The 211,509-nt window shown below is 47.1% G+C and carries 214 protein-coding genes, 3 pseudogenes and 2 riboswitches; of the genes and pseudogenes, 54 read left to right on the plus strand and 163 right to left on the minus strand.

Annotated features, from left to right (window positions below; all coding sequences use genetic code 11):
* The 12 genes from HP568_RS10260 to HP568_RS10315 all read right to left on the minus strand — a co-directional run.
* Positions 1 to 581, minus strand: a 581-nt coding sequence (locus tag HP568_RS10260; RefSeq protein ID WP_173629014.1) for a serine hydrolase domain-containing protein, incomplete at its 3' end; no start/stop codon positions are given.
* 5 nt (positions 582 to 586) lie between these two features.
* Positions 587 to 1,477 carry a serine hydrolase gene (locus HP568_RS10265; protein WP_173629015.1) on the minus strand — a complete coding sequence of 297 codons (891 nt, stop codon included), beginning with the start codon at positions 1,475 to 1,477 and terminating at the stop codon, positions 587 to 589.
* A gap of 70 nt (positions 1,478 to 1,547) precedes the next feature.
* Entirely contained in the window at positions 1,548 to 3,191 is a 1,644-nt protein-coding gene (locus HP568_RS10270) for a peptide ABC transporter substrate-binding protein (RefSeq protein WP_173629016.1), read from the minus strand.
* Positions 3,192 to 3,414: 223 nt separating this feature from the next.
* Positions 3,415 to 3,696, minus strand: a complete 282-nt coding sequence (locus HP568_RS10275; protein WP_048034395.1) for a DUF2325 domain-containing protein — start codon at positions 3,694 to 3,696, stop codon at positions 3,415 to 3,417.
* Between the two features lie 36 nt (positions 3,697 to 3,732).
* Positions 3,733 to 3,927, minus strand: coding sequence for a YezD family protein (locus tag HP568_RS10280; RefSeq protein WP_048034396.1), 195 nt, complete (start codon positions 3,925 to 3,927; stop codon positions 3,733 to 3,735).
* A 336-nt stretch (positions 3,928 to 4,263) separates the two neighbouring features.
* A complete protein-coding gene (locus HP568_RS10285; RefSeq protein ID WP_304650853.1) occupies positions 4,264 to 5,229 on the minus strand; it encodes an ABC transporter ATP-binding protein in 966 nt (321 codons plus the stop codon).
* Positions 5,219 to 6,205 carry an ABC transporter ATP-binding protein gene (locus HP568_RS10290; RefSeq protein ID WP_173629017.1) on the minus strand — a complete coding sequence of 329 codons (987 nt, stop codon included), beginning with the start codon at positions 6,203 to 6,205 and terminating at the stop codon, positions 5,219 to 5,221. The genes HP568_RS10285 and HP568_RS10290 overlap by 11 nt, the downstream gene beginning before the upstream one ends.
* A gap of 310 nt (positions 6,206 to 6,515) precedes the next feature.
* Positions 6,516 to 7,442, minus strand: coding sequence for an oligopeptide ABC transporter permease (gene opp4C, locus HP568_RS10295; RefSeq protein ID WP_048034399.1), 927 nt, complete (start codon positions 7,440 to 7,442; stop codon positions 6,516 to 6,518).
* A gap of 11 nt (positions 7,443 to 7,453) precedes the next feature.
* The gene (locus HP568_RS10300) at positions 7,454 to 8,410 is read right to left on the minus strand and encodes an ABC transporter permease (protein WP_173629018.1); all 957 of its coding nucleotides are present in this window, start codon (positions 8,408 to 8,410) and stop codon (positions 7,454 to 7,456) included.
* 87 nt (positions 8,411 to 8,497) lie between these two features.
* Positions 8,498 to 10,246, minus strand: a complete 1,749-nt coding sequence (locus HP568_RS10305; RefSeq protein WP_173629019.1) for an ABC transporter substrate-binding protein — start codon at positions 10,244 to 10,246, stop codon at positions 8,498 to 8,500.
* Positions 10,247 to 10,411: 165 nt separating this feature from the next.
* Positions 10,412 to 11,356 carry a phosphotransferase family protein gene (locus tag HP568_RS10310; RefSeq protein WP_173629020.1) on the minus strand — a complete coding sequence of 315 codons (945 nt, stop codon included), beginning with the start codon at positions 11,354 to 11,356 and terminating at the stop codon, positions 10,412 to 10,414.
* Entirely contained in the window at positions 11,349 to 12,026 is a 678-nt protein-coding gene (locus HP568_RS10315) for a TetR/AcrR family transcriptional regulator (protein ID WP_173629021.1), read from the minus strand. The genes HP568_RS10310 and HP568_RS10315 overlap by 8 nt, the downstream gene beginning before the upstream one ends.
* Positions 12,027 to 12,143: 117 nt before the next feature.
* Here HP568_RS10315 and HP568_RS10320 point away from each other — a divergent pair, with 117 nt between their 5' ends.
* On the plus strand, positions 12,144 to 12,515 hold the full coding sequence (locus HP568_RS10320) for a hypothetical protein (RefSeq protein WP_173629022.1): 372 nt from the start codon (positions 12,144 to 12,146) through the stop codon (positions 12,513 to 12,515).
* A gap of 279 nt (positions 12,516 to 12,794) precedes the next feature.
* Here HP568_RS10320 and HP568_RS29525 read toward each other — a convergent pair whose 3' ends face one another.
* The 3 genes from HP568_RS29525 to HP568_RS10330 form a co-directional block, all read right to left on the minus strand.
* Positions 12,795 to 12,962 carry a hypothetical protein gene (locus HP568_RS29525; RefSeq protein WP_201265901.1) on the minus strand — a complete coding sequence of 56 codons (168 nt, stop codon included), beginning with the start codon at positions 12,960 to 12,962 and terminating at the stop codon, positions 12,795 to 12,797.
* Positions 12,959 to 13,345, minus strand: a complete 387-nt coding sequence (locus HP568_RS10325; RefSeq protein WP_039961596.1) for a VOC family protein — start codon at positions 13,343 to 13,345, stop codon at positions 12,959 to 12,961. Before HP568_RS10325 ends, HP568_RS29525 begins: the two co-directional genes overlap by 4 nt.
* Positions 13,346 to 13,406: 61 nt before the next feature.
* Positions 13,407 to 14,789 carry an aminotransferase-like domain-containing protein gene (locus HP568_RS10330; RefSeq protein ID WP_048034405.1) on the minus strand — a complete coding sequence of 461 codons (1,383 nt, stop codon included), beginning with the start codon at positions 14,787 to 14,789 and terminating at the stop codon, positions 13,407 to 13,409.
* 122 nt (positions 14,790 to 14,911) lie between these two features.
* Between HP568_RS10330 and HP568_RS10335 the strand changes: the two genes are divergently transcribed.
* A complete protein-coding gene (locus tag HP568_RS10335) occupies positions 14,912 to 15,328 on the plus strand; it encodes a GNAT family N-acetyltransferase (protein ID WP_173629023.1) in 417 nt (138 codons plus the stop codon).
* Here the strand turns inward: HP568_RS10335 and HP568_RS10340 are convergent.
* The gene (locus HP568_RS10340; RefSeq protein ID WP_173629024.1) at positions 15,315 to 16,385 is read right to left on the minus strand and encodes a CapA family protein; all 1,071 of its coding nucleotides are present in this window, start codon (positions 16,383 to 16,385) and stop codon (positions 15,315 to 15,317) included. The genes HP568_RS10335 and HP568_RS10340 overlap by 14 nt on opposite strands.
* A 238-nt stretch (positions 16,386 to 16,623) precedes the next feature.
* Here HP568_RS10340 and HP568_RS10345 point away from each other — a divergent pair, with 238 nt between their 5' ends.
* A complete protein-coding gene (locus HP568_RS10345) occupies positions 16,624 to 19,218 on the plus strand; it encodes a winged helix-turn-helix domain-containing protein (RefSeq protein WP_173629025.1) in 2,595 nt (864 codons plus the stop codon).
* Here the strand turns inward: HP568_RS10345 and HP568_RS10350 are convergent.
* The 4 genes from HP568_RS10350 to HP568_RS10365 form a co-directional block, all read right to left on the minus strand.
* On the minus strand, positions 19,215 to 20,081 hold the full coding sequence (locus HP568_RS10350) for an SDR family oxidoreductase (protein ID WP_173629026.1): 867 nt from the start codon (positions 20,079 to 20,081) through the stop codon (positions 19,215 to 19,217). The genes HP568_RS10345 and HP568_RS10350 overlap by 4 nt on opposite strands.
* 23 nt (positions 20,082 to 20,104) lie before the next feature.
* The gene (locus tag HP568_RS10355; protein WP_048034409.1) at positions 20,105 to 20,575 is read right to left on the minus strand and encodes a hypothetical protein; all 471 of its coding nucleotides are present in this window, start codon (positions 20,573 to 20,575) and stop codon (positions 20,105 to 20,107) included.
* Between the two features lie 95 nt (positions 20,576 to 20,670).
* Positions 20,671 to 21,201 carry a MarR family winged helix-turn-helix transcriptional regulator gene (locus HP568_RS10360; RefSeq protein WP_173629027.1) on the minus strand — a complete coding sequence of 177 codons (531 nt, stop codon included), beginning with the start codon at positions 21,199 to 21,201 and terminating at the stop codon, positions 20,671 to 20,673.
* 45 nt (positions 21,202 to 21,246) lie between these two features.
* Entirely contained in the window at positions 21,247 to 22,017 is a 771-nt protein-coding gene (locus HP568_RS10365; protein WP_173629028.1) for a 3-hydroxyacyl-CoA dehydrogenase, read from the minus strand.
* Here HP568_RS10365 and HP568_RS10370 point away from each other — a divergent pair.
* Positions 21,992 to 22,528 carry a hypothetical protein gene (locus HP568_RS10370; protein ID WP_162630264.1) on the plus strand — a complete coding sequence of 179 codons (537 nt, stop codon included), beginning with the start codon at positions 21,992 to 21,994 and terminating at the stop codon, positions 22,526 to 22,528. The two genes, HP568_RS10365 and HP568_RS10370, sit on opposite strands and share 26 nt — an antisense overlap.
* Before the next feature lie 63 nt (positions 22,529 to 22,591).
* The gene (locus tag HP568_RS10375) at positions 22,592 to 23,065 is read left to right on the plus strand and encodes a GNAT family N-acetyltransferase (protein ID WP_048034413.1); all 474 of its coding nucleotides are present in this window, start codon (positions 22,592 to 22,594) and stop codon (positions 23,063 to 23,065) included.
* Positions 23,066 to 23,123: 58 nt separating this feature from the next.
* On the opposite strand, the gene HP568_RS10380 is transcribed toward HP568_RS10375, so the two are convergent.
* The 11 genes from HP568_RS10380 to adhP form a co-directional block, all read right to left on the minus strand.
* Positions 23,124 to 24,146 carry a tripartite tricarboxylate transporter substrate binding protein gene (locus tag HP568_RS10380; protein WP_173629029.1) on the minus strand — a complete coding sequence of 341 codons (1,023 nt, stop codon included), beginning with the start codon at positions 24,144 to 24,146 and terminating at the stop codon, positions 23,124 to 23,126.
* A complete protein-coding gene (locus tag HP568_RS10385; RefSeq protein WP_082195989.1) occupies positions 24,136 to 25,662 on the minus strand; it encodes a tripartite tricarboxylate transporter permease in 1,527 nt (508 codons plus the stop codon). Before HP568_RS10385 ends, HP568_RS10380 begins: the two co-directional genes overlap by 11 nt.
* An 18-nt stretch (positions 25,663 to 25,680) precedes the next feature.
* Positions 25,681 to 26,154, minus strand: a complete 474-nt coding sequence (locus HP568_RS10390) for a tripartite tricarboxylate transporter TctB family protein (protein WP_173629030.1) — start codon at positions 26,152 to 26,154, stop codon at positions 25,681 to 25,683.
* A gap of 117 nt (positions 26,155 to 26,271) precedes the next feature.
* Positions 26,272 to 26,595 carry an HD domain-containing protein gene (locus HP568_RS10395; protein ID WP_048034416.1) on the minus strand — a complete coding sequence of 108 codons (324 nt, stop codon included), beginning with the start codon at positions 26,593 to 26,595 and terminating at the stop codon, positions 26,272 to 26,274.
* 135 nt (positions 26,596 to 26,730) lie between these two features.
* Positions 26,731 to 26,853, minus strand: coding sequence for a hypothetical protein (locus HP568_RS30015; protein ID WP_016742160.1), 123 nt, complete (start codon positions 26,851 to 26,853; stop codon positions 26,731 to 26,733).
* A 3-nt stretch (positions 26,854 to 26,856) separates the two neighbouring features.
* On the minus strand, positions 26,857 to 28,140 hold the full coding sequence (locus tag HP568_RS10400) for a helix-turn-helix domain-containing protein (protein ID WP_048034417.1): 1,284 nt from the start codon (positions 28,138 to 28,140) through the stop codon (positions 26,857 to 26,859).
* Between the two features lie 547 nt (positions 28,141 to 28,687).
* Positions 28,688 to 29,071 carry a hypothetical protein gene (locus tag HP568_RS10405; protein WP_048034418.1) on the minus strand — a complete coding sequence of 128 codons (384 nt, stop codon included), beginning with the start codon at positions 29,069 to 29,071 and terminating at the stop codon, positions 28,688 to 28,690.
* A 15-nt stretch (positions 29,072 to 29,086) separates the two neighbouring features.
* On the minus strand, positions 29,087 to 34,612 hold the full coding sequence (locus tag HP568_RS10410) for a polymorphic toxin-type HINT domain-containing protein (RefSeq protein ID WP_173629031.1): 5,526 nt from the start codon (positions 34,610 to 34,612) through the stop codon (positions 29,087 to 29,089).
* 197 nt (positions 34,613 to 34,809) lie between these two features.
* Positions 34,810 to 35,316 carry a hypothetical protein gene (locus tag HP568_RS10415; protein ID WP_048034419.1) on the minus strand — a complete coding sequence of 169 codons (507 nt, stop codon included), beginning with the start codon at positions 35,314 to 35,316 and terminating at the stop codon, positions 34,810 to 34,812.
* A 13-nt stretch (positions 35,317 to 35,329) separates the two neighbouring features.
* Positions 35,330 to 35,737 (minus strand): hypothetical protein, encoded by a 408-nt coding sequence (locus tag HP568_RS10420; protein WP_048034420.1) that lies wholly within the window; start codon positions 35,735 to 35,737, stop codon positions 35,330 to 35,332.
* A 282-nt stretch (positions 35,738 to 36,019) separates the two neighbouring features.
* Positions 36,020 to 37,033, minus strand: a complete 1,014-nt coding sequence (gene adhP / locus HP568_RS10425; protein WP_048034421.1) for an alcohol dehydrogenase AdhP — start codon at positions 37,031 to 37,033, stop codon at positions 36,020 to 36,022.
* Between the two features lie 92 nt (positions 37,034 to 37,125).
* Here adhP and HP568_RS10430 point away from each other — a divergent pair, with 92 nt between their 5' ends.
* The 6 genes from HP568_RS10430 to HP568_RS10455 are packed head-to-tail and all read left to right on the plus strand — an operon-like array spanning position 37,126 to position 43,028.
* On the plus strand, positions 37,126 to 37,272 hold the full coding sequence (locus HP568_RS10430) for a hypothetical protein (protein ID WP_173629032.1): 147 nt from the start codon (positions 37,126 to 37,128) through the stop codon (positions 37,270 to 37,272).
* Positions 37,273 to 37,292: 20 nt separating this feature from the next.
* Positions 37,293 to 38,441, plus strand: a complete 1,149-nt coding sequence (locus HP568_RS10435; protein WP_048034422.1) for an iron-containing alcohol dehydrogenase — start codon at positions 37,293 to 37,295, stop codon at positions 38,439 to 38,441.
* Positions 38,442 to 38,451: 10 nt separating this feature from the next.
* Complete coding sequence (locus HP568_RS10440; RefSeq protein WP_048034423.1) at positions 38,452 to 39,765, plus strand: sensor histidine kinase; 1,314 nt, start codon at positions 38,452 to 38,454, stop codon at positions 39,763 to 39,765.
* The gene (locus HP568_RS10445; protein WP_173629033.1) at positions 39,734 to 41,170 is read left to right on the plus strand and encodes a sigma-54-dependent transcriptional regulator; all 1,437 of its coding nucleotides are present in this window, start codon (positions 39,734 to 39,736) and stop codon (positions 41,168 to 41,170) included. Before HP568_RS10440 ends, HP568_RS10445 begins: the two co-directional genes overlap by 32 nt.
* Before the next feature lie 35 nt (positions 41,171 to 41,205).
* The gene (locus tag HP568_RS10450) at positions 41,206 to 42,441 is read left to right on the plus strand and encodes a benzoate/H(+) symporter BenE family transporter (protein WP_048034425.1); all 1,236 of its coding nucleotides are present in this window, start codon (positions 41,206 to 41,208) and stop codon (positions 42,439 to 42,441) included.
* A gap of 26 nt (positions 42,442 to 42,467) precedes the next feature.
* Positions 42,468 to 43,028, plus strand: coding sequence for a hypothetical protein (locus tag HP568_RS10455; protein ID WP_048034426.1), 561 nt, complete (start codon positions 42,468 to 42,470; stop codon positions 43,026 to 43,028).
* Positions 43,029 to 43,079: 51 nt separating this feature from the next.
* Here the strand turns inward: HP568_RS10455 and HP568_RS10460 are convergent, their stop codons facing one another.
* Positions 43,080 to 43,955 carry an SDR family oxidoreductase gene (locus tag HP568_RS10460; RefSeq protein ID WP_173629034.1) on the minus strand — a complete coding sequence of 292 codons (876 nt, stop codon included), beginning with the start codon at positions 43,953 to 43,955 and terminating at the stop codon, positions 43,080 to 43,082.
* A gap of 119 nt (positions 43,956 to 44,074) precedes the next feature.
* On the opposite strand from HP568_RS10460, the gene HP568_RS10465 reads away from it, so the two are divergent.
* Positions 44,075 to 45,031, plus strand: coding sequence for a helix-turn-helix transcriptional regulator (locus HP568_RS10465; protein WP_173629035.1), 957 nt, complete (start codon positions 44,075 to 44,077; stop codon positions 45,029 to 45,031).
* Here the strand turns inward: HP568_RS10465 and HP568_RS10470 are convergent.
* The 3 genes from HP568_RS10470 to HP568_RS10480 form a co-directional block, all read right to left on the minus strand.
* The gene (locus HP568_RS10470) at positions 45,000 to 46,193 is read right to left on the minus strand and encodes an MFS transporter (protein ID WP_173629036.1); all 1,194 of its coding nucleotides are present in this window, start codon (positions 46,191 to 46,193) and stop codon (positions 45,000 to 45,002) included. The genes HP568_RS10465 and HP568_RS10470 overlap by 32 nt on opposite strands.
* Before the next feature lie 206 nt (positions 46,194 to 46,399).
* Entirely contained in the window at positions 46,400 to 47,179 is a 780-nt protein-coding gene (locus tag HP568_RS10475) for a helix-turn-helix domain-containing protein (RefSeq protein WP_173629037.1), read from the minus strand.
* 106 nt (positions 47,180 to 47,285) lie between these two features.
* Positions 47,286 to 48,146: a LysR family transcriptional regulator gene (locus HP568_RS10480; RefSeq protein WP_048034431.1), complete on the minus strand. Its 861-nt coding sequence runs from the start codon at positions 48,144 to 48,146 to the stop codon at positions 47,286 to 47,288.
* 137 nt (positions 48,147 to 48,283) lie between these two features.
* On the opposite strand from HP568_RS10480, the gene HP568_RS10485 reads away from it, so the two are divergent.
* Positions 48,284 to 49,255, plus strand: coding sequence for a DMT family transporter (locus tag HP568_RS10485; protein WP_173629038.1), 972 nt, complete (start codon positions 48,284 to 48,286; stop codon positions 49,253 to 49,255).
* A gap of 95 nt (positions 49,256 to 49,350) precedes the next feature.
* Here the strand turns inward: HP568_RS10485 and HP568_RS10490 are convergent, their stop codons facing one another.
* The 3 genes from HP568_RS10490 to lplA form a co-directional block, all read right to left on the minus strand.
* Positions 49,351 to 50,277: a GNAT family N-acetyltransferase gene (locus HP568_RS10490; protein ID WP_254551126.1), complete on the minus strand. Its 927-nt coding sequence runs from the start codon at positions 50,275 to 50,277 to the stop codon at positions 49,351 to 49,353.
* On the minus strand, positions 50,274 to 52,940 hold the full coding sequence (locus HP568_RS10495) for a toxin Cry1Ac domain D-VI-related protein (protein ID WP_217366523.1): 2,667 nt from the start codon (positions 52,938 to 52,940) through the stop codon (positions 50,274 to 50,276). Before HP568_RS10495 ends, HP568_RS10490 begins: the two co-directional genes overlap by 4 nt.
* 109 nt (positions 52,941 to 53,049) lie before the next feature.
* A complete protein-coding gene (lplA, locus tag HP568_RS10500) occupies positions 53,050 to 54,039 on the minus strand; it encodes a lipoate--protein ligase (protein ID WP_173629039.1) in 990 nt (329 codons plus the stop codon).
* Positions 54,040 to 54,278: 239 nt separating this feature from the next.
* Between lplA and HP568_RS10505 the strand changes: the two genes are divergently transcribed.
* Positions 54,279 to 56,036 (plus strand): methyl-accepting chemotaxis protein, encoded by a 1,758-nt coding sequence (locus tag HP568_RS10505; RefSeq protein ID WP_048034436.1) that lies wholly within the window; start codon positions 54,279 to 54,281, stop codon positions 56,034 to 56,036.
* 89 nt (positions 56,037 to 56,125) lie between these two features.
* Here HP568_RS10505 and HP568_RS10510 read toward each other — a convergent pair whose 3' ends face one another.
* Positions 56,126 to 57,889, minus strand: a complete 1,764-nt coding sequence (locus HP568_RS10510) for a sensor histidine kinase (RefSeq protein ID WP_173629040.1) — start codon at positions 57,887 to 57,889, stop codon at positions 56,126 to 56,128.
* Positions 57,879 to 58,604 (minus strand): response regulator transcription factor, encoded by a 726-nt coding sequence (locus tag HP568_RS10515; protein ID WP_048034438.1) that lies wholly within the window; start codon positions 58,602 to 58,604, stop codon positions 57,879 to 57,881. Before HP568_RS10515 ends, HP568_RS10510 begins: the two co-directional genes overlap by 11 nt.
* A 199-nt stretch (positions 58,605 to 58,803) precedes the next feature.
* Here HP568_RS10515 and HP568_RS10520 point away from each other — a divergent pair, with 199 nt between their 5' ends.
* On the plus strand, positions 58,804 to 59,793 hold the full coding sequence (locus tag HP568_RS10520; RefSeq protein ID WP_173629041.1) for a M23 family metallopeptidase: 990 nt from the start codon (positions 58,804 to 58,806) through the stop codon (positions 59,791 to 59,793).
* Between the two features lie 72 nt (positions 59,794 to 59,865).
* Here the strand turns inward: HP568_RS10520 and HP568_RS10525 are convergent.
* Positions 59,866 to 60,201, minus strand: a pseudogene (locus HP568_RS10525) (DJ-1/PfpI family protein); the annotation flags it as partial.
* Positions 60,202 to 60,321: 120 nt separating this feature from the next.
* On the opposite strand from HP568_RS10525, the gene HP568_RS10530 reads away from it, so the two are divergent.
* Positions 60,322 to 61,029, plus strand: coding sequence for an ArsR/SmtB family transcription factor (locus HP568_RS10530; protein ID WP_173629042.1), 708 nt, complete (start codon positions 60,322 to 60,324; stop codon positions 61,027 to 61,029).
* On the opposite strand, the gene HP568_RS10535 is transcribed toward HP568_RS10530, so the two are convergent.
* From HP568_RS10535 to HP568_RS10580, 10 genes are all read right to left on the minus strand, one after another.
* A complete protein-coding gene (locus HP568_RS10535) occupies positions 61,030 to 61,917 on the minus strand; it encodes a DMT family transporter (protein ID WP_173629043.1) in 888 nt (295 codons plus the stop codon). It abuts the gene before it with no gap.
* Between the two features lie 95 nt (positions 61,918 to 62,012).
* A complete protein-coding gene (locus tag HP568_RS10540) occupies positions 62,013 to 63,170 on the minus strand; it encodes a GNAT family N-acetyltransferase (protein ID WP_173629044.1) in 1,158 nt (385 codons plus the stop codon).
* On the minus strand, positions 63,151 to 64,485 hold the full coding sequence (locus HP568_RS10545; RefSeq protein WP_173629045.1) for a F390 synthetase-related protein: 1,335 nt from the start codon (positions 64,483 to 64,485) through the stop codon (positions 63,151 to 63,153). Before HP568_RS10545 ends, HP568_RS10540 begins: the two co-directional genes overlap by 20 nt.
* Positions 64,473 to 65,324, minus strand: a complete 852-nt coding sequence (locus tag HP568_RS10550) for an MBL fold metallo-hydrolase (protein WP_048034444.1) — start codon at positions 65,322 to 65,324, stop codon at positions 64,473 to 64,475. The genes HP568_RS10545 and HP568_RS10550 overlap by 13 nt, the downstream gene beginning before the upstream one ends.
* Positions 65,314 to 66,315, minus strand: a complete 1,002-nt coding sequence (locus tag HP568_RS10555; protein ID WP_173629046.1) for an NAD-dependent epimerase/dehydratase family protein — start codon at positions 66,313 to 66,315, stop codon at positions 65,314 to 65,316. Before HP568_RS10555 ends, HP568_RS10550 begins: the two co-directional genes overlap by 11 nt.
* A gap of 15 nt (positions 66,316 to 66,330) precedes the next feature.
* Positions 66,331 to 67,506 (minus strand): ATP-grasp domain-containing protein, encoded by a 1,176-nt coding sequence (locus HP568_RS10560; RefSeq protein ID WP_048034446.1) that lies wholly within the window; start codon positions 67,504 to 67,506, stop codon positions 66,331 to 66,333.
* On the minus strand, positions 67,496 to 68,491 hold the full coding sequence (locus HP568_RS10565) for a beta-ketoacyl-ACP synthase III (protein ID WP_048034447.1): 996 nt from the start codon (positions 68,489 to 68,491) through the stop codon (positions 67,496 to 67,498). Before HP568_RS10565 ends, HP568_RS10560 begins: the two co-directional genes overlap by 11 nt.
* Positions 68,492 to 68,665: 174 nt before the next feature.
* A complete protein-coding gene (locus HP568_RS10570) occupies positions 68,666 to 69,361 on the minus strand; it encodes a response regulator transcription factor (protein WP_173629047.1) in 696 nt (231 codons plus the stop codon).
* Positions 69,358 to 70,815 (minus strand): sensor histidine kinase, encoded by a 1,458-nt coding sequence (locus HP568_RS10575; protein WP_173629048.1) that lies wholly within the window; start codon positions 70,813 to 70,815, stop codon positions 69,358 to 69,360. Before HP568_RS10575 ends, HP568_RS10570 begins: the two co-directional genes overlap by 4 nt.
* A gap of 27 nt (positions 70,816 to 70,842) precedes the next feature.
* Positions 70,843 to 71,748 carry a hypothetical protein gene (locus HP568_RS10580; RefSeq protein WP_173629049.1) on the minus strand — a complete coding sequence of 302 codons (906 nt, stop codon included), beginning with the start codon at positions 71,746 to 71,748 and terminating at the stop codon, positions 70,843 to 70,845.
* Between the two features lie 174 nt (positions 71,749 to 71,922).
* On the opposite strand from HP568_RS10580, the gene HP568_RS10585 reads away from it, so the two are divergent.
* Entirely contained in the window at positions 71,923 to 72,801 is an 879-nt protein-coding gene (locus HP568_RS10585) for a proline iminopeptidase-family hydrolase (protein WP_048034451.1), read from the plus strand.
* Between the two features lie 84 nt (positions 72,802 to 72,885).
* Here the strand turns inward: HP568_RS10585 and HP568_RS10590 are convergent, their stop codons facing one another.
* From HP568_RS10590 to HP568_RS10635, 10 genes are all read right to left on the minus strand, one after another.
* Positions 72,886 to 73,182 carry a hypothetical protein gene (locus HP568_RS10590; protein ID WP_173629050.1) on the minus strand — a complete coding sequence of 99 codons (297 nt, stop codon included), beginning with the start codon at positions 73,180 to 73,182 and terminating at the stop codon, positions 72,886 to 72,888.
* 99 nt (positions 73,183 to 73,281) lie between these two features.
* Positions 73,282 to 74,268, minus strand: a complete 987-nt coding sequence (locus HP568_RS10595) for a FecCD family ABC transporter permease (protein WP_048034453.1) — start codon at positions 74,266 to 74,268, stop codon at positions 73,282 to 73,284.
* Complete coding sequence (locus tag HP568_RS10600) at positions 74,265 to 75,254, minus strand: FecCD family ABC transporter permease (protein WP_048034454.1); 990 nt, start codon at positions 75,252 to 75,254, stop codon at positions 74,265 to 74,267. The genes HP568_RS10595 and HP568_RS10600 overlap by 4 nt, the downstream gene beginning before the upstream one ends.
* Positions 75,255 to 75,325: 71 nt before the next feature.
* Positions 75,326 to 76,303 carry an ABC transporter substrate-binding protein gene (locus tag HP568_RS10605; protein ID WP_048034455.1) on the minus strand — a complete coding sequence of 326 codons (978 nt, stop codon included), beginning with the start codon at positions 76,301 to 76,303 and terminating at the stop codon, positions 75,326 to 75,328.
* Between the two features lie 109 nt (positions 76,304 to 76,412).
* Positions 76,413 to 77,264, minus strand: coding sequence for an AraC family transcriptional regulator (locus HP568_RS10610; protein ID WP_048034456.1), 852 nt, complete (start codon positions 77,262 to 77,264; stop codon positions 76,413 to 76,415).
* A 140-nt stretch (positions 77,265 to 77,404) separates the two neighbouring features.
* Complete coding sequence (locus HP568_RS10615; protein ID WP_173629051.1) at positions 77,405 to 79,414, minus strand: peptidoglycan D,D-transpeptidase FtsI family protein; 2,010 nt, start codon at positions 79,412 to 79,414, stop codon at positions 77,405 to 77,407.
* A gap of 11 nt (positions 79,415 to 79,425) precedes the next feature.
* Positions 79,426 to 81,477 carry a penicillin-binding transpeptidase domain-containing protein gene (locus HP568_RS10620; RefSeq protein WP_173629052.1) on the minus strand — a complete coding sequence of 684 codons (2,052 nt, stop codon included), beginning with the start codon at positions 81,475 to 81,477 and terminating at the stop codon, positions 79,426 to 79,428.
* 168 nt (positions 81,478 to 81,645) lie between these two features.
* On the minus strand, positions 81,646 to 82,338 hold the full coding sequence (locus HP568_RS10625; protein WP_048034459.1) for an FHA domain-containing protein: 693 nt from the start codon (positions 82,336 to 82,338) through the stop codon (positions 81,646 to 81,648).
* Between the two features lie 196 nt (positions 82,339 to 82,534).
* On the minus strand, positions 82,535 to 82,864 hold the full coding sequence (locus HP568_RS10630) for a cupin domain-containing protein (protein ID WP_173629053.1): 330 nt from the start codon (positions 82,862 to 82,864) through the stop codon (positions 82,535 to 82,537).
* A 241-nt stretch (positions 82,865 to 83,105) separates the two neighbouring features.
* A complete protein-coding gene (locus HP568_RS10635; protein WP_048034461.1) occupies positions 83,106 to 83,381 on the minus strand; it encodes a DUF2277 domain-containing protein in 276 nt (91 codons plus the stop codon).
* 199 nt (positions 83,382 to 83,580) lie between these two features.
* Here HP568_RS10635 and HP568_RS10640 point away from each other — a divergent pair, with 199 nt between their 5' ends.
* Both HP568_RS10640 and HP568_RS10645 read left to right on the plus strand, forming a co-directional pair.
* On the plus strand, positions 83,581 to 84,033 hold the full coding sequence (locus tag HP568_RS10640; protein ID WP_015892926.1) for a VOC family protein: 453 nt from the start codon (positions 83,581 to 83,583) through the stop codon (positions 84,031 to 84,033).
* A 146-nt stretch (positions 84,034 to 84,179) separates the two neighbouring features.
* Complete coding sequence (locus tag HP568_RS10645; protein WP_173629054.1) at positions 84,180 to 84,656, plus strand: hypothetical protein; 477 nt, start codon at positions 84,180 to 84,182, stop codon at positions 84,654 to 84,656.
* 141 nt (positions 84,657 to 84,797) lie between these two features.
* Here the strand turns inward: HP568_RS10645 and HP568_RS10650 are convergent, their stop codons facing one another.
* From HP568_RS10650 to HP568_RS10665, 4 genes are all read right to left on the minus strand, one after another.
* Positions 84,798 to 85,730 (minus strand): aldo/keto reductase, encoded by a 933-nt coding sequence (locus HP568_RS10650; protein ID WP_173629055.1) that lies wholly within the window; start codon positions 85,728 to 85,730, stop codon positions 84,798 to 84,800.
* Positions 85,731 to 85,917: 187 nt separating this feature from the next.
* Complete coding sequence (locus HP568_RS10655; protein ID WP_173629056.1) at positions 85,918 to 86,694, minus strand: GNAT family N-acetyltransferase; 777 nt, start codon at positions 86,692 to 86,694, stop codon at positions 85,918 to 85,920.
* A 29-nt stretch (positions 86,695 to 86,723) separates the two neighbouring features.
* A complete protein-coding gene (locus tag HP568_RS10660) occupies positions 86,724 to 87,617 on the minus strand; it encodes an AEC family transporter (protein WP_048034465.1) in 894 nt (297 codons plus the stop codon).
* A gap of 12 nt (positions 87,618 to 87,629) precedes the next feature.
* The gene (locus HP568_RS10665) at positions 87,630 to 88,595 is read right to left on the minus strand and encodes a PfkB family carbohydrate kinase (protein ID WP_173629057.1); all 966 of its coding nucleotides are present in this window, start codon (positions 88,593 to 88,595) and stop codon (positions 87,630 to 87,632) included.
* Positions 88,596 to 88,719: 124 nt separating this feature from the next.
* Between HP568_RS10665 and HP568_RS10670 the strand changes: the two genes are divergently transcribed.
* Entirely contained in the window at positions 88,720 to 89,052 is a 333-nt protein-coding gene (locus HP568_RS10670) for a hypothetical protein (RefSeq protein ID WP_173629058.1), read from the plus strand.
* A 51-nt stretch (positions 89,053 to 89,103) separates the two neighbouring features.
* On the opposite strand, the gene HP568_RS10675 is transcribed toward HP568_RS10670, so the two are convergent.
* The 4 genes from HP568_RS10675 to HP568_RS10690 form a co-directional block, all read right to left on the minus strand.
* On the minus strand, positions 89,104 to 90,087 hold the full coding sequence (locus HP568_RS10675; RefSeq protein ID WP_375154933.1) for a glutaminase: 984 nt from the start codon (positions 90,085 to 90,087) through the stop codon (positions 89,104 to 89,106).
* Positions 90,088 to 90,106: 19 nt separating this feature from the next.
* Positions 90,107 to 91,528, minus strand: coding sequence for a M20 family metallopeptidase (locus tag HP568_RS10680; RefSeq protein ID WP_048034469.1), 1,422 nt, complete (start codon positions 91,526 to 91,528; stop codon positions 90,107 to 90,109).
* A 25-nt stretch (positions 91,529 to 91,553) separates the two neighbouring features.
* A complete protein-coding gene (locus tag HP568_RS10685) occupies positions 91,554 to 92,783 on the minus strand; it encodes an MFS transporter (RefSeq protein ID WP_048034470.1) in 1,230 nt (409 codons plus the stop codon).
* Between the two features lie 236 nt (positions 92,784 to 93,019).
* The gene (locus HP568_RS10690) at positions 93,020 to 94,318 is read right to left on the minus strand and encodes a hypothetical protein (RefSeq protein ID WP_173629116.1); all 1,299 of its coding nucleotides are present in this window, start codon (positions 94,316 to 94,318) and stop codon (positions 93,020 to 93,022) included.
* A 159-nt stretch (positions 94,319 to 94,477) separates the two neighbouring features.
* On the opposite strand from HP568_RS10690, the gene HP568_RS10695 reads away from it, so the two are divergent.
* Complete coding sequence (locus HP568_RS10695) at positions 94,478 to 95,002, plus strand: DinB family protein (RefSeq protein ID WP_048034472.1); 525 nt, start codon at positions 94,478 to 94,480, stop codon at positions 95,000 to 95,002.
* A gap of 62 nt (positions 95,003 to 95,064) precedes the next feature.
* Here the strand turns inward: HP568_RS10695 and cuyA are convergent, their stop codons facing one another.
* Positions 95,065 to 96,063: a D-cysteate sulfo-lyase gene (gene cuyA, locus HP568_RS10700; protein WP_173629117.1), complete on the minus strand. Its 999-nt coding sequence runs from the start codon at positions 96,061 to 96,063 to the stop codon at positions 95,065 to 95,067.
* Positions 96,064 to 96,220: 157 nt separating this feature from the next.
* Here cuyA and HP568_RS10705 point away from each other — a divergent pair, with 157 nt between their 5' ends.
* Together HP568_RS10705 and HP568_RS10710 are read left to right on the plus strand one after the other, a co-directional pair.
* Positions 96,221 to 96,415 carry a YgaP family membrane protein gene (locus tag HP568_RS10705; RefSeq protein WP_048034474.1) on the plus strand — a complete coding sequence of 65 codons (195 nt, stop codon included), beginning with the start codon at positions 96,221 to 96,223 and terminating at the stop codon, positions 96,413 to 96,415.
* Between the two features lie 174 nt (positions 96,416 to 96,589).
* Positions 96,590 to 97,258 carry a hypothetical protein gene (locus HP568_RS10710; RefSeq protein ID WP_048034475.1) on the plus strand — a complete coding sequence of 223 codons (669 nt, stop codon included), beginning with the start codon at positions 96,590 to 96,592 and terminating at the stop codon, positions 97,256 to 97,258.
* A gap of 108 nt (positions 97,259 to 97,366) precedes the next feature.
* Here HP568_RS10710 and HP568_RS10715 read toward each other — a convergent pair whose 3' ends face one another.
* Complete coding sequence (locus tag HP568_RS10715; protein ID WP_173629060.1) at positions 97,367 to 98,071, minus strand: Crp/Fnr family transcriptional regulator; 705 nt, start codon at positions 98,069 to 98,071, stop codon at positions 97,367 to 97,369.
* 110 nt (positions 98,072 to 98,181) lie between these two features.
* On the opposite strand from HP568_RS10715, the gene HP568_RS10720 reads away from it, so the two are divergent.
* Entirely contained in the window at positions 98,182 to 98,523 is a 342-nt protein-coding gene (locus HP568_RS10720) for a DoxX family protein (protein WP_048034476.1), read from the plus strand.
* Here HP568_RS10720 and HP568_RS10725 read toward each other — a convergent pair.
* The 10 genes from HP568_RS10725 to HP568_RS10770 form a co-directional block, all read right to left on the minus strand.
* Entirely contained in the window at positions 98,520 to 99,137 is a 618-nt protein-coding gene (locus tag HP568_RS10725; RefSeq protein WP_173629061.1) for a DUF3267 domain-containing protein, read from the minus strand. The two genes, HP568_RS10720 and HP568_RS10725, sit on opposite strands and share 4 nt — an antisense overlap.
* Positions 99,138 to 99,506: 369 nt before the next feature.
* Positions 99,507 to 103,514 carry a KAP family P-loop NTPase fold protein gene (locus HP568_RS10730; protein WP_173629062.1) on the minus strand — a complete coding sequence of 1,336 codons (4,008 nt, stop codon included), beginning with the start codon at positions 103,512 to 103,514 and terminating at the stop codon, positions 99,507 to 99,509.
* A gap of 300 nt (positions 103,515 to 103,814) precedes the next feature.
* Positions 103,815 to 104,750 (minus strand): cation diffusion facilitator family transporter, encoded by a 936-nt coding sequence (locus HP568_RS10735; RefSeq protein WP_048034478.1) that lies wholly within the window; start codon positions 104,748 to 104,750, stop codon positions 103,815 to 103,817.
* Positions 104,751 to 104,924: 174 nt separating this feature from the next.
* The gene (gene murQ, locus HP568_RS10740; protein ID WP_173629063.1) at positions 104,925 to 105,839 is read right to left on the minus strand and encodes an N-acetylmuramic acid 6-phosphate etherase; all 915 of its coding nucleotides are present in this window, start codon (positions 105,837 to 105,839) and stop codon (positions 104,925 to 104,927) included.
* A gap of 38 nt (positions 105,840 to 105,877) precedes the next feature.
* Positions 105,878 to 107,491: a glycoside hydrolase family 3 protein gene (locus tag HP568_RS10745; protein ID WP_173629064.1), complete on the minus strand. Its 1,614-nt coding sequence runs from the start codon at positions 107,489 to 107,491 to the stop codon at positions 105,878 to 105,880.
* A gap of 30 nt (positions 107,492 to 107,521) precedes the next feature.
* Positions 107,522 to 108,484 carry a GNAT family N-acetyltransferase gene (locus HP568_RS10750; RefSeq protein WP_173629065.1) on the minus strand — a complete coding sequence of 321 codons (963 nt, stop codon included), beginning with the start codon at positions 108,482 to 108,484 and terminating at the stop codon, positions 107,522 to 107,524.
* Positions 108,485 to 108,507: 23 nt separating this feature from the next.
* Positions 108,508 to 109,335 carry a carbohydrate ABC transporter permease gene (locus HP568_RS10755; protein WP_048034482.1) on the minus strand — a complete coding sequence of 276 codons (828 nt, stop codon included), beginning with the start codon at positions 109,333 to 109,335 and terminating at the stop codon, positions 108,508 to 108,510.
* A gap of 17 nt (positions 109,336 to 109,352) precedes the next feature.
* Positions 109,353 to 110,300 (minus strand): carbohydrate ABC transporter permease, encoded by a 948-nt coding sequence (locus HP568_RS10760; RefSeq protein ID WP_173629066.1) that lies wholly within the window; start codon positions 110,298 to 110,300, stop codon positions 109,353 to 109,355.
* 29 nt (positions 110,301 to 110,329) lie between these two features.
* Entirely contained in the window at positions 110,330 to 111,661 is a 1,332-nt protein-coding gene (locus HP568_RS10765; protein WP_048034484.1) for an ABC transporter substrate-binding protein, read from the minus strand.
* Positions 111,662 to 111,833: 172 nt separating this feature from the next.
* The gene (locus HP568_RS10770) at positions 111,834 to 112,679 is read right to left on the minus strand and encodes a MurR/RpiR family transcriptional regulator (RefSeq protein ID WP_048035948.1); all 846 of its coding nucleotides are present in this window, start codon (positions 112,677 to 112,679) and stop codon (positions 111,834 to 111,836) included.
* Between the two features lie 274 nt (positions 112,680 to 112,953).
* Between HP568_RS10770 and HP568_RS10775 the strand changes: the two genes are divergently transcribed.
* Together HP568_RS10775 and HP568_RS10780 are read left to right on the plus strand one after the other, a co-directional pair.
* Positions 112,954 to 113,586: a hypothetical protein gene (locus HP568_RS10775; protein ID WP_048034485.1), complete on the plus strand. Its 633-nt coding sequence runs from the start codon at positions 112,954 to 112,956 to the stop codon at positions 113,584 to 113,586.
* Positions 113,587 to 113,738: 152 nt separating this feature from the next.
* Complete coding sequence (locus HP568_RS10780) at positions 113,739 to 114,338, plus strand: undecaprenyl-diphosphatase (RefSeq protein ID WP_173629067.1); 600 nt, start codon at positions 113,739 to 113,741, stop codon at positions 114,336 to 114,338.
* 7 nt (positions 114,339 to 114,345) lie between these two features.
* On the opposite strand, the gene HP568_RS10785 is transcribed toward HP568_RS10780, so the two are convergent.
* From HP568_RS10785 to HP568_RS10830, 10 genes are all read right to left on the minus strand, one after another.
* The gene (locus HP568_RS10785; protein ID WP_173629068.1) at positions 114,346 to 115,245 is read right to left on the minus strand and encodes an SDR family oxidoreductase; all 900 of its coding nucleotides are present in this window, start codon (positions 115,243 to 115,245) and stop codon (positions 114,346 to 114,348) included.
* Between the two features lie 190 nt (positions 115,246 to 115,435).
* The gene (locus tag HP568_RS30025; protein WP_173629069.1) at positions 115,436 to 115,837 is read right to left on the minus strand and encodes a DUF4183 domain-containing protein; all 402 of its coding nucleotides are present in this window, start codon (positions 115,835 to 115,837) and stop codon (positions 115,436 to 115,438) included.
* A gap of 107 nt (positions 115,838 to 115,944) precedes the next feature.
* Entirely contained in the window at positions 115,945 to 116,229 is a 285-nt protein-coding gene (locus HP568_RS10795) for a DUF4183 domain-containing protein (RefSeq protein WP_048034488.1), read from the minus strand.
* Positions 116,230 to 116,393: 164 nt separating this feature from the next.
* Positions 116,394 to 116,906, minus strand: coding sequence for a hemerythrin domain-containing protein (locus HP568_RS10800; RefSeq protein WP_375154934.1), 513 nt, complete (start codon positions 116,904 to 116,906; stop codon positions 116,394 to 116,396).
* Positions 116,907 to 116,963: 57 nt separating this feature from the next.
* Positions 116,964 to 117,281, minus strand: coding sequence for a hypothetical protein (locus tag HP568_RS10805; protein ID WP_048034490.1), 318 nt, complete (start codon positions 117,279 to 117,281; stop codon positions 116,964 to 116,966).
* A 28-nt stretch (positions 117,282 to 117,309) separates the two neighbouring features.
* Positions 117,310 to 117,513: a hypothetical protein gene (locus tag HP568_RS10810; RefSeq protein ID WP_048034491.1), complete on the minus strand. Its 204-nt coding sequence runs from the start codon at positions 117,511 to 117,513 to the stop codon at positions 117,310 to 117,312.
* Entirely contained in the window at positions 117,497 to 118,030 is a 534-nt protein-coding gene (locus HP568_RS10815) for a Rieske (2Fe-2S) protein (RefSeq protein WP_173629071.1), read from the minus strand. The genes HP568_RS10810 and HP568_RS10815 overlap by 17 nt, the downstream gene beginning before the upstream one ends.
* Positions 118,031 to 118,046: 16 nt before the next feature.
* Positions 118,047 to 118,616 carry a 4Fe-4S dicluster domain-containing protein gene (locus tag HP568_RS10820; RefSeq protein WP_048034493.1) on the minus strand — a complete coding sequence of 190 codons (570 nt, stop codon included), beginning with the start codon at positions 118,614 to 118,616 and terminating at the stop codon, positions 118,047 to 118,049.
* Positions 118,609 to 120,783 carry a molybdopterin oxidoreductase family protein gene (locus tag HP568_RS10825; RefSeq protein WP_173629072.1) on the minus strand — a complete coding sequence of 725 codons (2,175 nt, stop codon included), beginning with the start codon at positions 120,781 to 120,783 and terminating at the stop codon, positions 118,609 to 118,611. The genes HP568_RS10820 and HP568_RS10825 overlap by 8 nt, the downstream gene beginning before the upstream one ends.
* A complete protein-coding gene (locus tag HP568_RS10830; RefSeq protein ID WP_173629073.1) occupies positions 120,770 to 121,810 on the minus strand; it encodes a hypothetical protein in 1,041 nt (346 codons plus the stop codon). The genes HP568_RS10825 and HP568_RS10830 overlap by 14 nt, the downstream gene beginning before the upstream one ends.
* A gap of 187 nt (positions 121,811 to 121,997) precedes the next feature.
* On the opposite strand from HP568_RS10830, the gene HP568_RS10835 reads away from it, so the two are divergent.
* Positions 121,998 to 122,705, plus strand: coding sequence for a Crp/Fnr family transcriptional regulator (locus HP568_RS10835; protein WP_056491537.1), 708 nt, complete (start codon positions 121,998 to 122,000; stop codon positions 122,703 to 122,705).
* An 83-nt stretch (positions 122,706 to 122,788) separates the two neighbouring features.
* Here HP568_RS10835 and HP568_RS10840 read toward each other — a convergent pair whose 3' ends face one another.
* A complete protein-coding gene (locus tag HP568_RS10840; RefSeq protein WP_048034497.1) occupies positions 122,789 to 124,288 on the minus strand; it encodes a nitrate/nitrite transporter in 1,500 nt (499 codons plus the stop codon).
* 145 nt (positions 124,289 to 124,433) lie between these two features.
* On the opposite strand from HP568_RS10840, the gene hcp reads away from it, so the two are divergent.
* Positions 124,434 to 125,729, plus strand: a complete 1,296-nt coding sequence (gene hcp, locus HP568_RS10845) for a hydroxylamine reductase (protein WP_048034498.1) — start codon at positions 124,434 to 124,436, stop codon at positions 125,727 to 125,729.
* Positions 125,730 to 125,792: 63 nt separating this feature from the next.
* On the opposite strand, the gene HP568_RS10850 is transcribed toward hcp, so the two are convergent.
* From HP568_RS10850 to HP568_RS10860, 3 genes are all read right to left on the minus strand, one after another.
* Positions 125,793 to 127,172 carry a YcdB/YcdC domain-containing protein gene (locus HP568_RS10850; RefSeq protein WP_173629074.1) on the minus strand — a complete coding sequence of 460 codons (1,380 nt, stop codon included), beginning with the start codon at positions 127,170 to 127,172 and terminating at the stop codon, positions 125,793 to 125,795.
* A gap of 169 nt (positions 127,173 to 127,341) precedes the next feature.
* Positions 127,342 to 128,403: a hypothetical protein gene (locus HP568_RS10855; protein WP_173629075.1), complete on the minus strand. Its 1,062-nt coding sequence runs from the start codon at positions 128,401 to 128,403 to the stop codon at positions 127,342 to 127,344.
* Positions 128,393 to 128,968, minus strand: a complete 576-nt coding sequence (locus tag HP568_RS10860) for a sigma-70 family RNA polymerase sigma factor (protein ID WP_048034500.1) — start codon at positions 128,966 to 128,968, stop codon at positions 128,393 to 128,395. The genes HP568_RS10855 and HP568_RS10860 overlap by 11 nt, the downstream gene beginning before the upstream one ends.
* Positions 128,969 to 129,200: 232 nt before the next feature.
* Here HP568_RS10860 and HP568_RS10865 point away from each other — a divergent pair, with 232 nt between their 5' ends.
* Complete coding sequence (locus HP568_RS10865) at positions 129,201 to 130,022, plus strand: DUF2785 domain-containing protein (protein WP_048034501.1); 822 nt, start codon at positions 129,201 to 129,203, stop codon at positions 130,020 to 130,022.
* Between the two features lie 78 nt (positions 130,023 to 130,100).
* Here HP568_RS10865 and HP568_RS10870 read toward each other — a convergent pair whose 3' ends face one another.
* Entirely contained in the window at positions 130,101 to 130,694 is a 594-nt protein-coding gene (locus HP568_RS10870) for a YdeI/OmpD-associated family protein (RefSeq protein WP_173629076.1), read from the minus strand.
* A 339-nt stretch (positions 130,695 to 131,033) separates the two neighbouring features.
* On the opposite strand from HP568_RS10870, the gene HP568_RS10875 reads away from it, so the two are divergent.
* Entirely contained in the window at positions 131,034 to 132,851 is a 1,818-nt protein-coding gene (locus HP568_RS10875; RefSeq protein ID WP_048034503.1) for an APC family permease, read from the plus strand.
* Between the two features lie 65 nt (positions 132,852 to 132,916).
* Here the strand turns inward: HP568_RS10875 and HP568_RS10880 are convergent, their stop codons facing one another.
* Entirely contained in the window at positions 132,917 to 134,653 is a 1,737-nt protein-coding gene (locus HP568_RS10880; RefSeq protein ID WP_256434919.1) for an FG-GAP-like repeat-containing protein, read from the minus strand.
* Positions 134,654 to 135,096: 443 nt separating this feature from the next.
* Between HP568_RS10880 and arsR the strand changes: the two genes are divergently transcribed.
* The 5 genes from arsR to HP568_RS29735 all read left to right on the plus strand — a co-directional run bounded on the left by arsR (position 135,097) and on the right by HP568_RS29735 (position 138,312).
* Positions 135,097 to 135,411, plus strand: a complete 315-nt coding sequence (gene arsR / locus HP568_RS10885; protein ID WP_173629077.1) for an arsenical resistance operon transcriptional regulator ArsR — start codon at positions 135,097 to 135,099, stop codon at positions 135,409 to 135,411.
* 66 nt (positions 135,412 to 135,477) lie between these two features.
* On the plus strand, positions 135,478 to 135,915 hold the full coding sequence (locus tag HP568_RS10890; protein ID WP_173629078.1) for an ArsI/CadI family heavy metal resistance metalloenzyme: 438 nt from the start codon (positions 135,478 to 135,480) through the stop codon (positions 135,913 to 135,915).
* 18 nt (positions 135,916 to 135,933) lie between these two features.
* On the plus strand, positions 135,934 to 136,971 hold the full coding sequence (arsB, locus tag HP568_RS10895) for an ACR3 family arsenite efflux transporter (RefSeq protein ID WP_173629079.1): 1,038 nt from the start codon (positions 135,934 to 135,936) through the stop codon (positions 136,969 to 136,971).
* 25 nt (positions 136,972 to 136,996) lie between these two features.
* Positions 136,997 to 137,401 carry an arsenate reductase (thioredoxin) gene (arsC, locus tag HP568_RS10900; protein WP_173629080.1) on the plus strand — a complete coding sequence of 135 codons (405 nt, stop codon included), beginning with the start codon at positions 136,997 to 136,999 and terminating at the stop codon, positions 137,399 to 137,401.
* A 146-nt stretch (positions 137,402 to 137,547) separates the two neighbouring features.
* Positions 137,548 to 138,312 (plus strand): hypothetical protein, encoded by a 765-nt coding sequence (locus HP568_RS29735; protein WP_254551134.1) that lies wholly within the window; start codon positions 137,548 to 137,550, stop codon positions 138,310 to 138,312.
* A 55-nt stretch (positions 138,313 to 138,367) separates the two neighbouring features.
* Here HP568_RS29735 and HP568_RS10910 read toward each other — a convergent pair whose 3' ends face one another.
* A complete protein-coding gene (locus HP568_RS10910) occupies positions 138,368 to 139,183 on the minus strand; it encodes an ATP-dependent DNA ligase (RefSeq protein ID WP_173629118.1) in 816 nt (271 codons plus the stop codon).
* A 271-nt stretch (positions 139,184 to 139,454) separates the two neighbouring features.
* On the opposite strand from HP568_RS10910, the gene HP568_RS10915 reads away from it, so the two are divergent.
* On the plus strand, positions 139,455 to 139,652 hold the full coding sequence (locus HP568_RS10915) for a hypothetical protein (RefSeq protein ID WP_173629081.1): 198 nt from the start codon (positions 139,455 to 139,457) through the stop codon (positions 139,650 to 139,652).
* Between the two features lie 12 nt (positions 139,653 to 139,664).
* A complete protein-coding gene (locus HP568_RS10920) occupies positions 139,665 to 140,267 on the plus strand; it encodes a hypothetical protein (RefSeq protein WP_173629082.1) in 603 nt (200 codons plus the stop codon).
* A gap of 303 nt (positions 140,268 to 140,570) precedes the next feature.
* On the opposite strand, the gene HP568_RS10925 is transcribed toward HP568_RS10920, so the two are convergent.
* From HP568_RS10925 to HP568_RS10975, 11 genes are all read right to left on the minus strand, one after another.
* Complete coding sequence (locus tag HP568_RS10925; protein WP_173629083.1) at positions 140,571 to 140,933, minus strand: YhjD family protein; 363 nt, start codon at positions 140,931 to 140,933, stop codon at positions 140,571 to 140,573.
* 5 nt (positions 140,934 to 140,938) lie between these two features.
* Positions 140,939 to 141,208, minus strand: coding sequence for a hypothetical protein (locus HP568_RS10930; protein WP_173629084.1), 270 nt, complete (start codon positions 141,206 to 141,208; stop codon positions 140,939 to 140,941).
* Between the two features lie 279 nt (positions 141,209 to 141,487).
* Entirely contained in the window at positions 141,488 to 142,762 is a 1,275-nt protein-coding gene (locus tag HP568_RS10935; protein ID WP_173629085.1) for a hypothetical protein, read from the minus strand.
* A 312-nt stretch (positions 142,763 to 143,074) separates the two neighbouring features.
* Entirely contained in the window at positions 143,075 to 143,248 is a 174-nt protein-coding gene (locus HP568_RS10940) for a hypothetical protein (protein WP_173629086.1), read from the minus strand.
* 31 nt (positions 143,249 to 143,279) lie between these two features.
* A complete protein-coding gene (locus HP568_RS10945; RefSeq protein ID WP_173629087.1) occupies positions 143,280 to 144,179 on the minus strand; it encodes a hypothetical protein in 900 nt (299 codons plus the stop codon).
* Positions 144,180 to 144,396: 217 nt separating this feature from the next.
* Positions 144,397 to 144,543: a hypothetical protein gene (locus HP568_RS10950; protein ID WP_162630254.1), complete on the minus strand. Its 147-nt coding sequence runs from the start codon at positions 144,541 to 144,543 to the stop codon at positions 144,397 to 144,399.
* Between the two features lie 5 nt (positions 144,544 to 144,548).
* Positions 144,549 to 144,755, minus strand: a complete 207-nt coding sequence (locus HP568_RS10955; protein WP_254551138.1) for a copper amine oxidase N-terminal domain-containing protein — start codon at positions 144,753 to 144,755, stop codon at positions 144,549 to 144,551.
* A gap of 132 nt (positions 144,756 to 144,887) precedes the next feature.
* The gene (locus tag HP568_RS10960; protein WP_048034505.1) at positions 144,888 to 145,484 is read right to left on the minus strand and encodes a sulfite oxidase-like oxidoreductase; all 597 of its coding nucleotides are present in this window, start codon (positions 145,482 to 145,484) and stop codon (positions 144,888 to 144,890) included.
* A 36-nt stretch (positions 145,485 to 145,520) separates the two neighbouring features.
* Positions 145,521 to 145,952, minus strand: a complete 432-nt coding sequence (locus HP568_RS10965) for a CoA-binding protein (protein WP_048034506.1) — start codon at positions 145,950 to 145,952, stop codon at positions 145,521 to 145,523.
* 47 nt (positions 145,953 to 145,999) lie between these two features.
* On the minus strand, positions 146,000 to 147,496 hold the full coding sequence (locus tag HP568_RS10970) for a leucyl aminopeptidase (protein WP_173629088.1): 1,497 nt from the start codon (positions 147,494 to 147,496) through the stop codon (positions 146,000 to 146,002).
* A 49-nt stretch (positions 147,497 to 147,545) separates the two neighbouring features.
* Complete coding sequence (locus HP568_RS10975; RefSeq protein ID WP_017251328.1) at positions 147,546 to 147,920, minus strand: DUF309 domain-containing protein; 375 nt, start codon at positions 147,918 to 147,920, stop codon at positions 147,546 to 147,548.
* 153 nt (positions 147,921 to 148,073) lie between these two features.
* Between HP568_RS10975 and HP568_RS10980 the strand changes: the two genes are divergently transcribed.
* Positions 148,074 to 148,550 carry a divergent PAP2 family protein gene (locus HP568_RS10980; RefSeq protein ID WP_047074924.1) on the plus strand — a complete coding sequence of 159 codons (477 nt, stop codon included), beginning with the start codon at positions 148,074 to 148,076 and terminating at the stop codon, positions 148,548 to 148,550.
* A gap of 12 nt (positions 148,551 to 148,562) precedes the next feature.
* Positions 148,563 to 149,333, plus strand: coding sequence for a cobalamin-binding protein (locus HP568_RS10985; protein WP_173629089.1), 771 nt, complete (start codon positions 148,563 to 148,565; stop codon positions 149,331 to 149,333).
* An 89-nt stretch (positions 149,334 to 149,422) separates the two neighbouring features.
* Here the strand turns inward: HP568_RS10985 and HP568_RS10990 are convergent, their stop codons facing one another.
* The 6 genes from HP568_RS10990 to HP568_RS11015 all read right to left on the minus strand — a co-directional run bounded on the left by HP568_RS10990 (position 149,423) and on the right by HP568_RS11015 (position 152,999).
* Positions 149,423 to 150,058: a 3D domain-containing protein gene (locus tag HP568_RS10990; protein WP_048034509.1), complete on the minus strand. Its 636-nt coding sequence runs from the start codon at positions 150,056 to 150,058 to the stop codon at positions 149,423 to 149,425.
* 160 nt (positions 150,059 to 150,218) lie between these two features.
* A complete protein-coding gene (locus HP568_RS10995) occupies positions 150,219 to 150,479 on the minus strand; it encodes a YuiB family protein (protein WP_048034510.1) in 261 nt (86 codons plus the stop codon).
* Positions 150,480 to 150,685: 206 nt separating this feature from the next.
* Positions 150,686 to 150,829: a YuiA family protein gene (locus tag HP568_RS11000; protein WP_173616474.1), complete on the minus strand. Its 144-nt coding sequence runs from the start codon at positions 150,827 to 150,829 to the stop codon at positions 150,686 to 150,688.
* A 181-nt stretch (positions 150,830 to 151,010) separates the two neighbouring features.
* The gene (locus HP568_RS11005; protein ID WP_173629090.1) at positions 151,011 to 151,487 is read right to left on the minus strand and encodes an NUDIX domain-containing protein; all 477 of its coding nucleotides are present in this window, start codon (positions 151,485 to 151,487) and stop codon (positions 151,011 to 151,013) included.
* Positions 151,488 to 151,552: 65 nt separating this feature from the next.
* The gene (locus tag HP568_RS11010; RefSeq protein WP_007716742.1) at positions 151,553 to 151,804 is read right to left on the minus strand and encodes a hypothetical protein; all 252 of its coding nucleotides are present in this window, start codon (positions 151,802 to 151,804) and stop codon (positions 151,553 to 151,555) included.
* Between the two features lie 4 nt (positions 151,805 to 151,808).
* On the minus strand, positions 151,809 to 152,999 hold the full coding sequence (locus HP568_RS11015) for an NAD(P)/FAD-dependent oxidoreductase (RefSeq protein ID WP_048034512.1): 1,191 nt from the start codon (positions 152,997 to 152,999) through the stop codon (positions 151,809 to 151,811).
* 349 nt (positions 153,000 to 153,348) lie between these two features.
* Here HP568_RS11015 and HP568_RS11020 point away from each other — a divergent pair, with 349 nt between their 5' ends.
* On the plus strand, positions 153,349 to 154,359 hold the full coding sequence (locus HP568_RS11020) for an NAD(P)/FAD-dependent oxidoreductase (RefSeq protein ID WP_048034513.1): 1,011 nt from the start codon (positions 153,349 to 153,351) through the stop codon (positions 154,357 to 154,359).
* Between the two features lie 167 nt (positions 154,360 to 154,526).
* Here the strand turns inward: HP568_RS11020 and HP568_RS30270 are convergent, their stop codons facing one another.
* From HP568_RS30270 to HP568_RS11045, 5 genes are all read right to left on the minus strand, one after another.
* The gene (locus HP568_RS30270; RefSeq protein WP_173629091.1) at positions 154,527 to 154,772 is read right to left on the minus strand and encodes a hypothetical protein; all 246 of its coding nucleotides are present in this window, start codon (positions 154,770 to 154,772) and stop codon (positions 154,527 to 154,529) included.
* Positions 154,773 to 154,793: 21 nt separating this feature from the next.
* Positions 154,794 to 155,414 (minus strand): hypothetical protein, encoded by a 621-nt coding sequence (locus tag HP568_RS11030; protein ID WP_048034515.1) that lies wholly within the window; start codon positions 155,412 to 155,414, stop codon positions 154,794 to 154,796.
* A gap of 42 nt (positions 155,415 to 155,456) precedes the next feature.
* On the minus strand, positions 155,457 to 155,816 hold the full coding sequence (locus tag HP568_RS11035; protein WP_007716752.1) for a hypothetical protein: 360 nt from the start codon (positions 155,814 to 155,816) through the stop codon (positions 155,457 to 155,459).
* A gap of 395 nt (positions 155,817 to 156,211) precedes the next feature.
* Complete coding sequence (locus HP568_RS11040; RefSeq protein WP_056491731.1) at positions 156,212 to 156,592, minus strand: cupredoxin domain-containing protein; 381 nt, start codon at positions 156,590 to 156,592, stop codon at positions 156,212 to 156,214.
* Positions 156,593 to 156,712: 120 nt separating this feature from the next.
* Complete coding sequence (locus tag HP568_RS11045; RefSeq protein WP_254551140.1) at positions 156,713 to 157,504, minus strand: metallophosphoesterase; 792 nt, start codon at positions 157,502 to 157,504, stop codon at positions 156,713 to 156,715.
* 58 nt (positions 157,505 to 157,562) lie between these two features.
* Here HP568_RS11045 and HP568_RS11050 point away from each other — a divergent pair, with 58 nt between their 5' ends.
* The gene (locus tag HP568_RS11050; RefSeq protein ID WP_217366527.1) at positions 157,563 to 158,141 is read left to right on the plus strand and encodes a hypothetical protein; all 579 of its coding nucleotides are present in this window, start codon (positions 157,563 to 157,565) and stop codon (positions 158,139 to 158,141) included.
* Positions 158,142 to 158,168: 27 nt separating this feature from the next.
* Here HP568_RS11050 and HP568_RS11055 read toward each other — a convergent pair whose 3' ends face one another.
* From HP568_RS11055 to HP568_RS11080, 6 genes are all read right to left on the minus strand, one after another.
* Positions 158,169 to 159,650 carry a DUF4153 domain-containing protein gene (locus HP568_RS11055; protein ID WP_173629119.1) on the minus strand — a complete coding sequence of 494 codons (1,482 nt, stop codon included), beginning with the start codon at positions 159,648 to 159,650 and terminating at the stop codon, positions 158,169 to 158,171.
* A 119-nt stretch (positions 159,651 to 159,769) separates the two neighbouring features.
* Positions 159,770 to 160,687 (minus strand): hypothetical protein, encoded by a 918-nt coding sequence (locus HP568_RS11060; protein ID WP_048034519.1) that lies wholly within the window; start codon positions 160,685 to 160,687, stop codon positions 159,770 to 159,772.
* Positions 160,662 to 161,246 carry an RNA polymerase sigma factor gene (locus HP568_RS11065; protein ID WP_048034520.1) on the minus strand — a complete coding sequence of 195 codons (585 nt, stop codon included), beginning with the start codon at positions 161,244 to 161,246 and terminating at the stop codon, positions 160,662 to 160,664. Before HP568_RS11065 ends, HP568_RS11060 begins: the two co-directional genes overlap by 26 nt.
* A gap of 130 nt (positions 161,247 to 161,376) precedes the next feature.
* Entirely contained in the window at positions 161,377 to 162,603 is a 1,227-nt protein-coding gene (locus HP568_RS11070; RefSeq protein ID WP_173629094.1) for a DUF5050 domain-containing protein, read from the minus strand.
* A 160-nt stretch (positions 162,604 to 162,763) separates the two neighbouring features.
* Positions 162,764 to 163,123: an iron-sulfur cluster insertion protein ErpA gene (gene erpA / locus HP568_RS11075; RefSeq protein WP_007716763.1), complete on the minus strand. Its 360-nt coding sequence runs from the start codon at positions 163,121 to 163,123 to the stop codon at positions 162,764 to 162,766.
* A gap of 151 nt (positions 163,124 to 163,274) precedes the next feature.
* Entirely contained in the window at positions 163,275 to 163,496 is a 222-nt protein-coding gene (locus tag HP568_RS11080; RefSeq protein ID WP_048034523.1) for an aspartyl-phosphate phosphatase Spo0E family protein, read from the minus strand.
* Between the two features lie 336 nt (positions 163,497 to 163,832).
* Between HP568_RS11080 and mqnE the strand changes: the two genes are divergently transcribed.
* The gene (gene mqnE / locus HP568_RS11085) at positions 163,833 to 164,936 is read left to right on the plus strand and encodes an aminofutalosine synthase MqnE (RefSeq protein ID WP_048034525.1); all 1,104 of its coding nucleotides are present in this window, start codon (positions 163,833 to 163,835) and stop codon (positions 164,934 to 164,936) included.
* A gap of 103 nt (positions 164,937 to 165,039) precedes the next feature.
* On the opposite strand, the gene HP568_RS11090 is transcribed toward mqnE, so the two are convergent.
* Positions 165,040 to 165,303, minus strand: a complete 264-nt coding sequence (locus HP568_RS11090; protein ID WP_047072975.1) for a DUF1450 domain-containing protein — start codon at positions 165,301 to 165,303, stop codon at positions 165,040 to 165,042.
* A 173-nt stretch (positions 165,304 to 165,476) separates the two neighbouring features.
* On the opposite strand from HP568_RS11090, the gene HP568_RS11095 reads away from it, so the two are divergent.
* On the plus strand, positions 165,477 to 166,544 hold the full coding sequence (locus tag HP568_RS11095) for an NAD(P)/FAD-dependent oxidoreductase (RefSeq protein ID WP_048034526.1): 1,068 nt from the start codon (positions 165,477 to 165,479) through the stop codon (positions 166,542 to 166,544).
* A 111-nt stretch (positions 166,545 to 166,655) separates the two neighbouring features.
* Positions 166,656 to 167,516, plus strand: a complete 861-nt coding sequence (locus HP568_RS11100) for an MBL fold metallo-hydrolase (RefSeq protein ID WP_173629095.1) — start codon at positions 166,656 to 166,658, stop codon at positions 167,514 to 167,516.
* Between the two features lie 66 nt (positions 167,517 to 167,582).
* Here the strand turns inward: HP568_RS11100 and HP568_RS11105 are convergent, their stop codons facing one another.
* From HP568_RS11105 to cysK, 6 genes are all read right to left on the minus strand, one after another.
* On the minus strand, positions 167,583 to 168,341 hold the full coding sequence (locus HP568_RS11105; protein WP_173629096.1) for a carbon-nitrogen hydrolase family protein: 759 nt from the start codon (positions 168,339 to 168,341) through the stop codon (positions 167,583 to 167,585).
* Between the two features lie 146 nt (positions 168,342 to 168,487).
* A complete protein-coding gene (locus HP568_RS11110; protein ID WP_048034529.1) occupies positions 168,488 to 168,829 on the minus strand; it encodes a hypothetical protein in 342 nt (113 codons plus the stop codon).
* A 144-nt stretch (positions 168,830 to 168,973) separates the two neighbouring features.
* Positions 168,974 to 169,867, minus strand: coding sequence for a hypothetical protein (locus tag HP568_RS11115; RefSeq protein WP_173629097.1), 894 nt, complete (start codon positions 169,865 to 169,867; stop codon positions 168,974 to 168,976).
* A 227-nt stretch (positions 169,868 to 170,094) separates the two neighbouring features.
* The gene (locus tag HP568_RS11120; protein ID WP_047072988.1) at positions 170,095 to 170,430 is read right to left on the minus strand and encodes a YuzD family protein; all 336 of its coding nucleotides are present in this window, start codon (positions 170,428 to 170,430) and stop codon (positions 170,095 to 170,097) included.
* A 29-nt stretch (positions 170,431 to 170,459) separates the two neighbouring features.
* Entirely contained in the window at positions 170,460 to 171,593 is a 1,134-nt protein-coding gene (locus HP568_RS11125; RefSeq protein ID WP_015893022.1) for a bifunctional cystathionine gamma-lyase/homocysteine desulfhydrase, read from the minus strand.
* A gap of 1 nt (position 171,594) precedes the next feature.
* The gene (cysK, locus tag HP568_RS11130; RefSeq protein WP_007715789.1) at positions 171,595 to 172,518 is read right to left on the minus strand and encodes a cysteine synthase A; all 924 of its coding nucleotides are present in this window, start codon (positions 172,516 to 172,518) and stop codon (positions 171,595 to 171,597) included.
* A 195-nt stretch (positions 172,519 to 172,713) separates the two neighbouring features.
* Between cysK and HP568_RS11135 the strand changes: the two genes are divergently transcribed.
* Positions 172,714 to 172,941, plus strand: coding sequence for a NifU family protein (locus HP568_RS11135; RefSeq protein ID WP_007715787.1), 228 nt, complete (start codon positions 172,714 to 172,716; stop codon positions 172,939 to 172,941).
* Between the two features lie 51 nt (positions 172,942 to 172,992).
* On the opposite strand, the gene HP568_RS11140 is transcribed toward HP568_RS11135, so the two are convergent.
* Genes HP568_RS11140 through HP568_RS11150 form a run of 3 tightly spaced genes read right to left on the minus strand, consistent with a single transcriptional unit; the run spans position 172,993 to position 175,911 of the window.
* On the minus strand, positions 172,993 to 173,913 hold the full coding sequence (locus tag HP568_RS11140; protein ID WP_173629098.1) for an alpha/beta hydrolase: 921 nt from the start codon (positions 173,911 to 173,913) through the stop codon (positions 172,993 to 172,995).
* Positions 173,910 to 174,869: a 2-hydroxyacid dehydrogenase gene (locus tag HP568_RS11145; protein WP_173629099.1), complete on the minus strand. Its 960-nt coding sequence runs from the start codon at positions 174,867 to 174,869 to the stop codon at positions 173,910 to 173,912. The genes HP568_RS11140 and HP568_RS11145 overlap by 4 nt, the downstream gene beginning before the upstream one ends.
* Positions 174,826 to 175,911 (minus strand): protein kinase family protein, encoded by a 1,086-nt coding sequence (locus HP568_RS11150; RefSeq protein WP_173629100.1) that lies wholly within the window; start codon positions 175,909 to 175,911, stop codon positions 174,826 to 174,828. Before HP568_RS11150 ends, HP568_RS11145 begins: the two co-directional genes overlap by 44 nt.
* Positions 175,912 to 176,075: 164 nt before the next feature.
* Between HP568_RS11150 and HP568_RS11155 the strand changes: the two genes are divergently transcribed.
* On the plus strand, positions 176,076 to 176,591 hold the full coding sequence (locus HP568_RS11155) for a phosphatidylglycerophosphatase A family protein (RefSeq protein ID WP_048034534.1): 516 nt from the start codon (positions 176,076 to 176,078) through the stop codon (positions 176,589 to 176,591).
* On the opposite strand, the gene HP568_RS11160 is transcribed toward HP568_RS11155, so the two are convergent.
* From HP568_RS11160 to HP568_RS11175, 4 genes are all read right to left on the minus strand, one after another.
* Positions 176,586 to 177,365 (minus strand): TIGR01457 family HAD-type hydrolase, encoded by a 780-nt coding sequence (locus tag HP568_RS11160; protein ID WP_173629120.1) that lies wholly within the window; start codon positions 177,363 to 177,365, stop codon positions 176,586 to 176,588. The genes HP568_RS11155 and HP568_RS11160 overlap by 6 nt on opposite strands.
* Before the next feature lie 187 nt (positions 177,366 to 177,552).
* Positions 177,553 to 178,794, minus strand: a complete 1,242-nt coding sequence (locus HP568_RS11165) for a DUF4073 domain-containing protein (protein WP_173629101.1) — start codon at positions 178,792 to 178,794, stop codon at positions 177,553 to 177,555.
* Between the two features lie 312 nt (positions 178,795 to 179,106).
* Positions 179,107 to 179,736 carry a helix-turn-helix transcriptional regulator gene (locus HP568_RS11170; protein WP_007715773.1) on the minus strand — a complete coding sequence of 210 codons (630 nt, stop codon included), beginning with the start codon at positions 179,734 to 179,736 and terminating at the stop codon, positions 179,107 to 179,109.
* A 111-nt stretch (positions 179,737 to 179,847) separates the two neighbouring features.
* Positions 179,848 to 180,282, minus strand: coding sequence for a DUF86 domain-containing protein (locus HP568_RS11175; RefSeq protein ID WP_048034536.1), 435 nt, complete (start codon positions 180,280 to 180,282; stop codon positions 179,848 to 179,850).
* Positions 180,283 to 180,560: 278 nt separating this feature from the next.
* Here HP568_RS11175 and glpX point away from each other — a divergent pair, with 278 nt between their 5' ends.
* The 3 genes from glpX (at position 180,561) to HP568_RS11190 (ending at position 182,405) form a co-directional block, all read left to right on the plus strand.
* Positions 180,561 to 181,535 carry a class II fructose-bisphosphatase gene (gene glpX, locus HP568_RS11180; RefSeq protein ID WP_048034537.1) on the plus strand — a complete coding sequence of 325 codons (975 nt, stop codon included), beginning with the start codon at positions 180,561 to 180,563 and terminating at the stop codon, positions 181,533 to 181,535.
* Positions 181,536 to 181,547: 12 nt separating this feature from the next.
* Entirely contained in the window at positions 181,548 to 181,817 is a 270-nt protein-coding gene (locus HP568_RS11185; protein ID WP_048034538.1) for a DUF3055 domain-containing protein, read from the plus strand.
* Positions 181,818 to 181,970: 153 nt separating this feature from the next.
* Positions 181,971 to 182,405, plus strand: coding sequence for a hypothetical protein (locus tag HP568_RS11190; RefSeq protein ID WP_082517259.1), 435 nt, complete (start codon positions 181,971 to 181,973; stop codon positions 182,403 to 182,405).
* A 67-nt stretch (positions 182,406 to 182,472) separates the two neighbouring features.
* On the opposite strand, the gene HP568_RS11195 is transcribed toward HP568_RS11190, so the two are convergent.
* Positions 182,473 to 183,138, minus strand: a complete 666-nt coding sequence (locus tag HP568_RS11195) for a YutD family protein (protein ID WP_048034540.1) — start codon at positions 183,136 to 183,138, stop codon at positions 182,473 to 182,475.
* Between the two features lie 79 nt (positions 183,139 to 183,217).
* On the opposite strand from HP568_RS11195, the gene HP568_RS11200 reads away from it, so the two are divergent.
* On the plus strand, positions 183,218 to 184,195 hold the full coding sequence (locus tag HP568_RS11200) for a YhcN/YlaJ family sporulation lipoprotein (protein WP_053079625.1): 978 nt from the start codon (positions 183,218 to 183,220) through the stop codon (positions 184,193 to 184,195).
* Between the two features lie 69 nt (positions 184,196 to 184,264).
* Here the strand turns inward: HP568_RS11200 and lipA are convergent, their stop codons facing one another.
* The 4 genes from lipA to HP568_RS11220 all read right to left on the minus strand — a co-directional run bounded on the left by lipA (position 184,265) and on the right by HP568_RS11220 (position 189,275).
* Complete coding sequence (lipA, locus tag HP568_RS11205; protein WP_017251375.1) at positions 184,265 to 185,167, minus strand: lipoyl synthase; 903 nt, start codon at positions 185,165 to 185,167, stop codon at positions 184,265 to 184,267.
* Between the two features lie 101 nt (positions 185,168 to 185,268).
* Entirely contained in the window at positions 185,269 to 187,464 is a 2,196-nt protein-coding gene (locus tag HP568_RS11210) for an ATP-binding protein (RefSeq protein ID WP_173629102.1), read from the minus strand.
* Entirely contained in the window at positions 187,461 to 188,588 is a 1,128-nt protein-coding gene (locus tag HP568_RS11215) for a metallophosphoesterase family protein (protein WP_173629121.1), read from the minus strand. The genes HP568_RS11210 and HP568_RS11215 overlap by 4 nt, the downstream gene beginning before the upstream one ends.
* Positions 188,589 to 188,723: 135 nt before the next feature.
* A complete protein-coding gene (locus HP568_RS11220) occupies positions 188,724 to 189,275 on the minus strand; it encodes a DJ-1/PfpI family protein (RefSeq protein ID WP_015893041.1) in 552 nt (183 codons plus the stop codon).
* Between the two features lie 207 nt (positions 189,276 to 189,482).
* On the opposite strand from HP568_RS11220, the gene HP568_RS11225 reads away from it, so the two are divergent.
* From HP568_RS11225 to HP568_RS11235, 3 genes are all read left to right on the plus strand, one after another.
* The gene (locus HP568_RS11225) at positions 189,483 to 190,490 is read left to right on the plus strand and encodes a M23 family metallopeptidase (RefSeq protein WP_048034544.1); all 1,008 of its coding nucleotides are present in this window, start codon (positions 189,483 to 189,485) and stop codon (positions 190,488 to 190,490) included.
* A 105-nt stretch (positions 190,491 to 190,595) separates the two neighbouring features.
* Positions 190,596 to 191,222, plus strand: coding sequence for a TetR/AcrR family transcriptional regulator (locus tag HP568_RS11230; protein ID WP_173629103.1), 627 nt, complete (start codon positions 190,596 to 190,598; stop codon positions 191,220 to 191,222).
* A gap of 6 nt (positions 191,223 to 191,228) precedes the next feature.
* Complete coding sequence (locus HP568_RS11235) at positions 191,229 to 192,758, plus strand: aldehyde dehydrogenase family protein (protein WP_173629104.1); 1,530 nt, start codon at positions 191,229 to 191,231, stop codon at positions 192,756 to 192,758.
* A gap of 23 nt (positions 192,759 to 192,781) precedes the next feature.
* On the opposite strand, the gene HP568_RS11240 is transcribed toward HP568_RS11235, so the two are convergent.
* The 15 genes from HP568_RS11240 to HP568_RS11310 form a co-directional block, all read right to left on the minus strand.
* On the minus strand, positions 192,782 to 193,900 hold the full coding sequence (locus tag HP568_RS11240; protein WP_173629105.1) for a Ger(x)C family spore germination protein: 1,119 nt from the start codon (positions 193,898 to 193,900) through the stop codon (positions 192,782 to 192,784).
* Entirely contained in the window at positions 193,897 to 194,985 is a 1,089-nt protein-coding gene (locus HP568_RS11245) for a GerAB/ArcD/ProY family transporter (RefSeq protein ID WP_048034548.1), read from the minus strand. Before HP568_RS11245 ends, HP568_RS11240 begins: the two co-directional genes overlap by 4 nt.
* 4 nt (positions 194,986 to 194,989) lie before the next feature.
* Complete coding sequence (locus tag HP568_RS11250) at positions 194,990 to 196,492, minus strand: spore germination protein (RefSeq protein WP_048034549.1); 1,503 nt, start codon at positions 196,490 to 196,492, stop codon at positions 194,990 to 194,992.
* A 126-nt stretch (positions 196,493 to 196,618) separates the two neighbouring features.
* Positions 196,619 to 197,083 carry a 6,7-dimethyl-8-ribityllumazine synthase gene (gene ribH / locus HP568_RS11255; protein ID WP_015893048.1) on the minus strand — a complete coding sequence of 155 codons (465 nt, stop codon included), beginning with the start codon at positions 197,081 to 197,083 and terminating at the stop codon, positions 196,619 to 196,621.
* A 16-nt stretch (positions 197,084 to 197,099) separates the two neighbouring features.
* Positions 197,100 to 198,299, minus strand: coding sequence for a bifunctional 3,4-dihydroxy-2-butanone-4-phosphate synthase/GTP cyclohydrolase II (locus HP568_RS11260; protein WP_173629106.1), 1,200 nt, complete (start codon positions 198,297 to 198,299; stop codon positions 197,100 to 197,102).
* 16 nt (positions 198,300 to 198,315) lie between these two features.
* Entirely contained in the window at positions 198,316 to 198,972 is a 657-nt protein-coding gene (locus HP568_RS11265; protein ID WP_048034551.1) for a riboflavin synthase, read from the minus strand.
* Positions 198,973 to 198,991: 19 nt separating this feature from the next.
* Positions 198,992 to 200,098, minus strand: coding sequence for a bifunctional diaminohydroxyphosphoribosylaminopyrimidine deaminase/5-amino-6-(5-phosphoribosylamino)uracil reductase RibD (gene ribD, locus HP568_RS11270; RefSeq protein WP_173629107.1), 1,107 nt, complete (start codon positions 200,096 to 200,098; stop codon positions 198,992 to 198,994).
* Positions 200,099 to 200,233: 135 nt separating this feature from the next.
* A riboswitch (FMN riboswitch) is annotated at positions 200,234 to 200,378 on the minus strand.
* Between the two features lie 112 nt (positions 200,379 to 200,490).
* Positions 200,491 to 200,638, minus strand: a riboswitch (FMN riboswitch).
* Between the two features lie 67 nt (positions 200,639 to 200,705).
* Positions 200,706 to 201,374, minus strand: a complete 669-nt coding sequence (locus tag HP568_RS11275) for an HAD family hydrolase (protein WP_173629108.1) — start codon at positions 201,372 to 201,374, stop codon at positions 200,706 to 200,708.
* On the minus strand, positions 201,371 to 201,913 hold the full coding sequence (locus HP568_RS11280) for a YdbC family protein (RefSeq protein ID WP_173629109.1): 543 nt from the start codon (positions 201,911 to 201,913) through the stop codon (positions 201,371 to 201,373). Before HP568_RS11280 ends, HP568_RS11275 begins: the two co-directional genes overlap by 4 nt.
* An 85-nt stretch (positions 201,914 to 201,998) precedes the next feature.
* Positions 201,999 to 202,781, minus strand: a complete 783-nt coding sequence (locus HP568_RS11285; RefSeq protein WP_173629110.1) for a hypothetical protein — start codon at positions 202,779 to 202,781, stop codon at positions 201,999 to 202,001.
* A gap of 28 nt (positions 202,782 to 202,809) precedes the next feature.
* Positions 202,810 to 203,508 (minus strand): hypothetical protein, encoded by a 699-nt coding sequence (locus HP568_RS11290; protein WP_173629111.1) that lies wholly within the window; start codon positions 203,506 to 203,508, stop codon positions 202,810 to 202,812.
* 242 nt (positions 203,509 to 203,750) lie between these two features.
* On the minus strand, positions 203,751 to 204,683 hold the full coding sequence (locus HP568_RS11295; protein ID WP_048034557.1) for a c-type cytochrome: 933 nt from the start codon (positions 204,681 to 204,683) through the stop codon (positions 203,751 to 203,753).
* Between the two features lie 159 nt (positions 204,684 to 204,842).
* Positions 204,843 to 206,222 carry a sigma-54-dependent transcriptional regulator gene (locus tag HP568_RS11300; RefSeq protein WP_173629112.1) on the minus strand — a complete coding sequence of 460 codons (1,380 nt, stop codon included), beginning with the start codon at positions 206,220 to 206,222 and terminating at the stop codon, positions 204,843 to 204,845.
* A gap of 7 nt (positions 206,223 to 206,229) precedes the next feature.
* Complete coding sequence (locus HP568_RS11305; RefSeq protein WP_173629113.1) at positions 206,230 to 208,416, minus strand: ATP-binding protein; 2,187 nt, start codon at positions 208,414 to 208,416, stop codon at positions 206,230 to 206,232.
* On the minus strand, positions 208,413 to 209,408 hold the full coding sequence (locus HP568_RS11310) for an ABC transporter substrate-binding protein (protein WP_048034560.1): 996 nt from the start codon (positions 209,406 to 209,408) through the stop codon (positions 208,413 to 208,415). The genes HP568_RS11305 and HP568_RS11310 overlap by 4 nt, the downstream gene beginning before the upstream one ends.
* A 211-nt stretch (positions 209,409 to 209,619) precedes the next feature.
* On the opposite strand from HP568_RS11310, the pseudogene HP568_RS11315 reads away from it, so the two are divergent.
* Positions 209,620 to 209,765, plus strand: a pseudogene (locus HP568_RS11315) (aldo/keto reductase); the annotation flags it as partial.
* On the opposite strand, the pseudogene HP568_RS30275 reads toward HP568_RS11315, so the two are convergent.
* From HP568_RS30275 to HP568_RS11330, 3 genes and pseudogenes are all read right to left on the minus strand, one after another.
* A pseudogene (locus HP568_RS30275) lies at positions 209,740 to 209,841 on the minus strand (hypothetical protein); the annotation flags it as partial. The pseudogenes HP568_RS11315 and HP568_RS30275 overlap by 26 nt on opposite strands.
* An 89-nt stretch (positions 209,842 to 209,930) precedes the next feature.
* On the minus strand, positions 209,931 to 210,656 hold the full coding sequence (gene yunB / locus HP568_RS11325) for a sporulation protein YunB (protein WP_053079626.1): 726 nt from the start codon (positions 210,654 to 210,656) through the stop codon (positions 209,931 to 209,933).
* A gap of 66 nt (positions 210,657 to 210,722) precedes the next feature.
* The coding region (locus HP568_RS11330; protein ID WP_173629114.1) for an MFS transporter at positions 210,723 to 211,509 on the minus strand (787 nt) is incomplete at its 5' end.

Raw genomic sequence — 211,509 nt, forward strand, 5'->3', positions numbered from 1 at the left:
CTGACCCGTTCAATGATCGCTCCCAAAAGCCCGTACGCATCGTTATTGTAGCTAAAGGCACCCCCTGGCTCTGAGAGCGGCTCCCCTTCGAATCCAGCAATGGCTTCCATGACTTCTTCGTACGTATGCAGGTAAGGCACTGTCTTCAGTTCTTCCTCCGCCTTGGTTCCAATGACAGCAGGATCATTTTCCATACTCCGCCTCATTGCGCCGTCTAAGTAAGGCATAGGCGCTATTCCAGGCGTATGTGTCATGAAGTGATGAATCTTCATGCGCGCTGTCAGCTCGTGATCGCCCGCCCGAAACTCTGGCAAATATTTTACGACCGGGTCGTGGACAGACAGCTTGCCTGCCTCTTGCAACTGCATAATCGCAACGCAGGTAAACGATTTGGTGATGGATGCGATGCCAAAAACGGTGTCGAGGGAAAGTGGCAGTTGCTGTTCTCTGTCACGAAAACCGAACGTTCCCTCGTACAAAAGCTCACCGTCACGTGCAATAGCAATAGCGGCGCCCGGAGCCTTTGCCTCGTCCAGCAGTTGCTGTGCATACCTTTGGAACTGTTCCTTCCATGCCGTCATTTTCATCAACTCCCCAACGTTTGCTCATAAATCGCTTTTGCAACACGGGCGATGGTAAGCTCTGCGGCTTCTTTGTCAGTCACACCACGTGATAGTGCCGTGATCGCAATCATCCCTTTTCCTTCGGGCAAATAAATGATGCCAGCATCATTGACAACAGCATTGACGGTCCCTGTCTTATGCGCGACCTTTGTACCTTCTGGCAACAAGTACGGCAGACGGCTGTTGTAATGCTGACGACGCATGATGTCCAGCATCAGCTCGCAGGAGTCTTCCGTGAGAATTTCTTTTCGCGCAATCATGATAAGCAGGCGGTTTAGCTCGGCTGGTGTCGCTACGTTATTATCACGGGTAGGCATCGATACATCGTGGATCAATTCGTAATTGCCTGACTCTTCCCGTCGCATGAACTCATCGAACCCTGCCTGCGAAGGGGTAGGCTCATTCATACCTACACAGTGGTTGAGGAGCTCCCAGCAATTATGCCGTAAATGAATCTGCGAAAGCCCCAGCTCATTCATGTGCTCATTCACCTTGTCGATGCCACCGATCAGCTCGATGATTTGGTCCGTCGCATAGTTATCGCTCACAATCGTCATCAGTGTCGCCAAGTCTTTGACCGTTAAGGCCGCTCCGGCATCCAGCTCTTGCAAAATGCCTGATCCCGGCACGCGATCCTCCCATCTCAGTGTCACGCGCTGGTCGAGGCGGATTCGTCCTGCTTCCACCTCGCGCATCAAGGTGACCATGATCGGAATTTTGAAGGCACTCGCCAGTTGAAACAACTCTTCATCCAGATGCCCTGCTGTCTCTCCTGTTTCCAGATGCACAGCTGCGATTCCAAAAATACCGGGTGCTTCCCTCAGCACGTTTTCTACTGCTTGCTGCCATGTCATGAATATTCCTCCCCATCGCTCGCGAAACGGCCCACACACGGATTTTTGTGTCGGCCATTTCTTTTCAGCGCTATTGTTCTTTGTATCCCCACTTGAAGTCGATGTAGCCCAACGGATCGACTGTGATGCCTTTTACCTTTTCATTTTGTACCCATGAATTGACGCTGGAGTACACACCTGTGACAGGCATTTCTTCCATCAGGATGCTCTCCGCTTCGACCAGATACTGATTACGTTTGGCCTCATCTGGCTCGGCGTACGCCTTCTTTACCAGCTCTACGTACTTCTCGCTAAACCAGAAGGTAGAGTTGTTGGAGCTGTACTTCTCCATCATGAGCTCCAGGAAGTTGACGGAGTCGTTGTAATCTCCCGTCCAGCCTGTTCGGGAAATCATGTACTTCCCTTGCTCCTGATCGTCAAACATGACCTTCAATTCTTTGTTGATCAGCTTGACATCCACACCGAGAGATTGCTTCCATTGAGCCTGCAACGCTTCGGCAATCTTCTTGTTCAGGTCGGAGGTATTGTAAAGATAGGTGATTTCGGGCAGCTTGGTAATGCCCGCTTCCTTCATTCCTTCTGCCAATAACTGTTTCGCCGTCTCCACATCGTTATCCTTGAAATATCCTTCTGGCTTCAGGGAGGCGGAAAGTGGGACGAAGCCCATCAAGGGCGTCTGTCCGGCCTGACCGATGTTTTCTGCGATGTCGCTGCGGTTGATCGCGTAGGCAAACGCTTTGCGGATTTTGCTATTCGTAAATGGTGGCTTCTCCGTCTGGAACAAGAGATAGTAGTTGGTGGCACGTTGCATGGTTTGCAGCTTGCCTTCGTCGCGCAACGTTCCAATGGCATCCGCAGGCAGTCCGCTAATCGGACCGCCAGCCCAATCCAGCTCGCCGCTATTGAACAGCTCCAGCTCTGTATTGGTATCTTCAATCATGGAAAACTCGATTTCGTTAAACTTCACGACCTCTTTGTCCCAATAGTGCTCGTTTTTGGCCAGCTCAATCTTGTTTTTATGCTCCCAATTCACCAGCTTGAACGGTCCATTGGTCACGATGGACTCGGGCTTTTTCGCCCAATCGGGATTGGACTCCACCACCTTTTGGTTGACCGGATAGTAGAAGGTCGCAAGTGTCAGGAAGTAAGGGGTGGGGTTTTCCAAGGTGACTTGCAGCGTCTTGTCATTGACGACCTTGATGCCGACATCCTCCGCTTTCGCCTTCCCTTCGAAAAAGGCACGGGCATTTTTGATCGGATAGTACTTGTAGGCGGAGCCGCTGGCTGTCTTCGGATTGAGCACGCGCATCCAGCCGAAGGCGAAGTCTTGAGCCGTAACCGGGTCGCCATTGCTCCATTTGCTGTCGCGCAATGTAAAGGTGTACACCTTTTTGTCCTCCGATATTTGAATGTCGGATGCAACGGAATTGACTGGCTTGCCATCCTTGTCCAATCGAACAAGCCCGTCGTACAGCGAACGGATAAAGGCACCGGAAATCACATCGTTGGACATGCCTGAATCAAGTGTTTCAGGCTCCGCGGCATTCATGTGCAACGTCTGCTCTGTCGCAGGCTGCACAGTTGCCTGCTGTGCTGGCGCTGGTTGCTGCTGGTTGTCTGGTGCGGTTTGAGTCGGCGTATTGCCGCTGCTACAGCCTGCAAATAGTCCCGTAAGCAAAACGAAGAGACTTGTCATGACAACTGGTCTTTTCATGCTGTACCCCCCTGTTTGAGTCGGATAACCGATTATTGAATAAATATTCTGCAAATTTTATGCCATTCGTGTTTTCGGTTGTTCTTTTGTTGATTTTATTCCCTGCTGAATACTTTTATCCGAGTCGGTCCAACAAGTTTCTACCAGTAGTCTCTGTCACGCAAAAAAGAAGTATTCATCCTTGAATACTTCTATTCATTCGCGCATATGGGGGCAGTCCTCTCTAGCTTATCGCTGGTTCGTACATGGCTACGGCATCACATGACCGTCGGCAAAAAACGATCGGGACGTGCTTTTGCTTCGCCAGCTTCTTTATATTTTTACTCAAGCTGTGACTCACAAAGTTAATAAAGACAAGAACAAGCTCCGTATCAGAAGGAATCGTCGCCTTCACATCGGATTTTTTGCGACCTGATACGTGATAGACATTCTCGAATCCTTTGTTCTGCAACAAGCTCTCGATTTCTGCTACCCGATCTCCTCCTACCACAAGAACGCCTGCCATAGTCCTTCCTCCTCTCTTTTTTCCACGCCTTTTCTTTTATTTTCCGGTGCGCACTTGCGAAATCTTTGCCTCAGGCTTTTCCGCCGGGATTCTGTATTTTTCCGTTCGCTCAATTTGAACGACCTGTGAATCGTGAACCACAATATGTATGGAGCCGTATTCCAGACCATCCAGTGCGCGCGCGATTTTCTCTAATAAGAAATCGTCTAGGCGAATCTCATTTTTTGCCATGGGAAGCACCCTCCTATTTCGTCAAAATCAATATACATTATTCCTACCTATTTACTTTGTTTTGTGATCTGATAATACCTCTTGATCCCCATAACCGTCAATGTCAAACAGTTTGGGCAGCAAGAGGCTCTTCTCACCTCATTTTCCTTCGATTGACGGAAAGCTCCCTGCGCAACTAGACAGCTTTGGTTGTCTTTGTCCTCGCGGGAGCTTTCGGTCGACCGATCAGCTAAATATTTAAAAACCGATGCATTTACTATGATATGAAAATATTACCATATGCTTCTGCTATCGGTCAATGCCCCGTGCCGTTCTTCGTTCCCCCATTGATTCCGTTTACACCAAGTGACAGGCGACAAATCTGTCGGCGCTGACCTCGCGAAAAGCAGGCACTTCCTGTCGGCAAATGTCTTTCACATACGGGCAGCGCGTGTGGAATTTGCACCCTGCTGGAGGATTTGCCGGACTTGGCATGTCTCCTTGCAGGACGATGCGTTCGCGCTTTTTCTTCGGGATCGGAAGCGGCACAGAGGAGAGCAATGCTTTGGTGTACGGGTGGAGCGGCTCCAAAAACAATTCATCCCGAGGTGCCAGCTCGAGCAATGACCCCAAATACATGACGCCGATCCTCGAGCACAGATGCTCGACGACGCTCAAATCATGCGAAATAAATAAGTACGTCAGCTTCTTTTGCTCCTGAAGATCTGCAAACAAATTGATGATTTGGGCTTGGATCGACACATCCAGAGCAGATACTGGCTCATCCGCGACGATAAAATCAGGGTTCAACATAATGGCCCGTGCGATACCGATCCGTTGGCGCTGACCTCCCGAGAACTCATGCGGATACCGATCGACATGATACGGCGCCAATCCGCATAAAGCCATGACCTCTAAAACTCTTTCTCTGACCTCTGCTTGTGGGAGCAACCCGTGATCAAGCAGCGCTTCCCCCAGTGCCTCACCGATTCGGACTCGTGGATTCAGCGAGCTGTACGGGTCTTGAAAAATATATTGCATCCGCGGGCGCAAAGCTCGAAGCTCTTGACGATTCAAGGCGTGCACATCGATACCCTGGAAACGGACTTCTCCCTCTGTCTTTTCCAAAAGGCGCAGAATGGTGCGACCTGTCGTGCTTTTCCCGCTGCCGGACTCGCCGACCAGCCCGAACGTCTCCCCTTTTTGGATGGAAAAGCTGACGTCATCCACCGCTTTTACATGGCCGATCGTCCTGCCTAAAAGCCCCCCGGTAATCGGGTAATATTTTTTCAATCGGCGCACTTCCAGCAAATTATTGTCCACGGGCGATCTCCTCCTCATACAGCCAGCACGCGACCTTTCTGCCGTCTCCCCCATCGCGCAAAGGTGGCTGCTTCACCCGGCAAATGTCCAAGCACTGATCACAGCGGTCAAGAAAATAGCAGGAATCGCCGAGTGTCGTCGGATTCGGTACTTGACCAGGGATGGAATACAGCTTGGCTCTGCGTTGGTTCAACACAGGCTTGGAGCGAAGCAAGCCTTGTGTGTACGGGTGCTTCGGCTCCTCGAACAGCTCGACGACAGGAGACACCTCTACCACTTTTCCTGCGTACATCACGACGACATGATCGGCCATTTCTGCAACGACACCCAGATCATGTGTGATAAAAAGAATCGCAGTTTGGGCTTCCTCCTTGATTTTGCGCAGCAGATCGAGAATTTGCGCCTGAATGGTCACATCCAAAGCTGTCGTCGGCTCATCAGCGATCAGCAGGCGGGGATTGCAGGATATTGCGATGGCAATCATAATGCGTTGCAGCATGCCTCCACTCAATTCATGAGGGTACGATTTGGCGATTTCTTTTGCCCGCGGGATTCCGACTAGCTCGATCAGCTCAACAGCTCGCGCTTGGGCTGCTTTTTTGCTTATGCCCTGGTGCTCCATGATCGGCTCCATGATCTGCTCACCGATGGTCAATACAGGATTGAGTGACGACATCGGCTCCTGAAAAATCATTGCCAGCTCATTGCCGCGGAGCTTGCGCATTTCTTCTTTGCTGACTTTTCGCAGATCACGGCCTGCAAACCATATCTCACCCGAAACGATACTGCCTACCGCCTCTGGGATTAATCCCATCAATGACATGGCTGCCGCGCTTTTGCCGCAGCCTGACTCGCCTACGATGCATACGGTCTCTCCTTCATAGACGCGCAAATCGAGGGCATCGACTGCTTTGACCACGCCTTGTTCGGACTTGAAGTAGGTACTTACATTTTTGATGTCGACTAGAGCATTCATGCTTGGCTCACCTGCCTTTTCTTGTATTTGAAGGAGCTGTAGTGGAGAGGAGAAGGGATTTCCAGTCTACGCTTCGGCCTACGCCCCGCAAGCGGGATTCACTGTCCGCTTCGAAAAAAATGGCGGGAGCGCTTCAAACCTTGAAGTTTCGGGGAAGTAGTCCATAAGTGAAGCTGAAATTCCCCGCCATTTTTTTCGAAGCTAGGGCGGGCTCCAGAGGCGCTTGGACTGGAAATCCCTTCTCCCTTCGCTGCTTCAGTATTCTCTTGAAAGTAAGTTCATGAAGGTAAAAGCAATTCAAAACACCCCTTCAACGCTTCTGCTTCGGGTCCAAAGCATCCCGCAGTCCATCTCCCAACAAATTAATCGAAATCACGGTAGCAAAAATAGCAATCCCAGGAGGAACCCACAGCCACGGTCTTTTCTGAAAATCGATCAAGGTGTTCGCTGCATCCATCATGTTGCCCCACGTCGGCGTTGGCGGGACGACTCCGAGGCCGAAGTACGATAAGACGGATTCACTTAGAATCGCACCACCGACGTTCAAGGTGGCAACGACTATCAAGAGCGGTGTCAGATTGGGCAGTAAATGGAAGAATAGCTTGCGTCTGTCGCGCAGACCGAGTACTTCTGCTGCTTGCATGAATTCACTTTCACGAAGGGTGAGCATCTGGCTGCGGACCATTCGCGCCAAGCCGGGCCAGCCGATCAGACTCAGCATGACCATGACGATGTAAATGCGGTAGTCGGTCGGGATTTTCCACTCGGAGAGGACTGCGCCCATAATAAACAAGAGCGGCAGACCAGGAATGGTCATGAGCACATCTGCTACGCGCATGATCACTTGATCGACCCACCCGCGGTAAAAGCCAGCCAGTGCACCGAGAAGGGCACCAATAGATACAGAGAGCACCATAGAGGCGATGCCGACTGTCAATGAGATTCGGCCCGCTTGCATCAACCGCGTCAAAATGTCTCTGCCCAAGCTGTCCGTCCCGAGCCAATGGGAGAAGCTTGGCGGCTTGTTGATCATGGCCGTATTAATCTTGCCGGATGCGTACGGAGAAAAAAACGGACCGATGAAACATACCACTGCCATGACGAGTAAAAACACAAGTCCAACCATGGCCAGACGTTTCTTTTTCAGTCGCAAAAACGCCTCGTGCCACAAGGAAGAACGCAACGCTACCTGCTCCGGTCTCGTCACCTCCGCTACTTCCCTTACCGTTGATGCCATCGTTTTCCCTCCTATTTCAACCGAACCCGCGGGTCAGCCACTCTGTACAGCAAATCAGCAGATAAGTTTCCGATGACGGTGAGAATCGCCAGGAACATCGTAAAGCCCATCAAGAGCGGGTAGTCCCGTACAGAAAACGCCTGCATGTACAACTGCCCGACACCGGGCCAGTTAAAGATTTTTTCCGTGATGATCGCCCCACCGAACAATGCCGGCAGTTCAAAGCCTAGTAGTGTAATGGCGGGCAGGAGTGCGTTACGCAGCGCGTGCTTGTGCAGGACGACTTTTTCCTTCAGTCCTTTTGCCCGGGCCGTACGCACGAAGTCTTGTTGAATGACCTCCAGCATGTTCGTGCGGAAATAGCGAGTCAGTGTCCCCACACTCAGCAAAGTCAGCACTGTCACAGGCAAAAACATGTGCTGAACCACGTCCCACGCATAGGCGAGCCCTGTTTCCTTGCTTCCGATCGTCATCATGCCCCCTGCGGGAAACAGCTTGGCATCAACGGCAAACAACTTGATAAACAGTAGTCCAACGAAAAAGACAGGCAGCGACATCGCAGCAAAAACACCGATCGTCACAAGCGCATCGAACCAGGAATGTTGCCTTGCAGCAGACAGAACTCCGATTGAAATCGCGATCAGCCACGTAAAAAAGGTGGAGGTAATCGCCAGCAAAAACGAATTCCAGATGTAATCGTTCAATAGAGACATCACCGGCTGTTGGTATTGCAGGGAATAACCAAAATCGCCTTGGAGGGCGTTTTTCATCCAGATGAAATACCGTTCGACGACAGGCTTATCCAGCCCGTACATCGCTTTTAGCTCCAGCTTTCGTTCGGCTGTCAGCTTGGGACTCGTATCGACGAAATCACCGGGCGTTAGGGCATACAGGATAAAAATCAAAATGGATGCGCCGAAGATCGTCAACGCCATGTAAAATATCCTTTTTAGGAAGTAGGACGTCATCGTTGGCCTCCTTTCATGCTTGGGGAAAAAAAGAAAGCCCAGCCCCAGGGCCGGGCACAACATTCGTGAGTCAGTTACTCAAACTCGTTACTCGATTTTGATGCCAGGCAGGCTGGTCGAAATGCCCGTGAACGGATTCGGCTCCAAGCCCTTGATCTTGCCGTTGTGCGCAGACAAAATTTTGCGGTAGCCGAGGAAGATGTACGGTGGGTCATCGCTCAGCTCTTTGTACAGGTCTTTGTAGATCGCTTTGCGCTTCTCGATGTCCAGTGTAGATAGACCTGCTTCCAGCAATTCGTCTACTTTGGCATTGGAGTAGCCATTCGTTCCGGTAAATCCGCTCTTGCCCTTTTTCGTCGAGAAGGCGTCTACACCGTCATCTGGATCGATCAGCATCGTGGTCGAGAACGAAGCGAGGTCATGATCGCCTTTTTCCGTCCGTGCCAAAACGGCGTTGTAGTCCATCATTTCTGCTTCAAACTGGATGCCCAGCTCTTTGTAGTTTTCTTTGGCAATCGGAATCAGAACCTCTCCCAGTTTTCCTTTTGTCGTGTAGTAATGCACGATCAGCTTCTGTCCGTCTTTTTCACGGATGCCGTCCGCGCCCGGCTTCCAGCCCGCTTCATCCAGGAGTTGCTTCGCCTTTTCCGGATTGTAGGCGTACGGATTGACATCCTCCGTATAGGCCCACGAAACTGGACTGATCGGTACATTGGCGACTTGTGCGTATCCTTGGTAGGTCAAGTCCAGAATCTTTTGGCGATCCAGTCCGTAGATGAAGGCTTGGCGGACGCGCTTGTCTTTGAAAAATGGCTTGGAATGATTGAACTTGATGTACGAATAGGCACTGGATGTGTACAGATTGATATTGACATATCCCAGCTCTTGCAACTGCTCAATGTTATCCGAGTTGACGGTAAAGGAGTTGTAATCCATTTCCCCTGTCTGGATAAACTGCAATGCGTCGCCCTCTGTCGTCTTGTAAATAAAGTGCTCGACTTGCGGCTTGCCCGCGTAATAGTGCTCGTTTGCGAGATAGCGGACTTCTTGACCAGGAATGTACGCCTCGAATTTGTAAGGTCCAGCTCCCAGAGGCTTGCCGTGCAAGGTGCGGAGATACTCCAGATTACCTGGTTTGTACTCCTTGCCGTAGTATGCTTTGGAGAGTACCTGCCCGCCTAACAGGACGAGAGATTTGGCGTTCACTTTCTCCGTCGTGATCTGGATTGTCTGTGGATCAATCACCTTGATTCCTTCGATCGTGTTCGCTTTGCCTTCCTTGTATTCACGACCACCTTTGATACTTGCTACAAAAATGTCCGTCTCGCCATCGTACGTTTTGTCGTGCAGAATCGTCAGTGTAAAGGCTACATCCTCTGCCGTCAGCGGTGACCCATCACTGAATTTCAGATTCGGTCTCAGGTGGAACGTATACGTGAGCTGGTCAGGAGATACGTCCCATTTTGCCGCGAGCTTGGGTACTGGCTTCCCTGTCGCATCGACATCCACCAGTGATTCGAAGATCGCGGAGGAGACGTTGCCATCATAGCCGTTGTGGTAAAAAAACGGGTTAAACACGCCGCCTGGCTCCGTCAGCCCCGCAATGAATGTATCGGTCCTTTTGGCGGCTGCTTCCGGCAGCTTGGATAAATCCGTAGCCAAATTGATGCCGTCTTTTATGTCTTGCACCTTGCTGGCAGCAGGTGCTGATGCTTCGTTCGACGGAGTCGCCGTTTGTGTCGAGGTAGCCGGCGCACTGCCTTCGGAGCTGCAACCTGTGACCAGTAGCGTCCCTAGCAGCAAAGTTGAAATGATTTGCGAAAGCCTTTTTTTCATGGTGATCCTCCTTCATATCCACTCACTCAGTGAAACCAGCTCCTCCGGTGGTCCGGTCGGATCAAAAGATAATAACTTATAATTCTTACCTGTTTACTATGAATTAGATTATAGGTATCTATACCGAATCGGTCAACAGTTTTTTCCAAACAAAAAAAGCCCCGATTATTCGAGGCTTTCATAAGTGGCATGTCTTTTATACGGGATGCCTAGTTTTTCACATGCCTGCATCACGAATAGAGAATGTCGCTCACGCATGGTTTCCTCTACCCTTTTTTCCAATCCCCAATCAGATAGGCTCGAAGCTGGTCGTAGTGCCGCACACAAATCCCAATACGGAAGCTGGGTATAATCGAGTGCCTTGCTGGCAGATTGATAGTGAAGGGTAAAAACATGCATGGCCTCCACTCCAAATGCCCACAAAATCTCCAGTCTGGCATTGCCGAGATCAGATAAGGGGTCGCCGATCGAAGCGTCCTCCCAGTCGATAACAGCAGCCAGTTTTTCTTCCTTCCACATCGTATTTCCCGGCCAGAAATCACCATGCAAAAGGGATACTGCATTCGCTTGGGGCAGCGGCCAAACGGACTCCAGCACTTCACGAATGAATCCCTCATCCAATGATTTGTCCAGGATCGCAGGTCTTTTGTGGAGCTTTTCCGTTATCGCTTCTTCTTGTTTCGGCAAATAAGTTTGCGCCAGCCCAGAAGCGTCTACCGAATGGATGCGAGTCAGCACCGTAGCTACTTGCTGTAAAAAGCTGGACAAGTCGGCTGGAGCAGTGACTGTCCGTCCTTCTATGAATTCGATGACAAGGCACGGCGTGGGAAACAGATCGCTGGATGCTTCGAGATGATAGGGCGTTGGAGTAGGCAAGCCAGCGGACTTCAGTATTTGCAAAAGTTTGAATTCATCCGATGCGATCTGCGGATTTCGCTTGAGGTCAGCCTGACCGTGCTCGCGGACGACTACTTTTTTCTTCATGCCTTCAGGGGTCTCCATTTCTAGTGCGGTGACCTGTGCAGAAATCCCGCCTTTTAGCTCCCATGCACGAAGGAGCTTGGCTGACGGGTTCATGTTTTGTACCAGGCGCGTCCATTTCTCATCCATTATTTTTTCCCCTTTGTGCTCCACTGTCTGATTGTTTGTACAGCCCTACCTTCATCATGTCCATGTACGATTCTAATTCCGCAAAAAAGGATTGGACATGTGCAAAGCCTTTATCGCTGACGTCGTAGTTTTCGCGGACATACTTTTGCGTCAATGCCTCTACAGCCGACAGCAAAAAATGCAGCGCCTTCTGTGGATCGAACTGCGCTTTGATCAATGACGTATCGACTTGATCCAGAAACAAGGGAAGATATCGCGCATTGAACTGTGCCTCTCTGTCTTCGATCTCAGCCCGACATTCCTCGGGATAATCGAAAAAGGTCGCAACTGCCATTTGATAAATAGCCGGTTCCTCGGCAAAAAGGGCCATTTTTGCTTGATGGACATGGAGAAATCGTGCAAAAAAATCTTGCGGCGCCGTTTCCATTCGCGCCTGTATACAAGCAAAAAAACGTTCGATACAAGCATCCACAATCGCGAGAAACAGACCCTTTTTATTCCCGAAAAAGTGGAACAGCATCCCCTTTGATACGCCTGCGTTCTGGACGATTTGATTGGTGGAGCCTCGTTCGTAGCCTTTCGCGGAAAATTCAACAAGGGCCGCATCCAACAGCTTTCGCTTGTTCGGCTCCAGCGTTTCGTCTTGCCAGATTCCTTTTATGTCCGTCACCTTCTATCCGTTCTTCTTTTTCCTATCATAATGCATATTGACCAGGTGGTCAAAGTGGAGTTATACTTTCCTCGAAGACTTCATCAGCCCTATTCCACTACAAGGAAGTGATGCTTGATGGCAAGGACATTACCCGTATTCGCCCGTATCATCCTTGGATTGATTTTGCTTGGAGCAGGTGTGAATGGTTACATTGTCTTGTTTGGATTCGAGCCTATCTTTCCAACCAGTCCTGCTGCCATGGAGCTTTTGAAAGGGTATTTGCTGGTTCTGGTCAAAACCGTCGAAATCATCTGTGGATTGCTGTTCCTGACCAACCGCTTCGTCCCACTGGCTCTAACCGCCACCGCTCCGCTTGCTGTCAACATCTTGACGTTCCACCTGTTTGTCGATCCCGACATGCTTGCTATAGGACTGATTGTCACGGTTTTGGAAGTGTATTTACTGTGGAGCTATCGTCGTAGTTTTCGTCAGTTGATGACGATGTAGACATACTGCAAGATGGAGATTTTCCTGCTGTTGTGGTCGGGAGAAGCCCTGCCACATGTTTTCCAGTCGCCTGTATCCTCTCTTCGTTCGGGCGGTCTCCTTCCAAACATGTGACAGTGCTTCCGGACAGCTGTGGATTCTTTCGTGGGTTTAAAACGTTTTGCAAGTTAACGCAGGAAGAAGCGAATTTCCAGTCCAAGCGCCTCTGGAGCCCGCCCTAGCGTAGGAAAAAATGGCGGGGAATTTCAGCTTCACTTATGAATGGCCTCCTCGAAACTTCTACGTTTGAAGCGCTCCCGCCATTTTTTCCGCAGCGGACAGTGCTACCCCTTGCAGGGCGTAGGCCGAAGCGTAGACTGGAAATTCGCTTCTTCCCCCACTACAGCAACGATAAAAAGGCAAAAAGTTAGCCGGTACCAAGAGGTGTACCGGCTTTTCAACTATCATCTTTTCGGCAAATTAATCTGCCACGATAATCCGTAACGATCTTGAACCCATCCGAACTTTTCACTGAACGGATATTGTCCAAGCGGCATGAGTACTTGTCCATCCGAGGAAAGCTGTCCAAAAACCCGGTCGACCTCTTCCTCTGTATCGCAGTCCACAAACAACGAAATCGCCGGAGTAAAGGCATGATAGTCACCGTTTGTATTATCGATACACATGAAGGTCTGGTCTTTTAATGTAAAGGTAGCGTGCAGGACTTGTCCATTCTCGTGATGCATGACCTGCTTGATTTCAGAGCGATCAAAAATAGAAGTGTAAAACTTCATCGCTTCTTCCGCTTGTCCGTGGAACATGAAAAACGTAGTGATAGCTTGCACTGACAATCACTCCTTTTCGTGATGATATACGTCTCCATTCTGCCCATTCCTCAAATATGCATAACCACTAGATCCAATCAATGATCCGCCACTGCCCCTCTTTTCTTTGCTTCTGCAAAAGTCCAGTAGCCGTCTCTGCTAACAGGGCGATCCCTCTCTCTATCTTATCAGCATCTGTTTGGATAATACTAATCCGCAACCCGTTTTCACGCGGGAAGGTAGGTAAATAGCTCTGGTTCGTAGACATAAGCCGCACGTTTTGCTGGTGTAGCGCGGCGATAATATCATGGGCGTCCAGCTCATCGGGAAGCAGCACTCTCGAAAAAATCCCGCCTGTTCCGATTTGCGCGTGAAGCTGTGGTGGAAGATAACGCCGACAGCACTCGGCCAGCGTCTCCATGCGCAAGCGATAACGTTCCCGCACGAGGGCAGCATGATGGTCGTACATCCCGCAATTCAAATAGAGCTCCAAAGCCGCCTGAGACAAGACAGCCGTACTGGAATCGCACGATGCTTTAAATAACCGGAACGTTTCCATCACGGAAGGGGGCAAGACGACTGTCGCCAATCGAAGTCCGGGCAGCATGATCTTAGAAAAGCTTTTGACGTACAGGACTCGACCTGATTGATCGTAGCTGTAGATCGGGTCTGCCTTCAGACTCGTTTCCATGTCCGCCAGAAAGTCATCCTCGACGATGTATACATCGTAGCGCTGAGCCAGCTTGGCGATTTGTTTCTTTTGCTCCGTTGTATAGCTTGTCCCCAACGGATTGTGAAACCGGGGAACCGTGTAGAAAAACTTGATTTGGTTGTTGCGGAAATGCCGCTCCAGCTCATCCATATCGATGCCTGCCGCAGTCCGCTGGATGCCCAGAACGGTAACTCCCAACAGCTCGAGTGAACGCAGCATGCCGTGAAAGGTGGGCTGCTCGACCAGTACTACACTCTTTCCATTTGGAAACGGCATGGAGGCGAGTAGATGCAGCGCTTGCTGAGCTCCCGAAACGACGCAAATTTGCGAAGGGGATGCAAACACTTGTGATTGGGCGAGATGGCTCTCCAATGCCCGGCGCAAGGAGAAAAAGCCCTGGGGGTCCGAATAGGAGAACAACTGGTCCTCATACAATTCAATCGCGCGGTTTAGACAATGCTGGAAATCTTTGAATGGCATGACTTCTGAGTCGGGGCTGGCTGCGGTAAAATCGATTCGCTCCTCTGGAAAACTCGCACTTTGAAGAGGGCGAAGGACCGCGTAATAACCGCTTTTGGGTATGGAATAAATCAAATGCTCCTTCTCCAGCTCTTGATACGCCCGTATCGCGGTATTCAAACTGCACGACCAGCGCTCGGATGCGTTACGAATCGACGGCAGCTTCTCCCCTGGCTTGATTGTATGGTTGTGAAGCTGTTCTTTGATGCTGTCTTTCACCACTTCGTATTTATTCTTCATCCCGTTCACTCCCCCGTCATCTGTGTGGGTACAGATTCACTTTTCTCTCCTTTATGCGCCCTAGTCCCTTGAGTATAGTGAATCGTAAGCAATGGAGTAAATACAAATACGGAGGGATACAGATGGAAGCAAGACACGCGACACTGCCTTACAAAATCAGTGATGAGAAAGCATTACTCGATATCGAGCGCATCAGCAATTGGCTGTCGACAACGTACTGGGCGTCTGAACGCTCCAAGGAAATGATCATCAAAAGTATCGAAAATTCACTCTGCTTCGGCTTGTATAGTGAGGATGGACAGGCTGGGTTCGTCCGGGTCGTGAGTGATTACGCGACAATTTCCTGGGTGTGTGATGTCTTCGTCGATCCGGGGCATCGAGGCAAGGGATTGAGCAAATGGCTCATGGAAGTGATGGTGGAGCATCCAGACATCCGTGATACGAGCATGATACTCGGTACTCGGGATGCTCACGGCTTATACGAACAGTATGGTTTCACACGAAGAGAAATGATGCGGCGACTCGTTATTGAGGCTTAGACTCGCTTACGTCCCCTTTTTCGGATATGCTCGCTCCATAGGAAATGCGGTTGAGCTTTTCGAAGATCCTCTTTTTGTTTTTCTCGTCCATCGGAGCAGGCTGACCGTTCGTGAGCTTCACCGGGATCACACGGCTCTTGCTCCCGTCTTTTGTAAACGTCAGGTGGACCATCATGGCTTCGCGACCTTTGGGATTGCGCGAGGTAGTAAACACAAAATTCCCTACGCTGTAGTAGATCGGCGCCTTTTTATAAAACTCGACACCCATGATCGAATGGCTGTGCGACCCGACAATGGCATCCACCCCGCTGTCGATCAGCTTTTTCGCCATCTCACGCGCATATTCTTCTGGGTAGTCCTTATATTCCAAATTCCAGTGCATGACTGCAATCGTAATGTCTGACTCCGCCACTGCCTTTTTTACATAGGACAGCATCGGCTCATAAGAGTAGGCATGGGCTAGACCTGGCTTATTTTTTCGTGCATACCAACGCTCATTCGGAAGGACACGGCTGATCCCGATGACTGCCACACGTTTCCCCTTGATCGTTTGGATGTAGGGTGCGAATGCTTCTCCTTCGTTTTTCCCCGCCCCCACGTAACCAATTTTCGCCTTTTTCAGGTGCTCCATCGTGTCATAGAGCGCGTCCATCCCGTAATCCAGCGAATGATTATTCGCCAGGTTGACCACGTCAAAGCCCGCATTCACGAGCCCCTGCAACGTCTCTGGCTTCGCACGATAGGTATATTCCTTTTTCTCCGGACGTCCCCGCGTACTGACTGGTGTCTCCAGATTACCAATCGTCAAATCTGCCTGCTTGAGAAAATCTGCTGTTTTTTGAAACGGATAATCTACGCCGTACCGCCCGATCTGATTCCCGACGCTCTTATCCAAAATCATATCCCCGACAAACGCTACCTGGATGGAATCCTGTTCCTGTTCCTGCACCTCCCCTTCGCTGCTCGCCTGGACGGCGACAGATTCCGTTCCCATCGCAACACAGAGCATCGCAGCAGCCACCACAATTACGGCGTGCTTCCATCGTTCAATCTTCATACCGCTATCGCCCATCCCTCTTTTTTGCTTTCATTCTAGAAGGCGTGGGATGTGAAGCCTGTTGAAGCATGTCTGGCTTCCATGGAAATTTCTCGCCGAAAAGTGACGGGCATGCAAAAGATGGCGGTTTAGGGCCTGCTTCTTGGGACAAATGATTCTTTCTTTTTTCAAATGTCGATTCTTGCCGATAACTAGTATAATGGACACATAAGATTCTAATACATAGGACGGTACAAACATGCTCCATCATTCCATTATGCTGAAAACCAAAACAGCAATGCCCGCCGTTCGGTCGAATAGCGTTCATAGGAGCCGACTGCTGCAAAAAATGGACGCTGGCCTACAATGTCGACTGACGACGTTATACGCCCCAGCAGGGTATGGAAAAACGACCTTGCTCAGTCAATGGGCTCATCAGTACGGCGGTACCACCGTATGGCTCTCACTCGATGAGATGGATAATGACCTGATTCGCTTTTGGAGATACATCGTATTTACGCTGTCTGAATCTGACTTCACAGAACTCTCCGAACGAATGGAACCAGCCATGAAGGCAACCAGTCATACCTCGATCTTTACCTTCATCGATTCCCTGCTCAATGAACTCGCTTCTACGACGCAGCCCCTTGCTATCATTCTCGATGACTACCACGTGATCTCGGATGAGACGATTCACAACAGTCTCGCTTATTTTCTGGAATATGTTCCGAGTCACGTCCATCTGTACATCGCCAGTCGCAATACGTTACCTTTTTCTACAGTCAAATGGAACGTACGTCATGAAGTATGTCATATTGAGTCGGGACAATTTCTTTTCAGTCATCAAGAGACGGACAGCTTTTACCGGCAGGTTCACGATTTACCTCTGACCCAAATGCAAATCGAGCAACTGGTGAAAAGTACAGAGGGATGGATCGCCGGCTTGCAGCTCGCTGCCATTTCACTCGTGAATATGGAGAACTACGATCAATTTTTTGCTGGATTTACTGGCTCTCATCGCAATATTTCGGAGTATTTGTTTCATGAAGTGATCATGCGACTTCCGGAAGAAGAGCGCAGCTTCTTGCTCAAAACCTCTGTGCTGGCGAGAATGGACGCTCACGTGTGCCACGCTCTGACCAGCCTGCCCCAGTGCCAACAAATGCTGACCCGCTTGCACCGCCAAAACATTTTCTTAATCCCACTGGATGATTACGGGACGTGGTATCGGTACCATCATTTGTTTGCCGATTTTTTGCGCAGTCAACTGGAGCAGACAGCTCCCGGAGAAGCACGTGAGCTGCACCGGCTAGCCAGTGAGAGCTATGCGGAACGCGGATTGATGGACGAAGCGATCGATCATGCGATTGCCGCTGCCGATTACCCGTTGGCTGTAAGATTACTGGAGCAACATACTCAGGTGCTGCTCCAACGCGGCGAGTTTTCCAGCTTTCTCAGAACGCTGGACAGCATCCCTGATCACGCGAACTATTTTTCACCACTTTTTCGCCTGATTTATACGTTCCTCTTGATTACGTGCGTTCAAATAGATAGGGCGGAGGTGGCCCTCACTGAATTGGAGCAAAATATTCCGTTCATAGAAGACCCCACAGAGCATCGGCAGTTTTTGAGCGGTCTGTTTTTTGTCCGAGCGAATTTGGTGTTCGCCACGATGGATTTTGATCGCTGGATCGCCAGTTCATCACAGCTTAGCGGAGGGTTGCCTGAGAGTCCGTTGTTTTACCATTTTAATTACAACACGACAGAACCATTTATTCGGCGTACGAGATTCGGGTTAAAAGGCATACTTTCCGAGCAGACAGAGGTTGTAGGCAATCAGTTCTCTGCCATACTCGAAGCAAATGGCTGGAAGGATTCCTTGATCAACATGTACGTCGTTCAGGCATTAGCGGAGGGTTTCTATGAGGAAAACAGGCTGGAAGAAAGCCTTGATTATCTACAGCGCGTTCGTTTTGTTGCCCTGCACAAGCAAATACCTGGCCTCCTCGTCCCCTATGTACTGACATCCGCCAAACTCAAGCTGGTAGAGGGGAATTTTGTCGCGGCCCGCAAAATCGTTTCAGAGACAGTAGAAATGCTCGCGAGCTGGGGTGCTTCTTATTGGTTTAGCCCATTACAAGCATTTCTCGCACACATCGCGATCCAGGAAGGGGACATCGCTTTAGCGAAAACGGAGTTGTCCAAGCTTCCCCCTTCCATATTGAATCAGCCTAGCATTCAGAGAGAATTAGAGGTTTTGACCTATGTCCGGTTGCTGCTCGCCCAGCAGCAGGAACAGGAAGCCTTGCGTATTTTAACGATCCTAAAGCCATCCAGTATTCGCGAGGAGCTATTGATCAGTCAGGTAGACATCGCCATTCTGCAAGCGCTCGCCCACCAGCAGTGCGGTAACAAAAAGGAAGCGCTGGCTTTCCTCCACGAAGCACTCTTGATTGGCGGAAACAACTGCTACGTCCGTAGCTTTCTGGACGAAGGTACGGCGATGTCTCACCTCTTGCACGATTACCAGCTACGCTTGAAAAAACGATCCCAACCACCTGGTCCGTCCGTCTCGACTGCGTATGTCAATCAACTGCTATCCCTTTTCCCTAAGAAAATGGAGAAAAGAAAAGCTCCCTTGATCGAGCCGCTAACCGGAAAAGAAATGATCATCCTTTCCATGCTGGCCCAAGGAGCATCCAACAAGATGATTGCCGATGAGCTAGGAAATACGCTCGGGACGGTCAAGGTGTACCTACATCGGATATATGGCAAGCTCGGTGTCACCAATCGCACACAAGCTCTTCTGAAAGCGCAAGAAATTTCGCTGCTAGAAAATAACGCTGTTGATTAACGGAACTTTTCAATATGTTCATGCAGAAAAGCGTCCAGCTTGCGAGGTTCTCTGCCGAGGACACGCCATACGTCATCTGTCGGCTTTTCCGGGATCGCTACTGACATAGCTTGAATTTCAACGACGTGACTGGCGAGCCACTCCGGCATGTTTCCGTACTCCATCAGATCTCGGCGGAGTACTTCACTATCCTTGTTGATGTACGTGATTGGGCGGTCGAGCAGTTGGGACAGCTTGCTTGCAATTTGCGGATAACTAATGACCTCAGAACCAGTCAGTGTGTATACACGGCCTGCCTTTTCGGGATGGGTCAAAACCTTTGCGGCAACATCGGCGATATCCCGGCAATCGATAAAGTTGCAGGCTGTTTCGCCCAGCGTACCGAAGAAAACATGTTGCGACTGGATCGTCGGTGCGAAGCGGAGCAGATTTTGCATAAAGGCGTACGGTCGCAGTACGGTACTTTTCATACCCGATTCTGATAAAGCGCTCTCGATTTCCTGGTGCCATCCCGCTACCGCGACTGGCGCCTTTTCATTGTAGGCTGGACTGGAGATTTTCACGATGTGTTGGATTCCAGTCTTAGCTGCAATGTGGATCATCGATGTTTCCAGCTCGACCTGATTGGGACTGTTTGAAAGGGAAAGGAAAAGCTGATTCGCACCTGCAAACGCCCGACGCAACGATTCAGGGTCAGCAGCATCCACTGCTGCAACTTCCACCGTAGATGGGGCCCGCTCTCCCATTAGCATCTGAAGCTTTTCCGGCGTTCTGCTCAATGCCCGGGTTGGGACACCAAGCTCTATCAAGCGGTTCAAAAGTGCACTCCCTATGGTTCCTGTTGCCCCCATGACTACGATCATTTTCTATCTCCTCCATAACCCATTCATTTTTTGATGGCACTACGCCACCGCCATGTGATTAACGTACTGGCGATTATCGCTGACAGCGGAAAGTCGATCCAGACACGACTTAGCCAAGCCACCGATTCACCGGGAGCAAAGACGATGAGTAACTCCGTTGTTAGCCAAGCTGCCAATAGACCAATCACTGCCATGGTCATCCCCATAACCGTTACCAACGCCATATGAGGTGTGCAGATGACCCAGCGTTTATGTATACCGTGACTCTGTAACCATCGCCCAAGGAGTACGGCAATCAATGCGGATGTTCCGCCAATCGTGGTCAATGCCCCGATTTGCAGCCCTTTGTCAGCGGTAATCCATCCTCCTATGCTCGCCATGATCGCAGGAGACAAATAAGCCATGATTACTTCTCGCCATAAAACAAACGATTTTCGCTCGGAACGTACCCTCTTGATCGGGTAAACCCCTCCCGAATTTGCAGGGTCATGCATGGTTTTCACCTCCTTTCCCTTTTTTAAAAAATAATTAGGAACCTAACTATATAAGGATGAAAATGGGCTAGCTGTCTAGCCCACATTACTGCCTACTATTCATCTGTCAGTGCCGATATGCCTTGTGTCACTCGTCCCAGCAGGTCGAGAAACACACTCCGCTCCTCTTTATTGAGCAATCCGACCATCGCTTCCAATCTCGCAAAGTGCTCAGGCGCCAATTCACGCAGCTTGCTTGCCCCGAGCTCCGTTAAAATGACCGATTTTTGCCTGCCATCTTTTGTACTCGCTCGTCGGGAAACAAAGCCATCGCGCTCCAGGATGTCGATCAGACCAGTAACAGTAGCACGTGTTACCCCCAGATGCTCTGCCAATTGTGATGGTAGTACTTCCCCGCCGTTATCTTCAAGGTCTGCCAATAGCCGATATCGTCCCGTTGATAAGCCGAATCTGGCGAAATGTATTTCGGCCGCATGCCCAAGCTTGGCTCCTGCCTCCATCAGCCTGGCGGCGACGAGTACGGCTTGCGCATCAACATCGAGTCCATACCGATCAATCTGGCGCTGCGATTGAACAAGCGATGGGATCGCGTCTTCTTGTTTTCTTCCGTTTGAGTGGTTTGTCATGGGCATAGTATGGCACCTAACTACTTTTCTGTCAACACGTCTTTTCTATTTCGGTGCCATCCTGATTGCCCCATCCAGCCGGATCGTTTCTCCATTCAACATCGGATTGGTGATAATGCTGTTCACGAGCAACGCGTATTCTTGCGGATTACCCATGCGAGGAGGAAAAGGAACAGTCGCTCCCAACGCAGCTTTTTCAGAGCGCGGGAGCTGATCGAACATCGGCGTGTCAAATAGCCCTGGAGCAATCGCCATCACGCGTATGCCATAAGAAGCCAGGTCTCTTGCTAGTGGCAGGGTCATGCTTACGATTCCGCCTTTGGAGGCGCTGTAGGCAACCTGCCCCACCTGCCCTTCAAAAGCCGCCACCGATGCGGTATTGATGATGACACCCCGCTCCCCCTGTTGGTTCGGCTCGTTTCCTGCCATTTGCTCCACCGCCAACCGAATGACATTAAAAGTACCGATCAAATTGACTGAAATGACTTTGCTGAAGGATTCCAGTGGATGTGGACCGCTTCGAGACAGCGTTTTTTGAGCCAAACCGATCCCCGCACAGTTGACCACGGCGTGAATCGTACCAAATGTGCCAGCAGCCTGATCGATTGCCTCCCGTACACTCACCTCACTCATGACATCCGTATGCACGAACAAAGCATTTTCGCGCCCCAGCTCATTCGCCAGCGCTTGCCCCTTCTCTACCGTCAAATCAAGAATGGCTACTCTTCCCCCGTGTTGAACTACATTCCTCACAGCGGCTTCTCCCAAACCGGAAGCACCACCCGTTACAATGGCAACCACTTCCCGCATATCCAAGCCATTCTCTCCCTTCCTCTACAATTACATCCGCATTCAGAAAAAAGCTTTGCAAGTTGGATACCAACCGAGTCCCACCTTGTTGCACGCGGTTTTTACAAGTGACAAGCAGTCTCGACCTTCTCAAAACCAGACAGATATGAGACATCTGTGTCCGGGCAAAGGACAGTTGTGCTTATTCATCTCCAACATTTTAGGGCTTGCTATTCTCAATCCGGAGTATCTTGATTTTTGGACGGTCGAGGGATTCCTGCGCAATCTTGCTGTACAACGGCTTTCACCCGCTATGTCCATAGATGTTCTTTTTCCTTCTCAGCTTGTGGCTGGTTCGACTCAACCTGCTCGATCGAGCTGTACGCAAAAAAATGTTGGGCTCGGCTTCCTCGCTTTGATTGGCAGTCGAAAATCAATCGCTCGTTTGGAGACGTTGGTTCGAGAGGGGACCGTTGGAAAGCATAATGAGAAAAATAAGTGGGTAACCATTCTGTGGGTTCATCCGTCTGCTATATAGGAGAATTTTGCTAATCATTCATACACCAATTTCGAAGTAGTCAGACGAACTGGAGATGATCTCATGAGTCCTATGGTTTTTTTCAAGAAGGCTGTCCCCGCGAACGCGGAGCAACTCACCCAAATTGCCACCCGCTGCTTCGCAGAAGACGTCCAAAAGTACGGAGAGGGCCCTGCCGGACATGACCAGCCTGACCAGCATATTTTGTTCATGCAAAAGGCCCATTACTATACGATCTTGCTGGATGACCAGATCGTTGGCGGTTTTTGCCTCCTTCCCGTCGATCATGAGCATTTGGAGCTGGGGATCATCTATGTCGATCCTGATAAGCAAAACTTGCGTATCGGAAGCCAAACCATGCAGTTCATGGAGGCTGCGTATCCACACATCAAAAAGTGGACGCTCGATACCGGCTATGAAGCCGTACGCAACCAGCACTTTTATGAGAAATGCGGTTACAAAAAAGTCGGCGAGACTGAACCGAACGCAGTGAATGGTTTTTATAAATTCAGGTACGAAAAGCGGATACCTAAATAGATAGATGGAAAAGGGAGAACAGCTATGAAGCCATTCTCCCTTTTTTCTTTCGTCGCCCTTATTTTCGAATGCCCTTCTTGGTCGCCAATTCCAAGTAGTACGTCGTTTCCGCCTGCGTTTCCTTCGTAAATGCTTCACTGGCCGCATATGCCGGCTCCACCTGGATTTCACTCAGCTTTTGCAAAAAGGCTGGGTCCTTTTCCATCTTGGCAATCGCTTCTTCCCATTTGCGAATAACCGACTCTGGCGTTCCTTTGGCAAAAGATACTCCCGTCCACCAGAAAACCGACAAGCCTTGTATCCCTTGCTCCCCCGCAGTCGGAACGTCAGGCAGGAACGGGCTTCTCGTGTCACCGGATACGGCGAGGATTTTGACCTTGCCCGCTTGCAGCATCGGCATGATCTCCCCCACTGTATGCACCGCCAAAATGGCGTGACCTCCAGCGACTTTCGGGACGGAGTCGGAAGCGCCTTTTGTCACAATCATTCTCGTCTTGGCGAAGTCAGCTCCAATCGCATCCAGCCACTCTGCTACCCCAAAAGCGGAAAAGCCCGCTGGCCCGACAGAAGTCCATGTTAACTGCTCCGGATTCGCGCGCACCCACGCGGAAAATTCAGCGAAATCTTTCCAAGGCGCATCAGCTTTAACTGCAAAAGCAAGCGTGCCTTTGCCAATCCTGGCCGTATAGACTTGATCCTCGTTCGTAATCGGCGGTGTTTTCATCCCAGCAGCGAGCATCGTCGTATTGGATACATTGACAGCAAGCGCTGTGTAACCATCGTTTTTGGCTTGCTTTAAAGCATACTCCGCTCCTACTGCCCCACCACCTCCCGCCTTGTTGACGACGACGATCGGCTGCCCCCATTCCTTGCTCAAATAATCAGCTGCCGCTCTGGCCACGAGGTCGACCCCACCCCCGGCCGAATACGGTACGATATACTCCACCTGCTTCGATGGGTAGGCCGACTCGGCTGTACCTTGATTTCCACATGCGCTAACGGCTGCCGCCAAAAGCAACGACATGATGACAGCCAGCCATTGTTTATATCCTTTCAATGACTCTACCTCCCTACGCGACATCTACTCCCCGGTCTCGCTCTTCTTTCAACCGTTGCTGTGTTCGGCGGTTCAACATCATCGAGATCATCAAGAGTGCTCCTGCTGCCAGCAAGATGGTCAACGATAAAGGTCGAAACAAAACAATGCTGAGATCCCCCGAGCCCATCGCCATCGTTTGAATGAAGGATTCTTCCAGAAGAGGTCCCAAAATGAAGCACAAAACCAGCGGAACAACTGGCCATTTATATTTGGAAAAGACATACCCAAGTCCGCCAAAAAGAAAGGCCACCCACACATCAAACATACTGTTCCGCACACTGTATGCCCCAATCGTGCAGAACATCAGGATGATCGGAGCCATGATGCCATATGGTACCCTTGTCAATTTGACCCACACCCAGACCATCGGGAGGTTCAGTACGAGAAGCATCGCATTCCCCACGAACATCGAGGCGATGACCGTCCAGACAAAGCCTGCATTTTGTTCAAACAAAACAGGACCAGGCGTCAATCCGTAGATCATCAAGCCTGCCAACAAAATCGCCAGTGGCGGTGAGGAGGGAATCCCGAGCGAAAACAGCGGGATGAAGCCAGCGCTGCTCGTCGCATTATTCGCTGCTTCTGGTGCCGCTACCCCTTCGATTGTTCCCTGACCGAACTTCTCGGGATGCTTCGATAGCTTTTTCTCCATATCGTAGGCCAAAAACGACGTGATCGCAGCCGAACAGCCCGGCAGCAATCCAAGAAAGAAGCCGACAATCCCGCCTCTCAGCATAGGCCCGGCACTTACTCTCAAGTCTTCCTTTTTCGGGTAGACACTGCCTGGCTTGCCAATCAGGGTAGCTGTGCGTTTTTCATCAATCCCTTTGAGGACTTCCGTAATTGCAAACAACCCGATGATGATACTAATCATGTCAAAACCGCCGACCAATGCGGGGACGCCGTAATCAAAGCGCGGCATGCCAGAGGATGGTCCCAGCCCAACTAAAGCGAGCGTATAGCCGAATGCTCCCATCAAAAACGATTTGACCAATGATCCTCCTGATAGACTGACCATTAGCGTGAGAGCCAGAATCATCAGCGCAAAATATTCAGGTGGTCCGAATTTTAACGCTTGATCTGCCAAAATGGGAGCAAAAAAGACGAGTCCGATTACCCCGAGTACCCCTGCACCAAACGAAGCCAGTGCGGATATCCCCAATGCCGGCCCACCTCTCCCTTTTTTCGCGAGCGGATAGCCATCCAGACACGTGGGGACTGATGATAGCTCCCCCGGGATATTGAGCAAAATCGCTGTCGTCGAGCCACCATACATGGCACCGTAATAAATACCTGCCAGCATGATCATGCCTTGTGTCGGCTCCAGTACGGCTGTCACCGGAAGCAGAATCGCGATAGCAGAAGTGGGACCGAGACCGGGCAATACACCTACAAAGGTGCCAATAAGAGCGCCGAGTGCTGCCATGAGCAAATGCTCCGGCGTGAGGGCTGAAGCAAAACCAGCCAGTAACAGTTGGAACGTCTCGATGATCAGCACCTCCTTATCATGCTTGCTCTAAAACAAATCTCCTCCAGGCAATGTGATATGCAGCGAGTATATGAATACCACATACAGCCCCCCAGTCAAAAGGACGGAGTACACGATGGACGTTCGCCACCGGTAGCTGCCGATCAGTATAAAAAATGCAAACGAGACAAAGAGCGTAGCCATTGTGTAACCGATCGATCCAAGCAGCCAGACATACAGCAACAGGAATAAAAAGCAAATCAGCAGGCGCAGCCTTTTTCCAGGAAGAAGCGGTTCGGGATTGGGCGAAGAGGCTTCCTCGGTCTCACGGAATGATTGGATGAGCAGCACACCTCCGAGCAAGAAAAACAATAAGCCAAGAATCGCAGGCAGCGTGTGATCTCCTACGTACAGCGACGTCGAAAATGCCTCCAGACGATAGGCCTCGAACGATATGAAGACTCCAAGGATCATACTGAAAAGGGCACCAATAAAATCTGGCTGATTATCCGGGCGTCTCATGTGTATCACCTCAGCAAAAAAGCTACCAACAGCCTATGGCTCATGCGCCCATTGTGTGCGAAAGCAGAAAAAAACTACCATAGCCAGTCCGGACGGGACCTAGCATACGGTAGTTAGCTAGATTTCGATTTCGATTTGGTCGATCAGACGAATAATGGCATGGGCAACCTTCGCTTCATACGTCTCATTGCTTTCGAACTCGCTCCAAAGCTCTTTGATATCGTCGGTTGAAACATCGTCTATTCGCAGCCCGTGAAAGGAGGAGCCTTCCTGCTGCGGGGTCGTTTCTCGTTTTGCAGACACGGAGGCGACATCGTGGATCATCAGCATTTTCAATAGCTTCTCCATATTGGCCTGATTGCGGATCAAATGCGGCTCCATCCGCTTAACCACCATCCATAATTTTTGCGAATTGACCATCGTCGTCGTCACCATCTGCACCCGCTACCTCCACACCAATTATAACTATATATAACTAGTTATAATTAATTATAACTAAATACTCAAGTGAAAAAGTTGTCTTACGTATAACAAATGCCCTCCAATTGGAGGGCATTAATCGTATTGTTCAGATGATTACCAAGGCTCTGGCCAGCCATATTGTATAATCAGATTGGATTGCTTGGCTGGTTGTTCTACTAAAACTGGCATTGTAATGAAGGCGGTTAACATACACAAAGACAATATCCATTTCTTCATGACCTATACCTCCTGTTTGGATCTATGATTACTTCCATTATACACGTTTACCAATTTATGGAGTATATCAAAAGGAAGATTTTTTTTCTTTGACACATAGAATTCAAAAAGAACGCTAAGACTCTTATCTGCCTGTTTTATCTCATTGATTGCACGATAGTAATTCACGCTCTCCACAAGACTCTCGATTCCTAAGTCTGCTTCGTTTTTTTGAATGTAAAAGGTGCCCTTCGTCCGGAAATACAGTCCCATTTGATTGTATTGATTCGGAGTAGTTAAATTCTTTGGCAAGATCGATGCTTCTGCTAAAAATAGTTCACGGATTTTCTTTTCTTCTCCTACCTGAATATAAATCTCCAGCAAATCATTCGCGATCACAATCTTGTCATCTTGTGCTTGTTGCGCAAGACATTCTTGTAATACCGGAATGGCCTTATCAAATTTCCCCGTCTTTCCGTATAACTTCCCCCGAATATGTCTGGCATGTTTATGTACTTCGGGGTAATCGAACATTTCGTATCTCTCCAGATAAAAATGTCCCAATGTGTAGTCTTCCAGCTCAAAATAGGAAATGATGATCGCAAGGATCGCTGCTGCTTTTTGCTCACTCTGACTATGGTCGATTTCAAGGCCTTGTTTACACAGATGGATACAATCTGAATAGAATCCAAGACGCAAGGCATGGAAGGAAAATTTATAGTAGGTCAAAATTCGCTCATTGATATGCAGATAGGACGTGTAGTGTAATAGCTCCTTACCCTCTACATAGGTTTGATCTAATTGGCTAAGATTTTCACGTCGAATCATATATCGTTGGAAAAGCGACCTTGCCAGATACAGAGGAATTCCATGCTCACGTGAGTAGTCACAGATCACGTCATAGAGAGCCAAGCGCAGTTCTTCATTCCCTTCCGTTCCTGCAGTCTGATACAAATAGTCTAAAGAAAGAAATGTATTGCTTTTGGGACAATTTAGCAATTGCAAAGCTACTTTGTTGGTAAGAACCACATTTTTCTCTTGCATCACAGCCTCTAATAGAGACCGAAGTGTCGCTTCGCGCTTCATTTTATCTAAATAAGGTACGATCGCTGTATAAAGTGGAATATCCAGTACTTTTGCCAGTTTCATTACATGCTGCATATTTGGTAAAGTAAAGGCATCGGATTCCAGCTTACTAATGGTTCCAGAAGCTACACCTGTTCTTTCTGATAACTCAGTCAGTGTTAAGTTTGCTCTATTTCGATATACTCGTAATATACCCCCAAAGGTTTTTCCCTCTGAAATCACAGCAAATACACCCTCCTGATGATTCCTTTTTATGGATATGATAGCACAATAAACCACGGATGATATAATCGATTTGAATCATTTTTAAATAGATTACACTTTTTTACTAGAGTGGGGAAGAGATGGAAAACAACCTCTTTAGAGTGGGCAATACTATTAGTAGGAATCCATAAGGCAATTACCACTTATTTATTTCCAATTGAGTGGAAAAGATTTGGACCATGAAGTGATCTAGAAAGTTCCATAGCCTCATCAAAATCGAGTGGATAAAGCTTTTATGCAAACCGAGCAATTGGTTTATTGAATGTGACTTAAGGTTGTGCTATCGAGTTGATCATGTCAAACATAATTTTGATAAGAATAACTTGATATGAAACTACACTCATTAATAATTTACTGTCATAACACCCAGTATTGGTATGGGTATAGATCAACAGCAATCATATTATGCGTACATGAAGGTATTTACGAAAAAGCCGCTTAACTAAACAAGCGGCTTTTTGTGGCTATCTACTTCTGTCTTCTTTAATACTATCCGTTCTTTCAATCATTTCGTAGAATCACGTTGTTGTTGTCGATGCTCACTTAGAGCATCCATCCAAATCGTAACTAGCTCTGCAAAATATCTTGTTTCAATGATTGACTCCAAGTCCTCGCCAGTGTCTATACCCGCTTCTAGTTCTTCCTCAACGTATGAGTTATAAATTCGAGTATAATCCCTCCGTATTTCGGAACTGTATAAATTTCCAGTACCATCTGATACTTCCTCTTCACCTGATACCACTCTTTGTATCCGGTCTAAAATTAAGTTTTTCGAGAGTTCCGACCGAACCTCGACTTCTAAAAATTCTTCTACAATCGATAAATGTTCTGGTAAGCAAATTCGTAGTTTATCTGCCTTATCATCGAAAACAATTTCGTAAGGTATCATAGGGTTCCTCCTAGATTATGGTTCATAAATTGGGTAAGCTGTAGTAATCCTTCCATCCTTGTCTAGCCACATTTCAATTTTAATGCCAGAGGAATGCCTACCTTCCCATTTGCGTATAAATTCCGTTCCACTAGGCTTTATGGAGGGGATTGCGTCAACATACACTTCATAAATGGCAGTCATTACATCATCAGCAGACCAATGTTTTGGAAAGAAGGACGATGTTTGCTCTTTCCTGACATAAGATGTGCCATTAAAAATATCTACTACTCCATCGTATACACCGTGTGAATCAGGATTTGTTTGGCTTCCGACAATTCGATTAGTTCTCGAACTCGGCTCATGATGCCAACCTACAGCTTTTCCTTTTTCGTTAATTTCTCCTTCAAGGATATGTCTTCTAGCATTTGGGGCAAAGTACTTTTCAATATCATCCCATTCGCAATTACCGATATTATGAACCCATATTCCTAAGTCAGTCACAAAGTACGTGTTGAAATCCTCAACTGTAAAATTGTATACCTTGACTTTTTCATCATGTTTGACTACATTGATTTTTTCTATTTTTAAGGTATTCCCGTTACTTTGTTTTAACAGATCACCAACCTGTAGATCTACAGCAAGAACCCATTGTCTTCCTTCGACCCAGAACGGATGATTAGCGGTTGTTTCAATGATCTGGTTTCCAACACTCAATTCGTAGATGTATTCTTTTTTGTTTCGATGTAGATGTGTAACTTTCTTGTAAGCAATCTCACCTGTCTTCTCATCTTTTGAAAGAACTTTATCTCCGACCACAATGTCTTCAATATTCTTCTCTCCGTCTTCCATTAATACCTTTGTTCCTGCTGTAAAGCAATTGCATTCGAATAGTTCATCCATAGTCTTAGCTGCTTTTTTGACTAGCTTTCCGCCAATCTTTGTTAAACGGAACGCTGGAACGAGTGCGGCACCGGTTTCATATATGACAATATCTCCAGAAAATAGGAACTGGGCATAGAGTCCGTACTTATCTTTTCCGGTTGCTCTTCCGCTGTTAATGTAATGAACTAACTGGTTCGTTAATTCCCCTTGCTCTTTAAGTATCTCTCCTCCTCCAACGTTAACATTGAGTGAAACGTGCGTACTTCTGTTGAGAACTGCTTCAAAGGCAATTACAGACATCAAGAATTCTTCATCATACCTACCCGTAATAGGACCATCGTAGAACATCATAGCCTTTAATTTCTCTTGCGATTTACGGATGGTTTCACTAGATATGCTGCTATTGTAGTTAGAGATTAGGTACTGGACATCATATTCTTCAGTTGGGATTGTATTTACTACACTAATCGGTAAAGTAATTGGATACTTTGGTGCATCAGAAGCCACGATCTTGATAAAGTATACGTCGGTTGGAGCCCATTGGCCGGGGTTCACTTTTGTATAGCGGCCATTCCAAGTAAATGTTTGATACGTAGCCTCTAGGTTAGTTCTAGTCTCTTCATATACGACTGTATTCTGCCTTAGAACTTGAATTTTGACACTTTGATGGGGATTAGAAAATCTCCATTGCACTGTTAACGATTTTTCAAAGCCTGGCGTGGTATCCAGGGCGAAATTACTGGAAATTCGTTTTGGATCATGAAAGCCTGCCTGATAACTGCCACCTATCTCCGGCGATAATGTGGATATATCCGATCTAGTAAGTATTTTTTGGTCTTTATTCCAAACAACTTTTGCATAGTAGGTTCCAGATGTCTCAGTCACAAATAACGTATTTTGCTCATCCGCATGGAATGTTTGGAGCATATTACCGTGGGAGTCTTCCAATATTAACATGTTATTTGTGACATAAAGGTTCATGTAAGCCATTTCTTTTGCTGTGAGAACGAAGTAATCAACGTCATAACGGGATGATAATTGATCAGTGTATATTTCGTCCCACTCAGCTGGAATGGCTCCTTCTCTTGTGCTATCAGCATCCACAGCTTCAACCGTAATGCGCGTATTCAAGCTGTCATTATGAGAGCTTAGTTTCAAATAGTAACTAGTGCCTGCGCTCACATTATATTCGAGCTTTGAGAAGAGATCTCCATATGGACCATCCGGAACGTTATCGTTCTCTGCCAATAATGTTGTAAATGAATCATCAGAATATAATTGAAGGTACGTATCGTTTTCGGGTCCTTCATTCTTATATGGACTGGTAAAAAATCGATAGTTCCCAGAAGCTGAAGGAGTAAATTTGTAGTACAAACTCTTACCAGAGTTGGCTGTTACATCAATAGACTCATTTTCTTTCAAGATTTCAATATTTACAGGGTCTGGATTAGGAGATGGCGATGTTGAGGGGGGCTGCCATGGTTCTACCCCTTCTATATTGATCGTAACCACATCACCAGGATCTTTATACTGATCGGTTATCCGAATAAAATATATCCCCGAGCTCAAGGGAGTATAAGTAAGAGTATCGGCCGAAGAAGATACAATTTTCGAACCATTTGGATCATCATAAAGTGTTAGTGATCCTGTCCAACTGAGTCCTTTTTGCACTATTCTAATAGTTTGATTTGCTTGTGCCTTTACAATGTACCAAATGTCTTTAGATGAGCCAAAACTATCTGTCTGAGGGCCTGGTAATGATACTGGTATGGATACGAGCCATTCATACTTATTTTCTCCACCACTTCCTCCAGTTAGCATCTTGATATAATACGTTCCGCTTGTCTCGATTCTTATATCCATACGTGAAGTAGTATCGGATAGGATTTCTTTCTTTGCACTATCGTACAAGACCCAGCCTTTAATCTGAGAGGAACCTGTCCCCCAAAGATGATAATTGAATCCTGCTTTTAATTCCGTCCGAAAGAAGATGCTATCATTACTCGGAGTGGAAAAAGTAGCAGTCGTTCCTTTTGCCCACTCCAAAGAAACTGAATGCGCTTGGTTAAGATCAGATCCATCACCAGCTGTGATAGAAAATGTCTTTCCGCTACTCCCCGAAATTACTATAAAATAGGTACTCGTTTCCGTAGGGATAAAAGTAAGAGTGTCTGCAGAAACCGTTTTTATAGCAGGTTTGTTCGGATCATCGTATAAGTACTTACCAGTACCAAAACCACTCAAGCCTGGCGTATAAACTCTTAAGGTATGATTCGCTTTTGCTTTCACTTGATACCATATTTTCTTTTCAGGCCCAATCGTATAGCTTTGAGGTGTAGATACGGAAAGTGGGATAGATTTAAGAATATAGTATTGGTGCTCCCCAGCATTCTCGCCGGTTAACAATTTAATGTAGTATGTTCCACTTGTATCAACCTTGATATCAGCACGTGCAGTAGTACCAGTTAAAATCTCTCGTTGTTTGCTATCGTACAAGACCCAGCCTTTAGCTGACAGGTCTCCCCAAATGTGATAGTTAAATCCCTCTGTCAACTCCGCAGTAAAGTATATACTGTCGTTTCCAGGACCCGAGATTTTCCCTATATTCTTCTTGTCGTCTTTATCAAAAACGATTGCATATGCTTGCTCAAAGCTAGATCCGTCACCAGCAGAGATCGTAATTTTTTGTCCACTGTTGCCCTTTATTTTAATATAGTAAGTACCGCTGGTTTTGGGTGTATATGTTAAGGTATTCTTTGTTGTGTAAGCTAATGATGATTGAGTTGGATCACTGTAAATGTCTTTAGAAGTCCCACTCCCCTGAAGATCTGGTGTAAATACGCTAAGCGTATGACCCTCTTGTAACGTTATAGAATACCAGTTATAGCCTGAAGCTCCGATCGTGTCTTCGACAGGACCAGGTGTTCTTAATGGTTTGATCTCCTCAGGAAGAACGGAATTCCATGCATTCTTTTGTGAGGTAATTTCTATCTCATTCGAGAGAAGCATTTCACCGTTTTCAGTCATACCAGTTACTACATAGTATCTAGATTCATCAACATTTTGAGCAGAGGCATGATCTACATAGGAGGTTTGCACTAGTTTTGAAATTATCTCTTCATAACTTTTGGAATTGCTACTGCGCATTTTTACGCTATAACTCGTAATTTTATCTTCCGTATTCCAACGAAGAACATTCCCATTCATTGTTGGAGTTACATCAAGATGAATACGTTCTTGAAGATCTGCTACATCAATTTCAATATCTACCATCTTATCTTCATAATAAGCACTAATTAGTGTTGTACCTACAGCATGTGCTGTTATCTTGCCCTGACTAACACTAATAATCGTTTCATCTTTTACCTTCCAAAGAGCTTCGTTTGTAACGTCTTTCATTGTGCCATCTGGATTTTGAAGCTCAACGGTTACTTGTTTTTCACCACCTACATGTAAAGCTACTTTATGAAGAGAAGGAATTAATGTAGGTTCATCCTGATGTATCTGTACAGTAGTTACATTTGATAAAGTTTGTGATCCATCAGTGCCAAGCCCAATAATTCTATACTCATGAGTGGCTCCCTTTTGTAATGAGGTATCCTTATAATTTGTTGCCCACAATTCATCCGTTATTTGTTCGAAGTCTTCATTACCAACTCGACGTTGTACAATATACTTTGAATTTTCTGACCATTCACTCCAAGTCAATTGGATTTCTTCGTCTTCTTGTTGCGCACTAAGGTGAATAGATTCATCGGTACCAACAGATACTTCCAGTGGGATTTCTTTTTGATTGTAAAATCCGATGATCCTCGTTTTCCCTGCATTCATTGCTTCTATCTTTTCGTTGGTTATCGAAACTATACTCTCATCTTCGACTTTCCATTTTATCTTGGTGCTTACATCTCTAGTCGTACCATCTGTAAACTTCGCAATGATTTCTATTGATTTGGATTCACCGATTTGAAGGTCAAGGCTAGTAGAATCAGTTTCTAATGTAAAGTCATTCTGTCTTTTTTTTATTTTGATTTTTACTGGCTTTGAAACAACGGTATCTCCATTAGATAAGTGTGCTTCAACCCAATAGTAATAGGTTGTACCAGGTTTGACTGTATCATCAGAAAAAGTGTTCTTCTTCAGATCAGCCGCAAGAACTTCGTATTTTCTCTTATTTTCTCCTCGCTTCACTGTATAACTAGCAGCATCCATATCTCCCCAACTTAAAATGGCGATTCCTTCATTTTCACTTGCCTTAATCTCTAGATTCTCCGGGTTAGGTGATACTTGAACTGGAATTTTTAATTCTTGTTCTCCATACTGAACAGTTACCAAAGTTGAACCAATAGCTGTTGCTGAAAACTGTCCGTCTTTAATCGATACAATGCCTTTCTTTTCTGGGGTCCAAGAGACCTCTTGAGTTACATCGCTACTGTTGCTATAAGAGTCACTGAAGATACGAACGTTTCTCGATTCCCCGACTCGTAATTCCACTTTTTCATGAGATGCGAATAATGATTTTACTTTTTGATCAACCTTCTTTTCTTCAGAACTTGGGAGATTCACCTCTTGTAAACTAGACGCAGACACTCTTTGCACCGCATTTGGAAGATAGCTTGTTGGGACTGAAACTGTTAATAATAGAACGAAAGCTAAAAATAATCTTAGGTACTTCTTCAAAAAAACGCCTCCATTATCCCTATTTTTTACATAACGCATAAATTCTAGATTATATATCCATGTTTTTACATAGGTCTTTTTTCTGGTTTTTTACAAATTATTGCAGGATACTAAGAAAAAATGAAAGGCTATCCCTTGGCCATAATTAGCCTTATGAGATAGCCGTACTACGTTGCTTCACTTCACTTATTCATTTATTATTTTGCTTCTTTAGTGATTACCCATTGTTGGCTATCCTCGTCTAATTCAAACTCAGCAAGGATAAGATCCCCATTCCCTTCTTCTTGTAAGTAAGCCATTTTTCCAAAAGTAAGGTCCTCATTGACTAACAAGACAGGTATAGTATCTCCTTCCTGTATAATCGGATCTAAGATCTGCTCTTGAACATCTATAAATGAAGTAGACACTTCTCTAGAGTATTTCTCTTTTAATTGCTCTTCTATTAAGTTGCTATGTAAATACGAAACATAGATCCACTCTTTGCCCTCGTCATCCACTACGGTATCAAGAGCAGAAAAACTAGAAGTATCGTTCTTCATGAATGAAGAATTAGCAGATCGTATTCCCAGTTTATCTAAAGTTTCACTCTGATATTTTTGTGAGGAATCTGTTAATTGAGGAATTCCTTTATCCGCCAATACATTAGGACCAATCATAACTAAAAAAACAAGTCCAATGCACAAAGGTATCATTTTCTTCATCATTTAATTTTCCCTCCTATTTCTTCTTTTTCCAACTAGCTGCACTAGTCTCAGATAAGTAAGAGCCATCAAGAGTATAAACTTTGTGAACCGTTTTTACTTCTGCTTCCGTTGTACCCGGTCTAGTATAGTATGATGTCTTAGTCCAAGCGTCTCTACCAGTGTCACTTTCCGTTTCAGATGTGATATAAGTCCCATTTTTATAAAACTTAGAGGAAGTCGTTACTTTTCTTAAATCTGGACCAGTACCTTTCGTGTAACCACTAAGAAAAACATTCCCAGGATCTGCTTTTGAGTCAACAGCATACGAATAAAAGTCTTCAAAGTCCCAAACATAATCCGGTCTAGCGAGAATAGTGCCTCCACCAACAACTAGTCCGAGGATAGTTGTTATAGAAAAAACAACTCTGCTCATCTTACTCAAATTACATCAACCTCCAAATATTGCAAAAATATAATTTCACAATATTTCCCATTTGTCAATTTTTATCAAAAAGGGTCTTAGTTTTATCAAATTTTGAACATCAGTGTGGGAATAGCACATAGTAGTCACCTATATTGGGTCGGTGGATGAATAATGGATTGGCTACTTCCCCATCAGGTGAAAACCACTACCAAGCCACTTCCATTCATACAAATAAAAAGCTGTCGCCCAGCCCATGCTTACGAAAAGCATAGCCCGACAACAGCTTCACCTATCCTTCCATTACTCCATCGTCAAAACAACCCGCCCATTGATTTGTCCTTTTTCCAAACGCTCCAACACTTCGTTGATCTGATCCAGCGGCTGCGTCTCGATGATCGCGCGAACCTTGCCACGTGCTGCAAAATCAAGTGCTTCTTGCATATCCTTGCGCGTCCCCACGATGGAGCCTTTCACCGTCACGCCATTCAGCACCGTGTCAAAAATCGGGATCGGCAGCTCTGCATTTGGCAATCCAACAACGACAAGAGAACCACCGCGTCGAACGGATTTGTATGCTTGTTCAAACGCCTTCTTGGTGACTGCCACGCTGATCGCCCCGTGGACACCGCCCACCTGCTCCTGAATGGCTTGTACCGGATCAACCTCGCTGCCGTTTACTGTCACATCTGCCCCCAGTTCTTTTGCCAAGTCCAGCTTTTCCTTGTGAATATCGACCGCTACGACGTTGTACCCCATCGCCTTGGCATATTGGAGGGCCACATGCCCCAAGCCGCCGATGCCGTAGATCGCTACCCATTCACCCGGCTTCACGTTTGCTACCTTCAATGCTTTATACGTGGTTACCCCTGCGCACAGAATCGGCGCTGCTTCCACATCGCCCAGCTCATCAGGAATACGTGCCACATAAGCAGCAGGTGCTACGCAATATTCAGCATAGGCACCGTCAGCCGAATAGCCTCCATTTAACTGCTGCATGCACAGTGTCTCCCACCCAGTCAGGCAGTAGTCGCATTCGCCGCAAGCGGAGAAGAGCCACGGAATTCCTACCCGATCACCCACTTTCAGCGAGGTAACGCCTTCCCCCAGCTTTTCGACAACACCTACGCCCTCATGCCCAGGAATCAAAGGCAGCTTTGGCTTCACAGGCCAATCCCCATGTGCCGCATGCAGGTCCGTATGGCAGACACCGCACGTCTTGATTTTTACCAGAACCTCACCGTGTCCGACATGTGGAATCGCGACTTCCTTTACTTCCAGCTTTTGATGGAACTCGTTGACTACTGCTGCTTTCATCTTGACCTTCCTCCTCTTTTTACCCCTTCAGGCATGTGCGCAAAGGGCAGGTGTTCTTCCCGCCTTCTACTAATTGCAAGCAGTATGCCAACATGAAAGCGCTTAAAAATCCAATCATCTGGCCGCTTCCTTTCTTCGAAGCAGCCGATATGGCGGCACATGAGCCGAAAAAACGGCCCACTTGCCAACCTTTTGGCCGAAAAAGGGTATTCATCCTTGCCTGCGGTATTACTACGTAGTAGAAAAAGGGGGCGAACGCATGCAAATATCCAAGTTCATGACACCGGAAATTATTTTCGGGAACCAGTCTCTCGGACAGGTAGGGGAAAGCTTACGCCGATTGGGAGCTTCTCGCGTCTTTCTTGTCAGTGATCCTGGTGTCGCAAACGCAGGCTGGATCGAGCGGATCATCTCTTACTTGCAGCAGCAAAAACTCGATTACCATTTATGGACCAACGTGACAGCCAATCCGAAAGATTATGAGATTCATGCCGGGATTGCAGAATATCGCGCCAAGGAATGCAATGCCATTCTCGGTGTAGGTGGAGGCAGTGCGATCGATGCAGCCAAGGCAATCGCGCTGTTGGCTACCAACGAGGGCAGCATCGTCCAATACGAAGGCGTCGACAATATCCAACATCCCCTTCCTCCCATGGTGATGGTACCGACGACAGCCGGTTCCGGTTCGGAGGTTTCGCAATTTTCCATCATTGTAGACAGTGCACGCAAGGTGAAGATGGCGATCATCTCCAAGTCGCTCATACCCGATATCGCCATCATCGATCCGCAAACCTTGATGACCAAGGACAAGCTGCTCACTGCCAATACAGGCATAGATGTGTTGACACATGCCATTGAATCGTATATTTCGCTCGCCGCAACACCGCTTACCGAGGTGCATTCGCTGCAAGCCATGCGTCTCATCGCCAAGCATTTGCGCCCCTCTGTCGCCAGTCAATACAATACCGAGGCCAAGCAAGCGATGGCCATGGCGAGTCTTCAAGCCGGGATCGCTTTTTCCAACGCCATACTCGGTGCTGTGCATGCCATGTCCCATCAGCTCGGGGGTTTCCTCGACGCTCCGCATGGCGAGGTGAATGCCATTCTGCTCCCCCACGTACTCGAGTACAACTACATCGCGGCACCGGAAAAATACAGGCAAATCGCAGAATGTCTCGGTGAAAACACGGCGGGCTTGAGCACACATGCCGCCTCTCGTCTCACACTCAAAGCAGTCAAGGAGCTGGTAAGCGATCTCGAGGTGCCCCAATCGTTGTCGGCCATCGGGCTGCATCCAGAGCAAATCGACCTGCTCAGTTCTCTCGCCGTACTGGACGTGTGCATGACGACCAATCCCCGCGACATGACCGTCCACGATGTCGCGACGTTGTTTCGCCAAGCCTTGTAGGAGGTTCGCCATGCATACCAAACAAGAAATTTTGGAAAAATTGACCGGGATTCAATCCTCGCGAAAAAGCTATTACAGTGAGCTCGTCTATCTAATCGAGGAGATGAAAAAGAAAAACAAGCAGCTCGCCGTCATAAACCAGCTCACACAAATCCAAATCAACGCCACCTGGCAACAAACCACCAGTTATATCGCTGCACAGCTCTCGCAAATTCTTGTGTTCGAGCATTTTGCCTTGACTATCGTGAAGGGAGGCATGCTCTCCTCCTATCTTGCCAAGTGGACTGACGGAGATTGGCAGTGCCATACGCTGACACAGACCGTTTCTGTGGAAGCCCCTGTGCTCACCGGGCAGGTGCATCTTACCCTTGCCGAAGTGCTGCCTGAGCATCACGCCACCTCTGTTCCGTTGCGCAGTCAGTTGAATCAGAGCTTTGGTTTTTTGACGCTCTTACGCCAAACAAAGCAGCTAGCAGATCGGGACGAAGCCGAATTGATCCAGCTCGTCGCCAGCCATGTCGGCGTCGTCGTAGAAAACAGCCTGCTTTTTCAAGACGTGAATGAAAAGATCAAAATCGAAGCCCAACTGATTCAATCCGCAAAAATGGCGGCGATTGGCGAGATGGCTGCCGGCATTGCCCATGAGCTGAACAGTCCGCTCACGGCCATCCTCGGAAACTCTCAATTGCTCATGCGCGAGATGACAGATGCCCCAGAGGCTCCCTTGATGAAAGACATCTATCAATGCGGGGTGCGCTGCAAAAAGATCATTCAAAACCTGCTCACCTTCTCGCGGCAGGAAGAATACTTGTTTTCCACCACCTCTATTGACGAGGTCGTAGAGGACGTACTGGGGCTGATTGGCTACCAGCTATCTGTTTCCGGCTTGACCATAACCCGGGAAATGTCCGAGCCTCCTCTGCTGTTTCATGGAAGTCGTCATCAGATCGAGCAAATTGTGATCAATCTCCTGTTAAATGCACGAGACGCTGTGGCAGGCGGGGAATCACCACTCATTGTCATCCGTTCCTTCCTCGTACAAGAGGAGAATAGCTCTTACGTGGGCTTATCCGTCTACGATAACGGCACAGGCATTTGTGAAGAACAGCTTTCGCAAATTTTTCAGCCCTTCTTCTCGACGAAGGAACGGACAAAAGGGACAGGTCTCGGGCTTTCCGTCAGTCTTGGAATTGCAGAAGCGCACGGCGGGAAGCTGTATGCCGAAAGCGTGGAGGGAGAGTACAGCAAGTTTACGATGCTTTTGCCACTGTTAGCTGACGAGGAGGACAACGATGGAGAAAAAACAGATTTTGATCGTGGATGATGAAACAGAAGTGACTACCTTTTTCACCTATTTCCTCAAGAAAAAAGACTGCGATATCGTCGTCGCCAATTCTGGCAAGGATGTGGAACGGCTGCTTCACTCGGATTCTGCCGGCTTTCACGCTGCACTTGTGGACCTGAAGCTGCCAGATGCCGACGGATTGACGCTGCTCAAACAGATCAAGGCAGTATTTCCCGCCTGCGAAGTCTTGATCATGACAGGCTACAGTACGATTAAATCGGCTGTGACAGCAATGCAATGGGGCGCGCGCGATTACTTGGAGAAGCCGTTCGACGATCTGGACAGTCTGGAGCAAGTCATCGACGCAGTGCTCTCTTCTTCCAGCAAACAAAGCGATCACCTATCCCAAGAAGCCGCCCAATATGGTATCGTGTATTCATCTGACAGTCCGATGGCCAATGTATGCGCAATTGCCAAAAAATTAGCAAAAAAGGCGATCCATGTGCTTATTGAAGGCGAAACAGGTACTGGCAAGGAACTGATGGCCCGTTTTCTCCACGGAGCGAGCAATCGCGCCCAGCAGCCTTTTGTTGCTTTTAACTGCGGGGCGGTGCCGGAATCCTTGCTGGAAAGTGAGCTATTCGGCTATGAAAAGGGTGCTTTTACCGGAGCGCTCAAATCTCGCAAAGGCTTGTTCGAGCTGGCACATAACGGAACGCTGTTTCTTGACGAGATCGGGGAGGCTCCCCCTTCCATCCAAGTGAAGCTCTTGCGTACGCTAGAGACGGGAGAGTTCATGCGCGTCGGTGGCGAGCAGATCGGTCAGAGCAATATTCGCTTTATTTCTGCCACCAACCGCGATCTGGAGCATGAAGTCGGGATGAATCGTTTCCGCAGTGACCTGTTGTATCGTCTGGAGGGGATCAAGCTGTCGATTCCTCCTCTTCGCGAACGGATTTCGGATATCCCCACAATCGCGCACTACTACCTGCAAAAGCGCAGTGGAGGGCCATGCGAAATCGATCAGGATGCCATCGAGCTCTTGCAGCGCTATGATTGGCCGGGCAACGTCCGCCAACTGATCAACGTACTGAATCAAACCATCGCGTTGCACGAATGCGAACGACTGCGTGCCGAGCATTTGCCAGCGAATTTGCGAAGCCGCACAGTACAGGTGCATCCATCCACTGCCCCCAAACGAATAGAACAAGTCATCGATCACGAATGCGAGCGCTTTGTCGATACGATCGGCCGCCTTGTCACCTCTGTAGACGGGATCGACTTCGATTATTTGATCAAGCGGGTTAAACAGCTCGAAGGCGAGATCGGGCGAACGATTATCGAAAAGGGCTTGACCGAAACGAATGGAAACAGGCAGCTTTTAAGCAAAAAATTAAACATCACCAAACGGACGATTCGTTACATTTTGAACGAAAAAGCATAACGTCTGCATTGGCGCATCTAGGAGGCATTCACGTCGTGGTTCCCGAAAAACCTTTCTCGACCTTGAAAAAAATCCCTGCTGACTTCTCTCTATCTGCCGTTATTGTTGGACTCATCGCCACGATGGTCTCCTATGCAGGACCATTGCTGATCGTCTTTCAAGCTGCCAAAGGTGCCGGACTCAGCGATGCAGTCCTCGCCTCTTGGATTTGGGCCATCTCGATTGGGAGCGGCTTGACGTGCATTGTGCTCAGCATCTGGTTTCGCACCCCGATCATCACGGCTTGGTCGACGCCGGGGGCAGTTCTGTTAGTCACCAGCTTGACAGTATACTCCTTCCCCGACGCGATTGGCGCGTATATTTTTTCAGCCGTGGTCATTACGCTCGTCGGTGTTTCCGGTTTGTTTTCCGTCTTGATGAAATACGTCCCGCAGTCGATTACGACCGCCATGCTCGCGGGGATTCTCCTGTCTTTTGGCGTAGAAGTCTTTGTCTCCATGCAGCACCTGCCCGCCTTGGCTCTGCCGATGATCTTTTGCTATCTGTTCGCCAAACGCTGGTCACCACGGTATGCTGTCGTGCTTACGCTTTTGGTTGGCTTGGTTGTCGCCTTTCTTTTGGGACGTTTGCAAATGGACAATGTCCAGATGTCCCTCGTCCAGCCCGTCTTTACGATGCCGACGTTCTCTCTCGATACGATCATCGGCCTGGGGATTCCATTGTGCATCGTCGCGCTTGCCTCTCAGAACGCCCCAGGAATTAGCGTCTTAAAAGCAGACGGGTACGATACACCTGCTGGACCACTCGTTACGACTACTGGCATCGCGTCGCTTTTGCTCGCTCCTTTTGGTTCACCAGGCATCAATCTCGCGGCAATTACGGCGGCGATTTGCACGGGAAAAGAAGCTCATCCGGATCATACCAAGCGCTACATTGCCGGAATTGCCTGCGGGGGCTTTTACTTACTCTTCGGGATGTTTGGCGCTACGATGGCTTCGGTGTTCGCTGCTTTGCCCAAAGAGTTGATCGCCGTCATTGCGGGCTTGGCTCTGTTTGCCTCGCTCAGTTCCAGCCTCGCACAGGCGATGAGCGAAGCGAAGGAACGCGAATGCGCCTTGGTTACGTTTCTCGTGACGATTTCCGGCATCTCCATTGGCGGAATCGGTGCTGCTTTCTGGGGCTTGATTGCGGGGGTAGTCACCCATCTGATTTTGAATGGCAATGTGAAAAGCTGGTTTGTGAAAAAGAAGAATACGCAGCCGTTGGCATAGCTGCCTGAACATGAGGAGAGAGTCCCGTGAAAAAATGGTTTGGTGTCATCACTCTTTCAGCTTTCCTTTTAATGGCCGGCTCTGCTTGCACGACGAAGGAATCCACACACTCCTCAAGTGGTTTTGCGCTATCGAAAACTTTTTCATCCACAGAAGAAATCACCCAAGACGCCATGGTTATTTTGAAAGGCACCGTTCCCAAAGTATACAAAGAAGAAAAAACCGAATTTCTCGTACTCTACGTGTATGAAGTAGCCGTCGACAACGTGTATCAAAACCTCACCGAGCACCCGATTGAAGCGGGGGATACAATCAAGCTGTATCGCATCGTAGGTTTTCAACCTGCTAAAGATAAAGAGATCGCTCCGATTACGGATCATAAGCAGACTGAAATTCCAGAAGGTGAGTATCTTCTGTTTCTCAACGGAGGTTATGTTGAAGAGGCTGGTCAAGTGAGATGGTTTCCAAACACTCCTAATCAGTTATTTAAAGCGACCGGTGGGGACAGCGGCACCGAGTATAAGAACGTGTTTGTGTCAGACGAGATTCCCTCTATTACGGAAGAGGATGTACTGGATGCAATCTAAGAAACGGCTCCTCGAATGAATCTGAGGAGCCGTTTTGTCTGTTCCCTGAAACTAGCGGTAAAACCCTTGTTCCTCGGCGTAATGTCCCCAATGCGGGCGACTGCCGTCTCGATCCGTAAAAGGATACTCGTCCGACAAGCCCCATGTACTGACCGCTTTCCCTGTTTTTTCTGCGACAGCCGGGTCCGAAGCCAGCGCAACCACTGCCCGACCGATGTACGTAGGTGTTTCCGACATAATGAAGTGCTTATCTTGCTTCACTGCCTCTCTCCACGTCTCTTCTGTCACGCCAAAAAGATCGAGCATCGCTTCAGAGCGCAGGAAGCCCGGTGTTAAAGCCAACGCGGTAACCCCATGTGAGCGCAGGTCCTCTGCCATCGACGCAGCGAGATGAATCGTCGAGATTTTTGCCAAGCTGTAGTACAGATTGCCGCGGTACCGATAGTCGATTCCGTCTGTAATCTCGATGATCAGCCCTTTTTTCTTCGCCACCATGAGTGGAACCGCATAGTGACTGGTGATCATATGCGTATGAATGGCTCGCTCTTGCATCAAAAGGCCGTCTGCCAATGGCTGCTCCCAGAACGGCGTCCCCCAGTGAGTCAACGGATCTCCGCCCCAGATGTCATTGACCAAAAGATCGAGCTGTCCATTTTGCTCCGCTTTTACTCGCTCAAAGAACGCTTTAACCTCTTCTTCCTGCGTATGATCGACTCGCACAGCGATACCGATTCCGCCGCTTGCCGTCACGAGCTCTGCTGTCTCTTCAATCGTCTCCTGTCGCGCCATATCAGAGTGCTGACCACGCACCGTACGTCCCGTCACATATACCGTCGCCCCTGCTTCTCCCAGACTGACGGCAATCCCCCGTCCTGCTCCTCTTGTGCCGCCTGCTACCACCGCTACTTTGCCTTGTAATGGTTTCATTTGTAATGCCTCCTTCTCGATTCATGCATCAAGAATAACGAAGTAAATATGACAACCGCTGTCATATTCGTTACGATACAATCAAAGTAAAATTGTATTTACTTCTAGGAGGGCTTTTTATGCGGGCAGATCGACTTCTTACGATCTTATTGCTCTTGCAAAACCACGGTCGCATGACTTCCAAGCAATTAGCAGAAAGGCTGGAGGTGTCCGGGCGAACCGTTCATCGTGATATGGAAGCTTTGAGTGCGTCAGGCGTTCCCGTCTATGCCCTGCGTGGTGCAGATGGGGGCTGGGCTTTGGCAGAAGGGTATCGCAGTAATTTGACTGGAATGAAAATAGATGAGCTGCAATCCCTGCTCGTAGCGTCCCCTGCTGCCTTGTTGAATGATCTCGGACTGCATGAAAACTATGAAGCTGCTTTTCTCAAGCTGCTGTCCGCGCTGCCAAAAACCGTTCAGCAGGACGCCATCCACGTACGCCAGCTCCTTCATATCGATGGGGCTGGCTGGCATGAATCTACGGAGACGTTTCCGTTCTTGTCCACGGTTCAAGATGCCGTATGGCTTTCCCGCAAGCTGTTCATTCGTTACATGCGCGAGGATGTGCCCGTAGAGCGCATTGTCTGCCCGCTCGGACTCGTCGCCAAGCGCAGCATCTGGTATTTGGTCGCGCAAGTGGACGAGGACATGCGGACGTACCGGATTTCACGACTGTTGGATGCACGGCTGTTAGATGATGGCTTCCTCCGTCCAAGTGATTTCGACCTCGCTTCCTATTGGGAACAATCCACCTTGGACTTCAAGTCCAGTCTCCCGCGATATCCTGCGCGGTTGCTCGTCAAAAAAGAGACGCTGCCTGCTGTAAAACAGGAGCGTTATATAAAAATAGCTTCCACCCAAGCCGCAACAGACGACTGGATGGAAGCAGAGGTTGAATTTCATACACTTGCGTCAGCATGCTCGCTAGTGCTCAGCTTTGGCCCGCACATTCAAGTGTTGGAGCCGCAAGAGCTGAAACGTGAGGTCGCAGAGCAAGCTCGGGCTATACTTCGCCTGTACGAGGTCCAGAATTAGCAAGCACCTTCGTTTCTCGTCCGCACATGAGCAGGACGATTGCTCCCACGATCAGCACTGCGGTAAATACACTAAAAATGAACGTGTAGCTGTAATGATGCGACGAGTAGTAACCGACGAGATACGGCGCGATAATACTGCCGATTCTTCCGACACCAGATGCCATACCAGAACCGGTAGCGCGCAGTGGTGTCGGATAATTTTCCGGCGTGTACGCGTACAAAGCACCCCAGGCCCCCAGATTGAAGAAGGACAAGAAGGCTCCCGTCACCAACAGCTCCATAGTGCCACTGCTTTGTCCAAAAGCGAAAGCCATCACGCCAGTCATGAACAAGAAGGTCGCCAGTGTCCCTTTCCGTCCCCATTTTTCCACGAGATAGGCTGCCGCGAAATAGCCTGGCAGTTGGGCCAACGTCATGATCAGTACGTACTGGAAGCTTTTGATCATCGTAAAGCCTTTATCGACCAAAACAGATGGCATCCATAAAAACATGCCGTAGTACGAGAACGCAATTGCAAACCAGACGACCCACAGCGTAACCGTCTCTTTGCGATGAGACGTCAACAGCTTTCCAACTGGAATCTTCTCAGCCCGCTTTTGAAACTGCGGAGATTCAGGAATGCTCCTCCGAGCAAACCAGGCATACACGACGGGCAACGCCCCGATCATGACAGCCACGCGCCAGCCGTAGTCCGGAATGATGAAATACGCTATGACGGCTGCCGCGATCCAACCGACCGCCCAAAAGCTCTCCAACAGCACAACCGTACTTCCTCGCTTCTCCGGTGGCGCAAACTCATTTACCAGCGTCGAGGCTACCGGCAGCTCGGCACCCAAGCCGAGTCCCATCAGGAAGCGGAACAGCAGCATGGTCGCAAAACCAGTTGCGAAAGCGCTCGCAAAGCTCGCCAAGCCAAACAAGACCAAGGTCAGCAAAAACACTGGCTTGCGGCCAATTCGGTCAGCCAAATAGCCACCTGCAATCGCCCCAATTGCCATGCCGACGAGATTGCCCGTCCCGAGCAACCCGGCCTCTTCCCCTGTCAAACCCCATTCCTGTCGTAATGCCACCATAATAAAAGATAAAAGTGCAACATCCATAGCATCGAACATCCAGCCAAAACCGGCTGCCCAAAAAACTTTTTTGTAAGGCTTTGACATTCTCGTTCCCTGCTTTCCTTTCTTTTGCGCATGATATTCGCGCCTAGTTATCATTTCGCTTTTTCACCCAATATCCTGCTCGCGGAAAAAAGTTCGACTATTGTGATAGTAGGCTTTCCCAAGAAGCTCCATTCTAACCAGACCATGGCGAAAAGGCAGTCCGCTGATTCGTAGAACTGCCATTTTGAAACAAAGAATGATTGATCTTATTGAGGAAGCCGCTGAATGAATCTGTTCATGAGCAAAGAAAGAGAAATCAAGATGGGAGGGTCGTCCGGATGTGGCACATGAAGAGTAACTTGCTGATGAGGGACGATCGCAGTTGATGTGACAATGATTGGTTTCTTGGAACGTGTGCGCAATGTCTCGTACGGCAAGAGAAAATCCATCGCCTGCATTCCCCAGGCAACAGACGTCGCCATCAAGTAATACGTGCCCGGTTTGACACTGGTAAAACAAAAATTGCCTAGCGAGGGCAGCAATGTTCCGTATAAAGGAAGACCTTCTGGTATCGGCTTGGCAAACAATCCAATCAAAATGACGCCTTGAAATGGCTCTGTGGACTCGATTGTTCCTGCAATGGTCATCGGCCGCTCCGGGGACGGATGTAACCGACTCCACTCTGTCAACTGCTGCAAGGAACGGAGACGGTCTTCCGCTAGCTGGGCCGTTTCTCGAAATTCGCTAGGCGATACCCCTACACGCTCCGTAAAACGGGTAGAGAACGTGCCCAGGCTCTGCTGGCCAATTTCCAGACCAATGTCGCGAACACTCATGTTCGTGCGCAGCAGTAAATCCTTTGCCCGTTGGAGTCGCATGGTCGATACGTAATAAAGAGGCGGGAGACCGATTCTTTCCTTAAAAATCCGCGCAAAATGATACTGGCTATACGCAACATGATTCGCCAACCGGGAAAGTGGCAAAGGCTCGTCTAAATGCCGATGTATATAAGCGATCACTTCGTCAATTTCGGTATACCTGTCCATCAATCGAGCTGCCCCTCCCTCTTCTTCACAACCAAATACAGAACGTTTGTTCTAAAATAAAATTTACCATATTTTTCTGAACGATGGAAGGAGTAATTGGCAACACTTACGCTTTCGTTTTCTGCAAACGGATTTCATTCAGAAACGCTTGCATCGTGTTCGTTACAAATGAATCTTTTCTGCGAATAAAAACGGTTGTCACCTCATGATAAGGCTCCGGGATGCGATGTATATGAACTGTTCCGCTCTCAACCAAGTGATGTACTGCCGACTTCGGCAAAATGGTAATGCCGATCCCCGCTGCTACGCCCCCGATAATGGTCTCAAACGTTCCGAATTCCATCACTTTTTTCGGAATCAAGCCCTCTACCTTCATCCAGGTCTCTAACCGTTCTCGATATCCGCAGCCCTTTTTGTAGAGCAAAAGCGCTTTCCCTGTGATATCACTGGCAGTGAAGGAACTGTTTTTCGTTACTAACACCAGTTCCTCTTGAAACACTTGCTCCTGCTCGATCAAAGGATGGTTGATCGGTCCACTCACGAACGCTCCATCCAGCGCGAGATCCAATACTTTTTGTAGCAAATTCTCTGTCACACCTGCCTTGAGAGAGATATCCACATGCGGATACTGGCTGCAATACGAGGATAGCAACCTCGGAAGGGCATTGATCGTCTCGACCATCCCAACCTCCAGCACCCCGGACGGCTCGGAAGCCCGATGAAAGTACTTTTGCATTTCCTCGAATTTGTTGATGATCTCTCGCGAATATTCGAGCAGGCGCTTCCCTTCTGTATTTAAGGTCATGCCTCGCTTGTTGCGATAAAACAAAGGTGTTCCCAGCTCTTTTTCCAGCAGCTTGATCCGTGCCGTCACATTCGACTGAACGTAGCTCAGCTCGGCTGCGGTCTTGCTCACACTGCCCAATGTGGCGACCATCTGGAATATTTTCAAATCATTGATCTCCACGTTTCTCTCCCTCTTTTCATCTATCACTGAAAATGATACATAAAGTTATTATCAATCATTATACTAACATATTTCCATCCAGTATGATGTGGTAAGTCAACTTTGTCAGTTTCAGATTGAAAGGGAGAAATCGCATAATGAACAAGCAACTACTTTTGGGGTCTATTTTCTGCATGGTGGCCAGTATGTCATGGGGGGCGATGTTTCCAGTTGCGCACATCGCGCTGCAAGAGATCGATCCATTTTACTTCTCATTTCTTCGCTATTTTTTCGTAACCATTATTTTGTGCGGTTTGCTCTGGGCAAAAGAAGGCTTATCTGCTTTTCGTTTTGAAGGGCGCGGGAAGTCTCTGCTGTTTTTTGGAACAATGGCGTTTACCGTCTACAATATGGGAGTATTTCTCGGGCAGGATTTGATGGGAGAGCCAGGCACGATTGCAGCTTCCATTATGGAAGTGCTCATGCCGATGATCTCGATTGTAATTTTGTCCATTACCACTAGAAAGCTGCCGCCGTACTATACGTTGGCGACGATTTTGGTAGCTTTGGTCGGAGCTGTCCTTGTTATTACCAATGGCAATCTTACCTTCTTTACTACAGCAAGTGAGCATTTGATTCCGTTGTTCTTTATTTTCATCGGTGTCGTGGGTTGGGTTGTCTACTCGATCGGCGGCGGGCGTTTTCACACGTGGTCTATACTTCGCTACTCCACGTTGACGTGTCTCTTGGGAACAGGCGTGAATTTCGTCATTGTCACGACTTCCTCACTCTTTCAATGGCTTCCGGTTCCTACTGTCGAGACTGTGATGTCCATCAAGTACGAAATGGCCTTCATGGTTCTTTTACCCGGCTTTGTAGCTCTTCTGAGCTGGAATGCAGGCATCAAGCTGCTCACTCCGCTCAACGGCATTTTGTTTATCAACCTGGTTCCGATCACGACCTTTGCCATGATGGCGTTTCAAGGTTATGAGATCAGCCGTTACGAATTGTGCGGCACCTTGCTCGTGATCCTTGCCCTGATCGGGAACAACCACTTCCAAAGAAAGCAACTACAATACCGTTCCGTCACAAAGCAACAACCGAGCGGAAGAAAAGTCCCGTCCATGTAGTCTAAAAAAAGAAGGATAGAAATTCAGGAAGCCCTGAATCTCTATCCTTTTTTCTATCATGGTCGCCGCTACCCTTGCGTGACAAGCATACATTTTTAACAGAAGTGATCCGAATATTGTCCGACTAGTACCTTCGTCGTTTCAATCCAGAGCTTCCGATGCAAAATCGTCGGACCCAATCTTCTTTCCATAAACCGCAACATTGGCTCGTTGTCATGCTCGACAAAGCACATACCAAAGGGAAACGCTGGTTGGGCATGCGCAATGGTTTTCATCAACAGCGTAATTCCTCTTGCCTGCTTCTGATACTTTTCCTGGACAAACATCGTTTTGTACAAAAGCAGATTACCGGCCATTCGCTGTACGATCACCCAGCCAATGACTTTCCCCTGATAGCGCAAGCCTGTACTGTAATCGGGATCGAATTTTCCTTCTTCAAAAAACGGAGACAACAGTGACGTGTACCATTGCCCTTCTCCCTGTTCAATGTCCAGTCGCTCTGCTGGTGTCAGGTCTTTCCATGGAAAGAGGGTAAAACCTTCGGGGAGCGCCAGCCTCTCCACCCACTGGCATTCCCCCAACCGCATCGTGCCCAGTGTGTACATATAGGTTTTTACCTTTGGCAACTGCCAGCCTTCCCTGATCGCAATTTTGGAGAGCCATGAAAAATCTTGTGCTTTGATGAAGCCAGCGAACTGCCCATCGCTGATGCCTTGCTCTCTCATTTTTTGCTCAGCGTACCACAGCAGCTTCATGCCCATTCCCCGCCGTTGATGCCCCTCTGCTACCACAAGCTCGATGATCTTGGCCTGTCCTTCGTTTACAGCGGATCGCCCCAACACGATGCCCGCAGGCTGATTATTGTTAGAAGCCCCGAATCCCCAAACAGATGAGCTGTTGATCTGCTCCAGCAACTCCAGGTGTTTGGGATGCACCAACGATTTATACGCCCGTGCAGTGCTGGCAGTCAGTTCCTCTAGTTGCAATGTTCGTACCTCCTCGATGGACTTTGGCTTACTCATTGCTTGGGTTTTACAGATGCTGTTGCTGTCCCTTGTATCAGATTCCCGGCCTTATCCCTCATGAAGCCTGGTTCAAAGGAAACCTTGCTCTGTTCCGTGATGAGAGACCCGAACGTGTTGTAGAACGTATCCTGGAACGTTACGCGAATGGTGTTTCCTGACACCTGGAATTTGGCATACGCCGTTACCTCTCTCTTGTCGTCAAATTTCCCGGAAGGTGAGAATAACAACCGTAAATTGGGATTTGGGTCATTACGAAGTGGTTCTGACGCCGACAATGTATAGGATGTTCCCTCTTCGGTGACATCTGGAGACAATTGTGGGTAGGTAGCGTCAAAGCCGACACTAATCTCCTCTGTATCCAGCAAATCTGCACCCCGATACAGCTTGAACACTGCATAAGAGTTGTCATCTTCTGTTACCGTTGGTTTAGCCTTGATCGTCACTCCATAATCTCCATGGGTCATTTCCAGCAAAGACTCGTCGACCTCGACCGTGATGTACTCCTTTTCATTGAGTACAAAACGATCCAACTGGTTGTCGTATTTGTACGAGAGAGGCTGGTTTTTTACAGATACCTCAAGATATTCGCTCAATACCCTTTTGTCCATTGCTGGCTCCCATTTGTCGGCAATCGTAACTTGACGGGAATGGGTCGGAGCAATCGGCAGCTCGATCTCGGCATCAGGCAAACGATCTATGCGTGGGTTGTTGAACAATATTTGAGCTTTTGCTACATAGGACATCCAGTGTGTTTTTTCTGGACTTTCACTTAGAAGCTCGACCTTGGAATAAGCCGCATTGATCATTTCCAAAGTGACCTTGGGCCTCAGTTCGATCATATCATTCGTTGTATAAAGCCCCTCGACTGCTTGTTGAGCTTCTTTCAGCAGATTTTTTCCGTTATCCAATAGCTCCTGTGCCTTTTGGATGTCCGCTAGCAGCAATACCTTTGTCTCCGAGCCATCTTTTAGTTTCTCCACTTTCGCCTTCGCTGCATCGATAGTGCTCTGTGTCACTTCCGATTTTAGCGCTGTCTGGTTTTCATCAGCGAACAGGTCACGAACGGCTCTTTTTGCTCCGACTAGGAGCATGTCGTCATACTGCTCCTGTGCCTTACCAATAAGAGCAAGCAGACCTGGCTTTTCCGACACGCGATCGTCCAGCTTCTCCACCAGCGTTTTGGCAGCATCAATGGTTTCTTGGGTAACATCAGGCTTCAAATCAGTCATATCCGGGTTCGTAAAAAGTCCCTCGACAGCCTGTTTCGCTTCCTCCAGCAGATTTTTTCCGTTATCCAAGAGTGTTTGAGCTTTCCCGATATCGGCAAGCAGACCTGGCTTTTCCGAGACACGATTGTCCAGACCCTCGACCAGCTTCTTCGCATCATCAATCTGTTTCTGGGTCGTTCCTGCCCGCAGTTCTTCTTTCTTCCCATCCGTAAACAGCTCTTCGACTGCTCTCTTCGCTTTTAACAGAGCCGGGATCGGCGGGGGATCGATTGGGGATGGAATCACAATGACAGGGTCTTTGAAACGGATGGAAAAACTGTCACTCGTTACATCTTTCTGTGCGCGCTTGATGTTTCGCTTGTCGATCGTGAAGCTGACCTCTTTTACAGTGTCTGCGACTGAATGCTTTCTGGCCTGTCCTGTAAACAAAATAGTGAGCTCGTCATCACTCTCTTGGTTGACCTCAATATCAAGCCCATCAGGCAGATGATGTACCTCGATATCATCGGCAGACAGTTCGCCAAGGAACTTGCCGTTAGACAGCTTAAGCGTTTGTTTTGCCGTGATGCTGCCATCATTTGCTCCTGCCTCTTCTATCACCGCCTCACTGACAGAAAGCGCGGGCAAATCAGGCAGCTCGGCTCCATCTATGGCTATCTCAAAGACGGCTTCCGCATCGTCCATTTTTGCCGTAATTTCTACTAAACCTTCTTTCTTGGCTGTTACCTTGCCCTCAAAGTTGACGAAGGCAATTCGTCTATTGCTAGAGCTCCAGATCAACTCCCGTCCTGTGACGATGCGGTCATGCTCATCCCAAGCAACCGCGACCAGTGTCATTGTCTTGTCCGTTTTATCTTCCGTTGATAACTCTGCATCTTTTGCCATCGCTACCAGCTCGATTCGCTCTGCTTTTGTCCCTTTCTCAGCGATCACGAATGGTTCAAATTCCTCTTCCTCACCGTCATACTGCAAGCGCAGGGAAACCGTCTGTTCTTTTTTTGCTGCACGAAACGGTGAAAAACTGAGCAAAACAAGCTGCTCTTCCTCTAGCCAGACAAAGCTTTTGATTTTGATCCTTGTGGGCTTTTGATCATCTATAGCGGCCGTCAAACGGAAATCCTTTGCAGCAGGTGTCTTGTCTGGAGCAGTCTCCAGTCGATAAGCAATAAAACCGTTAGTCGCTGTATGCCCCTCTGACTCTAGCAAGGACTCCCATGACTGGTTCTCTTCCTCTACGACTTCCTCTGATGCCTCTCGTACTTCCTCGTCTGTTTGGTCTTCTGCTACTGACGTACTGGCTGTCCCGATTGTCTGGATTTCTTTAATCGGATAAGACACGGCTGCATAGGCATTGCCGACAAAAGAAAGCAAAAAACCAGTGGAAACAACGGCAGTTAAGATTGTTTTGGCTTTTGGCTGCTGTTTGCCCATATGTAAATACCCCCTCTTTTTCTTCTGTATGACAAAACAATGCAAACTAATGCTATCAGAGGAGGAAATGAAAAAAACCTAACAAAAGTTAGGTTTTTGACGTACTTTTTTAAACGAGTAGCAGATCGACAAAAGAAGCTTGATCCAGCTTACCGAAAAACTCCTGAAGATTGATATCAGCCAGTCGCTCACTAATAGAGGAGCGATCGTACGGCGTATCTCGCAGCACTGCTTCCAACTCTGCTACATCGCGTACACCGAAGAAATCCCCGTATATTTTCGCTTCTTTAATCTTGCCTTTTTCAATATCAAGCTGAATCTCCACGGTACCGATATCGAAACGTTTGGATTGACGGTAATTGCTTTTCGGTGATTTGCCGTAGTTCCACTCCCAAGTCTGATAACGGGAACGGGAAAGCTCGTGGATTTTCTCCCAATCCTCGTCAGTCAGCTTGTATTCTTCGATCTCTCCTTCTCCAAAAATTGAATGGAGAACCGCCAGACGGAACTCTTCTATGGTCATCTTATCCACCAAAAACTCCGAAATGTTGGCGACGCGGCTGCGAATGGATTTGATCCCCTTGGACTGGATCTTCTCTGCGTTTACCTTCAGCGCAGACACGACGTTTTCCATCTCCGAATCAAAAAGCAGCGTGCCGTGGCTGAACATACGTCCTTTGGTCGAATACTGCGCATTGCCAGAAATTTTCCGTTCCCCGACCTGTATGTCATTTCGTCCAGTCAGCTCTGCTTCTACCCCTAATGTTTTCAAGGCTTGTACAACGGGAGCCGTGAATTTGCGGAAATTGTGGAAGGACTCGCCGTCATCATTCGTAATAAAGCTGAAGTTAAGATTGCCCAGATCGTGATAAACCGCACCGCCGCCAGACAGTCTGCGAACGACGTGAATGTTCTTTTCCTCTACATAGGTCGCATTGATCTCTTCAATTGTGTTTTGGTTTTTCCCGATAATAATAGAAGGTTCATTGATATAAAACAGCAAGTAGTCGTCACTGTTGGGCAAATGCTTTAGAGCATACTCCTCAATCGCCAAATTGATGCGCGGATCTGTAATCCCTTGATTATCGATGAATTTCATTAGATAGCCTCCATCTGTAAGCGTTCTATCTTTCTATCATACCATTTCCTGCTGGTCTGTATTGCTTTCGAATCAGCTATGCAGGAAGCCTTTTTTCCTTTTCTAATTTTTTTGTAGATTTTTTGAAAATCCTCTATAAAAACGTTTTCATATTGTCGATAATTGACGTAAGTCTAGGGGCAATCATCTTGGTGTTTTCTTTTCTAGATGAAATACTATGGATCAACGAGGTGTTCTTTATGAAAACAGCCAAGTTCTCCCGTTCAAGATCTCTACGTACGAAGCTCGTCCTGTTATGTCTCCTGCTATTGGCGCTTCCATGCCTTAACATCGGAATTCAGGGCTATTATTCTGCGAGCTACAGCTTGGACGACCTGGGCAGCCGCATCTTAAAAAACAACGTGAACTTGACGATTGAAATGATTGATGTTCTCCAGAAACAGGTCGAAGCTGGGAAAATCAGCAAAGAAGATGCGCAAGAGCAAGTAAAAATTCACATCCTCGGGCCTAAGCAATCAGATGGAACCCGCTCGATTAACAAAAATGTCGATTCCGGTGCTAGTGGATACATGTTCGTTCTGGATGAGAAAGGTGTCATGCTCGCCTCTCCTTCTATTGAGGGAAAGAATCAATGGGATGCAAAAGATCCTGATGGTATCTTTTTTACCCAAGAAATGATTAAGCGTGGTCAGGAAGGTGGCGGCTTTACATACTATCAGTGGTCGAAGCCAACGGAGCCAGATGTTCTCTATCCGAAAATCGCCTACTCCAAGCTAGACCCTCACTGGGGATGGATCGTAAGCGCAAGCAGCTACATGGAAGACTTCAATGCCGCTGCTGAAAGTGTACTGTCTGATTTGCTGATCGTGCTGGGAATCTCCTTGATCGTCGGATTCGTCGTCTCGTGGTATGCCTCCGGGTTCATTTCCAAGCCGATTGCTCTGGTTGCCGAGCGCGTGAAAGAAATTGCCGGTGGTGATCTGTCCGGGAAAGACATCGTCGTAAAAAACCGTGATGAAATCGGACAATTGGTACATGACGTGACCCATATGACAGAGAATCTGCGCCAGCTCATCTCTCGTGTCCGCATCAGCTCTCTGCACGTCGCTTCTACCTCTGAGGAGCTGACGGCGAGTGCAGAACAGACGAGCAAGGCAACCGAGCAAATTGCCGTCACGATGCAAGAGATCGCCATCGGAGCAGAAGATCAGTCCAAAACGATCGATGGAACGGTCAAGACGATCAACGACATGTCCTCGCGTCTGCAACAAATTGCATCCAGTTCCGAACAAGTCTCTCTGACAGTCGATACAGCGAACATGCTGGTCTCAAGCGGCAATGAAGCGATTGGCGGTGCCATCGCTCAAATGAATTCCATCAACACTACTGTTCTCGAGTTGGCAGAATCAATCAAAATGCTTGGTCACCGCTCTTCAGAAATCAGCAACATTGTTGAGGTCATCACATCCATTGCCGAACAAACGAACCTGTTGGCGCTAAACGCTGCGATCGAAGCTGCCCGTGCTGGAGAGCATGGACGTGGATTTGCTGTTGTCGCCAATGAAGTACGTATCTTGGCCGAGCAATCAGCAAAATCTACTCAACAGATTAAAGACCTCATTAGCGCGATTCAGGTCGATACGAACAAAGCCGTATACGTGATGGAGACGACGACATCTGAGGTTTCGGCTGGAATCGAAGTCGTACATGAAGCTAGCAAGGCCTTCCAGGAAATTTTGTCTGGAACGACAGAAGTAGCACGTCAGATTCAGCAAGTTACCACTGCTACTCATCATATGACAAGCGGAGCAGAGCAAGCTGTCCATTCCATTGAAGCGATTGCCACCACTGCGGAGACAACGGCTTTCGGAACACAAAACATTTCGGCTGCCGCTGAACAACAATTAGCCTCTATGGAGGAAATTTCGTCCTCTGCTGCTTCCCTGTCAAAAATGGCGGACGAGCTGCATGAATCCATTCAGCAATTTAAGGTGTAACAACGATCATCTCTCAAACGAAAAAGGCTGCCTTTGCTGGTCATCCCTGACATCGCAAACGCAGTCTTTTCCTTTCCATATCAGCCTATTTAAGCCCGAGGCGGTTGCTCCGCTTCCCACGCAATCGCAATCGTCGTACCCTGCCCGATAGCTGTTTTCACTTCGATTGAACCACCAAACGCTTCCACTAATGCTTTTGTAATGACCATCCCAAGGCCAGAGCCCTCCGTGCGGGACTCGGTGTCTGTGCCACGATAATACCTCTCGAAAAGTCGTTCCGCTGTTTCTTCATCCATCCCGCTTCCATTGTCGCTAAAAATGAGCACAACTGAAGATGGCTCGACTGCCTGTACACTGATGGACACAATCGTACCGCTCTCGTTGTGAATCAAGGCATTGGCAACCAGATTATCCACGATTCGCTGAAACCATGGCTTGTAGACGAGCATGTAAACAGGTTCGGCAGAGGGGATAAACCGGATGCAGCCTTCCGGGTACAAGGGATGTTTTGCTGCTTCCGTGATGGCTTCCGCTGTGCAACCATTCAGGTCAACGAGTTCGACTGTAGGAGCACCTTGTCCGTTCCTCAATCGATATGTCAGCGCCAAATCGTTGATCAAGTCTTCCATATACGCTGACTTGTCCAAAATAATTTTGGCGAAAGTATGTACCTCTTCTGTCGTCCACGTATACTCAGCATTTCCTAACAGATGCGCGTAGCCTTTGACAGAGGACAGCGGCGTTTTTAGATCATGGGAAACACCGGCGATCCACTCATTTCTCAATTGCTCTGTTTCTTGACGCAGCTTTTCGTTGCGGGAAAGCGTTTGCGACAAGGAATCCATCGAGTCAATCACATCTTGGTAGATACGGTATTTACGCTTTCTCTTCCCTCGGTTGTCTTGGCTGAGCGGAACACCATCCGCATTGGCAGGCTCCTCGTACTTTCCTCCACGCAGAAAGGTCAGCCATCGTAAAACATGAACAATCGGTGCGCCAAATCGCTGTCCGAACAAGTAGGACACAATCCCGAAGACGAACATCGCTGACAAGAGTAACACGCCCATCCCGATGAAAAGGGCCTTACTTTCCGGTGTCAAAAGCGGTTCTTCCCCGGGAGTCGTTCCTGGCAACGGAAAACTGAGCACCCAGGTTTGTCCGCTGTTTTGATCATAATGCGATACGATTGTTGCTCCGTAGCGATCCGGGTATATCGAGCGCAGCGCCAGTTCTTCCACCGAGAAATCCTTGATCGCTTTTGCAGGCTTATTGAAGGAAGCCAGCTCCTCTCCCTTCGGGTCCAGGAGCTGCACCCACCCCGATTTACTCTTCAATTGATTTTGGATGCTTGGAGGAAGCACGATCTCGTTATTTTTAAAATCAGCCTCCTTCATCGCCTGCTGCAAAAAGTCGTCATCGCGGTTCGTCATCCCATACAGCAAGGTGTGTACCACGCCGTCTTTTTCCTGTATCCATAGCGATAGCTGATACGGAAACGGGCTTTTTCGTAGCCAATAAGCCGTTAATTGACCAGGACCGTAGTAGCTGGGTACGTCAGGCGGGGTAAAGAAAGAGTCGGTGACATAACCCTTTTCATCAATCCGCTGAAGCCACCCTCCGCTATCCCGCACCTTCTCCAGCAGCGTCGGGTCAAAACGGACATCCTCTCCCTCTACTTCAATGGTCTGGATCAGCCTCTGCAAGCCGACACTTTCAAATTGACGGGAGGACTGTACTTTTGACATTTCTTCCAGTGTCCAATATAACGTAAACCCGGCTAGCACAAAGAGAATGAGGCCAACCAGCACCAGCCACATGATGAGATGGAGCGCGATTCTACTCTTAATATTCATTAGGAAGGCCCTTTTTCACCATTTTGTACCCGAGTCCCCTGACGTTCACCAAAAACTCCGGCTGCGCTGGATCGGGCTCGATGCGCTCCCGAATCCGGTGGATATGTACCATGATGGTGTTGTCGTCACGTAAGCTATTCACGCCCCATACTCGTTCGTACAGCTCGCTTTTCGAAAATATCCGATTCGGATTTTTGCACAAAAATAGCAACAGTTGGAAAACAAGGGATGGACAAGGAATGACTTTCCCCTCCACACAGAGCTCCCCTGCTGCTTCATAGACTTGAAAACGACCAAAATCATAGACACCTTGAACGGGTGCTGTCGGTACGACCGGGTTCGGTTTGCGCGTACGGCGAAGCAATGCCTTGATGCGTGCGACAATTTCCATCGGATTAAACGGCTTCGTCACGTAATCATCTCCGCCAACGGCAAATCCGGTCAGCTTGTCAAAATCGGTATCTCTTGCACTCAAGAACAAAATCGGCGCATCCGTCAGACGGCGGATGAATGGGCAAGCCTCTATGCCGCTCATGTTCGGAAGCGTTACGTCCAGGACGATCAGGTCATAGCTTTTTCGCTCGCAAGCACAAAGCGCCTCCTCGGACGTTTTCACCTTGTCGATCGAGTGGAATCCTTCTTTGTGCAGTACGGTCTCAAGCAATTGGAGGATGGCTTGCTCATCGTCCACGAGAAGGATAGCTGCATCTTTCACGATCACTTCGCTCCTTTTGCGCTTTTGCGTTATCCTCCATTTTATCATGCGTAGTGTCAGCGCGCGTCCGCAACAACCTTAACGGAATCATAATTTTGCGTACGTTCGAATTAAGCATCCTGTAAGCCAGCGTTTCGTGTCCGATAAGAGTCGCTTTCTATAATAGAGCTAGCGCTTAGAACAAGATAGGAGTGGCGACATGAAAAAAGTTTGGATTTCACTCGGTGTAGGAGCAATTCTTTTGACAGGATGTGCTGCGCAATCAGAAGCAACCGCAATCCCCTCTACTACTGAATCCCCCACGAAGAAAGGTGAAGGTGCAAAGACGATGACGGTTAAAGCGGAATCTTTTGTGCAAGCGCTCCTTAACGGAAAAATAGAGGATGTATATGAGCAAACAAGCTCGTCATTCAAGCAGCAGGTTTCAAAAGCACAGTTTGTAGAAGGGTATACTGCTTTTAGCTCGGGGTTGAAGTCGTGGAATCACTATTCCCGCACGTCCGTAAATGGCAGCGATTATGACACCTGGGTGGATCAGGACGCCAAACGGGGCCTCGTCCTTACGACGGATGAAAAAGGGAGCATTACGGGCGTTTTATTAAAGCCGCTGCAAAGCTACCCTGACACCGACAATGCTTTGACAAAGCTGGCGTACAGCGCACCGTTTACAGGTGAGTGGTATGTGTTCTGGGGAGGTCAGAATGTCCTTTCGAACTATCATTACGAGGTAGAGAGCCAACGCTATGCATACGATCTGATTCAGGTTAAAGACGGATTATCCTACAAGGGGGACCCTGCGAAAAACGAGAGCTACTTCGCATTCGGGCAAGAAATACTCGCACCACAGGCAGGAACCGTCGTACATGTCGTCAATGATCTCAAGGATAATGTCCCTGTCGGAGCGATGAACGCACAGCAACCCGCTGGCAACGTCGTCATCCTCGATCATGGCCATGGAGAATTCAGCTACTTCGCCCATCTGAAGGAAGGCTCCGCCAAGGTAAAGGTTGGCGATCGTGTGAAGAAAGGGGATTTGCTTGGGCTATGCGGCAACTCTGGCAATTCCAGCGAGCCTCATCTGCATTATCAGGTCTCTGACGGCAAAGATTTGTTCAATAGCAAATCCATTCGTGTGCAGTGGGAGAACGGATTGAATCCGCGTCAGGGTGACAGCATTCCTGCACAATAAATCGTATAGCTGTTAAACAGCGGCAGTGCATCCTTTTGTCTTGTATCCAAAGAGATGGACTGCCGCATTCTTTTAGAGAACAATATCATACTCCATGATCTTCGCAGTCTGTTCTGCTACTTCCACGCCTACTAATCGTTTGATGATGTGAAAGGACATATTGATACCCGCTGAGATTCCAGCAGAGGTGACGATCTTTCCTTCATCCACGAATTTTACTCCTTTTTGCACAACGACTTCTGGAAATTCCTTTTCCATTCGATCGAGACTGGCCCAATGGGTCGTTGTTTTTTTGCCTGATAATAAGCCTGCTTTTGCAAGTAAAAAGGCTCCTGTGCAGACAGAGGCCATCAGCTCCACCTGCTGCATTTGCTCACGAATCCATTGGATCACCTGCTCATTATGTACTAGTTCATGTTTGGATATATTTTACAAAAGGTATTTGCGAACATCTCTAGTTTTTTTAGCTGTAAGATTCTGCTAGAGTCATTGATAGAAGAAAAAATAATGGAGGAGGTCCGCTGTCTGATGAGTACCAGCCCGAATATTATAGAGGTCGCGTCCCTCATAGGAGAACCATCCCGCGTCTCCATCCTGGTCAGCCTGATGAACGGCAAGGCACTCCCCGCCAGTGAACTCGCACGAACCGCAAAAGTCACCCCCCAAACGGCAAGCACGCATTTGGCAAAGCTGGTGGAAGGCGGCCTTTTGGTCAGCGAGTCACACGGTCGACACCGCTACTATCGACTAGCCAGCCCTGATGTCGCCCATGCCTTGGAATCGTTAATGACGATCGCTGCACCAAAGCCTGTTCGTTCCTTGCGCGAGTCCGACCAATTGCGAGCCATCCGCTATGCTCGCACCTGCTACGACCATCTCGCAGGCGAAGTGGGGGTTGCCCTGACGCAGAAAATGCTGGAACTACAGTTGATTGAAGCCACCGAACAAGACTACGTGCTCAGCGAAGCGGGAAAAGCCAAGCTGCAATCACTCGGCGTAGACCTTGTGGCCAAGCCGAAGAGCAGACGTCGCTTTGCCCGTCCGTGTTTGGATTGGAGCGAGCGTCGCCACCACTTGGCAGGCAGCCTCGGGGCCTCACTCACCAACCGATTTTTTGAGCTTGGCTGGATCGAGCGAGTGCCAGGAGGGAGAGCAGTCCGTGTCACGCCGTTAGGCATCTCTGGATTTATGACCGAGTTCGGACTGCATGTAGATGAATGCAAAAAGCACAGCTAGCTACTCAGCCAGCCGTGCTTTTTCACTTACTTGCCTTCGCGGAGCAAACGTCCAATTCACCAGGAAAATCCCTGCGAAAATCAACAATCCTCCCACATACACCTGCCAGTGCACTACCTCACCCAGCAACACCCAACCTGACAAAACACCGAAGAACGGAGCGAGGAACAAAAAAGCACTCGTCCTGCCCGGATCTCCGTGATTCAGCAAGTAAAACCACGTCGCAAACTGCACAATGGAAGCCATGATCGCGAGCCAGAGGACGACGAACACAGCGGTCGGTGTCACAATCAGCTTCGGCGTTTCCAGCGTGAACCCCATCACGAGAAGAAGAACTCCTCCGAACAGCATCTGATAGGCTGTCATCACCCACACATTGAAGCGGACTCCCCACTTTTTCACGAGAATCGTGGCCATTGACCACGCAAGGGCGGACCCGATACCAAACAGCGTCCCCGTCTCCCATTGCAAATGGAAGCCAAGCGTGATGAACACCCCAACCAGTCCAATCAGAACTCCCATCCATTGCGTCAGCCGATAGGATATTCCTAGAAACAACGTTCCCCATATGACCACGAGCAGTGGATTCATAAATGTCAGGATCGAGGATTCACCCGCTGTGATCGTACGCAGACTCAAAAAGATACATCCCATGACGGCAGCCGTCTGCAAAAATCCGATCAAACACAGCTTCCCCCAGTCACCCGCCGACTTGGGGAGCGGCTTTTTCCATACCCACGCGCCCATGATCAGTCCTGCCAACGTAAAGCGCAGCCCTACCAGCAGCAATGGTGAAAAATAGGCCAATCCAATCTTTCCTACCGCAAAAGACGAGCCCATCAATGATGTTGTCACGACGACAAGTATCCCGAACAAAATTTTATTCATGGCGTTGTTCCCCCGTTTCAGGCAAGCTACTTGTTTCTTCTTACATGTAGTGTACCTGACGGTTAGTTCGATGAGGGTCGAAGTGTGCAAATGGTTTACAGTCGGTACTTCTCTACCATCTTGATCCCGATTTGATTCAGCAAGACAGCGAGCACCTTCCAGACAGCTTGACGATAAAACGGCAAATGCTTGACATACACCGCTGTATATTCCGGTTCCCCCTCGGCTCCCCTGTCCGCTTTGAATGCGCCCACGCCAGCACTTTGATGGAGCAGGATGCCTTTGCTCTGTGCTTCTTGTACCAAGAGGCACGACAACATCCGATACAGCCCGGTTTCTTTGGGGAGCGTCGTATCATAGCCGAATAGCGGTGTCGTCATCACACCCTTTCGCTCAAAATAGCCAAGAATGCCGTCCAGTCGTCCGTCTTTTTCCAAGGCGATGAGGGTCAATGTCCTCTTTTGTATCGCCAGTCGGACAAAGTCCACCGAAAACTGTGGATTATGCTTAGAGTATTTATCCAGATACAGCGCGTTGTATAAAGCAACGATACGCTCGACATGCTGTTCTTCCAACTCCTCATGACGCAGAATGCCATAGCCGGATTTGGCAAGCATTTTTCGATCGCGGTTGAGCGTATTGCGGACCCGCCACTTGCCCTGCGCTGGCCAATCGGGGTGAAACAGGTAGACGTAGCGACTGGGAACCATGAGATAGCCCTTCTCTACGAGCCCCGTGTAAAAATCCGGATACAGCCTGCGACAAACAGATCGAAACGCGATGATATGGCCGGGGAACTTTTGGATGCCGTTTTCCGTGATGTCCTTCACTTCATCTGCACTCACATCAGGATACAGATTCGTTGATAACAGCCAATTGTTGACGATGACCATTTTGTTGCATTGGCTTTTTTTCATCCAGTGTCCAAGCCCTGTGAGTACAGTCGACAACACCCGCCTCAACACCGCTGAATCGAGCATGCCTAGCTCTTCCTTCGCGTACGTCACGTAATGGGTAAACGCCGAACTGACATACGAATTGTCGTACTCGGTATCGTTCACCGTTACGGGCATGATCCGATCGCCTACACGGAGTGCATGCATCCGCGTCTGTACATTTTGCACATAGCGGGATGGTTGTTCCGTCATCATGGGCAGCAAATAGCTTTTGACATAGTCGGCATCCTGCGCCTGTTCCCAAGGGATTTGCTCCGCCGAGGTCCCTTCATACCATTCAATCCATTGCCTGCTCACCTTGAACAAACATCCTCTCTACCCGCCGCAATTTTTTCGTACCGAGATTCAACTCATACGGTGCAAACACAATCGCAGGCAATTGCCCTTGCTGATCGGCAATGACTCGCTCCAGGCTTTGGCGTACTCGCTCCTGCTCCTGCGTGGACGGTCCTTCCCCACCCTTCATGAGCAGTGCTACCTCGACTTGCTCGTAGCTTTGCTGTCGTACCGTATACTCTTCTATCGCATCAGACGAGGTAATGACAGCCCGACGGATGAAATCAGGAAAGACCGATATCCATCGCGCTTCGTTTTCATGGCGAAAAACAAACAGATCATCCGCCCTGCCCTCAATCGATTCCAGCGCCATAAACACCGAGCCGCACGGACATGACGTACGCTTTTCCGTCAAAATGTCGTTCAAACGATAACGGATAATCGGCTGTGTCGTCCGAGAAAAATCTGTGATGATCGGAAAGAATCGCTCCTTTTGCTCATCGAGATACTCCTTTTCCATCACTACGAGGTCTTCATTGACATGCAACGTCCCGTGTGAACAGCTCACCGCAAGCAGCCCTTCTGTGCATTGATAAATTTGATGCACAATCTGCCCGAACACTTCTGCGATGTACGTTTGATCCAACGGGTCCAGCACTTCTGCCACCGAGATCACCTTGATCGGAGATATCCGCAATTTCCCCTGACGCTGGGCCGTCGCGAGCATTCTCAACATCGAGGCTGGCGCAACCAGCACGGTCGGCTGATACTGATTCAGGTGATCAAGGTGCTGATCGAGCGGTATTTGCAGATCGAAGAACGAGAATTGAATGCGGCGCCTGTTGACCGCCGTATACAGGTTGCTATTCGCTCTCAAGAAAAAAGCAATCCGATGTGTCGACCATAGCTGACCAGGCAGTGCTTTCGCCAAAATCACCCCTGCCCATTTCGCCTGCTCCTGCGGCCCTACAAGGAAAAGCCCGCGATTACCAGATGTCCCAGAAGATAAGCCAACGGTCACCCCATTTAATTGGGGAGTGAAATCGCGTGTCGTTTCTGCTTTCAGTGCAATCGCAAACGCTTCTTCCTTCTTGATCCCGCACGTATTCAGCTCGTCAAAATGGTCCATCATGCGCTGTTTATCAATCGGCTCGATTTGTCTCCATTGTTCTGGCGTTCCCACTCTCTTTCGGTAAAAAGGAGAAGCTGGCAAAATGCGAGACAACATCGCTCCGACCTGCGCTTCTTGCCATTTTACTAGCTGCTCACGCGAGGAAAACCGACGGGCATGCCACTTCGTTTTTACATACTGCTTCAAGAGTGTCATGATCTCCATGTGAATGCTCCTCTGCTGGCCTGCCAGACTTCCCCGCAGTGTGTCGGCATGATTTTCATGTCGGGACGTTGGCGGAATAGCACATGCAACTTGTGCAAATGCTCGCGATACGCCTGTCGATCCGCCATGATCAACCTAGCCAGTGGATGAGGCAACAAGTTGCCACGAAAGGCTTCACTCGACCAAGCGGCATCCGCGCACAAAAATACATCCCCATGATCTCGATCGCGCAGGAACACACCAAACTGCCCGATTGCATGTCCGTTCAGATCAACGATGTACAGACTCTGATCCGCAAACAAATCGTAGCCTACGGTATATGGCGCGTAAGCTTCAGGCAATGCCACCAGCCCTGCTCGATCAATGAAAGTCACCCGCTCTTCGAAATCGTCAGGCATTAAATCAGGCAAGTACGCCTCCCGTAGCGCCGCCCACCCCGTCTTTCCCTTGACGTGGTTGTAGGCACTCTCGAAGCAGTACAGTCGGGCATGCGGAAAATCGCGCAAACCGCCGATATGATCCGCATGGAAATGAGAAATGAGAATACCTGCTATGTCTGTCGTTTTGATTCCGCGTGCTGCGAGCTGTTCAGAAATACTCTCGTGTGCCTCCGAGAATACAGGCGTTATTTTGCCGTACAACGAATAAGGAAGCTTGCTCGTGGCTTCAAAAAAGCGTTGCGAATAACCGGTATCAAAGAGCAGCAAGCCGTGGACGGGGTGCTCAATAAGCCCTGCGATGGCGTGAAACGGAATGTTTTTCATCCGGCCGCCTTTTCGGGAAAACATCTCGAGCTGCTGGCAGTAGCCCGTATCCATCAGCGTCAGTTTAACGTCCATCATGCGTCCTCCACCAATCTGTAAACGTCTCGATGCCCTGGGCAATGCTCACCCGCGGTTCATAGCCCAGATCGCGCTTCGCCTTTGAGATGTCCAAGGTTTGTGATTTGGCGAGCACGCCTACCGAGTAACGCGTCAAAACTGGCTCGCGATAGCCCAAAACGGTCTTGGAGAGTGTCTCCAGTACCCAAGCTGCCGCATACGCCTTCCAATATGGCAGCTCGCGCGTTTTCAGCGGAACCCCCAAGCGACGAAACACATCTGACAACACCTCGATCATCGTCACTGGCTCGCCATTTGTAATGTTGTAAGCCTGGCCTAATGTGTGCGCTGGAGAATCCATGCACAAGATCAGCGCGTCCACGACATTTTCCACATAGGTCAAATCAATGATCGCCTTGCCTCCGTCGATCAGCGGAACGAATTTCTTTTCATTGGCGCGGATCAATCTGGGAAGAATTGCATTGTCCCCAGGGCCAAACAAGGCCCGAGGACGAATCGTTATCGTCGGAAGCCCTGCAAGAAACGCCTTGTCGACTTCCAGCTCGGCCTGGTATTTGGTCTGTGCGTATGTATTGGCAAACCGTACGGGCATCGGCTCATCTTCGGGGATCCCCAGCTTGTGGTCAAAATTAAAATAAATACTCGGCGTCGATACATGGACCAGGCGCCGGGTTCCGTGTTGCTTGCAGCCCTCGATCACATGAATGGTTCCTGTCACATTCGTCTCGTACATGTCACGATACGTGCCCCACGGGGAGGAAAAAGCAGCCGTATGATGCACGATGTCCTGATCACGGCAAGCGTTCAACATAGCTTCTCTGTCTCTTAGGTCTGCCTGAAGGAATCGAATGCCTCGATCCTGCAATTGTCGGCCGATTCGCTCGTCGCGTCCTTGTGCTGTCACCTCATAGCCCATTTCATGTAGTCGTGTAGCCAGCTTCTGTCCGAGAAACCCCGTCGCCCCTGTTACTAGAACTCGCTTGTTCATTTCTTCCTCACGTCCTTACGCCTCTTCTCCGTTCCATTCGATATCACTCGTACTGCAAGCGATCATGCTTTTTTTCGTTCGAAAGCTTTGCCAAGCCAAATCTGCCAGCATGGAGAACTGATCAAAAAAAGGCCGCGGATCATCCCGCCTAAACAGTACATCTCTCGCTGAAAGCAGGTCGCTCACCCAACGCTTTGCCTTCTGGCCATTCGTCATGCCAGCAAGGCCGTATGTCAGCATCGCCATCCCTAGCATGCAAGCTTGCTTTCCAGCAGGAACAACAGTTTTTCCCTGATCAGAAAAATAAGCAGTAGCAGCCTCTTGCTGTCCCGCAAACAAATGCACACCGCTTGTCAGTCGCGGATTGCACTCGATTACGTATAGCTCTCCCTGCTCATTCTCCATGAAATCAAATGCGATTTGTCCGCTAAACGTATGTCGTTGCACGAAGCGACTAACAAATTCTCTTACCTGTGGGTGAGCTGAATAGGCGAAGTGAATCGAGGCCCCCTGTCCTGCCGTATGTGTTGTTTCATAATCGGCGTACAAGGTGAGCTGTCCATCCTGAGCAACAGCGTAGCTGCACACCTGTTTTCCTTTTATAAACTGTTGGACTAGCCATGGTTGCCTAACTGTCGGCTCAGGTAGCTTGGACTGCCCTGCCGCAGAGGACGGGTCTGCTACGATTCGTACATGAGCTGCGAAGCGAGAATAGACAGGCTTGAGCACAACAGGCCCCCTTGCTTGCAGCATAGCCTCCCGCAAGTGAGCAGGAGATTGTACCCGCACCGTCTGTGGAACCAGTGCTCCCACCTCGCGCGCCATTTCGGCAAAAAGCCATTTGTCGTGCAACGAACGCAGCACCTTTATTCCTTCTACAAGCACTTCACCGAAATCAAGCAAGCGATCACGCCCGCGCGATACGTAGAATATCTCCTCGCAAGTCGGGATCAAAAGATCGATACGCTCACGCTGCATGATTTCGCACAGCTTTTCGATATAAGCATCGGGCTGTTGACGGGGAGGAGGCACTTGGTAGGAGCGCTCTACATAACGAGAGTGCTGGCATAAATGTCGCCGCGCACTCTCCGCTACAATGACCCGATGTCCCGCAGAACCCAGCAAGCGGGCCAGCTCCAACGTAGCTGGAGCTCGTCCTCCTGTCAGCAAGACTGATTGTTTAGTATTCAAGCACAATTCCTCCGAGAGACAAGCCGGCAGATGTGCCCAGCAGCATCAGGAGATCGCCTCGCTGTACCCGATTCTGCCCAATCGCTTCATGCAGCGCCATCGGAATCGAAGCTGCGATGACATTGCCATGCTCTGCCAGAATGTTCACCATTTGCTGGTCGCGAAACCCAAGCTTGCCTGCCATGATCCGCATCGCCATCCCACTGGCCTGATGAGGAATAACTGTACGAATTTGCTCCTTGGTTACGGAGGCTGAAGACAACAAGCGATCCACAAAGCCGGTAATCAACTGCGAGGTCAGGCGAAAAATTTTCCGTCCGTCCATATCAAATGCAAAGTCTGCTTCTCTTCCTTGGGCAAATTGGCTCGGGTGGATCAGCGTACCGCCCCCCCTTATTTCGGAATAGTGCGCTCCTTCACTGTATGTTTTCATACTTGAACCCAAGATGCGGGAGCTTTCTGTTTCTGGCGTCCTGCCGATGACAACAGCCGCAGCTCCATCTCCGAACAGCACGCAGCTCTCTTTTTGCTCCCAATTCAAACCTGCGGAGGATATCTCCGAGGAAATGATCAAGACTCGCTCGTAAATACCGACTGCCATTTGGCACGACATCACATCCAGTGCAGTGACAAAACTTAGACATGTCGCATTTATATCAAAGCAAGGAATACCTGATTTACTTAGTTGAAGCTCTTCTTGAATCAAGGCAGCCGTGCAAGGGATTTCCTGCTGTGCCGTCCCGCTTGCACATACGATACAATCGATATCGTGAAGGGAGAGGCCCGCCGCTTCCAAAGCACGCCTAGCAGCGATGGCTCCCATCTGTGCAGCCGTTTCGTTCGTCACAAAATGCCTGACGCTTACCCCGGACTTTTTCTCTACCCATCCAGCCGCAAGTCCCAACTTTTCTTCCAGTTCTGCCGCTGTCACACGCCGAGTAGGCAAGTATTTCCCTGTTCCGAGGATTTTGATTTTTCTCTCCATGATCTGTGTCTCCCTTAGCTCGCATTACTCACACACGATTCGACATCTGCCCTATATTTTACATAAGTTTGTCGATTTATGGGAAACAGAATAAACACTTGGTACAAATTACCCAAGTGTTTACGTATGCCGCTTTTCTTTCGTTAGGCAAGCTTTACCACTCATTTCCACCTACTACAGTAAAAAGCGATAACCGACACCCCACACCGTCTCAATGTACTGCGGCTTAGCCGGATCGCTTTCTATTTTTTCCCGCAGCTTGCTGATATGCACCGTCACCGTCGCGATATCCCCGTACGAATCGAGTCCCCAAATCTTTTCAAACAGCTCTGTTTTGCTAAATACCCAATTGGGGTGGGCTACTAAAAAGAGCAGGAGATCGTATTCCTTGGAAGTAAACGTCACTTCGCTTCCGTTGATGTAAACTCTCCTCGCCAGTTTGTCGATGCGAATCCCCCGAAGCCTGATCTCCTCTTTTGCCGTATGCGGTTTGGCATCGGAGACGAGGCGGTCGTAACGCGCCAGATGGGCTTTGACCCTCGCTACCAGTTCGCCCAAGCTAAAAGGCTTGCTAATATGATCATCGGCACCCAGACCCAGTCCACGGATCTTGTCGATGTCTTCCTTTTTCGCGGAGACGAGTAGGATCGGAATATTTTTGGCTTTGCGGACTTGCTTGCAGATTTCGAAGCCATCCACGATCGGGAGCATCAGGTCTAGTATCAGGAGGTCATACTCCTCTTGCAGTGCCTTTTGCAACCCTGTATCGCCGGAAGTCGCGACATCGACCGAGTAGCCGTTTGCCTCCAAGTAATCCTTTTGCACCTCTGCGATCACCATGTCATCTTCAATGATTAATATATGTTTCAATCCGTGTCACCCCCGACTCTCTTGAGATCTGGCAAGGTAAAACAAATGCGGGTACCGCGTCCGCTCTCACTCTCCGCCCATACACGACCACCGTGCCCCGCCACAATTTGTTTGACGATGGCGAGTCCAAGACCACTGCCTCCCATGGCCGAATTACGCGAAGGGTCCGCCCGATAAAAACGGTCAAAAATATGAGGTATGGCTTCTTTTTCAATCCCTGTCCCATTGTCGGAGATTGCCACAATCACTTCACTGTCGGCTTTCTCCACCTCCAATCGGAGCAGCTTCTCGTCCTTGTTCAAGTACTTCAGGCTATTGTCCACGATATTCATGAGCACGCGATGGAGTTTTTCCTGATCAGCCATGACTGGAATCGGACTTTCATTTTCCTCGTCATAGCGAATAGATACACCGTGCATCCGCGGGTCTAGCCGCAGCTCCTCGGCAAACTGAGCCAAATATGCTCGCATATCAACTTCTTCAAAGTGAAAGGGAAGCTTGTTCAAATCCAGTCTCGAGAATAAAAACAGCTCATCAATCAGGCGGTCCATCTGCTCTGATTTGATGGCAATCATCTTCATATATTTTTCCCGCTTCGCTTCCGTATCCGCAATCCCTTCCTGAACCGCTTCTACACAGGCTTTGATTCCTGTTATGGGTGTTTTTAGATCGTGCGAAATACTGGAAATCAGTTGTTTACGATTTTCCTCATACTGTAGCTGCAAATGGATAGAATCATACAATCTGCCACGCATCTCTTCAAATGCTTCTCCCAGCTCTCCCAGCTCATCCTTGCGATGGAGTTGAACAGAGCGCTCCAGATTGCCTTCTTTGATTTCGTATGCTGCCTGCTTTAAGGCGTACAAAGGTCGAATGATACTGCGTGAAACTAGAAACGTTAGTACACCGTTCGTCAGCGCCACAATCGTTAGAAGACTGAGAATCAATGTGATAAAAAAATAAATGCCTGTCTGCATAAATGGGAAAGAATTCGCAAGGAAGTAGAGCTTCCCTTTACTTTGATCAGCAAAAGGAAACTCGTACGTATCAAACGTGTAGCCGTCCTGATTAAATTGCTTCCAGTTATGCATGCGCCCCTGATCCGGTTGATCCTGCAAATAGTCAGGCACGTCAGCGCTATCAATCGACGGGGAGAGGAATAGCACTTTTTCGTCCTTTGTCAGTATCAATGCACCGCCAACTGCTTGTAGCTGCTCATCCGTCTCTGTCAGCATGTTCTCGTTCGTCAATTGATCGGGAGCGTATTTGGCCATGAATGTGACACCAGCAAACAACTCGTCTCGTTTATTGAGCGTATCACGAAGGAGCGGTTTGCCTTCCTCCCGTTCTCCCCAAAAGTAATTCGCCAATCCCGATGCCACCAATCCAAACAAAACAAGGGGGATAATAATCATGGCAATATAGGAGAGCAAAAGTCTTGTTTTGATCGACATGGTTCATCACCCCCTTGCAGTCATGGTTTACTCGGAATCGGAATGCTTCGTCCAGCCTTTTCTCCATTTGTTCTTCATGTCCTCACGGGAAACCTTCTCAACTTGCTTGCCAGTAAGATCGATGCGATCAGGTGTGGTCGTGCCCAGATCGGTCAAGCGGATATCCAAAGAAAGCTGGAGCTTATGCTCTTTCCCAGACGCGTCCGTTCCCGAGAGGTTCACCACAGCAGATTGCTGTTCGATTTGATTTTTCTCGTCAATCTTGGCGTTCAGCAATACTTGGTCCACTTGAAAATCCTCTTGTAAGCGAGGAAGCTTCACAGATAGATGGCTTTCAGAGGAAGACGCTTCTTCACTATGTTCGGCGAGCTTATCGTAGAGAATAGGTCCGGCTGCCTGGATAAATGCCGGAATTTGCTCTTCGGAGAGCTGAAGCGACGTACGCTTGCCTCCATCCGGTAGGTTCTCAACGGTCGCGTTTTTTCCGAGATCGCCGAATACCGAAGCAAACAGCTTATGCATCATGGCCCCGCGTTTGTTATCGGCGTCATTTTCTGGTTGGTGTCTTCTATCCATTTTTTCCATGACCCGATAAACGTTACTATCCCCTTTTTTAACCACAACTTGATCCTTTTCCAGAAAGGCTTGCATGCTTTTCTCGCCCAGCGTGTCTGTAAAAGTCGCCTCTACATTTCCGATGTGCTGGTTATGATCGATCTTTGCGACTCCCTCCAGTGTGAGCAACTTCGCTCCGTTGTCTGTGAGCGATAGCTGCACGTGGGCCGTCATGTTCTTCGCTTCCTTCGTTTGATGCAGGGCTGATTCATATACGCCCATCGTCGTACTATCCGCACTCGCTGATGCCCCGTATCCCCAAATCAATGCTCCTGTGATTCCAACCGACAAGCCGATACTCAACCATTTTTTTCGCATGATGGTCCCTCCTATTTTCATCGAAAGCAACTGTCATCGCTCTCTATACCAGTCATGATAAATAGAGGGTCTAAACACGGTCTAAATCAATTCTAAAAAAAGTGTAAAAACAATTCCATATGCTATATTGAAAGAAGAAGTGATCAGCATGAACCTGAAGTGGAGGCATTATCGATGAGTATGCAAGAAGGCTATATTGACGTTCCTGGCGGAAGAGTATGGTACAGTCGTGTCGGCGAAGGGGAGAAAACGCCTCTGATCGTCCTTCACGGAGGACCTGGCAATACGCATGATCCGCTCAAATCAACGCTTCATGTCTTAGGCAACGACAGACCCGTCATTTTCTACGATCAACTCGGGTCAGGAAATTCCGATCGCCCGACCGATCTGACTCTTTGGAAAACCGAGCGCTTTGTGGAAGAGCTGGCTTGCATCAGACAAGCCCTTGGCTTAAAAGAGGTTCACATTCTGGGGCACTCGTGGGGCACAATGCTGGCAGCAGCTTATTTGGTGGATGCCAAGCCGGAAGGGGTACAGAGCATCATCTTCTCCAGCCCATGCCTGAGCGCAGAGCGTTGGAAACAGGACGCAGATCGTTTAATCGAGCAATTGCCAGAGGATGTGCAACAAACCATCGCCACACACGAGGAGCAGGGCACAACGGATTCACAAGAATACCAGGATGCCATGAAGGAATACTACAAGCGCCATGTGTGCCGCCTTGATCCAATGCCAACAGTCATGACAGAAAGCCGTCCAAAAGCGAACAAAGAAGTGTACATGACGATGTGGGGACCGTCTGAGTTTTGCCCGACAGGGAATCTGAAAACATTCGACTACACACCCAAGCTGCATCAAATCAACATTCCTTCCCTGTTCGTTTGTGGCCGATATGATGAAGCGACGCCTGAATCGACAAGTTACTATCAGTCTCTGGTGCCAAACGCCGAGCTCCATGTCTTTGAAAACAGCTCGCATGTCGGCTATCTGGAAGAGACAGACGAATACGTGCAGGTTATCCGCAGCTTTTTGCAAAAAGCAGATACGAAATAAAACCGCCGCGGCCTCACTGGCTTAGCGTGACATGAAAAAACGGAAAAACTTCGTATCATCGACGATGCGAGTTTTTCCGAATCCTCATGCTTTTTTTAAGTAAATAAGGAAATTAAGTATGTTCAATCCTAAAATGATGAAAAACATATAGGTGGACATAGCATCTCCACTTAGGTTAAATTCATCAGCTATGTAACCCATAACCATAAGATTCGTTCCGGAAACGATTACTGAAATTGCTGAAATCATACTAAGTGTGAATCCATTGACAAGATTACCTCGTTTCTTTTGAAGCAATAAAGCAACGGAAATAACTAGTAAACTCATGATAAAAGTAATCAAAACGAATCTTAATAAATCATTTATCTCCATCCCTGCCATAGTCATCCTCCTAACAATCTTATACCTGCTATATTTTACCACACAATTAAAAGACCGAACCTCGCAAGCAAGTCCTTTTGCAAGATTCGATCCCTTCTTTTATACCCCTCTTCTTTTCTCTCGTCCGATCAAATACAAGAAATACGGCGCCCCAATGACAGCTGTCACGATTCCCACGGGAACCTCCATCGGGGGCAAAAGCCATCTGCCTAGCCCATCAGCGGCGACCATGAGCGTAGCACCGAGCAGAGCGGCGACCGGGAGAAGAAGTGCATGCTTCCCACCTACCAAACGACGAGCGATGTGCGGTGAGAGCAGACCGACGAATCCGATGGAACCGACAACCGCCACACATGCTCCTGCAAGTGCGACAGAGGTTACCAAAAGGACAACGCGCAGTCTCGTCACATCCTCGCCCAAGCCTTCTGCTACATCATCTCCGAGAGACAATACGTCGAGCCGGTACGCCAATAAATAAGCAATCGGTAAAAAGACGAGTATCCACGGAAGCACCGCCCATACGTGCTCCCATCCCCGCCCCCACAAGCTACCCGCCATCCAAAGCAGTGCCGCATTGACATCACCCGGATTTTTGACCATCAGGTATTGGATGCCCGCCTGACAAATGACCCCGATGGCGATCCCCACCAGCGCTAGAGTAGCGGACTGGACGCGTTTTCGCGCTGTATATACATACAGGATAGCAGCGACAACGGCCGCACCCCCAAATGCCGCCAACGGCAGCAAATAAGCCGGAGATTTGGGAAAAAGAAAAATGACGATGGAAGATGCGAGCCCCGCCCCTTTGGTGATGCCGATTACGTCAGGAGAGGCCAACGGATTGCGAATCATTCCTTGTAAAATAACCCCGGATACCGCCAAGCCCGCTCCAGCCAACATGCCGAGGACAACACGCGGCAAACGATACTCTCCAATTATAAAGTGATGATTTTTCGGCCCCGTCCCAAAAAGTGACTCTACTACCTCACGCGGCGATATGGACACCGCCCCAGTTCCGATACTGATAATAACGGTGACGATGAGCAACAGAAGCAATACAGGGGCAATACTTTGTCTGCGTGTCATGAGGCTCTCCTCTCCTTACCCACTAAATAGAGGAAAAAGGGAGCGCCCAAGAAAGCGGTCACGATGCCCACTGGCGACTCATACGGATACGCAATGAACCTGGCAAGAACGTCGGCATAGACCAGCAGCAATGCGCCGAGCAACGCTGTAATCGGGAGGTATAGCTGACTCTCTCTTCCTAGCAAAAGTCGGGTCAAATGTGGCACCATCAATCCGATAAAGCCGATCGGGCCAGCAACGGCAACAGCCGAGCCTGCAAGTACGATGACAATGATTCCACAGATCATTCGCACCCGAACTACATGTTGTCCAAGATTTTTGGCTACATCCTCACCCATACGCATAATCCCGATGGACCGAGCCATAAAAAAGGCAACCACCAGCCCCGCGATTGACCAAGGCAGCACACGGTTCACATCCGTCCAATCCGCTCCATCCAATGACCCTGCAAGCCAAAACAGGACTTGATCGGTCGAATGCTGATGAAACAAAATGAATGCCTCTGTAATGGAAGCGAGAAACAGATGGACGGCTGTGCCAGCCAAAGCCAGCTTAACAGGAGTCATCCCCCCAGCCGCACCGAGATAGTACACCACAAAGCCACCTATGACAGCCCCGCCAAAAGCGAGTGGCGCTAATAATGGCACCGGGAGATTAGGCAAGAGTACCAAGGCAGCTACGACAGCCATCGATGCACCTGCGTTAACCCCAAACGTCTGTGGCGAAGCAAGCGGATTGCCTGTCATTGCTTGCATAATCGCACCAGCCACACCGAGACAGGCCCCAATGATTACCGCCAATAGCGCTCTGGGAAGCCTGAGCGTCGTCACAATCAAATGCTCCTGCGATGTAGAGGGGGCAAAAAGGGATTTTACGCCACTCACCAACCCCATGTCTGTCCAACCAACCGAGATACTGACGACTAAACCAAAAACGAGCAGGAGCATTCCTGCCGCAAAAACGATGCCCGCCTTTGCTCCCTCCATAGGTACAACCTCCTCCCGCAAAAACGACGGGATCGATGTCAGCTACGACACCCATCCCGAAAAATCCCCTCTTATTTTCCAGAAAGAAGCGTTACTGCTTCCTCCGCACTCAACTCTGATCCGATCAAGCCTCGCGAAAGTGCCCATTTATTGCGGGCTACTTCATACACCTTGCCATTTTTTACGGCGTTGATGTTTTGCCAAAGTGGGTTCGTCTTCCATTCATCCACAATCGTCTTATCACCTGTTTTCATCAAAAACAGTACGTCTGGATTGAGGGCAACCAGCTGTTCCAGATTGGTTTTTGGATACGCCTCTTCACTCTTTGCCGCATCCTCTAACCCGAGGTATTCCAGCAGTGAGCCAGCATAGGAAGAATTAGAGTGAGCGAAGAATCCGGTCGGGTTCACTACTGCTGGCAGAACCTTCAGCTTGGCATCGGTTTTTGGCAGCTTCGCTTTGATGGCATCCATTTTCGCTTGATGCTCGTCCAGGCGTTTTTTGCCTTCTTCTTTCATGCCTACTGCATCAGCGATTACGGCGTAATTAGCTAGCATATGCTCATAGTTCGCCTGGTGGTCATTCAGTACAATCGTCGGTGCGATTTGCTTCAATTTGTCGTAAACAGCCTTGTGCTTGTTCAAATCTGCAATGATGAGATCAGGAGCAAGGGAACTGATCAGCTCCATGTTTGGTTCGTAACGAGAACCGAGCGATGTATAAGTTCCTACTTTTTCTTTCACCTCAGGAATGATCAGATTCGCATCATTATCATCAGAGATTCCTACAGGGGCAACACCCAATGTCGCCAAAGCATCTGCAAAGGAAAAGTCCATCACGACAATACGCGCAGGCTTGCCAACGATTTCCGTTTCCCCCAGCTCATGCTTGATCACTCGTTTTTCACTTGAAGCAGCTGGTGTAGATTCTGTATTGGTCGCAGCTGGAGCTGTTCCCTGTGCATTTTGTGTCGCTGTACCGCAACCACTTAAAAAGACAGATACCATAAAAATAAGAAGAAAGCCTGGTAACAACAGTCTTGCTCTCATGATGAGAAAACCTCCTACCAAAATAAAACTCCATCGAAATTGAAAATCATTTTCAATAGAGATTATATCGATAGCCACTATACCATACCATGAAGAATCTTGCTCGATTTCATGAATTATCTTGTCTCATATGCGACTTGACGTATTCCGATGGTGATTGGCCAACGACTTTTTTAAACATCTTGCTGAAGTAAAACTCATCGTTATAGCCTACGCTTTGTGCCACCTCACGCAAACGGCTCCCCGACAATCGGAGCAGCACCTTTGCCCGATTGATTCGAAGGTTTGTCATGTAATCGGAAAAGCTCACACCCTTTAACGTTTTGAACATGCGTGAATAATAGCTGGGACTGACATTCGCCTTTCCTGCCAACATTTCCAGCGTGAGGTTGAGCATATAGTGCTGATCGACATACAGAATCGTTTCCTCGATGCTAGCCATTGTATTTTCGTTGCTCTCAATCGAAGAAAAATCTTTTACCAGGATGTACAGAATACGCTCGAATAACAACCTCTGCCGAAATTGCTCTCTCTCCTCATTTGACGCATAGCTTTTATGTAGCTCCTCCATTAAATGCAAGACCTGCGAATGGCTTCGTACACGGAAAGTCCCTTCCAGAGGAAAATTATCTCCTCCCGGAACAAATACTCTCTCTTTCCCTGTTTCGTTTTGTTCGATCCAATAGGAGAACGCAATGAAAAAGACCTCCAGCTCTTTATCTTGTTCCGTCCGTAACGAAACGCTCGTCTTCGGCTTGATAAGAAACACATCTCCTGCCTCAACTAACTGTCTCTTCCCGTTCTCTTCCATTGTTCCTTTTATATTTTTGACAAACCCGATTCGATGAGAAGGAGCAGGTGAGAGGATCAGTGGTTCCTTGTAACGGCAAATCTCAAGACTGACCGTGTCGAGGGAGTAGATCATCTGTTTTAGCTGTCGATAGGCTTCATTTGCAAACAACGGGTGCTTCCCCCTCTCATATTCCTTCTATTATAGCTTGTATACGCTATCTAACGCATTATTTGAGGGGATTTGAGGGTCATGGTAAATGAAAGAAGCTGCCCGAAGTAGATCCTCGACAGACCACTTCGAACAGCTCGCTATTTCAATCCGATATGCTTGTCATACACATCGTATACAGAACGTGAAATGATCGCAGCCGACCTTCCCCCATAACCACCCTCAGGAACGATTACGGCTACTGCCAGAACAGGATCGTCGACTGGAGCATATGAAATGCTGACACCATTCGTAATGCGACCGTGCATTTTCCACCTTGTCTTTTTCTGCCCTGTTTTCTCATCTGTCTCCGTCACCGGTACATAAATATCTTGCTCCGATGTTCCTGTCTTTGCAGCTACCTGAAACGCCATTCCCTCATACGCGCGGACTGCTGTTCCCCCTGGTTTCGTCACCATCACCATGCCTTGCTCCAGAATGTCCCAGTATTTTTCAGGGTGAGGGAAGGTGCTGATGGTTTTCGGCGTGTACGTTTTCACCAGTTTTCCTTCTGCGTCTGTGATCTTATCTACCATCTGCGGCTGCAAACGTACACCTTTATTCGCAAGCGTGGCCGCATATTGTGCCAATTGCATTGTCGTTGCCCGGACTTGCTGCCCGAAGGAAGCCTGCACCATCGCTGCTAGTGGTCCGTAGTTTTCATCCATTACCAAATAGTCTTCTTTGCCTTTGTTTTCATTCGGCAAATCCACGCCAGTCTGAACCCCTAACCCGAATGCGTGATAGTACGATTGCAGCACAGACGCTGACTCTTTTCCTTTTCGACGGGACAGCTCCTCCCCGATTCTCGCCATGTATGTATTCGATGACTTTTGCAGGGAAATCGCAGGGCTAATCATACCATGTGCTTTGGAGTTGTCGTTCTTAATCCGGTCTGTTCCACGTCCATAGTGATACACCCCTCCATCATTCCAACGATCGGAGGGAGAGATGATGCCTTCCTGCAAACCAAGCAATACCGTAATCGGCTTAAGGACAGACCCTGATGGGACAATTGAGCCCGGATGCTTGTAGCCCTCCTGGATAGCCGCTTCGCCCGTTAATGGCCTCGTATCGTATGGCGCTTCCCGAATCGTCCCATTCGTCACCGCCAGCTTGATCTCGTCATACGTTTTTTGATCGGGCCCCTCAATCCACACGTTTGGATCGTATTCCGGATAACTGACCATCGCGACGACCTTGCCTGTCTTGACCTCGACTGCCACGACGTACGCTCCCTTTGCGGACCTCGCCTCTGGGATGGTTGCACGCATCTTCGGAAGAAACGCTCGGATCGAATCCCGGATATCCAGTTGTACCCGCTGATCAATGGTGAGATACACATGATTGCCTGGGACGGATGGAACTTCCTCTACTTGCTTCACAACCGTCTGATCGGCTGCGACCTCATACATCCGGTAACCGTTGCTCCCGCGAAGCTCTTTTTCGTAAGATAGCTCAATCCCATCGAGCCCGACTAACTGGTTCGGCAAATACCGCGTACTCTCATCCTTGTAAGAGGCGAGCTTCACATTTTCAGCAATATGAAAGGGCCGAACATACCCGACCGCCTGTACGGCGATTTGCTTGGGATCGTATTTCCTGATCGGTTTTGTCACCACTTCAATCCCCGGCAAATCGCCGCGATGCTCACCCAGCACGGCGATTTCTTTCTCCGTCAAATCAACCTTCAGCTCTTTTTCCAAATAGCGCGGCAATTGTCGCGCCGCTTCCACATACTTGCCTTTCTCGTAGGCATAGCCGACATCCATCTTTTTTAGCAGCGTGGCCTTGTCGAGGCTCAATATTTTCTCCAGCTTTTCCACCAGTTCAAAGTACGCTTTCTTCTCCATGATCTCTTGTTCACGGAAGACAGCGAGATGGGAAGGCCGACTTTCGGCAATAACATACCCGTTGCGGTCATAAATGTTTCCTCGCATAGCGGGAATGTAATCTTTTTTATAGGATCTGTCTGCCAGCTCATTTGCATAATCGCTCCCTTGCTGGATTTGGATTTGCGCCAATCTCAAAATAATTACCACAAACATCAGAAATACGACGATATAGACGATTTGCAGTCGTTTCAAACGATCATTTTTTTCTTCCTTCATCCTTGCTCTCCCTACTCTTTCAGTACCTTCGTGAAAATCCGTTTAATCCGTGCATCGAGCACATGACTGCCACCCCGACCACGGACATCTTCGATCATCATGGTAACCAGCAAACGCGGATCATCTACATTAAAAACGGCATACCATCCGTTTTCTAATCCGAGCTCGCCCTTTTTTTGTTTCAGCTCCGCTGTTCCAGTCTTGCCCGCCATGCGAATACCAGGCACGCGTGCTCCTCGTCCCGTGCCGCGCGGGTCTTCCATGACCTGTATCAAATGCTGCTTCACCGTGCTCGCCACATCAGCAGGTATGACATTCGTCTTCCAGTACCCGCCTTTTTTGTCTTCCTGCAACAGTGATGGATGAACGATATTCCCGTCATTTGCAAAAGCGCTGTACACCAACGCGAGATGAATCGGCGTCATCGTAACCTCGCCCTGACCGTAACCAGAGTCTGCCAATTGAATCTCGTTTTTGAAACCGTCGTTATACAGCTTCGACTTGTCCAGTGGATATGGAATCGGGAGAGCTTCATGGAATCCAAACAACTCGCTCTTTTTCACGAATTGCTCCTCCCCCATGGAGAGTGCCGCTTTCGCAAAATAAATATTGTCGGAGTACACCAATGCTTTTTCCAAATTGACAGGTCCTCCGTAATCGCTGACCCGCGTCACCTCATATCCCCCCCAGGACGCATCCTTTTGCCAATGCAGTCCGCGGACATGGATACTATCCGCAGGGGTAATGGCGCCTGACTCAAGTCCAATCGCTGCCGTAATCGGCTTGAAGGTAGAGCCCGGCGCAAACCCGCGCGCGAATCGATTGAGAAGCGGCTTTTGCGGGTTTTCATTCATTTGCTTCCACTCTGTAGCCGACATCCCAAGCACAAACGCATTCGGATCAAAGGACGGAGAATTGACGAGAGCCAGTATTTCCCCGGTCTTTGGTGAGATCGCCGCAGCCGTGCCTGCTTCGTTTTTCAGCTCCTGGTAAATCGTCTGCTGTACTTTTGCATCGATGGTTAATGCCAGTGGCTGTCCATGCTTGGCGAAGCGTTCCGCCACGGTCTTCTTTTCCGTTCCATCTGCATCCGTAATGACGATACGCCCACCTGCACTCCCTCTTAGCTGTTCCTCAAAAATCTGTTCCAGTCCTGATTTGCCAATCACATCAGACGTTTTATAGCCCTGCTCCTTTCGCTTCTCGTACTCTTCCTGATTAATCGCTCCTACATAGCCAACCAGATGGGCTGTCGCGTCCTGATAGGGATAGTAACGGACTTTCTTTTTATGCAATTTGAGCCCTTCTGTTTTTTCTAATTGTTTGATGCGTGCATCGTCCTGCGGCAGCGTGGCGATCCGGATAAACTTGGCCGACTTGCTTGTCGTAGCTTGGGCCTTCGCGGTGAGGTCATCCAATGGAATTTGCAAAAGCTTGCTGACCTCCATTTTCCCGACCTGCGAAGCCTGACTCCACTCTGCCGGATTTATCCCGATATCTACCACGACACGCTCTGTTGCCAATGGACGCCCTGCCCGATCCGTGATCTCACCTCGTCTGGGATACACCGTATTGGCTCTTACTTTGTCCCCTTCTTTCATTTCCGGAAAAATAAAAGAAGGATTCCAATGAATGTACCAGTCCTCCAAGTCATTCTGCGTTTCTTTGACAAGCGTCGCTTTCCCCGTAAAGGAAATCGGTTCAATGAAAGTTTCCATCGTCAGCCGGTAATGAAAGTTGATCTGCCCATCCTCACCTGGCATGACGTCGCCATTGTACATCGGCTCGACCGCAATCGCTTTGGCCTCGATTCCGCCGTAAATGTTTTGGTAACGCGAAACGAATTCTTCTTTGCTGATGGTCTTTTTTGTATGTAAAGAAAGCTGCTCGTACATGTCAGAGAATTTCTGTTCTCCCCACTTTGTCGTATACGCAGTGAATGCTGCCTTTGCCCTCTCGCCGTCCGACTGCGTGTTGTCCTTCCAAAAGTCCCAGAAAAGATAGAAAAACCCTGAAAGAACAACGAAAAAAACCGTCCAAAATACTATCCATGTCTTTTTCACTAGTCATTCACCTTCCCTACCACACGATATTACAGTCGGATACCATAATATATGGAAAAAAGATGATGACTAGATGAGACTATTCTCATAGGACGATGATAAGTGTCAGATAGTTACATCAAATGCAAAAAAACACAGGAAATTCATCCTGTGTCCGCCGTACTGCTACTATTCTTCCCACATGTAACCGAACCGCGGGATCGTGGTGACGTTCTCGCCATATCTGCCCAGCCGCTTTCGCAAGCGATAAACGAGAGCGTTGATCTCGGCTCGTCCAACATCCGGGACGCTGCTCTCCGCATTCAGCAACCGTTCCGGCCAGACGAGTACCATGATTTCCTCATAGCTGACCGCCTGATTCGAACGTTGGTACAGAAGCATGAGCAAGTCCATATCTTTTCCGGTCAAATGGATTCTCGCGCCATCGAGACGAATTTCTCTGCGTTCCAGATTGATGACCAATCCAGACGTGGAAGTAGTTTCTTTTGGAATCGTCAAAGGGAATGAGAACTCCCGCGTCACATCCATCTCGCTACCCTCTGCGAAAAAGATCATCTCTACGACGCCTTTGGCCAGCGTAATATGATCACCGTGATAAAGAAAATGCGGCGCTTGCTGTATTGACATTCCGTTCACTTCTGTCCCATGCTTGCTTTGCAAATCAGAAATCGTATATTGGTTATTGATTTTCCGTATCACGGCATGCCTTCTGGAAATATACGGACTGGAAAAAGCAATGTCAGGTTGTAATTGATTGCCCCGTCTCCCAATCGTACACTCTTCCTTATGTAGAAACTGACGCTTCTGAAGCTGCTCGGGGTCTCCTTTTTTAATCAATACATATATGCCGTCGTCCAACATTCATCACCTCGAAAAGAGTTGGAGCTATCAGTATTTATTACATATTAAATTACGCATAAGTCAACACTTTTTTGAACATATATTAATAGCAAAAAAGCCGCCAATTGTCCAGACAACGAAAGTGACCGGTCGATTGACAGCTCTATATCATCGCTATTCGCGAACGAATAGCGCTCGATTTTCTATGTTGATCGTCTTAGGAGCAGCGCTTGAGAGCAGCGAATTTTTTCGGTTCAATCGCCAGTAGATGACAATCGCCATTCGGGATAAACAGCTTGTAGGAAACTCCCTTTGGCACAACGATAAACTCTCCGGCTTCCACCCATATATTACGCTCGTGGTACATCAGCAGCAGTCTGCCTTTGACGACAAACAGCAATTCATCTTTCTGGTCATTTTGTTGCCAAGGATACTCACCTTGCAGCTTCTCTAGCTTAATAGACGTATCATTCATCTCTCCGACAATCAGAGAGCCCCAGGAATCTTGCAAGTGTGATAAATGTTGTGCGACGTTCACCTTTTCCATGATGATCCTCTCCCCTTTGCACTCTACGATAATATAATTTGCAGGAGAGAGACATAGTAGCGAAATGATAAATCATCTCATAAGAAGATGATAAGATGCTGAAATTTCTGATTAAGAATGGGAGGGCACAAAATCTCGATCTTCCATCTTTGACACCACGCATTTATTTCTCGCAAAATAAAAATGGGCAGTCACCCTAACAGACTGCCCCTAAAAAAGACTGTATGTCTTTCTCATCTCACTACTCTGTCGTGCCAAACCGTTTGGCGTTTCTCGCGCGAGCACGCTCGATTTCAACTTCTCGATTGCGTGGCTCTGCATTCGTCACCAGCGAATCCAAGAGATTTTTCGCAACAACGGAGACTTCTTGGACCGCGCGGTGAAAAGCCTCTTCATTGGCCTTCGAAGGCGTGTTGAAGCCCGAGAGCTTTCGCACGAATTGCAGGGCTGCTGCTTGAATCTCATCTTCTGTCGCGGGTGGGTCGAAGTTGAACAAGGTTTTGATGTTTCGGCACATCGCTTACACCTTCTGTTCCCTTTTTTGTATCATTCTACTATACGTAAGCACTGAATCCTAGGTTGGGCTGATTGTGCTTCAAAAATCTCACTGACGAGGTCGTAATGTCAATCGTTTGGGGGGGGAATTGGTAATCCTTGATAGAATAAATATGAAGATGATCAGGTAATAAATTTGTACACATAAGGAGATAAAACTAATGGCAAATAACAAATTACTAAGAATGGACAATGTTGGTATCGTTGTAGAATCCCTTGATGACGCCATCTCTTTCTTCGAGGAGATTGGCTTGAAGCTCGAAGGGCGCGCTACTGTCGAAGGTGAATGGGCTGGTCGCGTAACTGGGCTGGGTTCACAATGTGTAGAGATTGCTATGATGGTTACCCCAGATGGCCACAGCCGACTTGAACTTTCGCGATTTCTCACCCCACCTACTATATCGGATCACCGAACCGCTCCTGTAAATGCCCTCGGTTATCTGCGGGTCATGTTCACCGTTGCAGACATTGACGAAATGGTATCCAGGCTCACTAAGCATGGCGCTCAGCTCGTCGGAGAAGTGGTTCAGTACCAGGACTCGTATCGGCTCTGCTACATTCGTGGAATTGAAGGACTTCTAATCGGTTTGGCGGAACAGCTCGGTAATAAATAAGTGCCGTTTAAAAGAAGACTTAACTGAAATATACATTACTAAATACCGCGTTCACGCTCCGGGTCTGGGCGACCCTCGGTCCCGGAAACAAGGAATGTGGAAGTAATTGCACTATTGTCATTAGAAAACAGGTGGTGTGAACGAAGGTGGCAGACAACAAAAGAACGATCGTAATTTGCAAGGATGTGGGTCTTTATTTTGACGCTCTGACACGTGGTAAGCATTACGAAGTTTTAGCTGAGGACGAAGTAAAAGAACAGATAAGGGTTGTTGGTGACAATAACCGAGCAAGATGGTTTAGAAAGTATTATTTCGTACCTGACGGGAGTAGCGTACCAGTATTAGTTAACTGGGCATTTGACGATACGATTCAAGATTCAAGTGAAGAATCTTTAGAACATATTGAGGTCACAGTCACCTTTAGTGAAGGTGAAAAGAGATGGTGTTCCCTTTGCACTAAGGCTGGATTGTTGGATTACATTGAGCGGTGCATGGGCGATAATGTTTTCTTAATAGAGAATCAGGTAATTGTGAAAAACTTTTCAAAAGAAGTAGTCAATGACGCATTAAAGCGATTAGACCAACAAAATCTACTAATTAGTTCAACTAAACCGTTCAACTAACGGGGTCGATCGTTCAAGATCATGTACGGTGAACCGTATCACAAGTAACGGTAAAGTTGTGTAACTAAGGAGGTCAACCAGTAACAACTGACTAACCTCCTAATACGAAAGGGCAGTAGTACGAAGATTCGCCACAGAGACCTATTTAAAAATACGATCAATTTCGTTGATTTCTTCTTCTGTCAGGTGGACGTCTACTGTTTTTAAATTATCCAGCATTTGCTCTGCTCTTTGCGCTCCGGGAATGACAACCTCAATTGAATCATGTGTGAAATACCAAGCAAGGACTATATGGGCAACTTCGGCATTCTTTTTATTTGCAATTTTCCGGAGCTGCTCTACCTTTTCTAGATTTTTTTTGAATTTGTCGCCCTGGAAGTGCGGCATATCTTTGCGTAGATCATTGAATGTCATATCCTTCTTGTATTTACCGGCAAGCAAGCCTGATGCTAGTGGAAAGTATGGAATAAACGAGATATTATTCTCTGTCGTATATGGAAAGAATTCTTGTTCCGCTTCACGCTGCAGCAAATTGTAGTTTCCCTGTAATACATCGACATACCCATCCTTATTTGCTTCTTTCAATTGTTCCAGTGAGAAGTTAGAAACGCCAATTCCTCTGATTTTACCTTCGTCCTTTAGCCGTTTTAAGACTCCAACCGCCTCATCTTTTGGTGTATCCTGATCTGGAGCATGAATATAAAATAAATCTATGTAATCTGTTTGTAGCCTTTTCAAACTATCTTCAACGGCTTGTTTTAAATAAGCAGGTGAATTATCCATGGTAACATCATTGCCGACAAGTGTAAGGCCACCTTTTGTTGCAAGGATGAGTTCATGTCGCTTTCCTGCTTCTTTTATCACATCACCTATTAGCTCCTCTGAACGTCCTGTTCCATAAAAAAACGCTGTATCTAAAAAGTTCACTCCATGGTTGATCGCAGCCCGCACCAAATCTTTCCCTACTTCTTCATTTAAATTCGGATAAATATTGTGGCCACCTACAGCGCTTGTTCCTAGTCCGATTGGATTGACAACTAAATCTGTTTTACCAATTCGTGTTTGTTTCATCATTCTCTTCAACTCCCTCTCATTTTTAAGCTTAGCGTACGTTTTCGCGCGAGGTTTTTACCGGTATTTACAGCATAATTCATTACGTTACGTAAGCTTCAAGTGCAAAATGGTTTTTTTGCATATACGTATCTCTGCAACTACAAAAGCTGCCCCTCACAACAACGGGCAGCTTCCTTTACCGCGGATACTATTTATACTCATAAAAACAAGGATAAGAATAGGCGAGGAATTCAAAGCCTTTTTTCTCCAAAATCGGTCGACTCATCGGACTCGCATCCACCATCAACAGCGGATACCCGCGTTCCTGTGCTGCTTGTACCCGCACTGCCACGAGAGCTGTATAATAGCCTTTATTTCGGAAGTCAGGCAAAGTAGAGCCTCCCCACAGACTGCAAAAGGACGTATCCTCATGCAAGTACATCCAAGCTGCACTCACTGCCTGATCACCACTGTATGCAGCGTACACGAGCAGGTGCTCAGGATCTTCCGCCAAATCCCGTTTTAATCTCGCAGCAAGCTCCGCATTCGCACTGCCCCATAGCTGCTCCTTCAACTGCATGATATCATCAATGCCCGCCGAGTCTGTGATTTGCCGTATCTCTGTCGGAATGACAAGGCTTCGCAACTCCTCTGCCTGCGCCACCTCCAACACAAGCAGCGCCTCCTCCTCATCAACTGTAAAACCATGGCCTTTCAGCCTCTCAAGCAAATTAGCCGGTTGGTCATAATCAAACAGCTTCCACTCAAAGGACTGCTGAAGACTTGAGAAATATTCAAGTTCCTGCTTGATAACTTCCTCTGCATTTTCTTCAGACAGCCTGGAAAACAAAACTACCCCTGAATCATCCGAGGTAGGTGAGACGTGGCGAACGAGGTGTTCTGTCTCCTCCCGCCGGAGTGGCGGATAGGTGATTTCCACCCTCATCTCCTTGTCAAAAAGCCGTAATACCTCTGCCTTGTTCATGTTTTCTTCCTCCCTTGTCTACGTCAGGACTAGTGCAAAATGTTCAGCAAAAACGTTAATGTGCCTATACTGATAACCGTCGTAACCAGCACGCTGCTGGAGACGAATTGTGGTCGCATGTTGAATTGGATCGCATAGATCGCAGTGGTTGCGGCAGAAGGCATGGCTGCCAGAACGACCAACACCTTTTGCAGAAGTGGGTCAATCGGGAATAGCAGACAGATGAGGTACGCCAAAAGTGGTGACGCCACCAGCCGAATGACACTCGCAGCACTGAGTCCCTGCCACTCTAGCGCTTTGGTAGATACATTGGCGAGCTGCATGCCCAGGATGAGCATCACAACTGGAATCGCCGCCTGTGCGACGAGATCAATCGCCTGATAGTAGCTTTGCGGAATGACGACTTGAAGCTGTTGCAGCAAAATCGCGAGAACCACAGCGTAATTGGACGGCTGCTTGAAGATCGCCCTGATGGCCGTCCCCATCCCATTCCCGCCCCGGGAGGCAAAATACACGCCGAATACGCCCATCATGATCGAGTGGAAAACCATGATTTGCACCGCATACGTAAAGCCAGCCTCTCCGAAGGCGAACAAAATAATCGGCGTCCCGTAGTTGCCACTGTTCATGAAGGCGGTCGCGAGCATCAGTGCGCTTTCCTGTTGCTTGTCGTATTTGAACAATCGTGCCGTCAACTGCGTAATCACAACGAGAGCAGCCAGCAAAAGTAGCGAAATCACGACGATATAAAATAATTGCAAGTCGAGCTGTGTTTTGTAAAAGGTTCGAAAGACGAGCGCCGTCGACAAGATGTAAATCGCCAGGGAAGAGATCGGCTTCAAATCCATTTTGAAAATGCGCTGCAAAATATAGCCGCTAAAAAAAATGAGCAGGACAGGCAGGATGACTTCCACAAATATCATGATTCTTCCCTCCTACCGTGCTGCTTCCATGAAGCTTTTGACCTCAGACAGCGTAGGCAAGGCGGGAATAGCACCTGATCTCGTTGTCGTGAGTGCACCTGCGGCATTAGCAAAGCGAACCATGTCCTCTAACGCGGCTTGTGGGATATCCAGCATACTTTCTCCCGCCTCAAGAAGCTGATAGAGCAGCGCTCCCACAAACGCGTCTCCCGCTCCAGTCGTATCGATCGCGGTTACTGGAAAGCCACCGACTGTACCAAAACGATTTCGTGTGCGGTAAAAGCACCCCTTTTCCCCCAACGTAACAAAAACGGCTTGCAGATCATATTGCGCAAGCATCCACGCTGTCGCTTCCACGACATCCTCGCTCCCCATGAGAAATGCCAGCTCTTCCTCGGACAGCTTGACGATATCAGCCTGCGCCATTCCTTTGAGAGCCATCCCCTTCGCTTCCTCCAGATCCTCCCATAAGGACGCTCGAATATTCGGGTCAAATGAAAGGAGCCGCTGATGCTTTTTGGCGTACTCGACGGCTTTCCAGGTTGCTGATCTGGCTGGCTCATGGGTCAAGGACAACGTACCGAAATGAAAAATCGCTGCCTGTGCAATCAGCGCCTCGTTCACGTCTTGCTCCCGCAGCATCATGTCTGCACCCGGATTGCGGTAAAAGTGAAAAGAACGATCGCCTGTCTCATCAAGATGGACAAAAGCCAATGTCGTAGGCGCTTCCTCCGTGAGCACGAGCCCTTCTGTGCCAATATTCTGTCTGATCAAGGTCTGTTGCAAAAAACGTCCAAACACATCGTTTCCCACCGCACCGATAAAGGAAGTCCGTTTCCCAAAGCGCGACAGAGCGGCAAGTACATTGGCAGGCGCTCCTCCAGGGTTTTGTTCAAATGCAGCGCTGTCCGGCTTTTCCTTCTGCTGTAACGGTGTAAAATCAATCAATAACTCGCCACATGCAACCACATCTACCATGTTGATTTCCTCCGATGAACGTGATAGCTCCAGTATGTCACAGGTTCTTTTTTTTGCCAATGAAAGCCAGAAACTGTATGTTGCTGTTTCTATTTGGTAAAATCAAGAAGCGAGGTGATCCACTATGAAAAGTGTTGGGTTTACCATTTTTGAACCAGTTGGAATCAGAACTGATTATCCTTTGGTTGATTTGGAGAAAAAACAGGTGACAGCAAGAATCTTCTATAAAGATAAACTTCTGATGACAGTGCTCGTTGATTTACGATTAGATCAGATTCAAAAGGAAGGAAATCTATCAGAAGTTGCTCACCTCACTACTCCAGATGGAATGAAAGTGGTAGAGGAAGAGAGAGAAATTAGCATCATAAAGAGCCAGGCTGAATTTTTTATTGAAAACAGCATTTCGAATCCTGAAGAATACGAAGAGCAACTTATCAAAGATCAATTACACAAGTAAAAGAAATGGCTAAAGATCCAGACATGCTCTGTGATCTCTAGCCATTTCTTTTTAATAGATCGTCAAATCCCACGCACTTGCCATATGCTTGAGCAGTGCTACCCCTGCTACGCTGTTTCCATACGGGTCAATAGCAGGGCCATACACACCGATTCCGCAGCCGCCAGCAAAAGGCAGTTTCCCAGAACGCCCACGCGGAGGGACGGCAGCCATAATGCCTCCTGACACACCGCTTTTCGCTGGCACACCTACAAAAGCGGCAAAATTGCCAGAAGCGTTGTACATGCCGCATGTGACCATCAATGCTTTGGTCACGCGAGCCAGCTCTTTGCCGAAAAGCTGTTCCTTGCGTATCGGATCATAGCCATCTTGCGCCAGGATCAAGCCGATTTTCGCAATGTCCTCTGCTGTTACCTCCAGTGAGCATTGCCGGATGTACACGTCCAAAGCATCCTCTACCGGACAAGCCAAAAAACCAGTAGCTGCGAGATAGTAGGCGAGAGAACGATTGCGGTTGGCCGTTTGCCACTCGGAGCGATACACTTCCTCGTTGATCTGATGCTTGCGACCTGTCATGCGCTCGACCATGTCTTGAAAGGAGCGAAACTTTTCCTGGACTCCGTTCCCCTGCAACAAGGAAGAAACCGTAATCGCTCCTGCATTGATCATCGGATTAAAAGGCCTTCCCGGCTTGTGCATTTCCAGCCGCACCATGGAATCAAATGCGTCTCCCGTAGGCTCTACATCCACCTGCTCCAATACATTCGCAATCCCGTGGTGCGTACATGCTGCGAGAAAGCTGATGACTTTGGAAATGCTTTGCAGGGTAAAAGGAGCATCATAGTTGCCAGCCCTGCTGATTTGTCCATCTGGCCCCATCACACAAATCCCTAGCTGTGTTGGGTCAGCCTCTTTCAAAGCAGGGATATAAGCAGCGCATTTGCCTTTGCTGGACTCCCCGCGATATTGCTCGATCCATTGTTCCAAGCAGTCTGTTTCGATCGTTCTTGTTTGCTGCGCCACTTGACTAACCAACTTCCTTTTCACCATCGATTTACACTTTCTGAGGTGGTTGAACATCGTCAGGAATGAGCGAGAAATATTCTTCTCCTTCCAAACGTTCCTGCAATTCGGCTTTTGCCTGTTGGATCAACGCAGGGTTTTCCATCGCCTCGATCGCTGTAGCAGCCATGACTTTACCTGCTTGCAGCATCCCCTTGTGTGCGATAGGCATGGCCCCTTGCGAGACGACCTGCCACGTATGGAAAGGTGTACCCAGTGCCCAGCATGTCGTCATGCATTGCATCGTTGGAACTTGCCAGCTCACATCTCCCACATCCGTAGACCCAGCAAGCGTAAACTCGTGCGTTGACAGTGGCCCGATCACATCCGCAATCGCTTTGTCCTTCAGTTGCTTCGCTGTTTCACGATCCAACCCAAACAACGAGGCTCTCATATCCTCTGCTGTTAACGTTGCCTGAATTTGTTTGGCATATTGCTGGTCTGCTTCATCGTACGTAGGCACGCCGACTTCAACCAGATTTTTGTGCATGAGCTTCGCTAATACCGTATTCGGCACCAGATCAGAAGCTGTCCCCTCAAACACCGCTTCCATGGTGGTTCCCGTCATCAAGGCGGCTCCCCGTGCGATGTCGTAGACTCTTTCATACAGTTCCTTCACTTGCTGCTTTTTCGGAGCGCGAATCAAGTACACGACCTCCGCAAACGGCTGGACGACGTTTGGCGAAATACCGCCTGTATTCGTAATCGCGTAGTGAACCCGTGCTTCCGGAATCATATGCTCTCTCATGTAGTTCACGCCTACGTTCATCAGTTCCACGGCATCCAGGGCACTGCGTCCCAAATGCGGAGCGGCGGCTGCATGCGCGCTTTTTCCGTGAAATTGAAAACGAACAGAGTAATTCGCGAGCGAGCTGATGTTCATGATGCTTGGCGCTGTCGCAGGGTGCCAGGAGAGTGCAAAATCTACGTCAGCAAATACGCCGGCTCTTGCCAAATACGCTTTTCCAGAGCCTGCTTCTTCTGCTGGGCACCCATAGTAACGAACAGTACCTTGTAAACCGGTTTGCTCCATGTAATCCTTGATGCCAACCGCTGCTGCCAATGCTCCAGCACCTAAGAGATTATGTCCACATCCATGGCCATGTCCGTCAGTCACAATCGGATCATGGTTGATCGCGCCTTTTTTCTGGCTTAAACCTGCCAGCGCATCATACTCGCCCAGGATGGCTACGACAGGCTTGCCGCTTCCAAAGCTGGCAACAAAACCAGTACCCAGTCCAGCGATTCCTTTCTCCACTTCAAAGCCCTCTGCTGCCAAAGCTTGATACAAATACTCGGCAGAACGATGCTCCTCGAAGTAAATTTCTGGTGTTTCCCAAATTTTATCGCTAACGCGAATAAACGCGTCTCTTTTTTGTTCAATTAAAGCAGAAATGATTTCGATTCTGTTCATTTCATACGCTCCTTTCTCTCGATGTTCAGGCGGATGCACTGTCGGCGTTTTGCTTCAACAGCTCGCCTTTTTCATAGTTCAACGATAATAGTGCGCCGATGCAGATAACCGCGAAGCCGATCAGCATCCAGAACGCTGCATCAAATGAGCCGTTAAACGCTTCAACGATAAAACCAATCGCCATTGGCGTGATAAAGCCAGCTAGCTGTCCACCTGTATTCACGATGCCCATCCCTGTTCCCGCTACGGCAGCCGGAAGATTTTTCAGGACAACAGACGGCAACAGAATGATCACAAAGGAAAGGAACAGCGACACAATGGCTTGATACGTAATAAACATCGTCACGCTCGATGCAGTAAACATGAAGTACAAGAGGACCGCAACTACCACACAGGAGAAACTACCAATGATTTTTTCGCGACCTTTAGGCAGCTTGTCCAGTACATAGCCACTCACATAGATACCAACCAACGTAGCGAAGCCAGGAATCGTTTGTAGCCAGCCAAGTGAAATCATATCCAGTCCGCGTACCTTACTCAAGTAGGTTGGCATCCAGGTTACGAGGCCCCAGTTTACTGCATAAATGCTAAAGTAAGCGATTAACAGACTCCAAAGCAACGGTGTTTTAAACAGCATAGCCACTGAGCTTTTTGGTTGATCGGAGCCAGTTGTATTCATTGCAGTTTCTGTTTGTGGAAGTTTAATATAGCGCCAGAACAGGAAAGCAATGATGGCGCCAATCGCTCCAATGGCGACGAACATGGTTCGCCAGCCCATGGTTTGAATCATCCAAACGGATAAAATCGGAGAGAAAAGTCCAACAATGGCACTAGAGGAGAGCATCACGGACATGGCTCGCGAGCGTTCCTTAACTGGAAAGATGGTAGCGATAATCTTCGAGCTGGCTGGTTGGAAACCACCTTCACCGATCCCGAACAGAAAACGGATGAGAATCATGGAAGCCATCGACCAAGCGGCTCCGGTCAGCCCCGTAAAAATGGACCACATGACAACAGAAGCGATGAGTACTTTTCTGGCACCAAATCGGTCTGCCAGCCAGCCTCCAGGCATTTGCATGAGTGCATAACCAGCAAAAAAACTACTGAGCAATAATCCCGTGGATGAAGCACTAAGCTGCAAGTCTTCTGTGATCGATAAAATGGCATAGTTCATAACGTATCGATCCAGGTTCCCTAATGCCCAGCCCAAAAACAGAAGCGCTAAAATCCAGTTTCTCGTGCGTGCTGATACCATATGTGTGGATACCTCCTTCTAGATGCATGACTAAGCTAGTCTTTCATTTTGGCGAAAGCGCATTCATCTCTTTCGATGACTGACGATCCGCGCAAATATGGTCCAGCTTTCTTATTTACCGCATATATTACGACATGTCGTTATATATACATTACGAAATGTTGAGACTATTGGCAACGGTTTTTTTTAACATTTCGATTTCTCTGCAATGAAAAAAGCACCCGTAAACAGGGTGCTTACAAAAGTCGGTATCGCTTGATGGGTCTTCCTCGCGTTGATTGCGATTCCTCCCCTGAGCTTTCCGCCAGCTCAACAGCGCACAAATCCGCGACGATTCGCTGTGCATTTCGCTCGCTCATTTGCAAATATTTGGCCAGATCCTTTGTCGTGAAATCGGTCCAACCCATTTTTTGCAGCAAGGCATCGAGCTTTTTATAGCTTTTGACGCTGATGTTTCCCTTTTTCAGCTTTTCCAAAACCTCATCATCGTCGGCACGATACGAGTAGATGAGCTCTTCTTCCTGACCGACCCACTCCACGATCGTTCCGTCATCCTGGATCATCACGATATCTCGTGAAGCTTTTTCCTTTGATTGACGCAAGGCTCGGTGTGCATTCATCTCTGCTGCAAAAGCCGTCTCTCCAAAACCGATTCCGACAGCGACCGGCGTATCTGCTTCTTTTGCCAAAAACTCCACTGTGTTTTGCAAGGTAGGAATCTCCCTGTGAATCGTCCCGCGCGTGCTGAAGATGACATATCGGCCATTCCCCTGCTCCAGAAGTGATCCGTCTACTTGCTCACACAGCTTGATCAAGGCTTGCTTTATACGTAGCTCCAAATATTGCAAATGATACGGGGTCTTTGCGCCCTCCTTGATTCTGTCAAATTGCTCGACCTCAATCATCTCGATTCCGATCTGTGTATCCTTGAAATACGACGTCCGCACTTTCTCGACAAACACGCGTACCGTTTGCTGGATCTCCATATGGCTTGGCGAGATCCAATAGGCTGGGATACCTGCCTCTACTAGCGCTTGATAAACGGTCGGATAGCAGGTCATGGCAGCGTCTGTCTTTTTCTCCTTCCATAGCGCAAGATGAAAATCCTGCAGCTCCTGCGGATCGATCGTAGCTTCGAACGTCTTCATATACATATCGCTAACAGAGATGTTGATGCTGTGCAGGGAATCTTCCATGAATTTGGTGGATAAAAGCATATCGATGCTGACGCGATCGATTAATTTCCGATGGGTGTAGACCATTTCCAAAAAGCCTTTATAGATGCTGGACTCCGTCGGGTAAATATGCTCCATCCGCTTGTCATCATCCAATGCTTGCCTGGCAATCAAGTACGGAATCGGTCCGGAAAAAAGCCAATGATCCACGTACTGGTCATTTTCCAAGACGATTTTTTCTGTCTCTTTTGTCTCTGTATACGGATACGGAACAAAATTCATTCCTTCCTCGAATTCCTTTGCAACCATAAGAATCCTTTCTACCGATTGCTTGGGACCCACCACGCCGATTTTAAACATCCATCTATCAACCTCTGCGTTTCTATTTAGACGAGCCTTACTTACGACCATTCTATACGTATTCACGCAAACAAATCCACCCTTCTCCAAACAAATAGGAAGGGATGACGTTGGTGAAAGACGAATAACTCCGGATTCCATACCGAAAGGAGTCGTACCATGAATTTTAATCTGGAAGAAGCGATTGAGGTTCTAGAGCGTACGCCACAAGCATTGGAATCCCTGTTAACGGGCTTATCAGATGGGTGGTTGCTGCACAATGAAGGCGACGGCACCTGGCATGCTACTGAGGTGATTGAACACCTGATCGAGGCGGAGAAAACAAACTGGCTCCCGCGTCTGGAGATCATTCTTCAAGAGGGAGAGAGTAAACCGTTTCCTCCCTTTGATCGCTTCGCTCACTTACAGGAGACGTCAGAAAGATCATTCGAGCAAAAGCTGCTGGCATTCAAAACACTTCGTGCCCAAAACATAGCCAAGCTGCGAACGCTCGTGGAACCGGAAAAGCATCTGGAATTAACCGGACTCCATCCCGCTTTTGGGGTCGTGAAGGTACGGGAATTGCTCTCTACGTGGGTCGTCCATGATTTAACGCATACGGCGCAAATTGTACGGGTCATGGCCAAAAGGTACACAGTTGATGTAGGGCCATGGAGTGAATATTTAGGTATCCTGAACAAATAACCGAACAGGCAGTGGCAGCTCTGAACGCAGATGTACGTCATCGCTGCCACTGCCTGTCTTTTTTACGGTAAAAACAACTGTGGAACCGTATACAGCGCAGGGGAGCCACCCGTATGCAGGAACAATACGTGATCACTCGTGTTAAAATGCCCTTCGCGAATTAAGCCAATCAACCCCGCCATCGCCTTTCCGGTATAGACAGGATCTAGCAAAATCCCTTCTGTCCGAGCAAGGAGCTGAACGGCTTCGATCATACCCTCCGTCGGAATCGCATAGCCTGGCCCGACAAATCTGTCGTCGCAAAGCACAGCTTCTGCTCGTATGTCCCCTTGCAAACCGATCAGTGCAGCCGTACTGTGCAGCAACCCCATCACCTTTGCTTCTTGTGCTGCCCGATCGCGGCTGACATTGATCCCGATTACTTTTGTGTTAGACTGACGCGCCATAAAACCAGCAAGCAGACCGGCTTGCGTACCGCCACTTCCCGTTGCCGTCACGACATAATCATACGGAGTCGTCGTTTCCCAAGCCTGCTGCTCGATTTCTTCCGCACACGCCATGTATCCCAAAGACCCGACTTCGTTGGAGCCTCCGACAGGGATCAGATATGGTTTTCTGCCTTGTTTTCTCAGACTTTCAGCCAGCTCTTCCATAGCTACTAGCAAATCTGCCTCTGCGGGAATGACCTCCATTTTTTCTGCCCCCAGCAGATGGAACAACAGATGATTGCCGCTCGCTTGCGATTGGTACTCGCCCGTCTCAGGCGCGGACAGCACGAGCTGGCAATGCAGCCCTTCGCGAACTGCCGCCGCCAGAGTCAACCGGCAGTGATTGGATTGGACAGCTCCACATGTAATCAACGTGTCTGCCCCTTGCTCGATTGCCTCCGCCACCAAATACTCCAGCTTTCGCGTCTTGTTTCCCCCTGCTGTCAAGCCAAGCAAGTCGTCTCGCTTGATAGAAATGCTCGGTCCTCCCAACTCCTTGGACAGTCGCTCCAGCCTTTCGATTGGTGTATGTCCGTGTGTATAAATTTTACGCTGGTAACGGATATAGTTCATGCCCTTCGTTCCCTTCGATTTGAGGTTTGAAGTGTATCTGGTATTCATACGCTTTGCGGTGTACGAATTCCTTCGCATTATGTGACTTTGTTACAGGCAAATATAAGATTGCCCGATACAATGGGTCTCATAAACCACAGTAATCAGGAGGCTGATCATGAAAAACGTAGGTACATTTGATCAAATTTTTCGTGGCGTTGCTGGGCTAGCGTTTCTCTCCTTGTTCTTTATTCTAGAAGGGGGTTTGCAGTACCTCTCATTCATTGGCGTTCCCTTACTCTATACTGCGCTGACTCAACAATGCTTTCTTTACCGCCTTTTCGGAATGAATTCCTGCAAGGTTAAGTCGTAATTCAAATGTCACGAAAGTTGAATAGCTTGAGCTCAGAGCGCCTCTTTGTTGGGGCGTTCTTTTTTTAAAAATTTTTGTCGAAAATTTAAACATTTCCCAATTGTAAATATCAGGAATAATAGGGATAATATAATCGGCAGACTGTAAACCAATTTCAATCGTGGAGGGAAATCTATGAAAACACTCCTGCGAATTGCCATCGCTTTAGCCATGGTGTTAACCATGTCAAGCGGTGCTTTTGCTGCTCCAAATCCTGCCGCTTACGAGGCGAAGTTTGTAGGATTAAAGGAAACTTACAATGCTGGTGAATCGATTAAGCTATCTGTAGAAACAAAAACAGCCGGGCAGATTACCGATGCCAAGTTTTTGCTGAAAACAATTGGTGGCAATGATAAGGATAAGATCACCAGTGTCCGAACTACCCATAGCAAAACCAAAGCTACCTATACAACCACAGGTTACCTGAAGCCTACCTCTCAAGGTATCTACTTGCTCGCTTACCAAGCCACTCACAAGAGCCTTGAAGGAGAAAAGAAAATAGAACTCATTGCAACTCTTTCGATCAAGGACCCAAATAAAATCACCTTGAATGTCACACCGAACACCATCCATGTCAAAAAAGGCAAAGAAGTGCCTATTCTCATCACATACAGTTCAAAATCCACTCCTCAATTCACTTACAGTACACAGGTTACTGAGCTTTACACGAAGCGGGTCGGCAATGAAAACAAGAAAGTTGTCCTCTTCAAAGCTGAAAAAGCCGGAAAATTTACAATCAATGTCACTGCCAAGAACAAATACGATGAAGTGTCCGAAGCAGTTGAGATCGTTGTTTCGGATTAAAAGATAATAGCGAGCACGATCATTTCTGGCCATACCAAAAATCCCGTCCCCTTCTGATAGGGCAACGGGATTTTTATTGGTTGGCTCTATTTCCATCCGCGATAGCAACTACACTCTCTCCAATGCTTCTCTCAAACGTTCCTGATGCAGCCATAACGGCTTACGCAGACCAGTCTTCTTCACAACACCTTCCGCTGTTAGCTCGTGAAGCGTCTCCGTCACCGTTTCACGAATACATCCCATCATGCTAGCCAGCTCCTGATGCGTCAGGTTCACTGCCAGCTCGATCCATTCTGGTGCATCATCCTGAGGTTCTCCCCCATATTTCTCGCACAGCTTGCCCAGCAAATACAGAAGACGCTGACGCACACTACCATACGCCATGAGCTCCATCATTTCTTCTACCTCTTGCAAACGATTCGAGACAATCTCGATAAAATGCAAGGCAAGCCTCGGCTTCTTTAGCATCAGCTCTTCAAATTGTCCTTTATCAATCGAACAAATCACCGAATCTTCCCACGCTTCGGCGTACATATTGGTTGAACTAATCGTAAACGAGCCGATCTCGCCAAACACATGGCCCGTGCCGAGCAAATCAATCGTTAGCTCTTTGCCGTCAGCCGAAAGCTTGTATAAACGAACCTTCCCGGCCTTGATCAAAAACAGCCTTTTCTGCTCCAGGTGAGGGGTGGAAATCATCGTTCCTTTTTTGACCACTTCCATAGGAGTCGCTGGTTCCAATTGGGCTAGCTCCACTTCACTTAACGACTGAAACAAATTGATGCGGGATAAAAACTTCTCCTTTTCGATCACGGTTCACTTCCTCCTGCTCACTGTAGGCTGGACTACATATTGTATGGATCACTCCCATTATACTCCTCGTTAAGGAATGGATTTTCGAATGAACAAAGGAGTGTAAACCGTTGAACACATTCATCATGATTCTTTCACTGATTTTGGCCTTGATGTTTTCCATCTCTGTGTTAATGAAGTTTTCACGCGCAACATCTATGCTCCAGCACTGGAAGGAATATGGGTACCCACTTTGGTTCATGGACATGATTGCCTCACTTGAGCTGGTCGGAGTTATCGGCGTGATTAGCTCCTTTTGGATTCCTGGAGTATTAACACTCGCTTGCATCCTGTTCGCCATCCTCATGCTTGGAGCTATCCATGCCCATCTTTTTCGGGCAAAGCATAAGCCCGTCATGGCGATAAATGCGGTATTTATGCTTATTTGCTCGTTGCTTCTCCTTTGGCTTTAATCGTTTTCGGGCGCTTTCCAATACGTCTTTTGTCCGTTACTGATCAAGATTGCCTGTTTCGGAACTTGCTTCATTACCAGGAAAAGATTCAGCATATCGACGGATGAAGCGATTGCGTTTATCAAAACCAAAAATTTTAATACGGTAGTGAACAGCCCCAAAAAACCTAGAAGAAATGGCAGCAAAACCGAAAGGATAATGAATGGGGCGATGGTAATCAGTATATATCGTGATTTTGGAATCTTTTCTTCCGTTGCGACAAACCCTCCAAACAAGGTAAGCCCCATCCATGTCTTTTCTGATCTCATGAAATTGGGGATAAAAATCAAATGCAAGCATTCATGAAAAATAACCAAGGCAAGTAAGAAAAAAATCACACTGAAGTCAATGGATATGGATAGGGAGCCGGATGTCAGTCCAAATTCTTGAAGGGATATTGGCGAAAAAATATGGATGATCCCAAAGGCAATGAGTGCATTGATCAGCATGAAAGGAATCGATAAAAGAGTGGCCTTGCCCAAACTCTGTGGTTCTTTCAGTGGAACCCATTCCTTTTTCATCAACTCGATATGTACATGTTCATGGTACTGGGGCAGTTTGGTTGTGATTCTCATGAAAAACCTCCATCACTTATTTAGACGTTAGAATCTGTGGTCAGTTTCGTTTCTTGGGAAATCAACAAAAAAGGCTAACTCCAAAGTTCCATGGAAATTAGCCATTTCACATCATTTCTAACAGAAAAATTTCCGTACTTTTTTAACTAGGCGACGAGATTTTTCATAACTTCATCGTTAACTCACCATATTGTTCATAGATGCTGTTGTCATTTTAATAGAATCTAAACTTTATCACAACAGCCTAATCCAGTGGTTTCTCTGAAGAACTTAAAGTACATCACGATATTCGATGACCAAAAGAATGCTTTTTTCTATCTAACTACTTTTAATTATTTTTTTATTCCCTTTAACTATGCAGTTTCATTTTTACTCCTTCAATTTTTTCAAAATCTCAGAGTTCGGGAAAAATTCTAAGAGAATTTCTATGTCATCTTGATCCCATCCTGATATGTCTTTTCTTAATTTATAAAAAGCTTTTCCTCCTTTGATTTCTGATAACCATTTTGTAAATTCTTTTTTTAAAGTTCTATTTTTGAGCTTTACAAATGTACTAAGTATACTATCCTGTAGATCTCCAGAAGAATTATCCGGATCTATCACTTTTGAAAACTTCTCCCTATTACTCAAAACCACTTTTAATGGCCCGTCAAAATCCTCCCTATCAATAGACATTTGAGATGTAATATGCAAAATTTTAATTGCAAACGGTTTATCGAATATATCATTTTCAATTAGTAACAGTGTAAGTCTCCTACTTTGCTCATTATTTAAAGAATCTCCAGTGAGCAACTCTAACAGGTTATTCATTAACGCATTGTGCAAATAAATCCAGGAAGACAATCCTTTATCATACTCGCTAGTACTTTTCTCCAAAAATAACTTAACTACTTCAATAAACAAAGAACTATTTTTATTATTAACGACAGATTCCCAAACCTTAAGTAATTCTTCCATATCCTTTGTTTTTGAAATATCTGTTCCCTCATAAAGCTGCAGAGCCTGTTCTTTTGAAGGGTATAAAGAGAGATTAATTAAAATCTCAACGATCTCTGCTTTATGGGTAGGCCATAAAATCATCCCTAATTCCCACAAAGTTTTGTCTTGTTGGTTTGAAACAAGATTTTTGTCTATCAAAGAATTCATCGCTTTAAAAACATAAACATTCTCATCTTTATCACCATGTGTTCTTACAGCACTACTTAAATGATTAAAAATATACTCACCACTTATATTATTACTAGGCCAATTATCTGTCATGTTTCTTGATAGCATTGATATTCTGCTTAGATTATTAATGGTATCTTGCTGTGAAAACAAATACGTTAACATAGAATCTATTTCTGTGCTATCGATATTATTTAATAAAGGTGACACAATTGGAAATAAATTAGTGAGATAGTTATTACCATCTTGATACCGTTCTTTTAAGTACCTAAATACTTGTTCCAAATGGTTTTTTATTCCTCCACTATTAAGGAATTTTTTATCGAGCTGATGAAGGAAAACCTTATATTTACGAAGCTCACTTTTCTTGAAATTTTGGTAATTGTGTAAATAATTCAGATGTGCTATTACTTTTATTTGTAAAGATTCGGTTAATAAACCATAATTTTTAGAAATCCAAGCAATACATTTTTCATCGAGTTTATCATAGAAACTATTGATCCATACTTCAATAACTTCCAAAAATGTTTCCTCATTTTTGTCCTGTAGCTTTTCTAAAATAGAGCATGCCCATTTAGACCTTATCGAATCTATGTTACACACATTTGCTAACCCTGAGAGCTGATTTAATGCCACAACATCTAGTTCCCCGTTCACGTTGGTTAGTATAAAATGCAGTCCTATAAAACCTTCATCTTCTCTTTCAAATCTCATTTCATCTTCCGATACACTTCTTTTTAACCTCGTGGAGAGATTATTAACCAAATTATTGTATTGAACGTTTGGAATTTCAGTATAATGTAATTTAATAAAATTCAAGGCATTCTTAACTACATTTTCACTCTTGTTTAATAAGCATTCATTAATAATCTCCCAAACTTCCTGTCGGCTCTCCTCCCCTTTTATCCAGAACCTATTTAATACTTCCATTACTACCATCTCAAATATATCTTGATCAAGATCATCATTTTGCTGACTGTATTTAAGCCCTTCTCTTACGTAATCTAAACCAATACGATCAATCAGTATGTTCTTATGACAATTAAACCATTTATTGAAACTAGCAAATGAGAGAGACGTTTCTTTGTTATTCACTGATACTCTCCGATATCGAAGCCAATCTATTAAAGGCAAAAACTCACTAGAAAATCCATCTTTTTCTGATACCTCTAAAATTATCTCCACTGCTAGTTCGGTTAAAATTAACGCATCCTGTAATGGTGGAGTTTGTCCAGATAAAGATTTGTATTCAATATCGCCTTCGTCTCTAATAAAATCCCTTATCAAGGTTTTTATGATATCTTTTCTTTCTTCTTTGCTGGCAAGTTGAATAATTTCTCTAATTTTATTTAATCCTATTCTCCATCTCAGTTCATTACTCTCAGATATATTATTACAAATGAAGCCAATTATCGTATGTTCAGATGTTGTTGGAAATCTATTTGATATTTCCGCCAATACAACTGAAACATTATTTAATACCGCTCTAGTTTCGTCACTTAATTCTTCAACGATATCGTGAATAACTCTCATTGTTCCAACAGAGAGTGGTTTATCATGGATGTTAGCACTTAACTCTTCTAGGAATCCTTTAGAATCGCCTGATACTAAATTTTCATATAGTGCTCGGTTATCTCCGATACTCCTACTCAATGAGTCCTGACTCAAGTAAAGTAATGGTTGTATAGAACTTGGAAAACGCATTCCTTGGATACTGGAGAGATACTGTCTCAATTCCTTAAATTCCATTTTAACTTGGCTCAAATTATTAGAATCTAAAGAGTAAGAATCTAATATCTTTTTTATTCTCTCTGATTCTTCTCCCTCATTGGGACGAATAAATCTTCTAGTAAATGCTTCAATTAAAGAGGGTTCCTCAAGTAAGTCTTGATAAAAATAATGAAAATCGACCCGGAGAGCACAAATTATTGCAAGGGCTACAGGATGCTCTGTAATTGTCCCATCTTTTACTCCCCCAGGTCTTTCTGAACCCGTTCCATCTTTTTCTCTTTGATGAGCCAACCACCACGTCTGAGCAAATAAATTCACTAGTTGTAGTGCATTCCGAGGACTTTGTACTTTAATATGTACTAGACGATCAATGACATCTGACAAACCTAGCCCCTTTATACTCATCTCCTCTTCAAAATTCGGTAAAATCTCCCGCAACTTATTTATCGCAAAATTTCTCATGTCCCTCTTTGGAAAAGGATGGATTTCGAGCCTGAATTGGAAAATCCTATCTAAATAACGTCTTGCATCCTGACGATTATTTATAGTTGCAGGAAGTTCCTTCCCATTCCTACGATTAGCTAGGGCATATGAAATTTTTTCCTCATCACACGACAATACAAATGTAATTCCCAAACCACTAGGTAAGTGTTCTTTTGGAATTTCCATAAAAATTCTTACGGCGTCTAGACCATTTACCATTTCGTCAGCGGACAGACGGTCTAAATCATCAACGAATACAACAATCCTCTCTAGTCTTTTACCTTCGCTGGATTGTCTATATTTTCGTAGTTGTAAAATAAGGAAGTCCGCATACTGCTCTGCATTTGCACTTGGCGGATAAACCTTTGTTACATTTGAGTACCTCGGGACAATGAATCCATTAGCTGAGAACAGGTATCTAATTACAGCACCTGATACTATCGCTAATATTGACGCAAGTGCAGTCTTATGCGTATCACCTAGTCCAGATGATATTGCCATGTAAATAATACCGAATACTAATAAAACGAAAGCAATTTGCGTAAAATTCCAAAGATATCTTTGAAAAAAATCAACGCCAATTTCTTTCCAACTTCGCGGCTTAAATACATTTTCAGATAGTTGATTATACAATTGATCTTTTAGTTCCTGTTCGTCACCACCAATAGCTATATAAACATGTCTAAGCAGTGCTTTTTTGACATCATCGCCACCATATCTCCAAGCATTAAATGTAATAGTGTGCACCTTTTGAGCTCTCTTTTGTCCATTACCATCTTTGGAATCATCCATTTTCAGATCAGATAAATAAAACTCCTTAATAGAGCTTTTACCAACACCCCATGAACCTAAAAGACCAATACTATATGGGGGAGAGTGATCTTCAATTAAGCTTCTTAATGCAAGTGAGTAATGCCTGTGTCCAAAAGCATCGTGATCTGGATCAATTAACTCTCTATCTAAAATTGCTGGTAGCGAATATTTTTTATAGTTCATTTTATATACCACCTTACAGCATTTTTAATACCATTCTACATTTATTTACAAATTGTGTTAACAAAAGTTTACTTTTTCTCTCTTGTATCTTTAAATTAAATGGTGATATGAAACCAGCATTAAAGGAATTATTATTAATTCTTACCTATGTGTTCAAATAAAGTACATGCCAGTCTATTGCGGTACACACCACATGTTATGGAATAGAAAAAAGGCTAGCTTTCTTAGGTCCACCCTCGAAAACTAGCCACTTGACTGTCTTAAACTCTTGAACATCTGATTAAATCTCTTCTTACTGGCTCAAGCTTGCTTAAGCAAAAATTGCTTGCCATATTCCCCGTGATCCAGAATCGTCGGGTGCTCGATCTGAATCGTCGAATGGTCAATTCCGTACTTCGTTTGCAAAATGTGATTAATCGCCAGAATGACACAATACGGTTGGATTCCTTCACGAACGAACACATGTGCTGTCAGGGAGTAATGTTCCGTGGATACCGCCCACAGGTGCAGCTCATGAACATCCTCCACGCCCTCTACTTCACTGAGGTCCTGACGGATTTGATCGAGATCAAACTGCTCTGGAACAGATTCCATCAACACGAGCAGCGATTCACGAATAATTTTGGCACCACCTGTAAAAATAATTCCCCCAATCACCAAGCTGATCAACGGGTCGAACAGGTAGTAGCCGGTCATGTAAATGAGAATTGCCGACGTAATCACACCAACGGAGCTGAGCAAATCTCCAATAAAGTGCCATAACGCGCTTTTTACATTGAGGTTGTCTTCTTCCTTCATACTGCGGGAAAGTACGATGGTCAGCACGATGTTTACAACCAAACCGATGGATGCAATGGTCAGCATCAACTGCAAATCAACGTCTTGCGGATTAATCATCCTTTTGATCCCTTCAATGACAATCCCGATCGAAATCACGGCAAGAGCCAAGCCATTCAAGAACGAAGCAATAATTTCAAAACGGAGAAATCCGAACGTGTACTTCTTCGTCGGCTTACGTGTCGCCATATAAATAGCGGTCATACTCAACCCTAAAGCAAAGACGTCAGAAATCATATGGGCGGAGTCGGACAGGAGCGCGAGTGAATTGGACATCAAGCCTCCCACAACCTCCACGATCGTAAAAAACAACGTCAATAGGAGCGTAATCCACAATGTTTTCTTCGATGTTTGCTGTTCTTTCACATGATCAAGATGGTGAAAATCACCCTTTTTCATACGTATCACCTCTGTCCATTTAAATTATAAAAATTATAATGTAAGAATTAATGTAATCATATCCTCTTTTACGACAATATTCAAATGAACATTTTATGGATCATACAAGTGATTTTCATTACCAGTCATCTCGTACCAAGACAAAAAAAGCCTCATCCAAAAGGATTAGGCTGATCATTCCTGATTGTGATTCCCTTCCAAAATCCGTCGAATATTCCCCTTGTACTGGGCGAGCAACTGCCTTGCCTCTTCTGCTGGCAACCCCGTCTTTTGCATCACGATCGCCAGTTTTGCGTCACCGTCTGCCTTGTGCAACAGTATGTCTGCCTCATCGGTAGAGACATGGGTCGCTTCTGCCACGATTTGTTTTGCCCGTTCCTTCAGTTTCTCATTGGTTACCTGCACATTGACCATCAAATTTTTGTACACTTTCCCCAACCGGACCATACATCCGGTCGTAATCATATTGAGAACCATCTTCTGTGCCGTCGCTGCTTTTAAGCGTGTCGATCCGGTCACCACCTCTGGCCCTACTACCACATTAATCGCTACATCCACACCTTGACTGATCTGCGCTACTTGGTTGCAGGACAACGAAATGACTTTTGCCTGCTGCCTTCTTGCTTCCGCCAATGCTCCGATGACATAGGGTGTCCGACCACTCGCCGCAATTCCTACCACGGCATCCCCTGCCTTTACGCCATAGGCAATCACATCTTCTCTGCCGTTCTGCTCCACGTCTTCGGCTCCTTCGACTGCCTTGACGATCGCTTTTTCCCCGCCTGCTATGATTCCCTGCACCAATGAGGGGTCCGTCCCAAAGGTTGGGGGGCATTCAGCAGCATCGAGCAAGCCCAATCTCCCACTCGTGCCCGCTCCAAAGTAAAAGAGCCTTCCGCCGTTTTCCAGACATTCTGCGACCAAATCAACGGCCGCTGCAATCGAAGCCAGCTCCTTTTCAACGGCAAACGCAACTGTTTTATCCTCTTCATTCATAATCTGGACAATTTCTATCGTAGAGAATTTATCCAGCTCTTCTGTTTTCCGATTTCTTGTTTCAGTCGTTAAATCACGCAGGTGAAACTTCATCCAGTTACCTCCCACCCATCTACTCTCATCTTCTCTTTCTACCCCACACCATGCTGCTTTTTCTCCGATGGAAACAGGCTGACCGGAAGATGTCCAGCGGCCTTTCGTTCCCCGAACAAAATGTCTGCCACAAGCTCGATGGCATGGTACGTATGGTCGTAAACGGCGAGAAACGCATCGACCTCTGGCATTACCAAGAGATCATACGGATTTCGCAAGGCGACAGCCACGACCTTTTTTCCCTGTTGAACGAGCCGATTCACCAGCACCGATTGGCCTTTAAAGATATGGGCATTGTACGTAAAAACGACGATTTGCTCCAAGGATGCCATCCCATTCTCCACAAGATCCACTTCATCCTCTGTCGGGTTGAGTGTCGACATCATATGGTATTCAACTTCTCGATATTTTCTCAATGGTGCGACCAAATCCCCAGAAGCGGCTTGCCCATCCTCTGCCAAAGTGAGGTTGGAAATCCCCGGAAAAATCACCCCGAGCGGTTGCGTGCTTCTCTGTAAAGGAAGCAACTGATGCTCATTTTTCACCAAGGTTATGGCTTGGGCGAGGGCATCTTTCGCCATGTCTGCATGTTGGACACGGTCAAAGGAAGGGCCATTTGCTCGCAAGCAATGCTCCCAGGAAAGAAATCGTATCTTTAATTGAAGCACACGATTTACCGCTTCGTTGACCCGCTCATCTGACAGCTCCCCCGAATGAATGGCCGCAACGAGGCGTTCATACGTTTTTTGCTGAACTTCATGCGTGTGGGAAACCAGAACCAGATCGATCCCAGCCTGCACACAACGCACCGCCGCTTCCGGAACCCCGATGGTACCCGCAATGGCTGCCATCTCCATACAATCCGTTATGGCGACCCCATCAAAGCCGAGCGACTCACGCAAAATTCCCGTCACGATCTCCTTGGAATACGTAGCAGGAGAACCCGACGCATCCATACTCGGCAAACTGATATGTCCAACCATCACCATGGGGACTCCTGCCGCGATACTGCGCTGGAATGGAACCAACTCGACCTGATCCAGTCGCGTCCGATCATGCCCAAGCACAGGAACGGCTTCATGAGAATCAGTGCTCGTATCACCATGACCGGGGAAGTGCTTGATAGAGGGAATGACACCGCTCGCGAGCAAGCCTTGAATAGCGGCCTCACCAAACCGCGCCACCTGCTCTGCCGCTTCTCCAAAAGACCGCACCCCAATGACCGGATTGTCCGCATTATTGTTCACATCGACTGTCGGGGCAAAATTGACTGAAATCCCTGCTGCACGCAGCTCCTCACCTGTTGCCTGGTAGATGCGCTTGGCTTGATCGAGATTGCCTGTCGCACCCAAAGCCATCGCGCCTGGAAAGCGCGTCGCCCCTTTTTGCAGACGGGAAACCACGCCATTTTCCTGGTCGGTCCCGATCAACAGCGGATAGGGGTGCCAAGACTCATACGCCCAGCTCTGGAGCTTCTGTACGCGCTGATAGGTCTCCTCCGGTGTCCCGATATTGCGGCTAAAAAGAATCACATTGCCAATCTGTTTTTGTTTGATCCACGCTTCCATTTCTTCGGGAATATCCAGCGTAGGGTAACCGATCATCAGCAGTTGCCCGACCTTCTGTTCCACTGTCATATGTTCGGCTTGCATGGAATCCACCTCCCTACCGACTTGCTCTTGTTATGAGAATGCTTTGCCGTACTTCGCATACTGCTTCCAACTGCGATAACCGAGCCTCGCATAGAAGTCGACCAGCGTCGTCCAATCGATCACAATGTTTGGAATACCGCGATTCCGCAAAGCCACAATGCCCGCCTCCACAATCGCTAGTCCCAAACCTCGACCTCTATACTCCGCATCCACGCCCAGTGGACCGATGCCGCCCAGCCCATCTGCAAACAATGGTGCCCAGTATACGTTTTGGGCAATAAACGGAGAATGAGCATCATTGATTCGGCAAAAACCGACGATCTCACCGTGCAGCTCCACCACGACGAATTCGCGTCCAGTTCCTCCCCGCTGAAAATAGTGAATGGCTTCATACTCCCAGCGCCCGGGAAAGCATCGATGCAGGAAGGCCAAGAAGGCATCTTGGTCCGCCCTCGTTAACAGTCGAAAGCGGCCATCTGGTACCTCTGGCAATTCTAGCTCCGCTGGTTCGAGATACTGGCCTAACAGATCGTTCTCCAGCCGCTCCTCCGAGTGATACCCTTGTCTCTCAAACCACGCTTTTACGTCCGCAGATTCATCGGGTATGCCCGGGAAATAATGATACGGATCGCGTCCCAGCAAGACCTTTTCTACCCCTTGCTCTCGCAACGCATTTTCTGCCCTTGCCAGCAATTCACGTCCGACCCCTTGCCCGCGATGAGAGGTAGAAACGAGTAAGACCTGTATCCAGCCAATGCCTTTCCCCAACTGAATGTCGAGCTTTTCCTGCCAGCATTTGGCCACGACAAAACCGACAGGACGCTGCGTCACAGCATCTACCGCAATCCACGACCCGGCTTTGACTACATTCTGATCCTCGAAGCTGTTTTGCCGCATGAGCCCAGGCCGCATGGGAAAGCGCTCACCCAACTCCTGATTCCACAGCTCACACAGAGCGTCCGCATATTGATCGTCCCAAGGTACGTATTGCATCGGATGCTAGCCTCCCTTACGCCCTATTTCAATCCAGAAGTTTTGGAGCCTTCCACAAAATATTTCTCCGCAAACAAAAACACGATCAAAATCGGGATCAAGCTGATCAATGCCCCCGCTACCAGCAGTTGGTCCTCTGTCTTGTACTGACCGCTCAAAGACAAAATCCCGATCGGCAGCGTAAAGTTCTCGTCCGAAATGAGATAAATGACCGGCGCTAAAATCTCATTCCACTTCCCCATAAACGTAAAGACTGCCAGTGTTGCCAAGGAAGGCTTGCACATCGGTAAAAATACTCGCCAGTAAATCTGGAACGGATTGCAGCCATCCAGCTTTGCCGCTTCCTCGTAATCCTTCGGGATGTTCAAAAATGCTTGCCTCATTAAAAAAATGGCAAACGGCTGTCCGAGCCACTCCAAAATCCAAAGCGGAGCCAACGTGTCGAGCAGTCCCAAATTTTTAAAGATAATAAACTGTGGGACGATCGTGACGATCCCCGGGATCATCATCGTTCCCAGCACAATCATGAACAGCGTGTCGCGAAAAGGAAAACGCAGCCTTGCAAAGGCAAAGGCAATCATCGAGCTGGACAATAGGGCCCCGATAACCGAGAGAATCGCGACAATCAGACTGTTGATCGTATAGCTGCTAAAATTCGCCTGCTCCCACACGGTTGTATAGTTGCTCCACTGTGCTGGATTGGGCAGCCATTCTGGCGGAAATTGCATGTACTGCTTGTAAGTTTTCAGAGAGTTAAACACGGTCGTTAAAAACGGAACCAGCATAATCAAGGCACTGGCTATGACAAACAGGTATCCAACGATTTTATTGAGAGGAAAACGCTTTTGCATGGCTACCTCCTTGCCTCTTAATCATAATGAACCCATTTCTTTTGGAGCTTGAATTGGATGAGCGTAATGGCTAGCAGGATGAGGAACAACACCCACGCGATGGCAGAGGCATAACCCATTTTGAAAAAGCTGAATGCTTGGCGGAACATGAACAGCATCAGGACGAGGCTAGCGTTATTCGCACCACCTGTCGAGCCTGCCTCTGTAGAGCCCCCGGTCATGACAAAAATCTGCTCGAAGTTTTGGAAGGAGTAAATCGTATTCAAGATGACGACCAGAAACGTCGTGCCGGAAATCATCGGGACTGTCACCCGCCAAAACTTTTGCCAAGCGTTGGCTCCATCAATCGAGGCTGCCTCGTACATGTCAGAAGAAATTCCTTGCAGCCCAGCGAGAAAAATAATCATCATGTAGCCGACTGACTTCCAGATGGCGATGAGAACCAAGACCGGGATGACCCAGAATTCATCAATCAGCCAGTTTTGCGGGGCGATGCCCAGTTTGGACAGAAAAGCATTGGCAAAACCGATCCGCTGGTTAAATACCGCATCCGCTACATACGCGATCACCGTCCATGAGGAGATAACCGGCAAAAAGTGAACCATCCTGAAAAATTTCAAGCCCTTCAGCTTTTGATTCAGGGCCACTGCTAACAGCAGCGCCAAAAACGTTTTGGCCGGAACGTACAGGATCGTAAAATAGACCGTATTCCATAACGCGCGATAAAACAGCGGGTCTTCAAACAGCTTTGCATAGTTGTCCAAGCCCGTCCATTTAGGCGGATTTAAAATATCGTAGTCTGAAAAGCTGAAGTACAATGAAGCGACCGATGTTCCCACGACGAACACGAGAAAGTGGATGAGATAAGGGGAGACCAGGAGCAGTCCCCATCTCCCCTCGCTATCCAACCCTTTTCTCTTTTTCACAGCAGGCTTCGCCTGTTGCTTGGTTTGCAGCTCTAGCATGGTTGTCACACATCCTCACTGATAGATGACTACTGCTTCTTGAAGAAGTCATCCAGAACTTTTTGAATCCCTTGGTCTGTTTTCGTAATGAATTCATCCGTTCCGTATTTATCCATAAACAGCTCCGCCAGATTATCCGTGAACACCTTCACCCACTCGGTAAAGACAGCGTTGGTATCAATCGTGCCTGCGAACTCCAAGGTATCGAGGAACACTTTTTTGTTTTCCGGCTTCGTGGCTGGGTTTAGGAACATTTCGGAATTCGCCACTGATTTTTTCACTGGAATGGCTTCCCCTACTTCTGTCCACTCTTTTTGTGCTTCATCTGATGTCGTCCAGTAGGTGATCCATTCTTTAGCGGCCTTGACCTTCTCTTCCTCTGCTTTTTTATTGATGACCCATGAGTTGGCGATTACGGGTGCGAAGCGTTTGCCGTCCGGTCCTTTTGGCATAGGAGCGACATCGTAATTCAACCCTGCACCATTCATCGAGGTTGTTGCTGCGTAAATATCGATTTGCATCGCCACAGCCCCGCTCAAAAACGCTTTGAAGTTGCTTTGGAACGCCTTCAAATCAGCCGGATTCGGGAATAACTTGCGCTGCATGCCGTCGACCATCCACTCGACCGCTTTTTTGTTCTCCGGGCTGTTGATAATCGATTTTGTCAACGTCGGGTCCAGTACCCCGCCCCCATACGCTTTCAAGATGTTAAACGCACCGCGTGAGCTACCGAAAAACGCGAAGCCGTACTGCTTCACTGATTTTTTATCAAAAGCAGGATCGTCTGCATTTTTTCCGTTGGCATCGAGGGTCAGCTTGACAGAAGCCGCCTTCAAATCATCCCAGGTCCAGTCAGCCGTAGGATATGGCACGCCCGCTTTGTCGAACAAATCCTTGTTGTAGAAAAGGGCTCCGACCTGGATGCCCTGCGGCACACCCCAATACTTCCCCTCGGAGTCTTTGTTGAACTCCAGACCGTTGAGCTCATCTTTGCTAATTTCTTTCGTGACGTAGTCGGTGATGTCGAGAATCGCGCCACGTTGGGCGTAACCAAATACTTTTGTCCCGTCGCTCTGCCAAAGATCAGGCGCATTCCCGGCCGCGATCTGAGTCGTCAGCTTTTGATAGAAGTCATCATAAGGAGCGGTCATCGTTTTGATTTTGATGTGCGGATGTGATTGTTCGAATTTTGCAATAATTTCTTCCATCTTTTTCTTCGTGGGCGGATCAGAGCTGTAGCCCATATACAATTCGACTTTGTCCCCCTGCTGTGTGGAGGACTGGCTGCTACATCCGGAAATAAGCAATGCCGCGGCTAAGCCAATCAAACCGAGTACTGAGAGAAACCTTTTCTTTTTCATGGAAAACCTCCCCAATTGCATGAAGTAAAAAAACTTGCATAGCTAATGATATTTCTAAACGCCTAACATACTACTAGGCACATGTGGATACGGTGAAGGTAAGGGACTCTTTATTGACTGGTAAGGATAAAAGGATAAAGGCAGAAGTTTGTGTATTCTCAGGAGGATTTGCTTATTTGTATTGCTCCCGAACAGCTTTACGCGTCTGGCGCAAGTACGCAGCAGAGACGTCGTAATTTTTGGCAGCAACACCTCTAAACAAGATGTCGATCACATTGAGTTGTGCGATTCGTGAGGAAGTGGCGGCACTGCGTTCATCCGCTTCTGTTGAAAACGTGGTTAAGTGAAGATCCACGCATTCCGCCAAGGAGTTCGTGCCGTATTTGGTAATGCCGATGGTCACAGCACCCGATTTGCGGGCTTGTTTCATCGTGGTTATGATCTGCGAGGTTTCCCCCGAATTCGAGATGCCAACTGCCACATCACCAGCCGTCAAGGTGACTGCCGAAGTAAGCTGCAAGTGGGAATCCGAATGGGCGGTGCACATTTTATTGATGCGTAAAAATTTATGTTGGGCATCCTGGGCAACCAATTGCGAAGCACCCACTCCGTAAAAATCAATCCGAGTGGCTCGGAACAGCTCTCCAATCGCCTTCTCCACTGCTTCTGTATCCAAAATTTTGATCGTTTCCCGCAAGGAGAGGATGTTGTTGAGCGAAACCGATTCAATCAAGGTGTACATATCAGCATCGGGAAGAATCTCTTTGTATTCATCCTGAGCGGTAGACGATTGCAGATCACCCGCTATTCTGATTTTCAACTCCTGAAAACCATCTACACCGATACTTTTGCACATGCGTATGATGGCAGCTTGGCTGGATTCGCTTCTTTCCGCGAGCTCCTTGATGGAAAGACGAATCACCTCATCCGGATTGGCTAAGATGTAATGCGCAGCGTTTTGTTCAGAACGCTTGATATTGTGCAACGATTCGCGGATGCGCAGCAACCCGCCATTCAACACGAAACCACCCCTTTTGCCCGTGAATTTGTTAAGCGCTTACAAACGAGTGTGACTTTGGTAAATGATTACATATTTTGTATTATAGACACTTGAAATAAAATATCAATATGAATTGTCAGATTTGAAATAAAATTTCAAAACTATTTTTCGACACTTTCTCCCTTTGTTCGTCCTGTAATAAATTTTTCACAATTTATACCGTTACTTTTACGAATCTCTTTCCGTATTAATCCATGTACACCCAATTGACAATTAATGGGGATGATCAAAAATGACCAAGCGTAAGGCACTAGCATTCACCCTGATAGCGACACTCCTTTTGCCAAACACACCTGTTCTGTCAAACGAAGCCGCAGCAGCCTCTTCCCACAAAGCGAAAGCAACTGTAACTGCGAGCAAGATAGAAGAGCTTTCCATAAAAGATCTGAATCAAAAAGCAAAAGCGACTCTGAATCACATCAAAGAAGTCATCCCTGACCTGAAGAACTATCACATCACCTCCCTCTTAAAAGAGAACGTCGTCACCACCTCGGGTCCTATCGAACGTCTCGAAGTAATCTTGTCGAGCACACCGGAGGGTACTGCCCCAGACTTCGGAGTTGTCCATGTAAACGCAAGTACAGGAGAGCTGATCGGTGTCGCCATCCAAAACGGACTTCCCTCTTCGAAAGAAGTTTTAGGTGATGAGAAAGCGATCAAAAAAGGCAAGGAGCATCTCAAACTTTTGTTTGGAAAACAGGCAGAAAAATACAAGTTCTCACAGATCCAGACCTCTACTGTCCAGGATAACAAGACACAGATTCTTGTCATTTACACTTCCCCGGATCATTACATCAACGTAACCATGGATCGTGCCGGAAAATTAAAGGCTATCCAAAAAGACATCTATCCCAAAACAGAATGAGTCCAATTAAAAAGAGACGGTTCAGCCGTCTCTTTCTTGATGCTACGAAACCAACCTTACAACCCTGTAATATTTCGTAAGGTAAATCAATTTCCCATTTTTCTCTTATCGATTACGATTCTCCTGTTACATGTAAAGGAGGATCACCAAAAATGAATGGCATGGAAATCAACATTCACTACTTTCGCTTGATTAATGACTTGGGGAAAGAGTATCCGGCTCTGAATCCCGTGGCTTTTTACGTAGCGGAATATACGGTGTTTATTCTGGCGTTGAGTGCTTTGGTGTACTGGTTTACGAGAAAACATGAGAATCGCATCATGGTCCTTTGTGCGACGTTTACGTTTGTCATCGCTGAGCTATTCGGGAAAGTAGCCGGCAGCTTACATGCGAATAATCAGCCATTTGCAGAGCTTGCGAACGTCAATCAATTGGTTCAAAAAGCAGTCGACAATTCGTTTCCCAGCGACCATACGATCCTGTTTTTTTCCTTTTGCATGACCTACTGGCTTTTTAGAAAGACGACGGGGCCACTCTGGATGCTACTTGCTGCTTGTGTCGGTCTTTCTCGCATTTTGGTAGGTGTTCATTATCCGGCAGATGTCATCGTGGGTGCCCTGATCAGCATTGGGTCTGCCTTGGCCGTCTATATGATCGTGCCAAGATTGAGTTTTGTCCATACTTTACTTGCTTTCTATGAAAAAGGAGAACAAGCGATCTTGCCTGCCAAATCGAAGACGAGAGACTTTTGATTCATTGCTACGTTTCTGTTATCGTTCCACCATTGACATGCAATACCTGGCCCGTGACATATCCCGAATCATCCGAGGCCAGGTAGACATAGGTCGGAGCCAGCTCAAACGGCTGCCCTGCGCGACGCATCGGTGTGTCGACACCCAAGGTCGTGATGTACTCTGCGGAATAGCTGGATACTTGCAACGGCGTCCAGATTGGACCGGGAGCAACTGCATTCACCCTGATGCCTTGCTTGACCAATTGAAGGGACAAGGAGCGGGTAAAGGAGACGATGGCCCCTTTGGTTGCTGAATAATCAAGCAATTGCGGATGACCAGCATAAGCAGTAACCGATGCCGTACTAATGATGGAACTGCCTGGCTGCAAATGCGGCAATGCCTCTTGGGTGATGTAAAAAAGGGGGAAAAGGTTGGTGCGAAACGTGTCTTCCAGTTGCTCGCGGCTTATATGGAGGATGCTTTCTTGTGGAAACTGTACGCCTTGATTCAATACAAGCACATCCAATTTGCCAAAACAGCCAACCGTTTGGCGTACCACCTCCCGACACCAAGCCTCGTCGCGCAAGTCTCCCGGCAGCAGCAAACATTGCCCTCCGTAATACTCAACGACTTGCTTGGTCTCCTCGGCGTCGATGTGCTCATCCAAATAAGGAATCGCTACAACTGCCCCCTCCTTCGCAAACGCAACGGCTACAGCACGGCCAATCCCGCTATCTCCACCCGTTATAATCGCTACCTTTCCCCGAAGCTTTCCGCTTCCGATATAGTGAGGATTATCGAAAATCGGCCGCGGGACCATCAAGTATTCCATCCCCGGTTGTCGATCCTGATGCTGCGGCGGAAACGTGAGGGGAGTCTCTTCGCAAGTAGTCTTGTAACTGTAATATGGGTATCTCGGATACATGGAAAATACCTCCTGTTACGAATTCAGTCGATATCGCCATGATATTCGCCTACCCTTCTTTCTGTGCGCCGTATACGCCATCAAACCTCCCCAGTATGTCGAGCCGATCAATATCCCTGGTAGGGCACAACATGGAAGGAAAATGACATGTATGTATGACATGACCTTTTCCCATTATGGAAGCAACCATTTATGCGACAATCATCTTGATGAACTGAAGAATAAGAGGAACACCTTGTATTGGAATATCACTCAAAATCAAAACGCCCGGCTGAACAACATATAGATTGGGAGGTTGAAGCATTCCATTGATGAATAGATTCACAACAGAAACTTCATTCGGGTCCAGAATCCCGGAAGTACTGAATAAGACGACAGCATCACTGTTGGTATACATGTTTTTGACTCCATCTGAAATGGCCGTATACTGATAGGTTTCTGTTCGTATTAAACCAGGCGTACATGGACATGGGGGACAGGGAGGACACGTTGGGGAGGGTTTTACTGGGAAAATCCCGGGACAACCTAACGGCTGGACGATTTGCAGACACTGTCTCCTCACTGGGTATGACTGTGTGACATAGCGCCTCATGAGATCACTCGTCCTTTCTCGAAGTGCTTCGAACCTTCACTCCGGTTTACACATAGGAGTGAACCCCAGGCACATTCCATCCACCTGGGGCCACCATCCTATTCACCTTAGTTAACGACAAACTCTACAACTACGGGTGTACCATCATTTTCGGCATCTCCATCTGGAATCGTAATCGCTGTCGTTGTCATTGTGGAAGTATTACCTGCCTGGATTACCCCGTTAATGTAGAGATTGTAAAAAGCATACGTACCAGGAAATGCAGTCGCAGCAGCGCCCGCATCATTGGTAAAGGCTGTTGCCGCAATGGCAAACGTAGCACCAGTACCAGTTCCAGCACCCATGGTAGACGTAAATCTCAATGAGGTTAAATACGGTTTCACAATCGGCACTTAGAACACCTCCTCCTCTATTTTATCCCTACTAGTAAATGATTGGTTTCATAAGATTGAAACCGACAAATGACAGCAGAAACCTGCACATTTTTCCTCAAAAGAATATAATTGGAAAATAAAATCACCCTCCCACTTTTACCAGTAGGAGGGCGACATGATTTCTAATCTTGAAACAGGACTCGCAACTGCTCTTTCTCTGCGTCACTCAATACGTATTCTGCCATCGGAAACAGCACACTCTCTTCTTTAAAAAAATGTTCCATGAGTATTTCTACTGACTTCAGCAAATGAATGTGGACAGCTTCTACTTCAACAGGCTCAGACTTTTCCATTTCAACGATTCGCATGAATGACATCAGGCTTTCATGAATGAGATCATGCTCTTCCTCCATGACAGCAATCGGTCCCATCTCCCGTTCGATATAGTTAGCCATCAGAGGATACAGGTCTTCTTCCTCGCGTCTGGAGTGTTTCTCCAGTTCTGCCCGAAACAAGGACGCCAGCTCATGAAGCTCTGTTAAGCCTTTCTTTCTTTTCGTAGGTTCGGCAGTAGATTTCAGGCTATTTGCTAGATGTACGAGATCGTTCATCTGCTCAGCTAATGATTGGTGCTCGTCTTTCAATTTTTCCAGAGCTGGACACAGCTTCCTTCGCCCCTCAAACTCCTGCATCATCCCCATACATCCTATAGGCGGTGGTCCCATTACAATCCCTCCATCTACGAGTGGAAGTTAGTTACCAAAAGAAATATGGTACGCTAGCTGTCCCCGATCGTCCCTAGCAACCATTCGAATACAATCATCCTCTTGCGAAAAAACAACAGGTCCATTCTGGATGGGAATCGCAACAAACTGGCAAGGATTAAAATAGAGTCGCAGATGCTCCTCATCCTCCGTGATCTCCCATTTTGCCAGTTGCCTTTCCAAGAGAGCCGGACTGTGTGGTTCGGCATCATCCGCTACATCTTGAATGAGTATCCCCATTTTTTTATCCACCAAGGAAGGCAGCTCCTGGTGAAGCTCGGCAATCGTTCTCTTACTAGGATTCATGGCAACTGATCACTCTTCCTTCCCCGGATTATTTCCCTTGTTCTCTTCGATCTCGCTGGTCTTTTCTCAATACCATCCATGCCAGTGGGAACAACACTACCGTTGCACCGCTGAGCAATAGCACCTCCATATACCGCTGTGCAAAATACATATTGACTGTGTACTGGGTGCACACAATGCTGGCGAACAAGATCAGTGCTAATAGGATGACACCTCTATAGCTGCTCTTCATATCTCTTCACCCCTACAGCGTATACGGCTCCATCTTTCTCTTGAAGCACAATTTCCGGAAGTGGTCTTCTTGGAGGACCAGCGAGCGGCTTACCTGTGGCGATATCAAATTTCCCGTGATGGCAAGGACATAGCAGCTCTTTCTCATCTCGGTCCCAAAATACCGGACAACGCAGGTGGGTACATGCATTTTGATACGCCTTATATTCCTTTTCCTTCACATATACGAACAACGCGCTGTCATGCTCTCCTGGATAGTTAAACTCAATCGCATCTCCGGGTTTTATATCGCTGAGATTCGCGATTTTTTGTGTGGGATACGACTTGCTGGATGAACTCATCAGCTCCTTGGCAGCTAATGCCCCCCATGGCAGAGTAGATGCCGCGAAAAGACCGGCTGCTCCTACCATTGTTTTCATAAAGCTCCGTCGATCCAGACTACGCTCATTGGAACGATTGATGTTATGTGTATAATTGTCATCCTTCAACGGAATTGGGCGGGTTTTCTCGTTCTCCATAAGGTATTTCTCCCCTCTAGAATAGCTTCTGTTTGCCCTGCAGAATGCCAGGCAGGCTAATTTTCACATTGGTTTCGCCTTCGAGCACATCTGGGTCGTGGCTGGCAGTCCATTTGCCATTGGCCAAAGGAATCTGTGCCCGCTTTTCTTCCAGCTCTGCTTCCTCCATCCACTGCAAGGTGTTTGTCGGGCAAACCGAAGCGCACATCGGCGGGATTCCCTCTTTCGTACGGTCGTAGCATAGATCACACTTGTACATGAGATTCTGTTCTTCATCAAATTTGGGAATCCCATAGGGGCAGGCAATCGTGCAATTTTGACAACCGATGCATTTCTCTACCAAAGCTGACAATACGGCCCCATTATCTGCGATTTGAATCGCCTGAGCAGGACAGCTACGGGCACAAGCAGGATTGACACAATGGAAGCACATGAGAGGAATCGTTTGTCTGTTGATAAACGGGTCCACATCCAGTACGTAGTTTCGGTTTCGGTTGTCGTGACCTCCACACTGTGTACACGCCGCCAAGCAGCTTCGACACCCGATGCAATTATCCATTTCGATGTATAAGACTTGTTTACCCATGGCGAACTCCTCCATGTTTGTGCTTGATAATTTTCGCGGCGCACGCTTTAAACTCAGGCATTTTGCTGTAAGGGTCCAAAGCCGGATTGGTCAGCAGATTGATAGACTCCGCTTTTCCCCAGTGGTACGGGACAAACACCGTATCCTCTCGAATGGCCTCGATAACTTTCACGCGATACTGTGCCTCGCCTCTTCTTGTTTTCAGAGTGACCAGCTCATCGTGTTCAATCCCATAACGTGTCGCTGTTTTTGGGTGAACCTCTAGCAGAGGATCAGGATACATGTCTTTCAAAAACGGGATTCGTCTTGTCTGGTTCCCGGACAAATAGTGGAACACAACTCGTCCCGTCGTTAGCCGCAAAGGATATTCTTCATCCGGCTCTTCCGCTGGCGGGCGGTAAGGCAACGCACATATTTTGGCTTTGCCATCCGGGTGATAAAATTTTTTATCAAGAAATAAATGGGGTTGCCCCTCGTCACCCTCTTCACGGCACGGCCAGAAAACACCATTGTTTTGATCAATTTTCTCGTAGGTGACCCCGTAATAATCAGCTATTCCGCCTTTGGAGACCTGACGTATTTCATGAAAAATATCCTGAGGAGACTTCAAGTGAGTAAAGAATTGTCCGCGCCCCATTCTTTTGGCGATTTCTATCTGAATCCACCAGTCAGGCTTGGATTCGGCAAACCATTCCTGTGCCTGACGGTGACGAATGATGCGTCCTTCTAGATTGGTAGTCGTTCCATCGTCCTCTGCCCAAGTCGTAACGGGAAGAACGACATCGGCGTATTCAGCCGATTCGGACAAGTAAAAGTCGCAGCAAACCATAAAATCCAGACTTTTCAGGGACTCCCGAACATGGTTTAGATTTGGCGCACTTACAACCGGATTGGAGCAGAGTAAGTATAAGCTGCGAATCGTTTTATCCTTCATCAACTGGAACATCTCATAGGCAGAGACACCTTTCTGCGGCATCTCTTCCGGGGAAATGCCCCAGGCACATGCTATTTCACGCACATGTTCAGGATTGTCGAGCTTGCGGTAGCCAGGCAATTGGTCGGCTTTTTGCCCGTGTTCCCGCCCTCCCTGACCGTTTCCTTGACCAGTAAGGGTTGCCACACCCGATTTTGGACGGCCAATCTTGCCTGTGACGAGCGACATGTTGGTATAGGCCGATACGTTGTCCGTCCCTTTCGACTGCTGTTCCACACCACGGCAAAACATCACAATCGCCTCGGGTGCTCTCCCGAAAATGTCGGCAGCCCGCACAATCTTCTCCACCGAAACCCCTGTTATTTCGCTGACATACTCTGGTGTGAAGGTAGCAACCACTTCTTTTGTTTCTTCAAAACCATTCGTATGATTTCGAATAAAGTCTTCATCAATATGCCCATTCTTGATCAGGAGATGAACGATTCCGTTTGCCAGCGCCAAATCTGTACCGGGTCGCAGATCCAGGTGAATATCAGCTCGACGTGCCAAAGGCGTTTCCCTTGGATCGGCTACGATCAGATAGCCACCCCGATTTTGCACTTCCCAAATACGGAACATGCTGGTTGGATGACACTCAGCCGCGTTTGAACCGGCCAAAAACAAGCAGTCTGTTTGGTGAATGTCCGTCCACGGAACGGTAGAACCGCGGTCAATCCCCAAGCTTCGATTCAATCCGGCCGCAGCGGAGGACATGCAGAAGCGTCCATTGTAGTCGATATAGCGGGTTTGCAGGGCGACCCGCGCAAACTTACCCGTGAGGTAGCATTTTTCGTTCGTCATGGAAACGCCAGAGTAAACAGACAAGGTATCTTTGCCATAGTTGTGCTGCAACTCCTTGAACCTGGAAACGATCAAGTCAAGTGCTTCTTCCCATGACGCTTCCCGAAAACCTTCTGCCGTGCCTTTTAATGATGCATCTGTTCGAATCAACGGCCGCTGTATCCGATCCGGATGGTTCACCTGCTGATAGGCCGTCACCCCTTTTGGGCACATCTTACCCAGATTGACAGGGAAATCGTACCGTGGCTCCACTCCGATAATCTTGTTCGTCGTTGTATCTACACGCAGGTTCATTCCGCATTGCATACCGCAGTAGCAGCAGTGCGTGCTGACCAATTTCTCGTTCGGATGTATCTTGTTTTCCATTACTTTAAAAAATTTATCCTTTGGCATGTTGATTTGCCTCCCTGGCATTGATCTCGTGCGTAGGAACTCCTGTGAAGCGGAACATCCGGTATTTTCTGCGGCACGGCAAGCAAAGTTCAGCCAAGTGGAATCCTTCTTCCATTTGAAAAGCCATTTCGTTTTTACCCAGCACGCTGATTACATCTGCCGATTGTTCCGCAGAAACAAACTCATTGCTGCACACTTTGCACTTTTTCATTTCCTGTTCCCCATAGTGCTCGCGATAATTTCGTGCAAACACACTCATGGGACGGAACGGTATGTGAGCCAGTTTTCCGAATGGCAGATAAATCAACGTCACAATCACGGCAAATTGATGCGTGACTGAAATGACCGGGTGCCCAAAGCCGCCTAAGAACATGTTGCTTGCGGTTAACATCAAGCCTGTCACGCTGATAAACAGTAGCAGGTATAAAGGCAAAAAGTCGTAGACAAAGGATTGTTCAGCCCGTGCCTGCATGTTCTTGTGTCTGCGATACAAAGCCATGACTGCTCCGCCGATGACCATAAAAGCAGTAATGTTCAATGCGTTGTAAAAGAGAAAAGCAACCCAGCCATCCGCTTGTACGGTCAGAACATCCACACCCATGAACACGACCTGATAGTAGCCATTGTCCGTCATCGTGAAATACATCCAGCCAAACACTAACGGAAAGGTGACAAACGCGGCCAAGATGCATCCCCATCCCAGCAAAATATGCTGTGTCCAGCGGTACCATCCCCGATTCCAAATAAAGCGATAGATGGCCAGATGATCCACCGTTGTATTTGCCGTGTTTTTACGAAAGAGAAGGCGTAGCCCCTTTTTCAAAATGACATTCGTTGGCGGGCGATCTGCCCAAGCAGAAAATCGATAAAGGAAACCTCCGATAAAGACAAGCGTTCCCACCATATAGCCGTAAAGCGCCAAATCAATATGCGTGAAAAAACGTGTTCCCACGTAACTTAAGACGAACAAGCAAGCAATGATGATAAAAGCACGCTTCGCCACTTTGGAAGCAAATAGATAGTTCATACAACACCCTCCCTGCTGCTGCTCATTTTTTCCTTTCGCTCGAGACCATTGTAGCAACGGCTCGTAACCCAGGTTGTGATTTACCTCACACCACTGCCACAATCAGGACGATTTTCCTACCCCCAACCATCGATTTCGGATGATATAATGAGTTACCTTTGTATCCTTGTTGTAGGGGGGACCCCACATGACCGGAAATGGCACAACGTTTGTGGAGCAGATTTCTTCCGATTTTGTGAATAGCCTTGAAACGTTTTCTGTTCGGAAAAATTTCGTTCCCGGAGCCGTTCTTTTTTTGGATGGTGAAAGAGCCGATCAGCTATTCTTAATTTCGTCGGGCCAAATCAAGCTCACAAAGAACACAAATGATGGAAAAGAACTAACACTGCAAGTATTTGGTGCTGGAGAGCTAGTCGGCGTCTCCGGGCTCTTCGAACAGGAATTAACGTACACCTCCACAGGCACCATGCTGATGGAGGGTGAGATATGGATCATCCCGCGACAAGGGTTGGAAAAAATGCTCATCAAAAACGGTCAATTTTGCGTAGACTTCCTGCGTTGGATGGGATTGATGAACAGGCGGATGCAGTCCAAATTTCGTGATTTGCTACTCAATGGCAAAATCGGCGCCTTGTATTCAACGCTCATCCGCATGAGTAACACGTACGGCAAGCCACACCCCGACGGAATCCTCATCGACCTTTCCCTTACCAATCGTGATTTGGCGCAATTCATTGGTCTGACAAGAGAAAGTGTCAACCGGATGCTTTCCGATCTGAAAAAACAGGATTCTATCGATCTGCTTCCCCACGGGCATATCTTGATTAAGGACCTTGCCTATTTAAAAGAAGCGATTTATTGTGATGACTGCCCTCCTGATATTTGCCAAATGTGAGCAAACTCTACATATTTTCGTGCACAAAAAAAGTCCTGGACTTGTCCGTCCAAGACTTTTTTTCATGAGTGATTCAAGTTTCTTTATCCATGTCTTTGCTCCGCGAGCTCACTGAACATGCCAGCATAGTACTCGACGTCTCCTGCATCGTCTTTAATCGCGCTGATCGTTAACCATTGGAGATACTGATCTCCATTTTTCCGGCGATTCCAGATCTCTCCTTGCCAATAGCCATTCTTCTTGATCGAGTCCCACATCTTTTGATAGAAGTCCGCACCCTGTCTGCCTGATTTTAAAATATTGGGGGACTTGCCAATCACCTCATTCATCTCATAACCGGTCACTTTCGTAAAAGCGTGGTTCGCACTTTTAATAACTCCTCGTGTATCGGTAATCAGTATCGCCTCTCCCGTCTTTTCCATGATGGTTGCGGCGAGCTGCAGCTTCTCTTGATAAAACATCCACATCACCAAAACCAAACTTACCAGTGCAAACTGAGATAACGCCATGAAACCAATCGCGTAATGCCCGGTCAAATTAAACAACATCGTCAAGATCAACGGCGGGAAAAAGCCTCCTAATCCCCCCATCGCAGATACGATCCCATTTACAATCCCTGCTTGCCGCGAGAAATACATCGGCACTAATTTGAACACGGCTCCGTTACCGATTCCAGCACATGTCGCCACCATCAAGCACCCTACCGTATACATCAAAATCGATGGCGAAAACGATAAGACAATACCAGACAAGGCGAGCCCGGCAAACACAATTATCAATGCCTTGAAGGGATTCCACTTATCACCTAGCCAGCCTCCCAATGGTCTTGCAAGTGTTGCCAAAAGAATGAACCCTGCTGTTCTCATCCCTGCATCTACTTTATCCAATTGGAAATGGCTCACTAAAAAATTCGGGAGATACACGGTGAAAGCAACGAAGCAACCAAACGTAATAAAGTAGAACAAACTGATTAACCATAGCTTTTCGTTTTTATAGACACTCTTGATCTGCTGACCAAGGGGAGTCACTACCTTAGGTTCATTTTTATCCCCCATCAAGAAGGTAAGCACAGCAAATCCCACAAGCAATAGCATGAACATCTGTACAGTAGTGGCCCATCCAAATGATTTAGCCAGAACTGGCGCTGCAAAGGTGGTGATTGCTGTACCAATATTCCCCATACCGTAGATTCCGTTTACAGAACCATGCTTTTCTTTCGGATAGTATTTAGGTAGAGACGTGACACCAACGGAAAACACCGCCCCGCCTATCCCTATAAATAGCCCGCCGATTAACAAATCTGTATAAGTGGTCGCCTGGCTAATATAAAAAACAGGAGCCAGCAGCAAAAGAAAGCTTATGCTAAATAAAATTCTCGCGCCAAATCGGTTACTCCAATATCCAACAGGGATTCGCAGCAACGATCCAAGAAGAACAGGAATCGCTGTCACCCACGCCACTTCGCTTGCACTCATGGGTACGGTTTCTTTGATAAAAGGCATGAGCGATGACAGAATGACCCATACCATGAAACCGACCGTAAGACTCAACGTCTGTAACGGCAACTGCCATTTTCGTACCATAAACAACACCCCTCACTTGGGAAATCTTCTTCATCCACTATGATAAGAGGCAAAGTTTGGTTTCGTTGTGATTTTAATCACAGCTCCTTCCAGACGATCCGCTTATAATCAAAGCGAAATCTTGAATCGAAGGAGTGGATTATACATGTTTTGTTATCAATGTGAACAGACTCCGACAGGTGGTTGTAAGGTCATCGGCGTTTGCGGAAAGAATGAAGATCTTGCGAGTATTCAGGATACAATAATTTTTGCTTTAAAAGGAATTGCAGCTTATGCCACACATGCTCGTCAACTCGGCTATATCGATCCTGAAGTGGATGGGATTACTCAGGAAGCCCTCTATTTTACATTGACGAATGTGAATTTTAACTTGGATGAACATTTGCAAATGGCCATGAAAGTAGGCAAAGCCGCCATAAAAGTCATGGAGCTTTTGGATCGAGCTCATACGGATCATTTCGGAGTCCCGCAGCCAATCACAGTCTCACAAAATAAAATCGAAGGAAAATGCATCGTTGTTACGGGACACAATCTGTTTGCTCTCGAAGAGCTGTTAAAGCAAACAGAAGGCAAAGGAATCAATGTGTATACGCATTCCGAAATGCTGCCCGCACATGGCTACCCCGCACTGAAGAAATATCCTCATTTGAAAGGAAACATCGGGAAAGCATGGTACGATCAACGCCAATTGTTCGAGAAATTTCCAGGTGCCATATTGGCTACAACAAACTGTGTGATGCCTATTCGAGGCAGCTACGCCGATCGTTTCTTTTCCTATGATATAACCGGTTTGGAGAACGTGACGAAAATTGTAGATAACGATTTTGCGCCGCTCATTGAAAAAGCATTGACTCTCCCTGAAGTCTCCATCGAATCGGAACTGACATTGACGACCGGGTATCATCACAAAACAGTTCTCGGCATCGCCCCTGAAATCATTCAGGCAGTCAAGGAAGGACAGATCAAACGCTTCTTCGTTATCGCTGGTTGTGACGCTCCTGGCAAGGGGGGCGAGTATTACCGTGAATTGGCTACGTCCTTACCGCCAGAAACCGTCATTCTTACTACCTCCTGCGGAAAATTCCGTTTTAACGATGTAGATTTCGGCACCGTGCCAGGTACCGACATCCCAAGATATATCGATTTGGGACAGTGCAATAACTCGGTTTCTACCATTACGATTGCGGCTGCATTAGCCGATGCCTTCGAGTGTGAAGTGAACGAGCTGCCGGTAAGTATCGTTCTTTCCTGGTTTGAACAAAAAGCGGTTGCCATCCTGCTCGGTCTGTTTAGCCTGGGGATACAAGATATACGGATTGGCCCAAAATTGCCTGAGTTCATTCAGCCCGGGGTTCTGCAAGTACTGCAAGACTTGTTCCACATCCAGTTGATTGGTGACGCCCAAGAAGATATGAAGCAAATGCTCGGAATCACTCAGTAGACATAATAGAAAAAACGGCTGTCAGAGAGTTAGTGGTAAGACTAACCAATGACGGCCGTTTTTTCATTCTTTACCTTTTAAGGAACTGATCCATTTTCCTGTGTGTGCGTCGACAACTCCTTTGTCTCCGCTGAGGCGGTAAACAAGCCGCGGTTTTGGTTCCTCTACCTCGTTAAAGTCTAAATCCGGTAGCAAGTAGTAGAGTTCGAGCGATTTTTTCACGGCTTGCTCCGTTTTTTTCGCAAAAGCCAGGTCTACTCTCTGCATGTTATTGTCGAGAATAACGGGCGAGGTAAGCTTCTCATCCCCTATAATACTGCTGCCTGAGGACGAGTTGACAGCTATTTCAAATCTTGCGTACCTAATCAGAATACCATTTTTCAACCATCCAAAATGCACTTTATAGTCCCGCCAATTCGTCTCCTTCCCCCTCGGACCTCCATCATACGGCTGTGGATCAAGCATATAAATATCTGCCAACTGATGACGGAGCTTCGTTTGCAGGAGATGGATTGCGCTTGCCTCCGCCTGCTCACGGGTAATTGCTACATCTTTATGACTCGCCGCCTTTGGAGCTGAAGCAGCGGGCATTTCCTTCAAACTCTTGAACGGTTGCTTTGGTTTCGCCACCGCCCCATCGCCATCGATCATCACGCCTGAGATCGCATCTACCATTTGCGGATCGGTTGGTAGGTAACCGTAGACTAACATGTATTTCTCCCCATGATCTCTACTGGAAAAACTCTCATAATACAAGGTTGGCTCCGTTTTTTGTTCCAACAGCTCGCGCGCTTCCTTTTCCGATATGATTTGGCTTGCGTCAGGCAACTCCCCCTCATACCATAATCGATTAAATCGCAGAACCTTTCCGTCTCCTCGCGCGGTTACAGCGATATAATTGTCCTTAAAAGGAATCCCATTCTCTACTCTCTGAAATTTAAAATAGTACGTACCGTCGCTCTTGTAATCGACTTCATTTGGCTCTATTAAATTCGCTCGTTCCTCAGAAGGAATGACTTTTGTGAGAAACTTCATTACTCCCTCAAGAGCAATTTGCTTGCTATTCGTTGTAGCAGAGCCAGGGGCTTCGCTGTCTTTGTCATCATATTGATGATAGCTTAACAGGTTCCCTGAGACAGGATGAATTTTATAGCCGACACTTGATTTATCTGAATGATGCCAACTAAGGCCCCATCCCGCATAAGGTGTAAAGTCGTCATACGGTTCGATGTATTCTCCATAGTCATACTCATAGCCTTCGGGAATAGTCACCCATTTCTTGGCGTATTCAATAGCCTCTTGTTCTGAAAGAATCTTTTCTGATTTTTGCTCAGCCGCCTGTACCAGTGTACTCTCATCTGCAATATTGCCTAGTACGAGTAAGGATGAAAGCAAGAGAATCGACAATCGTTTCCAAAATCCTTTTGTCCTACTTTGCTTCATACACATGTTCCTCCTCTATCTATTCCCGTTGATTTCATCGGATCATTACGGATTTCATCACATCGATATTTTTCCATTCCTTGTTAACTTTATATCAATATACATATTTTGTAAAACAAAAAAAGAGACGGTTTCCCGCCTCTTTTTCCTCCACCTTGACTTGCTATTTCTACCATTTCGTTTCCGTTTTGTGTTCAATTATTTGTACGACTTTTGGTTCAACTTCTTTCATCATTTGTTTCAGTAAATCATCGCTGATCGTTACTTTATTTTTTCCATCTTGAAGCTGTCCTTCAGCCTGTGTTCTTGCAATCACATCAATGACTTGTTGTTTCGAGATATTTTTCGAGGCTGCAACCTCCACAACAGATTTTCCTTTTGCTAGTTCTTCTTTTAACTCCGTCGGGCTCATTTTTAGTAGAGCAAACAGTTTTTCATCGTTTATAAAATTATCAGCATAATAATCAGGCTTACCGTCTCTGGAGAAATAACCTTCTACTTCACTGTTTGAAGGTGTAGGCGCTACCGGAGAAAGACTAATTGTATTACCTTGAACAAATGCTTGGTAACCCTCTCCTCCTGATCCCTTCTTGGTGTAATTCAAGATAAATGTTTTTTGATTGGGATTGTCCATTTGCTCCATGGCAACCTCGTAATCTTTGATGTTGCCGTACAATTGATCAATAAGCTGATCTACCTTCCCCTTGATTTCCTGATCGGGTAAAGTAATGAGTGGTTTCTCCTTAGGCTCCCAATTCTCTTGCGTCAGGTCTTGAATCTCATCCGTAATACCGTTTGTATGGAGGGTAATCTTTTTGCCAGTTCCTCCTTTTTCCTGCAAGACGATGCTTAGTTGTACCTTTTTGGTTGAATCATTGGGGTCTCCAAGGTAGCTTGCATGAATAATCTCAAACGATTTTGTTTCGGGAATGGCACGATACAGCTTCTCAAGTGTTGCTTTCCCAGCCTCATCCAGCTTGACTTGTTCAGAAGTCATTGGTGCTCGAGTAAGCATGTCAATCACAACAGGTGCTGCAAATGCTGCGGTTGGAATCAAAATCGCAGCAGCAACAATTCCACCAATTAATCGTTTTTTCATAGTTATTTCGCTCCTTTTTCGTTGCAAATAGTGAGAATAGGATTGTTCTATACGTTTGGAAATGGCCGGCGGGCACTCCATCGTTTCTGCCTCTTCGTGCAGATGTTCACGGATTTTGCGTTCAATAGTCATTGATCTTTTCCATCCTTTCCAGGGGGAGATTCCCTAAGTATTTTCGAAGCGCCTGGAGGCCAGCATGATATCTGGACTTTACTGTACCCAGCGGAATATCAAGCAAAGTCGCAATTTCCTCAAGAGTATAGTCGTGATAAAAGCGGAAGATAATCACTGTCCGCTGTTTGTCGGTCAGTTTTCGTATGGACTGGGATATCATTTGGTTGGTTCCATCCATCAACGCAGTATGTTCATCCAAATAAGACTCTTCGTGGGAGAAGGAACGAATGCGTTCAAAAATGCGGAATCTCCTCCAGCTCTTGACCCGAAATCTCTGCACTTGACGGATTACCAGGCCATGCAGCCAGAACTGGAAAGGACGGTTCGTATCGTAATTAGCAAGTGAGGTCCACATTTGCATATAGATTTCATTCATGACATCTTCCCGATCCTGCTTATGATCCACCAGAAAGGAGACGGTCCGGTATACGTCCTGAAAGGTGGCATCATACACCCTATGAAATGCCTGTTCGTCACCCTCTTTCATTTTTATAAGTAATTGGTACATCTCTTCATTTTCCATTCAGAGGGCCCTCCTGAGTAAGCAACTTACACCCTATATTGTCTCTCGATCGGAAAAAGGTTCGGTTCTCTTCGTATTTTTTTTGCTGTACTGCTACTTCTCACCGCACCACAGTCAGAACTACCCATGTTTGGAAGGGTGATAACCTAATTATGTCGAAACCTAAAATTACAGAAATTACAAAGTAAAGCCGTAAAGTCAGTTCGAAAAATGAAAAGTGGGAGCGTGTAAAATGAATGTAAAAGAAAAGTTGATATTCATAAAAGAAAATGGCTACCAAGCACCACCCGATACATTACCATTCGTATTAGAAATGATAAATGAAATTGGTTCTTTGGATGCCACATTACGTGATGACCTCATTTATACAACCTTATCACATTGGATTCCCGGTAATTCTCTAACTGCAAGCGAACTAGAACAACTGATACCAATCATTCTAGATAAAAACCATTTGCTTTTTAAGGTTGGTGAAACAAATACAGACTCTGTCTTTACCCGTTCTTTCTCTATGCTAGTCATACCACTACTCCTCATGAGGCATAGAGAATCACCCTTTCTCTCCAGAGAGAACATCCATGAGATAAAAGAGAAAGTATTTTTCAGCGTACGAGAAGAGCGAGATTACCGAGGATATGATGAAGAAAAAGGCTGGGCTCATGCCATAGCCCATGCAGCGGATGCATTAGACGATTTAGCTCAATGTTCCGAACTGGATAAAAATGACCTCATCACCATTCTCGATTTGGTTTATGAAAAGATGACCATAACCGATCGAATTTACTCCGATGGGGAAGATGAGAGAATGGTAACAGCCATTGTCAGTGTTATGAATAGAAAAGTACTTAGCCCGAGTTATGTAGAGAAATGGATCCATAGTTTTGGTGATGTGGATAAGAGTTCCGAATTTCTTCCTGCCTTTAAACAAAAAATCAATATAAAGAATTTTTTGAAAAGCTTGTACTTCCGCTTGAAATTCTACAAAGGAAATGCCGATCTCTGCCCAACCATCGAGCAGACATTATATAAAATAGAAAAAGTATACTATTCCTGATATCGGAATGAAACGAATACAAAAACAAAAAAGAGGCGGTTCTCCCGCCTCTTCTCCATTCATATCTCATCAAATATACTAATCATTTAATCCCTTTCCCTCGAGAATTTGGGGGATACATTTTTCAACCCTTGACTCTCGCGTTTTGGCTTGCTTGGGTGCGGAAAAATGAAGAAGGTATGCTCTTTGCCGTCCCGGAGTCAATGCTTCAAAAGCAGTTTTCAAGGCAGGGATTTCATCCAATTTATTTTGAAATTCTTCAGGAACGTTGTATTCTTCATGCTTTTTAAAGTCCACTTCCAAACCGGCTTTTTCAACTTCGATGGCTTCCTGAATATAGGCCTTCAAAATAGATTCCATTTCCATGATTTCGTCCACATTGGTGAACCGGATCTGGCGCGCAGACTGTACATTCTCCGTTTGTTGGATGAGAATCCCATTTGGATCTTTTAACAAGGCACCTTTTTGAAACAGTAGCGCACAATATTCTTTAAATCCATGTATTAAAACGATGTTTTTTTTCTCAAACGTGTAACAAGGATGCATCCACTTAAAATCTTCGGTCAACTCGCAGTCAAGAACAATACTTCTGAGCTTCTCGTATTCTGCCTTCCACTTTTTCGCCTTGCTTAAAAATTCATCAACCTTAGGATTCGTTTTACTTGTTGTCATCAAGGAACACCCCTCTTCTAGTTGGTGTCATGTCAATTTTTAGTTTTGCATTATGGTATTTGTATTATTCTATCATCATGTATTCAGGTTCCTTCTTTTAAAGAAAAAGCTTTAGAAGAGTGAGCGAGGACTTTCCTGCTCAAATGATGAGACTGCTTGTCCAAAAGAAACATCCATGCCATAGGGAATTTAGGTGAGTCTAACTACATGATGGTAACGGGTTTTGTCCAAAGGGCAAAAACCCGTTTTCTTTTTACTCGCAAGTGACCATCATCATTTGACTAATTTTATTGTGGTAGTGGGAAAACTAACGGGAAATGGCAGATAAGGGGAATACACATGATCTCAGAATTCAAGCGATTTTTGCTCGGTAGACCTATGAAATCAAGTGAACTTGCCGAAGAAAAGTTAAATAAAGTAAAAGCTTTGGCGGTTCTTTCATCTGATGCTCTATCTTCTGTCGCTTACGGAACAGAACAGATTCTTCTCGTGTTAATTACTTTGGGTGCAGTAGCGATGTGGTACTCTCTTCCCATCTCCATTGCGGTTGTTGGTCTTTTAACCATACTCATTTTGTCTTACCGCCAAACCATCTTTGCTTATACAACTGGTGGTGGAGCATACATTGTCGCAAAGGACAATTTAGGAACCACTACTGGACTGGTTGCAGGTGGCTCTTTGCTCGTGGACTACATTTTAACGGTTGCTGTTAGTACGTCTGCTTCTACGGACGCTATTACTTCGGCATTTCCAATGCTACATGAACATCGCGTTCTTATTGCTCTGTTCATGATTGCCATCGTAACGGTATTAAATTTACGTGGAATTACAGAATCGGCAACGATTTTAATGTACCCTGTTTATTTGTTTGTTGTCGCTATTCTCGTCTTAATTATTGGCGGCGGATATCAATGGATGGTGGGAAATGTGCAAGCCCATCCCCCAGCATATGGGGCAGTTGTTCCAGGTATATCTATATTTTTTCTATTGAGAGCATTTAGTTCAGGGTGTTCAGCATTAACAGGGGTAGAAGCCGTATCCAATGCCATTCCCAACTTCAGGGACCCCGCACCGAAAAATGCAGCACTAACGCTTATCATGATGGGACTTATCCTCGGTGTTATGTTCATGGGCATTAGCCTGTTGGCTTATTTGTATGGTATTTCACCGACCCCAAAGGAAACGGTGGTATCTCAAATCGCTTCTACTGTTTTTGGACGAGGGATCATGTATTACTCGATTCAAGCTGTTACAGCACTTATTTTATTCCTGGCCGCTAATACTGCTTTTGCAGCCTTTCCTTTACTCGCCTTTATGTTAGCCAAGGACAGATTTATGCCAAATATGTTTATGGTTCGAGGAGATCGTCTTGGTTTTTCAAACGGGATTATTTTCTTGGCTATTCTTTCAGCAGTATTAGTGATTGCATTTAAAGGAGAAACGGAAAACTTAATCCCTTTATATGCGCTTGGTGTTTTTATACCGTTTACCTTGTCACAAGCTGGAATGATGAAACGATGGATTTCCAAAAAGCCCCGAGGTTGGCTCACACCTTTTGTTATTAATACGTTGGGAATGCTAACGACCCTTACCATTTGCCTGATCTTTTTCATTACAAAAATCTCGCAGGTATGGCCGATTTTTGTGTTCCTTCCTATCGTCATTTTCATCTTCAGGAAGATAAATCAGCATTATAGAGATTTGGCAAATGAGTTACGCCTTGATATGGAAACAGACAAACCCGAACCAAAAGGGAGTGTTATCGTTATTCCTGTGGCTGGGATTTCGCAGGTGGTGAAAAACACCATTAGTTATGCGCAATCCTTGTCAGACGACATTGTCGCTGTCTACGTCGGATTCAGTGATGAAGACATGAAAAAAATGGAGGAAAAATGGGAACTCTGGAATCCCGGCGTGCGTTTGATTGTCCTGCGTTCCCATTATCGCAGTATCATAAGACCTTTGTTTAAGTTTATTGACACGGTTGAGTGGAAAAAGGCAGAAACGGATCATGTTACTGTCATGATTCCACAGTTTATTACCAAGCGGTGGTGGCATAACTTACTTCATAACCAAACGAGTTTATTAATCCGCGCGTATTTATTCGCCCGCCAGGATGTAAAAATTGCTACGGTTCCATACCGATTAAAGAAATGAAGCAATATCCATTAAGCCATAAACAAACGAAGAAAACCCGTCCCTTTGTAAGGAAACGGGTTCCATCATTTTTGATTATCTTGATCATCACGACGATGATTTAAATCCAGTATGAGCCTAAAATTAGATTGAAAGACAACCCAATCATACACTTTTTTTACGCGAATGATTTCTGGCTGAATACTGTTGGAGACCCCAGAAGTGACGGTTACAACAAAGCTGCAAGAGGCCGTATTTCCTGACTGATCCCTGGCTGTACAGGTAAGCATCGTCATTCCTACAGGAAAGTCCATGGTAAAAGTTGCAACTGCAATGGGGGCAGGAGGAGAAAAGGACCGTGTGATCCCATGACAGGTAATAGAGGTCACCCCACAAGTATCAGTGGCAGTGACTTCATAGGTAACCGTAGCGGAAGTTTGCCCGGGTAAAACAGGGATTGTAATATCCTCAGGGCAAGTGATGGTTGGAGGCTCGTCAATAACCGTGATGGTAAATGAACATACTTCCGTATTCCCAAATATATCTTGTGCCGTACAGGTGACAACAGTATCTCCCACTGGGAAAAGCGAGCCAGAAGGCGGAGAACAGGTAACAGTGACTCCGGGGCAGGTGGCAACAGGTGTTGGATAGTTTACAATAGGGCAGGGTACGACCATGTCAGGTGGGCAGGTTGGTGGCTGCACGCATCCATTGAGCAAAACAGAAACATTGCTCGAATCCTCGTTTGCAGTAGCGATGTCAACTCTACCGTCTCCGTTAAAATCAGCTACTGTAATGCTGAAAGGACCTGCTCCTGTAGGAAACTGAAAGGGAGTCGAGAACCCTCCTGACCCGTTGTTTATGAGAATAGAAACGTTATCAGAACCTGCATTTGGGGTAGCCAAATCAATGACTCCATCACAATTAAAGTCAGCCGCTGTTATATCAAAAGGAAATGCATTAGCGCCCAAGGTAAAGGGACTTCCTGCTGCTTCTGTAAAAGAACCGAATTTATCGTTTAGAAAAACGGTTACATTACTCGTTGCGTTATTTGCGACAGCAATATCAATAAACCCATCACCATTTAAGTCAGCAGATACAAGGCTACTGGGGGATGTGCCGCCGGGAAGTACAGAGAAACTCACTCCAGGAGTTTGAAACGTACCGTTTCCATTCCCTCTAAAAACTGTTACATCATTGGTGTCTCGATTGGCAGTGGCCAGATCAAGGCGTCCATCTCCATTAAAGTCAGCCGCAACAATATCAGTTGGGGCCAATCCTGGGTTCGTGTCAAAAGGACTCCCTGCCGCCATACTAAATACACCCGATCCATCATTCAACAAGACAGTAATAGAACTAGTTCCTGCAAGTTGGCCCCTATTTGCTATAGCTAAGTCCAAACCATTCACACCATCAAAGTCCCCTACAGCAATCGCAAAAGATTCGGAAACAGCAGGAAACACACCGGTACTATAGGCTACAGGTGCAGCAAAAGTGCCATCCCCCATATTTAAAAGGATAAAAACTCGGTTATTGGAAGATTGATCTGTAACAGCCAAATCGATAGAACCATCTTCATTTAAATCAGCTGCTACAATTTGCCCTAATAAAGACCCGGGAAACAAAGTACTGAAGGGGATCGTTTGTGATACGGAAAATACGCCGGACCCATTGTTCAGAAGAATGGAAACATCATTGGACCCACTATCCACTACGGCCAAGTCTATGCGACCGTCTCTGTTAAAATCGGCAGAAGTAATGCTGGAAGGCGATGTTCCTCCCGTATTATATTCGACTGCGGGCTGAAAAAATGGGCAGGCCAAATTGGATTCACCCTTTCTTACAGGAATTCAGGCAGCAATTCCCTGCATCCTATGCAAATGCCTTTGATCATGATATGGCTGTTTAGGCATGAAGGTGAATCCACTAAAAAAAAAAAAATGAAGAGGCGGTTTCCCGCCCCTCTTCATGTATGATCAATCCCAAGCAAACCTTTGCTCTTTCCAGGGATCACCGTACATATTCTTATGTAACCATTAAGTGATTATAAATCGTGTAAACCCGTCTTATCAAAATAGGGACGGGTTCACTACCTCCTCAATAAAATCGGCAGCGTTCATTGCTACTTTTCTAGGATAACTATTGAACCTGTCACTTAACGAAAAATAGCTTACATCAAAAAAAATTGATTTAATCATTGCATCTTCTTGGCAATCATGCATATAATAAATGCATCAAGAAAAATTGATGAATGAGGTTGTAATCCATGAATGACATCAAGCATAAGTTGGAGCTATATGAGAAAAAATTCAAAGCTCTCGCCGATCAGAAACGTTTAGAAATTATGTATGAGCTTTGCCAGAGAGGTAAAACATGCGTATGTGACCTTACCGAGGTTTTTGACATGCCTCAATCTAAATTATCGTATCATCTCAAGATATTACTGGAGGCCAACCTGATTATCAAAGAGACAAAAGGTACCTGGAGTTACTACGATTTGAATGATGATGAAGTGAATCACCTCTTATCGGAAGAGCTTTGTTGTATCTTTAGGAAAACAGGCAAAGGTAGCTGCTGCTAAATTTTTTTAGACCTTACATCAATTTTTTTTGATTAATAGCTTTTAAATTAAAGGAGGCTTAATGAAATGAAGTATGTACATGTTGGCGTTAACGTTACCAATCTGGAGAAATCTATTGAGTTTTATCAGAAGGTTTTTGGTGTCAATCCTGTAAAGGTAAAACCTGATTATGCTAAGTTCTTGCTTGAAACCCCAAGACTGAACTTTACATTGAATGTTCGAGATGCTGTAAGTGGAAATCAAGTTAACCACTTCGGATTCCAGGTTGAAAGTGCAAATGAAATCCTTACTCATAAGGAAAGACTAGAAAAAGAAGGCTTTTTCGCTCGTGACGAAATGGATACGACATGTTGTTATGCTGTGCAGGATAAATTTTGGGTTACTGATCCAGATGGTAATGAGTGGGAATTTTTCTACACAAAGTCTGACAGTGACGTTCATAAAATCGAGTCCGCATCCTGCTGCGTAGATTCAAAAACAGAAGCAACCAATTCTTGCTGCTAAGACAAAGTGGGAGGCTCAATGAAACAATTATCATTTTTAGATCGCTTCTTGACCCTTTGGATATTCCTTGCTATGGCAATAGGGATTATTATCGGAACTTTCTTTCCTACTTTCACAAATGGATTAAATAGCTTACAAATTGGTACAACATCTATACCACTTGCCATAGGCTTAATCCTGATGATGTACCCCCCTTTAGCAAAAGTTAGATATGAAGAAATAGGACGTGTATTTAAAGACCTTAAGGTTCTTGTACTATCCCTTATTCAAAACTGGGTTATAGGCCCGGTTTTGATGTTTTTATTAGCCATCATTTTCTTGCCAGATAAACCAGAATACATGGTTGGGCTGATCATGATTGGATTGGCACGATGTATCGCTATGGTGATCGTGTGGAATGACCTCGCAAAAGGAGATACAGAATATGCTGCGGGGCTAGTAGCTTTCAATTCTGTGTTTCAGATGCTTTTCTTTTCAGTATATGCCTATGTCTTTGTCACCGTAATTCCGGAATGGCTTGGGATTCAAGGTGCCGTCATTAGCATTACGATGGCGGAAGTGGCAAAATCGGTGTTTATTTACCTGGGTATTCCTTTTCTTGCAGGTATGCTGACACGCTTTACTTTTGTAAAAGTGAAAGGCAGACATTGGTATGAGAAAGTGTTCATCCCAAAAATTAGCCCTATGACTCTGATTGCCTTACTCTTTACCATCATTGTCATGTTCTCAACACAAGGAGAAAACATCGTAAGTGTTCCTCTTGATGTTGTTCGCATCGCCATTCCACTTCTCATCTATTTCATCCTCATGTTCTTTATCTCTTTCTATATGGGGAAAAAGATTGGAGCAAATTATCCCGTTACTACGACGCTTGCTTTCACAGCAGGCAGTAATAACTTTGAATTAGCTATCGCTGTGGCAGTCGGAGTGTTTGGGATTCATTCAGGTGCCGCCTTTGCAGCCGTCATCGGTCCTCTTGTTGAAGTACCTGTGATGATTGCATTGGTTCATGTAGCTTTATGGTTCAAGCGCAAGTATTTTTCCAGCATTTCCTAATTGAAGCTGAAAAGGTGTGTACATCATGGAAAACAAAAAAACAATCTACTTTTTATGTACTGGAAATTCTTGCCGAAGCCAAATGGCGGAAGCATGGGGAAAGAAATACTTGGGCAACGCGTGGAATGTTTTCTCTGCTGGAATTGAAGCCCATGGTGTCAATCCAAATGCCATTCAAGCGATGAAAGAAGTTGGCATAGACATTTCCAGTCAAACATCTGATGTCATTGACCCTGATATATTGAACAATGCGGATCTCGTCGTGACATTATGCAGCCATGCAGATTCCGTTTGTCCAACCACTCCTTCTCATGTAAAACGTGTCCATTGGGGATTTGATGATCCCGCTGGTAAAGAATGGTCTGAGTTTCAACGAGTTCGTGATGAAATCGGTGTACGAATTAAGAGATTCGCAGATATAGGAGAATAAAATATGAAAACCCGTCTCCTTAAAACAGGGACGGGTTTGTTATTCAACTCTTAAGTATATGGCTATAAAAAACCAAACATAAGACTACATTTCCCATTCTCAGTCTTGGTAAGATTTATACATTACTTAAAAGGGAGTTGTAGAATTTGAAACAATTAAGACCGCTTATAACACTACTATTAGTCACATTATTATCCACACTTCTCGTTTCAGTAGTAGCTGCTGCACCGATATCATTATTAAGTGGTAAAACTCTGAAAACCGGTTCTAGTCCAACCAATTTTCACGGCGAAACTAATCTTGTCACCGACTCAGATTTGAGTACTGGAGTAACGTTGCAAGCAGGAGTGAATAATACATCTATAACTGATTCAATAACTTATCACTTTTCGTCCGAACAAACAATTGATAGCTTTAAGGTCATCATCGATGGTCACGTTGATCAACGCTTTTCTGTAACTTTCAACGACGTAAACGGAAAGTATATAGCTGGCTACTACATTACAGATCTAGTAGGGGAAAATGGGATTTATAAATTACCTACAAGATTAACAGGTGTAGGAATGGTTGTTTTTTTTAATAATCACACCGCTCCTCAACACGTTTTAGAAGTTGATTTATATGTCAATGAAGATACTCCAACCGATCCAGAGCCAGAACCTGAACCAGAACCGACAGGTGATAACGCACTTCTTGTTATCAAGATGATCAGTGGTCTTGAGAAAGAGTTCGATTTAACAGCATCCGAAGTTCAAGACTTCATCGACTGGTACAATGACCGTGCAGATGGACGTGGAAAAGAAACGTATATGTTCGATAAAGACTTTAATAAAGGACCGTTTACTTCACGAAAAGATTATGTAGCATTTAGCAAGATCCAATCCTTTGAAGTGATGGAATATACCAAATAACACATCGAGGCACCTTCCCGATAATGAGAAGGTGCCTCAAATTTAAGAAGCTGGTCTATGCTGTCAGGATAAAATCCACGAATACAGGTGAACGAAGCATTCCGCTCTTTGTCCAGTTCCGAAATTTCACCTTTGCTTTTATCTGCGGCTGAATGTAAACGTGGTCCCGATCCTCGCCAGTAATCAACTGTTTTGCCACTCCATAGAACGCCTGCTTATGAGTAGGTGGAACTCCAAGTTCAATCACGCCTGCTGGTCTGCCATTAAAGTGTGCAAGCCATCCGAAATCACCTTTTCGCCAGCCAGCAATATGGACATCAGCATACGAATAATTAATGACCTTTATAAAATCGTCAGTTCGTTTGTCCGAGTGGTATCGCCCGTCCTTGAGCTTGGCGACTATGCCCTCCATGTTTCTAGCAACAATTGCGTCCCATAAGTCCTCGCCTCGACCGTTGATGTACGCAATTTTACTCATGGTTGGAGTGTCCGCTATTGCCCGGTCCAGGACGGCTTTACGCTCCATTAGAGTCAATCCTCTAAGGTCAGCTCCATCATAATGTAGGATATCGAACACGACGTAAGATATCGGTAGCTGCGATCGCTTCGACTGGAATCGCGACATCGTTAATTCAAAGTCAGGAATTCCCGTGTTCGGGTCCATTACTGCGAGTTCGCCGTCCAGGATCATGTCGGGACCGTCTGTAATGAGTTCGGGGTACTTCGCAGTCACGTCGTTATTGTGACGTGTAAATAGGCGTGTGACTCCGTTACTTCGTGTCAGAATCAATCTATGACCATCGATCTTCGGCTCATAAATATATCGTCCGTCCAAAAATGGTTTATCTGCCTGTTGGTAGCCTTGCGTGATCTGCGCGGGCTGCTTTTGTTTTTGTATACAAAAAGTCGCCCTGGATCTCGCACGTTGCTTGGATTTTGTATACAAAATCCAAGCTTCAGCCAGCTACCACGTTGATGAATTGTATACGCTACGATTGATGATCCGCTACCAAAACTTGATTACTACCTGAACGCTGTTACATGTGAAAACCACTTCGTAAGTCTCAATATAATTTGAATTATCAAAAAAGGGTTGATCTATTATACATAAAATGGTATTTTTGACAGGGGGTGTGATATTCATGAAAACACTATTACCAAGCATACTTCTTAGTTTATTGTCGTTCCCGCTTGCAGTTTTTTTAAGGTTGCTATATTTCAATATCCTTCCGCCATATGGCAGTGGTGATATTGCGCTATTGTCGTGCGTTATTTCTATTAATGTTATTTCGCTAATCCTTGGTATTAAAGCAGTAATAACTAATAAACAAGAAAAATAGGAGGTAATACTAGTGAAAAAAGTATTCCAAAGATTGTTTTCGAGTGCCTTGGTTCTAAGTTTTTGCCTTTCAATTCCTTTTGCAGCCAACGCTACATCATTGTCTGCCGTACAAGAACCAGTAAGTGAAAAAGATGTCCTTTTCACAGTAGAAGTTAATTCTGAAGAAGAGTTAAATGATTTCTTAGCAGACCTTGCTGCTCACAATAAAAAAGCAAAGGAATTATGGGCGCAAGCATTAGCAGAGTCTAATTACAAAATAGAAAAAATTGAAAGTATAGAAAAAAGCGAGATAGCTCCTATGGCTATTGAAACAAGCACGGCAGCTACAGATGTGAAATTTGGTAATTTAACTGGTTACCTCGGTGCATATGTTTCTTATGACAAAGTAGAGAGAAAATTCGGAACGGTCAATGGTTTTTATATGTATGGTTTGGATAGTGACACTGCTGTTTCAAATGTAAACTATGAGTCCACAAAAATTGATAACGATAGGACATTGGCAGTTAATTCTACTAGTTTAATTGGTGTTAGAAATGGTGCCGGCGGTATGTCTTATTTTCCCTATGAAGCATATATCGAATTTTACACTGATGGTACTGGGAATTTCTATTGATATTTGAATGAGATGTAAAAAAGTCCGGTAACACTGGACTTTTTTGCATTTAACGGTAGCTTTATGGGTCTTCCCTGGATTTAGAGTCCGATCTGTACAAGTGTTCAAAGGAAATAGATTGTTATGGCAGCACCAATACAAAAAAGTTAACAATAAGCCCGATTTGTGGGATTATTGTTTGTAAAAACGAAATTGTATACGTGAAGTCATTCCTGATTTGGATAGCCATTCATCGGGAATATAAATTCCATATAGCATCACCGCTATAATTGTATCAATCCCAAAAGAGACATGCGCTGGTAATTACTTCGCTTGCTGCTTTGCGTCGTACAGATAATTATTAAGTCGTACCTGGCATTCAGCTTTTAAATGCGACACGTTATAGAGGCATTCTTCTTGTCGGCCACGTACAGATACAACTACAGAGTATAGAAAACCATCAGTTGTTCTTTGGATATGAATTTTCCCACCCATCCTCCCAAACTGGCTACGATATTCGTGGTGTTTTCGCTCTGCCCACATTGATACTGTATCGAACATTGGGCGGTATGACATTTTGAGCTGATCCTGATTAAGGCTTTCTGCATCAAGGGCGATAGCCTTAAAAAGCATACCATACAAGATCGTTTCGTGTAGTATCTCTCGCCATTGGTCAGGTTGTATCATTGTCGCTACACCCGCTCTACCTGCAGCATTTTTTCCAAGGGCACCCACCATACGCCATCAACACAAACAAGTTTAAATTTACGGTCATCCTGGTTAATGTCTTTGACTACACCCCACTCCCTACGGATACAGTCCTCATGCCAACTAACATTGATCGCATAGTCTTTTCGAACAGAGTCATAAATAACTACGTACAATTCAGCCATCAAATCTGCATCAATCGGTAGCAACGGAGTCACCACAGGCTCATAGTGATGTTCATAAAGCAAACTCATTTGTAGTCTCCTCCACTAATCCAGCCTCGATCAGATCCCGGAGAATGTCAGGGGCGTATCCTGGACATGATCCAGAACGGATTTTACTCATTATGACGAGATGACTGTTGGTTAAAACGGGAACAGCTTGGAGTTGACCATCAATTACAGCGTTGATTCTTTCCACTGGAACCACCCCTTACCGGAACGTTTGTTCGTATTATATACGAACGTGAGGGGAACGTGCAAATAAAAAAACTCCACGAGAAAAAGTGGAGTTTTATCACGAGACATTTTAATTTAATCGAGATTTCTGAAGTAATGCTGGTTTAACTCAGATTGAAAATAGTGTTTTCTCTTTAACCAAATAAATCCATCGCCTTTTGAAATAATTGCCACATCAATTGGGCCGCCAACAGTCTCTGCATCTCTAGTCATTCTTCTCTTAAATGATGTTAGATTAATGAGGGATTCAGCCATATTTCCAAGTTCCTCAAGTGGTAATTTTTCTACTATATCTAGGATCGGATCGATATAATTTTCTCGTTGAAACTGCCTCATATGCTGAAGGTATGACGTATAAATAGAGCGGCTAGCCTCTATTAAATTTTCCTTAAGAGTCCCTTTAATCCTCTCATCTATATCATCGAGGAGTTCCCCTATTATAATTTCTGGATAAAAATCAAATATTTGCTCTAAACGATCATTAAAAGCTAAATTCAAATCTGGGTCAATTCCCTCGATGAATGTATAAACCATCTCACTCTGAGCAAAAGGTAAAATACTTGCTGTGTAATTATGATCAATTTCCTTTCTTCCATGTAAAATGTACTTTAATTTGTTATTAATTACACCTTCAAAGTTATACGAACATATTGCTGGAAATAATTCATTTGATCCAAAGCCAGCAAAAACAACGCCAGTAGAAATGTCATTAAAAATAAACTTCATCATAAGCCATGAAGAAGTCATCTTCAATTTTTTTATACAAGATTTATTTAATGGAATTTCATCAAAATGTTTTTCTAGCAATCTAGAAATATAGTCATCATAATCATTTAATACTTTTTTCGAGGAATTGTGATTAAAATTTGGTAAGAACTCTTCCGCCTTCCACTTCCGATAAAACCCATCAATGATGCTATTAATAATTTTATTTTTTTCCGCCTTTGTTCTTTCAACCTCTTTCTCTATCTCCTTTTTAATACTTAATGAAATATCATTGAATATTTCATCTATAACCCTAATGACATACAGATCCTGTTGTTCTTCTGAAAAGTATGCTAAGCAATTTGTTTCCAAGAACTCAATAAAACTAGTGCTATACTCAAATAATGTATCAAATTGCTTATCCTTTAGTTTAGACCTATAGACTTTAATTAACGTTTCCCACGGAATTTCCATAAACTCTGCATTGCCATATACCATTATCCCTACTGGATGATGTTTTGAAAGGGCGAACAGTTTATTAGCTGAATTGTATATTTTCTCTCCATTGCTAGTCGTGAGTGTTACAGCACTATCCGTAGCCAATGCAATAGCTAACTTATTCATTATTGCTATTTGAGCAGTCATGTAAATATCTCCCATAAGAAATTAGTTCCTTTTCCCTAGGAAATTCCCCATAGACTACATATTTTCCTTTAAGCAATTTTAAAAATATTGTATTAAATTAACCACTGTTTCCCTTTATCTGTTTTTGGATTAAAATGTGATGTTTTATATAGATTCCACCCCTTTTTTTTATGCCTCTTTGAAACCAAACTTTCTTCAGTCCTCTTAATATTTCTTACATTGCGTTTAATAGGAAAAAAAGAAATGGACAAAACCCTCACCTCACGATGTGTTTTGTCCATTTCTATGTTTTAGAGTTCATTAGCAGAACGTCTAAAATTTTCCATTTGTATTATTTAGTCGTTCTTCTAGTCTTTTTAAAGAAGGGTCTTTTTCTGGCTTATATTTAACCCGTTCAACGGCCTTTTTTACCAGTTCCTTCATATCTGTCGAATTACCTTGATTCTTAGGAGGCTTGGGATCAAATGTGACAGTCAACTTAGCCATGAATCAAGCACCTCCATTTTCGTTTTTTTGCTCATGATACCATATGCTCTTCCGCGTAATCAACAGTATCACCCTCCAATAATCGAACGAAAACATTTAGAATATTGCTAATTGTGCTAACGAAATATTCATCAGAAGATTCAAAGTCATATTCAGAGCTAGTCATGTATACGATAAAATATGGATCAGATATTTCACCGATTATCACTGGTGCAGCAATCATTGAATTTCCTGTTTCCTTACGCATCTCAGTTCTTCCCTTTTCAAAAGAAGAAAAAACAGTTTCTTTTAACGTTGGTGATAAATATTCAAGATACTCTTTATACAAAGAGTTACTGACAACGGGAACCACACCAGTAAATATTGAAATCCCTAATTTTTCTTTATACGTTTGACTTATTAAGTCAATACATTTACGCAATGCTTCTTGAGCATTAAATTGGGTTCCGGTTATACACGCTTTAATCTCTTCATACATATCTTCCGAAGAAATTGTCTCGATAATTGATAACCTTATTTCCTCTAATTTTTTATTATATGAGTGCTCCTCACGTGCTGCTTCTTTCGTATTTTCTAATATTCTTTTTGCCTCAAATCCCAGAAATTTTACTTGTTCCCAATTTGAAAACGGAATACGAATAATAAAGGAGAGTATTCCTGCTAGTCCAAAAAAAACTCCAAATGTAATCAGTTGCACATTTGATTTAGTATTCAACAGGATCTTCTTTAATTCATCGAAATTATTAATGGTCGGTGGATTTGATATCGTATCCCAGTTATTCCAAAGTAACACCCCCATTATTGCTATATAGCAAGTCAAAAGAAAGAAACTCCATATTTTTTTAATTGATGCTACAATCTTCTTCTCCTCATAAATCGTTACAACAAACATTCCTAGAAATAATCCTAGAGCTAACATGAAATAGTTCATTTGCTTCACCTAATAATAATACTTATACATTTCCATAGGAAAATCCTTCCTAAAGGCTAAGTTTCTATCTTCTATTTTACCGTATATTTTTTTGCTTGCTGAAAATGCTGAAAGTGTAAATTTCTGTAAGAAAGTGTAAACACTTTATACAATTGTCCCAGAAAATAGAAAAGTAGAAAAGCCCTCCCCCGTTTATCCGGAAGGAGGGCTATCGCTTTTAGAATGCAGCTAACAGTATCTCAAAGGCCTGATGGAGCGCCTTGGCTTGCTCATCTGTAAGTAACCCGTACCCTGCTCCTACAATTGCAAGAGCTCCCCCGACGATCATCAAAACTCCTTGTTTCTTCTTGTTTGTTTTATCCACGATACTCATCCTCTCAATATTACTGTATTAGTACTGCCATCCCACTCAATCTGTAGACAAAGTGCAGCAGCCAACTCACGAGCAGAAGCATAAGCTGATCCCGAAATAACCTTCTCATTAAGGTCTTTCCCGTTTACACGAACGTCCATAGTCTGTTCGATCCACTCCACTTTTCCACGAGCAGCATTGGTTACCGCTCTTACAGGAAGCATGGATGTATCACCCTGAAATAGTCATAGACTCATATGGTGAAGCCGTAGGTGGACCAGGACAATGAGTAGCTTATGGAATTAAATCCTTTAAAACAAAAAAAGAGACGGATAATCACCGCCTCTTTTCCCTGATCAATCCCAAGCAAACCTTTGCTCTTTCCAGGGATCGCCGTACATATTATACCCGTTCTTCTCCCAAAACCCTTGTCTGTCCTTCTCCATAAACTCAATCCCACGCACCCACTTGGCGCTTTTCCAGAAGTAGAGATGCGGAATGACAAAGCGCAGCGGCCAGCCGTGCTCAGGGGTCAAATCCTCGCCGTTGTGTTTCGTAGCAAACAGATTGCCGCTTTTCATGAAATCGACAAGCGGAATGTTCACAGTCCATCCGTGCTCAGCGTGCAGCATGACGTACTTCGCTTCCGGCTTCACCTTTACCAGCTTCAGTACTTCCTCCACCGGAATGCCTTCCCATTCATTATCCAGCTTGCTCCAGCCTGTAACGCAGTGAATATCGTTAGTCGTACCGCCTTTTGGCAGAGCCATCATTTGCTCATAGGTCAATGTAACTTCCTCTTCAACAAGACCGAAAAGACGAAAGCTCCACTCGGTGGACAGGTCTGTATATTCAGGAACCTCCCCGTAGTGCAGGACAGGAAAACCTGTCGTCTGCTTCTGATTCGGGGGAATACGGTCGCGTTTGGTGTCTGATGATGGATTGATAAACATGTTGTTTCCACTCCCCTCGCTGATCAGTGTTCTCGATTATTTCCCAACCCGCAGCAGGGCGTGATCTACTTTAATGCACATGTCCTGTACAACCTCAATGCCTTGATCTGCAACCAATTTAGCAGCCTCTTCGTTGGCAATGCCTTGTTGCATCCAGAACACTTTTGGCTTGTTCTGCATTTTCAATGCTTCCTGTGCAACAGGCAGGATGTCTTCGCTGCGGCGAAACACGTTGACGATGTCTACTGGCTGATCGATCTCAGTCAGGCTGGCAAGTACTTTTTCACCCAAAACTGTTTCACCCGCGATGACAGGATTGACCGGGACGATCTTGTAACCAGCGTTCTGCATAGCTTGCGATACCATATAGCTGGTGCGGTCCGGCTTGTTGGACAGACCCACTACTGCGATCGTTTTTGCATCCTCCAGCAGTTGACGACGTGCTTCGTTGCTTGGATTTTGTGCCATGTGAAAACACTCCTTTTTTTATATGGAAATGGAAATGGAACTACCTCTTATTCACTACGACTGGAAACAAACTCAACAATCGTGCGCGTCATCGCTCCGGTACCGCCAGCTGGTTGCATGTCGCCAGCACTTGCTGTGTATGCCGTACCCGCGATGTCCAGATGTACCCACGGTGTATCGCCAACGAATTCTTGCAGGAAAACACCGCCGATGATGCCGTGGCCATAACGTCCACCCGAGTTTTTCAAATCAGCAAAGCGACTCTTGTTCAGGCTGCGGTATTCATCGAAGGTCGGGAGTTGCCACAAGCGCTCACCTGCGACGTCTGCTGCATTCATCAGCTCATCCAACAGTGCTTTGTCATTGGTCATGGCGCCAGAGCAGAAATGACCGAGTGCGACCACGATACCACCTGTCAAGGTAGCGGCATCCACCAGGCAAGACACTCCTTGCTCTTTTGCATAGGTGATGCAATCAGCCAGTACGAGACGACCTTCTGCGTCTGTCGTAATGATCTCTACCGTTTTGCCACTCATGGTCGTGATGACATCGCCTGGACGGAATGCCGTTCCCGATGGCATGTTTTCCACAGTACCGACGACAGCCAGTACGTTTACTTTTGGTTTAATTTGCCCCAGTGCCTCCAATGCGCCGATCATCGTAGCCGCTCCACCCATGTCCGACTTCATGTCTTCCATGCCTGCTACTGGCTTGATGGAGATCCCACCTGTATCAAATGTCACGCCTTTACCGATCAAGCCAATGACATCGTCCCACGTGTCTCTTCCTTGATATTTGACTACCACAACATAAGGCTCAAGCTCGCTACCTTTCGCTACAGAGAGCACTCCACCCATCCCCAGCTCTTCCAGCTTTGCTTTTTCCATTACTTCCACAGTCATGCCGTAGCGCTCTGCTACCTCGACCATCGCATTTTTCAAAGCGCGTGGAGTCAAGTAGTTAGCTGGTTCATTGACGAGCGTGCGGGCCAGATTCGTTCCGGATACGAGCGCCGAACCACGTGCAACACCTGCCTGTACCAATGAAGCATCGGCATCTGCTGACAATATTTGCACCGTCGCAATTGGGTCAGACTCACGCTTTGCCTTTTGACGGTAGCCCTCGTAATTGTATTCGGCAAGACCAAAGGCTTCTGTCACGGCCTGCGCCAGACGGTCAGCACTCAGATGCTCTGTTGTTGGCAAATCAATAACCACTGTTTTGCCGTTGCCTTTTCCCACAACCGTTTTGGCTGCACGTCCCCATGCATTTCGGGCTGCGACGAAATCAAACTTGCCTGGTTCACCCATCCCGACGATCAACAGTTTTTTCGCAGCTACGTTGTTCATTCCGTGGACAACCGTAATTTCCTTTGCCTCACCCGTCACTTCCTTATCCTGCTGCAAGCCACTCAGACTGCCGCCAAAAGCTTCGTCCAATTCCGGGTATACCTGCGAAATCTCCTCGCCCTTCCATAGCGGAACAATCAGTTCATCACACGCGATATTCACAAGCTGCATGCGTTTTTCTACTGCTACTTTCATATACTCTTCCCTCTTTCTGTGTGGTAGGATACTATATGGGCACATTTGTTTAACACGATGTGTCGACATATAAGCGCAAGGGTGGAAACGTCATGGCTTTTGCCTCTGTGTAAGAAATGACATCCTTTTCCGGCAACAATTTCTCGCATTCATCTATGTAACGAAGAACTCTTGTTACGTCCAGTCCCCAATGAACTGGCTGGTAACGGGTCAAATACTTTCGTGCATTGCCTAACATCCAGCGAGCACCTTTTATATTGCCGTACTCTTGGTGATACAGTCCGACTGACAATTGCAGCAATCCTTGCAAAAACTTGTCTGACTTATCTTCCATCCAGATGTCTTCCAACAGATCATGGCATTCGTAGTATTCTCCATCATTGAATTTTTCAATGAACTGCAAATACTGCTCGGGATACCCCATGGATGCATGCCTCCGTTTCGAACCTTCCGTCTTCATGGTAACACAGATTGGCAATGACTTTACATCCAAACAAAAACTTCACGGATTAAGACAACGCCCTTCTGTTACAATAATCCTAGAGATAAGCGCACAGTAGAAAGGAATGGATTTTCCGTGGCGGATTTTTTTGAAAACTTCCCCTTATGGGCAGCACTGCTAGCCATAGGGATCGCCCAATTTATCAAAATTCCCCTCCATTTTTTTGCAACGAAAACGTGGCAATGGTCACTGCTCATGAGTACAGGCGGTATGCCCAGCTCCCACTCTTCTGCCGTGACAGCACTATCCACAGCCGTGGGACTGCGTGAGGGCTTTGGCAGCAACATGTTCGCTATTTCCGCCATTCTCGGTGTGATCGTGATGTTTGATGCCGCAGGTGTCCGCCGCCATGCCGGCATGCAAGCCGTTGTCTTAAATAAGCTGGTCGATGAATTCAACCACCTGTTAGAAGGAATGAAATCGTTAAAAGTACGCCCTAACCAGGAAAAAGCAAAAAAACTGAAAGAACTGCTTGGTCACCAACCGATCGAGGTATTGATCGGCGGTTGGTTAGGCGTCATGATTGCGTTATTGCTCCATCCGTTTTTTTAAAGGAGGGCTCCCATGCGCATTGTCTCCATCTGTCCCAGCAATACCGAAATTCTGTATTATTTAGGCCTGCATGAGCATGTAGTCGGTTTGGATGATCACTCTGACTGGCCGCAGGAGTGGCAGCATCTCCCCCGGGTTGGACCCGATTTGACAATCGATATGGACCGGGTCGCTGCCCTCCAACCGGATCTGGTCGTAGCGTCACTCTCTGTTCCTGGCATGGAGAAAAATATACAGGCTCTGCGGGATAGAGACATTCCACATATCGTCCTGAACCCTTCCCGGATCGCAGAAATCGCTCATGATATCCGACTCGTCGGTGAGGCGACAGGAACACAGAGGCAAGCCGAGCAGCTTGCGGGACAATTTGACGAAACCATTGAAAGCATCCGACAAAAGGCAGCGAAGTACGCTCAACGCCCGAAGCTGTACTGGGAATGGTGGCCGAATCCCATCTACACACCTGGTCAGGAAAACTGGCTGACCGATGTAAGTGAGATTGCGGGTGCCACTAATATTTTTGCAGATTATCCTGTCGCAAACGTCAAGGCCACACGGGAAATGGTCATGGAACGCAATCCCGATCATATTTGTGTCGTCTGGTGCGGAATTGAATTGAAGCGAATCAAACCTGACATGATCACAAACCGCCCAGAGTGGATGAACATGACCGCGATTCGAAACAACCAGGTCCATTTGTTGGAAGAAGGCCTATATTGCCGCCCTTCTCCTCGCATTTTGGAAGGACTGGAAAAGCTGGTTGATTTGATTCATACAGAATGACACAAAAAACGTTCAAAGCCTCTGCCTTGAACGTTTTTTCTTTTTTCTTTCATGCCACCAATGCGGCATCCATTCGTTTTCGTTAGTTGCTATTCAGTTTGTTGTTTGCCGCTGACGGGTTCCGCCATGGCTGCTATTCCTTTTTCATTCAAGCTATTCAGAAAAGCTTCCGTTACCTTGCCTTCGCCTTTTTTGACGATATACACGTCCACCGATTTTTTCCCCCATTGCGAGAATACATCCTGCTTGGTCTCGAAATACAGGTCAATTTTATGGCCGCGAATCGCTCCACCCTTGTCAGCTACAACGCCATATCCATAACCGGGAATGTACAAGATGGTCCCCAGCGGGAAAACGCGCAGATCGGCTGCAATCGTGGAATAGTCGTCTCTACGTACTTTTACACCTGAATAGGTAATGCCATAGGACGGGTGAGATGGATTTTTGCCCGTCGACTCGTATCCGGCATAGTAGCCAGTCGCTACTACACGTACTTTTGGATATTGATCGTGTAATACATCCGCTTTATCAATCACTTGAGTAAGAGAACTGGCAGATACCGTCCGTTTTTTGACGACACGTTGCCCCTCTTTCGTTTCCTTGATTCCAAAAGTGGATGAGACTCCGTGGTCTCCCACAACATTATAGCTGTATCCATCGCTTGCGAAGGCCGTCAAGACCAGGATGAACAGCGCGATGATACTTACGAACTGCTTTCCATTCATTTCTTGGTAAACCTCCTCTCGTTTCTAGTCATGTCCCGACGAGGAGGAAAGTATACACAAATTTTGGTTGATTACAGAAATATTCTGTCAGTTGCATGTTTTCCCAATCAAATGCCAAAAGAAAAACAGGCCCGAAACTATGGCCTGCTTGTGCTTGTTGTTAAAACATCCGATATCCTTTTTTGCGAAGCGTTTGAATGGTCCAGCCACTCGCCACTGTACCTGCCATGCCGCAGCCCAGAATGAGCGAATCCCAAATTCCCGGAACAATTTGTTGATAGACAAGTGCACCTACCACTACACCAACGCCGATCACAACAGGAAACCATGTTGTTTTCAAAATCATGTTTAAAATAAACCCAATGCCAAACCCTAGCACGGTGAACAGAACAATGGATACCATAAATTGCATCAAGTTCATCGACGAAAAAGACCTCCTGCCACCTTCTCCACCTTTTGCCACTTTCTCGGCAAATACAGGAAAGACGGGCTATTTTCGGTATTAAGTGTAGCAAAAAGGCGAGGGATCGGTCAATAAGAGAAGCTCATCGTATGTGTTGCATGCCTGACAGAAAAAACCGCCGATGCATTCGCTTCGACGGTTTTCTATACGAGGTTCCTTAATCATTATTGATGAGAAGAAACAGCTTCCTTCTGAGCTTCCTGTGTACCAGCTCCGTCACAGTTAGGGCAATTCTCCGAGCCCCCCAGGAGCAGTTGGAAATACCCTTGGCCATGGCAGTACGGGCACTGTTCTTGTTTTTGTCTCATGTTGAGCTCCCCTTTCGGAATACATGCGTGAGAATTAATTGCATGTATTTTCAGATTATTTTGATGTATCTAACTATATCAGAATCCTCCCTTGGTTCACAATGCAGTTCATCGCGAAAAATCCATAAAAAAACCGCAATGTAAGCGGAAACATTGCAGTTTATCTAACTTATTCGCAGGATTACTTAAAGATTTTATAGGAAGTGTATTGAAAAATAGGATCGATATCAAACGATTGACCTGTCATTCCCTGTTCCCGTTTTATATAGTCCGGCAATATGATTTTCAAATAAGTCGAAGACAACGGGTCATGAAGCAGCTCCTGTATTGGCATAAATCTCGCCTCCGCGATCTCACCTTCCTGCGGGCGCGGTTCCCCACCCATGTAATCCATCCAAAAAACGACCATATTGTCGCTAATGGACTCTCGAATGACGCCTGAACGAATTCCCGCTACTTGTCGCACGACTGCCTCGACACCCGTTTCTTCCAGCACTTCACGCACTGCTGCTTCATCTACCGTCTCGCCTTCCTGCACGAATCCCGCAGGAAATGACCATTGCCCTTTTAGTCCGCTGTACGTTTTTTTGACTACTAATGCTTCTTGCCCGCGAATGACGATCCCGCAGGCGCCTAGCCAAACCTTCCCTTCGCGCATCCAGCCCACTCCTTCCATGTCCTAGCTAAACGAAACCCCCGGCTCTTCTTCGCCGGGGGTACCTATCAATCATCCTCGTCATCTAGGAGCCCATTATCGATCATGTATCGCAGATTTTCCCGATCCCTCTCGCGACCCTTTTCCTTGAGCCGTTCGATGGCAGGCAGGATGAGAATATCTACTTCACGCTGTACATGCCATGCCAAATCGTGTCGCCCCTGTTCCTCCAGGTAAAGGCCCACTTCCATCATAGCGTTGTACCGATCCATCTCTTCGCGGACCATGAGCCCCCGGACTTGAATGCTCGCGTGGCGCATTGTTTTACAGCTTTACTTTCTTCAAGGCGAGACCGACGCCGCCAATTTTGTACAAGTAGCGCAGGTCGCTCGCTTTTTTCATCATGGCTGCTGTGCTGCCGAACAGCTTTTTCGAACCTACTTGCCCGATGCCCTCACCTTTTCCAAGGGAGGCCAGTGTCCCTTGCAGATGCGGGATGAATTTTTGAGGCAGATCGCCACGAACCAAGGCAGCCAGATTCTCACCCAGCGTCTCGCCTTCCTGTACCGCGATTTGCGCAGTTGGTGGATAAGGACGTCCTTGTTCATTGAAGATCAAAGCACAATCCCCTACGACAAAAACATTCTCATGACCAGGCGCACGCAAGTATTCGTCTACCTTGACGCGACCGCGCATGACTTCGAAGCCCGCTTTTTCCACGATGCTGTTTCCGCGGACACCTGCTGCCCAGATAACCGTCTTTGATTTGATTTCTTCTCCGGTAGCCAGCAGTACGCCATCCGGCGTGCACTGCTTGATCGGTGTTCCAATTTTGAACTCGATGCCTTTTCTCTCCAATACATCCATCGCGTATTGGATCAGCTCTGGATCAAAGCCAGGCAATGCTGTTGGTGCTGCCTCAATGCAGTAGACTTTCACCAGTTCTGGATCGACATCAAACTCTCGGCACAGCTCTGGCAGACGATCGCCGAGCTCTCCACAAAACTCAATGCCTGTAAAGCCAGCCCCACCCACAACAAACGTGAGGTAGTCCGTACGATCCGGCTCATTTTTAAATTTGGAGAACATGTATTCAATGTGCTCGCGAATATTACGGACCGCATTGATGCTGCGAATGCTAAACGCATGCTCCTTGAGTCCCTCAATTCCGAACGTTTCTGGCTCGCTGCCCAATCCGATGACGAGATAGTCATACGCCAGCACCTCGCCATTTTCGAGCGTGACGGTCTGCTCCTCTGACTGAATGGCTTGCACCGTTCCTTTGACAAAGTTGACTTTGTCCTTGTTCAAAATGCCATCCAGACTGACGCGGGCATGATCCGCAGGTGCCGTACCTGCAGCCGGCTCATGCAGCCAAGTCGTGATGTAGTGATAGTTGTGCTTGTTGACCAAGGTGATTTCCGCCTCATTGTAGTTGAGCTTTTTCTGAAGCTGCAACGTTGTGAGCAAACCACCGTATCCAGCGCCAAGAATCAGGATTTTGGGTGTACCCATCAGTATCCCTTCCAATCATGTATGATGTCATTGTTCATGGTAACTTAAGGAAGATTGTGCGATTTTTCACGTGGTCTGGTACCTATTAAGATGCCCCACTTCATGATCCGTGTAGTATCGGAATTATTGTCCTGAGATGTCATCCGAACCACTCTGTGAAAAAATGCACAAAGTCAGACGTAGAAAAATGTGACAATTTCTTTACAGTCATCCTCATCTTATCGGCAACCGATTGGATTTGCAAGGGTTTTTTGCCTATCATCTTTCGAATTTTCTCTCCTGTTTTTCTACTTGTATGGGTTATAATGGTTGAGGAGTTCGCTTACGATTAATTCGGAGGTGCTTTGGATTGAATTTTCTGCAAAAGGACGAGCAAATCTACGACATTACGATCATTGGTGGCGGCCCTGCCGGGTTATTTACAGCATTTTATGGCGGGATGAGGCAGGCCAGTGTAAAAATCATTGAGAGCATGCCCCAGTTAGGTGGGCAGTTATCCGCTCTTTATCCGGAGAAGTACATATATGATGTAGCCGGATTTCCAAAGGTTTTAGCACAAGATTTGATCAATAATCTGAAAGATCAGATTTCCCGCTTTCAGCAAACCGTTTGTCTGGAAGAGAAAGTGGAAAATGTCGTAAAAAAAGTAGACGATGTGTTTGAAATCACAACGGACAAAGGCACTCACTACTCCAAATCCGTAATCATCACTGCTGGGGTAGGAGCGTTCGAACCTCGCAGGCTGGAACACCCAGATGCCGTCAAATATGAAAAATCCAATCTGCACTATTTTGTTACCGATCTGAACTCCTTCAAGGGACAGCGTGTAGCTGTTATTGGCGGCGGTGATTCCGCTCTGGACTGGTCCCTCATGCTAGAACCTATCGCAAAAGAAGTACACCTCATCCATCGCAGAGACAAGTTCCGCGCACATGAACACAGCGTAGAAATGCTCATGTCCTCCAAAGTAAACGTCACGACACCTTACGAAATTGCAGCTTTGCACGGCGAGGAGCGTATCGAAAAACTCACGCTGGCCCATTGCACGACAAAAGAAGAAATCGATCTGGAAGTCGATGCAGTGATTGTCAACTTCGGCTTCATCTCCTCTCTCGGTCCGATCAAGAACTGGGGGCTGGAACTCGAAAAAGGCTCCATCGTGGTCGATACCCGCATGGAATCAAACATTCCAGGTATTTTCGCAGCAGGCGATATCGCAACCTACCCTGGTAAGGTCAAGCTGATCGCTGTCGGATTTGGTGAGGCCCCTACCGCTGTTAACAACGCGGTTTCCTACTTTAATCCGGACGCCAAATTGCAGCCTGGTCATTCTTCAAGCATGGACAACTTCAAATCGTAAAAAGGTTTCGTCCCTGTTGTTGCCTCCGATGGCTGCGACAGGGATTTTTCATTCCATTGCATAACCGCTTTTGTTGGCGTGCACAGTAGAAGCAACGAGGAGGCGATTACGCTTTGAATCATCTGTGCCCAGTTTGTAATGGCTTCACGCCGCTCCAACAAGCGTGTTCAACGTGCGGTCAAGCTCTGCAAGATGCAGGCCGTCTGTATGACTTTTATGGGAGTTACAGCCCGTACCGGGAGATAGACGATGCCAAGATGGACAACGGTTACATAGATCGTACGCGCCACCAATGCATCCATACAGGCTGGTGTCCCTTCTGCCAAACGGAACAGAAGGTCATCCTGAATGAATGGACCCCCGCTATGCTTGTAACCGATATGAAAAAGGACGCGTACCAGTAAGTGGGTCACGTCCTTTTTTTGTTTAAAACGTTATTTTTTCTTCATGGCCAGCTTTTCCGCCATACGAGAATTGTTTGCTTGCATTTGTTCCAGCATTTGCTGGAGTGACTCCTTAATCTTGGCTGTATCGCCAGATTCAATCGCCGAGTCAAAAGCCTCGTGTGTTTTTTTCATTTGCTCGATCCGAGCTTTTCGGGCGTCACGTTCTTCTTTTGGCCCCATGTTTTTGTCTTTCCATTCCTTGAACTGCTTTTCCATCTGTTCGTTGGTGATTTCGCCCTTCTTCACTTGTTCATTCAGCTTGTTGATCAGTTGCTTGCGTTCTTCACGCTTCGCCTGCCACTTCGGGTCGTCACTCAGCGCCTCGAACTCACCCATTAAACGATCGCGTTCTTTAAACGCTGCCTGCCATTTCCCCACGCTGTCTGGTGCATATTTTTCCGCTAGCAAGAGCATGTACATTTTTTGATGAACGCCCCTGTTTGAGCTGTGTCGCACCTTCATGTGCTTCTCGCCATGCTCATCATGGCTGTGATTCGGCTTGATCACCTGGGCACCTGTTGCAGATACATCTTGGACAAACGCAACACCTGGCATGGCGAGACCCATTACCAGCGCTGTTGTCATCATTCCTTGCTTCCACATCTTCATATGATTCACTCCTTCTGATTAGAAAATGTCTATGATAGACCGTTAAAAAGGACGCAACTCTTCTCTATCCAGCCCCAATAGTTTTACAAGGCCCATTTGCTCGAGATCGCTTTTTGTTTTTTCGGTGCCATACTGATAAATAAGTTGGTAGATGGCTCGCAGGTTGTCATCGTATTCGTCGTTGTCCCGATCCGGCATGTCAGACCATAGTGTATGCCCATGCATCCACATCATAAAATCACCATGGACACAGTTATTGAACAAGTCTCGCATCATGCCCACTTGAACGTCGGTCGCTTCAATCTCAAAATCGTACGTGGCGGAGCCTTTTTCATCGCGAATTTCCGCCACTGTCGTTCCTGCTTGCAAGGTCACGTAGTAGTGCTTCTTATCCAGTGTCACTCATCTCCTTTTTGGATCGCATCACCGACTTGAAAACTTTTCCTCCTTACCATGTGCAAAAATCGCGAAAAACATGTATATATAACGAGCAAAAAAGCCCTCCGTCATGGGAGGACTTTCTCCTATTTGCTGCTAAGCCTTATGCTACGATCGATCTTCTTTCCGCAAATTATGCCCGGTGTTCTCTCCCGTTTTCGGAGGAGTGCTGCGTGAACCGGCGGATGCTTCTGTTGGTCGTTTGTCTTTGTTGTTGTGCTTGGACATGTGGTTCCCTCCCTTACTCGATGAGTGGCTGCCCATGTAGTATGTCCCCACCTGTGAAATGAAAAAACACCTTGACCCGCTATGCAGGCCAAAGTGCTTGTTTGTTGTTTTATGACAATGAGAGAATCGAATTATTTCACGACTAATTTTGCTACCATTTTGCCATGATCCGGTCCACAGATCACGTTGCAAAAGATGGTGTACTCCCCAGCTGTATCGATTTTCATCGTTTTGCTGCCATCTTTTTGAAGGTCTACATCCAGCCCTTGGATACCAATACCGTGAAAGCCTTCTGTCGACTTGAAGTTGATCGTGAACTCTTCGCCAGCTTTTACTTCAAAGGTTTCTTGATTGAATTTCCAGTTACTAGCTTCGATATTCACTTGTGTACCAGTAGTCGCCGCAGGAGCCGCTGCATCCGTGCTAGCAGCTTCCTTGTCTCCGCCGCATGCTGTCATCAACATGGCAGACAATGCAACTGAAGAAATCAATAGACCCCACTTCTTGTTCACGTTTGACCCCTTCTTTCTTCTTTTTCTACACTTCCATCTTACTCGATGAAATCAATCCAAAATCTGGGATCGTGTGAACGAACAGTGACGAATTGGGGAACGATTGATGAACACGAGCGTTCATGATTGATTGATCGCGTACACCGTGATCTCTGGAAAGCAATTCAGCCGGATTGGCAGCCTGGAAGTACCAAGCCCGCGACTGATGCCAAATACGCCAACGAATTGATCTTCTTTTTGCCCGATATGAAAATGCTTGTAGGCACCAACAGTCCGATTGAACAAGCGAATTTGTCCCCCGTGGGTGTGTCCGGTCAAGAGAAGGTCAGCCTTCAAACGCTCGTTGTGAATCAAGGAGATAATCTTGGGAGAGTGGGCCAAAAATATCGTCAAGTTCGCCTGCTGGATCTCTTGTTCTGGACGACGTTCATTGCCGTAAATCGAGTTATCGAAGCCATAAATCCAAATGCGACTGCCGTCCTTTTCGATCACGACACCCTCGTTTTCCAACCCCGTCATCACCTGCTGCCAGGCCTCTTTTTGGGAACCGTAGACAGCATCGGAATAAACCTTTTTGCGAAATCTTCCTGCTTCTCTCTCGTAATTGCCAGGAACGAAGCATATCCCATCCTCGCTCTTTATTTTCGCTAGCTCATTCAACACACGCGTCAACTGCCCGCTGTGCTGTGTTAAATCTCCCGTCACCATCACCAAATCCGGCTCGTGAACATTCACCAGTTTGTGCAACTCTCCATTCCAAAACTGTGTTCGTCCATGAGGATCGGAAAGATGAACCAATGTAAGTGGGGGTACAGAAGGGATCGTCAGCTTCACTGTCGATGTTTTGACATAAGTCGTATGGTAGGCAAGAAAGATTATTCCCACCAGGATACACAAAATAATCGTTGTCATCATTTTCGGAACAATCCTCTCTTTTCCCCGTCTTATGATTTAGAGGAGTGGATCAGTGATGATTATTAGGAACGCTCAAGGTATTCTTACTTTTTTCTCGTTCGTGATTCTTTTCACCTTTTTTATCCAGCCCTTTCCTGCGTCGGCCTGTAGTTGTGCCAGACCTCCTGACCCTTTAACAGCAAAGGATCAGTCTGCTGCTGTATTTACAGGCAAGGTGCTTCAGGTAAATGAGCGAACTGACTGGCTTCGTTGGCTTCCCTTTTGGGATAAACCAGAGCGAGGAGGCTTTGATGTTATTTTCGAGGTGCAGTCCACGTGGAAAGGAGTGGATCAGACACAAGTTCAGATCGTCACTGGCGGTCTTGGAGGCGGATGCGGCATTCCTTTTCAACCAGGTCAAGAATATCTTGTCTATGCCTCTTTTTGGGAGCTAAATGAGCTAGAAACCAATATCTGTACACGAACAGTCCTCAAAGCAGATGCAGGAGAAGACTTGCAAGTATTGGGGTCTGGCACAGTGCCTGTCCCTTCAGCAAATCTCAATTGGAATGATTATTTAGTTACGGTTATTGTCATCATCTCAGGAGGAATCTTGTTCTATCTCATTTGGTTCCAAACAAAACGGAGACGATAGATCACCTCGTCTCCGTCCTCACTATTTTCATGGAAGATATGCCTTTGCCCGATACTCCGAGAGATTAAAGGACTGCCAGCTATTGTCCTCATACAAAATCTCTTTCCGCTCTTGCAGCATCTCCATGAATTTCTCTTCTACCTTTTTGTCCCGCACATGCTCCATAACCACTGGTATGGCGTCATAAGACAGCTCGCTTAAATACTCGATGTCGATGTGCCCAGTCGCATGATAGCGCTGTACATTGTTTTTGGCAATGATGACGTCCATATTGATGTAATTCAGAATGACGTAACTCACGAGTGTCACAATCGCGTAATACTTGATCAGAGAAAAACCGTCGCGCCAAATTTTCAAGAGAGCAATGATAAACAGCACAAACAGAAATATCATGAAAACGTGAGCTAACAGCCGCGTATGCGTATACCCATAAGCATCCTCATACAGTGAGAGGCGAAAATAGGCGGACACGAGCATGAAGCCCGTGCAAATCGTCAGCATACTCAGCAGAACTTGAATGATCCGGTAGAGCATTGCTTTTGCCCGTGATGCGAAGTGCATCGTACATAGGAGAATCAAGAAATTAATAACGGTGACCGTCACCAGCTCATTGAAGCCATTTCTAGCATACTCGGCGTACGTCAATTCATCTGGTAAAACTCGCTTCGCCCCGCTGAACAAATACGATATCTGAATGTATGTAAACGCTGTGTACACGATATTGATAATCGCCAGAATCGTTACGAGAATCACTCCGTCCCAGACGATCTTTTTGTCTTCTACAGGTACAGGCAAATCCACTACTTCTTCTCGTTTCCCGAAAAGAGAATACATGTAAGCAAAAACAAGGATCGTAATGAGCGCGATTAGCATCATTCGAAAGATTGCTTCAAGTGAATTAACATCAATCACCCTCCGCGGGATTTGACCCAGAAAATGTCCAAACACACTATCCGCATTCGAGAGCAAGGAGAGTACAATCACCAGTAGAGGCACCGAGATGCCGATTCCGATGAAAACCTTCTTCATCACCCCATACTTCTCCTGATTCACCCTACCCTTGATCCATTCCTTTGTCAGCCTAAATGGCAGACGCGTATGCTTCGGGGTGTAAAGAAGCAATGTCTCCATCATTTCCATGAAAAAGCCTGACTCGTACCATTTCGCTTGATGACGTTTGGTGATCAGGATCGTTTGGATCACGAATAGTAGCGGGATCAGCAACAGGTTGAACAGGTGAAAATGCGGATTGGAAAATAGAAAAAAGGTTAGCGCCAATAGAAAAATCGGAAGAGTCCATATCCAGTCGAATACTTGCTTTCGAGAAAAGCTTATATGAATACGTTGTCTAGCCTGCCAAATAAAAAGAACGTATACGCCGATTACGAACAACAGATACGAGATGCCCAATCCTTTACCGTAAAACATCCAGTCAAACAGTAAACCGATCCCAAATGCCCCCAGCAATAGCCACTGCAAGCCTTTTTGTACTTGCTTAACATCAGCCAACTTCTTCACTCCTTACTCATGCTTTTGCCCTTAAAAAGGTAAGAGCAGACTCCACGAAGGAGCTGCTCTTGTAAGTACGTGCAAATTTGGATAAATGTTACATTTTTGGTCGGGTATATCTACTTTAAATTTTCGGCAATCATCAGTAAATCTTTTTTCGTCAGAGCAGGATTCATGGCACCCACTTCGATGAGTCTATTCTTGTCCTCTTGATAGACCTTAATGACTTTCTCTTCGGTTCCATCCATTAGCTTCCTAGCTATATACATTCCCTCATATTTTTGCACTTTCACTTTTTCTACGATGGCATCCTCTCCTGCTTCTTCCTCAATCCATTTCACACCCTCAAAGTTCGTGATGGCGATGTATACGTCCCCGTCCTTCTCTGCTCCTGCACTCCCTTTGTACAACGTAAAGACTCTATTTATTACCGGCTTAGGAGATACTTTTCGCATGACGATTTGTTTCTTGTCCTTCTCCGCCTCTTTGTGCATTTCTGCGAATAATTCTGGTTGGCTATAATCAAATGGATACTCGACATGCCCTTTTACAAACTTGTAACCACCTGCTATCTCTGCTGGTACTTCATAAAAGCTGCTCACTTCTTTCTGCAACGGTGCTGTGGTCAGATGTTCGACAGGAATATATGTGAAGGAAACACGTTTTTTCGGATTGTCCGGTCCAGGTATATAAATAGCTGCACCTTCTCCTGGCTTAAGCGAATTTCGTGCATCTTCAAAGGTTTTTATACTTTCAGCACTACCTTTTTGTAGTGGAGTAGTAGTTTGCTGCACTTTCACAACTGCTTCTCCTTTTTCATTCTTCAATTCGTATACCTTCATAGCTGCATAGGCAGACGTTCCTCCGAACACAAGAATGGCTGCAACAATTAATCCCAATCTTTTTTTCATTTGTTTTCCCTCCGATATACTTTTTCGTTCCTTGATTTTTTGAAGGACCTGTTCCTTGACATCGAAATCATCGGCGGCGGCGGTTAGCTGTTGTTTCCAATCATCGGGTTGCTGAGATCGAGTCATGTCTATCACCGCCTTCACTCACGAGCATGTAAGATTTACATTTTTTCAATGCCCGTTCATACTGTTTTCGCAGCGTAGCTGGCTTTGTATCAAACAACAAGGCCAGCTCGTCGTAGCTGCGTTCTTCCACCACACGCAAGATCAGCAGATTCCGCTCTTTTACAGATAGCTTTGATATTGCTACATGAAGAGGGTTATTCAAATACTCCGTATCCTCTACTTTCTTTTCCCCCTCATGGCGACTGACCGTCTGAATCCCCGCTCGCAAAAAAGTAACCACGCGATTCCGCCTCGCTCTGTTTAAGAGGTTCAGACAATGATGATACGCAATCTTATACATCCATGCCGAGAAAGAAACGTTGTGTCGATAGCTATCCAGCTGCTCGAATGCTTTCAAGAAAACCTCCTGGACAGCATCCTCCGCTTCCTGTCGGTGTCCCAGCATGTGATAGCAGTACACGAACAACGGCTTTTGCATCGCATCGATGATCAAACCAAATTGGTCGATATCCCCGGCTCTGACCTCCTTTAGCGCTTGCTCCATTTCGTTATGATCCAAGCCCTCTCACCTCCGATTCGCACGTATAACAAACAAAGGCGTCATTTTGTGACACGATTTGGAAATTTTTCTTTCATTAAGGAAAATCCGCACAAAAAAATCCATACCTTCGTATGGATTTCAAGTGTTATTACCATTTCACCTTATATAGCTCCTTGTTCTTTTTCATGTAGAGGACATATTGTTTCGCTACGTTAATCTCTACAATGGCATCTTTCTCGAAATCGACGATTTTTTCTTTTTCGTCCGAATCGATCTCTGCACGGTACAGCGCATTGTCATGAGTACTATAGTAGAGGCTTCCATCCACTACTTCTACGATATATCCGTTGAGAGCTTTCATATCCTTTAAGATCTTTCCATCCTTGGTCATGAGGATATGTTTAAAATTGCTATCCCGAAAAGCGATCGCATCAGTATAGACACCAATCGGGCTCTGGTTTATATATATTTTTGTGTCATCATCGGTCAGTTTTGTTTCGTCCGTTCCGTCCAGCCTCATTTTATATAGTCCTTGGTCCACACTGTCGTGAAAATAATACCAATCATCTGATACGGTTGCGAAATCTACGTTTTCTCGTACTATCTCTTTCTTGTCAGATTTTCGTTTTGACTTGTACAATACGAATTTGTTATCACTTGTATACGCCGTAAAGTGTATATAGCCATCTACAATGGATAGGGACGTAATTTTTTTCCCTGCAAACTCGAGTGCTTCTGGCGTATTCCGTCCATGTTTGATCGTATAAAGCGTGCTTTTGAATATCCCTCCAAGCTCTCTTGGGTCCGTGACACGCAAGTAATAAATCCCATCCTCATCCTGATGAATTTCACCCGTTAAATGATTGGCCTTGCTTATTTTCAGCGCTTCCTGTTTTTCCAATCTATCCTTGTAGATTGTTCCTCTCGAATGGTCGCCATTCTCAGGAACATAATAGTAAATCCACTTCGAGTTGATACGGATACTGCCATCAACCAATGCCTCTATCTCTTGTCCATCTTCATCTTCCATGAACAGACTTAACTTAATAGTATATTTCCCTGGCTCCTCCGGGATAAATGTTCCCGTAACCTCATATTTTTTACTTTTTTCTTTTATTTTCACTTCGTCCATCTCAAGCTCTTCGTCGGGGCCTTCGATACTGAATCTCGCTTCTTCTTTTATCTCCCCCTTCTTGGCAATCGTTGCTGTTATCGTGACCTTCTGACCAACTTCTACTTGCCCACGGGGAGAGAACGCAAGACTACCTCCCACTACCGCTTTTGACTCGGGAGCCCCATGAATCGTCGGAGGGACTGCACCATATAAAAAAATAAGCGAAAAAAAGATCGTCAAAATCCGTCTTATCGTCTGCATGCAGAAGACATCCTACCTTCCTTTTGTATGTACATTCCATTTATTTCTAACTATATGAAGAGAACCATATTTTGTAAAACACTTTGTCCTTTTCAATAAAAAAACCTCTTGCATTCGTGTCAGTTATCTGCACGAATACAAGAGGTCTCTGTATGCAATTTTAGTCGTCACATTTCTCGGCTTTGCCTTCAGCGAGTGCCGTCTTAAACGAAGATCCACACCCACAAGAAGCGACTGCATTCGGATTCTCGATGGAGAAGCCTCCGCCCATCATCGATTCCTTGAAATCGATCTCAGTACCTTTAATGTATGGGTAGCTGTCCTTATCGACAACAATTTTCACACCATTTTGCTCGAAGGTCTCGTCGCCTTCTTTCATCTCTTCGTCCCAGCCCATCCCGTAGGTAAAGCCGCTGCAACCACCTGTTCTGACACCTACCCGCAAAAACACATCGGGCTTGCCTTCTGCTGCCAGCATTTCTTTTACCTTCAGACTGGCGCGCTCTGTCAATGTAATCATGCTTCTTTCCCTCCTTCACAGGCTCATCGTTCCTGCACTTGTTACAACCAGTATATTCAGTTTACTAAGAAACGCTTCTTCCCACAAGGTTCCCCTGCACTTTACGCGCTCATTCTCTCTTTACAAATAAATAAAGAAGGGTTTCCCCTTCCTATGCAAAATGTGCATTGTTTTCCATTAGATAAAATCTATAAGCTTTCTTCCGGTTCCCTGCCTTAGACAGACTATGATCGATCTGGTTCAGTTCGTTGTGTAGTTGATCAATTTGTATACTGTATTCTAGGACATCTGGATGATCTAACCCAAACTCTAACCCCATATTTACCATACGCTGTCGAAGGAGTTCGATTTTCTCGAGCAAAACGTCCCGCATTTGAAGCTCCTCCTAGTAATAGATCAGGCTTTCTTACTATATTTTACAAGAACAGCTAGAATTTCGCAAACAAAAATTCCTTTATTTCCGAAAATATACCAAAAATACGACGGTAATGGTTACATTTTTACATTTGCGACTTCCTACAAGAGAGTTGGAGAACTTATGATATTGTTCGTACTTACCAAGAGGTTTATAATATAGGTGCTCTTGTTGCCCGAGATTTACTCTATTCCTAAGAGCCTTTCCACTCCCATGGAACGAATATCGATTGGGTACGACTGGATTAAAGCTCTTTCATCTAAGAACCATTGACTTTGAAAGGAAGTGTTTGGAATGGCGCTTGAAACGATTGCCATACAAGACAAATCTCTCGCCGGAATCGCTGAAAAAGTTATGCATGGCGAAAGACTTACCTTGGAAGACGGTGTCACCCTTTTTAATTCCAACGATCTTTTGACGATTGGACAATTGGCTAACGTTGTTAACTATCGCAAGAATCAGGATAACGTTTACTTTTTGCAAAATCTGTACATCAACCCAACCAACGTATGTGAAGCTCATTGCAAATTCTGTGGCTTCCGCCGCGATGAAGGGGATGAAGGTGCTTACACGATGAGCATGGAAGAGTTGCTTCATTATGTAGAAACTCGCTTCCATCCCGGTATCCGTGAATTCCATATCGTTGGCGGACATAACCAGCACAAGCCATTTGACTACTACCTCGACACCCTTCGTACCTTGAGAAAAGCGTACCCGGATGTGACGATTAAATCGTACACAGGTGCAGAGATTGAGTTCTTCTCCCGCATCTCCGGTCTATCCATCCGCGAGGTTTTGCAAGAGCTGATGAAAGCTGGTCTCCAAAGCCTTACTGGTGGTGGCGCTGAGATTTTGACTGAGCGCTATCGGATGAAAATGAGCCCGGAAAAAGCAAGTACAGACATGTACCTGCAAGTACACCGCACGGCTCATGAGTTAGGCTTGAAAACACATACCACCATGCTGTACGGCTCCATCGAGACATTGGAAGAGCGCGTGATCCACATGCTCCGCCTGCGCGAGCTGCAAGATGACACAAACGGCTTCATGGTGTTCATTCCATTGGCAGTTCAACCAATCAAAGCAACAGCAGGCATCAAACGCCGCAACTCTGCCATTGATGATTTGAAAACAATGGCGATCAGCCGTCTGATGCTCGATAACTTCCAGCATATCAAAGCATACTTCATCAATATCGGTACCCAGCTCACTCAACTTTCTCTGCAAATGGGAATTTCCGATGCTCACGGAACCTTGATCGAGGAGCGCATCAGCCACTCAGCCGGTGCCCTTACCCAGCAAGCTCTGACTGTAGATGAGTTGGTTTGGTTGATCAAAGGCGCAGGAAAACGCGCCCTGGAACGCGATACCTTCTACAACGTGATCAAAGAACATTAATCCATAAAAAAGCTGATGCTCCAAATCACTTGGGCATCAGCTTTACTATTTTGATACGCGCACGGTTGATCATGCTCCCCAATGAACATCCTAAGAGAACAATCTACAGAGGAAAATCTGCATCCAGCAGCTCTTCTTCCTCCCGTAATTTATTCTTGATTTTCACCAGTAATTCATCTGCTGTTGGAGCTTGTACCAATGTGCCGTTTACGAGCGCGAATGGCTCCATGTAGCATTCACCGCAATACCCCAGACAGCCGTACTCGAGTACGTCCACATCCAGATCAGGATCATTTTCCAATGCATCCACGACGGATTGCGTATAGGAGGAAACATTGCTCGCGCAAAATTCTACTAGTGGTTTCATCTATTGTCACCTACCGATTATTTCGACATCATCATGTACTTTATTGTACCTCGACTTTGATAAAAATCCAGCGGAGAAAACGGGAAAAAGATTCTGCTTGCATTTTTAGTGAAAGAGACTAAAAATAGAGTGGGTGCTGTAAAAAACGGACAGAAGAAAGGACTAGACCTTCTATGAAACGACTTGTGATCCTTGGAGGAGGATACGGGGGTCTTCGTATTATTGAGCGAGTCCTGTCCCCTGATTTACCAGATGACGTGTTTATAACCCTCGTAGACCGTATGCCGTTTCATGGCTTGAAAACAGAGTATTACGCTCTGGCGGCAGGTACTACACCGGAATCTCACCTGCGTGTTACATTTCCAAACGATCCACGCCTGACCGTCAAATACGGTGAAATTGCTGGCGTGGAATTGGACGAGCAGGTCGTCAATTTTGCTAACGGGGACACCCTTTCCTACGATTGGCTAGTAATCGGATTGGGTTGTGAGGATCGTTACCATGATATCCCTGGTGCTGATCAATTTACATGTTCGATCCAAACCATGGGAGCTACTCGCAACACATACATGGCAATCAATAATGTGAACCCATACGGTACGGTTAGCGTTGTGGGCGGTGGTCTTTCCGGGGTGGAAATGGCTGCTGAGCTGCGCGAGAGCCGTCCCGACCTGAATGTACGCATCATCGACCGCGGTCAAAGCATTTTGAGCCCATTCCCGAAAAAGCTTCAGGAATATGCTTCTCAATGGTTCATTGAACACGATGTACAGCTTGTTTCCATGGCAAATGTCACTAGCATCGAGCAAGGGATCGTGTACAACCACAACCAGCCTGTTGAAAGTGATGTTATCGTATGGACAGCAGGTATTCAAGCGAACAAAATCGTGCGCTCTCTACCGATCGAAACAGACAACATCGGACGCGCCAAACTAAATCAATATCATCAAATCCCGTCCCATACAAACGTGTATGTAGTAGGTGACTGTGCAAGCACCATCATCGCGCCGAGCGCGCAAACAGCCGAGATCCAAGGCGATCAAATTGCCATGATGTTGAAAAAAGACATCAAAGGTGAGGAGTATCCAGCTTCATTGCCTGCTCTCAAGCACAAAGGCTTCCTCGGTTCCCTCGGCAAAAAGGAAGGCTTTGCCAGCATGGGAAAAATGTCTCTGGTCGGTCAGATGGCTCGTGTCATCAAGAGCGGTCAGCTATGGATGTACAAAAAGCATATGGGATAGTGCACAAGCCTGTTGGCCGGATGGCCTAACAGGTTTTCTTTTTGTATATAATCTCCAAGCGAAACCCACATAATATCCTAGACCAGAATAACTAGCTTGGAGGTTTTTTCAATGGAACCAAATACATACGGGGATATGAACGATACGTTGGCTGACAATTACATGCCGATGACTTCCTTTCGAAGTGGAGTCGAAGAAACAGTCAGACCAGATGTAGAATGCTACACCATTCAAATTGTGAACATCGCACTGGTCGGAGATTCAGAATCATGGGTTCTGATAGATGCGGGGATGCCACAATCGGCGGAACAAATCATCGAGATTGCCCGGGAGCGCTTTGGTAAGGAAGCCAAGCCAAGAGCCATCATGCTTACTCACGGCCATTTCGATCATGTCGGGGCAGTCATCGAGCTCGTAAAAGCGTGGAAGGTTCCTGTCTATGCCCATTCGCTTGAAATCCCTTATTTGACAGGCCAAAAATCCTATCCGGAGCCAGATGGAACGGTTGAGGGCGGGCTGCTTGCGAAGATGTCGCCGTTGTTTCCAAATGAACCAATCGATTTGGGCAGCCATGTTCATCCTTTGCCCGAAGACGGGAGTGTTCCCGGAATGCCTAGATGGCGCTGGATACATACACCTGGACATTCGCCAGGGCATATTTCCTTCTTTCGTGATGAAGACAGAACTCTCCTCGCAGGAGATGCTTTTGTTACGGTAAAGCAGGACTCATTGTATCAAGTTGTGATTCAGCAAAAGCAACTGACCGGTCCTCCTGTTTATCTTACAACCGATTGGCTGGCAGCTCGGCAATCCGTCGAAAAGCTTGCCAATCTCACCCCTGCGTATGCAATCACCGGTCACGGTCCACCTATGTATGGCGAGGAGCTGGCCGATGGATTGGTCCAATTGGTTGCGGAGTTTGATCGGGTAGCTGTCCCCAAGTATGGACGTTATGTGGACAAGGAGATGTAGGCAGACAAAAAGGCTGACGTCGGGGTGGTATGGACGTCAGCTTTTTATCGTTAAGACGATACCTTCCTATTCAACCAACTCTGGCCGGAAGCGCTGGGCCAATAATCGCGTAGCTTTCGCAGGTTCAATCTCGTACACAAGTAGCTCTTCGCCCCCTGAATCCGCCACACATAGCCGTTCCCCGGTCGGCGAGATCAGCGTCGTCGTCACTTGTTGATTCGGAATCGCGTAGTTCACGCTGGCGAAATAGATGTTGTTTTCCAAGCTTCGGCAAACCATTGCCCCGTTGTAAACATCGGGATTGCTAACTTCTCCTGTAAACATCGGATGGAAAACGATGCTTGCCCCACGGCGTGCCGCCCACCGTACCGTCTCTGGATATCGCCATCCCTCATGACAAATGACAATGCCAAACGACACATCCTCTATCGTAAACAATTGGCGCCCTTCACCAGGAACATAGTCAAACTGATCCTCCTCTGGATCGATCTGATTTTTTATTTGCAGTCCAAGATCTTCTCCCTGTTTCCCCACAACAAAGGCGACTAGATGATAGCCGCGCTCATCCTTCCATTCCATCGGTAAAATGACGGCGAGCTGGCATTCCTTCGCCAGCGCACGAATCTCTTCTAAGGCACTGAGTTGTACCTCATGATTGTATGCCTCCACTTCATAGCCTACACCGCGCAGCCCTGGAATCACCGATTCAGGAAAGCAAATCAGATCGCAATTGTTTTGCGCAGCGTTGATCATCTGCTGTTTGATGATCGCTAGCCCCTCCGCCGCTGATTGGGGGAACCTCGTCTGAGCCAAGCCTATTTTCATGGGGGATACCTCTTTCTATGGAAGATTTGCTAGAGAAAAACAAAGGAAAAACAGGAATTTTCAATATCATTCCATTATACAAAATAATTCTTCCCATGCAAAAAAACCGTCAAGATTATTCCTGACGGTTCCCTTATTTTGCTGGTTTATCGCTTTTGGACACGTAAAACTGGTACTTTTTTCGGTTCAAAGGTGTCTGCAAGTACCTTCTCTTGAATAACGTTCAGCTTGAGCAAACTCGAAATTTTCCCGGTATCCGCCTTCGACATGAGGCGCCAAAGCGAAGGATCTGGCAAGGCATTGTAAAGGCGTTCATCGTTGTATTCTCGCCGGTCCTGATAGGAGATCAGCAGCTTGTATTCGCCTTCCTCTGCGCTGCCTGCTTCGCTGTAAGCTTCAAGTAGCTTACTCCGTAGCTCGTTCAACTCTTCCTCTACCTGCTTTTGAATTTCCTTTAACTCGTAGTAGCGAGCAATCGGTTGGTCCATCCGCTCTTCCTCCTTTGGTTACCCCTGTACCCAAAATCCATATGAGAAAAAGTCGGTTGGTAGAACCATTCCCTGGCAACGAAAAACAGCCTCCTTTTACATTTCCGTCATGAAAAGGAGGCTGCGTATCAAACTCTATAATTATTACTTTTCAATCATCGTGTTGATCGCTTCACCCGGGTGTTTTTTCAAGAAAGTAGAATACTCTACTTCCCATGGATTCCATTTGCCTTCCCCTTGGTAGCCCCATACGGAATTGATCCGAGAAACGGTATCTGTGTTGTTCATTCCTACAAGACGTTGTTCCCCTACCAGCTCAAATGTGCCGTTCGCATCCATATCGACTGGAGTCAAAGAACCGAATGGATAGGAGAATACAGAAACAGCATCTTCGGTTTGCTGTACTTTGCCTGCTTTGTCATACAGCTTGGCCGCTACGTATACATCCTGGTTGGCACTCACGTCAAGCGTCAGCGGCTTATCCAAGTGGGAGCCTTTGCCCTCTACTTTAAAGCCATCTACGAATTTCCCCTCGTAGCGAATTCCTTCGTTTTCCTTTTCACCAAAAATCACGGCTGGCTTGTTGTTTTCAAAGGTAGCAATTACGTGGCTGTAAACGCCGCCGCTTCCGCCAGTTGCTGTTTTCACAAACGCATCCGCAACATGATCACCCGTGAAGTCTACGAGAGTCAGCTCGCCTTCATAGCCGCCCAGCTCTTTGATATCCGTTTGGCTATAAGCGCCGGATTTTCCGTCTTTCACTACGATGTTCATATTGGAGGAATAGATGTCGTCCGCTTTTTCCTTTTCGCCAATCAGGTATACGACGTCATCCTTCTTATCGCCATTAACGTCAGCCGTTTTTTGATCGATCACATAGGTGTTTTTCGCGAGCTTCAATTCAGCTGCGGCAGAGAACAGCTTTCCTTTTTCAGAGTCAGCGTGGGCTACTTGTGTATTCATTGCAGAAAATCCAGCTACGCCTACAACTCCTGCAAGCAGCAAATATGTAACAGGCTTCATCCATTTTTTATTCATCGTTATGGCCTCCACTATATGGTAAGTTATTGGTTACATTTACTACTATAGGACGAAGCCTGCTCTATTTCGTTACAGAATGTTTACGAATGATATACAAAAAGTAAACAGCACGTTACTTGACGTTATCCAGCACACTTTGGAGTGCTGATAGATGAACGGTGTGATTTCAACTGGAATTTAAAATATCAAAAAAACGACCAGACGTAAGCATCTGGTCGTTCCTTTTATTCGGCATCTGCTGTCGAAGCAATCGGCTGCACGCCCATGCTTTCCAGCTTTTCATAGATATCCTTTAATTTCGGATTTCCCTCACCGACAATTTCCCCGGAAATTACGACAAGCGGATACCATAAATCTTCCTCGATAATGCGATTCGCCCAGCTTTTGTCATCGTCTGTCTGCGGCTGTTGAAAGTCGCTATAAACGATGCGGATACTGTCACTCCCATACTTGCGAGAGAGTGCCGCCTCCAGCCACTCGGCTGTTTCCTTTGCAGATGGCAAATTGACGCAGCTTGCGCACAATTGCTCTGTCCCAAAAACCTTGATATCGACAGTCACTATATCCGCCCTCCCCCGGGTCAGCTAGCTTAGGACAATGCTTGGTCCAGGTCCTCGATCAAGTCCTGAACATCTTCAATACCAACAGAGATGCGCACCAAGCCATCCGTAATGCCCAGTTCAGCACGGCGCTCTGCCGGGATAGAAGCATGTGTCATGCGTGCAGGTACGCTAATCAAGCTCTCCACTGCACCCAGCGATTCTGCCAGCGTGTAGTATTTTACCTTTGCCAACACTTCGTCAGCACGCTCTGCGCTGCCTACGTCGAAGGAAATCATACCGCCAAAGCCACGTGCTTGCTTTTGAATCAGCTCATGACCGGAATGGCTGGACAGACCAGGATAAATGACGCGTTTGATGTCGCTGCGCTCAGACAGCCATTTTGCCAGCGTACGAGCATTGTGTTCATGCTCTTCCATACGAATTCCCAGCGTCTTCATACCGCGCAGCAAGAGCCAAGAATCTTGTGGTCCAAGCACACCTCCAATAGCATTTTGCACAAAATGGAGGTCTTCGCCCACTTGCGCATCTTTTGCTACGACCAGACCTGCTACTACGTCGCTGTGTCCGCCCAAATATTTGGTTGCGCTGTGGAACACGATGTCAGCACCGAGATCCAGCGGATTTTGCCAGTATGGTGTCATGAACGTGTTGTCTACCACGAGCAGCACGCCTTTTGCTTTTGCGATGCCTGCTAACGCGCTGATGTCGCTTACTTTCAGCAGCGGATTTGTCGGTGTTTCCATAATGATTGCTTTGGTTTCCGGGCGAATTGCCGCCTCTACCGCTGCCAGATCACTCGTATCTACATAAGTTGCTTCCAGACCCATACGGGAGAAAACACGCGTAACGACACGGTAAGTACCACCGTATACATCGTCACCTACTACGAGATGGTCGCCTTTGTTGAACATGGAGAGGATGGTAGAGAGTGCCGCCATACCAGAACCAAATGCAAAGCCGCGTGCGCCGCCTTCGATTTCTGCGATGTACGTTTCCAATGCGTGACGAGTCGGGTTCCCGGTACGGGAGTATTCGAAGCCCTTGTGAACACCAATGGCTTCCTGTTTATACGTACTTACCTGGTAAATTGGAACGGATACGGCTCCTGTATGTGGATCTCCATCGATTCCGCCGTGGATCAGACGAGTTTTGATACGCATCTTAAATTCCCCCCTGGTAAATTTTCTTGCTTAGATAACGTTCGCTGCCGTCGGCAAACAGTGTAACGATATTAGTCCCTGGAGCTGCTTCTCTTGCTTCGCGCAGTGCCGCTGCCATGGCTGCACCTGAGGAGCTGCCTACGAGCAATCCTTCCTTGGCAGCCAACTGCTTGACCAGATCGAATGCTTCTACATCGAGAATCGTGTGAATGGCGTTGAAGTAGCTCGTATCCATGAACGGAGGCAAAAACTCCATGCCGATCCCTTCTGTTTTATGCGGGCCGGATTCTCCCCCATTCAAGATGGAACCTTCTGGCTCGACAATGACCGTTTTCACGTTTGGGTTTTGTTCCTTCAAGTAGCGAGCAGCACCCATGAAAGTACCGCCAGAGCCTGCACCTGCCACAAATACGTTTACTTGGCCGTCCATTTGACTCCAAATTTCCGGACCTGTTGTCTTGTAGTGTGCGTCTGGATTCGCCGGGTTAGCAAATTGCTGTGGAACAAAAGCACCCGGAATCGATTCTGCGAGTTCTTTTGCCTTGGCGATTGCACCCTTAATCCCCAACTCTGTCGGTGTATTGACAACTTCTGCTCCGAGGGCACGCATCAGCTCTTGCTTTTCCTCGGAAAACTTCGCTGGTACGCAGAAGATGACTTTATAACCAGTTCCTACAGCGGCCAGCGCTACACCAATTCCTGTATTTCCTGCTGTCGGTTCGATAATGGTACCACCTGGGGCCAATTGGCCGTTCTCTTCTGCGGCACGAATCAATTCCATGCCGAGTCTGTCTTTTACGCTGCCTCCTGGGTTAAAATACTCCAGCTTGGCGAACAAGCGGACACCCTCAGGGAGCTCAAATTGTGTAATTTCGACGATCGGCGTATTACCAATCAGTTCCTTCACATTGCGAAATACGTTCACGAAGATCTGACTCCTTATATTGAAGTACTTGCTTCTTTCTTTTTTATTATAACATGCAAAGATTACAAAAAGTCCATGCTACTAAACTTCGGTGTGTCGGCTGAACTTCAAAGTGTCAACAGGGCATGTAAGCCATGGATTTCTCTCCATGGTATGATTATAATAAAGGAGAGGTTGGAAAGGAGTGAATGTAACATGGATATCATGGATCAAGTACAAGAAGTTCTCGATAAACTGCGCCCTTACCTGCAACGTGACGGCGGAGACGTACAACTCGTTGATGTAGAAGATGGCATCGTGAAGCTGCGCCTGATGGGTGCTTGCGGTAGCTGCCCTTCCTCTACCATCACCCTGAAAGCAGGAATCGAGCGTGCACTGGTGGAAGAAATCCCAGGCATCAAAGAAGTTCAACAAGTATTCTAATCCAGTCACATCGACATGAAAGCAGCTACAGCAAACGCGTAGCTGCTTTTTTCATTTCCCCTTCTCCCTTCCTTTTTCCAAAAAAGCAATGACGCGCTTCCCGTATTCCTCAGGAACTAACGCATAGCTGCGGACGTGACCCGCTCGCGGTACGATCCAAATCTCGGAATCTTCGTCTTGGGTCAGCTCAAAGAGTCGTTCGCTATTAACGAGTGGGATCGTCGTATCACCTGTCCCGTGTATAAAAAGAATCGGTTTGTTCGCTTGCTGGACTGCCTGATACGGATTGACATCTCGCGGGTTGGCACCTAGCAAAACAGGACACAAGGTAAGGATGAGCCAGTTGAATGGAAAGCGGGGCAGGCCCGTCCACTGCGGCAAGTTCTCAGCCAAGTATTCACGCAAGGAATAGAACGGTGAATCTGCCACAATCGCAGTGATGCGTTCATCTACTCCGCCCACCATCAAGGAGGTTGCGGCCCCCATAGAAAACCCGACGAGACCGAGTATGTGCTCCGGCTTCTTCGCTGCTGCAAAATCGATGGCCCCAAGCAGGTCTTGCTGTTCTCGAAGACCAATCGTCGTCAGTGCTTTGCTGGACTCCCCTGCATTGCGAAAGTCGAACATCAATACATCAAAGCCAGCCTGAACCAGTTTTGCCGCCAGAGACAATGCTGGCAAGTGTGGCTCTAATCGGTTTTGACTGTACCCGTGAGCAAAGACCAGCGTCTTTCCATTCGAAACCCGCCCATTTTTTTCTGCGGACAAGTACCATCCAGCCAACGAAATCTTTGTTTCCCTGCTCGAAAAAACAACGGGCTCCACCTGTTCGATTCCATAATCTCGGGGTTCCATGTGAATCGGTTTTCGTACAGGATGCGTCAAGCGCCAGGTTACGTGAAACGAAACAGCTACTGCTGCAATCAAGAGAAGCGTGAAGAGTCCTGAAATCAAAACAAAGAACGTGTTCATACGGCAGTTAGTGGTCCCCTTCCACTTAGCACCGCTACGATATTAGCAGCAGCCAGCCTCGCCATCTCAGCCCTCGTTTGCACAGTTGCACTACCGATATGTGGCAATGCGACTACATTCGGCAGTCGCAAGAGCGGGTTATCCATCGGGACAGGCTCGACCGCAAAAACGTCCAGACCTGCCGCCCAAATTTTTTTATCTACCAACGCTTGGTACAGTGCGGACTCATCGACTGTCCCACCACGAGAAACATTGATAAACACAGCCGTTTCTTTCATGAGCGAAAATTGTTTTTCCCCCAACAACATGCGTGTGTCCTCTGTCAGTGGTGTAAGCAGAACGACGTAATCGGACTCTTGCAGAAGCTCCGCCAAATCAGCATACCGTGCTCCTGTCTCTTGCTCAGCCTGCGGTTTGCGATTCCGGTTGTGATACAAAATCCGCATGCCAAATCCTTTGGCGCGTCTCGCAACCGCTTCCCCAATTCGCCCCATCCCAATAATCCCGAGAGTCGAGCCATATACATTTTGCCCAGCCATGAGGGTCGGACTCCACGATGTCCATTCCCCCTGCAATAAAAACCGATTGGCTTCCGTCAATCTGCGGCCTGTTGCCATCAATAAAGCGAAAGCCAAATCGGCTGTAGACTCTGTCAGCACATCGGGCGTGTTGGTTACGATGACCTCGTGTCGTCTGCACGCTTCCAAATCAATATTGTCGTAACCGACCGCCATGTTCGCCACGATGCGGAGTCGTTTTGTACACGCCAAAAATTCCTCGTCCACTCGTTCTGTCAGCATGGTCAAGACGGCATCTACATGTTCAATCTTTTCCAGCAACAATTCACGCGGGATCGGCGTATTTTTTGTCCATTGCTCGACCTGGGCTACTTTTTCAAGCATCGCGATCACTTCAGGGTTGAGTTTCCTCGTAACGAAAACTTGTTGCTTGCTCATCTTTTTTCCTCCACAACCAATCAATTTGTGGAATGGATACGTCATAATGCCGTGCAATGAATAGCGGATACTTTCGAAGTCCTTCTTCCATTTTGGTTAGCTCGTCTTCCAACTGCGTTTGCCATGCTTGAATGTTGACTTCCTGACGCTCTTCTACCGGCAACTCCATATAGGTCTCCACGAGCTTCAAAAACCTGCCTGGGTAGAGCATGAGCGCAAAAATCACGGCATATTCATCTGGCTGTAGAGCAGACACGCTGTTGTAGCCGTCGAGAAAGCTGGTCACAGCCTCTTCATTCCAGCCGTTTCGCTTTGTCTCGGCTTTGATCCACTGCCCCACGTCACGAGTGCGCATATCAAGAACCCAGTTCCATTCACCTGCCATTAGACGTACATCCTTCTCTTTCCATAGCATATACCCTTGATCAAAATTTTGGTAGGCTACTTTCCCGAGACTAGCTGTTTCCTTCACGACTTTGTCGTATCCAGCATCCAACAAATATTGAACGGACAATTCACCGAGCTGAGTAATGTACGTGAAGCAAGTCAACAAATATTCATCCATTGGCGCGAGCTCTACATTTTCCTCATCCATCTCATCCCGATACTCATTAAAATTCCGTAGCTTTTTGCGCCACGTGCTCGGCCAGTTGCCAAGAGAGCTAAAGGGGATAAACATCTTGTCAGATGAAAACTCACTCGTGGCCAGGTGGAACTGTGCGAGTGATTGGCCACTGGCATAATATGGATTGTCGGGTACCGCTTCCCGCACGCCTCTGTATAAATAGTAAAGCTGCTCATCATCAACGATGTGAGCCTGCCCGCTTGTTGTGTTCACCAGCTTTAACAAGCGAATGTTCTGCTGTTGACTCAAATGCTGTTTTACTTTCTCAATAAACTTGCTTTTGTATTTATATCCGGCTGGCGCCTCGAACAAGTAGTAAAGGCCTCGATCCGTTTCCAGTACCTTGCTTGCCCCCGTCGTGCGATATCCCTGGAGTTCAAATCCGTACTTCTCCTGAAGAAGCTCTTTTTCTTCCATACAGTCGTTCACCCTCCTTGCATACTGCTCTTCTGGCATTGTATGTCATTAGATCGGGATAGGTGCCTATCTGTATGCAGATACTAGATACATTCATGCCGACTTTCCGGTGGCTGAAAAGTCGGCTTTCTGAACACGCACGTTAAAAAGGAGGAACGACAAGCATGGGTGAGCATCCACTAAATAGCGAGAGTTGTCTGGACTTCGTGATTGAGCTGTTGGAAAAACGAGGAGTCAGTATGAACGACATTGCTGAAATTGTCATGTTCCTACAGTCAAAATACATCCCGGACATCACCTTGGACATTTGTCTGGACAGTGTTGCTGCTGTCTTGAAAAAACGCGAGGTCCAAAACGCGTTACTGACCGGGATTCAACTCGACATCTTCGCCGAACAAAAGCAGCTACTGCCTCCGCTTCAGGCGATTATTGAAGCAGATGAGCCTCTATATGGTATAGACGAGGTACTCGCCCTCGCCATCGTCAACCTATACGGGAGCATCGGATTCACCAACTTTGGTTATGTAGACAAGCTAAAGCACGGCAAGCTCGCCGATCTCAACGACAAGCGTAATGGTGTCCATACTTTTTTGGACGACCTCGTCGGTGCGGTCGCAGCCGCCGCCTCCAGTCGTATTGCCCACCGCCAGAAGCAGCAGGAGGAATGCGCAGAATCATAATGAGATTCGTTGCTGCCATTCAGGCAAATCTGCCGCAATATGGGTAGGCGCAGCGTGATGCTTGTCTGCTTCTTCGCGCGTGGAATAGCCTGTCAAAACAAGTAGGCTGTCCAAGCAGCTGTTGGCACCTGCCTCAATGTCCGTATATAAATTGTCCCCGACAATCAGCGTGTCTGCCGCAGCAGTACCAAGCTGATCCAGCGCGTAACGGACGATGATAGACTCTGGTTTGCCCATCACGATTGGTTTGGTCGACGACGCAACTGAGACGGCTGCCACCAGTGAACCATTGCCGGGGAACAGACCGGCATCCGTTGGCAGGGCTGCATCTGCATTTGTAGCGATAAAAGTGGCTCCTGCACGGATCGCGCGCGCGGCGATCGCCAGCTTTTCATATGTAAAAGCCCGGTCAATCCCGACAATGACATAAGCCGGATCTTCTTCTGTAATCACATAGCCTGCATCCGTCAGCTGATCATGCAAGCCTGCCTCTCCAATCACGTAGACGCGTGTACCCGCTGGTGCCTGCTCTCGTAAATAGGTAGCGGTCGCCATGCTTGTGGTATACACGTCCCGAGCCTGTGCTTCTATACCCATTGCTACCAACCGTTCTGCGACGTGCTGTGCAGAGGCTGAAGAATTGTTGGTCAGGAACAAATACGGAATCTGATGTGTTTTTAAGTGGGTGATGAATGCTGCGGCTCCCGGAATCGCTTCTTTTCCCCGATAAATCGTCCCATCCAGATCAAGCAAGTAGCCTTTATATTGCTTCACTTTGGTCCATCTCCCATCTGTTGTCGTAAGCCGGTTGTACAAGCTCTCCCCTCTTAGTGTAAACCTTCGTCCTTCCTATCGCAAAAAAACAGGAAACGGTCTTCCACCGCTTCCTGCTTTTTGTCTAAATCGTCTCTTTCTCTCATCGCCACAATTCTAACCAGCCGAACAATCCACGTCAGTCCCGTTATTTTTTGAATTTGACCATGATTGGCGTGCCGTCTTCCAGGTTCATTTCCCCTTTATGACGGACATACACGACCTGGTTTCCTGGAAATGTCGGTGGATTTTCGGGATCAAAATCCCGCCAGTTTTTTTGCTTGCCAACTGCGTACTCCATATATTGCGTCGCGTTGACAAGCACATTATTATCATCATCCGCCTGTACATCCGGCGGCAACTGCTCGATTTTTCCATTACGGATGCCGAGCTTCTTAATTACTTTGTCGTGTTGGTAGTCATATGCTTGGATGACGACATCATTACCGTACACTTGCAAGCGTAGCCCTTGCTTGAAAGCCCCTCCATCCGGCGTGACCTTTTCGCCCCCGTCTGGACCGGCTGACATCCATCCCGTTTCAATGCCAGCCGTGTTTACGACGGTAAAGCCGCGTTTGTCTCCGCCTTTGACTTTCTTTTTGCCTGCCCAGTCCGGCAGGTTCAGGTCCCAATGGGTGTGGCTTGAGAAGAAAACAACTTGCGGATAGTCTTTCAAGATGTCAAGGAGCTTGTCCACATTCAGGTAATCGTTCTTGTATGGATTTTGTCTGGAGCCCGAGATACTGTCCGGGAGCACATGATGGGAGAATACAAAAATGGGCTTATTCTTGTCCTTCTTGCTATAACGCTTCAGATTATCCTTCAGCCAATCCAGTTGCTCGTCGCTCATGTATACTTCATCCCACAATTTTGGATCGTGGTATTTCATGTATTTTTCTGTACCGAGGAAGAGAAAGGGATATCCATTGATTTCTTTTTGGTGATAGACTTTGTCTTCTCCGCTAAATTGGTAAAAGTTATCGAACAACTCTTCTTCCGTTGTGCCGTTTGGCCAGCTACTTTGTGCAAGCGTTTGGGGATTTTTCCACTTCGGCACATAAAACTCATGATTACCGATGCTGTACCACACGTTTTCAGGATGAGGATTTTTATCGAGCACATCTTGCACGGCTTGATATTCAAAATCGTAACCGCGAGGAGTAATATCACCGTTAATGATCAGCGCTTCGGACTTTGGATTTTCCTCATGGATGTCTTGCAAAACGTGATCAAAATCTCGGAGGTCTCCCTGGATGTCACTGATCACGTCAAAGGTCATCGTCATCTTTTTTTCAGAAAAGTTGTCTTTTGCATGAGCGGAATCAACGACTGGCAGAATTCCACCCAACAAGATGGCAGAAGCAGCGATACTTGATACCATTTTTTTCATTACGGATCTCTCCTCATCTGTTTTTCGTCACGACGCCCATACGAATTACCAATGTTAACCTGATACCACCCCGCCTTCTCATTGTTTTTCTGTGTGTTTTGTTGTTTCTTTACACTATAAATAGTAGATGTCCAACATAAAGAAAACATTAAACCAACATTAAGATTGCTAGAATGGAGCAAAAAGGTACTTAATGCCTGCCTGAGTATAGAAAAAAAGACACAGGACCCTAACCGAATCCTGTGCCGTGGAAATCTTGTAAACAAAAGAAAAAAATCCACCCAACTCGAGTGGACTTTCGTTATGGCTAGCTTATTTCGCTTCTTTGATGTGAAACACGCATTTGTCTCCGCCTTTTGCCATGCACGTGGTTTGCTCGACATTGGCATTCAAAACCCGGCGGAACAAGGAAAGCTCACAGCTACACGCTTGGTTGAATTCACGGGCTACTTGCGAGATTGGGCAATTGAACTCCTGAATCCGATAACCGTCTCCATTTTCGTCCTTTTCCCATTCCACCATGTAGCCTTTATCGTTTTGCAGCTCGGCCAGCTTGGCTACACGATTTTCCAAGTCACCTTGCATGTGGGAGCGATAAGTCTCCTCCAAGCGATTCTCGCGGCGTCTAAATAGCATCTCTATTTTGGACAAACCGTCGATTTCCTTTATGTCCTGTAAAAAATCTAATGTCAAATGAGAATAATTGCGCGGGAACAGTTCGTCTGCTTCCTGCGACAATGAATAAACATTCGTTGGGCGCCCCATCGCTTGGCGAACAAGCGTAGACTTGATCAAATTATCTCTCTCCAGGGTGTTCAAATGACGTCGAACCGCCATTTCCGTAATCCCTAGCTCGACGGCCATGTCGCTGACAGGGAGTGAACCTTTGACCTTGAGCATGTGCAGGATTTGATCACGAGTGGACGTTCCTTCGTTTGTCATACGTATCACCGTCCTTTCTCCCTATTGTAGTGGATGAAGACGTTTTAGTAAACAAACGAAAGTCTTTTGTATAAAATATCCGCTACGTTGGTGATGGATTGAAAGCACTTTTTAAAACAGTTCTTTTTTCAGGAACGCTCTCACCTGTGGCTCAAACTGACGAATGGTACCGGCAGCCTCTTCTACCAGGCTGTACATCTCATTGACCGGCACACTTGTATAATCATTGACCAGGTGCTTGCGGAAATCAGTTACACGTGTCAGGATCAAAGCCTGTTCATCCGTGATGACTTGCTCATCCCGCAAAATTTCCACGATGTCGCTGTAGCTGCCTGGATCTCGCATAATGAATCCGTCGATCAGCGCGTTTCCGACATCCACTATTCCTTCGATAGACAAGTGCAGGGCTCGCTCCATCGCTGCAACAGCAACTTCATCTGCCAAAACGGCTTTGGCTCCTCGTTCGCTGAGCTTGTCCAACAGATCAAGCATACGAGACATATGTTCCAATACTTGGTCGATTCGCTTTGTATTCACGTCGTACATATATTTCTCCTTACTTTCGCTTTTTTGATTTGCGTTTTGAGTAGTAAACGGTAAACACAAATGTTAGCACCAGGACGAGAAGCACCAATTCCCCTTCCTGCAAATAGGAATTGCTCACCGGTTTCACCTCTTTTCATCCCTCAGTATACCAAATTTGTACGACCTGTCACGAATCACGTTCGTCTTTTGGTGCTGAAAAGACGACTTTTTGATCGTTCACTTTATGTTACAATGATGGGGTGAATTTTTGCCGGCAAGCATAAGGGGAGGAACACACTGTGGAACGCGAATTGGCTCTGGAAATTGTGCGGGTAACGGAAATGGCTGCACTCGCCTCTTCTCACTGGATGGGACGCGGGAAAAAGAATGAAGCAGATGGAGCAGCGACCAGCGCCATGCGCGCCATGTTTGACACGATCAACATGAGGGGTACCGTCGTCATTGGCGAAGGTGAACTGGATGAGGCCCCCATGCTCTATATCGGTGAAAAGCTCGGTAACCCGGAAGCAGGCGGTCCTGAGGTAGATGTGGCGGTTGATCCGCTTGAAGGAACGACGATTGTCGCCAAGGGTCACAACAATGCCATGTCTGTTATCGCCATTGGCGACCGTGGTACACTGTTGCATGCACCAGACATGTACATGATGAAAATGGCCGTCGGCAAACGAGCTGCCGGACTAATCAACCTTTACGATCCCGTGGATAAAATGATAGAGGTTGTAGCAAAAGCAAACAACAAGCGCGTGCAAGATGTGACCGTCATTATTCAGGAACGCGACCGCCACCAGGCGATTATTGACGCCATTCGTGAAAAGGGTGCGCGAGTGAAGCTTTTTGGAGATGGCGATGTGGGTGCTGCGATTGCTGCTTGTCTGCCGCATACAGGGATTGACCTGTTCCTGGGTATCGGTGGTGCGCCAGAGGGCGTGATCAGTGCTGCGGCGATCAAGTGCCTGGGTGGCGACATGCAAGCCCAGCTCAAGCCGCAAAACGACAGCGAGCGCGAGCGCTGCATCAAAATGGGGCTCGTCAATCCGGAGCAGCTCTTGACGCTGAACGATCTGGTCAAAGGGGACGACGCCATTTTTGCAGCAACGGGTGTCTCTGATGGAGAGCTGTTGCAAGGCGTGCGCTATCTCGGTGATGATATGGTGGAAACTCATTCGATCGTCATGCGTGCCAAAACCAAAACCATTCGCTTTGTCCGCGCTGTACACAATACCGAACACAAACCAAATCTTTTATGGAAGTAGAGGGATACTTATATGGCAAATGATTTGTTCTACTTGTACGACGAAGCTGAGGATACTCGAACGCGCTTTGTCAGCTTCACAGGTGAAGCTACGCGTTTTGACCTCGCGATTACAACGACCAACCGTTTTTATGGGAAGGCGATTGTCATTAATATTCAAAATGGACGCTCCGCTATTATTGGACATGATGATCTGGAAGAAGAAGGCTATCTGGAATTCGCGTTCAACTTGAATGAGCGTGAAGCAGAAGAATTGAAAGCATTTTTGGAAGCAGCCATTTAATTACCAAAGGAAGAGCGATTGCGGGCTCTTCCTTTTTTTATTTGTAGCCCCCCGCCCATTTCCTGCTGGACAATGCTCCTTACAGGCGTATGCCTCGTATACTGCTACTGCACAGATGCACAGACAGATAACGAGAGGAGTGCGATTCGCATCATGCAATCTTATCCATACGACCAAAGCTCATACGACCAAAACCAATACGATCAAACTCAATATGATCAAACTCAATACGATCCAAACGAATACGACCAAAACCAATTTGTTCCTGCACAATATGACCAACCTCCCTATTACCCAGCAGACCAGGATTTTCGATACATTCCAGAAGATCAGGCACATCCAGTCTTTTTCCGTAGAAGACGAGGTCCTGAAGTCGTTGTCGTCCCACAACCATATCCTTGGTGGGGATGCAATACATGCTGGCCTGGCTATTGGCCCACATGGGGCTGGCCTGGTTGGGGTGGACCCGGCGGCTTTGGTGGACCTGGTGGTTTTGGTGGACCCGGTGGTTTTGGAGGACCCGGTGGTTTCGGTGGACCCGGTGGTTTCGGCGGACCCGGTGGTTTCGGCGGACCCGGTGGTTTTTAGATCGAGAAACGAAAAGAGCCCTGAGATACAGGGCTCTTTTTTATGCTTCGGTTATTTTGATTCATTTTTAGGAATCACGCTTTGGTGTATTTGGTCCTGTTGGGACTTTATCGCGTTCGCGATTGGGTTTCAATTGATTGGGACGTCGCTCTCGTGAGTTTGCATCCTTGCCGTTTTTATCGGGTCGATCCTTTTGAAACTTTGGCTTCTCCCCGCGCTCGTTTCTCCCCGCCCCGTTACGATCAGCGCCAGCATTGTTCTGGCGATCCTGTTTATTTTGACGCGGGTGATAGCGTCTGCGCTCTTTTCGTTCTACATAGGGCGAAGAGCCACCCTCTTCACGGGGAATGTCCTGACGAATATCAATGATGACATCAAAGGCAGCTTCGTCTTGCCCGCTTTGGTCGTCACCGTTGCCAACGTTTGCTTTTACCTTGCGCAAAACGAAGTACGGACAACCAAAATTGCAGAACTCATGCAGGTACTCATCCAAAGCGGCGATCCGCTGCTCGAACGGTACTTTGCGATTAGCGTCAGTATAAAACCCACGAAGACGAAGCTGACCATAGCCCCAGTCCCCTACAATATAATCGTACTTGTCGAGGATATCGCTATAGCGCTCCTTGAACGCTTCAAGGTTCCAGCCGTCTCGATTTACTTCCATGACTTCATAAGTACCGGCTTGCGTGCGAATCAAACTCGCTTCCTCCTTACGCATGTATACTACGTCCATCTTATCATATTTCACGCAACATGAGCTAAATTTCCCACGATAACTGACCTGTCCCTTTGGACATTCTATCGTGTAGGGGGTGTTACCATTGAAAAAGACATGGTTGTATCCTGCAATTGCAGGTATTGTGCTCTTGGCTTCTGGTTGTGCAAATAATGCTGCGCCTAATTACACGCATCCGAACAAGACGATGTCGTACCAGTCTGCTCCGCACGTTCGAAATTTTGATGGAATGCACGTCCGTAACTACGATGGCATGCGCTCGACGAACATCGACGGGTATCATCACACTCGTAATTACACTGGTACAAGCACCACTAATTTCGACGGGCTTCATACCCGCAACTATGACGGAACACGTGATGGACTTCACGTCCGTAATGGCATGGGTCTGACCAACAATGCTGGGATTAACTATGGTGTATATCCAAATGGTGCCTATCCACATGCAAATGTAAACAACTACAACGCCTACACAAGCGGTATGAGACCGTACAATGCCTTTACGGATCATAAAGCAGGTATGGGTACAGCAGGTGTTTACAATACTCCGACCGGAAGACACCATTCCATTTATCAACAGCATGCTTGGAACCGCGGTGGAGCAGGAGTCATGCAAACCGGAATGCCACACATGGGCTATGCGCAGACTGACCGTCAGCATATGAAAACCGCCAGTGTAACAAATGTCTACGTAGACCGTGATGCATTGGCAAAAGCTGTAGGGAATGTCACTGCAAGTTGCCCTGGCGTTCAGCGTTCTACGGTCTTGGTAACGGATAAAGAAGTTTTTGTAGGTGTGCACACACAAGGAGCAGATGCGCACACAGCGAAAAAACAGGCAAAAATGAACGCCGAATCGGTTTCACCACGCTATTACAAAGTGTATGTTACCGATAATCCGAATGACATCCAAGAAATCGCTCGTGTAGCAAGCCGCTCCAGCAACGTGAGTACAGCGCGTACAGAAGATGCGAAAAGCATTGATACGCTTATCAAGCGTATGGGTGGAACATCCCATAACGTGTCAACTCACAAAGCTACAACCAGTCGCTAAAGCCCTCTCCCCCATGTAGTGAAAAACCCCCTCTTTTCCGCTCGTATGGGCGGTTGAGGGGGTTACTTATTATTGCGCTTTTGGCATAGATTCTTTCGCAATCGTTTCCTTTGCGGCACTCGCCTGCTCGTGAGCGTGATACGAGCTGCGTACTAATGGACCTGACTCCACGTGACTAAAGCCACGTTTCATGCCTTCATCCTTCAAGTGAGCGAATTCATCTGGATGGTAAAACTTTTCTACCTTCAAATGCTTCTTGGTCGGTTGCAAGTACTGGCCAATCGTCATGATGTTGACGTCGACAGAACGCAGGTCATCCATCGTTTCGATGATTTCCTCCATTGTCTCCCCTACACCAATCATCAGGCTGGACTTGGTCGGAATGCTCGGCTGGAATTCCTTCGCCTTTTTCAACAGTTCCAGCGTCCGATCGTATTTGGCTCTTGCCCGTACGCGATCTGACATCCTGCGAACCGCCTCAATGTTGTGGTTTAGTACGTCAGGCTTTGCGTCCATGACCACTTTTAACGCATCCCAGTTCCCCATAAAATCAGGAATCAATACTTCTACGGAGGCAAATGGCAGTCGACGACGAATCGCACGAATCGTATCGGCAAAAATCTGTGCGCCTCCATCTGCCAAATCATCACGAGCAACGGAAGTAACAACGACATGCTTCAAACGCATTTGTTCGGCTGCTTCTGCTACACGTTCTGGTTCAGCTGTATCCAGCTCCGTTGGTAGTCCAGTTTTTACTGCACAAAACCGACAGGCACGGGTACATATATCACCCAAAATCATGAAAGTTGCTGTACCGCTTGCCCAGCATTCATGAATGTTGGGGCATTTTGCTTCTTCACAAACGGTATGTAGCGTCTTCGTGCGCATGGTTTGCTTAAGCTCTTTAAAGCTGGCTAGTTCTGATCCTGAAACAAGGTTGATCTTGAGCCACTCCGGCTTGCGTTGCGTCATAGGGCTCACTCCTCATGTGACATCATGGTACAAGACAATAACAATCTCCATTATAGAGGTTGGATTTCGGAGGGGCAACCTCTTTCCTCCCCCGGAAACAATTACCCGATCCGATGCACGGCATGACGGTTCCCTTGACGCAGCAATGGCGCAAGCATGCGCAGCTCTCGCTCATGACAGGTGAAGAGAAACACTTGCTGTTCTTGTGCCAGCATCGCTATATAGTCAAGCGTTCGACGCAGGCGCTCGTCATCATAATGGACAAAATGATCATCGAAAAAGAGCGGCAATGGCTCCGACTGCTTGGCATGATGCACCAAGGCCAAACGTTGGGCAAGGTATAGCTGATCAATAGTCCCTGTAGAACATTGATCCTGTTCGAGCACCATTTGCTTGGTCGGTTCCAGCAAACGGACGGCAAATCCGTCACGGGGATCGAGTCTGACATCCCGATACGCTCCCCCTGTAATATGCTCGATGATCTCCGAAGCCTGCTGGTTCACAGCAGGTGTACTATCCCGCCGCCATTCCCCTACTGACTCTTGCAGCATTTCCCGAGCCAATTGAAGGGCATCTCGCTTATTTTGTAGCTGACGAAGTGCTGCCTGGGCTTCCTCAAGCTCATCAGTCGCGCGAGCTAATGACAGGCTTTCATGAACCGCCATCTCCCCATTTCCTCTGGCTATTTGTTCACGCAGTTCCTGTAGTCTTTCCTCAATCTCCACCATCTCGATGCGCAATTTGCCTTGCTCCGTCTCAAGCGCGTTTTTTTCCTGATCCAGCAAGGTCCGAAGTGCCTCACCCCAGCTTGCAGACAAATCGGCCTCCTGCTTCGTTTTGGCCATCTCCGATAGAAGCTGCTCAGATTGTTGCTTGCGTGTGCTTTTCAGTAGCTCTTCCCGTCTTTCCAAAAATGTATCCCAATTACTCGCACCCCATCGCTGAACGAGTGTGGCGAGTTCAGCATCGAGTGAAGCGATCTCTTCTTGTACCCTTTGACTTTCCTGTACCGTATCATGATCCGCTGCCTGTTTAGCTCCGACCGTACTCCCTTTTACTCGGAGCAAGAAAACCCCAAAGCCGAACAGCAACAAAGCAGCAGTCACAGAAATTCCTCCCAGAACGGGATGTCCACTCACAAAGCCGATTCCCCCGAGAACAGACAGTATCCCTGCGCCGCCCCACATGAGTACAGCTCCCCGCTTCCTTTTCGCCTGATTGCCTTGTCGGGAGCTGCGTGAGGCAGTACTTCGCGGACTTGTAGAAAGGGCGGATACAGCCAGGGTCGCCAAACGAACATGCAATGCTTCTCGCTGCTTGAGCCATTGTGTGCCTTTTTCATAATCATGTTGTAAGGGAATGAGACGTTCATCACCCTGTTGTACAGCATCCGTCGGCATGTTTACATGAGTGAAACCGCGTCTTGCCTCTTCGTGAATAGCTAACTCAGCCTCAGAGCGAGCTGTTTGCTCCCACCACGCCCAGTCTTGTTGACTGACAGGAGCATGGCTTCGTTGCCAGCGTTCCTGCAACGCTTTTGCTTGTCCGGTTGAGCGCTCCAGACGCTGCTGCAATCGGCTCCGCCGCTGCTCTAATTGCTGACATTCTTCTGTGGCTTCCGCTATTTGCAGCGTCAGTTGGCTGATCGTTCGCCACGCTGCTTTTGCACTTTCCTTCTCCTGCTCTTTTTGGGCCACCTTCGTAGCGGCTTTTCCCAAAAGGGTATTTTCGGCCCGTTCTTTTTTGCCGATGAGGGCAACCTCCCGATCCAGCTCCGCCAAAATTTGTTGGACAGCCGGATTGGCTTCTTCCGCAGTCGTAAAAGTCGGAATCAAATGTTCAGCCGCCTGAAGCGGTTCCCTCCTGATCCAAGTCAAATCCGTAAATAGACTTCGTGTAAGGCCCGTATGCTTTTCGATAAAATTCCGTTCCTTGCGTCTGTCTTCCAGATATAGATCAGTCATTTCCGTCCATTCGGGGTCCAAAAAGAGGCGCGCCTCCTCCCGTTCCTTCGTTAACTGGCGATGCAGGCGATAGGTTTTCCCCGCTAATTTGTACGAAATGATCGTTTCATACGAGCCACTCTGCCACGGACGGTATTTTTCATATTCAGGCAAATAGCGGGCTGATTTGACGTAATCGCGCTTCATTCCATACAAGGCAGCGAAAATACCTTGTAGGATCGTTGATTTTCCTGACTCATTGGGGGCATAAAACAGATTGATGCCTGGAGCAAAACGAAAAGTAGCATCCTGCCATTTTCCGAAGCCCCTCAGCACTAGCTCCTCTATTTTCATCGAATGGTCCCCCCAATCCGCGCCAAAGCCTCTTGCTTGGCTAGCCTGACGATTTCTCGCTCGTCCTCATTTTGCGCACGGGACTCTGCCTCTGCCAGCTTGGAAAGCCATCTCCCCCAAACGCCACCCTCTGCGATCAGCTTGTCCTCATCCACATCAGGCCAGGTCCGGTCTGTCAACTGCAGCACAAAAAAACGGGAAAATCGTTGTTGAAGAACGGACAATGGAGGCTGAAAATGCGCAGCACGTTCTCCTGTCAGCGTGATGTACATCAGATCGGAATCCTTTTCCTCAGCGAGTTGCTGCTCCATCCTGTCAATGAGCTGCTCAGTGGTTTCGACTCCTTTCCCTTCGATTTCCAGCTTTCGAATTTTGCGTGACTGGACAGGAATCGCCGTGAGCTGCAATCTGCCGTCATGACCCAGCTCTCCATACAAAACGTTTCGCTCTCCCGCTTCCTTACTCGTCAATCCTTCTGGAGAGCCTGGGTAAGCTGCGAACGGTTGTTTTTTGACAGGATGCATGAATTGCTCTGGCTTGTGGATATGTCCCATCGCAACATAGTCCATGCCCGTCTGTACGAGCTGCTGCAAGGTTACAGGCGCATACGGATGATGCTCTTCGTCACCTGAATTGGAAAGCACACTGGCATGCAGAACCATCAGATGATGGGCATACCCTTCCAATTTGCCTGGAAACGTATCGAGTGGCGATTCATACACATGTGGCTGCCCGAAGCCCCAGCCGTAGATCACGCACGACTTTTCGGGAAATTCATACACACCCCACTCCGGTGTAAACCAGTAGACGTTTCCTGGCCATTCCAATGTTTGATAAAACGAATCTGCTCGCCACGGATCGTGATTGCCAGGTGCGATCACAACAGGGATTGGTGCGATACTGGCAAACAGATCACGTAAAAACATCGCAGTTGATCGTCTTCCCCCGTGGTACTCCAGCAAATCTCCGGCAATGAGCCAGAAGTCTGCTCCCTTTTGCTGAACAAGGTCACGGATTCTTTTCATCGTTTGACGAAAATCATCCTGACGCAGCTCGTAACGCTCCCCCAACATTTGAAGCGGCGCATCCAGATGGACATCCGCTGTATGAATAAATGACAGCACGACCAATTTCACTCCTCACATGAAACAGACGAACATACTTTCCCTTTATGATACAGAGGAAAAGGCTGGATGAAAAGCATCTGTCAGAACGAAAAAACTTCCGCCAGCAATGACGGAAGTTTGGAGTATTGGTTTTCACTTGAGCAAATGGAGGAATTCACGCATGAAGCCTGGCAAGTCTGGCCATGCATGTCCGGAAACAAGATTGCCATCGACATGGAGTGTTTCTGTTTGGTAGATCGCTCCGCACGCTTCTACATCGGGTCTGCATGCCTGATAAGCTGTGATTTCACGTCCAGCTAAGTGCTCGCGAACAATGGTCAATACTTGAGAGCCATGGCAGATGGCTGCGACTGGCTTGTTCGTCTCGAAAAAGTGCGCCACAATCGGCTTCAGGTGTTCATTGAGCCTGATATGCTCAGGTGCTCGTCCACCCGGAATAATCAAGGCGTCAAACGCCTCAGGGTTAATGTCTGAGAATGCAACATGGGCGGGAAGCTGATAAGCTGGCTTTTCTGTGTATGTCTCACTGTGTGCTTCGAAATCATGGCAAACGGTGTGCAGGGTTTTCACGCTTGGTGCTGCAATAACCGTTTCATACCCTTCTTCCAAGCACCGGTAATACGGATAGAAAACCTCCAGTGCCTCTACAGCGTCACCTGTTACAATCAACACTTTTTTGCTCATCACACAGCCTCCTCAGGTCGATTTTTTAAGGAATACACTCCTCCTGATTTCAATTCTTTGGCTGTACGGTGTGCTCCTGCCTCCTTTCCTGCAAATTTACAAAACTTTCCTCAATAATTGCCAAAAAGCTTTCCAAAAGTATCTTGGATAATCCACTCCAACTGGTAGAAACTACAACAAAAGACTACGAGGCTGGAGGGAGACGGCATGCGAGTTTTCCGCCTAATCATTCAGATCAGCTTGTGCGTGGTTGCAGCTATTTCACCACTAGAATCCGTCGCCGGAATTGCTCCGTCCGCCAATAAGCAAGACCCGGTTCTTCAAGAGCGCTTGCAAGTTTTTTTGCGCTTGGAATCAATGTATGGTATTCCGTGGAATTATTTAGCAGCCATTGATCAATACGAGCGAACCATGAAAATACGCCGGAAAAAGCAGGAGCAAGAAAACGTTTCGCGACTAACGGCTGTGGACATTCCAAGCGAACGTTGGGCAGGTGCATTCAATCCTGATGCAGAGGATACGAATCCGGTATCCATTCAATTTTTTGAAGGCATGGGGATGGATGGAGATGGCGATGGTGTCGCAGATCGTCACAACGATCTTGATGCACTCACGACCTTCATTCACTACCTATCCCAATACGGATTCTCCCACGAGGATTGGCAAATTGGTCTCTGGTCGTACTACCAGCGGGATCGTTCCGTGAAGACGATCAGGCAGTTCGCGCAGGTGTATGCAAAGTATCAACACCTGGACCTAGATGAGCGGCATTTTCCTATCCCCGCGAGGTACGATTACAGCTACCGCAGTACATGGGGGGCTCCACGCGGTTGGGGTGGGCGTCGTATCCACGAGGGGACCGATATTTTTGCGAGTCACGGCACCCCTGTACTCAGCACAGCGTACGGAGTCATCGAAGTAATCGGCTGGAACAGGTATGGCGGATGGCGAATCGGCATGCGTGACATGGGCAATGTGTACCATTACTTTGCCCATCTGTCCTCGTTTAAAAAGGGGTTGAAGCCGGGTGACATCGTGGAGCCGGGTGAAGTCCTTGGATATATCGGCAGCTCTGGATATGGGAAGCCCGGCACCTCAGGCAAATTCCCTCCCCATCTGCACTACGGTATGTATCGGGAAACAGGTGGAGCAGATTGGTCATTTGATCCGTATCCATATTTACGACGCTGGGAGCGGCAAAAGAAGCGGCAATGAAGCCGCTTCTTTTTTATGGGCAGCTCTTTTCATTGACAGACATCTTTCGTAAAAATACAATAAAAGCAGAAAAACTGGACAGTCGTCCAAAAAAGAGGTGAAAAAGTGACTACCCAGAAAAAAGCCGAAGCAAAACGGGCATTTTTGATTGAGCAAGCAACTGCTTGTCTGGCTGAAAAAGGGTATGCACATGTTTCCTTGCGTGACATTGCCAAGGAATCTGGCGTCTCACTTGGCATTCTGCATTATTACTTTGCAAGCAAAGAAGAGCTTTTGCTCGCTGTAATCTCTAGCTACAAAGGACGTTTTATGGAGGAGTTGGAACGCGAAGTGCTCGCAGCTCCATCTGGCGAATGGTCAGCAGCTCTAGCCCGTGTCTTGTGCCGGAGTCTACAAGAGGATCGGAAGCTGCATCGGCTCTGGTATGACTTGCAGGTACAGGCCATGTACGTTCCTGCGTTTGGTGAACAGGTAAAAGGGATTCGGTCCCGTCTGCATCAGCTCATCTCTCGAATGCTCGTACGATTGCAGCGCGAAGAACAATCTTCATTGACCATCGACGAAGATTATGCCATCTCACTCATTTACTCTGCAATCGACGGATTCCTTATTCAATTTTTGCTCGATGAGTTACAGAAGCCGGAAGAAGCGATTGCCCGTTTTGAACAGGCCTTTGCCCATTTGATGCATACATTCTTCTCTTCTGAATCTTTATCTTCTGAATCGAGGTGAATCATAATGGCAGTCATGTCCATGCAAAATCCCGCCACTGGTGAGCTACTTGGCTCTTTACAGGAAGCGACTCCAGAACAAGTAGAAGACGCGATGGCACGTGCGCGTCTTGCCTTTCCAGCTTGGTCCACTACTTCGTTGGCTCGGCGTCTGGACTATTTGACACGGTTGCGGCACTATTTAGTCGATCACGGCGAAGAAATCGCCCGAAAAATTAGTGAGGCTACCGGAAAAGTTACATTGGAAGCGTATATGACCGAAATTTTCGTCACTGTCGACACGATTCGTTTTTATGAAAAACATGCTTATCAGATGCTGGCCGATCAGCCGGTACCAACCTCTATCGTGCTGTGGCCGAAAAAATCGTATATTCACTACAAGCCAATGGGTGTCGTCGCGGTCATCTCTCCGTGGAATTATCCGTTTCAACTTGCCATCATTCCTGTATTATCTGCCCTCGTAGCAGGCAATACCGTTATTTTAAAACCTTCCGAGGTGACTGCTTCTACCGGACTGCTCATTGAAGAGGTGTTTTCCGCTGTTTCTATGCCGGATGGTGTCGTGACCGTCCTGCATGGAGGACGCGAAGCTGGACAGGCGCTGGTAGCTGCGCGCCCAGATAAAATCTTTTTCACAGGCTCTGTCGCGACAGGCAAAAAAATTATGGCGGCAGCGTCGGAGCATTTGATCCCAGTAGAACTGGAGCTAGGCGGAAAAGACCCGATGATCGTGTTTGAAGACGCTCATCTGGAGCGGGCAGCAAATGGCGCGGTGTGGGGGGCTTTTACGAACTCCGGACAGGTATGTATGTCTGTTGAACGGCTTTTTGTCCATGAAAAGGTATACCCTGAATTCCTCAAGCTGGTTACTGAAAAGACAAAAGCATTGCGCCAAAGCTATCCGAATCAGGCCGAGGTCGGTTCGATGACGTCTTCCCAACAAATCGGCATTGTCCGCGAGCATGTAAACGAAGCACTGGCTACGGGCGCGACCGCAGTCACCGGAGGACTTCCTTCCACTGGCAGCATGTATATCGCGCCGACCATTCTCACAAACGTGACATCTGACATGAAAATCATGCGGAAAGAAACCTTTGGTCCAGTATTACCGATCATGACTTTTGCCACCGAAGAAGAGGCTGTTCGACTGGCTAACAGCTCACCGTACGGGCTGAATGCCTCGGTATGGTCTGCCGATCAAACAAAAGCGGATCGCGTAGCTCGTCAGCTCGACAGCGGCAATGTGTGCATCAATGACGTCATTATCAGCTACGCCAATCCCCATCTTCCTTTTGGCGGGGTCAAACAGAGTGGCATCGGCCGTTATCGCGGACCTTCTGGGTTGCAAGCCTTTACGCACAGCATCTCTGTCATCCATGATCCAGGCAAACGCAAGCGTGAGTTCAATTGGTATCCGTATACGAAAGATCAGGAGCTCACCTTTATTGGTTTGACGAACCTGTTGTACGGCAAGCTCCAAAACGTAAATCGCCGGACTTTGGGTGCGATCTGGCGCGAATTCAAGCGTCTGTTCTAACCACGCCGGAATACGGCTACTCCTTATTTCAGTGTGCCAAAACCAACTACATCCACATGAACCTCGACATTGAATTTCGCTTTTTTATAAAGGGCGAGACCCGTTTCGCGTGTCCACTTGCCATAATACTTTTGGCGAATACTCTCCTCGAGCTGCGCCGGGTCAACCCCTTGCTTTTGAAAACGCACCAGCATATCCATGCTTTCCTTTTTGATCCGTTTCTCAAGCTCTTGAACCATGGTCCGATATTGAGCCCGCTTCTCCAAGTCCTTACTGCCTGAATAGCCCACTAGCATCCCTCTTACCCGAAGCTTGATGTTGATGACAGGCTTTTTCAGGCTGCCATTGCTGCTTACTTTCGTTTTTGCCCGCACAAAATCGAAGACGACCTTTTCCGTTTGTTTTTTACCTGTCTTCGCCTCGTGCTGGAATTCGAAGCTCATACGGGGCAAGCGCTCTCTACCCAGAAACCCCTGAACCAGCTTCCCTTCTCGCTGTGAGTACATTCCGATCATCTTGTCTACTCGAAAAAGGGCCGCCTTGGTGATCTGAATCTCTCCGTCACTGTGGATCAGATAAGGAAGATTGGGGTCCATCGTGTTGCTGGTCATCATAAAAACAAAATCGTGAATGGTCGCAAAAGACGAAAAGGCCGTTTCTACTCGCGGACGGAGCAAGTTGTTCAAATACGTGTTAATTTCCGGCCTGTGGTTATAGGTTCCTTTGATGACATCTTTCGCTTTTCCTTTTACGATGGCAATGTATACATTTTCTCCTACAATCGGATTGCGATAGAGATCAAGAATGACTTTTCCGATCCCTACTTTGCGGGCGTATTCTTCACTGAACAAAATCACACGTAATTGCGAGAGGGACATGGTCCTCTCTGCTTTTGTCGCGAGATTCAGCATTGCCTCGCTCGTCATCGAGGCATACGTAGCGTACACCTGCGTAGATTCCTTATTTTTGGAGGGAACCGGTACTGATACGGTGACATCAATCTTTTCACGATCCACATAATCGAAGCCCATAACCCCAATCATGGCCATGTCTTCCAGTGCCGGCCGTTCGAGTTCTCCCCCACAACCGCAAAGGCTGAGCAAAAGGATAACCGTAACAATGAACCAGCTCGCCCTCTTCATGATACCCGCTCTCCTCTACCGAACCTCAAGGAATGAAGCAATAACAAAAAAATCGGCCATAAGATCAATCCATAGGCCATATAAACAGTCACCTTGTCATAAATGTAGCGTTGTTTTTCTACAGATAATGGCCCCACAATGAATAGAAACGAAATGATTGTCGGTAAAAGCAGATGCCACAGCTTCGTCTTGTCTGCCATTTCTTCCAGACCGGTACGGGCAACCCACAAGTATCCCGTACTCGTGCTGAGAATGAGGAAGACCCAGAGACCAATCCCGAGATTTTCGATCCGCTCTAAAAAAGACAGCTCTACAGCCTTAAACAAATTCAAAATGGGATAAATGAGATTGTCCATTTGCCATTCAGAAAAATAAGCTACGCTTGTGATCAGGATCATGACGTACAACAAAACCACGATCCATACCCCAATCAGTACATGCTTGTGTGCCTTATTCTTCTCTTGGATATATGGGTAGAAAAACAGGACCAATTCATACCCAAGCATGCTCGCGTAAGAATTGTGCACCGTTTCGGCTATACTGCGCCAATCTGTATTAAAAAGAGGAAAAATATGCGTGAATCCTCCCTTTTGAAAGCCGTACTGCAATAGAAAAACCATCCAGCCCGTAAAAAAGAACGTTAGCAGACAAAAACGCGCGATCAATTTGATGCCGCCGTTCGTAATGTAGACCATGACCAATGTCAATCCAAGCAATGGCAGTGTGGCTGTCTGATTGCTCAGCATGGAGGTTTGAATCAGCCTGACGTATCCTTCATTGGCGGTAGATACGTTTAAAATGGCGTAGACGATAATCAGGATATTGAAACAGCGTCCCAGCCATTTTCCCAACAGCTTCTCGTGAATCCGAAACAGATTATCATCTGGATAACGTCGGCACAGGGCCATCATCGGAAATAGCGTTAAGCTGACGATGCATCCCAGCAAAATCGGAGACCACCACAGATTGTAGCCCATTTTGCTCGCATGGTGAGCCAGTCCAAGTAAATTAACCCCCACCATCGTATTCATAATCAATCCGATTACCAGGATCGGATTCAGGCTGTGAATTCTCCCTCGATCCATCTCCTTAGTCCTCCCCAACTGGCCGGACATGCTTTTGCTTTGCCCGGGACATGCGGTTGCGATTGACGATAAACCTCAATGGCGCACGTACGAGACTATTCATCAAATCGGTCCATTGACGCGGAACCCCCGGAGCCATATACGGCGTCCCAAGCGAAGTCAGATTGAGCAAGTGCGCGAATAAAAACGCCAGCGACAGCATCTGGCCGTACATGCCCAATACGCCTGCCATCAAAATGAAACCATAGCGAACGAGCCGAATCGCATTACTCATCAAAAAATTAGGTGGCACAAAAGAAAGCAGTGCCGATACGGAAACAAGGACGATCAGGATATTACTGGCTAACCCCGCTTGTACTGAGGCTGTCCCGATCACGATACCGCCAACGATACCGATTGTCTGGCCGATTTTAGTCGGCATGCGTATCCCTGCTTCCCGCAGGATCTCGATGACGAGCTCAATAATGAGCACTTCGATCACTGGCGGAAAAGGCACCCGACTGCGTGATTCAGACAAAATTGTCAGCAAAGCGGGGGGAAGCATTTCCGGATGAAACGTCAAGACAGAGACGTAGCTGGAGGTGAGCATAATGGTGATAAATAAACCGAAAAATCGAATCATCCGTAGCAGGCTCGCCGTTGACCATCGATTGTAAAAGTCTTCGGGGCTGCTAAACATCTCCAAAAAGGAAGTCGGACAGATGGCAGCATCCGGACTGCCATTCAGCATGATCACGATCCTGCCGTCCAACAAGGCTGCTGTTGCATTGTCAGGCCGACCCGTCAAGCCGAATTGTGGGAACGGAGAGTACGGCTTGTCCTCCAGCATTTGCTTTAAGACAGGCATCCCGACAAAACCAGGGTAAATGACATTGTCGAGGCGTTTTTTCACGCGCTCCACATTTTCCGCGTTCGCGATATTGTCCAAATAAATCACAGCTACCTTGTTCTGCGCCTCGGTGCCAATCGTGTAGCTCGATACTTTCAGATGAGGCGTAGCCAGTCTTCTCCGAAGCAAGGACAAATTGATCTCCAGCATTTCAACAAAGGAGTCTTGCGGTCCAAGGACGGTCGCCTCTGTCTCGGATTTCGTAATGGAACGATGCGCGACCTGAAATGTATTCACATGCAGAATGAGATCCCTTTCCAGGAAAAACAAGATGGTATGACCGCGTAGCAAGTTACTCATCAACGTCTCCATATCGTCAAGAAGACATTCCTGTGAGAAGGGGAGCACCTGCATTGGATCTCTACCATCAGAACGCTGCAACGGAAGAAAGACATTCTCATAAATCTGGGACACATCCACCAGCGTATCGAGAAAAAAAACGTGTACCTCTTCGTCATTCATCTTCAATGACAAGCTGCTGAGGTCATCCACGTTTTGCATGCATTGTTTTACCATATCCGGTGTAATTTGTTCGCTTCGCCGCGCTTGACCCGAACCGATGCGCCGCTTTGCTTGTATGGCCTCTACTTGCGCTCTCCACCAATCAGTCGGCTTCACGCTAGATCCCCCCTTTATTCAGGAAAATCTTTCTTACTTTGGCCTGTCCGTGGTGATTTTATCCAAAAAAATAGAAAACGGGAGCCGAAGCCCCCGTTGAAATATCTCGTTCTCCATATGAACTGATTAGGCGAACTGCTTAGATAAATTAGCCATTTCGATTGCTGCCGTTGCTGCTTCCCAGCCTTTGTTGCCTGCTTTTGTTCCCGCTCGCTCGATAGCTTGCTCGATGTTGTCTGTCGTCAAAACGCCAAAAATAACGGGTATCCCAGTCGATAGCGATAGAGAAGCAACTCCTTTTGCGGTCTCATTGCAGACGTAATCGAAATGCGGAGTGGAGCCACGAATGACAGCTCCCAATGTAACAACGGCATCATAGCGACCGGATTCCGCCATTTTTTTAGCGATCAACGGAATTTCGAATGCCCCCGGCACCCAAGCCACGTCTACCTGCTCATCTTCTACGCCATGACGCTTCAGGGCATCGAGAGCCCCTCCGACCAGCTTGCTTACGATCAATTCGTTAAAGCGTCCTGCCACAATCCCTACACGCAAACCTGTTCCAACCAAATGTCCTTCGAATGTTCTCATCGCTTATTCCCTCTCCTTATCTGTGCAAATGAAGCAGGTGACCCAGCTTCTCTTGTTTTGTTGATAGGTACCGTTTGTTGTGCAGATGCTCCGGCATTTGAAGCGGCACCCGTTCTTCTACTGTTAATCCGTATCCGGTAAGCCCGCGGATTTTTCGTGGATTATTGGTCAAAAGCCGCATGCGTTGCACACCTAAATCTCGTAAAATTTGTGCACCGATCCCGTAATCTCGCAGATCAGCGGCGAACCCTAGCTTTTCATTGGCCTCAACCGTATCCAAGCCTTCCTCTTGCAGCTTGTAGGCACGCAGCTTATTAATCAAGCCAATGCCTCTGCCCTCCTGGCGCATGTACAATAAAATACCGCGTCCGTTCGCTTCAATCTGATCCAATGCAGCGTGCAACTGTGGACCGCAGTCGCAGCGATAAGAGCCGAAAATATCGCCTGTCAAGCACTCCGAGTGAACGCGGACGAGAATGGGCTCATCCGGTCCAATCTCTCCCTTGATGAGAGCCACATGCTCTTTGCCATCCAGCTCGTTCGTATAGGCCGCTATCCGAAAGTCACCGTAGGCGGTCGGAAGCTGCACTTCGATTTCCTTTTTCACCATGGATTCCGTCCGCATCCGATATGCGATCAAGTCTGCAATCGTAATCAGCTTGAGATCAAAGCGGCGTGCGATCTCTACCAATTGCGGCAGACGTGCCATGGAGCCATCCTCGTTCATAATTTCGCAAATGACTCCCGCCGGTATGCCCCCCGCCAAGCGAGCCAAATCAACTGCCGCCTCGGTGTGACCCGCTCTGCGCAACACACCGCCAGACTTCGCGATTAACGGAAAAATATGTCCCGGTCTGCGGAAATCTTCTGCGGTCTTCTGATCGTCCAGCATTGCCAAGACCGTCTGAGAGCGCTCCTGAGCGGATATCCCTGTGTGTGTACTCCCTTCATCGATGGACACGGTAAAAGCCGTTCCTTGCTTGTCTGTATTGGCATTCACCATCGGATGGAGCTGCAAGCGAGTCGCGTGCTCTTCTGTCACCGGTACGCAAACGAGTCCCCTGCCATGTGTGACCATGAAGTTGATCATTTCAGGCGTAGCCGCTTCCGCCATGCAGACAAAATCTCCTTCATTTTCCCGATCCTCATCATCTACCACGATGACTGCCTTGCCCTGACGCAAATCTTCCAATGCTTCTTCTATGCGATGAAACATACTTTCTCCCTCCTTCTCACGCGAAGCCGTTTTCCTGCAAAAAGGCTAGACTGAGCCCGCCAGATTTTTCTGTACCGCCATGATTTTGATACCCTAACAAACGCTCCACATATTTGCCGATGACATCTGTTTCGAGATTCACCAAGTCCCCAGGTCGTCTGTCTGCAAGACTCGTATTCGCCAGCGTATGCGGAATGATCGAAACGGTAAAACCGTTATCGTTTACGTCCACCACGGTGAGACTGATGCCATCTATGCAAATCGATCCACGGGCAATGACGTACTTCAGCAGTTGCGGTTTGGCCTCAATCCGAAACACGACTGCATTCGCATTCACCTCTCGTGAAGCAACCCTTCCGGTCCCGTCTACATGTCCGGAGACGATATGCCCGCCAAAACGGTCCCCCAGCCGCATTGCTCTCTCCAAATTCACTCGCTGTCCGCTGCGTAATTGCCGCAAGCTCGTCTTGTTCATTGTCTCTGGCATCACATCGACGCTAAACTGACGATTCGTATAAGAAGTAACCGTAAGGCAAATGCCATTGACCGAGATACTGTCCCCCAGCTTTACCCCTTCGAGTACCTGCTGTGCGCGGATGACCAGTCGACTCGCCTGCTCGTTCCCTTGAATCGCTTCCAACACGCCCACTTCTTCGACCAGTCCCGTGAACATGCTCTCTCCTCCTCACTCGCTACGCCTGTTTCTCCCATTGTGGGTACCCGATGATCTGTACATCACCTTTCCCCATCGGAGTGATCGTGACATTTGTCAACGGTACCGCTTCTCCCATCGTCGCAAAGCCTTGACCACCGAATGGCGAAGGCGCGCCGCTTCCCCCGATCAGCTTTAGCGCGATATGGCTCACGACCTTTTGTATCGCTCTCGCCTGCAAAAAGGAGCCGTTTACTTCTTGCCCGCCTTCCACAAGCAACGAGGTAATCCCCAGCTCTCCCAACGTAACTAGCACCTTTTCCACGCGAATGGGTGCATCCGTTGTGATGACCTTTACTCCTCTTGCCGCAAGCAGTTCCTGCTTTTCCCTTGGGGCTGCATCTGTCGTAAAGATCCAAGTCTTCGCATCTGCATTCTGGACGACACGGGCATCCAGCGGCGTACGTAAATGATTGTCCAAAATCACGCGAACTGGCTGGCTTCCAAAACGCTGCTCTTCCTGGCGCGCCGTCAACAGCGGGTCATCCGCGAGAATCGTCCCAACTCCAACGAGGATGGCATCGTGCTGCCTGCGCAGCTCATGCACCTCTGCCCGAGCCTCTGCTCCAGTAATCCACCGACTGTGTCCCGTGAACGAAGCGATTTTCCCGTCCAATGTACTGGCCGTCTTTACCGTCACAAATGGACGTCTGGTCTGGATGTAATGGAAAAAGACTTCATTGAGCGCCCTCGCTTCTTCTTCTCTCACGCCCACAGCTATTTCCAGCCCTGCTGCCCGCAGCATCTCGATTCCTCTTCCCGCCACCAGTGGATTCGGGTCGAGCGTCGCTACAACGACACGACGTACACCGGCTGCGATCAACGCCTCTGCACACGGCGGTGTTTTTCCGTAGTGACTGCAAGGCTCCAGCGTCACGTACGCGGTCGCACCTTGCGCTTTTTCCCCAGCCATCCGCAGTGCGTGCACCTCAGCATGGGGTTCTCCTGCCCGCAGATGCGCTCCCATCCCCACGATGGTTCCATCCTTCACAATTACAGCTCCGACCATGGGATTCGGGCTGGTTTGGCCTCGTGCCGATCGTGCCAGTTCCAGCGCCAGATCCATGTACTTGCTGTCCTGTTCCATACCGCACTCCTTTCTGTTCCATCATTCCAGCCAAGCACAACGCAAAAAGCCCTTGAAACCTCAAAGCGTTTCAGGGCATAGGGAAAGAAGCCTTACCTCATCCGTTTTTTCACAAAAAAGCAAATGAAGAAAGCACAAAATCTTCTTCCATCCGGACTGTACCGTCGGCTCTGGGGTTTCACCAGATCAGTCGCTGTAAGCGTGGTCAGCGAGTCGCGGGCTCAGACGTACGTACGCCATTACCGCCGGTCAGGAATTTCACCTTGCCCTGAAGATTGTCGCTATGAAGTTTTATAAAAATAAAAACGCCCATGAATATTATGCTCAGGGCGTTCAGAAAGAAGCCTAGCTTCTACTGTTTTTTTGAAAAAAACAGCAAAATAGGCCGTTCCAAATACCTTCTCCCATCCGGACTGTACCGTCGGCCTTGGATTTGCACCAAGTCAGTCGCTATCAACTGCTTCGATAGCGAGTCGCGGGCTCAGACGTGCGTTCGTCATTACCGCCGGTCGGGAATTGCACCCTACCCTGAAGGCTGGTATTCAGTTACGCAAAGTATAGCATATTTTTCACTATTGTCTGTAATCATTTATTGGAGAAGTGCACTTTACCTTTGCTCGCACTCTTCAAGGACGGTCAGGAGTTCTTTCAAATCATTTATGTACGCCTTTGGCACAACACCATTTTGCTCCATGTCCTGTTCGTTCCCTTGATAGGCAATAAAAGCGACTTGTCCGTCGCAGGCCGCCTTCCCATCGATCCAGGAATCCCCGATCATCGTCCAAGCCGAAACAGGCCATTCCGGCTTGCGGCTGCGAATATAGTGAATGCCCGATGGAGATGGCTTCAAGGTCGTCATCTGCTCGCGGGCTACGATTTCGTTAAAGTAGGGAGCGATTCCCGTCCCGTTCAAAGCCTCCTCTGCCGCGGCGTAGGCGTTGTTGGTCAGGATATACAAATAGTAGTTCTCTTTCAAGCGATCCAGCACTTCCACCGCATGCTTCTCCAATACAGCTCCATGCATGCCTTCCTTCTCAATCGCGGTTACTGCTTCCCACATAGCTTGTTCCAATTCACTCGTCATCTGCTCCGATTTTCTGCCAATCTCAATGAGCTGTGATGCGGTATACTTCTCCCAATCGAGAGTCGGCTCTACAATTCCATTGTCGGCCCACAGTTGAAAAATGGCCCGTTTCATCCCTGCAAAGTTGATTCGGGATTGCAGCAAGGTATTGTCCATATCGAAAATAATGCCTTTTGTATAGGATTTACTCATTTGTGGTCTCCTTTTTTAACAACGCGCCATGTCTGTTCTAGAGTAACGGTGTAGGCTTGAGCGTCGCCCGTCGGTGAGAGCTGATCATTATTCCACAAAGTCGCCGCTATATATTGCTGGCTATCCTTCAGGCTTTGTCCGACGATCCCTCCCGGCTCTGCCCCAGCTTTTGCGAGTACGTTGTTTTCGCTTCCACAGACTACGCGAAGAACTTGAGCGCTCTCTAATCCATCCAGCAACTGACGATCGTCGCTGTCTGTGAGCTTCGAGAAAAGCTGTACAGAAATGGCTTCATATGTCTGGCTCTGCCCTGTCTGATGAAAAATAGGATCGTGATCCTTCTCCATGAAAGATTGATAGTGCTCTCTACTCTCCCAAACAGTAAGAATACAAGCTTCCAACGGCCGATGCTGATTCCACCCTCCGACTTGTCCCAGAAAGCCTTTTATGTCCTCTACTGATCTCCATTTCGCTTGGGCATGGGAAAACGATTGCTTCTGATTTTCCGTTACTTTACATGTAATCCATTTGATCAGCATTTCCAAGCCTCCTTCGATCTTTTACAAAAAAGGAAAAGCGACAGTTCTACACTGTCGCTCTTCTCCACACACTACGGATTTTCCTTTATTGTTCCTTTTTGTTCGGGCTAGGAAACAATGCAGAAGTAACAGGGGGTAAAGAATTTGCTATATCAATAAATTTCTGCTTGGCTACATTACCTGAAACAACAATTATCTTTTCAGTATCAAAGTAATACAAGTAGCTATTTTTCAAATGATCCTTACCTATATATGCTTCGTTCCCATTTTTTAGTAAGATCGTTTCTCGATCAGAACTGGGTGTAAACGGAAAGCGTTTATATACGGTAATCGTAACGATCTCTTTTTCGTTTGCAAACACCCAAGCATTTACTGATTTTTCTGGAATATTCATTTTTGTTGCATTGAACTTTTCGAAAGGTAATTGTAAACCCTCTTTATCTGTAAACTCTGTATTCCCCAACAACCTTACAAGCCCATAAACTCCCCAACTAGATGAGGGATTATGTTCATACAAAAAAACAGCAAAATTATTTTTTCCCTCTGGAGAACGTATAGCCACTATACTCTTTTCTCCAAGGGTCGTTTCGAAAATGACAGAATCCTTCTTAGGAAATTCTGTGGCTCCATCTTTAAACCCAACCTCGTATTGATGGACGACAGCTTCAGAAGGAGAAGAGACATTTTGAGGTGGATCAACAACCTTTACCCACTCCACTTCTTTTAATGCATGATCCTCCGGTTTAGGAGCTGCAGTATTATTAGGTAGCACTTTATCGTTCGGATCCTTAAGCTTATCTTCTTGGCATCCTAATAAGAAGCTGCATACAGCTAGGAGTAATATGGGTATTAGGAGTCTATTTCTCATTCTCAACTCTTCTCCTTCTTAGCAGTAATTAGAATTTTTCAGTTCTTGCTAGTTTGGCTTTGTGTTTTGGACCTATTACCTTGATTCTCTTTTTGTCTTGAATTTTGCAAGTGGGGGTTACATAGTAATGATCTCCTTCCCAAGTCTCCGTATAAGCACCATAATCAATCCATCCCCACTCACCAGGGCCTACTGTAATGGTAGTTGACTCTTCTGTCGTCCATGTTATGCTACCGCCTATTTCGAAGCCTGCAGTCGCTTCGATTACACCCCAATTCCATTTTCCTGATCCAGTAACTTTACCTGAAATCGTAGTGCTGGAACTTAATTTCGATGTTTCAGTCAAATCTCTACTGGTTTTATTGATAACTCTCGTTCCAGAATCCCCTAGTTTGAAGCCGCTTGCTGTTCTTTTCGCTGTAAATACCCATTCACCTTGATCACACCCAGCTGTGGGTCTTACTTTACGCGCATCCCCTCTATATGACGTCGTTGATGTATTTGAGGTAACATACGGCAAATTCGTGATTCTATTTTCATTTACGAAATTATAAATCTCGCTGTTCGGTACTTTATACTCGATTCCATCGATGTAATAGTAGCCACCTTGAATATTACCAATATTCTGATCCGTTTTTGCATTTGCTTGTAATCCCCCAGAAGTTACAAGAGAAGCGCCAATAATTGTAGCCATTGCTACTGAAAACAGTCTTGATTTTTTGTTCATTCCCGTTTACCTTCCTTATTCTTATATTTTTACTATTCCGGTTTATTATACCAACATTTTACAAATATTCCATAAAAATATAGGTAATTCTCGTAATGTATTGTTAAGCACAAAAAACAGAGGCTATCCCAACAGTAGATATTTCTACTTGAGAACTGCCTCTGTTCTTTTCATCTACTGTTGCTCAAATTATGTGCAAACGAAAGGGACAGCCCCTTTTGGGGTGGTCAGATGCCGAGTTCCTATTGCTTCTTCTTGGAGCTGTCTACTTCATACGGCACATCCTTTGGAACGCCTCCAGCTGGCCAGTCTTGTGCCTTTTTGGCAAAGTCCGGACGCGGCTTGGACAAAATATAGGCTGCTAGGTCCGCTGCTTCTTGATCGGTTAACGAGCCTTGCTTGATACCGCCCATTTCCCCTAAAGGCATATTGCGCTGAATGTAGCCAGCGGCTTTGGAAATTCGGGCCATACCTGCACCAATATTGAAGGAGTTATCCCCCCATAACGCTGGTCCTGAGTTTGGGCCTGTTCCTGAACCATCAGCTGCATGGCATTGTATACACGATTTTTGAAAGAGTGCTTCTCCATTTGCCACATTCGGTTGAGGTACGCTCTTCATATCATTTTTTTCTATCCACGGGCGCTCTTTAATTCCTACTGGTACATCTGTTGAGATATACGTCAGATAGGCAACCATCGCTCTCATTTCATCGCTGTTGTAAGGCAATGGCTTTCCGTTCATGCTTCGTTGAAAGCAACCGTTGATGCGATCTTCAATGGTAAGCACTTTGCCAGACCTTGGAATGTACTGGGGATAGACTGCTGTGACACCCGTTAAAGGGGAGGTCGCATCCATTCCGGCATTACCGTGACAGCTAGAGCAGGAGAGCTTATTCCCTGTGTATTCAGGGATCACTGTGCTCGTTTCATTCATTAGCTTATGTCCATACTTAATCGATTCTCCCAATGGCCCTTCTGGCACCTTGTCCATACTAGGCGGGGTGTAGGAAGCTAGATTGATCGCTCCTGTTGCCCCACTCGCCGTTTTATCTTTGGCCTCATTCGCTGTTGAGGTGGGTTGAGCGGTCGGCTGTGTAGCGCAGCCTGCAAAGACCAGCATCGCCACTACTACCATAGACAGCTTCTTCCAGCCTGTCTTCTCTTTTTTGATCATAGGTCTCACTCCTCCATGTTGATCGTGCATTCACACCATGAGAGTAGCAAGAGGCGTGCCAAACCATAAAAGCAGGAAAACCAACGACTTGGCGCTTCCAACATTGCGTGAAAAAGAAAAGACCATGCCAAAATGTCATGGTCAGTACGCGACAAAATGTCACGGTCGCAGCTCGTACTCTACGATTTTTCGGTACAGATTACGTACGCTGATCCCCAGCTTCTCTGCTGTCCTGGTCTTGTTCCATTGCAGAACGTCCAGCACATGCTTGATATGTTCTCGCTCTACATTCTTCAGTAAAAATGCTTCTTCCTCCCCCGTTTCTGCTGATGAAATGAGCTTCTTATCTGACAGATGATGAGGTGTTGACTGCTCGTGAGGAAAGAGATCCTTGTCGTCAATTTCCTCTCCTCTTGCCAAAACGACAGCACGTTCGATCATATGAGCCAACTCCCGAACATTCCCCGGGAATGAGTAGGCCAAAAGAGCTGCCTGCGCTTTCACAGAAAGCGGTTTGACTGGATACTTACGCTTGAGTCGATTCAAAAAGAAAGCCGACAGTGGCAAAATGTCCTCTCTTCTTTGAGCGAGAGGTGGAATCGTTATATCCATAACATGCAGCCGGAAATAAAGATCGGATCGGAACGTTCCTTCTTCCACTTTCTTTTCCAGGTCGGCATTGGTAGCAGCAATGATACGAACATCCACCTTGTGCAGAATCGGGCTCCCTATTCGGCGAAATTCGCCGGTTTCCAGAAAACGGAGCAACTTGACCTGCAAAGGAAAAGGCAAGTCCCCTACTTCATCCAAAAAGAGCGTTCCCAGGTGGGCAATCTCTACCAGTCCCTTTTTCTGAGCAGTTGCACCTGTAAAGGCTCCCTTTTCGTGCCCGAACAGTTCACTTTCCAGCATCGTTTCTGGTATCGCCCCCAAATTGATCGGTACGAATGCCTCTGATGCTCTCTCACTACATTCATAAATGAGTCTCGCGATAACATCCTTCCCTGTCCCACTTTCCCCTTTCAAGAGGACGATAAAGTCCGTACTGGCTACTCGCTTGGCAGTTGCTAGGACCTCTTTTAGCTTCGGGCTTTCCGCAACGATTTGAAACGTCGTTTTCCCGTTTGTCGATAGAACTTCTCTCAACTGTTGGTTTTCCTCTGTCAACTGCTGTTTTTCGACGGCCTTGGAAATCAATACCTCCAATTCATTGAGGTTGTACGGTTTTGTCAAATAATCATAAGCGCCGCGTTTCATTGCTTCGATTGCTGTTTCGATTGTTCCGTGTCCGGTCACAACAATGATTTGAATGGCAGGAGAGGCTTCCTTGCACCATTGCAGAAAGGAGAGACCGTCCATCCCGGGCATTTTCAGATCAAGCAAAATCACATGTATCGTTTCACTAGTGACTAGCTGCTGTGCACTGATTCCGTCAGATGCTTCCAGCGTGGTATATCCCTTTCTCTTTAATCGACTGGTTAATAGATGGCGGAAATCTGCTTCGTCATCAACGATGAGTATACGAGTGTCAGCGTGCATCTTTTGTTCATTCCCCCTTTGCCGACGGCAGGATGACCGTAACCGTTGTGCCTATGTTTGGTGTACTTTCGATCTCGATTTCTCCGCCTAAATTCTTCACAATCCCGTAGCAGACCGATAACCCGAGACCAGTCCCTTTTCCAGGAGGCTTGGTTGTATAAAAGGGCTCCAAAACATGGGGCAAATCTGCTGTGGGTATACCGCATCCATCATCTCTGATCGACAGACGGATTCGATCATTCGATGGAGAATTCGTTGCTATCTCAATATTTCCACGCTCCTGGGTCGCGTACAGCGCATTGGTTAACAGATTGAGCACGATCTGCTGAAGCTGTCCAGGCGTAGCGAGAAGAAACGGAGCAGAGGCCAACAGAGACTGGTTTACCGTTACCTGTTTGACACGTATTTCATGGGACAGAAGAATGAGAATGTCTGCTAGCACTTGATGAATATCTACTTTTTCGACAGTAATGGGTGATTTCCCCGAAAAGTGCAGCAATCGGGTCGTGATTTCCTTGCAACGGTTAATTTGTTTGTCCATCGTGTCCAAGTATTGAGTAAGCTCTCCCGAGTCCTGTAAATCTCGAATATCCTCGTCCACTAGACGGTCTCGCAAGTCCTGACCATACAGCGACAGAATCCCTAATGGATTATTGATTTCATGAGCGATGCCCGACGCCAAGAGTCCAACAGCAGCGAGCTTGTCTGCTTGTGCGATTGCGGCTTCTAGCTCTCGTTTCTCCGTGATGTCCTCGATGACCTCCAGAAAAGCAGACGATTCTTTCTCCGGATGCAGAGGGAAAACTTGATGTCGATAAAAACGGACCCGCCCATCCTGATTGACTCTGGAGGAAATAAGATCAGTCTGCTTTTGGTTCACCATTTGTCGCGTTCGGAGCATGCAACTACTGCATGAACTAAATTGCTGACCAATCGTCAGATGGCAGTCTTTCCCCAGAAGGTGAGCCGCATCCTGGAACCACGCCGACGCTGTTTGGTTAATCCAGCGAATGCGAAACGATTCATCTACAAGAATGAGCCCCATCCCCATGCCACTGACGACCAGATCAAGCCGCTTCTTTTCTTCGAGAAGCTGGTTGGTCTTTATCTCCAGACTCTGTGCCATTTCATTGCAGGACGCTGCTAGCCTGCCAATTTCATCTGAGGTTGTCACTGGTATTCGTACGGATAAGTCACCACCTGCGATTTTTTGCACAGCGGATTCGATCTTTTCCATTAATCGGCTAAACGAGACAGAGAACACAATGCTAATTCCTAAAACGATAAATGCGATGAATAAGGTCGTAAAGAGCAGAGATTGTTCCAATTTTGAAAAGGCAGCAAACGCCGTTTGACTCGACTGTTCCAGCATAATGACCCAATGTGTGACAGAAGAGCGCATGGCATAATTGACCATAACATCTCCATTGAAAGCTTGATATGTACGGATAACAGGCTTGTCAGTTCGATCTGGTAGTGTCCATGAGGGAGGAACCGCTTGTTCATAATAAGTCAAAGAGCCATCAGAAGGCTTGCCCAGCATAAACGGATCGGCAAACCTATCGCTTTTCCCATCTGTGACGAACAAATAGGCCTCGTTTTCATAGCGTGCTCGCAGTGTGACCTGTTCGAGTAACTGTTTTACATTGAGCTTTGCGTACATGCCACCTTTTACACCTTTGGCAGATACATGAGGGATCGCGACCGTTACCAGCAGCTTCCCTTCCACTGATCGGACAATGCCTCCGATGTATGGTTTTCCCGATTGGATGGTGGTAAGAAGTTGGTTGTCTCGCTCCATGGGTGTGTCCAGCTTCTGATGTTTCCAGCGATTCAGCAAATACTGCGGCTCTCCATCCTGATTAAAAAGTGCGACTTCCTCCATATAAGGAGAAGTCTTCAATAACGTATTCAGCAAGAAATAAGCATCCTCATCACTAGGGCGCTCATTGAGAAAACGCTGCTGAACCACCTGCATGGATTGGGACGTATGTAAAAAAAGCATATCTAACTGCGCTAACGTATTTTCCACGTAGATCTGATTGGCTCTGTCTACCTCTTCTCGAACCTTATCTTTACTGGTATGCAAATTGATATACCCAAGAATCAGAAAAGGGATGATGGACATGCATAGCCCAAACAGGAGCATTTTTGTCTTCAGTCGATTGATACGCGGTAGTCTGCTCCTCCTCATTTGTTCCTCACTCCATACCATTCTTGTGCAAGTGACCACTGTTGATCGGTTACAGTAATGGGAAGCTTGGACAGGGAAGTGGCATTGACAGCTAACCGCACGTCATCCGGCCATTCGATTGACAGATCTGTCGGAGGGACTCCATCCAACACCCGAGCCACCATATGAGCAGCCTGCATGCCTTGTGAATGAAAGGAAACGCCGTAAGCGGCATACAAACCAGCCTTCACCTGCTCGGGGTATGCGCCCATGACAAACAATTGCTTATCGATCAAAAGAGGCAAGCAATCGGTAATCGCGTCTTCCAGAACATAGCTAGGTAAAGGAAGCATGGCGTCGTATTCTCCTGGAGAGAGCCTACTGAGCAATTGCTCCAAGTCTTTAGGGGAAGCAACCTGCTTCACCTGCAAGCGAACACCTAGCAACGAAGCAGCTGACCTTGCTTCTGCGATGGCTTGTTCTGTCGTAGGAGCATGAGAATCGGCAATGATCAGAATACGCTTGGCATCAGGCAACAAACGAGTTGTCAGCTCCAATCTTTTCCCAATCACATTCATTTGGCCATTGCTGATTCCACACGTAACCGTCCCCTCGGTCTCAACAAGGGGTAGTTCGACCAATGAGGCGACGCCAATAAAAACAATGGGAATCGTCGTTGACTCCTGTTGAATTAAAAAGGTCTCGTGCGCCCCTGTCGTGACGATTACATCAGGCTTTTTCGAAATTAAGCCCTGGACAAGGGAGCGCTCCTCTTCAAACGTCCGAACCGTATTCAAATAAACGGGCACATACTGAATACGTGCTCCTTCACTGAGACCTAGCGATTGCAATCCCGCCTTTAATCCAGCTACTTTATCTTTTCGATCCTCATTGGCAATCACAATTCCGATCGTGTAAAGATCGACTTCCTGTTTTTGCTGACTACTGGACCAATCGAGCAGAGTTCCTGCCACTAACAAGATGAGAAAAAGGATTTTCCTTTGTTTCTTCATAGGTATCACATCCAACTCTCATCATAGCGGCAAATGATGGCAGAGAATGTGAATATTTAACAAACCTTGGTCAATGAATACGGACTTCCCTAAATAATATAGTTTTCATATTAACGGTGATGATTATATATTTTTTCATATTTAATTAAACTTGTTAAACTCAGCTTACATTTAGAAGGAGGAAGGAACTCATGGAATATCGGAGACGAGAGCAAAAGCGATTTTGGGCGAGTCTTTAAAGGGGATTCGTCGTGAAAGTATTGAGTTGTGCACGAAGGTTTTTCATCCGACCGGTACCGGAAAAATGATCGGGGTCTTTCCCGTAAACACATCAGGGAAGCCTGCCACGCTTCCCTTTGCCAAGTTCTTCCCCAAGACTTTGAATTTGTTGAGTCAACGGTGGTTGCGTCATATTCAGCTTTCTCGCAGTTTTTTCAAGTCCATGATTACGCTATTCCTTCTTTCCTAAAGCCTTATGAAAAAAGCGACAGCAACGCGCTGCCGCTTTTTCCTATTCAACGATTACGGAGTGCTGTTCGGTGTATCCCCAGGAATCCGCGGCACATCCGGCTTGCCTTCCGGGTTGTTGTACAAATACGTCGGTACATCGCCGATGATCAAGGAGTGGGTGATCGGGATTTTCGTCGTGACCGTCTGCTCCTCAGTCGCAAACGGGATCACGATGCGCAGATCGACCTCCACGAAAATATATACCGTCGCCAGCACCATATTGATACCTGCTTCCTTCAGCTCTGTCTCCAGCTTGGTCTTGACCGAGCCGATGGGCACGAAAGTCACTGGCAAATTCGGCCCCATGGATGCCAAAAAGGAGTTCCCGGTAGCCAATCCAAGCGGGATCGTGCGGTCTACTTTTTCTTGCTCGAACTCTTGGAGCTTGTTCTGGACCCTCGCTGTTGTTTCGCCCACGATTCTCGCATATTCCTTGAAGTTGAACTGATACGCCTGAATCTGCCCCTCGTTGTTCTTCTCGATTTTGACAATCTGATTGAAGTCGACGCCTTGCTGCGAAATCCGCTTGGTTACGGCATCAGTTATTGCTTCTTTCGCCAGTTGCTCGGCTTTTTGCGTCGCCAGAATCAAGAGAGTAGGCTCCAATCGATTTTGCAAAAACACAAGTGTCTGTATCGTCAAAACAAAAAAGATAACCAACGCGATCAAAAACGCTTTCGTACGTGAAAGCGGGTTTCTCCAACGCCGACGGGGTCGAAATACGGCCAATCCCGACACCTCCCAACTGGTACATCCTATGGTTAGCAGGCGGAAAAAAGACTACGTGTATCGAGAGGCTGTTTTCTATTTTTTGGGAGAAAAAACCAGGTACAAGCCAAATCCGATCAGCCCTGTGACAAATAGCAATTGGGCGAAGACCAGCATTCCAAATAAAGTGGAGGCACCCGCCAGGAATGGAGCCATAAGAAAACCAGCAAAATACCCGCTTCGACTCAGAAGCCCCTGCACCCCCATCACCTTGCCGCGCAGCTCATTTTGGGCTTGTTGCAAAAGCGTGCTCTCATAAACCTGTGCTGCGCCGGAAAATAGACCCGCGAAAATCAAGAGCAAAAGCACAAACACAGCATGGTTTGCCGCGAATGCCCCTACAATTCCCACGGAAAAAACAGCATAAGCAACGAGCATCCCATTCACCAGCTTCACCCGCAAACGAGCGGCCACATAAGAGCCAATCAAGCCTCCGACGCTCATCGCCGTCCACATTAATCCGTGCAGAGTAGCGTCACTATCACGCAATTGATCCGCCAAAAAAGGCAACCCGTAATTATACGCAGACGTACTGAGCGATACGAGAAAAGCTAACAGGCTAATCGTCAGAAGCACAGGTGTATCCCGCAAGTACCGAAGGGTGACATGAAAGCTGCTCGCTGCTTTTGACGTAGCAAGCACATTGTCTCCCTGCTCCTCCCAACGAAGTCTCATCAGAATCCATGCAGAGAAAAGAAAGCTGGCGCCATCCAAAACGATCACAATCGTATAACCATAGTGATCTGTCAGCCATCCTCCCAGCATGAAGCCCATGATGCCTACCAATGACTCCAGCCTGACCTTTAATCCATTGACCTGAACC

Source organism: Brevibacillus sp. MS2.2 (assembly GCF_013284345.1).
Taxonomy (GTDB): domain Bacteria; phylum Bacillota; class Bacilli; order Brevibacillales; family Brevibacillaceae; genus Brevibacillus; species Brevibacillus brevis_C.

Excerpts from the sequence above, each read along its gene's own strand:
- HP568_RS11010 (WP_007716742.1), bottom strand. The coding sequence starts at position 151,804 with ATGCGCCACGCGAGCATTCAAGTCCGGGGGCTCATGGTCCGCGAAGAG.
- HP568_RS30015 (WP_016742160.1), bottom strand. The coding sequence starts at position 26,853 with ATGAAGAAATGGATATTGTCTTTGTGTATGTTAACCGCCTTCATTACA.
- HP568_RS11095 (WP_048034526.1), top strand. The coding sequence starts at position 165,477 with ATGAAACGACTTGTGATCCTTGGAGGAGGATACGGGGGTCTTCGTATT.
- HP568_RS11100 (WP_173629095.1), top strand. The coding sequence starts at position 166,656 with ATGGAACCAAATACATACGGGGATATGAACGATACGTTGGCTGACAAT.
- murQ (WP_173629063.1), bottom strand. The coding sequence starts at position 105,839 with ATGAAGTTTCACCTGCGTGATTTAACGACTGAAACAAGAAATCGGAAA.
- HP568_RS11045 (WP_254551140.1), bottom strand. The coding sequence starts at position 157,504 with ATGACAACGATTATTTTGTGTATCCTGGTGGGAATAATCTTTCTTGCC.
- HP568_RS10555 (WP_173629046.1), bottom strand. The coding sequence starts at position 66,315 with ATGAACAAGCGAGTTCTAGTAACAGGGGCGACGGGGTTTCTCGGACAG.
- HP568_RS10430 (WP_173629032.1), top strand. The coding sequence starts at position 37,126 with ATGAAAGCGCTTAAAAATCCAATCATCTGGCCGCTTCCTTTCTTCGAA.
- HP568_RS10305 (WP_173629019.1), bottom strand. The coding sequence starts at position 10,246 with ATGAAAAAAAGGCTTTCGCAAATCATTTCAACTTTGCTGCTAGGGACG.
- HP568_RS10340 (WP_173629024.1), bottom strand. The coding sequence starts at position 16,385 with ATGAAGATTGAACGATGGAAGCACGCCGTAATTGTGGTGGCTGCTGCG.
- HP568_RS10445 (WP_173629033.1), top strand. The coding sequence starts at position 39,734 with ATGGAGAAAAAACAGATTTTGATCGTGGATGATGAAACAGAAGTGACT.
- HP568_RS10805 (WP_048034490.1), bottom strand. The coding sequence starts at position 117,281 with ATGAATCCTAGTAAGAGAACGATTGCCGAGCTTCACCAGGAGCTGCCT.
- HP568_RS10440 (WP_048034423.1), top strand. The coding sequence starts at position 38,452 with ATGCATACCAAACAAGAAATTTTGGAAAAATTGACCGGGATTCAATCC.
- HP568_RS10575 (WP_173629048.1), bottom strand. The coding sequence starts at position 70,815 with ATGTCGATCAAAACAAGACTTTTGCTCTCCTATATTGCCATGATTATT.
- HP568_RS11285 (WP_173629110.1), bottom strand. The coding sequence starts at position 202,781 with ATGAGAAATAGACTCCTAATACCCATATTACTCCTAGCTGTATGCAGC.
- HP568_RS10995 (WP_048034510.1), bottom strand. The coding sequence starts at position 150,479 with ATGAACTTGATGCAATTTATGGTATCCATTGTTCTGTTCACCGTGCTA.
- HP568_RS11235 (WP_173629104.1), top strand. The coding sequence starts at position 191,229 with ATGGCAGTCATGTCCATGCAAAATCCCGCCACTGGTGAGCTACTTGGC.
- HP568_RS11295 (WP_048034557.1), bottom strand. The coding sequence starts at position 204,683 with ATGATCAAAAAAGAGAAGACAGGCTGGAAGAAGCTGTCTATGGTAGTA.
- HP568_RS10755 (WP_048034482.1), bottom strand. The coding sequence starts at position 109,335 with ATGCAAAAGCGTTTTCCTCTCAATAAAATCGTTGGATACCTGTTTGTC.
- cuyA (WP_173629117.1), bottom strand. The coding sequence starts at position 96,063 with ATGAACTATATCCGTTACCAGCGTAAAATTTATACACACGGACATACA.
- HP568_RS10660 (WP_048034465.1), bottom strand. The coding sequence starts at position 87,617 with ATGATATTTGTGGAAGTCATCCTGCCTGTCCTGCTCATTTTTTTTAGC.
- HP568_RS11225 (WP_048034544.1), top strand. The coding sequence starts at position 189,483 with ATGCGAGTTTTCCGCCTAATCATTCAGATCAGCTTGTGCGTGGTTGCA.
- HP568_RS10405 (WP_048034418.1), bottom strand. The coding sequence starts at position 29,071 with ATGATACCTTACGAAATTGTTTTCGATGATAAGGCAGATAAACTACGA.
- HP568_RS10625 (WP_048034459.1), bottom strand. The coding sequence starts at position 82,338 with ATGTTGGACGACGGCATATATGTATTGATTAAAAAAGGAGACCCCGAG.
- HP568_RS10545 (WP_173629045.1), bottom strand. The coding sequence starts at position 64,485 with ATGGAGATCATGACACTCTTGAAGCAGTATGTAAAAACGAAGTGGCAT.
- HP568_RS11080 (WP_048034523.1), bottom strand. The coding sequence starts at position 163,496 with ATGCGGGACGTTTTGCTCGAGAAAATCGAACTCCTTCGACAGCGTATG.
- HP568_RS10640 (WP_015892926.1), top strand. The coding sequence starts at position 83,581 with ATGGCAAATAACAAATTACTAAGAATGGACAATGTTGGTATCGTTGTA.
- HP568_RS11125 (WP_015893022.1), bottom strand. The coding sequence starts at position 171,593 with ATGCGTATCAAAACTCGTCTGATCCACGGCGGAATCGATGGAGATCCA.
- HP568_RS10665 (WP_173629057.1), bottom strand. The coding sequence starts at position 88,595 with ATGGTAGATGTGGTTGCATGTGGCGAGTTATTGATTGATTTTACACCG.
- HP568_RS11155 (WP_048034534.1), top strand. The coding sequence starts at position 176,076 with ATGGGTGAGCATCCACTAAATAGCGAGAGTTGTCTGGACTTCGTGATT.
- HP568_RS10930 (WP_173629084.1), bottom strand. The coding sequence starts at position 141,208 with ATGAGTTTGCTTTATGAACATCACTATGAGCCTGTGGTGACTCCGTTG.
- opp4C (WP_048034399.1), bottom strand. The coding sequence starts at position 7,442 with ATGGCATCAACGGTAAGGGAAGTAGCGGAGGTGACGAGACCGGAGCAG.
- HP568_RS10350 (WP_173629026.1), bottom strand. The coding sequence starts at position 20,081 with ATGATCGTAGTCATGGGGGCAACAGGAACCATAGGGAGTGCACTTTTG.
- arsC (WP_173629080.1), top strand. The coding sequence starts at position 136,997 with ATGGAAAACAAAAAAACAATCTACTTTTTATGTACTGGAAATTCTTGC.
- HP568_RS10745 (WP_173629064.1), bottom strand. The coding sequence starts at position 107,491 with ATGCAAGCCGAACATATGACAGTGGAACAGAAGGTCGGGCAACTGCTG.
- HP568_RS10535 (WP_173629043.1), bottom strand. The coding sequence starts at position 61,917 with ATGAATAAAATTTTGTTCGGGATACTTGTCGTCGTGACAACATCATTG.
- HP568_RS10680 (WP_048034469.1), bottom strand. The coding sequence starts at position 91,528 with ATGAACAGAATCGAAATCATTTCTGCTTTAATTGAACAAAAAAGAGAC.
- HP568_RS11060 (WP_048034519.1), bottom strand. The coding sequence starts at position 160,687 with ATGACTCGATCTCAGCAACCCGATGATTGGAAACAACAGCTAACCGCC.
- HP568_RS10615 (WP_173629051.1), bottom strand. The coding sequence starts at position 79,414 with ATGAAGGAAGAAAAAAATGATCGTTTGAAACGACTGCAAATCGTCTAT.
- HP568_RS10915 (WP_173629081.1), top strand. The coding sequence starts at position 139,455 with ATGAAAACACTATTACCAAGCATACTTCTTAGTTTATTGTCGTTCCCG.
- HP568_RS10475 (WP_173629037.1), bottom strand. The coding sequence starts at position 47,179 with ATGGACAGGTATACCGAAATTGACGAAGTGATCGCTTATATACATCGG.
- HP568_RS10705 (WP_048034474.1), top strand. The coding sequence starts at position 96,221 with ATGAAAAACGTAGGTACATTTGATCAAATTTTTCGTGGCGTTGCTGGG.
- HP568_RS10565 (WP_048034447.1), bottom strand. The coding sequence starts at position 68,491 with ATGGAGAGAAAAATCAAAATCCTCGGAACAGGGAAATACTTGCCTACT.
- HP568_RS11165 (WP_173629101.1), bottom strand. The coding sequence starts at position 178,794 with ATGAAAAAAATGGTATCAAGTATCGCTGCTTCTGCCATCTTGTTGGGT.
- HP568_RS10580 (WP_173629049.1), bottom strand. The coding sequence starts at position 71,748 with ATGCGAAAAAAATGGTTGAGTATCGGCTTGTCGGTTGGAATCACAGGA.
- HP568_RS10820 (WP_048034493.1), bottom strand. The coding sequence starts at position 118,616 with ATGGGTAAACAAGTCTTATACATCGAAATGGATAATTGCATCGGGTGT.
- HP568_RS29525 (WP_201265901.1), bottom strand. The coding sequence starts at position 12,962 with ATGATAGTTGAAAAGCCGGTACACCTCTTGGTACCGGCTAACTTTTTG.
- HP568_RS11305 (WP_173629113.1), bottom strand. The coding sequence starts at position 208,416 with ATGAGGAGGAGCAGACTACCGCGTATCAATCGACTGAAGACAAAAATG.
- HP568_RS10890 (WP_173629078.1), top strand. The coding sequence starts at position 135,478 with ATGAAGTATGTACATGTTGGCGTTAACGTTACCAATCTGGAGAAATCT.
- HP568_RS10585 (WP_048034451.1), top strand. The coding sequence starts at position 71,923 with ATGAGTATGCAAGAAGGCTATATTGACGTTCCTGGCGGAAGAGTATGG.
- HP568_RS10375 (WP_048034413.1), top strand. The coding sequence starts at position 22,592 with ATGAGTCCTATGGTTTTTTTCAAGAAGGCTGTCCCCGCGAACGCGGAG.
- HP568_RS10550 (WP_048034444.1), bottom strand. The coding sequence starts at position 65,324 with ATGGACGTTAAACTGACGCTGATGGATACGGGCTACTGCCAGCAGCTC.
- HP568_RS11220 (WP_015893041.1), bottom strand. The coding sequence starts at position 189,275 with ATGAGCAAAAAAGTGTTGATTGTAACAGGTGACGCTGTAGAGGCACTG.
- HP568_RS10965 (WP_048034506.1), bottom strand. The coding sequence starts at position 145,952 with ATGGCACAAAATCCAAGCAACGAAGCACGTCGTCAACTGCTGGAGGAT.
- HP568_RS10830 (WP_173629073.1), bottom strand. The coding sequence starts at position 121,810 with ATGAACTATCTATTTGCTTCCAAAGTGGCGAAGCGTGCTTTTATCATC.
- HP568_RS10985 (WP_173629089.1), top strand. The coding sequence starts at position 148,563 with ATGCGCATTGTCTCCATCTGTCCCAGCAATACCGAAATTCTGTATTAT.
- HP568_RS10735 (WP_048034478.1), bottom strand. The coding sequence starts at position 104,750 with ATGAAAAAGGGTGATTTTCACCATCTTGATCATGTGAAAGAACAGCAA.
- HP568_RS10650 (WP_173629055.1), bottom strand. The coding sequence starts at position 85,730 with ATGATGAAACAAACACGAATTGGTAAAACAGATTTAGTTGTCAATCCA.
- HP568_RS10825 (WP_173629072.1), bottom strand. The coding sequence starts at position 120,783 with ATGCCAAAGGATAAATTTTTTAAAGTAATGGAAAACAAGATACATCCG.
- HP568_RS11005 (WP_173629090.1), bottom strand. The coding sequence starts at position 151,487 with ATGCGCGAAGGGAAGGTTTGGCTAGGCGCCTGCGGGATCGTCATTCGC.
- HP568_RS10695 (WP_048034472.1), top strand. The coding sequence starts at position 94,478 with ATGAATTTTAATCTGGAAGAAGCGATTGAGGTTCTAGAGCGTACGCCA.
- HP568_RS10655 (WP_173629056.1), bottom strand. The coding sequence starts at position 86,694 with ATGAACAAGGCAGAGGTATTACGGCTTTTTGACAAGGAGATGAGGGTG.
- HP568_RS10960 (WP_048034505.1), bottom strand. The coding sequence starts at position 145,484 with ATGTTTATCAATCCATCATCAGACACCAAACGCGACCGTATTCCCCCG.
- HP568_RS10360 (WP_173629027.1), bottom strand. The coding sequence starts at position 21,201 with ATGACAAACCACTCAAACGGAAGAAAACAAGAAGACGCGATCCCATCG.
- HP568_RS11240 (WP_173629105.1), bottom strand. The coding sequence starts at position 193,900 with ATGAAGAGGGCGAGCTGGTTCATTGTTACGGTTATCCTTTTGCTCAGC.
- HP568_RS10495 (WP_217366523.1), bottom strand. The coding sequence starts at position 52,940 with ATGGGCAAACAGCAGCCAAAAGCCAAAACAATCTTAACTGCCGTTGTT.
- HP568_RS11190 (WP_082517259.1), top strand. The coding sequence starts at position 181,971 with ATGCAATCTTATCCATACGACCAAAGCTCATACGACCAAAACCAATAC.
- HP568_RS10925 (WP_173629083.1), bottom strand. The coding sequence starts at position 140,933 with ATGATACAACCTGACCAATGGCGAGAGATACTACACGAAACGATCTTG.
- HP568_RS11280 (WP_173629109.1), bottom strand. The coding sequence starts at position 201,913 with ATGCTGATCAAATGGATTACATGTAAAGTAACGGAAAATCAGAAGCAA.
- HP568_RS10265 (WP_173629015.1), bottom strand. The coding sequence starts at position 1,477 with ATGACATGGCAGCAAGCAGTAGAAAACGTGCTGAGGGAAGCACCCGGT.
- HP568_RS10300 (WP_173629018.1), bottom strand. The coding sequence starts at position 8,410 with ATGACGTCCTACTTCCTAAAAAGGATATTTTACATGGCGTTGACGATC.
- HP568_RS11105 (WP_173629096.1), bottom strand. The coding sequence starts at position 168,341 with ATGAAAATAGGCTTGGCTCAGACGAGGTTCCCCCAATCAGCGGCGGAG.
- HP568_RS10835 (WP_056491537.1), top strand. The coding sequence starts at position 121,998 with ATGACCGGAAATGGCACAACGTTTGTGGAGCAGATTTCTTCCGATTTT.
- HP568_RS10990 (WP_048034509.1), bottom strand. The coding sequence starts at position 150,058 with ATGAATGGAAAGCAGTTCGTAAGTATCATCGCGCTGTTCATCCTGGTC.
- lplA (WP_173629039.1), bottom strand. The coding sequence starts at position 54,039 with ATGAAATTCATCGATAATCAAGGGATTACAGATCCGCGCATCAATTTG.
- HP568_RS10520 (WP_173629041.1), top strand. The coding sequence starts at position 58,804 with ATGAAAAAAGTTTGGATTTCACTCGGTGTAGGAGCAATTCTTTTGACA.
- HP568_RS10875 (WP_048034503.1), top strand. The coding sequence starts at position 131,034 with ATGATCTCAGAATTCAAGCGATTTTTGCTCGGTAGACCTATGAAATCA.
- HP568_RS10865 (WP_048034501.1), top strand. The coding sequence starts at position 129,201 with ATGAATGTAAAAGAAAAGTTGATATTCATAAAAGAAAATGGCTACCAA.
- ribH (WP_015893048.1), bottom strand. The coding sequence starts at position 197,083 with ATGAGAACATTCGAAGGACATTTGGTTGGAACAGGTTTGCGTGTAGGG.
- HP568_RS10955 (WP_254551138.1), bottom strand. The coding sequence starts at position 144,755 with ATGCTTCCTGTAAGAGCGGTAACCAATGCTGCTCGTGGAAAAGTGGAG.
- HP568_RS10670 (WP_173629058.1), top strand. The coding sequence starts at position 88,720 with ATGAAAAGTGTTGGGTTTACCATTTTTGAACCAGTTGGAATCAGAACT.
- HP568_RS10970 (WP_173629088.1), bottom strand. The coding sequence starts at position 147,496 with ATGAAAGTAGCAGTAGAAAAACGCATGCAGCTTGTGAATATCGCGTGT.
- HP568_RS10465 (WP_173629035.1), top strand. The coding sequence starts at position 44,075 with ATGCGGGCAGATCGACTTCTTACGATCTTATTGCTCTTGCAAAACCAC.
- HP568_RS10345 (WP_173629025.1), top strand. The coding sequence starts at position 16,624 with ATGCTCCATCATTCCATTATGCTGAAAACCAAAACAGCAATGCCCGCC.
- HP568_RS11245 (WP_048034548.1), bottom strand. The coding sequence starts at position 194,985 with ATGGATCGAGGGAGAATTCACAGCCTGAATCCGATCCTGGTAATCGGA.
- erpA (WP_007716763.1), bottom strand. The coding sequence starts at position 163,123 with ATGATTACATTGACAGAGCGCGCCAGTCTGAAGGTAAAAGAAATGCTG.
- HP568_RS10370 (WP_162630264.1), top strand. The coding sequence starts at position 21,992 with ATGGCAACCACTTCCCGCATATCCAAGCCATTCTCTCCCTTCCTCTAC.
- HP568_RS10710 (WP_048034475.1), top strand. The coding sequence starts at position 96,590 with ATGAAAACACTCCTGCGAATTGCCATCGCTTTAGCCATGGTGTTAACC.
- HP568_RS10510 (WP_173629040.1), bottom strand. The coding sequence starts at position 57,889 with ATGAATATTAAGAGTAGAATCGCGCTCCATCTCATCATGTGGCTGGTG.
- HP568_RS11090 (WP_047072975.1), bottom strand. The coding sequence starts at position 165,303 with ATGAAACCACTAGTAGAATTTTGCGCGAGCAATGTTTCCTCCTATACG.
- HP568_RS10870 (WP_173629076.1), bottom strand. The coding sequence starts at position 130,694 with ATGACAACAAGTAAAACGAATCCTAAGGTTGATGAATTTTTAAGCAAG.
- HP568_RS10605 (WP_048034455.1), bottom strand. The coding sequence starts at position 76,303 with ATGAGAGCAAGACTGTTGTTACCAGGCTTTCTTCTTATTTTTATGGTA.
- HP568_RS10280 (WP_048034396.1), bottom strand. The coding sequence starts at position 3,927 with ATGGCAAAAAATGAGATTCGCCTAGACGATTTCTTATTAGAGAAAATC.
- adhP (WP_048034421.1), bottom strand. The coding sequence starts at position 37,033 with ATGAAAGCAGCAGTAGTCAACGAGTTCCATCAAAAGCTGGAAGTAAAG.
- HP568_RS10630 (WP_173629053.1), bottom strand. The coding sequence starts at position 82,864 with ATGGAAAAGGTGAACGTCGCACAACATTTATCACACTTGCAAGATTCC.
- HP568_RS10975 (WP_017251328.1), bottom strand. The coding sequence starts at position 147,920 with ATGGGGTATCCCGAGCAGTATTTGCAGTTCATTGAAAAATTCAATGAT.
- HP568_RS11015 (WP_048034512.1), bottom strand. The coding sequence starts at position 152,999 with ATGGGTACACCCAAAATCCTGATTCTTGGCGCTGGATACGGTGGTTTG.
- HP568_RS11150 (WP_173629100.1), bottom strand. The coding sequence starts at position 175,911 with ATGGAAGAAAAAGAGCTTCTTCAGGAGAAGTACGGATTTGAACTCCAG.
- HP568_RS11170 (WP_007715773.1), bottom strand. The coding sequence starts at position 179,736 with ATGACAAACGAAGGAACGTCCACTCGTGATCAAATCCTGCACATGCTC.
- HP568_RS10380 (WP_173629029.1), bottom strand. The coding sequence starts at position 24,146 with ATGTCGCGTAGGGAGGTAGAGTCATTGAAAGGATATAAACAATGGCTG.
- HP568_RS10800 (WP_375154934.1), bottom strand. The coding sequence starts at position 116,906 with ATGATGCAGGAGTTTGAGGGGCGAAGGAAGCTGTGTCCAGCTCTGGAA.
- HP568_RS10595 (WP_048034453.1), bottom strand. The coding sequence starts at position 74,268 with ATGACACGCAGACAAAGTATTGCCCCTGTATTGCTTCTGTTGCTCATC.
- HP568_RS11140 (WP_173629098.1), bottom strand. The coding sequence starts at position 173,913 with ATGAACACGTTCTTTGTTTTGATTTCAGGACTCTTCACGCTTCTCTTG.
- HP568_RS11310 (WP_048034560.1), bottom strand. The coding sequence starts at position 209,408 with ATGAAGAAACAAAGGAAAATCCTTTTTCTCATCTTGTTAGTGGCAGGA.
- HP568_RS10940 (WP_173629086.1), bottom strand. The coding sequence starts at position 143,248 with ATGGCTAAGTTGACTGTCACATTTGATCCCAAGCCTCCTAAGAATCAA.
- HP568_RS11135 (WP_007715787.1), top strand. The coding sequence starts at position 172,714 with ATGGATATCATGGATCAAGTACAAGAAGTTCTCGATAAACTGCGCCCT.
- HP568_RS10760 (WP_173629066.1), bottom strand. The coding sequence starts at position 110,300 with ATGCTAGAGCTGCAAACCAAGCAACAGGCGAAGCCTGCTGTGAAAAAG.
- HP568_RS10775 (WP_048034485.1), top strand. The coding sequence starts at position 112,954 with ATGACCAAGCGTAAGGCACTAGCATTCACCCTGATAGCGACACTCCTT.
- arsR (WP_173629077.1), top strand. The coding sequence starts at position 135,097 with ATGAATGACATCAAGCATAAGTTGGAGCTATATGAGAAAAAATTCAAA.
- HP568_RS11265 (WP_048034551.1), bottom strand. The coding sequence starts at position 198,972 with ATGTTCACGGGACTGGTCGAAGAAGTGGGCGTGTTGGAAGCGATTCAA.
- HP568_RS11175 (WP_048034536.1), bottom strand. The coding sequence starts at position 180,282 with ATGTACGACGTGAATACAAAGCGAATCGACCAAGTATTGGAACATATG.
- HP568_RS10690 (WP_173629116.1), bottom strand. The coding sequence starts at position 94,318 with ATGTTTAAAATCGGCGTGGTGGGTCCCAAGCAATCGGTAGAAAGGATT.
- HP568_RS10810 (WP_048034491.1), bottom strand. The coding sequence starts at position 117,513 with ATGAAGAGCAGCTATAGAGGTGTCATCCTATTAGCACTGATCTTGTTC.
- HP568_RS10415 (WP_048034419.1), bottom strand. The coding sequence starts at position 35,316 with ATGATGAAGAAAATGATACCTTTGTGCATTGGACTTGTTTTTTTAGTT.
- ribD (WP_173629107.1), bottom strand. The coding sequence starts at position 200,098 with ATGGAACAGGACAGCAAGTACATGGATCTGGCGCTGGAACTGGCACGA.
- HP568_RS10460 (WP_173629034.1), bottom strand. The coding sequence starts at position 43,955 with ATGAAACCATTACAAGGCAAAGTAGCGGTGGTAGCAGGCGGCACAAGA.
- HP568_RS11300 (WP_173629112.1), bottom strand. The coding sequence starts at position 206,222 with ATGCACGCTGACACTCGTATACTCATCGTTGATGACGAAGCAGATTTC.
- HP568_RS10590 (WP_173629050.1), bottom strand. The coding sequence starts at position 73,182 with ATGGCAGGGATGGAGATAAATGATTTATTAAGATTCGTTTTGATTACT.
- HP568_RS10785 (WP_173629068.1), bottom strand. The coding sequence starts at position 115,245 with ATGTATCCGAGATACCCATATTACAGTTACAAGACTACTTGCGAAGAG.
- HP568_RS10470 (WP_173629036.1), bottom strand. The coding sequence starts at position 46,193 with ATGTCAAAGCCTTACAAAAAAGTTTTTTGGGCAGCCGGTTTTGGCTGG.
- HP568_RS11110 (WP_048034529.1), bottom strand. The coding sequence starts at position 168,829 with ATGGACCAACCGATTGCTCGCTACTACGAGTTAAAGGAAATTCAAAAG.
- HP568_RS11290 (WP_173629111.1), bottom strand. The coding sequence starts at position 203,508 with ATGAACAAAAAATCAAGACTGTTTTCAGTAGCAATGGCTACAATTATT.
- HP568_RS10390 (WP_173629030.1), bottom strand. The coding sequence starts at position 26,154 with ATGAGACGCCCGGATAATCAGCCAGATTTTATTGGTGCCCTTTTCAGT.
- HP568_RS10330 (WP_048034405.1), bottom strand. The coding sequence starts at position 14,789 with ATGAAGAATAAATACGAAGTGGTGAAAGACAGCATCAAAGAACAGCTT.
- HP568_RS10290 (WP_173629017.1), bottom strand. The coding sequence starts at position 6,205 with ATGAATGCTCTAGTCGACATCAAAAATGTAAGTACCTACTTCAAGTCC.
- HP568_RS11030 (WP_048034515.1), bottom strand. The coding sequence starts at position 155,414 with ATGAAGATGTGGAAGCAAGGAATGATGACAACAGCGCTGGTAATGGGT.
- lipA (WP_017251375.1), bottom strand. The coding sequence starts at position 185,167 with ATGACGCAACGCAAGCCGGAGTGGCTCAAGATCAACCTTGTTTCAGGA.
- HP568_RS10600 (WP_048034454.1), bottom strand. The coding sequence starts at position 75,254 with ATGGAGGGAGCAAAGGCGGGCATCGTTTTTGCGGCAGGAATGCTCCTG.
- HP568_RS11210 (WP_173629102.1), bottom strand. The coding sequence starts at position 187,464 with ATGAAAATAGAGGAGCTAGTGCTGAGGGGCTTCGGAAAATGGCAGGAT.
- HP568_RS10860 (WP_048034500.1), bottom strand. The coding sequence starts at position 128,968 with ATGGAAAATGAAGAGATGTACCAATTACTTATAAAAATGAAAGAGGGT.
- HP568_RS10780 (WP_173629067.1), top strand. The coding sequence starts at position 113,739 with ATGAATGGCATGGAAATCAACATTCACTACTTTCGCTTGATTAATGAC.
- HP568_RS10530 (WP_173629042.1), top strand. The coding sequence starts at position 60,322 with ATGAGTACCAGCCCGAATATTATAGAGGTCGCGTCCCTCATAGGAGAA.
- HP568_RS10685 (WP_048034470.1), bottom strand. The coding sequence starts at position 92,783 with ATGGTATCAGCACGCACGAGAAACTGGATTTTAGCGCTTCTGTTTTTG.
- HP568_RS10505 (WP_048034436.1), top strand. The coding sequence starts at position 54,279 with ATGAAAACAGCCAAGTTCTCCCGTTCAAGATCTCTACGTACGAAGCTC.
- HP568_RS10935 (WP_173629085.1), bottom strand. The coding sequence starts at position 142,762 with ATGACTGCTCAAATAGCAATAATGAATAAGTTAGCTATTGCATTGGCT.
- HP568_RS11185 (WP_048034538.1), top strand. The coding sequence starts at position 181,548 with ATGGCAAATGATTTGTTCTACTTGTACGACGAAGCTGAGGATACTCGA.
- hcp (WP_048034498.1), top strand. The coding sequence starts at position 124,434 with ATGTTTTGTTATCAATGTGAACAGACTCCGACAGGTGGTTGTAAGGTC.
- HP568_RS10855 (WP_173629075.1), bottom strand. The coding sequence starts at position 128,403 with ATGACTATTGAACGCAAAATCCGTGAACATCTGCACGAAGAGGCAGAA.
- HP568_RS11195 (WP_048034540.1), bottom strand. The coding sequence starts at position 183,138 with ATGGACGTAGTATACATGCGTAAGGAGGAAGCGAGTTTGATTCGCACG.
- HP568_RS10310 (WP_173629020.1), bottom strand. The coding sequence starts at position 11,356 with ATGGATGAGAAATGGACGCGCCTGGTACAAAACATGAACCCGTCAGCC.
- HP568_RS10815 (WP_173629071.1), bottom strand. The coding sequence starts at position 118,030 with ATGGAGAACGAGAAAACCCGCCCAATTCCGTTGAAGGATGACAATTAT.
- HP568_RS11275 (WP_173629108.1), bottom strand. The coding sequence starts at position 201,374 with ATGAGTAAATCCTATACAAAAGGCATTATTTTCGATATGGACAATACC.
- HP568_RS11260 (WP_173629106.1), bottom strand. The coding sequence starts at position 198,299 with ATGTTTCATCGCATAGAAGAAGCATTGGAAGATTTGCGTCAGGGCAAG.
- arsB (WP_173629079.1), top strand. The coding sequence starts at position 135,934 with ATGAAACAATTATCATTTTTAGATCGCTTCTTGACCCTTTGGATATTC.
- HP568_RS10355 (WP_048034409.1), bottom strand. The coding sequence starts at position 20,575 with ATGCATGACCCTGCAAATTCGGGAGGGGTTTACCCGATCAAGAGGGTA.
- mqnE (WP_048034525.1), top strand. The coding sequence starts at position 163,833 with ATGGCGCTTGAAACGATTGCCATACAAGACAAATCTCTCGCCGGAATC.
- HP568_RS10270 (WP_173629016.1), bottom strand. The coding sequence starts at position 3,191 with ATGAAAAGACCAGTTGTCATGACAAGTCTCTTCGTTTTGCTTACGGGA.
- HP568_RS11070 (WP_173629094.1), bottom strand. The coding sequence starts at position 162,603 with ATGCAGACGATAAGACGGATTTTGACGATCTTTTTTTCGCTTATTTTT.
- HP568_RS10840 (WP_048034497.1), bottom strand. The coding sequence starts at position 124,288 with ATGGTACGAAAATGGCAGTTGCCGTTACAGACGTTGAGTCTTACGGTC.
- HP568_RS10275 (WP_048034395.1), bottom strand. The coding sequence starts at position 3,696 with ATGGCAGGCGTTCTTGTGGTAGGAGGAGATCGGGTAGCAGAAATCGAG.
- HP568_RS10490 (WP_254551126.1), bottom strand. The coding sequence starts at position 50,277 with ATGAGTAAGCCAAAGTCCATCGAGGAGGTACGAACATTGCAACTAGAG.
- HP568_RS10750 (WP_173629065.1), bottom strand. The coding sequence starts at position 108,484 with ATGCAATACGTACCTTGGGACGATCAATATGCGGACGCTCTGTGTGAG.
- HP568_RS11145 (WP_173629099.1), bottom strand. The coding sequence starts at position 174,869 with ATGAGCAAGCAACAAGTTTTCGTTACGAGGAAACTCAACCCTGAAGTG.
- HP568_RS10765 (WP_048034484.1), bottom strand. The coding sequence starts at position 111,661 with ATGAAAAAGAAAAGGTTTCTCTCAGTACTCGGTTTGATTGGCTTAGCC.
- HP568_RS30025 (WP_173629069.1), bottom strand. The coding sequence starts at position 115,837 with ATGAGGCGCTATGTCACACAGTCATACCCAGTGAGGAGACAGTGTCTG.
- HP568_RS10725 (WP_173629061.1), bottom strand. The coding sequence starts at position 99,137 with ATGAGAATCACAACCAAACTGCCCCAGTACCATGAACATGTACATATC.
- HP568_RS10320 (WP_173629022.1), top strand. The coding sequence starts at position 12,144 with ATGGCAAGGACATTACCCGTATTCGCCCGTATCATCCTTGGATTGATT.
- HP568_RS10850 (WP_173629074.1), bottom strand. The coding sequence starts at position 127,172 with ATGAAGCAAAGTAGGACAAAAGGATTTTGGAAACGATTGTCGATTCTC.
- HP568_RS11115 (WP_173629097.1), bottom strand. The coding sequence starts at position 169,867 with ATGAATAAAAAATGGATGAAGCCTGTTACATATTTGCTGCTTGCAGGA.
- HP568_RS11000 (WP_173616474.1), bottom strand. The coding sequence starts at position 150,829 with ATGAGACAAAAACAAGAACAGTGCCCGTACTGCCATGGCCAAGGGTAT.
- HP568_RS10335 (WP_173629023.1), top strand. The coding sequence starts at position 14,912 with ATGGAAGCAAGACACGCGACACTGCCTTACAAAATCAGTGATGAGAAA.
- HP568_RS10485 (WP_173629038.1), top strand. The coding sequence starts at position 48,284 with ATGAACAAGCAACTACTTTTGGGGTCTATTTTCTGCATGGTGGCCAGT.
- HP568_RS10730 (WP_173629062.1), bottom strand. The coding sequence starts at position 103,514 with ATGAACTATAAAAAATATTCGCTACCAGCAATTTTAGATAGAGAGTTA.
- HP568_RS10635 (WP_048034461.1), bottom strand. The coding sequence starts at position 83,381 with ATGTGCCGAAACATCAAAACCTTGTTCAACTTCGACCCACCCGCGACA.
- HP568_RS11050 (WP_217366527.1), top strand. The coding sequence starts at position 157,563 with ATGATTATTAGGAACGCTCAAGGTATTCTTACTTTTTTCTCGTTCGTG.
- HP568_RS10435 (WP_048034422.1), top strand. The coding sequence starts at position 37,293 with ATGCAAATATCCAAGTTCATGACACCGGAAATTATTTTCGGGAACCAG.
- HP568_RS10945 (WP_173629087.1), bottom strand. The coding sequence starts at position 144,179 with ATGAACTATTTCATGTTAGCTCTAGGATTATTTCTAGGAATGTTTGTT.